Here is a 230,686-nt window from a genome sequence, read left to right as displayed (position 1 = left end):
ATTATAACCCTTCAACAAGCTGTTGATAATACGCTAAACAATAACCTGCAAATTAAACAGGCCCAGTTTAGTGCTGCGCTAAGCGACGAAAATTTAACGCAATCTAAATACGCACTATATCCAAATTTAAATGCTAGCGTAAATCCAAATTTAACTTTTGGTCGTGGATTGGATCAAACTACTTTCCAGGTTACCAACCAAACATCATTATATACTAGTGGTAACTTAAGTACCAATGTTGATTTATTTAGAGGATTTTCAAAAATTAATCAAATAAGGCAAAATAAAACGCTTTTAGAGGCTGATAAAAGCAATGTAGACAAGATAAAAAACGATTTAATTTTAAACGTTGTTACGGCTTATCTTCAAGTGTTATACAATACAGATTTAGAAAGAGCTTCGAAAGAGCAATTAGAAATTGCAAATAAAACCTTGCTGAGAGAGAATGCTTTGCTTGATGCAGGTAATAAAACATTGGCAGATGTTTCTCAAGCTAAATCGCAAGTTGCAACGGCAGAATTAAACTTAACAAATGCGCAAAATGCACTTTCTATTTCTTACTTAACTTTAGGTCAGTTAATGGAAATGCAGCCGAATCAAAAATTTGTGGTGCAGGCACCGTTAATTGATAATATTAAAGCAACGCCTAATGCTGCAAATGCTGAAGAAATTTATAATAATGCATTAAATATTTTTCCTGATATTAAGTTAGCAAGTTTAAGGTCGTTAGCTGCTAAACAAGCAGTTGCAATAGCTAAAGGTAGTTATTCACCTACTTTGAGTTTAGGAGCGGGATTAAATACTTCTTATTCTTACCAGTTTAATTACCACGGGCAGAACCCCCAAAGTTCTTTCGCAGATCAAATCGATCAGCGTTTAGGGCAAAGCATTGGTATGAGTTTACAGATTCCAATATTCAATGGGTTTTCGGCTCGTTCGGGTGTTCGCAGAGCGAAAATAACTTATCAAAATACTTTGACACAAGAACAACTTGCTAAAAACAATTTAAACAAAGTTATTTTTCAGGCTACAACCGATTTAAAAGCGGCGCAAAGTAGATACGCTTCAACACAAAATGCTTTTAATGCACAAAAGGATGCTTTTTATGTTGTTGAACAAAGATACAATGTGGGTTTAGTAAACTCTTTAGATTACAGTACATCACAAACCAATAGAAATAAGGCTGAAATAGATTTTATTCAAGCCAAATATGACCTTTTATTCAGGGCTAAAGTAATTGATTATTACTTGGGTAAGCCTATTACATTTTAATAAATCAAAAACAATATAATAAATTATGAAACTGAAGCACATTATTATTACCATAGTTGTTATTCTGGTTATTCTGATCGGATTAAAGATGGCTGGCGTTATTGGAGGGAATAAAACCGAAAAAGTAACAACAGAAAAAGCATCAGATAAAACCGTTGTGGAAACTGTAACGGCAAGTGGTAAAATACAGCCAGAAACCGAAGTAAAATTAAGTTCGGAGGTATCTGGTGAGGTGGTTGAACTTAAGGTAAAAGAAGGCGATGTTGTTAAAGCCGGACAATTACTTTGTAAGGTTCGCCCAGATGTGTTGCAATCAGGATACGAAAGAACTGTTGCAACGTACAATGCTCAAAAGGCAAGTGTTGCTTCAGCTCAACAACAATTAATACAAAACCAGGCAAACTTTGTAAATGCTGAGGCTACTTACAAACGTAATGTAGAGTTGTTTAACAAAAAAGTAATTTCTGCATCGGAGTTTGATGCTGCAAAAGCCACTTATTTAACTGCAAAAGCTAATTTGGCAAGTGCTAAAGAAGGCGTTACAGGTGCAAAATTTACATTAGAGCAAACAGGTGCAAATGTTAAAGAGGCTGGTGCAAATTTAGCTAAAACAACCATTTACGCTCCAGTTGATGGGGTTGTTTCAAAACTATCAATTGAGTTGGGAGATCGTATTTTAGGTACTTCGCAAATGGCAGGTACGGAGATTATGCGTATCTCAAACCTATCATCAATGGAAGTTAATGTGGATGTAAATGAGAATGATATTACCCGTGTAAAAGTTGGGGATAAAGCCCAAATAGAAGTTGATGCATTTTCTGATCGTAAGTTTAAAGGTGTAGTTACTGAAATTGCTAGTTCATCAACGGCAGTGGGTACAACAACTTCAACATCTGTAGATCAGGTAACTAATTTCTCTGTTAAGGTAAGAATAACAGAAGAACTAGCCGGAAAACAACAATCTATTTTCCGCCCTGGAATGTCTGCTACAGTGGATATTGAAAGTGAATCAGTAAATGGTTTAGCTGTTCCAATTCAAGCGGTGTTTACAGAGAGCAAAGCTGGTGGAAGTAGTGAAGGAAATCAAGAAAATAGCGACAAGCAAAAATCTAAATTAACAGATAAAAAGGTTAAACAATACGTTTACGTTTACAACACCGATAAAAAAGTTAAAAAGGTGGAAGTAACTACAGGTATCCAAAATGATCAATTTATTGTTGTAAAATCTGGAATTAAAGCAGGACAAGAAATTGTAACGGGGCCTTATTCTGCCATTCAAAATAAATTAAAGGACGGAATGATTGTAGAGAAAACATCTAAAGACCAATTATTTAGCAAAGACGGTAAAAAGTAAAGATCAGATAACGATATTTAATAATTAAATTGTCCCGGTTTAAAACATTAAGCCGGGATTTTTATTTTATAAGCATGGTACCTAAAATAGCAATGATAGGGGGCGGAAGCTGGGCGACTGCCATTGTAAAAATGTTATCAGATAATTTATCTGAAAAGGAGATTTATTGGTGGATGAGAAATGGCGAAGCGATTGAGCACATCAAAAAATTTAAACACAATCCGCATTACATCAGTTCGGTTGAGCTTAAGCTATCTGGAGACAATATTTCATCAGATATTAACTGCATTATAAAAGCTGCTGAATATATTATTTTAAACGTTCCTGCTGCCTTTTTAAAGGCGAGTTTAGAAGGTGTAACTCCCGAAGATTTAAAAGGAAAGAAAATCATATCGGCCATTAAAGGCATTGTACCTGAGGATAATTTAATTGTTGGAGAGTTTTTGCATAAAATGTATGCTATTCCTTATCAGGATATTTTGGTGGTTAGTGGCCCTTGCCATGCTGAAGAAGTAGCTTTAGAAAAACTTTCATATTTAACCATTGCCTGTACGGATGTTGAAAAAGCTGGCGTATTTGCCTCCTTCTTAAATACCCGATATATTAAAACAAATGTATCTGATGATATTTTTGGTACGGAATACGCCGCAGTACTAAAAAATATTTATGCCGTTGCAAGTGGTATTTGCCATGGTATTGGTTATGGCGATAACTTTCAGGCTGTGCTGATTAGCAATGCCATTAGGGAAATTAAACGATTTGTTGATGTTGTACACCCAATTAATCGTGATATAAAAGAATCCGCCTATCTGGGTGATCTTTTAGTAACCGCTTATTCTCAATTTAGCAGAAATAGAACTTTTGGTAATATGGTAGGGAAGGGGTATACCGTAAAATCAGCCCAACTTGAAATGAATATGGTTGCCGAAGGTTATTATGCAGCTAAATGTATGCACATTAAAAATGAAGTATTTAATGTAGATATGCCAATTTGTTCAGCTGTATATAATATTCTTTATAAAAATAGATCGCCACACATTGAAATGAAATTGCTTGCAGAGCGATTAAATTAAAATCTCTTTTGGTCGATAACATCTCCATTGGGGTTTTGGAAATATAATTAGCAGTTTATAATCTCAACCAATGGATTATAAACTGCTAATCAGCGGATATATAACTATTCCAGATACGTTTTGGAAGCGTAATTTATGGTTATGCAAACATAACAGATTAATACAAGAGGTATTTGGATGTATTAATTACTATGCTGAACTAGATACAACTATTTCAGAAATTCAACATTCCAGATTTTTTCAGCCTTTCTGCCAATTAACCAAAATGAACCGGCCAAAACAGCAAAGAAAAGAGCTTTATGCCAGCTATCCCAAAAGTATTCAAAATAGCGGGTATATAGGTTTATAAATAGAAAGGTAATTCCAAACTCTCTGGCGATATCATCATGATATTTTAAACCGAATAATGTGCTGGCAACGCAAACTGCAGCAGAGATTAAAGCCCAGTAAAATAAGCTCAATTGCCTTACAGCATACCATTCTTCTAAACTTGCAAAGTTGCCAAATACTGAAAGCGCCCACAAGGCCACAAACAAATAAACCATGCCAGCTATATAGGTTACCTGGAAAAAGGGCTGTGTTTTGGTAAAACCTTTCATTATAAATGATGCGGCAGTTAAAATAGCACCAAAAAGCACAAAACGTAATGGATAATTCATGCCAAGGAAATAATAATTCCAGCGACTTAAATAGCCTGTTTCCGTGCCAAACCAGGCGCCTAATGAGATTAATGCAAAAATCCAGATTAACCTTGAATTAAAGATATAACCTAAGGCTCCATAAATAAATACCGAGATTAAAATTAGGATGGAAAAATTCCCTGATCCGTTATCAAAAGACTTTCCGAAATAGGCTACGGAGTTGGCAGTAAGTAAAATTGCAGAAAAAACTATAGCTTCATTACTAAATTTTAAATGGCTAAGTTTTTTCTTTCTTCTGAAACCTAAAATGTAAAGCCAAGCCGCAATACCTCCAGATACTATTGCAATTACAATGTTTGGTGTGTTATAAACCCTTTTTAAATAATTGAGAATAGAATTATCGATTAACAAAGAGCCTAGCGCAATAAAGCCACAAGCTAATGCAACCCAAAAAGCATATTGAGCAAGCCTTAACCAGTCAAAATTTTTGGCTTCATAACTTTTTCTAAGTTTATCGCCAGTTTCTTGGTTAATTAAGCCTTCCTGTTGCCACTGCTCAATAACATCATCCAAAAACTCGCTTTTATCTCTATCTATTTTCATCGGTTAGGTTAAATACGAATATATGGTTTTTAATTGTTTGTAGAAAGAATCAGTAAATAGGCTAATTTTTACGGTGTTGGTGCTATTAAAAAGCCCCAGATAAACTTTGAAATTTACCTGGGGCTATTAAATTGAAAAAATAGAATTTAAATAACTTCTTTGATTTTTTTGTTATTGCCAACAATCCAAATCACATCGCCGTTATCAAATACAAAATCAGATGAAGGATTTAAAATTCGCTCGGTCCCTCTTTCAATACCAACAATTAAAGCCTGTGCCTTTTCTCTTATTCCAGCGTTTCTTATACTTAAACCGTAAACTGGAGATTCGGCATTTACCACAACTTTTTGTAGGGTCATTTCCTTATCGGGGAAATTGCTTTCTGCTTCAATCTCTGGCAATTCTACTTCCAGTAGATTTTTTACAGCGGCAAGCTGGTCATCCGCACCAATTAATAAAAGCTTATCATTAGGATAGAGCCTTTCTTCACGACCAGGTGTTGGGATTGCAGTTTTACCTCTTTCAATCATTGCGATATTAACACCGTACTTTTCACGGATCATAAGTTCTGATAAGGTTTTACCAACCACTTCAGATTCTGGAGAAACCTTAATTTCTGTTAAGTGTGTATCCCACGGCAAAATATCTGGTTTCTGATTTTCGCGTGCATTTAGGTTCAAAATGAAACGCTTTTCTAATTTGTTGTAGAAAGATTGAAGTTTTCTTGAAAATACAATCATCACCAAAATAATTAAAGCAAGTGCAATGCCTGCAGCAACCCAGGTATCAAAAAATTCGTACATTAAAAAGCCTACCAAAAAGATTCCTAAGGCAATTCTGAAAACCTCGATGGCTATTAATGGTCCACGGGTATACTTTTTATTCAGCCAAAGATGTGAATAAGCTGTTTTTTGAATCCTTCTAATAGATAATGCCCATAAAAATGGAGCCATTAAAATAAAGGAAATAATTACACTGATTATGGTAGCAGTTAACTCATTGGTAAAATGTTGCGCCATAAAAGGCTGTATAAAGCGATTAGCCAAAAAGATAATGGCAATGATGATAACGGAGTGAATGATGGTGTTAAAGGCGTAAGATCTTAGCAAAATACGCCAATCGCTTAGTTTGGTAATTCCTTCCGTACTGGAACTGTACCTGTCTATACCATCTTGCCATTTTTTGGGTAAAATTTTAACCAAAAGGTTGTAAAAAGGTTCCGAAAGTTTAATTAAATATGGTGTTGTAAAAGTTGTAATTGCGGCTGCGGCAACAGCAATAGGATATAAAAAATCGCTGGTTACTTTTAATGATAAACCAAGGGAAGCGATAATGAAGGAAAACTCCCCAATTTGAGCCAAACTCATTCCGGCTTGTACCGAAGTTTTTAACGGCTGACCGGAAAGTAATGCACCTAATATGGTACTGATTATTTTACCTATAACAATAACAAGTGTTACAATAATGATTGGAACGGCATATTTAATCAGCATTGATGGATCAATCAGCATACCAACGGACACAAAGAAAACCGCCGAAAATAAATCTTTAACGGATTTTGTTAAGTGCTCAATTCTTTCTGCCTGTGTAGTTTCAGCTAAAATAGAACCCATAATAAATGCACCCAATGCTGCAGAAAAGCCAACCTTATCTGCCAGGATAACCATGATTAAACATAACGCAAGTGATACCACAAGCATGGTTTCATCATTCATTAGCTTTTTGGTTGCCTTTAAAAACGATGGAATTAAAAATATCCCTCCCAAAAACCATAAAATTAAAAAGAAGCCTAATTTTAAAATGGATTGAAGCATTTCAGGTCCTGCCGATTGCTGGCTTACTGCTACGGTAGAGAATAAAACAAGTAGTAAAATAGCTACTAAATCTTCAACAATAAGTACTCCAAATACAAGACCAGCAAATTTTTTATGCTTAATGCCCAGTTCTTCAAAGGCCTTAATCGTTATCATAGTAGAGGAGATGGATAATATACCTCCAAGAAATAGGCTGTTCATATCAGACCAGCCCATTAGCTTGCCCACTAAATAACCTGAGCCAAGAACAAAAAGCACTTTAACAATGGCAGTTATGGAAGCGGCACCTCCAACTTTAACTAATTTTTTAAAACTAAATTCTAAACCTAAGCTAAAAAGAAGGAAGATTACACCAATCTCGCCCCAAATTTCGATGCTTTTTCGATCTGTTACGGTTGGTAAAAAATCTAAATAAGGACCAACCAAAAGACCGGCAATGATATAGCCAAGAACTAATGGCTGCTTTATTTTTTTAAATATAAGGGTGGTTATTCCTGCGGCGGCAAGAATTAAACCTAAATCGGCAATTAAATCAGGTAAATGCATTTATAAAAATGAAATTGTAATTAAATAATCTGGAGAATATCTCCATTCTACTTTCTGAGGATAAATCAGAAAGTTAAAAAATGCTGAAAATCAGCAAACGAAATCTTAAATTAATCTACAAACTACCAGAAAAAATGTTTCGGGTAAAGCATTTTAAATATGCACCAATACTTATGTTTTAATCTTTTGATTACAATTTTAGTATTGCAATTGATATTCCTTGATAAAATTAAAAATGAAAATAGAAGCAGAAGAAAACAACTGCTTAAAGTTTTTACTGTATTATTTGAAATGAAATCTTTTTGAACAGTTTCGTTATCATTCCAGCTATTGATAGTGGATTTTGTTTGAAAATAACATAGACCAACACTGGATTTGAAGCATTTATTTGAGGTATTAACTTCTTTCTTTTGCGAGGCAGAGCTTGCAAAAGATGTAGAAAATAAAAATAGAAGTATAAAGTAAAAAAGCCTCATTGCCGTAAATATAACGAAAATAAGGCTTTTTTGGAAGGGAAAACTGGATTAAATCTATTTTATGACAATGATTTAAAATAAGCTAAAGTATCTTCTTTATCTTTTTGTAACTGAATTTTTAATGCCTCTAAACCTGTAAATTTCACATCGTGACGCAAAAATTTTAAGAAGTTCATTTTAATATCCTGTCCGTATATTTCTTCGTTAAAATCGAAAATATTAACTTCAATATTTCTGGTCATTCCATTAATTGTTGGCCTTTGCCCAATGTAAGCCATGCCTTTATAAGTTTGGAATTGGTTAGCTAAATCTTTATCCCTAAATTCCGAACTCATTTCAACAGTTACAGCGTAAATGCCATCGCCAGGTATAAGTTTATAGGTTTCTTCTACAAAAATATTAGCAGTGGGGAAGCCAATTGTTCTGCCAATTTTATCGCCTTTAATTACACGTCCAAATATGGAGAAGGAATACCCTAAATAATCTGCTGCCAAACTAACATCGCCATCTAAAAGCGATTGACGGATTTTAGTTGAACTTACGGCAACATCATGGATATCTTGCTCGGCAATTTCTTCAACAGTAAAGTGATAATGTAAGCCTGCATTTTTTAAATCTGTTAAATTACCAGATCGGTCTTTACCATAACGGTGATCGTATCCAATAATAATATGTTTGGTTCCGATGGTATCAACCAGAATATTTTTAATATAATCCTGAGGCAACAGGTTAGAGAAATCTCGTGTAAATGGTGTAATAATTAAATGATCTACACCAAGGTTTTCTAAAATCTTAGCCTTTTCATTCATGGTATTAATCATTTTAAGATCCTGATTTTCTGGATCAATAATCATACGTGGATGAGGGAAAAAAGTTAGGATTACACTTTCTCCGCCATTATTTTTAGCCTGCTCTACCAGTCGTTTTATAATTTTTTGGTGCCCAAAATGTACACCATCAAAAGTTCCAATGGTTACTATTGCTTTATCGAGCTTAGTAAAATCAGATAGATTATTATATATTTTCAAGAGAATGGTATTAAATAATTAATGAAGGGAGCTTTGTCTTTTTACAACGCCACCTTTTAAATCTGCTATTTGTTGCTGAATTACGAAGGCATCATTATCAATATGCCTAATCATGCTTTGCAATTTGCTCATTTCAAGTTTCGTTACTACGGTGTAAAGAATATCTATATCTTTTTTTTCTCCATAACCACCTTCGCCCTTATAAATGGTAACACCACGTTTCATTTCATGGATAATATATTCGCGAATGTCATCTTTCTTTTCAGAAATAATAGTTACACCAGTATATTGTTCCAATCCGTTTACAATAAAATCGATCGTATTGGAAGCCGATAAGTAGGTTAAAATGGCATACAGAGCAGTTTCAATATTTAAAAAGATGGCGGCAAAACCAAAAATAATGATATTTAAAATCAGGATAATATTACCCACAGTAAGTGGACTGTTTCTACTAATGTAAAGGGCTAAAACTTCTGTGCCATCAATTACACAACCACCACGCATGGCTAAACCGATGCCACCACCTAAAAAGAAACCACCAAAAAATGCTATTAACAGCTTATCGTGTGTAATGGGCTGAAATGGTAAAACAATTAGTGCAATGGATAATGCTAAAATTGCAGCAGCAGTTTTAAGGGCAAAACCCTTACCAATTTGTTTGTAACCTAAAATTACAAATGGAATATTAATAATGATAATTAAATAAGAAAGCTGAAACTTGGTAAGCGTACTAATTAAAAGTGAAATTCCTGTTACACCGCCATCAATAAAATGACTAGGCATTAAAAAGCTTTTTAAACCAAAACATGCTGAAGTGATCCCTGCAATAATTAGAAAAAGCTCTTTTAAGTAACGGGTATTTTTATTTTTAATGTGGTTCATGCTGTGTTTCTGGTTTTGCTTCTTCCTTTTTACTACGAATATAATTAACGAGTTCTAGAACCTCAAACGCATCAGAGAGCAAAAAGTTTCCACTTCGGGTACGGATTAGTTTAGATAAATACGCACCGTTATTAAGCTGTTTGCCGAAATCAGAAATTAGTGAGCGGATATAAGTGCCTTTACTACAAACAATTCTGAAATCAATTTCAGGTAACTCAATTCTGGTAATTTCAAAAGTAGGAACACTTACAAAACGTTTACGGAGTTCTACTTCTTCACCTAATCTTGCCTTAACGTACAAACGTTCACCATTAATTTTTACCGCAGAATGGGCAGGTGGATATTGTTCTATATCGCCAATAAATGGTGCTGTAGCGGCATAAATTTGTTCTTCAGTAATTTGACTAATATCAAAAGTAGCATCCACTTCGGTTTCCATATCAAAGGATGGAGTGGTAGCGCCCAGAATCATTGTTCCGGTGTATTCTTTTTCTTCAGCCTGGAAAGTATCAATTTGCTTGGTTAATTTTCCGGTGCAAATAATAAGTAGTCCGGTTGCCAATGGATCCAATGTTCCGGCATGACCAACCTTAAGTTTTTGTGGTTTTAATGAATTACGAATTTTGCCAACCACATCAAAAGAGGTCCACTTGTAAGGCTTGTTGATTAATAAAAGTTCGCCCTCGGCAAAATTGAAATCTTTAAACTTTGGATTTTCTATACTCAAAATCTTTTTTCTGCAAAGATACAGATTAGTATTTGTTAAGAAATAACAATTTGTTTAATGGATCAATAGCACAACAATGGATACCAAACTATATAATTTGCAGGTTGTGCCCAGTTAATAAAAGAATAATTATAGCCAAACCAACAATAATTCTATACCAACCAAAAACCCTAAAACCATGCTTATTTAAGTAGCCAATAAAGCTTTTTATAGCCAATAGGGCAACAATAAAAGCAATTACATTACCAACGATTAGTAAATTGGTTTGCTCATGGGTAATGGTATGACCTTCTTTATAGAAATCGTATAATTTTTTTGCAGTTGCGGCAAACATGGTTGGAACAGCAAGGAAAAATGAAAATTCTGCGGCAACTTTTCTACTTAATTTTTGACTCATACCGCCAACAATTGTAGCACCAGAGCGTGAAACACCAGGAATCATCGCAATACATTGGAAAAAACCAATTTTTAATGCCGTAAGGTAGCTTACGTTTTCTTCTTCGTTAATAGTGGGCTTATTAAACCATTTATCTACAAATAACAAAATAATGCCACCAACAAAAAGAGAAATGCCTACAGCCAAAGGACTTTCTAAAAGTTCATCTATTTTCTTACTTAATAGCAAGCCAAAAACAGCTGCTGGAATAAAGGCAACGATTAGCTTTAAATAAAAGTTAATAGACTTGAAGAAACGTTTAAAATATAAAACCAATACCGAAAGAATTGCGCCAAGTTGTATGGCAATAGTAAATAGTTTTACAAATGGATCTGTCGCAATTCCCATAAAAGAGGATGCAATAATCATATGGCCTGTGCTTGATACAGGCAAAAATTCTGTTAATCCTTCAATTACTGCAAGGATAACAGTTTCAAAATAGGTCATATAAAATAAATATTATAGCAAAAAGAAAACGCTTAATTTTTAAGCGTTTTCTTTCAATTAAATCTGGTTAAATTACTTTTTAAGTATGGCGTAAATTCCAAAAGCGAAACCAAATAATACAACTAAAGGTGCTAATAAAGTTTTTCTAAAGTCGTAAATATCAGTGGTTCCCATCATTAAAATAAAACCAACAGCAACAATAGCAATGCTGATTAATAATAATTGATAGTTCTTTTTACCAAAAACTAATTCGTTTTTAATGTCCTGGCTTGCAGGACTTGTTTTTTTTTCTGCCATTATCTATATAAATGATAAGATTTTAAACGTAAATATCTGCTTACAGCAAACCATGTGCTAATACCGGTTATAAATATACCGATGATTAATAATCCGACAAATACAATTCCGAATTCTTGATAATTATTTAAAATTATAATTTCCGGAACTTCTTTTCTGGCATAAATCAACGTGCCCAACAAAATAATAATTGCAATAAAAGCTGCAATTAAACCATGTAAAGCTGCATATAATAAGAAAGGACGTCTGATAAAGTTTTTCGTTGCACCAACCAACTGCATACTTTTAATTAAAAAGCGTTGCGAGTAAATAGCTAGTCGTATAGTGTTGTTAATCAATGCAATGGCGATAACTAAAAGAACAGCAGCAAAAGCTAAAATAATTAAGCCAATGGTGTTAATGTTTTTATTAACCATATCAATTAAAGAACTTTGGTAAACCACTTCTTTAACTACTGGGTTTTTAGATATGCTTGCTTTTAAAGCATCAATACTTTTATTGTTTGCATATTCTGCTTTTAAATACACATCAAAAGTTGATGTAAGCGGATTATAACCTAAAAAGTTAACAAAATCTTCGCCTAAATCTTGTGTTAAGTTTCTTGCTGCCAACTCTTTATTTACATATTGAGTTTGCTTTACTGCAGGATTAGCGTTTAATTCTTTCTGGAAAGTTAAAACATCAGCTTCTTTAGCACCTTCATCCACAATAATATTTAAAACAATGTTTTCTTTAACATAGTTAGATAAGTTTTTGGCATGAACAAGCACTAAGCCAAGTAATCCCAGCATTAATAAAACCAACGCAATACTAAAAATAGTAGAGATATATACCGTTTTGGTTTTTTTAGATGCGTCACTTACTTCAAATTCTTCCATGTATTTAAATTTTGTTTCTGCGAAAATATAAATTATACCTTATAACACCAATTTAATGAGTTGTTAAATGACATTAACGAATGGATTTGAAATTTAGTTTTTAGAATAATCTTCCGTTAAAAACCAACTTTCATCTTTAATCGGTACGAAATTTGGTAAAACGGCGTTATTATAACATCCTAAAACAAAAAAACATCCACCATGAAAAAACAAATTACCATTTTAAGTCTATTGGTACTGGTCACGGCGACCCTTTTCTCTTGTAAAAAAGACAACGAATCTGTTAAAGCCCGCATTATGGGGAAATGGACAGTTAATAAAATTGTTGCTTCGGGTTATACCGGGGTAGACGTTGCTAAAAATGGCACATTTACTTACGGAAAATCAACAGATTACCTGGATTTTAAATCCAGTGATGATGATGTAATAGAATTGGCTTTAAGTGGAACCAAAACCATTGGCGATTACACAGGAACAATGGACGCCTTTAATATTTATCTGCCGGAAGAAGGGGTTTCATACTGCACTGTTAATATTTTAACAGATAAAGAGCTTCAATTTACGGCAAAGCTTGATAAAACAAACGTTGTTAAAGTATATTATTTAACAAGATAAAAGAACTACTTAATTCCCCGATTATTTGCTTGCGCCACTGGTTATAATATCAGTGGCGCATTTTTTTGTTGCTTATTTACTGTTCTTTCAAAAGCCAGTTGTTGCTAATGACGTGTAAATCTGTACTTCATTGCCCGAAAATTATAAATTAATCTGTTTCCAAAACCCCTTAATTTGTGTAATTTCGCCATTTTAAAATCAGAGATTTGCAATGGATTATCAATTCAAAGAAATAGAACAAAAGTGGCAAAAGTTTTGGGCCGATAAACAAACGTTTAAAGCCGAAACTAATTCAACTAAACCTAAATATTATGTGTTGGATATGTTTCCTTATCCTTCAGGAGCAGGATTACACGTTGGTCACCCGCTTGGTTACATTGCATCAGATATTTTTTCGAGATACAAACGTTTAAAAGGTTTTAACGTTTTGCACCCAATGGGATACGATTCTTTTGGTTTGCCAGCAGAGCAATATGCCATACAAACTGGGCAGCACCCAGCAATTACCACCGAAGCAAACATTGCAACTTACCGTCGCCAGTTAGATCAAATTGGTTTTTCTTTTGATTGGAGCAGAGAAGTTCGCACCAGTGAGCCATCTTATTATAAATGGACGCAGTGGATTTTTATGCAACTGTTTAATTCATGGTATAATATAGAAACAGATAAAGCTGAAGACATTTCTACCTTAATCGAAAAATTCAACGCATCAGGTTCTGCCGATGTTAAAGCCGTATGTGATGAGGATACGAAATCATTTTTGCCAAGCGATTGGGCAACTTTTACAGATGAAGAAAGACAAGAAGAATTATTAAAATACCGCTTAACTTACCTTAGGGAGAGCACCGTAAACTGGTGTCCGGCTTTAGGAACAGTTTTAGCAAATGATGAAGTAAAGGATGGTTTTTCTGAGCGTGGTGGTTATCCGGTAGAGCAAAAGAAAATGATGCAGTGGAGCATGAGAATTACCGCTTATGCAGATCGTTTATTGCAAGGTTTGGATACGATAGATTGGCCTGAGCCGATTAAGGAAATGCAACGCAACTGGATTGGCAAAAGTGTGGGTGCCTCGGTTAAATTCCAGGTAGAAGGAAATGATAAACAAGTTGAAGTATTTACCACACGTGTGGATACTATTTTTGGTGTTTCTTATTTAGTATTGGCTCCAGAGCATGAATGGGTTGCAGAATTAACTACACCTGAACAAAAGCAGGATATTGAAAACTATATTACCCAAACGAAGAAGAAATCTGAATTGGATCGCATGGCTGATACCAAAACCGTTTCTGGTGCTTTTACAGGAACTTATGTAATTAACCCAGTAAGTGGTGAGCGTGTACAATTGTGGATTGCCGATTATGTTTTAGCTGGCTATGGAACGGGTGCCGTAATGGGCGTGCCAAGTGGCGATCAACGCGATTGGTTATTTGCTACGCATTTTAACCTTCCGATTGTACAGATTTTAGATGCACAAAAAGACATCGATCAACAAGCTGATTCTACTAAAGAAGGAAAATATATTAATTCGGGTTTTATTAATGGAATGACTTATAAGGAAGCCGTTTCATTTTTAAACAACTGGCTTGAAGAAAAGGGAGTGGGTAAAGCAAAGGTTAATTTCCGCCAGCGTGATGCCATTTTTGGTCGCCAGAGATATTGGGGTGAACCAATTCCAGTTTATTTCAAAAATGATTTACCTTATTTATTGAAAGAAGAAGAATTGCCATTGCTGCTTCCTGAAATTGATAAGTACTTACCAACTGAAACTGGCGAACCACCTTTGGCGAGAGCTGAAAATTGGGTGCCGAATGAGGGTGGTACTTACGAATTGAGTACTATGCCAGGTTGGGCAGGAAGTAGCTGGTATTGGTACCGTTATATGGATGCTAATAACGACAATGATTTTGCTTCAAAGGAATCTATTGAGTATTGGAAAGCAGTAGATTTATACATTGGAGGTTCTGAGCATGCAACAGGCCATTTATTGTACAGCCGTTTTTGGAATAAGTTTTTAAAAGATTTAGGTTACACCAAAGAAGAAGAGCCTTTTAAAAAGCTGATTAACCAAGGCATGATTCAAGGCAGAAGTAATTTTGTTTACAGAATTAACGATGCGGATGGAAAACCAACAAATACTTACGTTTCAGCAGGTTTAAGAAAAGAATATAAAACATCGGCATTGCATGTTGATGTGAATATTGTAGAGAACGATACTTTAGATTTAAATAAGTTTAAAGCCTGGAGAGAGGAGTATGCAAATGCAGAGTTTATTCTTGAAGGTGGTAAATATATTTGTGGTGTTGAGGTAGAGAAAATGTCTAAATCAAAATTCAATGTGGTTAACCCCGATGATTTGATTGAGCGTTACGGAGCGGATACTTTGCGGATGTACGAGATGTTTTTAGGTCCGTTGGAGCAAAGCAAGCCGTGGAATACCAATGGTATTGAAGGTGTATTTAAATTCTTGCGTAAATTTTGGCGTTTATTCCATAATGAAGAATGGGCTTTTCATGTAAATGATGCCGTTCCAACCAAAGCAGAGCTGAAATCATTGCATAAAATCATTAAAAAAGTGCAGGATGATATTGAGCGTTTCTCTTTCAATACATCGGTATCCAGCTTTATGATTGCGGTAAATGAATTAACTGATTTGAAATGCAAAAACCGTCAGATTTTGGAAGATATGGTGATTATTTTATCGCCTTATGCGCCGCACATTTGCGAAGAACTTTGGATTTTATTAGGCAACGAAGCCGGAACTTTATCTTATGCTAATTTCCCAACCTTTAATCCAGAATATTTGGTAGAAGATGAATTTGCTTATCCGGTATCGGTTAATGGTAAAATGAAAATGAACCTGAATTTGAGTTTAACCTTAGCTCAACCAGAAGTTGAAGCTATTTTATTAGCCAATGAGCAGTTCCAAAAGTTTTTAGATGGAAAAACACCAAAGAAAATCATTTTTGTTAAAGGAAAGATTATTAACGTAGTGATTTAAGAACGATTTATATTAATAGAAAACCGGATTACTTAATCAGTAATCCGGTTTTTTTATGATCACCGATTTGGAATTTTAAACAGCAAGATAACCACCATCAATGGCATAATAACTTCCTGTTACGAAAGAAGATTTATCGCTGGCGAGCCACAAACACAACTCTGCAACTTCCTCCGCTTCGCCTAAACGACCCATCGGATGTTTTGCCGCCAAAGCGGCGTATGCGTCTTTATCCATTGCTTCTAATAAAGGAGTTTTAATAAAACCAGGGCCAATCGCATTAACACGAATACCTTTTGTAGCATATTCTACAGCTGCATTTTGCGAAAGACCTACCACACCATGCTTAGCCGCTACATAGGCAGAACTATTTGGAAATGCAACCTGACCTAAAATGGAGGCGATGTTTATGATGGAACCTTTCTTAGAAGTTTTTTCGATCGCTGGTATTTGATAGCGTAAACCATAAAATACACCATTTAAGTTTACTTGAATAACTTTCTCCCATGATTCAATTGGATATTCACCAACTGGTGCGCTTGCACCCCCAATACCAGCATTGTTTACCGCTATATCAAGCTTTCCAAAGGTTTTTACGGCCTTATTTACACTAGCTTCCGAATCTTCTGCTTTACCACTATCAGCCTTGATAAAGATGGCTTCACCACCAGCTGATTCAATTTCTTTAACCACGCTATTTCCGTGCTCTTCGTTTACATCCGTTAATACAACTTTAGCTCCATTTTGGGCAAATAAAAGTGCAATGCTTTTTCCTATGCCAGAACCACTACCAGTAACTAGGGCAACTTTTCCTTCTAATGTTTTCATATTGTTATTAATTAAAAATGCCATAAACAGTGCGTTTATGTAACTAAATAACATTACTTGTCAAATTAAAGTTTCAGCTAATTGGATAAGTGACATGTATAAGACACGAATGATTTTAAAGAGGAAATCTCCTAAAAAAGAAACCCCGAATTGATTATCAATCCGGGGTTAAGCATTAAACTGAAATCATGTCAGTAAACTATATTATTCATATTCTGAAACAAGATCAGAATCATTAAAAATTAGTCTCTTTTTCTTCTGTTACCACCAAATTTGCGGTTATTACTTGCATTGCGTGGTTTGCCGCTCATGTTGCCATCGCCTCTTTTTGCACCACCACCACCTTTAGATTGGGCTTGCGGTTTACGCTTCACCTGGTTTTTAGCCATCATATTTTGCCAACTTAATGGGTAAGGATGATCTTCAACGATAGGAAGGGTTATTTTAATCAGCTTTTGAATATCCAATAAATACTCATTTTCTTCAGCATCACAAAATGAAATTGCAACTCCATTTGCACCAGCACGACCAGTACGGCCAATTCTGTGTACATAAGATTCGGGAATATTTGGCAATTCGTAATTGAAAACGTGAGATAATTGGTCAATATCAATACCACGTGCAGCAATATCCGTAGCGACTAAAACACGAATTTTTTTTTCTTTAAATTCGGTTAAAGCTCTTTGTCGAGCGTTTTGAGATTTATTGCCGTGAATAGCTGCAGCTTTAATCCCTGCAAAGCCTAAATCTTTAGCAATACGATCTGCACCATGTTTAGTACGGGTAAAAACTAAAGCAGTTTCAATGGTTTTATCGCCTAATAAATGGATTAATAATTTCTTTTTATCAGGTTTATCAACAAAATAGATCGATTGATTAATGGTTTCAGCTGTAGATGAAATTGGTGTAACTTCAACTTTAGTTGGGCTAGATAAAATTGTATTTGCCAACTTTTGAATTTCATCAGGCATTGTAGCCGAGAAAAATAAAGTTTGACGTTTAGCAGGAAGTTTTGCTACTACTTTTTTCACATCGTGAATAAAGCCCATATCCAACATTCTATCTGCTTCATCCAAAACAAAAAGCTCAATGGTATTTAAGCTAATAAATCCTTGGTTCATTAAATCTAATAAACGGCCAGGCGTTGCCACTAAAATATCAACACCTTTTCTAAGTGCTTCTACTTGCGAATGCTGGTTTACACCACCAAAAATTACCAAATGGCGTAAGTTTAAGTTGCGACCGTAAGCTTTAAAGCTTTCTTCAATTTGAATGGCAAGCTCACGTGTAGGCGTTAAAACCAAAGCTTTTATATTTTTTGATGCTTTGGTGTTAATGTGTTTTTCGTGCAATAACTGCAACATTGGAATGGCAAAGGCAGCCGTTTTACCAGTTCCGGTTTGTGCGCAACCAAGTAAATCTTTTCCTTTTAATATTGTAGGGATGGATTGCTCCTGTATAGGTGTAGGTTGTGTATAACCTTCGGTCTCAAGGGCCTTTAAAATTGGCTCAATGAGGTTTAATTCTTTGAATAACATGTATGTTTATGTGTAATATTTATCGAAGAAGCTAGAACAATCATTTGTTGAAGGACTAACTTGCGGATTGCTTTAAATGATAAAGAAATTCTGCTTCAGCGGCAAAGATACTAAAAATGTATGAGGAATATATAAAATGAGTAATGATGCTTTTTAAACCCCTAGTTAGCCTTGTTATTTAGTTTTATTGTTAAGGTTTAATTCAAAAATGCTAACGATCCTCCTTAAATCTGCTAAAAAATAACAGCGCAACCAAGCAAAGAGCAAAACCTACAATACCATTTAATCTTAGTCCAAAGTCGTTACCTGGGTCTTTACCATAAATTGTGAGCATGGCAAAAACGGCAATGCCGAGTGTTTGTCCTAATTTTACAAAAAGATATTTTACGGCAAAGAACATACCTTCGTGGTTTTCGCCACTTTCCAGTGTATCTCTTTGAGCAATATCAGCAAGAATTGCAGTTGGTAAAATTCCTAAGGCAGCAAGAGGAAAAGATGCTGAAATTACCAAAATGTATATTTGAGTATATGCGCCGAAAGGTAATTTTCCTAAGAAAAATATAGTTACAAAGATTAGGCACAACACTCCAAAAGCAATTAATACAAAAGGCTTTTTACCAATTTTTGCTGATCCAAAATTAACCAATGGATAAAAGAGTAGGGAAGCTAAAACCATGGCGCCCATAAATTTACCGCCTTCAGATTCTGGTAAACCTAATAACACGGTACAGAAGAATAATAACCCGCTGGAAATGATGCTTAATGCTGTGTAAAAGGCAAAATCAGAAATTAAGTAATATTTAAAATTACTATTTTTAAATGTGTTTTTTATGGCTGGCCAAAGCGGAATATGGGTTGGTTTTGCAACTGAAAAATCCTTTTCATTGATAAATATAATTGGAATCAGCATTACAATACCTGATAAAATGCATAAACCCCAAATGGCATATTGTATGGCTTCACTTCTATTGGCAACGTTAAAATTATGCTGAACCAAATCTGCAAAATTATTGGTGCAAGCAGATAAAATAATGCCCAATACAAAACCAATTTGCTGGTAGCTTGATAGTTTAACCTTTTGCTGTGGCGTATGTGTAACTTCTGCTAAAAGTGCGTTGTATGGGATAATATAAGTAGTAACTGAAATAAAAAAGAAACAAAGCGTAAACGTAAGCCACCAGGCATTATGCAGGCTTTCGGCCTTTTCAATCGGGTAAAAAACCAAGCTGCAGAAAATCATAGCGGGTAAAATTGCCCATTTCATAAAAGGCATTCGGCGACCGTTTTTATTGGTGCTGGCATCACTTTTAGAGGCAATAAAAGGGTCGAAAACGGCATCAACTAATCTGCCGGAAGCTGCGATGATAGAAAGAATATTAAATGCGCCCAATAAAACAAGCTGGGGTACCAAAGGTGGTAAACCCGCATTGCTTGGTGGTAAATAAAAATAAGGCAACATAACGATAATAATATTCGTCATGATGCTCCAGCCCATCATTCCGGCTGCGTAAGCTATTTCTTGTTTAAAGGAGAGCGTTTTGCCCATTATCTTCGCTAATTCTTTTTGTTAAATAATCGCGTTGCAAAATAAATCACAACCAACCCTATAAAAATATATAAACCATTTAATGCTGCATTTGGATCATCTGCATAAATACTAAAAGCTACAAAAGTATAGGCTGCAATAAAAATTATAGGCAATATAGGATATAATGGAACGGTATAGATTGTTTTTTTATCAAGATGAGCAGTTTTTTTACGTAAAATAAATATGGTAGCTGCCGAACTCGCCATGCTGATGCTTTCTAAAAAGATAGTATAGTTTAAAATTTTATCAAATGTTTTGGCGTAAAAGATAATAGCTATCGCTGCGGCAGTAAAAATGGTTAGACTTACAGTGATTACTTCTGTTTTTTTATTCATTTTACTGAATACTTTGGGTAAAGCACCTTCTTCGCCCATGGCATACATAGCCCTTGGATTGCTTAATAGATTAACATTTACATAACCCATTACCGAAAAGAAAATGATAATGGAAAATAAGGTAAAACCAGCAGGTCCAAAAATCTTTGAGGCCAATATTGCGGCAATACTTTCTGCAGATTTTAATTCTTCGAAACCAATTACTTGAACATATACATAATTTAAAGCCAAATAGAGGATCACTATAATGGTTAAGCCTATAATAATGGATCGCGGAATTACTCGTTTTGGTTCCTTTACCTCGCCTCCAAAATTTATAGTTTGTGCATAACCCGCAAATGAAAAAGAAACCGCAATTAAACATAAACCTAAAGCTTTTCCATAATCTGACCAACTTGGTGAGCTACCATTTAAAGTTTTAAATATTGGTGTAATGCTTTGTTGCTGACTAACGAAAAATATTGCACAAATTAATGTAAGCACCATTACAATTTTAATTATGGTAAGTACATTTTGCGTTTTGGAACTAGCTTTTAAACCTAAAAGATTAATTAAATAAAAAACTACAATAGTTGTTATAGCAATGGCTACCCGGTAAACATCAGTTTGCAATTGGGCAGGTAAAATAATTTTACTTAAATATTCTGCACCAATAATTGAAATTGCCGCAACGGATGCTGCACTGGATATAATAGCAATACAATTAATAGCAAAAGCAATAGATGGATGGTAGCCAACGGAGAAAATTTTATAATAACCACCCGTTACAGGGTAGCGAGAACCAATTTCTGCATAAGTTAATGCACCACAAAAGGCTACAAACCCGCCAATAACCCAAGCTAAATAAAAAAGCTCAGGAATTTGAGCCTTTGCAGCCACGTTTACTGGCGTTCTAAAAATACCCATACCAATAACGAGACTCACCACAATCATGGAAAGATCGAATAGCGAAAGTTGTTTTTTTTGTTGCATTAAGTTAGATTAATCCTTGAAGTTTCTCAAGATACAGCTAAATGTGTATTTGTTGAAATTTTATAGTTGATAGCAACGTAGATTAAGTTAAATTTGTATAATAATTTTAGCTGATTAGAAATGTAAAGTGTAAAATTTTGCAAATCTGAAAAGAAAATTATCCCTAAATCACATCATGTTAAAGTTTATTCCGATCCGACATCCCTCGGAACTGGAGTTTTATGATTAAAATGAAAGAGCTTCTTTAGCTTGATGGTAAATAAAATATTTATGGCAGAAGTAGTATATAACGACGATAGTATCCGATCTCTGGACTGGAAAGAGCATATTAGGCTTAGGCCCGGTATGTACATTGGTAAACTGGGCGATGGATCAGCACAGGACGATGGTATTTACGTTTTGTTAAAAGAAATTGTAGATAACTCTATTGATGAGTTTGTAATGGGTACAGGTAAAACTATCGAAATTACTGTTTCAGAACAAAAGGTAAATATTCGTGATTACGGTCGTGGAATCCCTTTGGGGAAAGTTATTGATTGCGTAAGTAAAATAAATACTGGCGGTAAATACGATAGTAATGCCTTTCAAAAATCTGTAGGTTTAAATGGGGTAGGTACGAAAGCCGTAAATGCACTTTCTACCAGTTTTACAGTTCAATCTTATCGTGATGGTAAAACTAAAAAGGTAGAATTTTCAAAAGGAGAAATTGTAAACGAACAACCTATTATAGATACCACTCAACGCAATGGTACCGCCATTACGTTTTATCCTGATGAAAGCATTTTTAGAAACTACCATTACATTCCTGATTTTGTGGAAAGTATGGTTTGGAACTACGTTTTTTTAAATACAGGATTAACGGTAAATTTCAACAATCAAAAGTATTTTTCAGAAAGAGGTCTATACGATTTACTTTCTAAATTTAATAAGCCCGAAGAAATTCGTTATCCAATTATTCATATGATTGGTAATGATATTGAAATTGCAATGACTCATGGTCAGCAATATGGCGAAGATTACCATTCTTTTGTAAACGGACAGCATACTACACAGGGTGGAACACACCAGGCGGCTTTTAGGGCAGCTGTGGTTAAAACGGTACGTGAATTTTTCAAAAAAGAATTTGATGCTGCCGATGTGCGTTCATCAATTATTGCGGCAATTTCTGTACGTGTGCAAGAGCCTGTATTCGAATCTCAAACCAAAACTAAACTGGGTTCTCAAAACATGGGACCAGAAGGACCTTCGGTTGCAACTTTTATTAACGATTTTGTTAAAAAGGAACTTGATGATTACTTGCATAAACATACAGATGTTGCGGATGCTTTATTGAAAAGAATTATCCAATCTGAAAGGGAACGTAAAGACATTGCCGGCATAAAAAAACTGGCTAACGATAGAGCCAAAAAAGCATCACTGCACAATAAAAAGCTTCGTGATTGTAAGGTTCATTTTAATACTACGCATGAAAAGCGTTATGAAACTACACTTTTTATTACCGAGGGAGATTCTGCTTCTGGATCAATTACCAAATCTAGAGATGTAGACTGTCAAGCTGTATTTAGTTTAAAAGGGAAACCTTTAAATTGTTATGAACTGACGAAAAAGGTGGTTTATGAAAATGAAGAATTTAACCTTTTACAACACGCTTTAAACATTGAAGATGGTTTAGAAGGTCTTCATTACAACAATATTGTAATTGCAACAGATGCCGATGTAGATGGTATGCACATTCGTTTGTTAATGATGACATTTTTCCTTCAGTTTTTTCCTGATTTAGTTAAAGCCGGACACGTTTACATTTTGCAAACCCCTTTGTTCCGTGTTCGTAATAAAAAGGAAACCATTTACTGTTACAGTGATGAAGAACGTAGAAATGCAATTGAAAAGTTGGGGAATAAGCCGGAAATCACTAGATTTAAAGGGCTTGGTGAAATTTCTCCAGATGAATTTGGTTTGTTTATCGGAAAAGATATTAGACTAGATCCTGTGATATTAAAAGATCAAACGATTAAAAAACTTTTAGAATATTACATGGGTAAAAATACACCCGATAGGCAACAGCATATCATCAGAAACTTGAGAATAGAAAAGGATGAAGTGCAGGAAGAACCCAAAATAATTGAAGACGTGGCTTAATCCATAAAAATAATACGCTTTAAAATTAACGCATTGAAACCTAGAAGAAGCTCCACTGCAAAATATCTAATCCTCGTATGCTTGATCCTCGCGATTTTTGGAATTACGATTGGGTTGTTTGTCAATTTTTCTAAAATTCCACTATTAAAATCTGTTAATAAAATTGTACAGGTTCAAAAGGATTTTACAAAGTTGGATAGCTGTATTTTTAAGCTTTATAATGCTGAGAATAGCTTTAGAATGTATGTTGTTAATGGTGAAAAAATCTATTATGATTTATTTACCAGTGAAATTAAGGAGGTTTCTTCGTTGATGGATACCATTGAGAAGGAAAATCAAAATGAAGGTTTATTGGCTTCAGAGTCTTTTGATAATCTAATTAAGCAAAAGAGAGAACGAACAGCCCAGTTTATTAACTTAAAAAGATTATCTGATAGTTTAATTAACTTTTCTGTTAATGCAGAAAATAAAGTAAGTGAATTAAAACCTAATAATAAGCTTTTTACAGCAAAGCAGTTTAAAAGTATTGTAAAAATAGATACGTTAAAACCTGGTATAGTTGCGCAACCAAGGAAAAAGTTTTTTGGAAGATTAAAGGCTGCCATTCTTAATAAAGGAACCAAAGGTACAGATAGTTCGAAATCTACAATCGTTAAAACAACAGTATCAGTTGATACCTCTTCGGTAAGTTTAGCTTACAATAAATTACAGCTTAAAGCCATTAATGATTACTATTTGAGGCTTTACAGCACTAATAAAAAACTAAAGGATAAGGAGCGAGCGCTTTTAGATCTTAACCATTTATTGATTACCAATATTGTTGATGGATTAAAACAATATAAGCTTAAAGAAAAAGATTATTACTCATCTGTACAACATCTTATTAATACATCCGCGTTTGATACGGTTGAGAATCTCGACCACTTTACAATGATTTTATTGGCTTTTGCCGTAGGCTTGTTACTCTTCGTTTTTTATATGATTTATAATTTCTATAGAAATGAAAAGGCGCTGATTGATTATAGCAATAAAGCCTCACTTTATGCATTATCTAAAAGCCGCTTTTTAGCTAATATGAGTCACGAAATCCGGACGCCTTTAAATTCTATCGTTGGTTTTTCAGAGCAGCTGAGTCAAGTAAATTTAGAACCGCAACAAAGAGAGCAAGTTGGAGCAATAAGAAATTCTTCGGTAATGCTTTTAGATGTAGTTAATGATATTTTAGATTTTTCTAAATATGAAACGGGTAAGGTTACTTTAGAAAATGTTCCTTTTTCACCTAAAGTAGCTATACAAGATGTTTTCGATAGCATGAAAATTCAGGCGATGAAGAAGAAGATTGGTTTCGAAATTAACATGCCTATTGAAGAAGACTTATTTATCCTTGGAGATCCGCTTCGTTTAAAACAAGTGGTAATGAACCTTTTGAGTAACGGAATAAAGTTTACAAATAAAGGCAACGTTACATTAACGGCAAATTTAATTAAGAACCAGGATCAATCAGCATTATTAAAAATCAGCATTGCAGATACCGGTTTGGGTATAAATCCTACGGATCAGAAAATAATTTTTGATGAGTTTGCGCAGGTTTATTATTCATCAACAAAAGAGAAACAACAAGGAACTGGCTTAGGTTTGGCTATTTGTAAAAAGATTGTGGAGCTGCAAGGTGGTACTATAGAAGTAAATAGTGAAGAAGGTAAGGGTTCTACATTTTCTTTTGAGTTGCCTTATAAAATTACTGAGAAACCAAAAAATCTTGAGCTTATTGATCCTCAATTGGATTCTGAGACTAATTTACTGGTTGGCAAACGTGTGTTATTAGCAGATGATAATATGCTGAATATTTTATTGGCAAGTACTATTCTTAAAAAATATCATGTTGTGTTTGATGCCGCCTATAACGGAAAAGAAGCACTTGAGCTATTTAATGAGAATATTTACGATATTATATTAACAGATATACAAATGCCAGAAATGGGTGGTATTGAGCTTACCCACAAAATTAGAAACTGTGGCGATGCCAAGAAACAAGCCGTTCCAATTTTAGGTGTTACAGCCAATGTAATGCAAGAAGATCGTAAAAAGTACATTGCATCTGGTATGAACGATCTTGTATTGAAACCGTTTTTAGAGCAAGAACTCCTTTCTAAAATGATTCAATTTTTAAAGTAAGTAAATTAACAAGCATAAAATAATGACGAAGATTTTCTTTTTGTTTATTTTTTTAATAGCAGGCATTGCAGGCAAAGCCCAAACTTATGCACCGGTTACCAGCAAGAATAAAACCTTTTTGCAAACAGTACAGGGAATAAGTTACACCTATAAAAATGGAATAATATACGTTAAAAATAATAGTAAATATGCAATTGGTACATTAAGTATTTCTGCATCTTCTAAAACAGATTCTACTTTATTTGGTATTGTTTTATTTGATGAAGGTTTAGGAAAAACGGACCAACAAAAAGTTTATTTTTCGAGAGGGTTAGGTAAAGAGGAGAAGGAAATCCCATTAAAAGAAATTGATGAAAAGAATTTAGTGTTTAGTATTGATAGGGCTAGTAGAGCTGGAAACTAAATCAATATTGCTAAGGGAATATAAAAAAAGAAAGGTATGAATTAACCAATTCATACCTTTCTTTTTGTCTTTATATTTCTATTTTGATTCATCTATCTTAGTTTCTTCCGGATGCTGCGGTGGCAATACATCAACTTTTTTCTCAATAACTGTAATTTGGGTATGTACAGCATACTTGCTTGGTGTTATTCCGCCATCATATTTTTCGGCATAAGCCTGTGTAAATTCGGCACCAAAATATAAAATAATTGAAGTATAATAAATCCAAAGTAAGATTACAATAATGGAGCTTGCTGCTCCAAAAGCTGACCCTGGGTTGCCCTTTTCTATATAAATGCCTATTACGTATTTACCTAAACTAAATAGGAGAGCTGTAAATAAAGCACCAATAATGGCAGATTTCCATTTTATGTTTACATCAGGTAATACCTTGAAAATAATAGCAAAAACAGATGTAACGGCAGCAATAGTTATTACGTTATTCAAAATATAAATCAGTAGCGCCATTGTATCATTTGCCACAGGAATTACATCATCTATTTTGCTTTCTGATAGGAGGGAAGCGAGTTTTGAACCCAAGCCAACTACCACACTATTAACAACAAGGGATACCAAAAGGAGGAAACCCATAGATACGACCAATGAAAAAGATAGCAGGCGGTTGGAGAGCATTTTTAACCAACCTTTTTTAGGTACAGCCTTTACTTTCCAAATCAGATTTATACTGTCTTGAATTTCTATAAAAATAGCCGTAGCACCAACCACTAATGTTGCAATACCAATAATTAAACCAATTGTAGATTGACCTGATTTGTTTGCATGCTCTACGAAACCCTGTATTTGTGCGGCAGCTTTATCGCCAACCATTTCTGTAACCTCAACAAAAAACTTATCCTTGGTTTGCATTTTATCACCAAAGAAAAGCGTTGCCGCCGCCAGTACAATAATTATTAATGGTGTAAGCGAAAATATGGTGTAATAAGCAAGTGCAGCACTTAACTTGGTTACTCTATCTTCTATAAAACCTTTTCCTGCTGCAACAAATAAATGATAAAGTGCAATAAAGAAATGTTTTATTTTAAGTATTAATTTCATTCTAATTTTGTTTGGTTAAGCATTTAATGTAATTATCACTTTAGGATATAAAAGGTGTAATTATTTTCCTTTAATGTAAATTACCATCATGTTAAAATAAAATTCAGCATAATGTGAGGTGCTCATTTTTTATTCGCTTAAAATGGATATCCAATACCGATGTTATAAATTAAGTTCTCTTTACGCCAACCCTTATCTCCAAAAGAAACCTGATCAATTACCCAACGTTGCCCTTCAGGTAAATATGGTTTTCTAATTGGGAATGCAACATCCAATCTAATTACAAAAATTGTTGCATCAACACGAAGTCCTGCACCAGTACCTACAGCGAGTTCGCTTAGTGCATTTTTTAATTTGAAACCAGAACCTGGTCTGCCTAAATTATTTGTTCCAGGAACCCCTATATCTTCTTTTCTTAACCAGATATTACCTGCATCAGCAAATACAGCACCATATAAAATGCTTACCAGCTTAAATCTCAATTCTGAATTTAGCATCAGTTTTATATCTCCACCTTGATCGGCAAATGTTGCATTGTCTGGTACTTTATAAGTTCCTGGCCCTAAAGTTCTCGCCGGAAAGGCCCTAATGTCGTTACTTCCGCCTGCAAAAAACTGCCTAACAAACGGTAATGATGAGCTGTTGCCGTATGCATAACCATAACCTAGGTTTAAGCGGTTTGCCCAAATTAAATTTCTATTTATTTTATAATAATCTCTTAAATCAGCCTCTAATCTTACAAATTGAGTTAATGGTACATTAAAAATCGACCGTTGGCCTTCCTCATCTTTTGGCACAAATAAGCCCCAAACATTACCGCCAGTTTCTATGCTACCATTAAAATAGGTATTGTTGCGGCGTTTATCCTCCATTTGGTTGGTATAAGTAAAGTTGTAATTACTACCAATAATAAACTGTTTTTCGAGTGTGTTTCTTAAAAGTGGGTTTGCAGCATAAAGACTTTCTTCTATATCTTTAGATGGAAAACCAGGTTTTACAAAGTTTACAGATATTGGATTAAAAGTATGTTCCTTGTATAAATTCTCTTTAAAATTGTATCCGAATTCACCTTTGAAAGCACTTAAATTGTATTCAGAACCACGACTAAGTCTTTGATATGATAAAGAAGCAATTGTTTTTGGAATAAAGGCATTAGTGCTGTTTGGTTTGTAAAATGGAACAATAAACCTCGGGAAGGTTAATTTTCCTTCAGCCGTAAATGAATAAGAATTTTTTCCTTGTGAGGTTCCTTTTACCTGCGTTTCAAAACCACCACTTACACTTACATCCAGTTGTTCTGCACCGCGAAATAAGTTTCTGGTGGTTTGCGTAACCTTAACCTCAGAACCTACAAAGTTGTTGGATTTGCTGGTTCCTGTTACCGAAAATGATAAAGAGTTTTTCTTTAATGGAGTTAGATAAATATTAAGTTGCAGCTGATTATTTTTAAAGCTATCCACTGGTAAAAATTCTGCTCTAACATCCTGAAAGGCTCCAATATTAACCATCCTATTTAAAGATTGATTATGGTCTTTTCTATTGTATAATTCGCCTTTTTGAAAGAAAACTAAACGATCAAATAAACGCGGCTTGAAGGTGTTTTTATTATCATAAATTTCAAAATCCTTATATTCTAAAGGTTTTAATCTACGCAATACGCTGTCTCTTCTTAATGAGTAATTAGGGAAAATGTTAATATCTTTAATGGTATATGGCTTTAAACCAGCATCGGGAGCAATATCTTTTACTTTAAGCGTTATATTAACCAAATCCTTACCTATTGTGCTATCAACCTGCAAAATCAAATAATCAGGACTGAAATAGAAATATCCATTTTCTTTTAAGTCATTATCAATCCGGATACGTTCATTTTTATAAGTTTCCAAATCATAATAATTTCCAATTTTTAAAAGCGTTTTATCCTTATTGGCATTAATAATTTTAGTCATATTGCCAGTATCCTTCGGGAAAGTAATTTTATTGATTTTATACCTCGCCCCAGTATTTGCAGTATAAATGGCTTTACCTTTTTTATCTTTAATAACTGTATCTCCAGTTACCACCGATTGGAGGTAGCCCTTGCTGGTTAAATAACTCTTTAAAACATCGTTGTTGTATCTCAACTTAACATCGCTCATTAAAACTGGCGGCTCGCCTTTTCTCCTTAGCCAGCTTTTAAAGCCTTTTGGTTTTGTAGGTTCACCTGCTAAATTATATATCGCTAATTTATATTTAATGCCCAGAAATGATGCATTTGGTCGCGGTCTTGTTTTGCTTTCAAGATCTTTTTTAACCTGCTTTTGATCGTTGATTCTCACTGAAGAATCAGGGTTAATTTTTACCTCAGCCCCGGTATATAAAGCCTGACCAGGTTTTAACGATTTTGTACTACTACACCCAGCCCAAACTAAACAAGCCAGTATAAATAGGGAAGGTTTAGTTAGTTGTTTCATTTTGCGTTTTCTGTTCAATGTTACGGTTTCTTCTTATTCTCTTTTTCTGAAAAATTTCTCTGAATTTATTGTAATCTACAACCAAAGTAAATCCAAGGCCGGTTTCTATAATTTGCCCCTCAATAATTCCTTCATTTTGATTTCGTCTATATGCACGTAAGCGGTATCTTCCATCTGAAGAAAGTGCATATTCTACGTTTACATTACCTGCAATATTGGTTGCGTTTTGTCCGGGTGCCTGTGGTCCTTCCAATCCGAAAGAACTTCCAACGGTTACTGTTAACCTATCGTTTAATAATTTTTTAGATAAGCCCACTTCCAAATCAGTTTTCTGTTGTAATGAACCTGTAGAATAATCTTCCGATGAATTTACACCGAAATTAATATCAACGCCTTGAATTAAATCAGAAGCTAAATTATTTAATTGCTCTGTTAAAAGTTGACTTACACTGGAGCGTGCCAATGTAGATAAGCCGCCACCGCCACCTGCTAAACTTTGGAAAGGATTGCTTGCTATAAATCTGTTTAAGGCAAGCAGAGCGAAAACCTGTTTATTCAACTCGCTTTCATCGCGATTTACGTTAATCAATTTGGTGTAAACAATGCCGCCCAAAGCATTTCTTTCATTTTCAGGCAAATCCAGTTTAAATGAAATAATTGGTTTCAGCAATTCGCCCTTCATCATCAGGTACACCTGAAAAGGCAATTTGGTTTTTGCCTGATAGTTATCGGGTTCATTAATTAAATCAATTGGAGCAGCATTAACCTCATACAAGGCTGTTAAATTTACATTTGCAGCAGTAGGCTCGCCAGTCCAAATGATGGTACTACCTTTAACCAATTTAAAATCTTTTTTTACAACCGCTACGGTTAAATTGTAAGAACCATCTACAATTTCATAACGACCGGTTAAGCTAATTTTTCCACTAGGATCTATCGTAGCATTTAAGTTTGCATCACCTTTAACTTTTAATGCATCTCCGTTAACAGGATCAACCACAACATTTAATTCTGCTTCAGGATCAATAGTAATTGCTGCAACCAAGTTTAATCCTTTAATTGGAGATTTACTAATGCTATCCACTTTTAAAGCTTTTTGCCCGTTAAATGGAGGTGCATCTGCGTCAATAAACTGAACAATACCCTCTTGGTTAATAATAGAAGGATCATCTGCAGGCAAAGCGAAGAAAAATTTCGTTCCCTTTTCTACATTAATGGTCATGTTTACATCTGGTTGGTTTAAATCTCCTCTAACTTTAATGTTACTGGTTAGGAAAACCGTTCCATAAATCATTTCATTATCAGCGGCTGTCGAATTTAAAGCCCTAAATCTATTGGTTTTAATGTCCAATCCGAATCTATAATTTCTAAAATCCGTTGTATAAATCTTACCATTAATTGTCGCTTTTTGATTTAATGAATCGATTAAAGTAAAGTTGTTGAAACTGATTCCCTCATTAGTAAAAGAAATTTTTTCATTCGGCATACGGAAGTAAGAATTAACATAAGCCACATTTATACCCGCATTATTAAAGGTTAAATCGCCCAATACCTTTGGCGCCGTTAAAGCTCCTTTAACACTCAGCTGACCTGTAATTGTTCCTGTACCATTTTTTAATTGGCCTTGCGATAAACTTTCAATATTTTTTAGTTCTATTTTATCAATATTAACCGTTAAATCAAGCGCACCTTCTGGGGCGGTATAGTAAAAACCATTAGCCCTTAATTCGTGCACACCGCTTAGAGCCACATTAACTTCAAAAGCATTTGAAGTATTATTGTTTACGGCAACCCTTAAAGTTCCCAATTGATCTTTTTGGTAACGAAGTTGATCTATGGTTAAGTTGGCTTCAAACTTTGGGTTGCTAGCTAAATCTTTAACATTAGCAGTTCCATTTAAGCGGCCACCAACAAGCGTAGTGTCGGTTTCAGCAAATTTAGTAAGAGTTTCTAACTGGAAATCTTTAAAAGCGACATTTAAAGGCGCATTTGGCTGTGTTGGATTGCTGTTAACAGATAACGACTGACCGCTATTACTAATTTCAAACTGATTAACCAAGATTCCGGATTGACCAAACTGAATGTAGTTTTCTGGAGCTACAACCCATTTCTGATAATCCAATAAAAGTTTTTGAGGATCTAAACTAAAACGGAAATCTTTATTAATGGATTGGAAATTACCACCAATGGTATATTTGTTTTTAAGCTTACTATCACGAAGAAATATGTTAACACCAAGATTATTGTTGGCTGCATCGCCACTTATTTCCGTATTGTAAAGCTGTATAGATGGGCTTTGCAAGCTTTTAACCGTTAAGGCGTAATCAATTTTATTGCTATTGTTGTTGATGTTTAAACGGGTGCTATCTACTTTATAATCGCCGTAAACTACACCAGGAAAATTTCCTCTTACCAATAAACTATCCTTCTGCGTATCAATTAAACCATAAAATTGCGAAGGCTTAAATACTGTAAGTTGAGGTACAAAACTTTTTAGCAACTTAGAATCGTAAACCTGAACAAAAAAACGGAAACGCTGATCTGGAATTTTCGTTACCTCACCAAAAGCATAATATTTATTAATTTGGTTTATAACAGCACTTCCAAGTTTGGTAAGTTGATATTTACCATCAACTTTTGCTGATAAAATTTCAGATTTTAAGCTTAATTCACTTTCTGTAGCCGTTGTTTTAGCTTTAACTAAAATAGTATCTACATTAATTCTTTGTTGATCTTTAACCACCTGTAAGCCTGTAATATCAACTGTTCCATTCAGGTAATCGGCATCAGCGGTAGCTAAATCTACCTTAACCAAGCCTGCAGCACTTAAAACACCAGGTGTAAAGTTTAGCGCTTTAAGGTTAACTTCTTTTAAATTTAAATTTGCTTTAACCGCAGGATACTTACCACCCATATTAACTTTTGCATCCAAGGTAAAGTTAGCATTGCTATCAGGCATGCTGCTTTTAATATTAATATTCTGGTTGCTGTAATTTCCGGCTAAGCTTAAATTACGGTATGTATATTTATTGTAGTAAGCACTTAAAACCTTGGCATTAAATTTTGCATCAATTTTTTTCGGATCAAGTCCTTTTCCTGTCACATCAGCCTTTACCGAAATACGACCTAATTTAGGTTGCATTTTTAAAAGTTTGCCAACATTAAAATTATTCAAATCTACATTAGCTTTATAACTTTCCTTTCCCTTCGGCCCATTCATTTGCGCAACTAAAATAGCCCCTCCCATATCTGTTTGCACATTTAGGTTGGTTTTAAAATCAGTCATTGAGCCTTTAAAATTACCTCTAGCATTAATAATATTTGGTAAATCCAAGTTTGATGGCAACGATTTTTTAGGTACTACAACCAAAATATCACTCTTGGTTAAATAAAGTTTTTTAATATTTAAATCTAAAATGGTTTTCTTAATATCGGGTAAGCCCTTTGCCGTTCCGCTAATATCTATTTGAGTGCTTTTTAAACCGCTAATTTGTAATTTAGGGATACTCAGGTTATTTAGGTAACCATAAACATCCGCGTTTACCTTAATTTTTTCATTGCGGTAATTAGCCGGAATTGCATCGCTAAAGAAACCAGCATCCTTTAAGCCAATTGTAGTATTTTTAAAATTCAGACTAAGCTTTACTTTTTCAGGATGTTTAGTTAAATCATCCATAGATGTAAAGTTCAATTCAGTCGCGTTTTCAATTGTTGTATTTGGTGTTTTTAAAACAAAATCATTCAGTTTAATTTGTTTATCATTATAAACTGCAAGGCCTTTTAAATCACTCAAAATAAAACCACTTTTCTCTTTTAAGGCTCCACTTTTTACATTAGCTTTTATGCCTGCGGCACTATAACTAATATCACTTGCACCTAAATTTAAGTCATTAATTTTTAAATGGTTAAAATCCATTCCTTTGGCAGCAGGTTTAGCACCTAAATTATCAAACTGGATATTATTATCAGCCAGGGTAATGTTTTTGATTAATAAAGCCAATGGCGATTTTTCTACCACAACGGTATCTTTAACTTTCTTCAAATCGTTGCTTGGCGCAGGTTTAAATGCAAAAAGAATATTGGATTTATTCAGTTTTGCATCATCAACATTGTACTTGCTATTAGTTAAATCAACTTTTAAGTTAACTAAACCCAATTCGTTTATATCAGCAACTGCCTTTGTTGTAGAAAGTTGATCGTTGTAATTAACTTTAACATTACTGAAGATAAAATCCTGAACTTCAATTAATGGTAGTTTACCCTGTTCTTTTTTACTACTATCAACACTATTGGTTATATGTTGCACCAATTGCGTTAAAGGTTTTTGTTGTAGATAACTTAAATTGGTGTTTTTTAAACTCAGCTGTTTAATAACATAATGCTGGTTGGCAAGGTCGAAATCTTTTATTCTGGTTTTAAATTCTCCGAGGTGAAGTTTTACATCATTTCCGGCAACATCATCTCTATAAGTGATGCCAATATCTTCAAATGAAACCTTATCAATAGAGAATTTGAGGGTGGAAGTGGTATCCTTATTTACTTTTTCTTCAGGTTTTTTTTGTTCGCTCATAAAAGCATCCACTAAAAAAGAAAAGTTAAAAGTAGTATCAGGATTAATCCTTTTAACATTGGCACGTATGTTTTTTAGCTCAATATCATTAATCTCAACCGTGTTTTTTAGCAACTTAAATAAACTAATATCAACCGCTAATTTTTCAGCATAAAGTAAAGTATCGCCCTTTCTATCTTCAATATAAAACTTATTTAAAACAACATCCTTAGGCAAAGCAATTTTAATGCTTTCTAAACTTACCTCAGTTTTAGTCTTGTTTTTTAGATAGTTAATGGCTTTTCCCTTTACAAAATTTTGTACCGCAGGGATATTTAACGACAATGCTAGCGCTACCACCAAAATAATGATGCTACCGACTGTCCAAAGTAAAATTTTTAAACTTTTACGTACGTATTTATTCAAAGCTAAGCGTGTTTGGTTCTTACTAAAAGCTAAAATTATGCCACGTAAATTAATTTATGGCACGTTTTGTTTTAATAATACAAAAAATAACCTAAATTGTTCGCCCGCTATAAAAATTTAATTAAGCGGATTTGGAAATTACTAATTATGAAATCAATAGATCTAAATATAACTTACGAGCATTATACTGGTATAGAAGATTTAAGTGAAAAAGATAGAGCATTGTGCAAACAGGCAGAAAAAGCTTTGGAAAGTTCTTATTCACCCTATTCGAAATTTAGAGTAGGTACAGCAATTCAATTAGCCTCAGGTGAAACTATTTTAGGGAGTAACCAGGAAAATGTTGCATATCCATCAGGCTTATGTGCCGAAAGAGTAGCCCTTTTTACTATTGGAGTTAGCCACCCTAATGCCATTGTAGAAAGTATGGCAATTACTGCACAAACAGATTCATTTGAAATTATGAAGCCCATTACCTCTTGTGGCGCTTGCTTACAGGTAATGGCAGAGTTTGAAATGAAACAAAACAAACCAATTCAAGTATTATTTTATTGCCTCAATGGTGAAGTTTTAAAAGTTAACGGCGTAAAAAGCCTTTTGCCTTTTGTTTTTGTAGAGGATAGATTGGTTACACCAAGGCTTTAACATTGTTAGTAATCCTCACGGGAGGATAATTTGGAGTTTATATTGGTTTTAATGACGTTATTGAAACTGCTCCATTTAAAAACCCGTGAGGTTTGATATTCTTAATTTAAAAATTCGTTTTTAAAACTAATGTAACCCATTGGAGAGCAAGATAGATAGTCTATTAATTGTATGCCAACTACATCGCAGGCAGTAAAGCAACTCAACATCAGGAAGCGATCAAATTTTCCAAATCTTAACCGATCAGCATTGCTACAATGAACAATGCTGATACCGCTTGCATTACACGCAATGGCTAAACCTGCCATTTGCTTACAGCTTACTTCAATATCTATAACCTCTGGTAATAAATACCAACATAAGATTTCTTCATCATTGTTTATAAAAACTGCATAAAATTGATTGGTGCTGGCTGGCTTGGATTCATGGTATAAATCCATAAAAAAATTAGCAGATAATTCTTGCTCATTTGCAAAAAATGATTGCTTAAAGGTTTGATAACTGAACTTGAGCTCGGCTAAGGCAAATTGATTTTTCGTTGGTTGCATTTTGAAAAAATTAAATATACGCCCAGGTCACTGCAACCAACGTCGGAAACCGAAGTGATGCTAGACTTTCACCAGTATGCCTGGGCTTATTGTGAATAATTAAATTTGTTGGATCTCTCCAACGTTGGTTGCGTTATAAAGGTAGGAAATTTTTCGAAAGAGTATTATCGTTTTTAGATAACTTATAGAAAAGTTAAATATACGCCTAGGTCGCTGCAACACACGTCGGAGACCGAAGTGATGCTAGACTTTAACCAGTATGCCTGGGCTTATTGTGAATAATTAAGTTTATTGGATCTTTCCAACGTATGTTGCGTTACAAGGTAGGAAATTTTTCGAAAGAGGATTATGGTTTTTCGAAACGTATAGAAAAGTTAAATATGCGCCCAGGTCGCTGCAACCAACGTAGCAAGGCCGATTGAGTTAAAATACCTCAGCACGATAATCCGTCTTTGCGAGTTTTCGATTCTTCATCGAAACGAAGCAATCTTTTGTTTTGGTTGTTTTCGTTAGGTAGCTGGTTATTTTTGCTAGGCATTAGAATTTGGAAATGAACACTTCGGTGTGCATGGCAATTGAAGTCCTGCTTTTACACTATATCCCGATAGAAAAAATCGGGATACCGTTTCAATCCGGTTTAGATACAAAGATTGTGCGCTTGATTTGGTAAATTTCTCTCGCTACCGCAAGCGTCTCGCTTGTGGTAGTATGCTAAAGTACCTGTAATTATGGCTCATTAATTAAATATATTATAGCATGTTTACTACTTGAGTACCACAAGCGAGACGCATGCGGGAGCGGCACAGCGGAGAGAATCCAGTTGTCGGGGGCTCATCCGAGGCTCTGCTGGAGAGAATCCAGTTGTCGGGGGCTCATCCGAGGCTCTGCTGGAGAGAATCCGGTCGTCGGGAGCTCATCTGAGGCTGCAATGGAGAGAATCCGGTCGTCGGGAGCTCATCTGAGGCTGCAATGGAGAGAATCCGGTCGTCGGGAGCTCATCTGAGGCTGCAATGGAGAGAATCCGGTCGTCGGGAGCTTATCCGAGGCTGCAATGGAGAGAATCCGGTCGTCGGGAGCTCATCTGAGGCTGCAACGGAGTGAATCCAATCGTCGGGAAGGTTTTGTAGGGGTACAACGGGCGAATCCAGTCGTCGGGAGCTTATCTGAGGCTGCAACGGAGAGAATCCGATTAGTCGGGAAGGTTTGGTAGGGGTACATTGAGGAAACTATTAACTGCTGTTATGGATAGCCTATAGAAACACGCAGTTACATTAGCCACGGAATCACCGAATTCACAGAAAAAGATTGATCTCATTGCAAGGACGGTAAGTGTAACCAAATATTATGACTATGAACATAAGTTTAGCGATTTTTACCTGTGGTCGGTGTTATCACCGTACCATCTAAATGTGATCTAAGTAAGGTGTTATGATGTAATTATATGCGATTGGTAATAACACCAACTGCAAGGGTAAAATGGCTAAACAACCAAAAGTTTAAACAACTTCGGAACTAATTTTTGAACGTTTTATAAAGCCGAATAAAAAATATGCTTTAAAAGCTGCTGACACTGTGGATTTATGACTCAATGTGAATAACCTGTATTCACATTGAGCAATCATTTTTATTATATTTACAGCTGCCAATTTTTGTAAATAGATGAGTGAAGAATTAGACCAAAACGTAAACGATACCAACCTGCCGGATGGACAGGATCATAAACATACCATAACGCCAATTAATGGGCTATATGAAAACTGGTTTCTCGATTATGCTTCTTATGTAATTCTTGATCGGGCTGTTCCGCATATTCATGATGGATTAAAGCCTGTACAGCGCCGTATTATGCACTCGCTTAAGGAGATGGATGATGGACGTTTTAATAAAGCGGCCAACGTTATCGGCAATACCATGAAATATCACCCACATGGTGATGCATCTATTGGGGATGCAATGGTTCAAATAGGGCAAAAAAATCTTTTAATAGATTGTCAGGGAAACTGGGGCGATCCTGTAACAGGAGATAGTGCTGCGGCTCCTCGATACATTGAGGCCCGTTTATCTAAATTTGCCAATGATGTTGTTTTTAATGCAGATACAACTATTTGGCAATTAAGTTATGATGGCCGTAATAACGAGCCCATAACTTTACCCGTAAAATTTCCTTTATTGCTGGCACAAGGTGCTGAAGGTATTGCTGTGGGTTTGGCAACCAAAGTAATGCCGCATAATTTTGTCGAATTACTGGATGCATCAATTGAAGTTTTAAAAGGCGTGCGACCAAATATCCTTCCCGATTTCTTTACGGGTGGTATGGCCGATTTTTCAAACTATAATGAAGGGCAACGTGGGGGTAAAATTCGGGTTAGGGCAAAAATTACCGAGAAGGATAAAAAGACTCTAGTTATTACTGAAGTTCCTTTTAGTACCACAACAGGCTCTGTAATTGATAGTATTTTATCTGCCAATGATAAGGGTAAAATTAAAATTAAAAAGATTGAAGATAATACTGCTGCAAATGTTGAAATTGTAGTGCACTTAGCGCCAGGAATTTCTCCTGATGTAACCATTGATGCTTTATACGCTTTTACCGCCTGTGAAGTATCTATATCGCCAAATACCTGTATTATTCAAGGAGATAAACCGCACTTTTTAAGTGTAAATGACATCTTAATTGAAAATACGCAACAAACTAAAAGATTACTTAAAAAAGAATTGGAAATTCGCTTGCACGAGTTGCAGGAGAAAATTTTCTTCAGTTCCTTATTAAAAATATTTATTCAGGAAGGCATGTATAAAAATCCTGAATATGAAAACTCAACAGATTTTGATCAGGTTGTTGAAGTATTACATGCATTATTTGCTCCTTTTAAACCTTCACTTTACCGTGAAATTTTGCCAGAAGATTTTAAAAAGCTAATCGATAAGCCGATGAGTAGCATCACCCGTTTTGATGTGAAAAAAGCCGATGAGCAAATGAAAAATCTGGAAGATGAAATTAAGGTTGTTAAAAATCACCTTAAACATTTAACCGATTACGCCATTGCCTGGTTTCAAAAATTAAAAGATAAATATGGTAAAGGCAGGGAGCGTAAAACAGAAATCCGTCTTTTTGATCGTGTAGAAGCTGCAAAGGTAGCCTTAGCAAATATTAAGCTTTATATGAACCCCGACGATGGTTTTATTGGTTCTGGCTTGCGTAAGGATGTATTTGTTGCCGATTGTTCCGATATTGATGAAGTTATTGTTTTCCGTGAGGATGGAAAATGTATCATCACCAAAGTAGCTGATAAAACTTTTGTGGGTAAAGGGATTATCCACGCACAGGTATTTAAGAAAAATGATGAGCGTACCATCTACAATATGATTTATAAAGATGGTGCAAGTGGCACAGCTTACATTAAACGTTTTGCAGTAGTTGGGGTTACTCGTGATAAGGAATACGACCTGACTAAAGGCTCTAAAGGTTCCAAAGTTTTATATTTTACGGCTAATCCAAACGGAGAAGCAGAAGTTGTTAACGTAGCCTTAAAACCACATTCAAAATTACGTAAGCTCCAATTTGATCAGGATTTTGCCGAGGTAGCCATAAAGGGCCGCGGTTCTCAAGGAAATATTATTTCGAAATACCCTGTTAAAAAGATCATATTGAAAAGTAAAGGCGTTTCAACATTATCTGGATTAAAAATTTGGTATGATGATTTATTGAAACGTTTAAATGTTGATGGACGTGGTAAGTATTTGGGCGAATTTGATGGTGACGATAAAATTCTACAAATTCATAAGGATGGCTATTATGAACTTAGTTCTTTTGAATTAAGTAACCATTTTGATGATGGTTTAATCCTGATTCAAAAATATAATCCCGAAAAGGTTTTTGCCGCAGTACATTACGATGGTAAAGCACAAAACTATTTTGTAAAACGCTTTATTTTCGAATCTCAATCCGTTGGCAAGAAAATTTATTTCATTAGTGAAGAGCCAAAATCAAGATTATTGTTTTTAACGGCTAATCCTGCAGCAAAAATTATTGTTGATGTATTGAAAGGTAAAACACAAATTCCAGAAACCCTGGATTTAGTATTGTCTGAATTGATTGATGTAAAAGGATTAAAAGCAAATGGTAACAGATTATCTCCACATGATGTTCAAACGGTAGTTTTGGATGAACCCGAAGAAATAACAGAGATTGAAGAAGATGCTGATGGTAATGGAGGTGAAGATGAAAACGAGTTTACTGAGGAAACAGAAACTTTAGAAGATGGTGTTGCAGATGTTGAAGAAACTGCCCCACAGATAGAGGTAAACAAGTCAATACCTGAAGCTGCTGAGCCGATAATAGAAAATGTGGCAACATCAGTTAAAGATGAAGCTGAATCTGTTGAAGAAATGCCTTCTAAATCGCCAGAGGTAAAGCCTGCCGTTGAAAAACCAACGGTAAAAACTGAACCTGTAAAAAAGGAAGAATCTGTTAAAAAAGAGGAAGTAAAAGAAGAATCTAAAACGGAAGAAAAGCCTGCTAAAAAAGTTGATTTCGAAATTACCAACCCAAATGACATCGAAATTGATGACAAAGGACAGTTGGGTTTATTTTAATTTATAAATGAAATAATAGTATAAAATGGTTCGTAAAATACGAACCATTTTTTTTTGAAATTTATATAGTTTCCCTTTAAACCTTAATTCTCCGATTTAAAAATTATATTTGTCCTGCTCAAAGGGGTGCTGATGTTTATGCAATTTCTGTTGCAAACATTGGCTGAGATTATACCCATTTAGAGGTTAAGATAAAAGGTTAAGGTAGAAGGTTTTTAACCCTTCGCCCTACACTGTAAACTTTCTACCTTCTAATGCACCTGATTCGGGTAATGCCGACGTAGGGAAGAGGTTAAATTACATTGCTGTTCGCCCCTGTAACAGTCTTTACAAATTAATATTTAAAGTAAATGATAAATTTGCAGGAGTGGGGCACGCTATTTTTTAATCAGATTTTACAAACTTCTTTAATCGAATGGCTAGCCGTAGGTTTTGGCGTTTCCGAAGTATTACTCGCTAAGCGAAACAACATTTGGCTTTATCCAACAGGAATAATCTCCATTTGTTTATCCATGTTTTTATTGCTAAATGTTCATTTATATGCAGAAACACTGCTTAATATTTATTATTTGGTAATGAGTGTTTATGGATGGATGATATGGAAGAAGCGAAAAGAAGATCATGGAGTTCAAATATCATGGTCATCTAAAAAAGATTTAACCATAGCTTTAATTATATCTATTGTTGGTTTTGGTTTTCTTTATGTGGTGCTTAAACGGTTCACAAATTCTGATGTGCCCATTTGGGATGCTTTTGTTTCATCAACCGCCTGGGCAGGAATGTGGCTTCTGGCCAAACGCAAAATAGAAAACTGGATATTCCTTAATATCTCAAATCTGGTTGCCATCCCACTGTTTATTCATAAAAAATTAGCCATGTTTGCGGTGCTCACAACCATACTTTTCATCGTTGCAATTTTTGGCTTTATCGATTGGAAAAAAATCTATAACAAAGGGAAATTAGAAACGGCATTTTAATATGGAAGATATTTTAGTAGCAATCTGGCAGGATAAAGTAAAGGAATTTGCCGCCGCATCTGAAGAAAGGGGTACGCTGCATTCGGAAATATTAGAACTTGCCTACCAGCAAGATTGGTTTAAGTTATTTGTGCCCCAAGTATACGGAGGTCCTGGTAAAAAGCTTCCGGAAATTTTAAGGCTAGAAGAAACTTTGGCAGAGTTAGATGGGAGTTTAGGGTGGACGGTGACACTTTGCAGCGGCGCAGGCTGGTTTGCAGGTTTCCTGGATGTTGATTTGGCTAAGGAGATTTTCTCTGATCGTGAGGTTTGTTTTGCTGGGAGCGGAGCTGTTGGTGGTACAGCTGTAAAAACAGATAGAGGCTATTTAATTAATGGGCATTGGAAATATGCTAGTGGAGCTCTGCATGCAACCATATTTACAGCAAACTGCATCATAAAAAATGCAAATGGTGAAGATGTTTTGGATGAGAATGGCGAACCAGAAATAAAATCCTTTATTCTTAAAAAGGATGAAGTAAATATTTTACCAGGCTGGTCTTATTTTGGGTTAATTGCAACCGGAAGTCATGCTTTTGAAGTTATAAATTTAAATGTGCCAGTAAACAGAACTTTCCAAATTAATAAAGAAATTAACGTGAAGGATGAAGGGTTTAACTATCCTTTCTTGCAGCTGGCAGAAACTACACTTGCTGTAAATAATTTGGGAATGGCTAAGCACTTTATCCGTTTAGTGGAGCATTCTTTCTATTCCCGTTCTGGTTTAAAAAGATATAATGAAAAGCAGATTGCCCATTTCGAATCCGAATTAAATAGATGCAAAGATGAGCTAAAGACGATTAGAAATGAATTTTATAACAGTTTTGATGCATCATGGGAACAACTTATTTCAAATGATTTTGTTGAGCCCAATAAATTAGAGGAAGTAAGTGCTATGAGCAGGAAATTGGCACATACTGCCAGAAAAATTTCTGATGTTTTATTTATTTATTGTGGTTTGGAAGCAGCAAGAAAGGAAACTGAAATTAATAGAGTTTGGAGAGATTTACATACCGCAAGCCAGCATGCGTTACTCACTTTTGAGTAACACTATTCGAGAAATTCAGGCTTAATTTTTTCCTTAAAATCAGAAGTGAATTTTGTTAATTTCGGTTGAATAACAAAAGCACAGTAAGGTTTACCTTGGTTTTGGTTAAAATAATTTTGATGATAATCCTCCGCTTCATAAAATTCGGATACAGGTTTAATCTCTGTAACAATGGGCTTATCAAAAACCATTTGTTTGGTTAAATCATCAATCATTTTCTCAGCTTCCTTTTTCTGTACCTGATTATCATAAAAAATGACAGAGCGATATTGTGTTCCCATGTCATTTCCCTGTCTATTTAAAGTAGTTGGATTGTGTGTTTTAAAGAAAACAAGCAATAACTCAGAAAAGCTGATTACGGTTTCATCATATTCAATCTGTATAACTTCTGCGTGACCCGTATCGCCATTGCAAATTTCCATATAAGTTGGGTGTTTTAATTCGCCACCCATATAACCGGATATAACTTGATTTACTCCATTTAAAGTTTGAAATACGGCTTCGGTGCACCAAAAGCATCCTCCACCAAATGTTGCTGTTTGCATAATCTAATTTAACGAAAAACTAAGGTATAAAGTTTTCGAAATGTACATAAAAAGCCTTTAAAAATTAATATTTACGAGGCTATGATTGTAATTAAATTATTTATTCCTAAAAGCTCTAAGTTCCTTGATATGCAATCGTTTAAGTGCATAAAAAAAGCCTGCAATTTAATTGCAGGCTTCGGTTTTATTGATATTGAATGTATATCGGTTTTGGTGTAAGTTTCAACAACTCTTCAGGAGTCATTAAACGTTTTGGCTCCTTTTTCAAATCATTTTTATAAAATAATTTGAAGCCTGTAAACTGTACTGGTTCAGAATAAATGAAGTGACGGTAAGTTCCTTTTTTCAATTCAGGTTCGCCCCATCCATCCATGTGCATTACAATCTGAACTTCTGGTCTTAACTTAATATTTTGATAGTTAGTTACCATCTTTTTGGTAAAGCGGTGAACGGTGAAAACTTTTGGAGGCAAGTTATATTTTTTAACCATATCCGCTAAGTAACCTGATACATAATTAATATCAGCAGCATCATAAGTTCCAATTTTTTTACCAGGTAAGGAGCCATCTTTCATTGAAAATTCTGGATCAATACCTAAGTGTACATATGGCAATTGTAAATATTTTTCAATATGTGGCAATTCTGCTTTGATATTACTTAAAGCAACCTGCAAATCTAAAAACACAATAGTTCCAGGATGCATTTTTGCTATAGCTAAAACAGAGTCAATTTGGCTGTTTGCCATTCTGTTAATATATTTTCCATCCTTACCTGGTGTACCACTTGCTACTGCAGCAATATAATGTAAGCCTGGCTGTACTGGCGTAGAAGGATCTGCTTTTTCCCAGTGTTTAACTTCTGCATTTAAGCGTTGCCACATATCTTTTGGTGCATATTCTCCAAGTGCGCCCATTTTTTTTGAATGTAGGTTGCCATAATAAACAACAATACGTTTAAAAGGTAAAATAGCTCCTGCTAAAGGAATAGGCTGATTTTTTACTGGCCATTTGCCTGTAGTATCGCCGTTTGCAAGCTTGCGGGTTAGCGAATCGTACAATTTAGGATCAACAGGCTTCATCACATTTGTTGCTACAGAATCTGTTTTCTTTTTAGTTGTGTCTGAAGAAAATATTTTACCAACGCTGCTTTTTCCGTCAGAGTTACAGTTGGCGAATAAGCTGATGGCGGCAAACCCAAGTATTAGTGTGCCCGCTAATTGTGGAAATTTCATAGATTATTAATAGGTTTTTTTAAAAGCATTAAGATAGTTTTCCGATTTTATGAAAGTATATCGGATTCCTGATAATTCAAAATAAAGTAATTAACATTTACACATTGCAAAATTTGCCGAAAACACCTAACGGTAGTTTTATGCCCGCAGTTGCTTGTAAGTACAATTCTCCGGTTTCAAGGTTTTTAACCTGAGGGAACGATGTACGAATTAAATTTTCTACAATTACAGAAGAAAATCCTAATGAGTAAGTATTAAGGATTAAAAAGTGCTCTTTCTCATCCAAAAGTTGAACAACATCTTGCATCATTTCTTGAATGTGATCTTCCAGTTTCCACTTTTCCCCGTTAGGCCCGTGGCCATAAGCAGGTGGATCTAAGATGATACCATTGTATTTTTTACCTCTTTTAAGTTCCTTCTTTACAAACTTAAGGGCATCTTCAACCATCCATCTGGTATTTTTTAAACCAGAAAGTTCTTGGTTTTCATTGGCCCAGGTAACAACTTGTTTAATAGAATCAACGTGAGTGGTTTCTGCACCAGCAGCATTTGCAATTAAAGATGCAGCACCCGTATAAGCAAAAAGGTTTAATACTTTTGGCTGCGGTGTTTTAAATTTCTTGATCGATGATGAAATGAAATCCCAGTTAACGGCTTGCTCCGGAAAAACACCAACATGCTTAAAAGATGTTAAGCCCAAGCGAAGTTTAATAGCAACTTCATTGTTTTTATATTCAACATGCCAACGATCTGGTGTTGATGGATTCTTTTTTACCCATTCTCCAGAAGTAGCAGAGCGGCCTCTAAAAGTAATGGTAGCTGTTTTTTTCCATTCCTGTTCTGATAATGTTTTCTTCCAAACGGCCTGAGGCTCTGGTCTGATTAAAATAACATTTCCAAAACGTTCTAATTTTTCAAAATCCCCGCAATCAATCAGTTCGTAATCTTTCCAGTGTGTGGGAGCAAGTAATTGTATCATTTAATATTTGTGTAGTCCGTCATTGCGAGCTATGAAGCAATGTTAATGCGAAGATATACAGAAGGAGATTGCTTCGTAGCTCGCAATGACGATTTGTTTTAACTTCCTAAAACTTATCTTTTGCTGCCTTCATAAAGCGGCTGGCAAATACAAAGTCGTTTAGTTCCTGAATATCGGTATGAGCAATCTCTTTATTGCTGCCTTCCCAGAATTTTTTTCCTTCGTGCAAAAATAAAATATAATCGCCAATGCCCATTACAGAGTTCATATCGTGTGTTACAACAATGGTAGTTGTTTTATATTCTTCTGTAATTTCCTTAATCAATTCATCAATAACGATTGAAGTTTTAGGGTCTAATCCAGAGTTTGGCTCATCACAAAATAAGTATTTTGGATTCATCGCGATAGCACGGGCAATACCCACACGTTTCTTCATCCCGCCAGATAATTCTGCTGGAAATAGTTTGTTTTTACCTTCTAGATTTACACGTTCTAAACAGAAATTTACTCTTTCTAATTTTTCACTTCGTGATTGATTGGTAAACATATTTAAAGGAAACATAATGTTTTCTTCAACCGTCATACTATCAAATAAAGCCGATCCTTGAAAAAGCATTCCAATTTCCTTACGAACTTCAATACGCTCTTCATAACTCATGGGCGTAAAATCACGTCCATCGTACAATACCGAGCCAGAATCAGGTTGGTGCAAACCAACCATACATTTTAGTAGTGTTGTTTTTCCTGAACCCGAACCACCGATAAAAAGATTGGTAACTCCTTCTTCAAATACACCAGAAATGCCTTTTAATACATCATTTCCGGAAAATGATTTATAAATATCCTTAATCTCTATCATTACAATAACAATTGGGTTACGATATAATCGCAGGCTAAAATTGAAATACAACTAATTACAACTGCTCTTGTACTGGCTTGTGAAACTTCTAAGGCACCACCTTTAACGTAAAAACCTTCGTAGGCAGGAACTGAAGTAATGATAAAACCAAACACAAATGCCTTAACTAAAGCTACAACAATGGTATATGGATTAAAATCTGTAGTAATACCTTGTAAATATTCATTAGGTGTAACAGCGCCAGATACTGAACCGCCAATATAACCACCAGTAATACTTAAAAACATAGAAATGATAACCAACATGGGTACCATGGTAATGCCTGAAATAATTTTAGGTAAGATTAAATAACCTGGCGCATTAATCCCCATAATTTCAAGGGCATCAATTTGTTCGGTTACTCGCATAGATCCTATTTCTGATGAAATGGCTGATCCGATTTTTCCAGCAAGAACAATTGCGCTAATGGTTGGGCTTAATTCTAAAATACTCGAATCTCGGTTAACAGAACCAATAATTGTTTTAGGAATAAAATCACTCACCAGCTGGAAAGCAATTTGTAACGTCATTACCGCACCAATAAAGGTTGATATAATGGCAATAAGCCCTAAAGAGCCCACTCCAACATAATCCATTTGCTTGGCAATTTCCTTAAGATATATCTTTAGTTTCTCCGGCCGTCTGAATACAGATTTTAGTAGCAGGATGTATCTGCCAAAATTGGTGAAATTCATTCTGTATAATTTTGCTTAATTTAAATGTTAAATCTATAATCCTACAAAGAAACGATAAATAATTTGTAGGGCTTTGCTAATTGTAAAAATATTCGTGGTTTTAAATATAAATATGGTTTTTTGCTTACAAAAATTAAACCACAAAAATATGAAAGCGGTAATAACAGGTGCAACAAAGGGAATAGGTAGGGCAATTGCAGTTAAATTAGCCCAAAAAGGATGTGATTTGGTTTTGATAGCCAGAGGATTAGCCGATTTGGAGCAGTTGAAAAACGAATTAATTGTTTATGGAAATACTATTTTAATTTTTGCGGTTGATTGTGCCGATAAAAATCAGGTTTACCAATTTTTAGATTCATCAGGGGAAAATGTAGGCTTTGCAGAGGTGCTTGTAAATAATGTTGGCATCTTTTTGCCAGGTAGTTTGCTTGATGAAGAAGATGAAACTTTCGAAAAACAACAGCAACTCAATGTAAATGCTAGCTACTATATCAGTAAATATTTTGGTAAAAAAATGCGTTCTGAGCATAGAGGACATATTTTTAACATTTGTTCTGTAGCCAGTAATGCACCTGTAAAAAATGGCGGTAGTTATAGTGTAACAAAAGCAGCGATGCTTAGTCTTAATCATGTATTGCGGCAAGAATTAGCTCCTTACAACGTAAAAGTGACTGCCTTTTTACCAGGCTCTACTAAAACGTCATCCTGGGAAGGAACAACAATTCCCGATGAAAAATTTGTACAGCCAGAGGATATTGCAGAAACGCTCTTCACCATTTTAAACTTAAGTAAAGGCGTGAACGTTGATGAAGTACTAATTACTCCGCTGGATTTTTAAACATAAAGGAGATTACATTATGGAAAAGAAGCTTTTTAGAAACGAACACGATAAGATGATTGCCGGTGTAGCTTCTGGCCTTGCAGATTATATGCAAGTGGAGGTTACCATAATTAGATTATTATTTGCATTATCGGCTATATTTATGGCTGGAGGTGGCTTATTAGCCTATATTGTGATGTGGATTATTTTACCAGTAAATAATGATCCGGCAGCAAGATTTTCAAAGTTTAACGATTATTTTAATAAAAATAATCCAAACACACCACCATTTGGAACTGCAGATCCGTTTGCTACTTCTTTTGGTACTGGAAACGCGAATTGGAATCAGCCAGTTAATGATGGCGCACAAAAGAAACCTTTTGAAACGCAACCTAATTTCAATCAATTTAATAAACCAAATGATACCGGACGAACTATTGGTGGCTTAGTTTTATTGGTTGTAGGATGTTTTTTCTTAATGCGTGAGTTCGATTTAATACCTGATTTTTTTAGATTTAGAAACTTATGGCCATTGATTTTTATTGCCTTAGGTATTAGCATTATCGCCAAATCAAAAAGAAAAAATGATTGGAAAGATTGGCAAAATCAACAAAATCAGCAGGCTGCCGCAGATCCTAAAACTACAACTGTTGCAAATGATGCAATAATTGTAAACGAAGCAGAAGCACCTAAAGAAGATAATAATTCATCATCCGTTAACCCTCAATAATAAACGTTATGAAACTAGATAGATTAATTTGGGGTATTTTACTGCTTTTTATAGGTGGGGTACTTCTACTGGAAAATTTTGGTGTAATAGAATTTTATTGGCGCAACGTATGGCACTTTTGGCCAGTTTTTCTAATCATTGCCGGGGTTAATATTTTGTTTAACCGCAACAACTCTCAAATGGGACATATTATTTCCATTGCGGTACTTGTGGTAACTTTATCATTTCTTTTTTATAAAGGCCAACAACCGCCCGAGCACTCTTGGTGGGGTAAAAATAATGTTGATATTAATATAGATGACGATGATAGCGATAATGATAACGACGATAATGACACCATTTCATCAAATCATCTTAAAATGTCTGAGCCCTTTGTAGCACTTGATTCTACCAAAAAGACAGTTTTAAATATTTCAGGAGGTGGTATTTCTTTTAACCTAAAAGGAGAAACATCTGAACTAATTAATGCTGATATTAAGAAAAAGCATGGTGATTTCTCTTTAACTAAACAAGTTACCGATACCGCTACGCTTTTAACCTTCAAAATGCAGGATAAAAAGAACAAATGGAATTTTGGTGATGGCGGAAATGATGTTAATTTTAAACTAAATAAAGCTCCAATCTGGGATATCCTTATGAAACTTGGTGCTGGAGAAGCAGATTTTGACTTCGCCGATTATAAAATCAGAACCTTCCGTTTTGAAGGTGGTGCAGCTTCAATGGATATTAAAGTAGGAGATTTGTTGCCAATCACTGATGTAATTGTAAAATCGGGAGTGGCTGATATTAAAATTAAGGTACCTACAAATTCGGGTTGCAGAATTAAAACTAAAACAGGTTTATCTGCCAAAGATTTCGATGGTTTCGATAAAATTAGCGATGGCGTTTATGAAACATCAAACTATAAATCATCAACCAAAAAAATCTTTATTAATTTAGACGGTGGATTGAGTAGTTTTGAAGTTCAAAGATATTAAGTTGAAATTTAAGGGTTAAAACCAGAGTTTCAAGCTGAATCTCCTAACCCTTAAACCTAAGCCCTGAATGGAAGAATATATAATTGTTGTAAATGGTAAACCTCAAGGTCCGTATACTTTAAATGAGTTAAAAACCTTAGATATAAAGCCAAACACTTTTATTCGTAAACCAGGAATGGACGATTATAAAGAAGCTCATGCAATGCCAGAATTGCGTGAGCTTTTAGGCTTTGTTTACCAAAAAACAGCCCCTCAATATTTTGCTGCATTCGATCAGCGCCTGCTGGCATCCGTGATAGATCACTTCCTGATTTTTATAGTTTACAGCTTAATTATTTTAACCAGTTATATATTTATCGAAGGTAAAGACGAGCGTATTATGGCCTTTGTAGTGCCGTTGCCCGCTATTTTTATATTTAAATTAATTTATGCCAGTTTTGCCGAAGCCTCAACAAAGCAAGCAACTATTGGCAAAAGATTATTAAGCATTAAAGTTACCGATATGGAAGGTAGCCGTGTTTCAATTGGCACTTCAATTATTAGAAATTTTTCTAAAATCCTTTCTGTGATTCCAGTTTTCTTTGGCTATTTGTACAGCTTCCTAAATAAGAAAAATCAGTGCTGGCATGATATCGCAGCAAATACTTTGGTAATAAAAGATAGGTTGATATAATTACAACATTCCAACATTCAAAATTCTCTCATTCAAAATTCAATATTGTATCTTTGCAACGCATGGAAAATTTATCAGTAAAACATGAGTTAAGTGGAGGGTATTGCAACAGTTTAACGCAGTATTCCAGGTTTTTAACCCGCGAAGTAAATATTGGAGATATTGCCCTTGGAGGGTATAATCCAATACGAATTCAATCTATGACAACCACTGATACCATGAACACTTTAGCAACGGTAGAACAAACTATCCGCATGGTAGAATCTGGTTGCGAATATGTGCGTATTACTGCCCCAAGCATAAAGGAAGCCGAAAACCTGGCTAATATTAAAAAGGAGTTGCGCTTGCGTGGTTATAATGTTCCTTTAATTGCGGATATTCACTTTACACCTAACGCAGCCGAAATGGCCGCCAGAATTGTAGAAAAGGTGAGGGTTAATCCTGGTAATTACGCCGATAAAAAGAAATTCGAAAATTTAGAATATACACAGGATGCGTACAATGCAGAGCTGGAAAGAATTAACAAAAAGTTTATTCCGCTAGTTAAAATTTGTAAAGAATATGGCACCGCCATGCGTATTGGTACCAATCATGGTTCCCTATCGGATAGAATTATGAGCCATTACGGCGATACACCTCGTGGTATGGTAGAATCTGCAATGGAATTTATCCGCATGTGCGAAGATCAAAACTATTATAACCTGGTTATTTCCATGAAAGCCAGCAATACGCAGGTAATGGTTCAGGCTTATCGCCTTTTGGTAGAAACCATGGTAAAAGAGGGAATGAATTATCCGTTGCACTTAGGTGTTACCGAAGCTGGTGATGGTGAAGATGGACGTATAAAATCTGCTGTTGGTATTGGAACTTTGCTTGAAGATGGCCTTGGCGATACCATTCGGGTTTCTTTAACCGAAGATCCTGAGTTTGAAGCGCCAGTTGCAAAAGCTTTGGCAGATCGATATGTGAAAAGAGGTTTACAGACTGCTGTCGAAAGTAACGAATTAGCAAAGCATGCAACTGCAAACTTCCAGCTAGCAACCTATTCTCCTTACGAATATAATCGTCGTGTTACTGAAACTGTACAACATATTGGTGGTCACCATCATCCGGTAGTAATGGTTGATGTTTCTAAAGAGAACCTTAAAGACCCTTTCTTTTTAAATACTGTAGGCTATAATTACAGCGCTGGTTTAGATAAGTATAACCTTGCCGACCAAGCTTGTGATTTAGTTTATTTAGGAGATAATTTACCTTCTTTCTCTTTCCCTGGGAATTTAAAACAAGTTTACAACCACAAAACATGGCTTGGATTAAAAGATAAGAATAATTGTCACCCTTTATTTTCTTTAACAGAGTTTGAAAAAGCTGAAATTAAAGACGAATTTTTGAATTTTGTTGAAGTTGATGCCAACCAATTTGATAATTCAGCTATCGGGCAATTTAGCAGCAATACAGTCTTAATTCTTACAACCTCTGCCGAACACGGCATGGCAGAGCAGAGAACATTTTTTGTGGCTTTGCAAGAAAAGAATATTCAAATTCCTGTAATTATTAAACGTAGCTATCAAAATATTAATGCAGATAATTTAATGTTATATGCAGCTACAGATTTAGGTGCTTTGTTTACTGATGGCTTTGGTGATGGGATTTGGATTGATGCAGCTGGTCAAAATTTAGCCTTAATTAATGCAACTAGTTTTGGTATTTTACAAGCAACACGTACCAGAATAAGTAAAACAGAATATATTTCTTGTCCAAGTTGTGGCCGTACACTTTTCGATTTACAGGAAACCACACAGCTCATCAGATCTCGTACCGACCACTTAAAAGGGATAAAAATCGGTATTATGGGCTGTATTGTAAATGGACCTGGCGAAATGGCCGATGCAGATTATGGTTATGTGGGTACTGGTCCCGATAAAATTACCCTTTACAGAGGAAAAGAGGTGGTTAAAAAGAATGTAACCACAGCATTTGCACTTGACGAATTGATTGATATCATTAAAGATGATGGCAACTGGGTAGAAAAAGTTTAAATTCTGCCTATATTAGTCTTTCAGGTATTAACGATGATTATAGATTTTGAAGAACTGTTTGCGCAGTTAAGAACTTTACTTACAGAAAACGGTTTTGCAGGCTCAGGATTAAAAAATGCTTATTTATCTATCGGGCTACTTTGTTTAATCCTGTTTTTATATGTAACTCTGTTTATTACCAGACAAATATTTATTGGAATAATCAATAAAATTATCATCAAACGTAAACCTCAATGGCAATCTGCCTTGCTGGAATTTCGTGTTTTTAGAGCCTTTGCACTCATTTTTGTCGCTTATATTTTATACAGCGTAATCCCGTATCTTTTTGTTGATTTTAAAAAGGCTCATTTCTATGCTTTAATTTTTGCTAAAATTTATGTGGTTTTGGCAGTTATGTTTGCCATTAATGCATTTCTTAATGCATTGGTTTCCATCATGGAAAGTACCCGTAAATATGCCGATAAGCCTATTAGAAGTTATAAACAAGTAGCTAAAATCGTTTTCTATATTGTTGGTTTTGTTTTAATTCTATCCATCATATTAAACGAATCTCCTTTGTATATTTTTGGAGGTTTTGGTGCCGTAACCGCAGTTTTTATTCTGGTGTTTAGAGATCCAATTTTAGGTTTTGTTGCTTCGGTACAAATGAGCGCCATTGATTTGGTTAGAGTAGGTGATTGGATTACCGTAGAAAAATATGGAGCAGATGGAGAGGTAACCGAAATTAATTTAACTACTATTAAAGTTAGAAACTGGGATAAAACGGTAACTATTGTGCCCAGCTACGCCATTGTAAGCGAATCGTTTAAAAACTGGCGTGCAATGGAAGAAAGTGAAGGAAGAAGGATTAAAAGGCACATTAACATTAAAATTTCGAGCATTAAATTTTGTGATGATGAACTGATTCAACGATTACTTACCATCGATTTTCTGAAAGATTATTTGAACGAAACGCAACAGGAAATAGAATGTTATAACGCCGAAAATACTGTAAATCCTGGTAATTTGGTAAACGGTAGGCACATGACTAATATTGGAACTTTTAGGTATTATGCAGAAAAATATCTCGAAAGTAATCCATACATTAATACTAATTTAACTTTTATGGTTAGGCAGTTGCAAGCAACAGAAAACGGACTGCCTGTTGAGATTTATGTGTTCTCAAAAGAAAAAGGACTAAAGAAATTTGAGGAAGTGGCAGCTGATATTTTCGATCACCTTTTGGCTGCCGTTCCATATTTTGATTTAGAGATTTTCCAAAGCCCAAGCGGAAGTGATATGCGTGGACTGATTTCTAACCGTAAATAAGTTTTAACTTTCTCTTAAAAAGACCAAGCACTTTTCGCAAACCTTAAATAATTGTGGAGGTAAATTCTCGCTTTGGTTAGGATGCGACGCCCCATAAACGTGATTTGCACCTTCTATTTTTACTAAACGACTATTCGAATTAACATTTGCTAAACTTTGAGCAACATCGAAAGGCACATTAACATCATCGCCACCGTGAACAATTAACCATGGGATATTAATTTTCTTTGCCGCATTAATAATATTTAGCGCTTCGGCATTTTCATTAAAATCTTCAAGCAATGTTTTGTTTAAAGGCATTTGCTCTTTAGTGCGGGCGTTGGTAACATAAATTTGTCCTGTTTTTAGCCACTCAGTTTCCTGTTCCTTTTTCCAAAGGGTACTAAAATCTGCAATAGAACTCCAGGTAATCAGTCTTTTAATTCTCAAATCATTAGCCGCTTCAATAATACTTAAGCCACCACCACGGCTATGTCCAATTAAGTTAATTTCCACCTCATCACCGTATGTTTTTACAATAAAATCCAGTACAGCATTTACATCAAATAATTCTTTTGAAACAGTGTTTTCTGCAAAAGCATTTAAATCGCTAACATCTTTAGGGTTATCTGCCGGAACGCCACTATGCGATAAATTAAACTTAATGTAACAAAATCCATTGCTGGCAAAATAACGGGCTACAAGATTATGTGCACCCCAATCTTTAAAGCCTTTAAATCCATGAACGAATAAAATAACAGGCTTTTTTGTACCATTATCTTCAGCAGTAATGTCGCCAATAATCAGTTTTCCATCGGCACCTGGCAGGCTAAAGTTGCTTTGTTGTATCATTTATTTTTAACGGATTTTATTGGTATAAAGTTTGTTATGTTTGAATAAATATATAAAAAATGTCTACAGAAAACCAAAACCCAAACCAAGAATCAGAAAAAGGATTTTTTGATAATCTTAAAGGAAAATTAAACGAGTTTAAAGACAAGGCAGAAGACGCTTGGGAAGATGCAAAGGATAAGGCCGAAGATGCCTGGGATACTGCAAAAGACAAAGCTGAGGATGCATGGGATGATGCAAAAGATAAAGCTGCTGATTTAAAGGATAAAGCCGAAGATAAATGGGATGATTTAACTTCAAAAAAAGATGAAGAAGTAGCAAATGCTGAAGCCAAAATTGATACATTAAAAGCCGATGCCGCAAACAAAGCAGAAGAAATTGGCGATAAAATTGAAGCTAAAACAGATGAATGGAAAAGAAATAATCCATAAACTGTAATCAGTAAAAGAACCAGAAGGCAAAAATCATGTGATTTTTGCCTTTTTTTATTTATTATTTTTCACATAAAACCAAGCCCACCAAATAAAAAGTAATTGAAATGGAAGTCTAATCCAAGCAATTGTTTTCGTAATTAATATTGTTCCTAACATAAAAGGAGCCTTTTCAATCATGTAAAAATGAGCGGGTAAAAAGGCAATTAACATTAAAATAATCAATATTCCAGATAACTTTCTGCTCCCCGAAAAAAGAAGTAATATTCCTAAAATAATTTCAATTACTCCAGAAACGTAAATTAAAATGGAGTGAGCTGGAATCCATTCAGGCATAATTTGGTGATATGCACCTGGAGATATAAAATGATTTATCCCCGCTAGGATATAAAAAAAGGCATATATCCAAAGGAATATTTTATAGATAGGTGCTCGATTGTCAGTGTTTTGCATTTATTTAAAACCGTTCTAAATTGATGTAAATTACAGGTTAATGACAGTGACATGCCTCTACCTTGTTACTTTTGTATCCCGATAATAGTTAATAACGGAAGCCCATTGGAATATTTAAAAGTAATAGCTTTTACGCATCACCATTTAGACCTACAATCTTTAGGTAAGTTAGTAATTTGTGAGCACAGTCTTGAAGGCAGGTTGCACAATATCCGTACTCAACTTCCTGTTAGCGAAATTTTTTACGTTGGTACTTGTAACCGTGTAGAATTTGTTTTCTTAACTAAGGAGAAAACCGACAAAGAATTTGTAACAAATTTTTTAAGGGTTTTGGATATGGGTTTGCCCGAAGAGTTTTTAGAACGCTTTATTGATAATGTTTCGGTTTACGAAAATGAAGAAGCTTTTAATCACCTTTTAAGAACTTCTTGCTCTTTGGAGAGTTTAGTTGTTGGCGAAAAAGAAATTCTTGCTCAAATTCGTAAAGCTTATGAAAGCTGCCGCGATGCTGGTTTTACTGGCGATTACATGAGAATGATTATGGATCGTGTGGTTAAAACAGCGAAAGAAGTTTACACCCACACCAATATTTCTAAAAATCCGGTTTCTGTAGTTTCATTGGCTTACCGTAAGCTTAAAGAATTAAACATGTGTGGCAATTCCCGCATTTTAATTATCGGTGCCGGCGAAACCAATCAAAATATTGCAAAATATCTTAACAAACATAAATACTCTAATTTCTCTATTTTTAACCGTACACTATCAAAGGCAGAAACTTTAGCAACAGAGCTAAATGGTAAAGCTTATGATTTAGCTGCACTTGAAAATTTTAATGAGGGTTTTGATGTAATTATTACCTGTACTGGCTCAACAGAAGCTATTATTACGGAAGAACTTTATGCTAAATTGCTTAATGGCGATAAAACCAAAAAAGTAATCGTTGATTTAGCCGTTCCAAATGATGTTGATCCTGCCGTTGTTCATAATAATCCTATCCATTACATCGAGGTAGAATCTTTAAAAGAAGTAGCCCGTAAAAACATTCAGGAACGTTATAAAGAACTGGTTCATGCCGAAGAAATTATCAGCACTAATATTGCTGAGTTTTTCTACGTTTTAAAACAACGCCGCATTGAACTGGCCATGCAAGATGTACCAAGAAAAATTAAGGAAATTAAAAATACGGCCTTAAATGGTGTATTTGCTGATGAAATTAATCAATTGGATGATGCCTCTCGCGAGGTTTTAGAGCGTGTGATGAATTATATGGAAAAAAAATGCATCAGCGTACCAATGATTATGGCTAAAGAAATTTTAGTTAATCAGCCATAAGGATTTCCCTTCCACCTTCATATTATATCTGTTAAAGGCAATATTATTTGCGCCTCAGTTTAAGTGATTTTCAGTTCTTTGCGAATCAATTTTTATCTGTGGTTAATTTCTATTTCACATTCTTTTTATAACAGAAAGTATTTGAAATAAATTATCAATAACAAACACTCTATAAAACACAAAATACTTTCCACCTAAAAGCGTAAATTGGATCTATTCTGTCATAGAAATCCATTAAATGTTTTAACTCTGTAACCTCACTGTCTCATTTTTAAACATTTTATAAGATAAACAGGTATTTAGCTTAAATTTGCAAATCATTTAAACGTTATAGTGAAGAAATTAATCATCGGAACACGCGGTAGCGACCTAGCCTTATGGCAAGCCAATCACATTAAAGATGAATTGGCAGCAAACGGAATCGAAGCTGAATTAAAAATTATTAAAACACAGGGTGATAAAATCCTGAACTTACGGTTGGATAAACTGGAAGGTAAAGGCTTTTTTACTAAAGAGCTTGAAGAAGAATTGTTAAGTGGTAGTATTGATTTAGCAGTACACTCGCTAAAAGATTTACCAACAACGCATCCTGCAGGGCTTACCATAGCAGCAATACCGGCAAGGGAAGAAGCTACAGAGTACCTGTTAATTTTAAAAGATTGTGTTGATGTTTCACAAAAACTCTCTCTAAAAAAAGGTGCAATGGTAGGTACTTCATCCAACCGTCGTAAAGCACAATTATTGGGTTTACGCTCTGATTTAGAAGTTGAAGATTTACGTGGAAACGTACCAACCAGAATACAAAAGCTTAGAGACGAAGATTACGACGCAATTATGCTTGCTAAAGCAGGAGTAAAGCGCTTAGGGTTGGATTTAAGTGATTTACATGTAGAAGAACTTGATACTACTGAATTTATTCCAGCACCTGCTCAGGGTGCTTTGGGGATTCAGATTAGAGATAACGATCCTGAACTTTTTGCCCTTATTCAAAAATTAAATAACCCCGATACAGCCGAAGAAGTTGGGGTAGAACGTAAAGTTTTGAACCTTTTTGAAGGCGGTTGCCACATGCCTTTGGGTTGTTATTGCAAAAAAGAAAACGGACAATTTGAAGTTTGGACGGCCAAAGCTGAAACAGCTGAGGATTTCCCTGAACGTTTATTCTTACGATCAGAAACCACTGAAGGTTTAGCTGAAAAAGTAGTTGCTAAATTTAATGCAGAAAGAAAAAAGCCGGCAAAGGTTTTTATTTCTCGTGAAATTGGCGAACACAGCTATTTTCGAAGAGCTTTGGAAAATAATAATATAGAAATTGAAGGCCGTTCATTAATCCGCACCTTTCCAATTGTTACCGTTTTAGATCAGTTTATATTAAAAAATATCGACTGGATTTTCTTTAGCAGCCGTAATGGAGTAGAATATTTCTTTAGCTTAAAACCATTATTGCCAAAGAAAACTCAGTTTGGTGTGGTAGGACGTGGTTCAGAAGATGCCTTACGTAAATATGGGCATACAGCCGATTTTGTAGGCGCAAGCGGAGATATTACGGAAGTTGCTGAAGATTTCGCGAAACTTGTAGCAGGTAAAATTGTAATGTTTCCAAGAGCGCAAGACTCTTTACAATCCATCCAGAAATCGTTGCCAACAGATGCCAAGATTATAGATTTACCAATTTACGAAACCGTAATAGAAGAAAATATCGATCAAAGCTATGCCGATGTTTTAATTTTTACCAGCCCATCTAATGTAGATGCTTATTTCGCTGATAATTTGTTAGAACCAGGGCAGCAAGTAATAGCCATCGGTAATTCTACAGGTAAAAAGTTTGATGAAATGGGTGTGAAATACGCATTGCCATATTCGCCAGATGAAATTGGATTGGCTGAAGCAGTTTTTGGAATAGAAATAAGATAGAGACGAAAGGCTTAAAGGTTGAATGGCGATAGCATAATTCATCCTCGGTCGTTACTTCGTTCTCCCCGGTAAGGATATGCAAAAGTTAAATAAACCCGATAGAAGTAGAGCCGATTTTTTTATCGGCAGAAACGGATAGCGGGACTACAATAACCAAAATGCATTGAAACCTGCTTTTCAAAAAAAAATGGTTTTAACAAATTAGCAACAACAAAACAAATGGTTAGAGTTAACGCTCTAAACTAAATAAATAAAATATGTTACACCGTCCGCGTAGATTAAGGAAAAACCCATTGGTAAGAGAGATGATAGCCGAAACCCGGTTATCAAAAGATATGTTTGTATACCCATACTTTATTGTGCCAGGTACAAATGTAACGCATGCAATTGATGCCATGCCGGGCGTAAACCATTTTTCTATTGATACTTTGGTTAAAGACGTAGAAGATGGCCTAAAAAAGGGACTAAACAAAGTAATGCTTTTTGGTGTTGGAGATGAAAAATCTGAAGATGCTAAATCTGCTTACCACGATCATTCTTTAGTACCAACTGCCGTACGCGAGTTGAAAAAACAATTTGGTGATGATTTATATGTAGTTACTGATGTTTGTGTATGCTCTTACACCACGCATGGGCATTGCGGTATTTTAGAAAACGATTACGTACAAAACGATAAAACGGTTGAGGTAATTGCTAAAATGGCTTTAACACATGCACAGGCAGGTGCAGATATGTTTGCACCATCAGATATGATGGACGGACGTATTGCTGCTATGCGTAATTTGCTTGATGAAAATGGTTTTGTAAATACGGCTATTATGAGTCATGCTACAAAATTTGCATCTGCTTATTATGGCCCTTTCAGAGAGGCAGCAGATTGTGCACCAAGCAAAGGTGATCGAAAAGCTTATCAAATGGATTTTAGAAACCCCAATGAAGCCTTACGTGAGGCACGATTAGATGAGCAGGAGGGTGCCGATGTTTTGATGGTTAAACCCGGACTAGCTTACCTTGATATTATTCATAAATTAAAACAAGATACTAATTTGCCAATCGCTGTTTACAACGTATCTGGCGAGTATTCAATGGTTAAAGCAGCAGCTGAAAAGGGCTGGATAGACGAGCAAAAAATAGTAATGGAAACTATGCATGCCTTCGCACGTGCCGGAGCGAGCATAATTACCACTTACCACATTAAAGATATTTTAAATAACGATTGGATGTAATTTGAGCTGAAAGCTTAAAGCCGGAAGATCAAAGCCACTTTGTAACGCTTTATTCTCACTTTCAGCTTTAGCCTTTCAGCTTTAAGCTTAATAAAAATGTTAGATTCATTAAAAAAGATGTTTTCAGGCAACGAAGCCGATGTTCCGGTAAATACAGGAAGTAAACCTGATATTTCGAGAGTAAAATCTGCCGAATTGTATGAGAAATCAAAAACGTATTTTCCTGGTGGCGTAAACTCACCGGTTAGAGCTTTTAAATCTGTTTATGGCACACCGCTATTCATCGAAAAAGGCGATGGTTGTTTTATCTGGGATGCCGATGGCAATCAGTTTATTGATTTTTGTGGTAGCTGGGGCCCATTAATTTTAGGGCATAATAACCCTAAAATCCGTGAGAAAGTAACCGAAGTTATGCAAAGCGGAATGAGTTTCGGCGCACCAACAGCCTTAGAAAATGAACTGGCAGAGCTGATTATTAAAAACAATCGTTTTGTAGAAAAAATACGTTTCACAAGCTCAGGTACAGAAGCAGTGATGTCTGCTATTCGTTTAGCCAGAGGATTTACAAGTCGCGATAAGATTATAAAATTTGAAGGTTGCTACCACGGTCATAGCGATTCATTATTAGTAAAAGCAGGATCAGGTTTAGTTACCTTCGGCGAAACTTCATCCGCTGGTGTACCAAAATCATTTGCTGAAGAAACTATTGTAATTCCTTTAAACGATACCGCCGCAATTGAGCAGGCTTTTGCACAATTTAAAGATCAGGTTGCAGCTGTAATTATAGAAGGTATACCAGCAAACAATGGTTTAATTATTCAGGATGAAGAATACATTAAATTCTTGCGTAAAATTTGTACCGATAATGGAGCTTTATTAATTTTTGATGAGGTAATTACTGGTTTTCGTGTAGGTTTTGAAGGTGCTGCGGCACATTATGGCATTACACCTGATATTGTAACTTATGGCAAAATTATCGGTGGCGGTTTACCTGTGGGTATGTATGGCGCCTCGGCAGAAATTATGGCACATATTTCTCCTGATGGTGGTGTTTACCAAGCCGGTACGCTATCTGGAAACCCAGTAGCTATGGCTGCCGGAATTGCAACCCTAACGGAGTTAAATAAATCAAGTTTCTATAAAGATTTAAATACTAAAGCACAAGAATTTGTAGCCAGTATTCAGCGCTTTGCAACTGCAAGAAACTATAAATTTAAAGTATTTACCATTGGCTCTATTTTCTGGTTTGCATTTACAGATAAAGATAAAATTCAATCTGCTGATGATATTGACGCAAGCAGCATGGAGAAATTCAAAATTATGCACCGCGAATTATTAAATAGAGGTATTTATTTAGGCCCTTCAGGTTACGAAGTTGGTTTTGTTTCTGCAGCGCATACTAAAATTGAGTTAGAGAAAGCAAAACGTGCTATATTTGAAGCGTTGGATTTAGTTTTTAAGAAATAAAATAGAGAAATTCGTCATTGCGAACTGAAGGCAGGGTTTAGTGAAGGCGTGAAGCAATCTTAATTGCAAATGGTTAAAGAGAATAATTAGAAAGATTGCTTCGTTTTGATGAAGAATCAAAAACTCGCAATGACGGGTTGTTATTCTTGAATTATTTTAATTCGGTTGTCATTATCCCAGGTAAAATAAACCCGATTGAAGTGTATGCCGATTTTTCATCGGTAGAAACAAAAAGCGGGACAGTATTAACGGAAAAGCACCGAAACCTGCTTTTTAAATAAAGTTTATAAGGTTAGCGACGATGCAAACCATGATTATAAAAAACTGAGCATGAAAAAATCGATCATCATATTTTATGCATTACTGCTTTACGCATTAATCCAACTCATTTCTTGGGGTACTTTGGTTGTGCGCTTGCAGCCAAGCCGCATGACGATGATTATGGGCGAAGGTTCAGTGTTTTTATTTCTACTTTGTATTGGCGGTTATTTCCTTCATCAATCTTTAAAACGTGAAGATAAATTAAGAGAGCAACAGCAAAACTTTCTGATGTCGATAACACACGAGTTGAAATCGCCTTTGGCCGCTATAAAACTTTCTATCCAAACTATTGTTAAAAGAGATTTAGATAAGGCAAGGCAAACATCGTTGCTTAATAATTCGTTAAAAGATATTGAGCGTTTGGATGATTTGGTAGAAAATATGTTGCTTGCAACTAAAATTGAAAACCGTTCTTATAGTTTCCCTAAAGAGGAATTTAACTTTTCAGAATTGGTATATAAAATCACGGATAGACTGCAGGTGCACTCTTGTGGATGCGAACAGTTGATTGTGGCTAAAATTCAGCCAAATTTGCAGTTAATAGGTGACAAATTTGCATTGTCATCAGTAGTAACCAATTTAATTGAAAATGCGGTTAAATATTCCGACCCATGTGATGAGATAAATGTGGCTTTAGATCGAGTAGATGGACATCTTAAGCTGAGTGTAGCCGATACGGGACCGGGTATTTCGGATAACGAAAAAATGTTGATATTTGATAAGTTTTACCGCGTTGGTAATGAGAATGTCAGAAAAGCGAAGGGAACAGGTTTAGGCTTGTTTATTGTGAAAGAGGTTTTACAATACCATGATGCAGATATTACAGTAAAAGACAATCTGCCCAAAGGAAGTATTTTTGAAGTAACATTTAGTTAATCTCAATTATGTCACAAAAACAAAGAATTCTATTGGTTGAAGACGAGGATCACTTGTTAGATGCCATCAAATTAAATCTCGAACTTGAAGGTTATAAAGTTCATGCCGTTAAAGATGGCAAAACCGCTCTTAAAATATTTAAAGAAGAACGTTTTAATCTAATTATTTTAGATGTTATGTTGCCTGAAATGGATGGTTTTCAGGTATGTGAAACCATACGTTTAGAAAATACTGAAGTTCCTATTTTATTTTTAACAGCTAAAAACACATCAGAAGATCGTGTTATGGGCTTAAAAAAGGGAGCTGATGATTATTTAGTTAAGCCATTTAACCTGGAAGAGTTAATTCTTCGTGTAGGTATTTTGGTAAAACGCAGTTTAAAATCTGATGATTTAAAAGAGTTAAACTCTTATAAAATCGGAGATAAAACAATTTATTTTAATTCGTTTGAATTGAAACACGATGATGGTACAATAACGCCTTTAACAAAAAAGGAAACTATGTTATTGAAACTGTTAATTGAGCGTAAAAACGATGCCGTTTCTCGTGAACAGATTTTAGAAACCGTTTGGAATTATGATGTTTATCCATCAACAAGAACGATTGATAACTTTATTTTAACTTTCCGTAAATATTTTGAGCCAGATCAAAAAAATCCGGTTTATTTCCATTCTATTCGCGGGGTAGGTTATAAATTTACGGATAGCCATTAATGTACAATAACAAAGGCAGATATGCTTTAATGGCTATTTTTGTGCTCGCTGCATTGGTTTGTGTCTATTATAACCAATACCAGCTAGCGGCTGTTTCAGGGTTCTTATTCGCTTTTGTTGTATGGAGCCATTTTAAACACAGCTCCGTGCTAATGGCCTCAAAGCATTTCAAAAATAATGAGTTTGCAAAAACTAAAGATTTGCTTGCAGAGGTTAGCCACCCAGAAAGGTTATCGAAAAGTAGAAGAGGTTATTACGAATTTATGCAAGGTAACCTCGCTTTAAAAGAAGAAAATTATGATAAGGCAGAATATCATTTTCAAATTGCCAGCCGTTTTTCAGTCGGTGGAAAAAATGAAAAGTCTTATGTGTTAATTCACCTGGCTAATTTAGCTTTACGTAAAAGAGATAAAGAGCGAGCTGAAGCTTATACAGCGCTTGCGAAAGAGTTGGCAACAACTCAGAGATCGCAAGATATAATTGTTAAAATAGAAAAAGAAATAAGTAAAATATAAAGCATTCGGGTGTTTATCCTGAGAAACGAAGGATCTCTTTCTAAGAAGGAAGATGCTTCGTTTTTATTATGAAGAGCTAAACCGAATCCAAAATCCAACAATGAAGAATAATTTATTTTTAGACGCAGCATTTTCAAAACAAACAGAACGCCCACCAGTATGGATGATGCGTCAGGCAGGTCGTTTTATGCCACAATATTGGGAAATTAAAAACAAATACTCTTTTTTAGAGATGTGTAAAACCCCCGAAATTGCAGCTGATGTAACCATGTTGCCTGTAGATTTGTTGGGTATTGATGCCGCAATTTTATTCTGCGATATTTTGGTAACAGGTGAGGCTATGGGTGGCGATTTAAGCTTTACAGCAGGTGTAGGCCCCAAATTTGCCAACCCAATACGTACTGCACAAGATATTGAAAACCTTAATGTAGATTGTTTAGATCAGTTGGAATATGTAGCTGATGCAATTAAAGTAATTCAGCAACGCTTGGATGGAAATATCCCTTTAATTGGCTTTGCTGGTGCACCTTTTACAGTAATGAGCTATTTAGTTGAAGGCGGATCTTCAAAAGATTTTAAACTAACCAAATTAATGCTGCATAATCACCCAGAACTTGCACATAAATTATTGGCTAAAATTGCTAAGGTAACAGCTGATTATTTAAATCTTCAGATTGCTGCTGGTGTAAACGCCATTCAAATTTTTGATAGTTGGGCACAAGCTTTATCATGGAATGATTATCAGGAATTTTCTCACCGTTATATTCAGGAAATTATTTCAAACTTAAATAGAAAAGATATTCCTGTAATTTCTTTCTGTAAAGGAAGCTCTGTTTTTGCGCCAATTATGGCAGAAGCTAAACCTGATGTAATTTCTGTAGATTGGAATGCTGATTTATTAAACATTAAAAATAGCTTACCTTCAAATATTGCCGTTCAAGGTAACTTGGATCCTCATATTTTATATGCAGACCAACCGGTTATTAAAAAGCATATTCACCAGTTGTTTGAGCGTATGCGTGGTACAAATGGTTTTATCTTTAATTTAGGTCATGGTATTATGCCAGATATTCCGTTCGATAACGTGAAATATGCGATTGACGTAATTAAAGAGTTTAGATATTAATAAATCCTAAACTCACTGAAAGAACCTTTGAATAGCAGTTGCAAATCTTTATATTTGATTTCTATAATTGCATTTGTTTAATTATTTATGACTGTTAAATCACTACAAGACGAGGATAAACTGCCGATTAAGGAATTAATAAAAGCAGTTAATAAGAAGATGGATGATGTTCTAAGAGTAGTTGACGCTTTAAATTTAGGCAGAACTGAAGTTAGGACAGATGGGGTATACAGGATATTTAATAACGGGGATACTGTGAAAGTGGCGGAAGGTGTTTTTAATAGAAGACGAGTTCCTGCAAAGAGAATTAAGCTTTTTTAATGCCTCAAAAACCAAAATTGAGAATTTTTGCCGGGCCTAACGGTTCTGGAAAAACTACTTTATTTGATTCTATAAAGTCTAGCTACTTTTCCACAAGAATTTTTGTCAATGCCGATTTATTAGAAGAAGATTTTAATAAAAAAAACTTTCTCAACTTATCTGATTTTGATATTGAATCTTCCAAGGCAGATTTTGAATCATTCTGTTTTAATAATGGCTTATTTTTAAAGGCAGGTTTTAATATCCGCACATGGAATTTAGTTGTCAAAGAAAATGTTGTTGTTAAAGGTTCTTCTAAGTCAAATCATTATAATTCTTATCACTTTGCAATTCTGGCAGATTTTATTCGCTATAAATTAATAGAAAGTAATAAGTCATTTTCTTTTGAAACCGTGTTTTCACATCCCGCTAAATTGGAGCTTATCGATTTTGCTCATCAAAATAATTATAAAGTTTATTTATATTTCATAGGTACCGAAACGCCATTTATGAATCTGGAGCGTGTAAAAGACAGGGTTGAAAAGGGTGGACATTTGGTGGAAGGGACAAAGATTGAGAAACGTTATTTTTTGACAATGGATTTATTAATCGATATGCTAAAAAGAGTTGATGAGACGTATCTTTGGGATAATTCGGGAATTAAACATCAGTTCGTTGGAAGTATAAAAAAAGGAATTTTAGAGCTAGAATTTCTTAAAGTGCCAACCTGGTTGGATACCTATGTTTTAAGTAAAATTAAATGATAGAATCTTTATTAGAATATTATCCATACTTTAAAGCTGTTCACATTGTATTTGTGATTAGCTGGATGGCTGGTTTATTCTATATTTTGAGCATTTTTATTTACCATACAGAGGCTAATGATAAGCCTGAACCAGAAAAAAGTATCCTCCAGAAGCAATTTGTTAAAATGGAGGCTACTTTATGGAAAATTATAGCTACCCCAGCTATGATTATTTCTGTACTTGCAGGTGCAGGCATGTTAACTTTAAACCCAGGGCTTTTTCAGGCCAACTGGATGTTGGTAAAGCTTGGCTTTGTAGTTGGGTTGCTTATTTATCATTTTATTTGCCAAAATATCGTAAAGCAACTTAGAAATAACGTGTATAAAATGACAAGCTTTCAGCTAAGGTTGTGGAGAGAGTTGGCTACGATTTTTATGATTGCTATTGTTTTTATTGTAATTGTAAAAAGTGCCATAAATTGGATTTACGGCCTTATAGGCATTATGGGCATTGCTCTAATTATTATGATCGCCGTTAAATTGTATAAAAACTACCGTAAAAAACATGGTCAGTAATCTTTTTTTTTAAAACATCTGATAAGCAAATAACTTCCAAAAAGTTAATGCCTTAGTGGTTAATTTAAAACTTTGTTTCCTTTTCGTAAACTTCCTGATCTTTGCTGAGAAATTAATCAAAAACTATCCTAAATTTGGGCGATAAAATCCAAATCCATGTTTAAAACCACAGGTCTGAAAAAGACCTTACTCCTTATAACACTTTCATTTAGTTCTTGTTTTGCTTCGGCTCAGTTTAATCAGTCGGCTATAGAAAACAGAATCCGTCCGGATAGTAGTTTAACAAACGAGGTTCATTTCAATTTCTACAATTTCAACTATGTTCGTAATTACGAGTATACCAATGATTTTCATGATGGTTATACTTTATATGGAACACAGCTACAACCGCAAATTGTATATTATGCACATCCAAATTTAGCTATTACCGCTGGTGCGTACATCCGTAAAGATTTTGGACATAATGGTGTTTATGATGCCAAACCTTTATTTAGCGTTAAATACCATAAAAGAAACCTGACTTTAATTTTTGGAAGTTTGGAAGGAGGAATTCAACACAAATACATTGAACCGCTTTATGATTTTGAAAGAACTATTACGAACCCAATTGAATATGGTACCCAACTATTGGTAGAAAGAAAGAAATTTAATTTGGATGCGTGGATTGCCTGGCAAAAAATGATTTATACAGGAGATGCGGCAAAAGAAGAAATTATTGGTGGTTTATCTACAGAAACTACCTTAGCAGAAAATAATGGATGGAAATTTAGTGTACCTGCTCAGTTTTTAGCATTCCACCAGGGCGGGCAAATAGATATTTTAAAAGAAATTCCAATCAGTACCTTGTTTAATGGTGCAGCCGGATTAAAACTACACAAAGCCATTAATACCAATATTAAAGAAGTTTACACAGATAATTATATTGCCGTTTATAAGGATTTTTCGCCTGATAAAAGAAGGGCATATCAAGGTGGATTTGGCCTATGGCTAAATGCAGGAGTAAATACAAAATGGGGTAGTTTAGTTGGTTCTTATTGGAAAGGGAACAATTTTATCTCTATTAAAGGTATGCCATTATATGAATCTGTTTCTTCAAATTTATACACCAATGGCTTAAAGCAAAGCTCCAGAAACATTGTATCATTGCGCTATGCTTACCAAAAAGAATTAATTCCTAATCTATATCTTGACGTTCGCTTTGAGCCGCATATTGATTTAGATCATACCGATAAACAACTTCAATTTAACCATTCCTTTTTCTTAACCTATAAGCAAGATTTTAAATTGTTTAAAGTAAAGAAGAAAGCCGATCAGTAAAGATTAATATATTTAAGCTATTTGTATTGCGGAGTTTAATTCAGTATCAATACATTCAAAAAGCATCTGTTTCATTAGAAATAGGTGCTTTGCGATTTATAACGGAATGAATTATTAAAAACAATGCGTTAATCCCTTAAAATTATCTATAATTGCTATTGAATACAAAAAAACCATAATTTATTTAGTGTTTATCTTATTGATAATCAGTGGATATAATTATTTTTCTCTAAAATATTTAACTTTTTGTTAACGTCCATGCAACCATTGTTTGTAAACCATCATCTTCTATATACAAACACAAAATGAAGTTGACGCAACCCTATACTATAAACGATTTGATGGAAGGCTGTAAAGCTGGCGACCGGAAGATGCAAGAGCTGCTATATAAGCAAACTGCATCTAAAATGTTGGCCGTTTGCATGCGATACGCGAGAGATAGAATGGAAGCTGAGGATGTATTGCAAATGGGCTACATCAAAATCTTTCAGAAGATTAAGGATTACAGGGGTGATGGCTCTTTTGAAGGCTGGATTAGGAGAGTAATGGTTAATACCGCAATTGAAAGTTACCGTAAAAATTTACGCAGCTTAAATGTGGTTGATATAGATGAAGCATACGAACAGCCATCAACAGGATTTGATTTTAGCCAGCTAGGAATACAGGACTTAATGAAAGTGATTCAAAAACTAGCTGATGGTTATCGCATGGTATTTAACATGTATGCAATAGAAGGTTATTCGCACAAAGAAATTGCCGAAACACTTGGAATTACCGAAGGGGCAAGCAAGTCACAATTATCGAGAGCGAGAGCAATTTTAAAAGAAGAAATTATAAAAATGGAGGGATTTGGTTATGCAACCTACACCGGATAAAGATTTTGATCAGTTATTTAAGGATGCTTTTGTGGATGCAGAAGTGACACCTTCAAGAAATTTATGGAACGATATTGAACAAAAGATCGAACCTAAAAAAACTTGGAAACTGCCAGTTTATTGGATGGCCGCTGCTGTGGTTTTGGTTATTGCAAGTGTTGGAATTTTAGTTAGAAATAGCCAAAATACCATTTCTGAAAACAACAACAATTTTGTTAAAACTGAAGTAACAGATGCACCTAAAGAAAATTTAACTCAACCAAAAGTGGAGGCGCCTGTAGAAGTTACAGAAAATTTATCGCCAAGATTAGCTGTTCAACAAAAAAGCACTAATTCCTTAACTAAAACTGAAGTTAAAGTAGTTAAGCACGAGGAGAAGCAAAAAGGAATTGCCAGCCAGGAAGTGTTAAAAGAGGAAACCTTTATTGCTAATGCTGATGTGCCAAAGGCTAAACAAGAGGATATAAAAGAAAAGATTAATGAAGCTATTGCCGCTAAAGATCAGATTGTAACTGCATCTGCCGGAAATGCAGCCCTAACAGATGAACCAGTTAATGAGAATGAACAAGGCAAAGGCATTAGAAACGTTGGCGATTTGGTAAATCTAGTGGTAAACAAAGTGGATAAAAGAAAAGATAAATTTATCCAGTTTAGAACAGATGATGATGATTCTTCAATCTCATCAATCAATATTGGCCCATTTAAGTTCGGGAAAAGAAAAAATAAATAAACAAACATAGCCTAACTAGCTAAATATTAACATACACAAACACGCAAGATAAAATGAAACATCTAATTTTTACAGCACTAATGGTAAGTGGACTTGCCGGTGTTATGGCTCAAGGTGCTTTTGCCCAACAAGATAGTACTAAAAGAAATAAAATTGACTACAGCGAGGGGCATGGGATTATGATTAAAACCAAAGCTGCAGATTCAGCAAAAAAAGGTCGTTTTATTGGAGGCATTACTTTTACCCGAATAGATATAGGTTTCTCAAGGTTAATTGATAATGGTAGCTTTAATCTTTCTCCTGCCAATCAGTTTTTGGATTATAAAGGCGGCAAAACAAGTACTTTCTCTTTTGATGTAGTGCAATTTGGATACCGTTTTAACTCAAACTTTAAAGTTTACATTGCTGGTGGTTTCGATTGGACATTAATTCGCTTAAGAGATAATATTACCATCCAAAAGAACCAACCTACTTTAACATATATAGATGAACCAATTATCTTTTCTAAAAACCGTTTCTCCAGCAGTTATGTACACATTCCATTGAACTTTGAATTTCGTACCAAAGAAAATGATAAAGGCAGAAGATTTTACTTTGTGTTAGGCCCTGAAGTGAGCTTTTTATTAAATGGAAAAGTTAAACAAATTAGCGATGAACGCGGAAAAGAAAAATCATACGATGATTATCACTTCCAATCGGTACGCTACGGAGGTACTGTAAGATTAGGATATGGTGCACTCGGTTTATTTACTAAATACTATTTCAACGATATGTTTAACACCGGAGCACAAGCAGGCTTAAAAAATATGTCGTTCGGTATAACTCTAGGTTTAAATTAAAAACACAATACACACAAATAAAACCAATCCTGTTTCGATTTATCGGAACAGGATTTTTTGTTTAAGCTAGTTTTTATATTTTTCTAATTTATTTAATGCTTGAGTAAGTTCTTTAGGTTGGTTGGTGCCAATTAACAATTTATCTTCATTTTTAAAAACAAGTTGCAAACCTATATTCCCTGAAACATTTATTGCAGCATTATGCTCGCTACCTTTTAGCCCCCAACCACCATAATCAGCTACAGGCTGATAGGTTCTTACATAAGCTTTAGAAATATCCATCCAGTTATAATGCTTAAACTTTAACTGCAACGGAAAGAGTTTTACATAAACACCATCCTTTCTAATTTCTGTATACAATTTAAGGTTTAACGTAAGTAAAGTGGTAGATATAGCGATTATAAAACCTACTGTTGTTGCAAGTAAATATACTCGGCTTTTAGTTTTAAATCCCTTAGCCAGTAGATAGATAAACAAAATATTTATAACACATAAAAGAATGACTATCGAATAATCACCCATTTTTTGAATTTCCGAGAATAGAATTTCTGTTTGCATGAGCTGTTAATTATGATCTCAAAATACTAAAATTTATCAACTGCTACAATTAGATGTTTTTAGGCTTTAAGCATAATCCTTATCTTTAGCCCGTGAGCGATACAATAATCAGTGTAAAAAGTTTAACTAAGCAATATCAGGCTGAGCAAGCTGGTGGTATTAAAAATATCAGTTTCGAGATCAAAAAAGGCGATGTTGTTGCCATTATTGGCGAAAGTGGCAGTGGAAAGTCTACTTTATTAAAATCTATTTACGGTTTACTGAAAGTTGATGATGGCGAAATCTTTTTTCAAAATGAAAAGGTTAAAGGACCTGATGAGCAACTGATCCCTGGACATAAGCAGATGAAAATGGTTACTCAGGATTTTTCGCTTAATATTTATGCTAAGGTTTATGATAATATTGCCTCACAATTATCCAATACAGATTTAAAAACTAAGGCGAATAAAACCAATCAGATTATGGAACATTTGCGGATCTCGCAATTGCAAAATAAGAAGATTATAGAACTAAGTGGAGGCGAGCAACAACGTGTTGCTATTGCAAAAGCTATGGTTGCCGATACGCAGGTTTTGCTTTTAGATGAACCTTTTAGCCAAGTTGATGCCTTATTAAAAAATCAATTAAGGGCCGATATAAAGCGTGTTGCTGCAGAAACTGGCGTAACAGTTATCTTAGTATCTCATGATCCCGCTGATGGCTTGTTTTTGGCGGATCAACTGCTAATTATTAAAGATGGAGAACTTCTTCAAACGGGAAAGCCATCTGAAATATATCAAAAGCCCAAACATATTTATACCGCCAGGATACTTGGAAATGCTGTAGTATTAAGTAAAAATGATGCTGATAAAATTGGCTTGAAGACAGAAAAGGAACATGTTGTTTTTTATCCTGAATGGGCCGAATTAAAAAGCAACTGGGATAGCAGACGCTTTGAAGTGAAGGATGTTTACTATAAAGGTTTCTACGATGAATTGTTATTGGAAAGAAACGGCGTAACCGTACGAGCAATACAATTGAATAGGGGAGAGCATAAAAAAAACGACCACGTTCAACTGAACATTGGTCGTTTTTTAGAGTTTTAGAAATTCTTATTTTTGTGATCTTACCAAAACAATTTTAACTCTTGTCCTAGTAGTCGGTGTTGTTGGATAACTTGTTCTATCTGATCGTTGAAGATCAATTTCTATAGTTTTAGCAAACTTATCAACTAAATAACTATAAGAATTTAAGCTGTAAACATTAGGGATTTGTTCATACGTATCGTTGTCTCCTCTTGAAACGTATACCAAAATACCATCATCTTCAAAAGTTACGGCATCTAAAACATCTGAAATATTTATTATGGAATATAAAGTTTGTCCATCCGTATCTTGCTTCCAATCAGCAGGATTTACATAAGCGATAATGGTTTTGTTGGGTAAATAATTAGTATCAGGCACATAAACAGTGTCTTTTTTGCAAGATGCCAGGCCCAGCGTGACAATGCAAAGCATTAAAATGATTAGTTTTTTCATGTTGATTAGTGTTTTTTGTGTGTGTATTACTTTGGTATTACAAAACAACTGCCAAAAAAGCTTAAAAAATAAATTATGGATTAATAATTGTATTAACATGCCTATACAACATTGAAACCCTGTTTATTTTTTTAGTATGAAACTATTTTTTCGAATTTTACCTTGGGTAATCCTTTTAGCTGCTGGTTACTTTTTTATCTCTAAAAAATTCAGTATCAGTACATCTGTAGAGAATAAACATCAGCTACTCGTTGAGAAAATTGAGGCTATTGGGAAACTAGAGTTAGTTCGGTATCAAATTAGCGATGTTTTAGAACATAAAGAAAAAACAGATTTTTTACCCGAGGCCAGCGTTTTACTTATTGTAAAAGCTGAAGCAGTAGGTTGTATCGATTTAACTAAAATTACCAAGGATGATATTAGTATTGATGCCGATACAGCTGTAGTAAATTTACCACAGCCAGAGATTTGTTATGTGAAAATCGACCATAAAAATTCAAGGGTTTACGATACCAAAATGGCTTTTTTTCGTGAAGCTGCTTTAGTTGATGAAGCTTATAAAGCTGCTGAAAAACAAGTAACGGCTGAAGTTAAAAAATCGAGCATTTTAACACAAACTAAAACCAACGCTACTAATGTTTTAAAGCCTATTATTGAGGGCTTGGGCTATAAAAATGTGAAATTTACCTTTGATTAATATATGGGTTTTCTAACCCAGGAACAATCCTAATCACAAACCCTTTCGTTAATCGCTCAAGCTGGAATGGTCAATTATTAGTGAAACGCAATTTGCTAGCTAGAAAGATTGCTTCGTGCCTCGCAATGACGGGTGTATTACCGGATGCTTTTGTGAAGGCTTACCAAGTCAATTGCGACCATTGCCAAGTCAGTTGCGACCGTTACCAAGTCAATTGCGACTGTTACCAAGCCAATTGCGATTGTTACCAAGTCAATTGAGACCATTACCAAGTCAGTTGCGACTGTTACCAAGTCGATTGCGACTGTTACCAAGCCAATTGCGACTGTTACCAAGTCAATTGAGACCGTTACCAAGTCGTTTGCGATTGTTACCAAGTCAATTGAGACCGTTACCAAGTCGTTTGCGATTGTTACCAAGTCAATTGAGACTGTTGCCAAGTCAATTGTTACTGTTGCCAAGTCATTCGCAACCGTTACTTCGCAAAGACGGTAACGAAATATTAAGAACCGTTGTTAGAGCAATACACTTAATACACTAACAAATCCAAACCACTGTTTCTTCGTTAAGCTTCCAATCGGCATGGTCAATTATTCGGGTAGCACTGCGTAAGCCTACCCATTGCCTTAAACAGAAAAATTGCGAGCCGACAATTTTTGGTTCTTTTTGTTGTCAAAAAGAATAAAGCCCCCGCGGCAGCGGAAAAAGAAATGCATGAGAATTATATTAAAACCATTTAAGACGTTTAAGGCTATCGTTTTTTGCGAACAGAAACAAGGGGCGTGAAGCAATACATCATAATTATCTATTGTTGTGTAAGATTGCTTCGTGCCTCGCAAAGACGGTAACGGTGGATACCTCGCAAAAACGGTAACGAAATGTTATGAACCGTTGTTACAGCAATACACTTAATACACTAACAAATCCAAACCACTGTTTCTTTGTTAAGCTTCCAATCGGCATGGTCAATTATTCGGGAAGCACAAGCAAAGCCCACTCACTGCCTTAAACAGAAAAATTGCGAGCCGACAATTTTTGGTTCTTTTTGTTGTCAAAAAGAATAAAGCCCCCGCGGCAGCGGATAAAAGAATTGCATTAGAATTATATTAAAACCATTTAAGACATTTAAGCGCATTTAAGGCTATCACTTTTTTTGCGAACTGAAACAAGGGGCGTGAAGCAATAACATCATAATTATCTATTGTTGGGTAAGATTGCTTCGAGCCTCGCAAAGACGGTAATGGTGAGGCTGTATGATGATGAAAGTTTTTATAGCATACGCTTAGCACACTAACAAATCCAAATCAATGTTTTTTAGTTAAGCTTCCCAAGTCAATCCCCACTGTTACCAAGTGAACATTGCCGCTCAAACACGGCAATGTGTCACTTTAAGGTTCGTTAATTAAACCAAATATTCAAACAATGTTTGATCCTGATTCAATTCTATAATTTCGAATTTAAAATCTTTCATGCGCTGTAATAAACTAGAATAATCATTCTTATTCGTCAACTCAATTCCAACTAATGCAGGGCCATTTTCTTTGTTTGTTTTTTTAATAAATTCAAAACGGGTAATATCATCCTGCGGACCTAAAACCTCATTTACAAAAAGTTTTAAGGCGCCTGGTCTTTGAGGAAAGCGAACGATAAAATAATGCTTCAAGCCTTCAAATAGTAAAGATTTCTCTTTAATTTCTTGCATGCGCTCTATATCATTATTGCCTCCACTAACAATACAAACCACAGTTTTGCCAGCAATTTGTTCTTTAAGCTGATCCAAAGCGGCAATAGATAAAGCTCCGGCAGGCTCTACAACAATAGCATCTTCATTATACAGTTTTAAAATAGTTGTACAGATTTGTCCTTCTGGGATAAGGTGCATTTGATGAAGTAAATCCTTGCAATATTGGTAAGTAATATGGCCAATGCGTTTAACGGCAGCACCATCAACAAAACGATCAATTTCATCTAAAGTAAATGGGCCACCTTTTTCTATTGCAGCAGTTAAAGAAGGGGCACCCAAAGGTTCAACGCCAATTAATTTAACATCAGGCTTTACTGTTTTAAGGTAGGCACTAACGCCCGAAGCCAACCCTCCGCCGCCAACTGGCATAATAACCACATCTAAATCTGGTAGGTCTTCAAAAATTTCTACTCCAACCGTACCTTGTCCTTCAATTACCTTTTCATCATCAAATGGAGGAATAAAAGTTGCTGATTTTGCTGCGCTGTATGCCAAAGCTTCCTTAAGGCAATCATCAAACGTATCGCCAACTAAAACTACTTCAACATTATCCCCACCAAACATATAGGTTTGTTTTACCTTTTGCTTTGGTGTAATTTCAGGCATGAAGATTACGCCTTTAATGTTTAATTTTTTGCAAGAGTAAGCAACTCCTTGTGCATGGTTTCCGGCACTTGCGCAAACTACACCATTAAGCAATGCATCTTTAGGCAGAGAGCTGATTTTATTATATGCACCACGTAATTTATATGAACGTACAATTTGCAGATCCTCTCTTTTTAAGTAAATATTAGCATTAAACCGAGATGAAAGTCCGGCGTTGAACTCTAAAGGTGTACGTTTTACTATACCCTTTAATCTTTCAGATGCAGCGTTAAAATCTAATGTATGTGGTGTGGTATTGTTCATTTTTATGGTATCAAGAAATGAGATTTAAGCATCAAAACTTAAATTTCACTTATATGTTTTTGTAAAGCAGAATTTGGTATTCTATGGGTTGCAGCAGTCCTGCTTTACATTTTATTCCGCTGCGCTTCATGCCCATTCCAATCAGGTTTAAGAAGCAAGGTTTGTGTTTCAAAAGCAATGCACCTTTAGTCTTTAACCTTTCAGCTTTGGTCTTTAACCTTTTAGCCTTAGTCTTTAACCTTGTAGCTTCTTTAGTCTTTAACCTTTGGTCTTTTTAAGCTAAATGCAAGGCCACTAATTGGTTTAAATCAAGGTCGTTTATACCTTGTTTACTATCGGCTAACACTAAAAACTGTTTGTAAACAATGTCTAAATGATCTTTTTCTAATCTATGACCTAAACGATCTAAGTGATGTTTTAAAGCATGGCGACCACTTCTGGCGGTCAAAACAATTGTAGCATCAGGAAAACCGACATCTTCGGGTTTAATAATTTCATAGTTTTCACGGTTTTTTAAGAAACCATCCTGATGGATACCTGAGCTATGCGAAAATGCGTTACCGCCAACAATAGCTTTGTTAGGCTGTACAGGCATATTCATTTGGTTTCTCACCATGTGGCTCATTTCGTAAAAACGGGTAGTATCAATCTGAGTATTTAAACCTAATATTTTATGGGTTTTTAAAATCATTACAACTTCTTCCATTGATGTGTTACCAGCACGTTCGCCAATGCCGTTAATGGTACATTCTACCTGGCGGGCACCGTTTTGCAAACCTGCAATTGAGTTGGCTGTTGCCAAGCCTAAATCATTATGGCAGTGAACAGAGATAATGGCTTTATCAATATTTTTTACATTTTCTTTTAAGTAAAGAATTTTTGATCCGTATTGATCTGGTAAGCAATAACCGTTGGTATCTGGAATATTTACAACTGTTGCGCCTGCAGCAATTACCGCTTCCACCATTTTAGCCAAAAATTCAATATCGGCACGGCCGGCATCTTCTGCGTAAAACTCTACATCTTCAACAAACTTTTTAGAGTATTTTACTGCCTCAACGGCACGTTCCAAAATTTCTTCCCTTGTGCTGTTAAATTTATGTTTAATATGGAAATCAGATGAGCCGATTCCTGTGTGAATACGTGGCCTTTTGGCGTAACGTAAAGCATCAGCAGCAACATCAATATCATTTTTATTCGCACGGGTTAAGGCACATATAATTGGATTAGTTACCGCTTTTGATAACTCTATTACGCTGTTAAAATCACCCGGACTTGATACGGGGAAACCAGCCTCAATCACATCAACACCTAAAAGCTCAAGTGATTTAGCGATTTCTACTTTTTGGTTTGTATCTAACTGGCAGCCTGGTACCTGTTCTCCATCCCGCAATGTGGTGTCGAAAATATAAACTTTGTTTGGGTCGTGAATCATAATCTTGGGTTTAGGAATTGATTAATTTTTGTGATAAGAATTTTAAGACCAATTTGCCCATTTCAGCTGTGCCTAAAACTTTAAATCGGTTTGTAGTTTGGTCGGCAATATCATGTGTTCTAAAGCCTTCTTTTAATACCTGGTCAATGGTATCAACTAATAATTTAGCTTCTTCTTTTAGTCCGAAACCAATTTCGAGCATTAATGCAGCAGATAGGATAGAAGCCAGTGGATTAGCTAAATCTTTACCAGCAATATCATGTGCTGAACCGTGGATTGGCTCAAAGAAACCTGTACTTTCGCCAACAGAAGCTGAAGCTAGCATGCCCATTGAACCTGCAATTTGCGAGGCTTCATCTGTTAAAATATCTCCGAATAGGTTAGCTGTTAAAACCACATCAAATTTCTTTGGATTTTTAATTAACTGCATCGCTGCATTATCAATAAACATGTGCTCGGTTTCAACATCAGGATACTGCTTGGCAATTTCCTGAACAGTTTCACGCCACAAGCGAGAGCTTTCTAAAACATTGGCTTTATCAACAGAACATAACCTTTTATTGCGTTGTTGTGCAGCCTGGTAAGCTTTATGCGCTATGCGTTCTACTTCATAACGGTGGTAAATCATTAAATCTGAAGCTGTATTTCTATCTTCAGAACGTGTTTTTTCACCGAAGTAAACATCGCCTGTTAGCTCACGGAAGAACAAAATATCTGTTCCTCTTAAAATTTCAGGCTTAATACTTGATGCCTGGAGAAGTTCATCAAATAGTAATATTGGGCGGAGATTGGCAAATAAACCTAATTCTTTACGGATTTTTAATAAACCTTGCTCTGGTCTAACTTTTAAACTTGGGTCGTTATCGTATTTGGCATGTCCTACCGCTCCGAAGAGGATTGCATCACTTTTTCTTGCTTTTTCTAAGGTTTCATCCGGAAGTGGATTTCCGGTAGCTTCTATTGCTACATGCCCCATTAAAGCTTCATCAAAAGTAAATTCATGACCAAATGCCGATGCAATTTGCTCTAGTGCTGCTTTTCCCCATGTTGTAACTTCGGGTCCAATACCATCTCCAGGTATTACTAAAATGTTCTTCTTCATTATTAACTCCTCTTTTGCTTTTGCCTAATTAATTGCCACGGAATCTCGGAAACCACAGAAAGGTTTAATTCCGTGTTGGCCGTGTTTCTGTGGCTAAGTTGCATTAGCTTATTATTTCTATATTTAAACTTTCGACGACTTTTACTTCGCCTTTTTCTAATAATATTCTTTTTTGTATGCAGGTTGGCAGCTGCGCTTCAAAATGGCCAACATAAATTAAAGTCATTCCGTTGCTGCACAATTCATCAACCAATTGGTTAAAATGCTGCGTTTGCTGCTGATCTAAACCCTGACAAGGCTCATCGAGAATTAAAAGCTCGGGGTTTTTAATAATAGTTCGGGCTAATAAAACCAAGCGTTGTTTGCCTAGTGGGAGGCTATTTAGCAATTCATTTTTATGTTCGGTTAAACCGAAATACTCTATCAGTTCATCAACTTGGGCACTTTTTGAATAAGGTAGCTGTTGAAATAAACCTACGGTATCATAAAAACCCGATGCAATACTTTGCCAAACGGTAGAAGTGGCGTCAAAGTACCAATGAAATTCAGGAGAGATTAAACCAATATGCTGCTTAATATCCCAAATGCTTTCTCCGCTTCCACGTCTGTTGCCAAATAAATAAAGTTCATTGGCGTAAGATTGAGGATGATCTCCATTTACCAAACTCAATAAAGTTGATTTACCAGAGCCGTTATGGCCTTGCAAAAGCCATTTTTCACCAGCCTTAACTTCCCAGTTGATGTGTTTTAAAACTTGTTTTTCGCCATAACTAATGTTAACGTCAACCATTTTAACAATGCTGTTGGATGAATACACAGGAGATTCCTTTAAGAAATCAGGAATTTCACCCAGCTGTACGTTTGTTGAATCAATCATTCCTCTGGATTCTAAAACGTGCAGTTGCCCATCTTTAATTTCAGCAAAGTGATGAACAGAAGATGGCAACTCCGGATCATTACAAATTAAAATAAATTGAACACCCTGTTCAGCGATTTCATCCAGCAGGATATTTAAATTTTGGCGTGATAGTTTATCTAAGCCTGTATATGGCTGATCGATGATTAACAACTGCGGTTTTAACCAAATGGCTTTAACCAATTGCAATTTTTTATGTTCTCCGCTTGATAATTCAATGAGTTGAGAACTGGCAAATGATGAAAAATTTAAAGCTTCTAAAATAGGCTCAACCTGATCTAAATGAAGTCCTTTTTCTTTACCATATGCTACCAATTCGGCATGTACAGTTAAAGTTTCTTTAGTTTGCTGACTGGTATAACGTTGCTGATAATAGAAATTGGCTACACCTTCTAAATTCTTAAACTGATACCAGCTTTCTACAAATAAAGTTTCTGCTGGTAAATTTGTTAACGGATCAAAATCAACCTCAATGCGGCCTTGCGCTGGTATTATACCTGCAATTGCTTTTGCTAAAGAAGTTTTTCCACTACCGCTTTCACCAGAAACAACCCAGTTTTCGCCAATATTTATTTCCCAATACAAATCCTTTAGCACCGCTTTATCGCGATAACCTAAGTTTAAATTTTGGATGCTGACTATACTTTCTTTCATGATTAGTATTATTCTTAGCGGAATGATTTTAATTACTGTCGTCATGCTGAATTTATTTCAGCATCTTTCAAGTAGGTTAAATCTGTATGTCAGACCCTGAAATAAATTCAGGGTGACGTATTTAGCTTCCTTACTACCTCTTCTCAAATTCTTCTATTAACTGTTTTTGATTTAAGATAAAATCTATGTCATCATAGCCATTTATTAAGCATGATTTTTTGTAAGGATTGATTTCAAACGTTTCTTTTGCTCCAGTTTCTACAATCGTTACAGTTTGGTTTTCTAAATCAACTTCTAAAGGCGATTTTGGATTATCATCTACCGCTTTAAAAATTTGTGCTAAAAAATCATCACTCACCTGAACTGGTAACAAGCCATTATTTAAGGCATTTCCTTTAAAAATATCCGCAAAGAAGCTACTGATTACAACATCAAAACCTGCATCTTGAATTGCCCATGCAGCATGCTCGCGACTACTACCGCAACCGAAATTTTTACCCGCTACCAAAACCTGCCCGCTATATGTTGGGTTGTTTAAAACAAAATCAGCCTTTGGTTGATTGTTATTTTCATAGCGCCAATCGCGAAACAAGTTTTCGCCAAAGCCTTCACGGGTGGTTGCTTTTAAAAACCTAGCCGGAATAATCTGGTCGGTATCAATGTTTTCTATATTTAAAGGCACTACTGCCGATGTTAATTTTGTGAACTTTTTCATTTTACTATGATTTCACTTTATAAATGAGGGCATTTAATAAGATGCCACAACGTTTTAATTATTTATTTGCTGCAAAAACTACGAAGTTGTAATATTGGTAGTAGCAATTTGCATTCTGCATTCCTGCTTGTTCAATCCAGGTTAATTGGGCTTTCAAAGGAGCCATAATATCAACTTTGATTCGCTCAAAGGCACTTTCTTTTTCTTCTTGAGATAAATTTATATTCTGCTGAACATGGTTTTTCCAGTTTTCTGTATAAATCTTTTCTGTTAAATCTGTTTCTCCTAAAACTTGATCGGCATTAATAAACCAACCTCCGGGAGTTAACGTTTTCGCAATTTTACTAAAGAGTTGCTGCTTTAATTTATTTGGTAAATGATGAATTGCCAATCCTGAAACCACCAAATCGTAATGGTTTTCGGGTAAATCAACCGTAGCAAAATCTGCATTTAAGAAATTTATATTTTCCTTCCCCTGGAAACGGTCTTCGGCTTTTTTAAGCATATCCCTAGAAATATCAATCAATGTTATTTTAGCATTTGTGTATTTTTCATGAAAAAAAGCACTCATTAATCCGGTACCAGCTCCAACATCCAAAATATTTTTTACCGTTGAAACTTCTTCTGATAGGGTTAAGGCAGTTCCATAAAAATCATCAAAGCAAGGAATTAGAAAACGCCTTTGCCTGTCGTACTTTTCAGATACCGCATTAAATTGGTTTTGTATTTCTTGTAATGCTTCCATTTAATCATTTATTTTTTTAAAATGCTCAACCGTAGGAAAAGGATCATAAAAGTGATGGAGTAACTTTTTCCAATCCTGATATTCTGCTGAAGCTCTAAAACCTTTGGTGTGCGCTTCTAAAGTTTCCCAATTAACCAGTAGAATATATTTGTTTTCTACTTCTATACATTTTTGAAGTTGGTGTGAAACGTAACCACTCATGGAAGAAATGATTTTTTCTGCTTGTTTAAAAGCTTTCTCAAAATCAGCTGATAATCCAATTTTTACATTTAATATGGCAACTTCTAAAATCATACTAAACCTCTTCCAACAACTCTCTTACATCGGTAATTTTGCCAGTAACTGCCGCTGCTGCTGCGGTTAAAGGGCTTGCAAGAAGGGTACGGGCATTTTGTCCTTGTCTACCTTCAAAATTTCTATTTGATGTAGAAACGCAGTACTTTCCTGCCGGAATTTTATCTTCATTCATTCCCAAACATGCACTACAACCTGGTTCACGTAGTTGAAAGCCTGCTGCTTCGAAAATTTTATCTAAACCTTCGTTTTTGGCTTGTTGCTCTACCTGCTTAGAACCTGGTACTATCCAAACGGTAACATTATCAGCTTTGCGTTTATCTTTCACAAAATCAGCTACTTCTCGTAAATCTTCAATACGAGAATTGGTGCAACTACCAATAAAAACGTAATCAACAGGTTTGCCGATTAATGATGCATCATCATCAAAGCCCATATAATCCAAAGCTTTTTGGTAAGAAAGTTTTTCCTTTTCTGGTTGTGCATTTGTTGCAGGAATATGTTCCTGGATGCCCATGCCCATGCCCGGATTTGTACCATAGGTAATCATTGGCGCAATATCAGCGGCATCAAAAGTTAAAACGCTATCAAATTTTGCATCGGCATCACTGTATAATGTTTTCCAATAGGCTAAAGCTTTATCCCACTCAGCACCAGCAGGTGCAAACTCGCGACCTTTAATGTAATCGAAAGTAATTTGATCGGGTGCAATTAATCCACCTCTGGCACCCATTTCTATACTCATATTGCAAATCGTCATTCGGGCTTCCATACTTAAAGCTTCAATAGCGGAACCTGCATATTCAATAAAATAACCCGTACCACCTGCAGCAGATATTTTAGAGATAATATATAAAATGATATCCTTGGCGGTAACACCTTTGCCTAACTGCCCATTAACCTCAATTTTCATGGTTTTAGGTTTCTGCTGTAGTAAACATTGTGTTGCAAAAACTTGCTCAACCTGTGAAGTACCAATACCGAAAGCAATGGCGCCAAATGCACCATGGGTAGAAGTGTGGCTATCGCCACAAACCATCGTTTTTCCTGGTAAGGTAATGCCAAGCTCAGGACCAATTACGTGCACAATTCCTTGAAAAGGATGGCCTAAACCATATAATTCGATTCCAAATTCTGCACAATTTTTAGTTAGCATATCCACCTGATAGCGAGAAAGCTCTTCTTTAATTGGCAATAACTGATTTAAGGTTGGTACGTTATGATCGGCTGTAGCAACAGTTTGTTGCGGACGAAAAACTGGTAAACCTCTTTTACGTAAGCCATCAAAAGCCTGTGGAGATGTTACTTCGTGAATTAGGTGCGTATCAATGTATAAAATATCAGGAAATCCTTCTTCACTTTTTACAACGTGTGCATCCCAAATTTTTTCTACTAATGTTTTTGACATTTTGTTAGTGTTTAATGTTTGTCAAGCTGAGCTTGTTGAAGACTTTTTAATGAATAAAAAAGAATTCCTTCGACAAGCTCAGGATGACATTCTTTTTTTTATTCTATGCTGTTTTAATTGCTTTCATTGCAGTCATTGCTTTTCTCAATGTTGCTCCAATAATTTCTACTTCGTGGTTGCGGATGGCATCGTTTACAGCAATTAAAGTTCTGTTATCAACGGCTCCATCTTTACCAGTATTAAAGTTTTTACCAACTAAATCGGCATCAACTTTTTTCATGAAATCAGCTAATAATGGTTTACAAGCCTGATCGAACAGGTAGCAACCATATTCAGCCGTATCAGAAATTACACGGTTCATTTCGAATAATTTTTTACGGGCAATGGTATTTGCAATCAGCGGGGTTTCATGTAACGATTCGTAATAAGCAGATTCAGGTTTAATACCGGCCTGAACCATAGTTTCGAAGGCCAATTCAACACCAGCTCTAACAAAAGCAACCATTAAAGTATAATTATCAAAATATTCCTGTTCGCCAATTTTAACATCACCAGCAGGAGTTTTTTCGAAAGCTGTTTCACCGGTTTCGGCTCTCCATGCCAACAAGTTTTTATCGCCATTTGCCCAATCTTCCATCATGGTTTTGCTAAACTCACCACTCATAATATCATCCTGGTGTTTTTGAAATAATGGACGCATAATGTCTTTCAATTCTTCTGAAATTTCAAAAGCTTTAATTTTAGCAACATTACTTAATCTATCCATCATGGCTGTAATACCACCTTGTTTTAATGCTTCGGTAATTACCTCAACACCATATTGAACTAATTTAGAAGCATAACCAGCATCGATACCTTTTTCAACCATTTTATCGAAAGATAAAATAGAGCCCGTTTGCAACAAGCCGCAAAGAATAGTTTGCTCGCCCATTAAATCAGATTTTACTTCGGCTACGAAAGATGATTTTAAAACGCCAGCTCTGTGGCCTCCAGTACCTACACAATATGCCTTAGCCTGTGCCAATCCTTTACCTTGTGGATCGTTTTCTGGGTGTACAGCAATTAAGGTTGGTACACCGAAACCACGAACATATTCTGCTCTAACTTCGCTACCAGGGCATTTTGGAGCAACCATAATAACCGTTAAATCTTTACGGATTTGCATGCCTTCTTCAACAATGTTAAAACCGTGCGAGTATAGTAAAGTAGCTCCTTCTTTCATTAAAGGCATAATAGCGTTTACAACCGCAGTGTGTTGCTTATCAGGCGTAAGGTTAATAACTACGTCGGCTGTAGGAATTAATTCTTCGTAAGTACCAACTGTAAAATTGTTTTCAGTTGCATTTTTCCACGAATCTCTTTTGCCTTCAATTGCTTCCTTACGTAAGGTGTAGCTTACATCTAAACCACTATCTCTTAAATTTAAACCTTGGTTTAAACCTTGCGCACCGCAACCTACAATAACCAGTTTTTTACCTTTTAGAGCACTTACGCCATCTAAAAATTCAGAACTGTCCATGAAATCGCAAACACCTAATTGGTTTAATTTTTCTCTAAGAGGTAGTGTGTTAAAATAATTTGACATCGTTTTATTGGTTAATTTCTATTTATTTTTCGGTTTATCATGATTTTCAGGATTTAACATTTTCCCTTTTTCATGGTTAATTTGTTTCTTAATTGAAAAGCAATTTTTAGTGCTTTTCGGTTATTGCAGTCCCGCTTTTTGTTTCAACCGATGAAGAATCGGTTCCACTTCAATCGGGTTTATTTAAGTCAGCTCAGTATTTCAAAGCATATTTTAGGTAATTACTTTTTTAAGTGCCCATGCATATCCATAATGCACATTATCATGCCCAACAGTAGTAATTAGTACGTCTTCTATACTATTTAGTTGTACTCCATAAGTTGCAGTAGCAAAAGGTGTAATATTTGTAAATACTCCATTTGTATAGTCTTCCATTATTTTCTCAATGCTTTTTATAGCTATTGTTTTTAATTCAGCCACTTCCTGTTCGCTTACAGTATAAGTTGGTTTTGTATCTTTTTTGTAATACTCATTAAACTTAACTGTAGATGCATCTTGCAACAAGCCTGTACGCACATAACAAAGTGTTTGGCTACTTACTACGATATGGCCAAAGTTCCAGATGATGTTATTGTTATAGCCATCCGGAATTTTATTTAATTGTTCGATAGATAAACCATCAATCAACTGAATAAATGCCTTTCGTGAGTTTATTATAAATTCAAATACTTTATCCATCATTTTATTCTTATCTGGCTAAATCTGTATGAGCCGAAGTAGCCTATTTGTTTTGCTTAAAAGATTGCTTCGTCGTTCCTCCTCGCAATGACGATTTGTCTTAGTTTTATTCTTTTTGTAATTTTTCAGCCTCGTTTAACTCCTCATTAAAAGATATTTGGTTGTTAAAAGGATCAGTAACCGTAACACACCATGTTTCATAAAACGTCTTTTCTAAGCCTGGTCTGTTATATTTATACTTTTTGTTAATAATTGATTTATGAAATTCCTTTAAGCCAACACAATTGATATTTACATGTGTTCCCGGCGTTCCATCACCATGATGCTCACTTAAATGCAATTCTATTCCACCTAAGGAAATCTGCATATATACTGGAGTATTTTCCTCAAAATGGTGTTCCCAATCTATTTTAAAGCCCAACCAGTTTACATAAAACTCAATTGCTTTGTTGTAATCGAATATTCTTAAAATCGGTCTTACTTTAATACAGTTCATGGTACTTTGACTTTACATGGTGAAAATTTTCTCGCCTTTTTCTAAAAACTCATTTTCTACCAATTCTTCACCAGGTTCAAAAGCTTCAAATTCTTTTAGTTTTTCGTGGAAACCAGCACTATCCTTAATAATGGCAACCCTAGCACTGCGTACAAATTCAATTAATTCATAAGGCTCTAAAGCTTTCACTAAGGCATCAGTTTCTTCTCTATGTCCGGTAACTGCAAAAACTGTATAGTCTTTTCTAATTACAACGGCACTTGCACCATATTGCCTTAGCAACCTTTCTACGGTTACTTTTTCTGCAATTTCATCTGTTGATACTTTATAAAGTGCTAATTCCTGCCAAATAATCTCATCGTTGGTATTGAAATAAACTTTCAATACTTCAATTTGCTTTTCAATTTGGCGAGCCAATTTTCTCACCACTTCATAACCTTCATGAATCACAATATTAAAACGGTGAATTCCATCAATTTCAGAAGGGGAGGTGTTCAAACTCTCAATATTGATTTTTCTTTTCGAAAATATAATCGCAATCCTGTTTAGCAAACCAATGCGGTTTTCGGCATAAACAGTTATCGTATATTCCTCTTTGCCATCAACTAAAGGGGCATTTTTATTTTGTAAATGATCTATTGTACTCATTTTAATTTCTCTTTAAATCGGCAATTATTTTAATCTGATTTCGCTAACACTGCAACCTTGTGGTACCATTGGGAAAACGTTATTTTCTCTACCAACCATAACTTCTAATAAGTAAGAGCCCTCATGGTTTATCATCGTTTCTAATGCCGTACGTAAGTTTGCACGTTCATTTACCATTTGCCCATCTATATAGTAAGATTTGGCTAGCGCTACAAAATCAGGACTTGTAATATTTACGAAAGAGTAACGTTTCTCATGGAATAATTGCTGCCATTGGCGTACCATACCTAAAAACCGATTGTTTAAAATCAGGATTTTTACTGCAGCACCGAACTGCATAATCGTACCCAATTCTTGCGGTGTCATCTGGAAACCACCATCGCCAATAATGGCAATTACAGTTTTATTTGGAGCGCCATATTTTGCGCCAATTGCTGCTGGTAAACCGAAACCCATGGTGCCTAAACCACCAGAAGTAATGTTGCTGCGGGTATTGTTAAATTTAGCATAACGACAGGCAACCATTTGGTGCTGACCAACATCGGTAACAATTACAGCATCACCGCCACATATTTCGTTGATATTGCGCAATACTTCCCCCATTGTCATTTCATCACCAGCAGGGTAAAGTTCAGGTGTGATGACCTGGTCTATTTCTTGTTGATTATAATCTCTAAATTTTGCTAACCAATCATCATGTTTCTTCTCTTCAACCAAATTGGTTAATAGAGGAAGTGTTTCTTTACAATCGCCCCAAACACCTACATCAGCCTTAACGTTTTTATCAATTTCTGCAGGATCAATATCTAAGTGAACAATTTTAGCTTGCTTTGCATATTTATCCAAGCGGCCGGTTACACGATCATCAAAGCGCATTCCGATGGCGATAATTACATCAGCCTCATTAGTTAAAACATTCGGGCCATAATTGCCGTGCATACCCAACATACCAACATTTAAAGGGTGAGATGTTGGAATAGCACCCTCGCCCATAATTGTCCACGCAGCTGGAATACCACTTTTATTAATGAAAGTTTTAAATTCTTCTTCCGCTTTGCCTAAAACTACTCCCTGACCAAATAAAACGAATGGTTTTTTAGCATTGTTGATTAATTTGGCTGCTTGTTCGATATATTCTACCCTAACTTTTGGTTTTGGACGATAACTGCGAATATGGTTGCACTTTACGTACGCTGGAAATTCTTCAACTTGTAACTGTGCATTTTTAGTAATGTCAATTAAAACAGGACCAGGTCTTCCGCTTTTAGCAATATAAAATGCTTTTGCTAAAACTTCTGGGATTTCTTTTGCATCCGTAACCTGATAATTCCACTTGGTAACAGGCGTGGTAATGTTAATTACATCGGTTTCCTGAAAAGCATCTGTACCTAATAAATGAGCGAAGACTTGGCCGGTGATACAAACCAATGGCGTACTATCAATCTGAGCATCAGCCAAACCTGTAACTAAGTTTGTTGCGCCTGGTCCGCTGGTTGCAAAAACAACGCCTACTTCGCCACTGGCTCTTGCAAAGCCTTGTGCAGCATGAATACCGCCTTGTTCATGACGAACTAAAATGTGTTGCAATTTATCGGCGTAGTCGTAAAGTGCATCGTAAATTGGCATGATTGCGCCACCAGGATAACCAAAAATGGTCGTTACGCCTTCCTCAATTAAGCCATTTAATAAAACCTGAGATCCAGATCCCTTAAATATATTTTTTGAGGTTTCTGCCTGTTCCTCTTTATTTTCGATTGTAATATCTTGTGCAGTTTCCATACTTATGTCTTTGCTGGTTCGATTTATTGTTTTATTTTAAACCCAATTTTTTCTCTGTCTTTCCACTTTATCTGAGCAATTTTTTCATCTATTAAGTTTTCCATTGCATCATAAAGTTCATTTAGTTGAACATCATGTTCACCAATACGTTCTTTAATTTCTATTAGCTGTTCATTAATGTTACTTTGTTTTATCAAAATTTTACGCACATCAACAAAGGCTCTCATAATGGCAATGTTCATTTTAATCGCTTTTTCGCTATTTACAACACCACTTAACATGGCTACTCCTTGCTCAGTAAAAGCGTAGGGCATTTTTCGAGTACCGCCCCAACTTGAAGTCACAATTTGTGACTTCAAGTTGGGCTGATCTTTTATCACAATTTGTGACGAAAGATTATCATTAATTGCTTCTATTTGAAATTTTATACTTTCAAACTCTTCTGAAGTTAATTGAAACATAAAATCATCCGGAAAACGCTTTATGTTACGTTTCACTGCCTGATTTAATACTTTCGTTTCAACTTCGTAAAGCGATGCCAGATCAAAATCGAGCATTACTCTTTCTCCCCTGATTTCATAAATCCTATTTTGAAGGCTTTTAATTATTTGCATAATTTATTTTTTAGTAATCAATTAATCCAGGGGATGATTTTTTGATTTTAGTATTCGTCAGTCACACAACCGCTAGCGGCATCAGAAACGGTTTTAGCATATTTATACAAAACTCCTTTGGTTACTTTTAATGGAGGTTGTACGTAATTTTTTCTCCGCACGGCGATTATTTCTTCGCTTACTTCTAACTTGATAATGTTATTTACAGCGTCGATTAAAATCCTATCTTCATCTTCTACCAAGCCAATTAAACCGCCCTTGTAAGATTCTGGAGTGATGTGACCAACCACAAAACCGTGTGTTCCACCAGAAAAACGCCCGTCGGTAATTAAAGCTACCGATTTACCCAAGCCAGCACCAATAATGGCCGATGTAGGTTTTAGCATTTCAGGCATTCCAGGAGCACCAATTGGCCCTGCATTTTTAATTACAATTACATCACCTGGTTTTACTCTTCCGGTAGATAAGCCTGCAATTAAATCATGTTCACCATCAAATACACGTGCAGGACCTTCAAATTTTTCGCCTTCTTTACCACTAATTTTTGCAACTGAACCTTTTTCAGCAAGGTTTCCATAAAGAATTTGTAAATGACCAGTTGCTTTAATTGGTTCGGTTATTTTTTGAATAATCTTTTGATCGTAATCAATAACAGATTTTACATCTGCTAAATTTTCTGCCAAAGTTTGTCCAGTTACGGTTAGGCAATCACCATGTAATAAACCTTCGTTTAATAAATATTTTAATACTGCTGGAATTCCGCCATATTGGTGCAAATCCTGCATAAGGTATTTTCCACTAGGTTTAAAATCGGCTAAAACCGGGGTTTCATCACTCATACGTTGAAAATCATCTTGAGTAACTTCTACGCCAATTGCTTTACCAATTGCAATAAAGTGAAGTACCGCATTTGTACTTCCGCCTAAAATAATAATGGCACGAATCGCATTTTCAAATGCTTTTCTAGTCATAATATCAGAAGGTTTAATATCCTTCTCTAATAATATTCTGATATACTTTCCGGCATCAATACATTCCTTTTTCTTCTCTTCGCTTACTGCTGGATTTGATGAAGAATATGGTAAACTCATGCCTAAAGCTTCAATAGCAGCCGCCATTGTGTTTGCGGTATACATGCCACCACAAGCACCAGCACCTGGGCAAGTATGCTTAATAATCCCTTGGAAATCTTCTTCAGAAAGATTGCCGCAGATTTTTTGTCCTAAAGCTTCAAATGCAGAAACAATGTTTAATTCTTCCCCTTTATAATGCCCCGGAGCGATAGTACCCCCGTAAACCATAATAGATGGGCGATCCAAACGAGCCATTGCCATAATAGCACCTGGCATATTTTTATCGCAACCTGGAATGGCAATTATGCCATCGTAATATTGTCCGCCACAAATGGTTTCAATACTATCAGCAATAACATCACGGCTCACTAAAGAGTAACGCATACCATCCGTTCCATTGCTCATTCCATCACTCACACCAATGGTGTTAAAAACCAAGCCGACTAAATCATTCGCCCAGACCCCTTTTTTAACGTCTTTTGCAAGGTCGTTTAAATGCATGTTGCAAGTGTTACCATCGTAACCCATACTTGCAATACCAACCTGTGCTTTTGCCATATCAGCATCGGTTAATCCGATTCCATAAAGCATTGCTTGCGCCGCAGGCTGTGTTGGGTCTTGTGTAAATGTTTTACTGTACTTGTTTAATTCGCTCATTGTTTAATATGTAATGTTCTGGTTTTGTTAGTTTTTTAATTTTTGAGGCAAAAAAAAACCGCCTCGTTTCGGAGGCGGTTTCGATATTGTATATTTTACTATTATACGCAACGACTTCCACCTCTATTTCTAGAAATGACAATAATTAGGTTGCTAATAATGTTTGTGTTAAAATTCATGTCTTTGACTGTGAATCACAAACATACTAACTTATTGAAGAATACAAAGAACTATTTTAAAAAATAAATGTGTTATATAATTACCTCATAGTTAACCTTTTCTAATACTAGGTTTTTGTAAGCACGTTGGATGGTGTAGCCTAAAGATTCTCGCCAAAGCGGACGATAAACTACTTCATCAATTGAGGCCACGCCTGCAATTTCTGTTGCTGTACCACATAAAAAAGCACTATCAGCAGTTTTTAAATCCTCAACGGTAAGCTGCTTTTCAATACATTCTATATCCAAAACGGCACAAAGTTCTTTAACTGTAGCTCTGGTAATTCCTGGTAAAATATTTCCTAATGATGGAGTGTATAGCTTGTTATTTTTCTCAATAAAAATATTAGCACCAGAAGCTTCTGCAACAAAACCATGCATATCCAAAAGCAAAGCTTCATCATAACCTTTAATGTTAGCCGCAGTGGTTGCTAATATCGAGTTTACGTAATTTCCGCTCAATTTTGCTTCCATTGGAGTCGATTTTGGATTCGGTCTTTCGTAATCAGAAATAGTTAAGTTTAGTAGCTTATTGCCAGAATAGGCATCCCATTCCCATGCACATATTAAGATTGAAACACCACTTGGCTCATTCAATTTCATATTTGGATGGCAAAAAACTAGCGGACGGATATAAGCATCCTTCAACTTGTTTAGTTGCAGGAGTTTATAAGTTGCGGCAATTAGTTCATTTTTATCCCATGGGAAAGGAATATTCGCTAATTGGCACGAACGTTCTAAACGATCGAAATGCGCAGCGGCTTTAAAAATCCGGTTGCCGTTGTGTGTTTTGTAGGCTCTTATTCCTTCAAAAGCGGCATAACCATAGTGTAGCGACTGCCCGTAAAGATCGGTGCTACTATCAACAGCTTTTTCAAACCGCCCGTCAAGGTAAATGATCGTGTTAGAATTATAATATTTCATTATACACGTGTTTTGTTGTTTAAAAAAAGCGCCTCTTTGTGGGAGGCGCTCGCTTATATTTTAATTTTAAAAATTACTTAAACTGCGCCTGCTTTTTACCCGATAAAATATTTAGGAGTAGTAGGTTAATTAAAATGACAGGCAATAACACAATATTTCTTACTGCGTTAACAGTAGAATTTATTGAATTTATGTTGCTTAGAATTGTCATTACTTTATTGATTTGTTTATAAAACCAATTTAGTTTTTGGTCTATTAATAAGCAAGGGAAAATAAAAAAAAATGAAATAAGAATATAATTCTGTTTTTTAGACTAAAAACATGTATAAAATTTTGATTATTGGTTGTGATAGTGATTTAATGCCGATCGAAGTAGACTAAATATCGAATCGGTATACGGTATAAATATTATGCTTGCATTATAAATTATCCAATTTTCGGCGTAAAATAGATTTGTCTTCGAGAAAAATGGATTTTTTAAGCTTCATTATGGCTTATTTTTTAATTCAATATTAGGGAAGAATTTTTCAATTGCAGGATTTTTGTAGCCCATCATTTTCATTCCGTAAAACCACCGGTCTTGGATGCTAATTAAATTACCTTCAAATTCATAACCAGGCAAAAGTCTGGAAAAGAAGTTCTCTTTTTTTAAAAGTTTTTCAAGTTTAATTAATGAAGAGGAGCTAAGCTTTTGATAATAAGGTTCAATCAGGTTTTGTTCTTTGAGTAGTAAATTTCCATCCCAAGTTTGGGCTTTTTGTCCTGTTAATGGAGGTTGCTCATAAAGTAATTTTAAGTCTGCCCATATATCATTAAATATAATTTGATTTCCTTCTGCTACAAAAGCTTTAATTTCAAAGTTGGAACTGCCACTAATTTCTGCAGCATTAGTTAGTAAGTTCTCTAATTTTTTTGTGGTTGTGGCTGCTGCAAATCCCCATTTGGTTTCAAATCCTGCTGAATCTGTTTGGTGTTGATACCATTTATAAAAATCAGATCGCTCTGTAATGTTTCTATATTCTTTAAAACCATTTATCTTTTTAATATTGGTTTTGTTTGCATTTTTCCAAACAGCGTTTTTTTTTTGTCTATCGATTTTTAACCAGTTTCCATCGGTTCCATCGTGCTTTCCGTTAGGGTTAGCGGCTAAATATTCATTAAGGCTATTGTATTCCACAAAAGATGCTGCCTTTGATAAGGCAATGGAGAATATTAGACAAAAGAAAATAAGTAGAATTTTATTCCTTAGCATATTTAGCTGAACCAATTATATTAAGGTACGATTAAATAGGAAGTTAGGATTGGTTTTAAAATAAAAAAGCCTCCAGACTTGCATCTGGAGGCTTTTGAAAATAAATTGATTAGTATTTAAGCAATACCTTCTGCAAGTACCACAATTTTGTTGTGGATAGCTTCTACAACGCCACCTTTAATAAAAAAGCGTTCTTCGTCTGTTTTATTGCCTTTGATGATAACTTCTCCATCTTCTAAAGTTGAGATGATAGGGGCGTGGTCTTTCAAAATTTGAAAAGAACCCAAAGTACCTGGAACGGTAACGGCTACTACTTCACCTTCGTAAACTTTTTTATCTGGAGTTAATATTTCTAAATTCATCTTTTATAAATTGAGTATCAAAGTAATTCGATACTAGTTATTCGCTTCTGCTAATAATTTTTTACCTTTTTCGATTGCATCTTCGATGCTACCAACTAAGTTAAATGCAGCTTCAGGATACTCATCAACTTCACCATCCATAATCATGTTAAATGCTTTGATGGTATCTTTAATATCAACTAATACACCTTTTAAGCCTGTAAATTGCTCAGCTACGTGGAAAGGTTGAGATAAGAAACGTTGAACACGACGAGCTCTGTGTACAGTTAATTTATCTTCTTCAGATAACTCATCCATACCAAGGATCGCGATAATATCTTGTAATTCTTTATAACGTTGTAAAATTTCTTTAACACGTTGAGCAGTGTTATAATGCTCATCACCTAATACTGCTGGTGATAAAATACGTGATGTAGAATCTAATGGATCTACAGCTGGATAAATACCTAGCTCAGAGATTTTACGAGATAATACAGTTGTTGCATCTAAGTGGGCAAAAGTTGTTGCCGGAGCCGGGTCAGTTAAATCATCCGCAGGAACGTAAACGGCCTGTACAGAAGTAATTGAACCACGTTTAGTTGAAGTAATACGCTCTTGCATTAAACCCATCTCAGTTGCTAATGTTGGTTGGTAACCTACCGCAGATGGCATACGACCTAATAGAGCCGACACCTCAGAACCTGCCTGAGTAAAACGGAAGATATTATCAACGAAGAAAAGAATATCTTTTCCAGCGCCTTCGCCATCACCATCACGGAAATATTCAGCAACAGTTAAACCCGATAATGCCACACGAGCACGTGCACCAGGAGGCTCGTTCATTTGACCGAAAACCAAGGTTGCTTTACTATCTTTTAATTTTTCAGTATCAACAGCTTTCAAATCCCATCCGCCTTTTTCCATTGAGTGTAAAAACTCATCACCATAGTTGATTACACCAGATTCGATAAACTCACGAAGTAAATCGTTACCCTCACGAGTACGCTCGCCCACACCAGCAAATACTGATAAACCAGCGTAAGCTTTAGCGATGTTATTTACCAACTCCATGATTAATACTGTTTTACCTACACCAGCACCACCAAATAATCCAATTTTACCACCTTTTGCATAAGGCTCTAATAAATCGATTACTTTAATACCTGTGAAAAGTACTTCAGTTTCTGTTGATAAATCTTCGAACTTAGGAGGAGTAGCATGGATAGGATTACCGTTGCTGTTATCTAAAGTATTGATACCATCAATAGCTTCTCCAACTACGTTAAATAAACGACCTTTAATTTGATCGCCAATTGGCATTTTAATCGCTGAACCAGTGTCAACTACTTCCATTCCGCGAACTAAACCATCAGTAGAGTCCATCGCAATAGCACGTACACGGTCTTCACCTAAGTGCTGCTGAACCTCTAAAACAATTTTTTGTCCGTTTTCTTTTTTGATTTCTAATGCATCAAAAATTTTAGGTAGATGGGCATCATTAGCAAAGCTAACGTCAACCACTGGGCCGATAATTTGTGCTATTTTTCCTAAGTTAGGCATATCTGTTGTGAGTAAAATTATTACAGTCAATGAATTAAAGCTGTTTATAAGGGCTCCAATTCGGTTGGCAAAGTTAAACTTTTCTTAACGAATTTTAAATATATTATATAAATTTTTTTAACAGTTTTTTTGAGCCAAAATTTTACGTCTTTAAAGCCCTCAATTTAAAACTAAAACACATAGGTTAATACACTAATTTGCCTTTGAATTTTGGCGCAATAATTGTCGCCATTTTATTAGATAATCAACTGTAAACTAATAATTAAAATTATGAAAAAAACGCTTTTACACAGCTTAGCTATTGCTTTGTGTGTTTCTTTTGCATCATGCGGGGGTAATAAACCTGCTGATGAAACTAAGTCTGAACAAGGTACTAAGGCCCAAACCGATCAACTTAAAGATGATAAACTAAGTAGTTTTATGCTAGGTGGTGTTTATTTTATTGAGGGCTATGGTGGGCAAAGTGCTGTTAATGGAATGATTACTAGTAATGAAAAGGATGAAATTGTGGCATCTTATAAGGAGTTGTTAGAGTTTCCATTTAAACCAGGTGCAGACTCTCCTGCAATTAAAAGTACATTAAAAAGCATGTGGGATATTAATAATAAAGAGGATTTGATAAAAACTTTAGGTGAACTTAAAGCTGGGAACGTAGAAAAAAATGCCCACAGAGCATGGGATTATGCCCGATTGGTTAATAATGCATGTATGGGGTATGCCGCAGGTTACTTAACAAAAGATGAGGCTGAGAAATTTATAACCGAAGTTTTGCCGCTTGCTAAAAAAGATTTCAAAAATTGGACAGATTATTATGCAGATTTTAATGCCGGTAGAAAGGCTTGGGGCGGTGATCCAAGTGGGGACAAACGTTTTGAAGATACTTCGAAAGAAATATTAAAGGGCGATAAAAGTATTTACCAGATTTTACCTTTAAACTAAAGAATTTTGATAGCATAAAATTAAACCCAAATCTTTTAATTAAGGTTTGGGTTTTTTAATGTTTTAAAAAAAGCATTTTTTACATTTGAACCTAATAATCGAATATTTTAATGGTTGGTATGAAAACAGTTTTAGTAACCGGAAGTAATGGTCTTTTAGGACAGAAATTAACGGAAAAAATTTTAAATGAAGGTCGGGTAAAACTTATTGCTACAAGCAAAGGTGCTAACCGTTATCCTATGAGTGATGGTTTTGAATATGCCGAATTGGATATACTTAATAATCAGCAGGTAAAAGACGTAATTGAAAGATATAAGCCTGATGCGATTATTCATACTGCGGCGATGACAAATGTTGATGTGTGCGAAGCCAATAAAGAACTTTGCCATCAGCTTAATGTAGATGCCGTTCAAAACTTGATCTCGCTTTGCGAAACACATAAAATACAATTAGTGCATTTAAGTACCGATTTTGTTTTTGATGGTGCCGATGGGCCATACACAGAAGAAGATGCTGTAAATCCATTGAGTTATTATGGGGAGTCAAAAGTTTTGGCTGAAGAACTTATTAAAGCTTCGAAAGCGAACTGGGCAATTATACGTACTATATTAGTGTATGGAATTACAAGTGATATGAGTAGAAGTAATATTGTGCTTTGGGCTAAAGGTGCATTGGAAAAAGGATTGCCTATTAATGTAGTGAACGACCAATGGAGAATGCCAACTCTTGTAGAAGATTTAGCAGAGGCTTGCTTGTTGGCTGTAGAAAAAGATGCACAAGGGGTTTACAATGTTTCGGGCAAAGATTACATGAGTATTGCTGATTTAGTTAGAAAAGTTGCCGATTATTGGCACTTAGATAAAAGTATTATGAGTGAAATCAGTTCTGAATCTTTAAATCAAACCGCAAAAAGACCAGTACGTACTGGTTTTGTTTTAGATAAAACAATTAAAGATTTAAACTACAAGCCACATTCTTTTGAGGAAGGATTGGCAATTGTTAATGAGCAGATGAAAAAAGTTCAGTCTAATTAATCAAATAATGGTAAATTAATCGTTATCAATTTATACAATTACAATAATTAAACCACACAAAAATGGCTTTACAAGTTGGCGATCAAGCGCCGGATTTTAAACTTTACAGTTCTGAATTGACAGAAATTTCATTGGCAGCATTTAAAGGTAAGAAAGTGATTATTCACTTTTTTCCGATGGCTTTTACAGGTACCTGCACTGAACAATTGTGTACAATGAGAGATAATTTTAGTTATTATGAAGGTATAAATGCAGAGGTGCTTGGTATTTCTGTAGATTCTCCTTTCTCTTTGGCTAAGTTTAAGGCAGAGCAAAACTATCAATTCCCTTTATTATCTGATTTTAACAAAGAAGTTTCTAAAGCTTTCGGTGCATATTATGAAGAATTTGTGTACGGATTGAAGGGAGTTTCTAAAAGAGCAGCATTTGTAATAGATGAGAATGGAAAAATTATTTATGCCGAAATTTTAGAAGATGCACGTGAGTTGCCTGATTTTAAAGCAATTAATGATGTGTTGAGTGCTTAAGTAATTTGGTTAGATTAAAAAAAGTGATTTTTTTTCAAAAAAAATTGGGAAATTAAATTTCAAATCTTACTTTTGCAGTCCGTTAACGAAACGGAAATGCATTTGTAGCTCAATTGGATAGAGCATCTCACTACGGATGAGAAGGTTTGGGGTTCGAATCCCTACAAGTGCACTTAAAGCCTTAGAGAAATCTAAGGCTTTTTTGTTTCCAATCTTCTTCAGTTGCAATCATGCAATTGCAAAATTTCTTTTAAAAGGTAAATAAACTTGGCATTTTAACAGGATTCCTTCAAATAAATAATCATTTTTAACAGCATCTAAATTAATAATTATATATTTGCAGCCTTGAAAGGATAGTAGGACATTAATTAGCGGATGTGCCTGTTATTAAAGATAGATACAAAAGGGAATAGAGTTGGAACGTAACAATTATCCTTTCAGATTAATGTATCAATAAACGTGAAAATGTGTTGATATGCTAGAATGGTTTTTAACATTAAAACTCAATAATTATTGGGTAGTTTGCTTAAACCATTTGATTTATTGAATAGAAATTAATTTAGGCTTAATAGTTAAATTCTGTTTTATAGATTCGATTTTATTAAATCATTCATTAAAGCAGCTTGTAATTTTAACATTTGAGTTTATACTTTTGGTAAGGCCATGGTAATATGGTCTTTAAATTTTAAGATACCTTTAATGCTTAATTTAGTTCTTTTTGGCCCTCCTGGGGCGGGTAAAGGCACCCAATCTGAAAAGCTGATTGCAAAATATCAGTTGGTACATGTTTCAACAGGTGATCTTTTTAGAGCACATGTAAAGAATCAAACCGAATTAGGAAAAAAAGTTAGTCAATTGCTTGCTGATGGAGAATTGGTGCCAGATGCGATTACCATTGCAATGCTGGAAGAGGAAGTGGATAAAAACCCTGATGCTATAGGTTTTGTTTTTGATGGTTTCCCACGTACAGTTCCTCAGGCAGAAGAATTAGATTTATTTTTAGAACGTAAAGGAAGCAAAATTGCTGGTGTTATTGCTTTAGATGTAAATCAGGACGAGTTAACAAAGCGAATTGCTGAACGTCATAAAGTTAGTGGAAGACCAGATGACGACGCTGAAAAATTGAAAAAACGTATTTCAGAATACTTTGATAAAACAATTCATGTGTTGCCATATTATGAGGCACAAGGAAAGTTGAATAAAGTAAATGGGATTGGTGAAATAGAAACAGTATTTAATGATCTTTGCGCTGTAATTGATCAATACTAATTAATAAGAGTTTTTGTAAATGGCGGAAAGGATTCTATTTTTTCCGCCATTTTTATTTAAAAAAGAAATAATATGTCTCAGGGTTCAAATTTCGTAGATTATGTAAAAATTTGTTGTCGTTCTGGTAAAGGCGGAGCAGGTTCTGCACACTTGCATCGCGATATTTTAACATCAATGGGTGGGCCCGATGGTGGTGATGGAGGTAGAGGCGGTCACATTATTGTTAAAGGAAATAGTAACATCTGGACTTTATTACATTTAAAATATCGTAAACACATTATTGCTGAAGACGGCTTGGCAGGTGGAAGTTCACATAAATTTGGTCGCCAGGGTAAAGATGAAATTCTAGAAGTTCCACTTGGAACCATAGCTAAAGATGCTGAAACGGGAGAAGTGCTTTTTGAAATTACTAAAGATGGCGAAACTCAAATTTTAACGGCTGGTGGTCGTGGCGGTTTAGGGAATGCTCACTTTAAAACTTCAACTTTGCAAACACCAAGATTTGCGCAGCCTGGAGAAACAGGAAAAGAAGTTTGGAATATTTTAGAGCTTAAGGTTTTGGCTGATGTAGGTTTAGTTGGGTTTCCAAATGCAGGAAAATCAACGCTACTTTCAGTGGTTTCAGCTGCTAAACCAGAGATCGCCGATTATCCTTTTACTACGATTGTGCCCAATTTAGGGATTGTTAGTTATCGCAATAATAAATCTTTTGTAATGGCTGATATTCCTGGAATTATCGAAGGAGCATCAAAAGGTAAAGGTTTAGGGTATCGTTTTTTACGCCATATAGAACGTAATTCAGTTTTACTTTTTATGGTACCAGCTGATACCAGCAGAAGTATAAAAGAAGAATACGAGATATTAAAAAGAGAACTAGAATCTTACAATCCAGAGTTGATGCAGAAACCACACGTTTTAGCGATTACAAAATCGGATATGCTGGATGAGGAATTAACCGAAGAAATGAAGAAAGATTTACCTAATGTGCCTTCTATATTTATTTCTTCTGTGGCAGAAAAAAACCTGCTCGAATTGAAAGATATGCTTTGGAAAGCAATTGAAGGATAGATTTTAACTTCACAAAATAATAAGAACGGATTCTGAACTCAGGATCCGTTCTTGTTTTATAACTATTTTTTACTTCTAAAAGTATCCACAATTAAGCCGCACCATTCCTTTAAAATTAATTCCCATTTAACTAATGCATCTGCACTAGGAATTAAGAAATCATTAAAATAGTATTCAGTTTCTCCAAGGTAATTGGTAGGATAATAGGATAAATCTTTACCAAAAACGGTGTTAAAAATTAACTTGGATCTTGGTATATGCCAAGCACTTGTAATAACCAAAACACTTGCATTTGCTTTGTACTTTTGGATAATAGCATAACTATTTTTACCATTTTCTACTGTATTTCTACTTTGGTTTTCAATTAAAATATCAGCATCAGGAATGCCTATTTCCCTTAAATAGTTAATTGTTAAATCGGCCTCCTTAACTTTTGTGTTAATCAAATTGCCACTTCCTCCAGAAATTAAAATCTTACTTATTTTACCTTTTTTATAAAGCTTAATGGCTTGAAAAAGTCTATCTCCACTAAAATTAAATTGGGTTTGATTGTTGCGTTCATTTATTCCTGAAAACCCACCTAAAACAATTCCCACATCAAATTTTTTGTCTATTGGATATTCAGCCTCGTAAGCATTAAATACTTTGCCTACTAAATAAGAATTAGCAAATACAAAAAGAAGAATAAAAGCTGTTAAAATAAGTGGTTTTCTTTTTCTTCCATTTTTTGAAAAAAGAGCAATTAAAAGTAAAATGGATATCCAGACAATTGGTTTAAGAAAAAAGAAAAGGATTTTAGAAAGGATAAAAAGCATGGATAAAATTAAGATTTAAATTCTGCTTTTGAATCATTCTTACCCTTGTCCTTCTTGTACCTGGGTATTTTGGTGTGCATCTTCCAATATTGCGCTTATGTCTGATTTTTTTCTTGCCGTTTTTGTATGCTTAAAATGAGGCACTTCGTGCTCTACAATATCTGCTTCTACAGCTTCAACACCAAATACTTTTTTTCTCAGCTCTTCATATCTGTCTTGAAAATTATATTTTAAATCTTTGGCTTTATCTGCAAGTTTTTCTCTGGTTTCCGCTCCACTATCTGGCGCAAATAAAACACTAATTATAGCACCGGCAGCTAAACCGGCAACTAAGGCAATTGCAACCTGTGCATTGTTGTTTGATCTTTTAATAAGATGTTTCGTTAACATTTTTCTGTAATTCATAGTCGGTAGTTTTAAAAAGAACAAATGCTATTTCATAAAGTTTTTAATAAATTATTATACAGTGTTTTCGATATTTTAATTCGAAATAAAGAATCGATATTCTTAAATTTAAAAACTTACGAAACAGATAAATGGTAAAAGCAACAATAAATAAGGAGCATTATGCATGCTCGGTTACAAATGGATCTCATGAGGTTATAGTAGATGAACCGATAGAATTGGGTGGTACACATAAAGGTTTTGCTCCAAAAGGCTTGCTAATGGCCTCTTTAGCATCTTGTGTAGCCATTACATTAAGGATGTATGTTGATAGAAAGCACTGGCTAGTTGAAAAAATAGATGTAACTGTAACTGCTGAAATAGAAAACGGTGAAAATGTATTTGTAGAGGAAATTGTTTGCACCGGGGATTTAACTGATGAGCAGAAACTTAGGTTAGAAGATATTGCCTCAAAGTGCCCGGTAAGTAAAATATTAAGTTTTGGAAGCCTAATTAAATCAACAGTTTTATAAAGTCTAATTCGTGTAAGAAATCCAATATGCAAAAGAGTTCTTAATCCCGCAATGATTATCAATTAAAAAGCTTTAATATCTTTGTATAGCCACGCAATCGCTACGGTAAAAAATATAAATACATGCCAACTGAAATAAAATGTCCTAATTGTGCCCACGTTTTTCCTATGGAAGAAGCAATGGCTGAAGATTATAAGAAAGAGCTTAGAGAGAAAATGGTCACCTTCACCAAGCAAAAGGATGAAGAATTTCAACGTAAGTTGGCTACCCTCGATGCAGAAAAACAGCAACAACTAAAATCTTTCGAACTAAAACTGGCTGAAGAAAAAACAAAGCTAAAAGGTGATTTAGAAGAGAATTTACGAAAAACTATTGCTGCTGATTTTGAAACAAAACTTCAGATGCTTGAAGGTAATGCTAAAGATAATGCAGAAAAGTTAAAACTTGCTCGTGAAAAGGAAATCGAATTTTTACGTAGAGAAGAAAGCCTGAAAGTAAAAGAAGAAGAAATGGAACTTGCATTTCAGCGTAAAATGCAAGAGCAACGTAATGAGTTGGTTGAGCAAATTCGTAAACAAGAAGCAGAAAAAAACAGCATTAAAGATACCGAGCATCAGCTGCGCTTAAAGGAGCTTGAAAAGCAGCTAGACGATCAGAAAAAGCTTGCAGAAGAAATGAAACGCAAGGCCGAGCAAGGTAGCATGCAGTTGCAAGGAGAGGTTCAGGAATTAATTTTAGAAGAATTATTGAGGAGTAATTTCCCTTTCGATTTAATTGAAGAAGTAGGAAAAGGTGTTCGTGGTGCGGATTGTGTGCAAGTGGTGCGTAATCAATTTGGACAAGAAAGTGGAAAAATTATTTATGAAAGTAAACGTACCAAAGATTTTGGTGGTGATTGGATTGAAAAACTGAAGAAAGATATGCGAAGTATGGGCGTTGATGTAGCTGTTATCGTTAGTCAATGTTACCCAAAAGGTATGAGCAGTTTTGGACAGCGTGATGGCGTTTGGATTTGTTCTTTTGAAGAAGTTAGTGCTGTGGCATATGTGTTGCGAGATGGCATTTTACGTTTATCAACGGCAATGAAATCGCAAGAAAACCGTGGAGATAAAATGCATATGCTTTATGATTACCTTACGGGAGCAGAATTTTCTGAGCAGTGGAAAGCCATCAGAGAAGGATTTATGAGTATGAAATTATCCATTCAGCGAGAACGTGATGCAATGGAACGTTTATGGAAAGCCAGAGAAAAGCAATTAGAAAAAGTATTATTAAATGCTACACACATTAGAGGATCGATAGAAGGGATTGCAGGAAGCGATAGCATACAGCTAAGCTTAACGGATGATGATGACGAAACTTTGCTTTTAGATTAACCTTTGGGATTGGTGGAATAAAAAATTCTTAATTAGATAAAGTCTATGGTAAAAAACTAAGAAACTGTTTAAATTTTACTAAATATTTTACTCCGTCACCCTGAATTTATTTCAGGGTCTTTTAAGATAGATTCTGAAACAAGTTCAGAATGACGATCATTTTTTTTATACAAGATTTAAACAGTTTCTAAGTATTAGCGTTAACGATGACAGCGGCATCCTCCGATTTTTTCTATCGGAGATACAGCGAACAGCGTGTGAAAACGCCCAAATAAATTTTATTCAATCAGAAATTAAAACAAAATTATGATAATGGTTTGAAGCACAAGGTTCTGTACTGATCGGTTACTTCGCTCCTGCTTTACATTGTAGTCCCGATAAAAAAATCGGGAGCTGCCATTCCAATCAGGGCTATTGAACAAGGATTATATTTAAATGTTACATCTCTTACATGAGACTTTATATCAGTTAATATGTTATGGCTCTTTTTAAGTTTTTTTTGAATTTAAAAACTACTCTGAAAACTCAAAAAGATGTGTTATGAAATATAAAATAGTCTATATAACTTTAATTGATACCAAACTCTAATTATAAAATAAATAATAAATATTAAAACAGTGAATAAAAATCTAAATCAAAAAACGATTAACCTCTCTAAATTTTTAACCTTAATTTGTTTTTGCCTTTTTGCTTCAACAGTTTTTGCGCAAGAACTAAAATCGCCAGATGCGAACTTAGTTGCAAATTTTTCATTGGCAGATGGTGGCGTGCCAACTTATAGTTTAAAATATAAAGGTAAAGATGTAATTAAAACCAGTAAGCTTGGTTTAGAACTTAAGGACGGCAAATCTTTAATGAATGGTTTTACAATCACTGATAGCAAAACGAGTACTTTTAATGAAACCTGGAAACCAGTTTGGGGTGAGGTAAAGGAAATTGTAAATCATTATAATGAACTTGCCGTAACTTTAACTCAGGCAGAAACCAAACGTTACATCATTATTCGCTTACGTTTATTTAACGATGGTTTAGGTTTTAGGTATGAATTTCCAGAGCAAAAAAACCTTGATTATTTTGTGATTAAAGAAGAAAAAACTCAATTTGCTTTGGCAGGAGATCATAAAGCATTTTGGTTGCCTGGAGATTATGATACACAGGAATATAGTACTGTAACATCAAATTTATCAGAAGTTCGTGGTAAAATGAAGGCCGCAGTTACTCCTAATGCATCACAAACTACTTTTTCGCCTACTGGTTTGCAAACACCTTTGATGATGAAGAGCAAGGATGGTTTGTATATCAATATCCATGAGGCCGCATTAATTAACTATTCTTTAATGTCATTAAATCTGGACGATAAAAACATGATCTTGGAATCGTGGTTAACGCCTGATGCTGTAGGTGATAAAGGTTATATGCAAGCACCTTGTTTATCGCCATGGAGAACAATTATTGTTAGCGATAAAGCAGGTGATATTTTAACCTCGAAACTGACGTATAACTTAAATGAACCTACAAAATTTAAAGACGTATCTTGGATTAAACCAATAAAATATGTTGGTGTATGGTGGGAAATGATTACCGGAAAAAGTACTTGGGCTTATAATGATTTAACTAGTGTTCAGCTAGGGGTTACCGATTATTCGAAAACTAAGCCTAATGGAAAACATGCGGCAAATACTGCTCATGTAAAGGAGTATATTGATTTCGCTGCAAAAAATGGTTTAGATGCAGTTTTAGTTGAAGGCTGGAACGAAGGCTGGGAAGATTGGTTTGGCAAAACTAAGGATTATGTGTTTGATTTTGTAACGCCATATCCTGATTTTGACGTGCAAGAACTTCACCGTTATGCAGCAAGTAAAGGCATAAAAATGATTATGCACCATGAAACTTCTTCTTCGGTTCGTAATTACGAAAGACATTTAGATACTGTTTACAAGTTTATGAAAGCTAATGGTTACGATGCGGTTAAAAGCGGTTATGTAGGTAATATGATTCCGCGTGGCGAACACCATTACGGCCAATGGTTAAATAATCACTATCTATATGCAGTTCAAAAAGCGGCAGAATATAAAATTATGGTTAATGCGCACGAAGCTGTAAGGCCAACTGGTTTAGCTCGTACTTATCCTAATTTAATTGGCAACGAATCTGCTAGAGGTACAGAGTATGAGGCATTTGGTGGTAACAATGCCGATCATACAACCATTTTGCCGTTTACCCGTTTAATAGGTGGCCCGATGGATTACACACCAGGTATATTTGAAACTAATATTAGCGCTTATAATCCTGAAAATAAATCTTTTGTACATAGCACCCTCGCTCGTCAGCTGGCGTTGTATGTAACCATGTATAGCCCTTTGCAAATGGCTGCAGATTTACCTGAAACATACAATAAGTATATGGACGCTTTCCAATTTATAAAAGATGTAGCTGTTGATTGGGATGATACCAAAGTTTTAGAGGCTGAGCCTGGAGATTATATCACCTTCGCTCGTAAAGCAAAAGGTAAAAATAATTGGTTTGTTGGTCGTACCAATGATGAAATTGCCCGAACTTCTAATATTGATTTCAGCTTTTTAGATCCTGGTAAAAAATATACCGCTACCATTTATGCAGATGCTAAAGATGCAAACTATGAAACCAATCCTAAGGCATATACAATTCGTAAAATGGAGGTAACCAATAAAACGAAGTTAACTCAATATTGTGCACCAGGTGGCGGGTATGCGATCAGTATAATGGCTAAATAAATAAAAATGTCCAGAACTAAAAATCATATAGAACTTCAGTTTCTAAGCGAGCCATCAGATGTTAATTATGGTGGTAAAGTGCATGGAGGAATGATGATGAAGTGGATCGATCAGGCTGCATTCGCCTGTGCGCTCCAATGGAGTCAGTCTTATTGTGTTACCGTTTATGTAGGTGGCATTCGCTTTTTTCATCCAGTTCATATTGGTCACCTTGTTAAAATGGAAGCCAGAATTATTTATACAGGTAAAACCAGTATGCATATTGCTGTAGATGCTTTTTCAAAACCTGTTGGACAAGCAGATTTTGTTAAAAACACACACTGCATTATTGTTTTTGTGGCCGTTGATGATAATGGGCAACCTAAATCAATTCCTGCCTTTAAACCTAAAACGGAAAAGGAAATCGCAATGCACCGTTATGCTATTAAACTAATGGACTTGCGTAAAGATATTGATGAGGAAATGAAGCCTTATATTGTTTAAATATTGTTAGAAAAGTAAAACCCGGTTGAATTATTTTAACCGGGTTTCTTATTTATGACTTATAAACTAGGTTTCGACTTACTTCGGCTCCATTAGATCAGTTTTTTAAAGAAAATAATTTAGAGAAATTGCCTTATGATACTTATAATTTAATGCGAGTTCGTTTTTTCTTTATTTCTTGTTTATCGATTGATTCTTGTGGTGAGTCATTTTTATCAAACATTATTTTCATTTTCTCCTGAGATGGCTTGTTCGGTTCTAAACCAACATCCTGTCTACCAAATTCATGTAATAAAGCCATTTCTTTTAAAATAGTTTTATTGTAACCTTTTTCGAGGATACACCTGATGTGAATAGCCCTTATACGCCCAAAACCGAAAAATCTGAAAGGCACTTTTTGGATTGGGAATTTCTGTGGATCACGGGCAGCCTTATACTCTATTGACGTTTTTAAATCATCCATATAAGTTATAATTCGAACTTGTTGTTTATGAAATGAATTAAAATCGCCCCAAATTCCATTGTTTATGCCACCAGCTGTAGTATGAAATAATCTTGATATTAGGCTTTTAAGTTGATGATTTGTTCTGCCTGGTTTATAGTTGGTGAAGAATATAATTGTACTCGCACTTTTTATCGCAGTAACCAGCTGTTTTAAATCTGTTTCAAGGGTTTCGAAAGTGTGCTTTTCAGGAAATGGGGTGGCCGAGAAAACCATGTTATTGGTAAAAAATAATTCGCTCAAATTACCGCTTTCAGATACACCATTATCATAAGCTTTTGCAAAGTGGTCGATCTGAAAATCTCCAGGTTCAAAAGTATTAATCACTACAACTTTATTGTACATAAATGAATGGGTTAAGCAACTCTTAATGTAAATATTAAAAATTGCTTTGCAAAAGCATTTCTTCTTAATCTAAAATACTCCAACCCTTTTTTTCTTTAACTACATGTGTAAGTACTTCTTGTTTTACAACGATATTTTCTTTGTGCTGACCAATAAACTCAAGCATATTTAATTTTTGCCAAATTAAAACAACATTGTTCAACATAACTTGAATTTCGTATAAATAGTTGCCAGCTTTATAATGATTGTAATTAATTTCAATAATTCCCGACAGGTTATTTTGAAAATTAATTGGTGTAACATCACTCCATTCAAAAAAATAATTTAATAATTCTTCTTTTTCGTTTTCGGGCAGAATATTAATTGCGGTATATAAATAGTTTGAAAAAATAGAAATTGCATTAATTAAAAATACGGGTGCCTGCTGTTTGCCAATATTTCTGAAGTAAAAATAGTTTTGAGTACAAAAACTTAGAACCGTTTCACACATCAATTTTACGTTTTGCGCAACTTTTGATTGCTGGTTTTTGAACAATATTTTCTGAATAATCTGTAATGACATATTTTGCATCTCGTTAAAACATCTTCCTATAGAAATGTATTCACTAATCAATTTTGCATCACTACTAATACTTGTGCAAGGCGCAATAAAATCTTCATCCTTTAAATAACTTTCTCCTTGTTTTATTATTCTGCCGATAACTAAAATATAGCCCCCAAGTTGATCTACATTTACATTTTTTGCGTTAACAAGCTGAATTTCATATTTAGGTTGTGTTTGAGGTTGTCTGATTGGAACTTCTTCAGGGTCAGGGCTTCCGATAGGGATTTGCTCAAATGGATTAACAGTTATAAGAACATAAAACTCCTCTTTTGTACCATCAAGCAAATCGGTTTTAATGTTAGGGAAATCTGATAAAGAATGAACGCTTGTAATATCATTTAAAATGGAAATTCGAACGCCGCCCGGTGTAATGGCTTGTAAACGAGATATATGAATTTGTACTTGATTGGTTGTAGTTTTAGTAACCGTAAATTTGCTTAAAGCAGCCTCACCACCTTCCAAAGATGGCAATAAACCATAATTATAATTATTTAATTGCACCGAAGCCATATCTCTAATGGTATCCGTATAATAATTTTCGTTGTTAATAAAGTGAGATTTATTAACCTTCATGCCGTCTGCCCAGTTTACAGCAAGATATTTTTGAGGTATAATCATATTTAGATTTTGAGATTTTTGATGTTTTCTACGCTATTTTGTATAACTCTTTTGGTGATAATGGTTACCTGCTCTTTAATGTTATTTTGAAGGATATTTAGTTTAGGATTCATTAACCTTCTCCGGTGAAAAAATGACTTTTTATAATAGAAAATCCAACTGTAAGGTTCATTAGCATCATTAATATATTCTATGTTTTGATGTGGGAATTTCGAATTATAATCTTCTATAAATTTTTTAAACCAAACTCCAAATGGTATCTCAGCAGGAGCCTTTGCTTTTACTCTTGATCGATCTCTATCATTTAACTCTCTACTAAATTCCAACTCTATAACCATTAATTTATTAAAATCTAAACCCTCAAAACTAATTTCTCCCGTACCAATCGGATAGGTCCATACATCATAAATCTCATATGGAATATCAATAAAGGCTATATAAGTCCAATAAAATAACAATGGAATACAGAAGGTAAGCATACTTGTTGCAGCCATGTAACCATTGCTTATTTCACTAAATAAATTAAAGAGTGTAGCAAATAGAAAAGCACCGAGCAACATACTTACAGTCATCACTAAAATTTGAAATAACGCTTTGTATTCCTTTACCTGATCGTGGAAGAAGATGGGATACCATTTTACAAAACCCACACCAGCAACTAAATACAAACACTGTGCTATCAAATAATAAATTGGTACAAATCGATTTCCTGTAAACCCTAAAAAGCCTGGTATACATAAAATTAACGACGATACTAAAATGAAAACAATGAGCTGGATATTGTTAACCAGTTCATTTTTCTTTTTAACAAGCACCAAGCATGATGCGATTATAATTGCAATTAGAGGAAGCAATAAATACTGTAAAAAAATAGTTTTAATAATCATAATTCAAGCGTCGCTATAAATAAAATGTATAATCTAAAATGCAACTTTCAGAATTTGATTCAGAAAGGATAGAATCTGAGCTTTTTTCGGTTACGATTTTAATTTGTGTAAATATGTTTGCAGGGATAAATTGTTCTGATAATATGTTTACTAAATCTATAAAATCTGAACCAGGCAAAACCGAGATAGCTGATTTTTCTGGAATAGGACCAATTTGTACTTTCCAATCTGCAACCCCATCATATTGGAAACCGGAAAGATTTGATTCTATTCCTAAACGGCAACCACCAATTTCAAAGGATTCTTTTTGTATACCTATTTTCTTTAGCTCAATCACGGAAAATATTTCAACAGTATAGCCTAAAATGAAGGATAATGCTTTTTCGGTCCAATCTTTATCACCTCTAACCTTGTGTAAAATAGATAATATATAAATGTATGCTAATGCCGTAGCTTTTGATAGTTTCTTTAAAATTGGCCAGCCCTGCTGGAATAAATGCAATAGATTATCATAATTTTCCTTTTTATCAAACATTAATTCGATTAAAAGTGCTTGCATTTCTATATAAGATGCCTCTTGTTCAAATGGTTGAAGGAATTTTCGTGCCTCATCCTCTCTTTTTCTTTGTAAGCGTATTTCATTAATAATATCTTCTTCAGTTTTATCAAAACCACCTAAAGTACTGGGATGAAATACATGTTCGGGCACGGCCTCATAAATGCTTTGCCTATAAATTTCAATTATGGTGTATTGATTTAAATCAAATAATCCTTGAGCACTGTAAACTCTGTTTATATCTTTAGTATGCCCCCTGGCATCTAATCCTAACCGCTTAAATATAATTTTACTGAAATCGGTTGTTTCGGTTAATAATGATACCGCCAGTACCTCAGCCTTAACATCCGTTTCAATTTTATCAATTATATTCATGTTATACTAAAAAAACTTACAATATTTAATTTGAAATAATTACTTGTAATTATACAAACTATTTTACATGTTGTAATTTTATTTTGAAAAAAAATATAGTTTTATCAAAAATTAATTTATAGTTTTAGCATATGTTTCAGTCCTACCTTAAGGATTTAAAATATAATTACTTGAAGCTTACCGAATATTTTTCTTCCTGTTTTTTTGAAAATCCCATTAGTTAAACAAAAGAGTTTAATTGCCCCTATTGATTATTTATTCCCGTTGTACTTGCCGAAAATGAATTAAGAAATTTATTTTTTTTGGATAGTTTTTGCTCATGCTTTTTACAACAATGTTTAATTAAAACTCGTTTATAATGGGTTTTGAAGGTTTTATACTGAAGATTAAATGAAGAATACAATATTTAATTCAACGCTCCAATTCAACGAAACCTTGCTCTCTTGCTTAGAGATTGCCAAAGGTTTTGCTAAAGAAAACTACAACAGTGAGTATGGCCCCGCTCATTTATTAAGGGCATTACTTCACAAAGAATCTGGATTAACAGACTTTTTAGAATTGCTGGGGAAAGATATACATTATATGATTGACTGGGCAGAAGTTAGGATTGAAGATTATCCGAAGGTAAGCATGTTACCTGAAGATATCAATCCTAACGATGCCATTTATAGCGTAATGAATACGTCGGATGATGTAAGATTAAAATTAGGAATTAATAGTATTAATACTACTTGTGTTTTAGCTGCTTTAATTAAACCGAATATTGGATTTACAACTGCACAACTAAAGTCATTTCCTTTAAGAGAAAATGAATTGTATGATTTATATGAACCTGAAAATAGTTTACAATCATCGTTTGAAAACCAAAATGAACTTAGGTTAACCGAAAATGGGATAAATCTCTCGCAACACAATGATATTCTTAAAAAATACTGTATTGATAAAACCGCTTTGGCTCGCGAAAATAGGTTAGATCCAATTGTAGGCAGGGAAAGTGAAACCAGGCAAATAATTGAAATACTTGGTAGACGGAATAAACCCAACGTAATTATTGCAGGTGAGCCTGGCGTTGGTAAAACGGCTTTAGTTGATGGTTTTGCTCAAGCGATTATTAACAAAGAAGTGCCGAAGCATTTGCATGAAGCTTCACTTCTTGAGCTTGATTTTGGTGCTTTAATGGCTGGTGCAAGTTATAAGGGTGAAGTAGAAGATCGCTTGAAGAAGATAATTTCTGCTTTAAAACAACAGCATAAAGCCATCTTATTTATTGATGAAATGCATGTTTTTCTGGATGAAAAAGGATCAATAGGATCCGGTGCCGGAAACTTACTTAAACCAGAATTGGCGAGGGGCGAAATAACGGTAATTGGAGCTACAACTCTTGAAGAATATCGCAAAATTATTGAACCCGAACAAGCTTTTAATAGACGTTTTGAACTATTAAAGGTAAATGAGCCTAACATTCAAACAGCTATAAAGATGCTCGATTTACTAGTGCCGAAGTATGAAGATCATCACCAGTTAAAAGTTGATTATCAGGTAACTGCTGAGTGCGTAAGGTTAGCTAAGCGGTATATTAAGGATAAAAGATTGCCTGATGCTGCTCTTGATTTACTTGATAGAACTATGGCGGCAGTTAGGATGATGAATGAATCTTCTGAAAGAGATATTGAAAAGTTAGAGATTGAATTAGAAAGCATTATTGTTGATGAAACACTTGAGGAGGAGAATAAAATACACGCATTAAAGTGGTTTAGTAGCCAATTACCAAATCAATTAAGTCCGATATTATTTGAACAATTAAATAATGAAGTTGAGGCAGATAAGCTTTCAACTGTGGATGAATTAACTATTTATCTCCGAAAAATATTGATTGCGCTAACAGGATTGGCAGTCGTAAAAAGAGAAATCATAGGAAAGGCGGAGATATCGGCTATTGTAGCGGCAAAAACGGGAATCCCAATTGGTAAAATCCAAAGTCAGGAAAAGGAAAAATTACTGAATATGGAATCTCATTTAAAGCGAAGGATGGTAGGACAAGAGTATGCTTTAAAAGTTGTAGCGGATGCTATTATTGAAAGTAGAAGTGGGATAAATAAACAAGGACAACCAATTGGTTCATTCTTTTTATTGGGACCAACGGGAACAGGAAAAACCGAACTAGCAAAATCAATCGCCGAGCTTTTATTTAATGATGAAAAAGCAATGATTCGTTTCGATATGTCTGAGTTTAAAGAAGAACATTCTGCAGCGCTTTTTTATGGAGCACCTCCTGGCTACGTGGGTTATGAAGAGGGGGGGATGCTAGTAAATAAAATTAGGCAGCAACCCTATTCTGTTGTGTTATTTGATGAGATAGAAAAAGCACATCAATCTGTATTTGATATTTTTCTTCAAATAATGGATGAAGGACATATTCATGATAAACTGGGTAAAGAAGGTGATTTTAGCAATGCATTAATCCTTTTCACTTCAAATATTGGTAGCGAATTTATTGCAGAAAAATTTGCCGGAGGCGAACTTCCTAAACCAAATGTATTGCTGGATTTAGTTACAAACTATTTTCGACCAGAGTTTTTAGCCAGATTAACAGAGATAGTTCCATTTAGCCCGATTACTGAAGAAATGGCTGTTCAGATTTTCGACATTCAGATGAAAGCCTTATACGATGCCCTGGCGAAATTAAGCATTAGCCTAACCATAACTGATGCAGCCAAACAGGTGTTGGCACTTAATGGCTTTAATTCAAAATATGGAGCCAGACAAATTAGTGGCGTAATAAGGAAAGAGATTCGAAGGCCAATTTCGAAAATGATAGTGGCTGAGGAAATATTAAAAAATAGCCATATCCAGTTAGGAGTTGATGAAGCAGGGGATATTAAATGGGAGATTATTAAAGCCTAGCCACATCATTTATTAATCAATGAATTAATGGATTTTTTTAAAAAGATAAAAAATAAAATTAAACAGCTTTTGCCTTCCGAAAAGAAAGTGAATGAAACAACTATAACCAGTAAACCAGTTAACAAATTTTCTAATCCTGAAATAAACTTAAAATCAAACACTATGTCAAACTACAGCTATGGAATTGGCGGCAACGAGGTAACAGTAGATGCCAATGAAGCTATTCAGCAAATTCAGCACAACAAAACGCTCTTAGTTTCGAAACTAACAGCGGAAGATCCAATCCAGCCAGAAGCAATTTCAGGTTTGAAAACAATTGAAGATGTTTTCAGGCATTTTAACCCTTCAGTTGAGGTTGAAATGGAATCGCTGGATGGCGTAACCACAAAAGAAAATGTTTCATTTAAAAATCTAGGCGATTTTTCTCCAATTAACATTACTCGTCAAAGCAGCTATTTGCGGAATCAGAGTTTAAAAGAGCAGCAGTACAACAAAATTAATAAGCAATTGAAGGTAAATAAGGTGCTTAAATCGATGTTGGAAAACGAAGATACAAAAGGAGCCGTAATTGATGCCTTAAAACAATTGGCACAAGAGCTTGAAAATAATAGATAATCCATTTACAATTCACGTAACTCAAAATAAGATATGGCACAATCGCAAAAAGTTTCTACTGCAAGTCAGGGCAACAGTTATGCAGAAAAACTAGCAGAACCACTATTAAAATTAGCAAAAGCAGGTGGCTTTAGCTTCTTAGAAGGCACCATTGATGGAATAGCAAACTTAAATCCAGATAGAAAAGCTCGAAAACAAATATTTTTAACCGATACAGAAAAGAAAAAAGAAAGAGAAGATCTTCACAAAACTATAAATATGTGGGTTGAGCTACTTGAAAATAGTAATACAGTTTCTGAAATGGCTGATACTTGTAAACAAAAAGCTGATTTAGCCGGCAAAGAACTGAAGAAAAATCTGAAGGATACACTTTCAATAACACGAGAATTAGAGACTTCTTACCGTACTGTAGCGCAGTTTTATAAAAATACCGAAGTTGATAAGGTAAATAACGTAACCATTTTAAATGCAAACGAAGATCAACTTAAAGATTTAGATAACCCACTATTTATTGATTATGTTTCTGCAACATTAAAGCAAAATTTCGACCGACTAGATCTTCGCGAAAACTATTCTTTATTAGTTGTTCCAGGGTACTTGGGGTCTAATAAAGTTGTTGAAAAATGGTCTAAAATAGCCTACGAAAACAAGGCGATGTTGGTTACTGATTTTGCCAATTTAGATAAGCCAGATGATGTGGTTGAAATGTTCAATTCTGCAAATTTAACTGGAGGAGAGGCGTTTAGAAGCAATACAATCATGACTTGCAATTATTTGATCGGAAGGGGGAAAGCCGATGAGGTTGATGAAGCAGAAGATATTATGGTACCAGGATCGGCCTCGTTAGCAGGCAAAATGTATACCACCCTTATGAGTCAGGTAACGGCAGGTAAAAAACATGGCGCCATTAATGAAATAGATGCGGTTCGTTTTGACCTTAAAAAATCTGAAATATCCCATCTAGAAAAAATTGGGCTTGTTCCAATGGTTAATGAATATGGAAAAGTTATGGCATTTTCAGCTAAAACCTTATTCAATGGTGATAATATCGGATTGCAGACATATTCAGTTGTACGCGTATTCGATTATATCACCAAAGTATTATTCGATTTTTTAAATCGTAGAGTATTCGAAAACTGGACATCAAAAACCGAGGCAGATTTAAGAGGTCAAATTGTTCGTTATCTGGATAGTATCAAAGGGCCTGATGGTGGGCTTATTGAAAAATTTAAAATTGTTCGTTTTGAGCAGGACCCGATTCAAAAAGATAGAATTTGGCTTGATCTTCATATCACACCATATTTTCCAGCAAAAAGTTTTGTAATCAAATTAGATGGCCATAAAGGCGATGATGAATCGGCTGAATGGAACACAGAATATGCACAAGGGTAATAAAATTTAAACTAGCCGATTGGAGTAAAAGCTCCTTTCGGTTAATTTATTTGTACGAATTCAGCGAATGGGGATGCATAATTTGATAATACGGGTTAAAAGGCTTTATAGTTTAAAACTAAATTTTGGTATAAAAAGAAGGGAACTTTTTTTATCGGCAACAAGTATTTTCTTAAATATTTTATTGCTTACTTCTTGTAATAATCATAAAGAAAACATTCCGAAAAAGAGTACTGCTGACTTATTCGACACGCTGCAAAATAGTACAAATGTTTTTCTGGGGAAACGGAAAAATCGACTGGCATTAAATATTAGTGAAATTTATGATGCCAGTGATGTTGTCATCACCTGTGTGCCTCTTAAACTGGATAGTGTGCTAAATAAATATAAAAAGCCTGTCTTTTATCTGGCTGGCATAAGGGTAATTAAGGTATTAAAAGGAAAGCAAAAACCTTATGATATCCTCTATTTTGTGAGTAACGTAAAACCTCAATTTAAAGTAAAGGATACATCAGCCGTTTATTTAAATCACTTAAAAAACAAAAAGTTACTCGCCTATAATTTTAAATGGCAATGGACTTTCAATGCACCATACCTAAATCAATACGATGAATTAGGAATGCCAAAAGATATAAAGAGAAAGCATTTACGGAAAAACAGAAGAATAATAAGGTATCTAGAAGAAGTAGACCCGCTCCGGATTAGTATCGATTTGGATTCTAGCAAATTGAGTGTAATCAGAAATTTTACCATCACAAATAAATAATGAAAGCAAAAAATGTACAAGAAATTTATAAAAAATCAACTCATTTCTGGTTGCTATTTGGTGTTTTAGTTTCCTTTTCGATTGTATCAGTATATCTATTTTTCTGGGCTGCCCAACAACAAAGAGCAGCTTTCAATAATAGAATTATGGCTTATAAAACTATCGTTAACAAACAAATTGCCTTAAATGAAAAAATAGATTCTCTATATCTGCAGATGACTTATTTGGATAGAACCCGCGTAGATAATACACTGTTTCTGGCAAAATATATTTCTGATAATAAAGAATCTATAGTGAAAACAATAGGGAACGATAGTACAGCCAACTTTACGATTTATGCCCGGTTAACTAAAAATTTGAACAAACTTTTGCTCTTGAAAGATTCTGTTGTAAGGATTTCTACTAGAGAAGAATTAATGAAAAAAGATTTGAACGATTGTATCCAGAAGAACAGAAAAATAAGTTCTGATATATCAGGAAAAACAAGACGATCATTTAATTAAATTAAAATGGAAGAAGAAATAAAGCTTAATCATACAGAAAAGAGACATTATTTTATTTATCTCGTCATCATGTTTGTTGTAATTACTGGAATTTTGATGGCACTTATTTTTAGAAAAAGTCCTAATCCTTTTTCAACTGCAAGCTATAGCGACGTATCTTTTATTAATCAGGAGCAATTCTTTTTAGAAAAACAAAAGGAAGCTGTGCCTTTGTACGATTCTGTATTAGTGAAAATTGAAGGGTTGCAAAATGTGCCAACCAACTTAGTACTCGAAATTGACATAAAGAATCAAATTAATACGCTTAATAGCTATTACGAAAATTTGTCAAACAGAGATCCCAGATTTATAGGTTTTAAACAAATGGCAGTATTTGAAAAAATGCACTTCGAAGACATGCTGGTTATGAAGAAAAAGATGGAAAATATTAAGCTTTTTCAATCTCAGCTTGACCAATGTCAGATCGGTTACAAAGATAAAGAAACCCGACTGAATCAACTTAGGACAATAGAACAAGGGATTCAACAGAACTAAATGAATGACTAAAAAACTTAATCCTCAGTTCTTTCAACATTATCAGAATTGGTGTACCTGTTTTGCAATCAAATTTACCTTTAAGATAGATGATAATGAGCAAAGTATGCAAAATCTAACGCAATTATGTTGTGTGGAAGTTAACGACGGAGTTACATATTGGGAAATCGATAAAAAGGATTTTTTTATTAATAATGATTTGATTGATAATCCATTGTATGATTTAAGTAAAAGTTGTTTAGAGCTTCTTTACCCTATTAAATTTAGCATTGATAGCTCTGGTTTTTTAATCTCCATACTTAATTATGATGAAATTAAGCAACGATGGAATGATGAATATGAACTACTGCAACAAAAATTTGGTGGATCTATTAATACCGAGTATATGGAGCAGATAAGTGAGAGCTTAAAAACACAAAGTGCACTTAGTAACATACTTACAAATGATATTTTTCTCTCTTTATTTTTCACCAATGTGAAAGGACAAGAAATAAAACTGTCATTACCTAATTACGATAATCATCAGGTTTTTTCTGGGATTTGGTTATTAAATGCTAAAAAAAATGAATTAAAAAGGCATAGCCAAATTTTTAACGGGTCGTTAAAAGTGGCTCAGGGATATTTAGATAGTTTAAGCGGACAAATAAAAGTGCATTATGATATTGATGATCAAAAATACCATATCCGAAATATAGAGGCAGCTATAAGCATAACGGAAAGCGAAAAAAAGAATACATTTTCTTTTAGTGCAAATGAAGTTTTTAATGAAGAAACAGAAATAAAGAAACAGACAATGATAAATAATATGGAGAAAAGAAAAAGTGGATGGGGTATTCTATTTAACGATTAGATCATGAAAAAACTATTTAACCTTACCCTGCTTATAGTGCTTACCAGTAGTTTATTAGCATGCAAACAAAAGAAAATGGACGAAAAATTTCAATGGGAAGGCGGTGCTTCATCACCGGCAAATTATCCGGCAGAACCTGTAACTGTAAGTTTTACAGCAGTAGATGGTACGGGCGGTGGTACACCAAGTAAACCGATTAGTGAAACAAATACATGGGGATATAATGGCATTAGTTCTGGCGGTAGTGGAGAGCCGAAGTTACTGCCTGTAAAGCTTGATATTAAATGGTTATCGTATGCTGAAGATCAGTTTTATGAGGGTAGTTTTACCTTGCCTTACGATAAAATGCTAGCACTTTTTCAAAAAGGATTTGAAGAATGGGTACAGGGAGATACCACGCGACACGATAATTACAATACCATTACTGCAGGAATGGCACCAGGAGGCACAGTAGTGGTTTGGCTGGCAGGAGGAAGTTATGAGGTAGAGGTAGCACGTTTTCAGGCTCACAAAACTAAATTCGATTTGAATAATTTTAATTACGATTTAATAGATGAGTTAAAGCTACAGGGTGCTTACAGCAAAAGAATGCTAGGTCCAGAAGGTGTAAAATATATTAAAGAACACGGTTTACCTTTAGGTTTGTGGGATACCTATCGTGAGCGTTTTAACTGGCATCCAGTTGTTCGCTTAGATCAATCTTTTAAAGCAGAACCCAATCATTTAGATTTAGTTTATAGCAATGGAGAAAGCGAAGCTTTGTTTTTGAAAAGCTTAATCGATAACCCTTTCGGAAGGAAAGCCAGACTTAAAGAAATTTATATCGATTGGGATATAACTGACCCTTCAACACATGAAAAAAAAGGTTTTTGGCTTCCGATAAAGTTTAATGAAAGCGAAATGTTAAAGGCTTATGCTGAGGTATATGGCAATGATCCCCAACAGCAAGGAGAACTAATTGTAGATATAGATAGAGCTAACCGATATTACCGCTGTTACCTGCTTACCAGAGGTAAAAAAGTGGAGTTAAAAAAAATGCAGGGTGTTATTGCAACTAACAATTAAGCTTATACCAAAAAACACGAATTTATTTAAAATAAAATGGTTACGAAAGATAATTATCTGTTATGTGCTGGTGCAGCCTGTAAGTGCACTTTTGGTAAAGCCACGGCTAAATTAAAAGTGCTCACCCAAGGCAAGCATTATATTAATGATGAGAAAGGCATTAAAAAGCTGATGGCCACCCACAAAGAAATAGGGCAGCCCTTTGAGGCTCCTTTCTTTGGTTCATGTGCTAAACTGAATAATAATCCATGTAAAGTAAACGTAACAGAGTGGAGTAATATCCATACAAAAATACAAATAGAAAACGGGGGGCATCCCTTACACGATAATAGTAAAGCGAGCTGCGCTTTTGGTGCTAAAGATTGTATTAATGTAACTTGGCATGGGCAAACTGCGGTTACCAGTCAAAAAAACTTTAACAATGCCAATAAGGGTGTATTACAATCAATTAACCCTTTAATTAATACCCATCAGTTAAAACTAAAAGCCGATGCTTTAACAGTGGCACCCAAAGGTGTAGGCCGGGTAAAATTAGGCTCTGCTAAAAAAACGCCTGTTCAACCTGTTGGTTCGGTCATAAATGTAACAATGGCTATGTTTTTTGATGGTACAGGCAATAACTTTCATAATACGGACGAACGTAAAATGCAAAGCGAAATTTATAAAGAAATACATAAAGATGACCATACCAGTAGTTATGAAAATGAGTATTCTAATGTAGCCCGTTTGTATAATAATTATAATCAGGATGAAGATAAATATGTTTTTGCACAATATATTCAGGGTATGGGCACGACCTGGCAAAAGGAAGATGATACAAAAGCTGGAGCAGGTTTAGCTAAAGGCTCCACAGGAATACCACTTCGTGTAAAACATGCCTGTCAGTTAGTTGCTGATACGTTAAGTTCTTCAAGTATTGTTAAAAAGAATAACATAAAAGAAGTAAATATATTAACAGTTGATTTATTTGGTTTCAGTAGAGGTGCTGCTGCAGCCCGGCATTTTATTCATGAAATAACCAAACCCGCCCAAAAAAGTATAGATAAAAAAGATGAGATGGGTAACAAAGCGGTTTTAAGCTTTGAAGATGAGCAAGGAAATAAAATTAAAGGAAATGAAGACATTAAACTAACTGATTTTCCCGAATACGGGTATTTGGGTGCATATTGCAGGCAAGCCAACGTAACAATAAAAACCATAGTAATTCGCTTTGCAGGTTTATACGATACGGTATCTTCTTATCATAATGCTGCATTAATCAATTCTATGCCCGATACTGGAACCGATGCACCAGAAATGTTTAAAAATGATACCGCAGAGCTGCACTTAAATGCCATTGCTAAAGCCAGAACTATTTTTCATTTTACTGCAGCCGATGAACATAGAGGGAATTTTTCATTAACCGATATCCGTAGTGCAAGAGAAACACCAGGGCAGCTAAGTCAATTATTTAATAAATCAGGTAAACTGAGCAAAAGTTTTAGCTTGCCTGGGGTGCATAGTGATGTTGGAGGATGTTATGCCGATAATTTTAGCGATTTAGTTGTATTCAATACCCAAGCAGGCACACAAATGCTTGTAAACGATACTAAAGAAGGTGTTAATAATAATAACGAAAAATTTATTAAGGCAGAGCGATTGGATTTAATTAATCAGGGTTGGTTTGCTGCCGATGAGTTAACCACACATTCTAGCAACTCTTACTTCCGGGGTTTTACGCTCGAAGGTCATCGTAAACAGTCCATATCTAATAAATATAGTTTTATACCCTGTCATTTAATGGCCGAAATAATGACAAATTTAAATATGACCAGATTTAAAAATAATCCTATTCCTATACTGAAGGTCACTGTTGAAAAAAAGTATTTAATAGAAAATATTCCTTTGCTATTAGATACAAAAAAACGCTTACATGCACAAGTCTTTAATGGAGCACCAGCATTAACCTTTAAATATTTTGCTGAAATATTAAAAAAGCATGATACAGATATGGAAGATTCAGCAAATTGGAGCGATCCATGTAAAAAGGAGATGCAGGAACAACGTGATTTACGTGAATTACGGCATAAATATTTGCATTGGAATGCTTATTACAACAGAAATTATGTAAAGGTAAATTACCCACGAATAGAGAATGGTAAACGTACACGTTTAATTTTAGCCGGCTAATATGAAAAAACTATTTAACCTCACCCTGCTTATACTTCTTACCTGTAGTTTATTAGCATGCAAACAAAAAAAAATGGACGAAAAATTTCAATGGGAAGGTGGTGCCTCATCACCAGCAAATTATCCGGCAGAACCTGTAACCGTAAGTTTTACAGCAGTAGATGGTTCGGGCGGAGGTGCACTAAGTAAACCTATAAGCCCCACCAATCATTGGGGACATAATGGCATTAGTTCAGGAGGAAGCGGAGAGCCGAAGTTGCTGCCTGTTAAACTGGATATTAAATGGTTATCTTATGCTGAAGATCAGTTTTACGAGGGTAGCTTTACCTTGCCTTATGATAAAATGCTTGCGCTTTTTCAAAAAGGATATGAATCATGGCTTGGGGGAGATAGTACACGGCATTATACTTACAGCACCATAATAGCGGGGATGGCACCAGGTGGTACGGTTTCGGTATGGCTCCGGGGGCCACAAGGTATTACGGTTGAGTTGGCCCATTTTAAAGCCCGCAAAACCAAATTCGATTTAAAGAATTTTAATTACTCTTTAGATCCAGAATTGGAAAAGCCTGGCGAGTATTCAAAATTTGCTTTGGGTGAAGAAGGCATAAAATATATTAAAGAGCATGATGTACCATTAGGTTTATGGGACACCTACCGCGAGCGTTTTAACTGGCATCCTGTTGTTCGTTTCGATCAGGAGGTAGAAGTCAATCCTCGCGAAATTACACTTGTGTACAGCAACGGAGAAGAAGAAGTCCGCTTTTTAAAAGCCATTAGCGAGAATCCATTTAAACAATGTGCCCGTTTACATGAAATTTATATCGATTGGGGCATCCTTAATGAAGAAACAAAACAGCTATCAAACTTTTGGTTACCTGTAATATTTAATGAAGATGAAATGTTAAAGGCTTATACTGAGGTTTATGGCAATGATCCTCACCAGCAAGGAGAACTAATTGTAGATATAGATAGAGCGAACCGATATTACCGCTGTTACCTGCTTACCAAGGGCAAAAAGGTTGAGTTAAAAAAAATGCAGGGCGTTATTGCGACAAACAATTGAGCTTACACAAAGGATTACGAATTTATTTTAACAAAACTTATATGGCACAACAGAATAAAATGCACTATTTAACAGAACCTCAACGCGTGGGCTGTTGGGTGTACATTGATAATAAAAAAATATCTCCTATCCTAAAAGTTAATATTAAACAACACATTGGCAAGCATAATGAGCTTACTATGCACTTTAAGCATGAGGTTATTCAGGAAGTTGGCTTATTTGTTATTGAAGATGCTCAATCCCTGCTCGGAAAGCTAACCGAGGTATCTATTTTTAATGTAAGCAATCCACAAGATAATCCACTAGAAAATAAATTTATCATTACTGAAGTAAAATTAGTGAATGATGGGCTTGCCGAGGGAATTTTAGAATTAAAAGGCTTTTCGCCAACTATTTTGCTAGATGGAGCCAAACATTTTGAAAGTTTTACTAGTCAAAACCTCTCAACTGTAGTAAGTACGCTTTGTAAACCAATGGAAATTATGCGTACATATCTTATTAATACCATAAAAGCTAATCCTGTTTTGGCGTATTCTTCAAGGTTTAACGAAACTGCATGGAATTATCTTAAACGCTTAGCTGACATTACTGGAAACTGGCTTTACTGTGATGGCAAAGGAGTGATTTTTGGTGCCGCTAAAAATGAGTCACCCATTCCACTAATTTATGGTAGCGATTGTACAAAAGTGAGTTTATCATTACTTACAGTTCCCGTACAATCAACAATAGTCGACTACGATGCCGCCAATGATAGAAAGCTGAACCAAGATGCGAAAAATTATAATGGAAATATTGGTTCAACTGCACAAGATGCTTACAAACGTTCAGGAAAGTTGTATTATGAAAAGAGTACCATACCCATTCAGATGCTATCCGCCAATGCTGAAATTCTTACTGCAAAAGCTAAATCTATCGCTGCATCCAATGTTGCTACTTCTTATTTAATGGAAGGCGAAACAACCAATTTAAGAATTGACATAGGAGCACTTGTCAATTTTGAATTTAAACGGCAAGGTGAAAGTTCTATACATCCTCAAATGCGTATTATTTATGCTGAGCATGAATTACTTATTAACGGTATGTATAGCAATAATTTTAAAGCAATACCAGCTGGAGCAGAGGTGCCGTTAAAAATGGGTTTTGAACAACCTATCACTTATCCTATGCTAGCTCTTGTTGTTAAAAATAACGATCCAGTAAATCAAGGGCGTGTGGTTGTAGAGTTTATAGGATGGAAGCATGATGAACTTATTCGATCTGAAAGACATGAAACGGATTGGATTAGGGTATTAAGCCCTGATGCTGGCAAAAGCAATTCGGTTGCGCAAAATAGAGGTTTTGTGTTTATACCCGAAGTTGGCGACCAGGTAATGGTTGATTTTGAAAATGGTAATCCAGACAGACCTTTTGTAACAGGATCGGCTTTTCATGGACAAATTGCTGCGGGTGGAAAAAGTAAAAATCACCTTAAAACCATCACTACAAGAAGTGGGGTGCAAATATCATTAAATGATGATGATAGCCAGGGAAGTATTACGGTTTCCGATCCCAGTGGAAACAGCTGGTACATGGATGGTGCAGGCAACATAACAATTAATGCTCCACAAAATATTACCATGAACGCAGGCGCCAACGTAATCATCAACGCAGCTTTAAATGTCGATGTAAATGCAGGTTTAAACATTGTTAGTTTGGCTGGTATAAATATTTCGGAAACTGCAGGGGCTATGATTACCAGTAATGCAGGAGCTGATTATGAACTAAGAGCAGCTAATATTTTGGAGGTAGCTTTGGGCGAAAGACAAACAAAGGCCAAAGATGTTAAGGAGCATGGTGGAGAAAAAAAATCTGAAACGGATGATATAATTGTCTTTAATTCTAAGAGAGATATTAATTCTAAAACCGGAGAAACCACTAAACACGGGTAAACATGAGACCTGGAGGAACCATTACGAGAATTTTTGAAAGCTTTTTAGTTGAATCAGAAACCTATACTGAAGATTTTGAGCAGATAACTCATGAAAGTAGGCAAGTAATTTATACTGCCGAAGGAACACATTACTTTAAAGATTGGGAAGAGGAAAAAAGGGATCTGGATAATGCATTTATTCCTGTTGTAAACATTATTGAAAGCAATGACCATCAGTACAACATAAAAGTTGTAAAAGATAAAACCTTGACTTTAGATGCTTGTATTGAAGAAAAGCTCCGTAAGCCAGAAGTTAAGGAAATAAAACTGCTTGTTAATAAGGGGAATGCAAAACTAAAATTCAACGTAACTAAAGGTAATCCTAAAGCTAACGATAGTGATGGTGGTAACATTACCGCTGTGTTTTTTGATGGAAACGGAAAAGAAATAATAAGAAACGAATTAAAAGACAAAAAATACGGTGACACTTTTGAATTAGAAATCGATGCGACTAAAAAGATACACCAAATAAAGTTTTATGCCAATGACAACGACCTATTTTTTGATGGCGGTGTAAGCAATGTTTATTGTGGTGAGGTAATTTTTTCTAGTTGTTATTGTGATAGGGATTTTACTGTGGAGGAATTAAAGAATTTGATTATAACAATTAGGAAAAATTCTTTTTATAAGGATGGCGGAAAAGAATATCCGATGTATAATTTACACAAAGAGAAGTTATTCTTTGATAATGCTACTAAGTGTAAATATTCAAATGAAGTTGTGCAAAAAAAAGACCAGACATTTAAAAATTTAACCGAAGTCTTAAATCTAGCTTTTTCAAAATACGAGATAGATACATGTATTAAGAAAATGCATTTTTTATCACAAATGTTTGTTGAAACACAATGGTTTACAAAGACAATAGAGGGGGATAATGATTATGTAAAGAAATACGATCCATATAGAGGGAGGGGATTCATACAAATAAGTTTAGAAGAAAATTATATTAAATATTCAAACGATAAAAAAAATGCAATAATCAATATATCGGGAGAGAATAAATCAAAAGTAGCTACCGATTTAGAAGTAGCAGCAGATACATCATGTTGGTTTTGGCGTTTTGGTAGTGTTATTAATGGGCAATATATGGATATAAATAATGTGGCAATGGAAAAAGATGTTTCAAAAGTTACACGACGGATAAATCCGGCATTAAAACATTTAAAAGAAAGAAAAGAAGCATTTGCAGCAATAATGAAAATAATTAATTATGAAAATGCATGTATTAATAAAATATAACCTTTTCTTATTGTTTATACTTTTAAATTCTTGTAATCAGAAAACAATAAGAACTATGCCCGAAAATGTTATAAATAAGAAAGAAAACAATAGTTACAAGATTCAGAAATACTTGATAATAAAAGGTGAGGATACTATTTATTTAAATAGAAAGTTCAGTTTTGACAGTGCTAAATTTATAGATACAACAATTTTGAAACAAGGAGTTGAAAAAACTGAAATAGTATTTCCAAGTATTGGATATCATGGAGTAGAATTAAGAAAATTTTTGCCAAAAAAAAGAATGTATAATTTTTCTCCAAATAAATTTTTAGTTCAAGCAAATTATAAAGATTTTTTTATTCAATACGCATTCAATGGTAGCATCAATAAAATAGATGGGATATTTATTATAACGGATATTGATGATAAATATCCTGATTTTAATAAAACTATGAATGATACAATAGCAAAAATTGAATTTATAAAACCAGCTCTAAAAGGTTCAGATGTGCATAATTATCTATATAAATTTTCGCGTTTGTTTGTAGATAGTCAACTTAATGTAAATACGATTTATTACATACAAAGAAAAGAAGGTCTTAAAAAAATTATTTATTGAGATGATTCAATCATAAATGATTTTGACAGTTTAAAATGTAATTAATCCATAAAAAAGGAGGGGATAATGTTAAGAAATAATATACTGATTCCATTAATAGCCCTTTGCTTTTTTATCACTCAATGTAAAAATGGTTCGTTGATGAAGGAAAAAAAAATAAAAGATTTTGAAAAAAAGGATATTTTATTAAATAATGCAAGAGAAAATTTAAAACCCCTTTCGCTAAATATAAACTTTAAGCGATTCGGTGAAATTAGTATTCCTTATGATAGTTTGGATTGGGATAAAATCAATTTAGATTCACCTATTTTACTAAATCTTTCCTTTGAAAAGGTATTTAAACAAAAATACAATTTAAAAACAAGACTTATAGCCTCAAGAATGCCACTCTCCTTTATATTAAGGGACAAAATAAACGGAGATGTTAATTTAAGAATAATAAGACAATCTAATACAATATGGGAAGATTCAATTGTTTTCCAAAAGAATAAACAAAGTACGTATCAGTTAAAACGAGCATTTTCAATCGCTTATTATCATTATGGCATTCATGAAATTTGTCAATTAAAAATACTAAAGAAAAAAGATACAATAGATATTACAAATATGTATGAAAATAGTTGCTCAGAGAAAAAGTATAAATAGTGTATGAAAATAATAATCTTTTTACTTTTTTGTTCTTTTAGCATCTTGGCTCAGAACAGGCCTAAAATAGCAGTTTATGAGAAAAATAAATTAGTTGGATTTTTATATCAAAAAACTAATTATGACTGTGAAAGCTGTTACTCTATTTCCAAAATAAAGATTTTTAATAAAATTTTCGAAATAAAAATTCCTGTGCAGATAAACGGAAGAGAAAATGGCAGTTTAATTCAAAGCTATTTTAATAATTGTTTTATTGTACGGGTTGCAATAAATAGTAATAATACTGCCATTGTTAAAATTAACAGTGTTGACAATGGAGATAGGTATTGGCTTTATCTTACCACAATTAACAATCAACTATACATTATAAAGAAAATGAGCTTTACTCATAATATATATAATAAAAGAATAACGAAAGACGATTTTGAACCATTTTCTTCAACATTAATTTGTAGTCAGTCCCTTAAAATAGGAATCAAAGGACAAGTTAATTTTTATGATTTTTTTGAAGATAATGATGAAAAATATAACTGTTTTGATTGTCCCATAAAATACACGGTTGAAGAATGTTTGGCGGCAAAGCGGAAAAACAAAAAAATAATCTGGAAATAAACGATGAAAATATATCTGATCAACAAAAAAAATGATTCAATTATAAATGATTTTGACAATTTAAAATGTAATTAATCCATGAAAGACATTAATTATAAAACCGGAGAAACCACTAAACACGGGTAAACATGAGACTTGGAGGAACCATTACACGAATTTTTAAAAGCTTTTTAGTTGAATCAGAAACCTATACTGAAGATTTTGAGCAAATAACGCATGAAAGTAGGCAAGTAATTTATGCCGCTGAAGGAATGCATTACTTTAAAGGTTGGGAAGAGGAAAAAAGAGTTCTCGATAATGATTTTGTTCCTGTTGTATCATTAGATAAAACGTACCCTCAAAATGGGTTTAAATTAATAGAAAAAATAAATAAAAAAACAACTAAACTGTCAAATTATCTTGATGCTGACAAGCAGGATCAACCTTTAGAGAAGTTATCAATTCGTGCAGATGAAGTTATTTTAAGATTCTGTGTAAAACAAGGGAACTTAAAAGCGAATGATAACAAAGGAAAGATTACAGCAATGGGTGTTGGAGTGACAATTCTATCATCAATACAGGTTACAGTAAAATATGGTTGGAAGTTATTATTAAAAATATCGTCGAAAGATTTAAAGAATGACGCATACATTGATTTTTTTGCAGATGATAATGATTGGTATCATTATAGTGTTACAAATGTCTTTTGCGGAAGAATTCAATTTGAGAAGTGTTGTGAGCTTGTTAAAATAAATAGATTAATTGAAAACGGTTTATCTGGATTGAACGATCCAAATCGAAATTGTGCAATGTGTTGTTTAAGAGCATTGGCGAGTAATTTGAAAGCATTGTATGGCTTACCACAAACTGCAAAAATAACAACAACTGGAACATTATCTTCTGCCATTACATCTCTGGACGCTAAATATTACAAAAGAATTCAAAATATAGCACCTACATATAAGGGTAAAAGATTAACATCAAGATCCCATGGCAACATCGACTCAGATCGTTTAGGAAAGCAAGGTTCAGACATTGTAACCAATATAACCTCAAAATTAGTGGAATTAACTGAAAAAGGTTCCATAAGGGTTTTTGCAGTTGGCATGGGTGCAGAGTATCACTCCACGATCGTGGTTGTTACAAAAGATTCTGTCAGTAAACTTAAGATAGGCAAATTAGAAATTACTGGTACCGATTCTGCCCCGTCATTTATATATATAGAAGATGGAGGGGGAGCAAGAGATTTTAAACAATCTGAGTTTGAAAGAAAGATGCAAGAATGGATATATTCTGCAAGGAAGTTTTACAGAGGAGATAAAATTGTTGCTGGAGCAATAAACGGTAATAAATCTGCGGATGCGTCTATAGATTCAACCATATTTGAACTGCTAAAGATTTGCGATTGTTAATAGATTTTAAAATGAAAAATATTATAATAATTCTTGTGTGCCTGTGTGTTCATACATGCGATAAACAAAAAGAAACTGGGAAAGGGGCAAATAATGATTTTAATTTTAAAGCTTTATTTCAAAACTTTAAAATTAAAAATGGACTTAAAATAATAGAAGTTAAAAAACAGGATTATTTTAAAGGAAATTTGTCGGGATGTAATTCTACTTTTTACAAAGGTTTGATTAAGAATGAAATGTATTATTTAAAAAATCAAAAGAATGATATTATCGTAGAAGAATATGTTTTCGATAACAATACTTCATCTAAGGTAGCTTTTCAAAATATTTTAAAGTATTCCGATTTTACTCGCAAGTTAATAAGAAGAGATTATAATAAAAGATGTTATGATATAGGGGACGAGCAAGTTTATTATGCCGTGAATAAGGACAAGCACATTTACCTGCTAACAGTTATTAATAATTTATTTTTTAAAGATGGCAATACAAGTATTGAAGATGTTGTTAAAAACAAAAAAGCAATATTAATTGATGACCTATACGAAAATTTAAAAAAATAATATAGATCGACGAGATATAATGCATTACAATATAAAAATCGTTGCTCTGAGAAAAAATAAAATAAATACAGATTTAAAAATTAACCATAATATGAAACTGAGAACTAAATGAACAGTATTATAGATAACCATTTGGATGGTGAAGAAAGAAAGGGATTTAAGAATAAAAATACTTTAAAAGTTATTTTGCTAACCTTATTAATTGGTATTTTGTTGGGGCTAATTATTTTCGGCGCTAAATTATTTCTCCCATCTTCTAATGATATAAATGCTGGAGTTTCACCCCGGACGCTATCCACAAAGGATTCAATTGTTTTTAAAGATTCATCTGATTTTGCAAAGAAGTGGATGTGGAATTTCGGAGATGGGAATATATCTTTTTCAAAATCAGGAAAACATCGTTTTACGAAAGCAGGCAACTATATGGTGCAATTAAAAATTAATGCCAGCTATCTGGATACTTTTTATGTAACCGTAAAAGATACCGCTCTTATCGTTCCACTTATAGATTCTATAGCAATAATTGAAGCACCAAAAACGGGTCTGCAATTTGAAAATTTAACATTTAGAGCAATTGGTAAAGGCGCAACACAATATAGATGGAAGTTTGGTGAAACTAACTTTATTGATTCTAAAGAGAAATTTGTGCAATATTTCTATAAAGAGCCGGGTACCTATACAGTGTTGCTTTATACCGATAATAGTGAATATCCAATTAGACATAAAATTAATATTCTGCCTTCTTTTAAGTTAGCCGAAGATAGTTTAGTAAATGTTGAAGATGTTTATTCAAAATACGGAGTGGATTTTAAGTCGCATTTGCAAAAAATAGCCAATGGAGAAAAGTTTAATGAACATTATTATTACCTAATAAAGAAATATTTATGTGGTAATGAGAAAACTGTTGTGAAAATAAATGGGCAAAAAATAAATGATTTTAATAGCTATTGTCTTGGGTTACAATTTGAATCAAAATTAACCATTCAGGCCGTAAAACTGACCCCAAATGAAGAGCAGAATTGTATAAAAATGATAGAAGTAAAACAGAGTAAATAAGCTGTTCAACCTAAAAAATAACATGAAAATACGCAGACAAATAAGTGGAAATAACAATTGGAGTCAGTATTTTTTACTGTTTGTCATAATGTTTTTTAGTCCATTTTTAGCCAACGCACAATTTGGGCTTGACATATTTAAATCAAAAACAAGAATAAAATTAAGTCCTCAAACACAAAGTTATCGTATAGCCGATATTGATATCGAATTAGATGAAGGGTATTTCACAGAAAATGAACGCTGGTATGTTTTTTCTGATCGAAATAATAATGTTACCTACAAATCACCTGGTAGCGATATGCAGTTAAAAAAAATAGATTTATTGGAGGCTTGTTACGTAATTAATAAAAAGGACGATTATTTGGAGCTGATTAAATATAACCCCTCTCTTTTAAATAATCCTAAAAGTGGTACTATTGATCGTAAATCTGCCGAATACTTGGGTTGGGTACATAAAAGTAAATTGTTATTATGGCGAACGGCGATAAAAGAAAACAATTCAAAGTTTTTTGTCAAAGCAGTTACTTGTTATAAAGACGAGTCAATATTTGCCAACTTTAAAAAGTATTTAGAAAAAGATTCCTTAATGCTTTTTGGTAGTCCCTTATTAAATGATACCCTAAAAAAGAAATGTGCAACCGAAAATCTGTTCTATATTTTCAAACAGTCGGATGATGGAAAACAATATTTAATAGGTAAATCAACTCAGGTTACTCCAGATAATGTTAAGCTGGTTATAGGTGGGTGGATATCAAAGGATGTAGTTCAATTTTGGGGAACCAGGTTGGGCATGGAACCAAATCATGATCTTTCGGTAGATTTTTACTGGAATGAATTTGAAATAGATAAATCAAAGGAATCTTATGGAATCCCTTTTTACTCTAAATCTACCGATACAAAGCCGATAAATAGGCTTGAAAATATTTATCCTGTACAAAAAATTATATCAGCAAAAAATGATTCTACAGCAAGTTTAATTAAAACTGGCGTTTTTGCAAATGTGCTCGATAAAAGTAAAAATGAGGTAATGAACATTGCAGGTCGTACCATTACTTATACCCGTTACAAGCAAATTATTAAAGATCAGAAAAATGTTAATTTAATTTTTGTTGTAGATGGGGGGGCTGAGAATGGAAAATATATGCCTTATGTTTCTACCATTATGCAAAATTTACAAATGTATCGTGATACGGCAGGTAGCTTTGATTCTTTTAAATATGGAGCTATAGTTTATAAAGATGATTTAGGAGGAAGTTGCTATGATTACACACAGTTACCTTTAACGGATGACTACAGAAGTATTGCTCAATTTTTAAAATTGCAGCAGGAAAGAATAAATCAATGTAATGATGATAACATAACTCAATCTGTATTTTCAGGGTTAAAACGGGCGACTTCACTTTTAGAAAAGAACAAAAACGAGAGTAATATAATTGTACTTATTGGTGGTGCAGGAAATGATTTTGGTTCAAATTCGACTGGTTGGAGTGATATAATAAATCGGTTGAGCTATGTAAACGCAAGAATGCTTATTTTTCAAACGCAGAGTTTATCAAACCCAGCATACAATGATTTTGTGCTACAAGCAAAAGATTTAGTATTAAAATCTGCTGCCAATATAGCGTTGTTGAAAAAGGAAAAAATGGTAGATATCCGCGATGTACTTAAAGAATCTACTTTCGCATTGGCTAAGAGTGATTCTGGTGTGTATTATTTGGATTATCCTGAGAAGGCAATGACACAAGGATACGTGGTTTTTCCTGAGCGAGGAGAAATTATGTCGGCCTCTATTTTAGAACATAGTCTTATTGGATTGATGAATAAAGTGGCGCTTGATAATACAAAAATTGAATCATCACTTAATCGATTTTTCAATACTATTGGCCTTTTAAATACCAGGATTGAACCTTCCCTTCAATATTATTATTCTGGATATAAAAACCAAAACTTGCCCCCTTTATTTCTAAAAACATTTAACAATATAAACAAGCCATTTTATATCCCTGCATGGTTCAACTATAAAGCTGTGCCCGATTCTGTAAATAATATTAGGTTTGGTTTGCTGGTATCCGAGCAGGAATACGATCAAATTACTCAAAACTTACTAATGTTAGCCGGAAATGGTTCCCGAAATTTTGCTTATAGAAGTGAAATTTCTGCACATTTTAAAGAAGCAATGTCGACCTATTTGAAAAGAAAAAAAATAAAGCTTGAACATGGTGTCTTAACCGATATGAGTTTTTCGGATGTATTGGTTTGCTTAACTGGAAATAAATCAATAAACCCATTATGGGAAAGTAAAACGTTAAAAATGATTACCCGAGAGAAGCAGATGAAGATGGCGGATATGATAAATTTTATAAACACTTGTAGATATACGGCGATATGGTTACAGCAAAATGTAAGCAATAATAAGTATAGATTTTACAATAATGGGATGGCTTATTACTGGTTACCTGCTGATAAATTGCCCTAACATCATGCACAAATATTAATGAAAAGCTATGGGAAATGATCGGTTTTAATATAAAAATCAAGTGGTGTATTACGGTTTTGCTGGTGATATTATCATTTACAAAAGTTTGTGCACGGAATCAATTAAAATCGAAAAACACTATCGATACAGCTTTTGTATCAAGTTATGGATTGAGTTATCCAGAGGACATTAGCACAGCCAATAAAATTTATATTGAAAACTATATTAATCGATATGAAAAAAGATTTGTCATGCTAAAAAAGAAGAATGGTACTTTACTAAAATTTTTCTCCCATGCTTTAGAAACTTATAGCATCCCTAAAGAACTAGGTGCATTGGCAATTATAGAGTCAGAATTGGAGAATAAAAGTATTTCAAAAGCTGGTGCTGTGGGGCCTTGGCAATTTATTCAACATGAGGCTAATAGTTTTGGCTTAAAAAATAAAGATCGAGTGGATGAAAGAATGGATTTTTATAAAAGTACCTACGCCGCTTGTAAACTGTTAAAAGAATTGCATAATACTTTCGGCGATTGGTTATTAGTTGTTGCAGCCTATAATTGTGGTCCAAACAGGGTGAAAAAGGCTATGATCCAAATGAATTCTTCATCTTATTGGAAGATTGAGAGTCTATTACCTAAAGAGACGCAAAATCACGTTAAAAAATTTATTAGCGTTTCTTATATAGTTAACAATAAAATGCCAAATGATTGGTTTTTAGGCGGAAAAATAGCATTGAAGGCAAATGAACCATTATTATGCAATTATCTTACATGTTCAATTTCGACAGGATATTCGTTGATTGTTATCGCCAGAAAACTGGAATTAACCTATAAAGAGATAATAGATTTAAACCCTGATTTCGAAATAAAAAGATCAACACAAAGTTCTTATCTCCTTAAAGTTCCGAAGGATAAAATGCCAGATTTTTACTTGTATAAAGATGAAATTTTAAAAGAATCTATTGAAGAAATATTTAATAAAACTAAAAATTAACAGGTATGTATTTTAAGTTTCCAATTTATTTAGGTGAACTTCTTGAGGGAAGAGAATTGACAATGTGCAGCCTTGGAGAGAGCATTGCACAACATATTCAGCTATTGATTACCACCAGGTTTGGCGAAAATAGGTACGATTATGAGTATGGAAATAAAATATGGGAACTTGAGTTTGAAAATAATATTACAACGGCAGAATGGGAAGAAAAATTTCGATTGCACGTAATTAATTCCATTCATCAATATGAGCAAAGAATTGAAAATCCAATAGCACAAATATTCACGGAGATGGTGGAAAAAGAATGGCCAATGAAGAAATTTACCGAGGTGAGGAAAAAAGTAACCATCCTTATTAAAGCTAATTTAACAGAAAGTAAGGAAGCATTTAGCTTTAAAACAGAGTTGTTTTTAAGTCCAATGTCAGTAGGATAACCAAATATTATGAACGCTATGAAAAACAAAACTTCGGCAATAAATCAATTTACGAAAGAAGGAATTAAAACACGGATGATAAATAATGCCGTGAATTTATGGGGAGTAAAAAATGCCATGGCGTTAGATCCTTTTGTTAGGCTTTTAATAGAAGCTTTTGCTGTCGAAATCCATAGAAGTGGTAATGAAGCGCAGAATGTGGAGGGGCGACTACTGGATAAAATAGCCAGATTGTTGACTCCTGATTTGTTGAGCATGCCAAAAGCAGCGCATGCAGTGATGACGGCTACGCCAACGGATGAATCTTTACTTTTGCATCCACAAACGCATTTTTATACGCCTAAGCGTATTCCAGAAATTAACGGTGGCATTGCAAATAACTTTGTTAATGTTCAATTTACACCAGTTGATTATGTAAATCTTGTTAACGGGAAAATAAGTTATTTAGCCGGTGGAAGGCAGTTTTTTGGTTTAGATCATAATAATTCTAAATCGCCATTGTTGCGTACAACAGATCCTTTAGCATGGGGAAGTGCTTATATTGGAATTGAGTTGCATGAAAATGTTCGAGATTTAGAAGGACTTGGCTTATATTTTGATTTCCCTGCATACCAAACTCAATCGTGGGTGTACCAATTATTACCATTATGCAAACCCGAAATTGATGGAGAAGCCGTAATATTTAATCCCGGGCTTGAATATCCTTCGCCAGTGGAGCTTAGTAAAGAACAAATGATATTTCGTGATTACGATTTAATGCATCAGGTTATTAGAGATGTCAAAATACAATATCAGCATAAATTTGTGACTTTTGGTCCCTGTAAAATTGAAAATAATTTCGAAGCCGATCCCTCGGATTTCCCTATAGAATTAATAAAGTCTTATGGTTTAGATGCTTTAAAATCTGTAGCTCAGAAAAGGGTAATTTGGGTGAGATTACAATTTTCTGCTAATTATACCTATGATATTTTGGAGAATATGTTTGTATCTCTAAATGCTTTTCCAGTTATTAATCGTACGATAAAAACAAATAATTATAATTTCTCTTCATTAAATGGAATTTTGCCCCTGCGAACAGATTTGTACCAACATTTTATGGCTGTTAATCAGGTTGTAGATTCTAGTGATCGGGTCTTTAATGATATTCCTTTTCAAAGAACAAGTGGTTTAGGACAAGGCTATTATTCGATAAGGTATGGTGGTGCCGAACGTTTTGATAAGCGTAATGCCTTGGAAATGGTTAAATATTTAATTGAATTAACCCGAGATGAAGTAGCCGCTTTTTCGTCGTTTAACCAAGATTTTATTGTTACCATTTTAGGTGAACTTTCTAAGCAGTTGAGGCTCTTAGATAGCAAAACCTCAAAATTTGGGGCAGCGGTTAAAGAAGTGCCAACTTATCTTATTGCCGAACCCTATGATGTAAACGATGAGTTGAATGTGGATTATTGGGTAACGCAATGCGAGTTGGGAAATAATATTAGAGCTAATACGCCAATGGCTTTACAAAGTAATGTAGATTTAAGTACGGATTCTATCTTTTTATTATTGGATACAGTTGGTGGTAGAGAGAAATTGCAATCGGGCGAGCAATTAGATGCTTATCGTTTCGCATTAGTGAGTAGGGGTGGAAGACTGATTACGACAGAAGATATTTGTAATTTTTGCAGATATGAATTAGGAGATAGATTGAAAACTGTTAAGGTAGAAAAGGGAATTGTGGCTTCACCGCATCCAAAAGAAGGTTATGTACGTACTTTGGATATAAAATTGAAACCAAATCCAAATTCAAAATTTAACCTTGAAGAATGGGATTTTTTAGCTCAAACACTCGAATCCAAGATTAAAGCCAATAGCCCGCACGGTATTCAATATCGCGTTTTGATTGAAAGCGAAGTTATATTTTAAAAAAAAATAAATCCACCAATAAACTTTAATCAGCAATAGGTAGTGTGAAATAAAATCTACTACCTTCGCCAATGGCACTTTCTACCCATATATTTCCTTGTTCTGCTTCGATAAAATCTTTCGAAATGGCGAGACCCAAGCCTGATCCAGATTTATTTTGTCCATCTGTAGGTACTTGAAAATATCGGTCGAATAAGCGTTTTTGGTATTTCTCATCGATACCTTTTCCAAAATCCTGAACAGAAAATTCGATTAGTTTATCTTTCTGTAAAACATGAACAACTACTTTAGATTTTTCTGCACTGTAGCGTAACGCATTAGATAAAAAGTTTACCATTACCCAAGCAGTTTTTTGAATGTCAGCGTTTACTTTTGGCAAATTATTATTGCAGTTAAGTTCAAGTTGAATTGATTTTTGTTCCGCTTGAAATTTAACGGCGTCAATGGCATATTGTACAATTTCCTCTGGTTTTGTAAGGGCAAAGGTTAATTTTAGGTTTCCAGTTTCAGCTTGCGAAAGATCTAATAACTCGCTGGTAATTTTTAAAAGCCTGTCACTATCTTCCTTAATATTTTCGACTAATTCGATTTGCTCCTCATTCATCGTTCCTACACGATCATCCTTCAATAGCTTTAAACTCATTTTTATAGATGACAATGGCGTTTTTAATTCGTGTGATACAGTCGCGATAAAATTTGTTTTGGCTTCATCCAATTCTTTAAACTGTGTTATGTTTTTCAGAATGTATACACTTCCTGCTGATTTTTCAGTCTCTATTAAAGTTTTTTCTTCGCTATCGTCATCATAATTTGGAATTACAATTTCGCGGCTTTCCAACACGAAATAAGACTCTCTCTCGTCAGCATAAATTTTAAGCGTTTTGTTATCTGTTTCGGGCTTAATGATTCTTTTTAAAAGCTCATTTTTTTTCATGAGTTCGGTTGCATTCTGGCCGATAACTTTTTCTTCATCTAAATTCATCAACTTAGCCGCCAAATGATTAAGAAATAGGATTTCGCCTTTTTCATTTAATCCGATAATAGCATCTTGCATTTGATCTATAATAGCCTCAATACGAGATTTTTCTGATTTTATTTTTGATAAATTGCTGTTCTCCCATTCATTTAATTTTACCACCATTCCGTTAAATGCACTTGCCAGTTCTGTAAATTCATCCTGATTATCAAAGTGCAAGCGTTGTTTATAGTTTTTGCGGCTTATTTGTTTAATCGCGGAACTAAATTCAGAAAGCGGATTAGCAACAAAACCAGGGAAGTTAACTATAAAAGTAAAGAGGATTAAAAAGCTAACAGTTGCGGCAATCATAATGTAAAAATTAGCCCTTCCTGACGCTTCATTTGCCGATTGATTTTTATGGTAAATAGCCTTCATATTTACCTGGTCAATGGCATGAAGTTCTGTCCTAATACTTTTAATGGCACTTTCTTTTGCCAATACATTTGTAGCCACTTTATATATTTGATAGGCAGCACTTAGTTTTTCAGCTGCAACTTTTTCTCCTGGTTCAGTCAGGTTTTGGAGTTCTTTTTTAAGGTTATCTTCAAATATCTGCGAGTTTTGTTGGTTTAACACACCTGGATTTTTATCCAAAATGTTTCGCATTGCGGAAACATAATTAAGCGATTCATAATTGTCTTTCAAAATCATTTTAGATTTATCGGATAATTCATTTAAATAGAAAAGGGTAATCAATCCAAAGGATAGTACAATTATAAATAGAAACCCGAATCCTAGGCGGAGTTTGGTCTTGATTTTCATGAGAATTTATTTTAATAATAACTTTGCCCTAAATTTATTTTAGAGCTTTTTATTTTACCGATGCCGAAATAAATTCAGCAAGATAAAAGCACTATGATAATATAACCAAATCAATTTCTTTACGCGCTAAATTACGCAAGAGTTGATTAAAAATAGCCGTTCGCATCATTACCTGAAAAATATTTAAATGTGGCTTTCCAATGCAAATGGTTGTAATTTCTTTTTCTGTTGCCATATTAATAATGGTTTGTGTAATTTGATTGCTTTTAATTTTAATCACTTCTGCGCCCAATTCTGTAGCAAGTTTAAAATGGTTAATCAAATGTCTTTGTTTGTCGAGTTTAATTTTGTCAAAACTTTCATCATCACTTTGTACATACAAAACAATCCACGGCGAGTGATAATAAGAAGCAAGGCGAGCGGTTTTTCTAATAACAACTCCGGCGGTTTCTGCATTTGAAGAAATGCATGCTAAAAAACGTTCGGCTCTTAATTTTACCGACTTCGGAATTTCTTTTTGAATTTTACGTTCTACCTGATGTACCACCTCTTTAAGTGCTAATTCTCGTAGCTGTAAAATTTTATCAGCTTGGAAAAAATTGCCCAAGGCCCTTTCTATTTTACTTTGATCATAAATTTTCCCTTCTTTTAATCTGGTAACAAGTTCATCAGCGGTTAAATCTATGTTTACGATTTCATCAGCAATTTCCAGAATTTTATCGGGGATTCTTTCCGTAACTTCAATTCCAGTAATGTGTGCTATTTCTTCGTTAATGCTTTCTAAATGCTGAATATTTACAGCAGATATTACACTAATTCCGGCTTCGAGCAAATCAAATACATCTTGCCAGCGTTTTGTGTTTTTACTTCCTTCGGCATTTGTATGGGCCAATTCATCAACAATTACAATTTCTGGATGACGATTTAAAATACCTTGCAAATCCATTTCTTCGATTTCCTTGCCTCGATAAAAAATATTTTTTCGGGCAACAATAGGCAATCCAGCTACAAGTGCTTCTGTTTCGGTACGGTTATGCGTTTCTACATAACCAATGCAAACATCAATGCCATTGCGCAATAAAGCGTGAGATTCTTGCAACATCCGATAGGTTTTACCCACGCCAGCGCTCATCCCAATATAAATTTTGAGTTTTCCTCTTCTTGATTTTTTAACTAAATCTAGGAACTTCCTAACCGAATCTTCTTTATTATCTTCCATGGTTTTTACCAGGTTACGATGATTGTTCCATTGTCAATCATCACACCAATGCTTATAATCAGGGTTAGCATAAATAATACGGCTACCCACTTTGATAAAATTTTCTGTTTAAGGAGCTTTCTACGTTTTTCGGCAAAAGATTTAAATGAATTGCTGCTTCTTTTATTCTTTTTTAAAACGCTCATTTTTTTGATGAAAAATATTCCTGAAACACTCAAAATTAAACTGAATAAAATTTCGACTAAAGGATGCATTGCTCTATAAATTTAATAAACATTCCACCATTTTAGTGGAATGTTTAAGTTTCTAAATAGGTTAAAAAGATACCGCTATACTTGCTGTTATGGTTGCATTTGCATTTACAGGGTTTCCTTCACGACTAAAAACTTTATCTTTACTATCATAAGTTTTGCCTTCCAAACGGATAATAGCATTGCTAATTGGCGCATAATCTACATTTAAAGAGTAACCTTTGGTTTTAAATCCATTTGGTGTACCTGTAGATATTAACATACCATTTTTATCGTCATAATATTCAAATCGACCGGCAACTGCCCATTTATCGGCAAATTTATATTGAGCTATTGCAACTGGAGAAAGTACTTCGTTTTTGGCAGAATTTCCTTTTGCTTTTTGCTGGGTTCCGTAATCAAAACCAAGTGTTAGACCAAATTTATCAGTTACTTGAAAAATGCCATAAACATTATGATAGAAGCGATTTACACGAACTGAATCTGCACCCTCGGTACCAATATAATTACTATAGTTTAAAGTTATTTTATCTGTTGGTTTCCACGTTAATTGCACTCCTCCGGCTGGTTTATTATTGCCATTTTGGCGGGTAATGCGTTGCCATCCATTTAGGTAGAGTAGGGTAGCGGTTAATTTACCATCTTTAGTACCGTAAGTAATTTTAGTACCCGATTCATAATAAGGTGTATTCTCTGAAGATATATTTCTGGTTAATACCCAGCAATCTTTAGATACAGCACTTTCAAAACCAATGTGTGAAGAAAATATACCTGCATCGATCCAAAGGTTTTCGGTTTTCGATAGTTTAATACCTGCATTTGCTTCAAACACATTTTTTAATACACCAGGCTCTGCAGCCAGGTTGGCATTTGCGTAAGTACCAGCCATTACTGCAAGGTTTGCTCGGATGGAGCCGCTATCGTAAGCTGCTTTAATAAAACCAAGGTTTAAATTTATTTCATTTGTACGGTTATGAGAATATATAAATCCGGGCCTATTGTGATCGGTTGGTTTATTAAAATCTTGTGCATAATACGTTTCAAGATAGCCTGAAAACTTTACTTTAGGTTCTTCTTGTGCAAATGCATTAAGTGATGCTGATATTAAAGAAAAAGGGATGATTAATTTTTTCATTTTATTATATTATAAATCGCCATTCTGTTATTTAGTCATTATTTCTATTACTAAGCAATGGCGAGCGAGGTTGGATTAAAGGTTATCTAAAGCGAGATTCAATTTCAAAACATTTACAGATGATGGTCCGAATAAGCCCAACAACGGTTTTAAAGTGTTCATGGCAACCAGTTCTTTAACTTTTTTCTCGTCGATTTTACGTGCTTTGGCTACTCTTGCAATTTGAATGGCAGCGCCTTGTTCAGAAATATTTGGATCTAAGCCACTTCCTGAAGCGGTAACCATATCAGCAGGGATTTCAGACTTTTTTAAGCCTGGATTATATTTCAAAAGGGTATCAATTCTTGAAGAAACTTCTTTAAGATAATCTGGATTTGATGGGCCTTTATTTGAACCTCCAGATCCGGCTGCATTATAAGCAACGGCTGATGGCCTGCCCCAAAAGTATTCTGGTTTGGTAAAAGATTGACCAAGTGCTGCATAGCCAACAGTTTTGCCATTTTTAGTTACTTTTTCTCCACCGCCATTGCCTTTTGAAAGTTTACCAGCAAGGGCTATGCTGATTGGATAAATAATGCATAATAATACGATTAAAACTAAGGTTAAGCGTATAGATTGTATGATGTACTTTTTCATGATATTTTATTTTATGTAATCTTGAGCCTGTGGAAGTATTTTAAGTATTGTATTTCGACAAACTCGTAAGGGCAGGGTTTTTATACAAATAAGCCTACTAATAAATCAATTAATTTAATTCCGATAAATGGTGCTACAACGCCGCCAATGCCATAAATAAACAAGTTTCTACGGAGTAATGCCGTTGCGCCTATTGGTTTATAAGCCACTCCTTTTAAGGCCAATGGAATTAAAATTGGGATGATAATGGCGTTGAAAATCACTGCAGACATAATTGCGCTTTCTGGCGAGTGCAAGCCCATAATATTTAAACTTTGCAATGCTGGAATTGAAGCAATAAATAATGCAGGAACAATTGCGAAATACTTGGCCACATCGTTAGCGATGGAGAAGGTGGTTAAAGTTCCACGAGTAATTAGCAATTGTTTACCAATTTCTACGATTTCAATCAACTTGGTTGGGTCGTTATCCAAATCCACCATATTACCAGCCTCTTTTGCAGCTTGTGTTCCGCTGTTCATGGCAACGCCAACATCTGCCTGTGCTAAGGCGGGTGCATCATTTGTGCCATCACCCATCATAGCAACCAGTTTACCTAAAGCTTGTTCATCTTTAATGTAGTTCATTTTATCCTCAGGTTTTGCCTCAGCAATAAAATCATCTACCCCAGCTTTTTCGGCAATGTATTTAGCTGTTAGAGGATTATCGCCCGTAACCATTACGGTTTTTACACCCATTTTACGCAAGCGCTCAAAACGTTCACTTATGCCTGGTTTAATGATATCTTGTAGCTCAATAACGCCTAAAGCTTTTTCATTTTCAGAAACAACCAAGGGAGTTCCGCCATTTGTGGCGATATTTTTTACATGTGTTTCAATATCAGAAGGGAAAATATTGCCAGCTTTTTCAACGATATTTCTAATCGAATCAAAAGCTCCTTTTCTTATCCGTCTACCATCTTTAGTATCTAGTCCGCTCGAACGGGTTTCGGCTGTAAACTTGATAAAAACAGAATCTGCTGGAGTATTAAAATTTTTAAAACCTTGTTCTCCTGCCAATTCAATAATTGATTTTCCTTCAGGAGTTTCATCTGCTAATGAGCTTAATACACAAGCATCAGTAAAAGCATTGGCACTTACACCTGCGGTAGGATAGAAATTGGTGGCTTTACGATTTCCAATAGTTATGGTTCCGGTTTTATCCAAAAGCAATACATCAATATCTCCGGCAGTTTCTACTGCTTTACCAGATTTCGTAATTACATTTGCCCTTAGCGCCCTGTCCATTCCAGCAATACCAATTGCAGAAAGTAAACCACCAATTGTTGTCGGAATTAAACAAACGAACAGCGAAATTAAAGAAGCGATTGTAATCGGTGTATTTGCATAATCAGCAAATGGTTTTAGGGTAACGCAAACGATGATAAATACCAATGTAAAACTGGCTAAAAGGATAGTTAATGCAATTTCGTTTGGTGTTTTCTGGCGTGATGCACCTTCTACCAAGGCAATCATTTTATCTAAAAAGCTTTCTCCTGGTGCGGTACTTACCTGAACTTTAATCTCATCAGATAGTACTTTTGTACCACCGGTTACAGAAGATTTATCTCCACCAGATTCGCGAATTACGGGAGCAGATTCTCCGGTAATTGCCGATTCATCAATGGTTGCAATTCCTTCAATAATTTCTCCATCAGTAGGGATGGTATCGCCAGTTTCACAAACAAAAACATCTCCTTTTTTTAGCTGATTAGATGAACGGATTTCTATTGTTCCATTTTCTAATAAAACTTTAGCAGGCGTTTCTTCTCTCGTTTTACGTAAGCTATCTGCTTGCGCTTTTCCTCGTGCTTCGGCAATTGCTTCGGCAAAATTGGCAAATAATACGGTTAATAATAAAACTAAAAAGATAAAGAAATTATATAGCGGAGATCCTTGTCCGGCATGGCTGAAAGAATACACCGTAACGTAAGCCATTACCAGTGTTCCAACTTCAACGGTAAACATTACTGGGTTGCGAACCATTACGCGGGGATCTAACTTGATGAAAGATTGTTTTAATGCGGTTTGCATTAAAGCTGGTTCGAACAATTTATTATTGGGTTTCATTTTTTGATATTTTTTAATTTGTTTGTCGTCCAAAACTTATCGAGAGATTTTTGAAAGCCTCATTTCGAGAAATCTTAAGCGACAATTCTTATTATTTAAGCATCGTAAAGTATTCTGCCAATGGGCCTAAGGCTAAAGCAGGGAAATAAGAAAGTGCATTTAATACAAGGATTACCGCAAAGGTCATTAAGCTAAAGGTTAGCGTATCTGTTTTTAAAGTACCTGCAGATTCTGGAATGAATTTCTTTCTAGCTAATAAACCTGCAATCGCAACCGGACCAATAATTGGTAAGAAACGACCTAAGAAAATCACAATTCCTGTAGATAAGTTCCAGAAAACATTATTATCGCCTAAACCTTCAAAGCCCGAACCGTTGTTGGCATTTGAGGAAGTCATTTCATAAAGCATTTCTGAAAAACCGTGGAAACCTGGATTATTTAACCAGTTTTTTGGTTGTACTGCCCATGGGGCACCACCATGATTAGTAAAAATATAACTGGCTATTGCTGTTCCGGCAAGAATTAAGAATGGGCTTAATAAAGTAATAATTGCAGCAATTTTAATTTCGCGGGCTTCTACTTTGTGGCCTAAAAATTCGGGGGTTCTACCTACCATTAAGCCAGAAATAAATACAGCGATAATCAAGTAAATAAAATAGTTGAGTAAACCTACGCCGCAACCACCGTAAAAGGCGTTAATCATCATGCCTAATAACTGCCATAAGCCAGTTAAAGGCATTGTACTATCGTGCATTCCATTTACTGATCCTGTAGAAATTACAGTAGTTAATGTGCTCCAGTATGCTGTAGCGGCGGCACCTATGCGCATTTCCTTCCCTTCCATAGCTCCTGTAGTTTGAGAAATGCCCATTTTAGCAAGAGCAGGATTTCCACCAAGTTCTGAACTTATGGTTGGTATCATGAGCATAAACATTCCAATGGTCATCACTCCAAAAATCATCCAGGCTAGTTTTCTTCTACGGATAAAATAACCGAATGCAATAACCATAGCCAAAGGGATAATGGTTTGAGATATGATTTCGACAACGTTGGTTAAATAACTTGGGTTTTCGAATGGATGAGCAGAATTTGCACCAAAATATCCGCCACCATTCGTTCCCAAATGTTTTATAGCAATCATTTGTGCAGCTGGCCCACGAGATACGTGAACGGTATCGCCCTGCATAGAAATAAATTGATCTTTACCTTCATAGCTCGCTGGTGTTCCATTAAAGGTTAAAATTAAGGCTACAACAATTGATAATGGTAATAATAAACGAGTGATTGATTTTACAAAATACTCCCAGAAATTACCCAATTGTGTGGTGGTTTTATCTCTAAATGCTTTAAATAAAACAACTGCTGCGGCAATACCAGTGGCGGCACTCACAAATTGAAGAAACATAACAACAAACTGTTGTGTTAAATAACTTGCGCCAGTTTCGCCAGAATAATGCTGAAGATTGCAGTTGGCTACAAAACTAATAATGGTGTTAAAAGCCAAATCAGGCGTCATGCCTGGGTTTGCATCAGGATTAAAAGGGAGTTTATCCTGAAATATTAATACAAAGAAACCATAAAACAGCCAAAGTATATTAATGGTTAACAAGGCTTTTAATTGCTGCTTCCAGTCCATCTGTTCCTTAATATTGATGCCTGAAAGCTTAAAGATTCCGCGTTCTAGCGGTTTTAGAAAATCTGTCCATACTTTTTCTCCAGCAAATACTTTAGCCAGATACTTACCCAAAGGGATGGCAATAAGTAAAGTAAGCAGGAACGTGGCAATTATGCCAATAAATTCAGTGTTCATTTTTAATGTTTTTTACCAAGTGATTGTCTCTTGAGTTTAGCAGCCATAGCTTTTATAAACCCAGAGCGACAACTATTTTTAAAATTTTTCGGGTTTAATAAGCACGTAAATCATATAGATAAATACGGCGATTGCGATGATGAATAATGCGACCATAAGTGTTAAATTTTTTCGAACCAGTCGATTGATTTGTAAGCTGCCCAACATAGGACAAGCAGTGTTAGAGATGAGATAATTGTCATAATCTTAATGATATTTGAAAGCCTATTGCCAACTGTTGTACCAATAAGAAAATTTTTATAGTAAATCGCTGATTGTGAGTAATAAGCTTTGTTTTTGCCTCAGATTGCAAAATTTAAGCATAAAAAAACCCTTCCATTTTGGAAGGGTTTTTATCAATACGGTATGGTGAGATAATTAATATGCTGAATTTATTTCAACATTTGATTGTGATGAAATTAAGGAATAAATGAGGTGAGGGTCTTTAAAACTTACCTTCTTTATTTAACAGGTTAAAATAATTATCTAGGTTTCTGCCCAATGTTTTTTCAAATGAGGCTTTCATATCCTCCGGTGATGGATGTTTATTTTTCCATTCATTAAAATAGTTTTTAAAGGCAAGGTCAATTTGATCTTTTCCAACGCTTGATTCTAAAATATATAGCCATAATGCAGTTTTAACATAAGAGATCAATCCATATTCTTCAGAAGTTGAAAACTTGGCCGATGGGGTTTCAATAGCTGATTGCATGGGTACGCCAGAAATGGCCCCATAAATTGCCTGAAGAAACTTATCCGTTGGCAAAGCTTTAATATTTTCAGGAATGGCATCACCAAAAATTGAATTTGCTCTATATTTTTCTGCCTCATATCTAAACTGGAAATAGGTATTTAAACCTTCGTCTTGCCAGGTGTGCATCCTTTCGTTACTGCCCAACATACTCATAAACCAGTTGTGCCCAACTTCGTGCGCTATAACACCATCCAACGAACTTATTTTTGCATCAGGACTGGTAATTAAGGTTATAGTTGGATATTCCATACCTCCACTCGAATTATTTTTTGGTCCTTCTATAGCCTGTACAACCGGATATTCATATTCGCCAACCCAGTTGCTATAATGCTTAACCGCATCTTTAATGTAATCAATACTGTTTACCCAAAGGGTGTTTTTCTTGTTATGATAATAAGAAAAGGCATCAATTACTTTACCTGTAGCTAGTTTAGCCGTATCATATTGTATCACTAAATCCTTATCTGCAAACCAGGCAAAATCAGGAACATTATTCATGATATAACTTAATGTTTTACTACCGTTTTTATCTTTTGGTTGGTATAAAACCGGACTATCTTTTCTGTTCGCCGCATTTTTAGCACCAATGGTTTTGTATTGTGCAAGCTCATCAGCATTTTGTAAAACCCCAGTTGCGCCCACAACATATGTGGAAGGCAAAGTGATGTTAACTTTATAATTTCCATACTCGCTATAAAATTCACCCATATCTAAATAAGGAAATTCGTGCCATCCATCTTTATCAAAAACGGCGGGTTTAGGGTACCATTGAGTAACCATAAATTCGGTATCGGCATAGCCCGATCTGGAGAAATAGTTTGGTAGTTTTACTTTAAAATCTGTAGAAATGTTAACAGAATCTCCAGGTTTTAGTGGTGTAGGAAGAAGAACTTTAATAATATCGATGTATTGAGGATTGGAATGGGCTTCTGTTTTAGCTGCCTTTCCGTTTACTTTAAAATTTAATCCATCAATGCTTCCATAAGTTACATTATTAAGTTTTTCCTTGCGGGAAGAATCTGTTCTAATTTGCTGGAAAAGTGCTGTACTTTCATTTTTATAAGCATTTGGCCAAATATGAAACCATATAAAGTTTAATTCGGATGGCGAATTGTTTTTGTAAACAATCGTTTCAGATCCTTTTAAGGATTTTTCAGCGTCATTTAAAGCAACATCAATTGTATAGCTTACATGTTGTTGCCAGTAATTTTCCTGTGCAAATAAGGAAATAGAAAGTAGGGACAATAAAAGTGTTAACAGATTTTTATTCATATACTAATTTTTTTGAAAGATAATAAATTAACAGAAAAGGAAAATTTTTAATCCAAAGGGTTACATCAGTTTTAACGTAAGTTCTCATTGTAAATTATTGTTATTGAGGTAGGATTCACGGTAAGAATTATAATGGGCTCTTCTGCGAAATGTTGCTATGCGTATGCGTAATAGGAAAAGTTTGTGCAATATGAACGTTTGCTTAACCACGCTTAAAACCCTAACAAATCCAAACCACTGTTTCTTCGTAAAGCTTCCAATCGGCATGGTCAATTATTCGGGTGGCACAAGCAAAGCCTACCCACTGCCTTAAAAAGAAAAATTGCGAGCCGACAATTTTTGGTTCTTTTTGTTGTCAAAAAGAATAAAGCCTCCGCGGCAGCGGAAGAAAGAATTGCATGAGCATTATATTAAAACCATATAAGACATTTAAGATCATTTAAGGTTATCGTCTTTGCGAACTGAAGCAATGCATCATAATTCTATTGTTGGTAAGATTGCTTTGTGCCTCGCAAAGACGGAAATGGTGGGGCTGTACGATGATGAAAGCTTTTATGGCAATACGCTTAACACACTAGCAAATCCAAACCACTGTTTCTTCGTAAAGCTCTCAATCGGCATGGTCAATTATTCGGGGAGCACGATTCAAGCCCACTCACTACCTTAAACAGAAAAATTGCGAGCCGACAACTTTGGTTCTTTGGTTGCCCAAAGAAGAGAAAGCCCCCGCGGTAGCGGATAAAAGAATTGCATGAGAATTATAGCATTATATTAAAACCATATAAGACATTTAAGATCATTTAAGGTTATCGTTTTTGCGAACTGAAGCAAGAGTGCGTGAAGCAATGCATCATAATTCTATTGTTGGTAAGATTGCTTTGTGCCTCGCAATGACGGTAATGATGGCGGCTGTACGATGACGCTAATGGTGGGTGCCTCGCAAAGACGCTAATGGTGGGTGCCTCGCAAAGACGCTAATGGTGGGTGCCTCGCAAAGACGCTAATGGTGGGTGCCTCGCAATGACGATAATGGTGGGGCTGTACGATGACGCTAATGGTGGGTGCCTCGCAATGACGGTAATGATGGGTGCCTCGCAAAGACGGTAATGATGGCGGCTTTACGATGATGAAAGCTTTTACAGCAATACGCTTAAAACCCTAATAAAACCAAACCACTGAACTAAAATTTTGTCCTTAGCTAGATGTAAATACATAAATCACGTTAACTTTATAGTTCCCGAATCTGGTATTCTTCGATTTTGCGATAAAGTGTTGTTAATCCAATTCCGAGTAAACGTGATGCTTCAGTTTTATTCCCTTTAGTATGAACGAGCACTTTTTGGATATGTTGCTTTTCTATTTGTTGTAAATCATAATTATTTTCCAAAGGTACAAACTCAAAAAATTCATGTGGTAGGGCAGAGGCATTTAAGGTATCGCCATCTGATAAAATAACCAAACGTTCAATTACGTTTTTTAACTCACGAATATTACCCTTCCAGTTATGTTCTGTAAATATGGAAAGGATTTTATCATCCATTTTAGGCTCAGCCTTATTTACCTTGCCAGCAAACTCTTTTAAATAATGCTTAGCAAGTGCAGGAATATCTGCTTTTCTTTCATTTAAAGGAGGAAGTGTAATGCTAAAAACAGATAGCCTGTAATACAAATCAGAGCGAAACTTGCCTGAAGTGGCATCGGCTTTTAAATCTTTATTAGTGGCTGCTAAAATGCGCACATTTACTTGTTGAGTATGGGTATCGCCAACTTTAATAAAACTCTGACTTTCCAAAACTCTTAATAATTTAGCTTGTAAATCAAGGTTCATTTCTCCAATTTCATCCAGAAACAGCGTTCCTCCATTGGCTTCTTCCAAAAGTCCTTTCTTATCTTTATTTGCTCCCGTAAAGGCCCCAGCTTTATAACCGAATAACTCGCTTTCTAATAAATCAGGACTAAAACCACTACAGTTTAATGCAACAAAAGGGTTAAGTGCCCGTGGGCTTTCATAATGAATAGATTGTGCGAAGACTTCTTTTCCCGTTCCTGTTTCGCCCAATAATAAAACGGTTGTATCTGTTTGGCTTACTTTTTTTGCTAAATCTATTGCCTCTTTTAAGGCTTTTGACTGCCCTATAATGGTATTGAAATTATGCTTTTTGGTAATTTTATTTTCAAGATCAGATACCCTACGTTGCAAATTCGATTTATCCATGGCTTTATAAAGCAAAGGGATAATTTTATCATTATCATCTCCTTTAACTAAATAATCAAATGCTCCGTTTTTTATGGCTAAAACACCATCAGCTATGGTTCCATAAGCGGTTAAATTAATAATCTCGACATAAGGTTTTAAGGTTTTAATATCTTTAACAAGAGCCACACCATTCACATCGGGTAATTTTACATCGCTGATTACGATGCTGATGTCGTTGTTTTTGAGCAATCGAATACCTTCTTTTCCAGTATTGGCTTGTAAAGTTTTGAAGCCCTCGAGTTCAATAATTCTGGAAAGTAAACTGCAAATTTTCTTTTCATCATCAATGATGAGCACAATTCCGTTCATAGGTTTAATTTATGAGGCAATATTAAGAATAAAATAAATGATTTTAATTTTCTTCTATTCGGTGTTTACCCCCGCGGCAGCGGATATAGCATTATGTTAATAACCATATAAGACATTTAAGATCATTTAAGGTTATCGTTTTTTGCAAACTGAAGTAAAGGGGCGTGAAGCAGTACTTCATAATTATCTATTGTTAAAGATTGCTTCGTGCCACGCAAAGACGGAAATGGTGGGGCTGTACGATGATGAAAGCTTTTATGGCAATACGCTTAACACACTAACAAATCTAAACCACTGTTTCTTCGTTAAGCTCTCAATCGGCATGGTCAATTATTCGGTTGGCACAGGCGAAGCCCACCCACTTGCTTAAACAGAAAAATTGCGAGCCGACAACTTTGCTTCTTTGGTTGCCCAAAGAAGATAAAGCCCCCGCGGCAGCGGATAAAAGAATTATATTAAAACCATATAAGACATTTAAGATCATTTAAGCTATCGTTTTTTGCAAGGTGGAAAGCAATGCATTATAATTATCTATTGTTGTGTGAGATTGCTTCGTGCCTCGCAAAGACGGTAATGGTGGGGCTGTACGATAATGAAAGCTTTTATGGCAATACGCTTAACACACTAACAAATCCAAACCACTGTTTCTTCGTTAAGCTCTCAATCGGCATGGTCAATTATTCGGGGAGCACTGCCCAAGCCCACCCACTTGCTTAAACAGAAAAATTGCGAGCCGACAACTTTGCTTCTTTGGTTGCCCAAAGAAGAGAAAGCCCCCGCGGCAGCGGATAAAAGAATTGTATTAAAACCATATAAGACATTTAAGATCATTTAAGCTATCGTTTTTAGTGAACTGAAGCAAGGTGGAAAGCAGTACTTCATAATTATCTATTATTAGGTAAGATTGCTTCGTTCCTCGCAAAGACGGAAATGGTGGGGCTGTACGATGAAAGCTTTTATGGCAATACGCTTAACACACTAACAAATCCAAACCACTGTTTCTTCGTTAAGCTCTCAATCGGCATGGTCAATTATTCGGGAAGCACCGCCTAAGCCCACCCACTGCCTTAAACAGAAAAATTGCGAGCCGACAACTTTGCTTCTTTGGTTGCCCAAAGAAGAGAAAGCCCCCGCGGCAGCGTAAGAAAGAATTGTATTAAAACCATATAAGACATTTAAGATCATTTAAGGCTATCGTTTTTAGTGAACTGAAGCAAGGTGGAAAGCATACTTCATAATTATCTATTGTTAAAGATTGCTTCGTACCTCGCAAAGACGGTCATTGCGAATACCTCACTACGGCGGGAAAACAAAAAATACCTCTCCATTATGATAAAAACCCTTTCATTTTGAAAAGCTTTAATTAGCATCCAAATCCAACTAAAAATAATTATCGGCTTTTAAAAACTTTAAAAGCCACTTTTTGCCTTTGTTATGCCAAAGGCATTGCTTTTGTTGCCCTGCTGGTACAAATTTTTTAAATAAAATGAATAATCAAATAATTTTTGTTCGCACGGCTAAAGCAGAAGATGTACAATATGCAGAAGAAATAGCCAAAGAAACAGAAGCATCAGCAATCATTCGGGGCTCAGGCATTTCAAAACGCAGTCCGCTATCCATTATGGAAAAGATAAATGAAGGGAAAGCTGTAATTGCGGTAACTGATTTGGGCGAATGGGCAGGTTTTTCGTACTTTGAAACTTGGGAAAATGCAAGTTTTATTTCCAATTCAGGACTAATTGTCTCTCCAAAATTTAGAAACTCAGGGGTTGCAAAATGCATTAAGAACCGCATTTTCAACATGTCGAGAAGACTTTATCCACACGCAAAAATATTCAGTATAACTTCCGGTGCCGCCATTATGAAAATGAATAGTCAGCTTGGATTTCAACCGGTAACCTATGCAGAAATTACGCATGATATAAATTTTTGGGAAGGCTGTAAAAGCTGTATCAATTATAACGTATTGGAGCTTAAAAAGAAATGCAATTGTTTGTGTACTGCAATGCTTTATATCCCTGAAGTGCTGGATATTGAAAAACTTGAAACCGATAAACATTTAGAATTTAATAACGAATATCATCTCAAAACTTGTTAATTATGAATAGTTACTTTGATAAGCAAACGCTTGATTGCCCTGATTTAAACCAAATTTATAACCAAAGTATCAGCTTGTTAAAAAAGCTAATTTCGATACCATCTTTTAGTGGAGCGGAGAATGGAACGGCTAATGAAATTGAAAACTTTCTTAACAGCCATGATATAAATACCCTGCGAAGGCATAATAATGTGTGGTGTTACAATAAATATTTCGACGCTACCAAACCTACAATTTTACTAAACTCGCATCATGATACAGTGAAGCCGAATGAGCAGTATACAATTGATCCATTTAACCCACTTGTAAAGCATGAAAAAATTTACGGCTTGGGCAGTAATGATGCAGGCGCATCGTTGGTTGCCCTAATGGGTGCCTTTTTGTATTTTCATGATCAAGCTGATCTTCCTTTTAACTTATGTTTGGCTGCCACTGGAGAAGAAGAAACATCAGGGGAATATGGAATTAGAAGCATATTGAATCAGTTAAAACCTATTTCTTTTGCTATTGTTGGCGAACCAACAGGAATGCATATGGCTATTGCCGAGAAAGGATCAATGGTTTTAGATTGTATTTCGCACGGGCGCTCTGGGCACGCCGCCAGAGAGGAGGGAGATAACGCCATTTACAAAGCCATAAAAGATATTCAGTGGTTTTCTACCTATCAATTTCCGATAGAAGATGGCTTACCAAACCCTGTTAAAATGGCTGTTACCCAAATTAATGCAGGCTTGCAGCACAATATTGTACCGGGCGAATGCACTTTTACCGTTGATATTCGTTTCGATCATAACTACACCCCAAGAGAAATTCAAAATGTAATTATTAACCATACCATAAGCAATTTTAACGTAAGACCAAATATTTTGAACCCTTCCAATATTGATATTCTGCATCCTATGGTGGTTAGCGGTTTATCGCTAGGCAGAAAAACATACCTTTCTCCAACCAGTTCAGATCAAGGCTGGCTTGATATGCCTTCGATAAAAATGGGACCTGGAGATTCTGCCAGATCACATACAGCGGATGAGTTTATTTTGATAGAAGAAATTGAAGAAGGGATTAGTATTTACATTAAACTTCTCGAATCCATTTTTGCACCAAAGGGATAATCTCCTTAATTGAAAGAATAATTATTTGCTTTGAGGATATAATTATATGCTCAGAGGTATGCGAGACATGCTTTTAGCGATAGAACATATGCTCGGAGGTATGCGAGACATGCTTTTAGCGATAGAACATATGCTCGGAGGTATGCGAGATATGCTTTTAGCGATAGAACATATGCTCGGAGGTATGCGAGATATGCTTTTGGCGATAGAACATATGCTCAGAGGTATGCGAGACATGCTTTTAGCGATAGAACATATGCTCGGAGGTACTCGAGATATGCTTTTGGCGATAGAACATATGCTCAGAGGTACTCGAGACATGCTTTTAGCGATAGAACATATGCTCTGAGGTATGCGAGATATGCTTTTGGCGATAGAACATATGCTCGGAGGTATTCGAGATATGCTTTTGGCGATAGAACATATGCTCGGAGGTATGCGAGACATGCTTTTAGCGATAGAACATATGCTTTGAAACTATAATTATATCCTTTTAGGCAAACAAGGTAAGCCCAGTGATGATGGTTATATAATTTTAAATTAAGCTTTCTGTACCTTTTTCGTTTCGAAAGATGCAGAATAAAAGCAAATTGAGCATATTTGGGTGCACAAAACAAATTTTATGTTTAGAAACCTGATTGCAATATCATTATTGCTTTTGAACGTGGTATTTTGCCGGGCTCAGCAAGTTCGCCCTGCAAAATCATCAGATATTTATAGAGAACTTAAAACCTTACAACACTTGCCAAAGGTGCTGTATCTGGCGGCACACCCGGATGATGAAAATACAGGGCTTTTATCTTATTTTGTTAATGAACAGCATGTTGAAACCGCTTATCTTTCTTTAACAAGAGGTGATGGCGGACAAAATTTAATAGGCAATGAGCAGGGTGCTGCTTTAGGGTTAATTAGAACACACGAGCTTTTGGAAGCCAGAAAGTTGGATGGAGCACAACAGTTTTTTACGCGTGCAATAGATTTTGGTTTCTCTAAAAATACAAACGATACTTTTAAACAATGGGATGCCGATAGTCTTACGGCGGATGTGGTTTGGGTGATTCGTAAATTTAGACCTGATGTAATTATTTGCCGTTTTCCACCTACGGCTGCGGCGGGGCACGGACAGCATGCGGCTTCTGCCGTTGTTGCCGAAAAAGCTTTTAAAGCTGCGGCAGATCCAAATCAATTTCCAAACCAGTTGAAATATGTTAGTGTTTGGCAACCAAAGCGTTTACTGTGGAATACTTTTAGGTTTGGAAGTGTAAATACAACTGCAGAAGATCAGCTTAAAATTACTGCCGGGCAATATGATCCGCAACTCGGTATGGGTTATGGAGAATTGGCTGGCATTAGTAGAAGCTTGCACAAAAGCCAGGGTGCCGGCACGCAATCTGTTGCAGGTATCCGTACAGAATATTTTACACATGTTGCGGGAGATCGTACAAAATTAAATGTATTTGATGGACTGAATAAAACCTTTGGTACAATAGGTTATAAAAATATAGATGATGCGCTAAATTTAATTATTAAGAAATTTGATTTTAAGGCGCCTGATTTAATTCTTCCAGAGTTAATTGATCTCCGTAAAAAGATAGGTGCAATTAAAGATAAAGCACTGCGCAGTGATAAATTGCAGGCTTTAGATCAATTGATTTTACATTGTAGTGGTTTTATGGGCGAGGCAGTAACAAATAGCCCAACAGCTGTGGCGGGCGATCAATACGGATTTAAACTGAACCTAATTGCAAGATCGAAAATGCCCGTTTCGGTTGAAGAAATTAGCTGGTTGCAAAATACCGAAAAACTTAATCGTGCTTTATCAAACGATTCGCTAATTACGATAAACCATAAAATTGAAATTCCAAAAGATGCAGCATTAACTGAACCATACTGGTTGGCAAAACCTGCAAAAAATGCGGCAACTTTTAGTGTAACTAATGATACCTTAATTGGTATGCCTGAGGCTGAATCGCCATTAAATGTAAAAGTGAAGTTGAAAATAGGAGCAGAAAATCTTAACGTTTTCCTACCATTATCCTATAAGAAATTAGATCCTGTAAAAGGCGATGTAGTAGAGCCACTACGCATTGTGCCAGCACTGGAGCTAAAATTTAATCAATCCGTTTATCTGGCAAAAACCGATGGCGATTTAGTATTAGATTTAGATTTTAAAGCAAACACCAATCGCGAATTTAAGAACGGTACCGTGGCGCTGAAATCGGGAAACCAGGTATTAACAACACTAACGGGCATTACTTTAAATGGTAAGGAGCAAATGTTAAGCTTCACAATTAAAAAAGCCGATTTGGATAAATTAAATAACAATCAAGTTAAGCTAGATGCCAGTTATACAGCAGAAAATGTTGTGTACAACAAAAATCAGCAACTTATTCAATACCCTCATTTGCCAACTTTACAATATTTTATGCCAGCCAGTACTTTGGTTTTAAAGGGCGATATAAAGGTTACGGCAAAAAAAATAGGTTATATAGAAGGAGCAGGAGATTTTATTCCAACTTTTTTAAGGCAATCAGGTATTCAGGTTGATGTGTTAAAAGCAGTAGATATTTTTGATGCTGCAAAATTATCTTCGTACGATGCCATTGTAACCGGAGTAAGGGTTATTAATGCAGAAAAGCAGATTGTGAATTGGTTGCCACAGTTAAAAAACTATGTTAAAAATGGGGGTACGCTGGTTATGCAGTACAATACCCAGCAAGACATGGCGATAGAGGACTTCGGTATTTATCCATTCTCTTTAAGCAATAAAAGGGTTACGGAGGAAAATGCAGTTGTTACATTTTTAAAACCTGAACATCGCCTTTTAAATTATCCGAATAAAATTACACAGGATGATTTTAAAGGTTGGGTACAAGAACGTGGCGCCTATTTTCCTGATAGATGGGATAAACAGTATGAACCATTGTTTGAAATGCACGATACCGGAGAGGAACCTTTGCAGGGATCTACGCTTTATGCAAAATATGGAAAAGGCAATTTTATATATACGCCACTTGCATTTTTTAGGCAGTTGCCAGCAGGCAATATTGGTGCTGCAAGATTATTTTTTAACTTTTTATCTGCCAGTAAATAAGATGAAAAATGCCCTTAAAAATTGGAATACCTGGTACATTCTACTCGCATTAGTACTGGTGGCACAAATTATATTTTATTACTTTTTTACTAAATACTGGGCATGAGCAATATAGATTGGATTGTTCTTGTTTTTACATTAGTAGCCGTTGTTGCTTACGGAATCTTTATCGGTCGTGGGCAAAAAAGCAATGAATCATACCTTAAAGCAGATAATAAAATGCCTTGGTATATTGTATTGTTGGGCATTATGGCTACACAGGCCAGTGCCATTACCTTTCTATCTGCCCCAGGCCAGGCTTATACCGATGGAATGCGTTTTGTGCAATACTACTTTGGTTTGCCCTTGGCAATGATTGTTATTTCCATCACCTTCATTCCAATTTTTCAGCGTTTAAATGTTTATACCGCTTATGAGTATCTGGAGCAACGTTTTGATCGTAAAACGAGGGTTTTAACATCCTTTTTGTTTCTACTTTCAAGGGGTTTATCAACAGGAATAAGTATTTATGCACCTAGTATTATTCTATCAAGCGTTTTAAACTGGAATATTTATTTAACCAATATTTTAACGGGTGGTATATTATTAATCTACACCTATATTGGAGGCGCAAAAGCGGTAGCACATACCCAAAAACTACAGTTTCTAATTATTTTAGGTACAATGGCTTTTGCAGCATATCTGTTGGTGCAAAACATGCCAAATGGTGCCAGCTTTAGCGATGCACTTTATCTTGCAGGTAAATCTGGTAAGCTAAATGTAATTACTACAGATTTTGATTGGAAGGATAAATACAACATCTGGAGTGGCATTTTTGGTGGGTTTTTTCTTGCACTGTCTTACTTTGGTACCGATCAAAGCCAGGTAGGCCGATATATAAGTGCCAAAGATACCACAACAGGTAGAATGGGTTTATTGTTAAACGGATTGGTTAAAATACCGATGCAGTTTGCCATACTTTTAATTGGTGCTTTACTTTTTGCCTTCTTCGCACTAAAACCTGCACCTATTTATTTTAATGAACACTCTTACCAGTATTTAAAAACGAATAATCCATCGGTAGCCGCCAACCTTGAAAAGGAACATAACTTATTGCAACATAAATTTGGAGCACAATCCAAGCAAATCCTAGCGGAGCGTAAAACGGGTAATCCACATTTAAATACTTCGATAGCAGAATTTAAAACTACCCAAAAGCAAATTAAAGATTTGCATACCAAAGTAGAAGAAGCCATTAATAAAACCAATTATAATGCAGAGCGAACAGATACCAATTACATATTTTTATACTTTGTTAAAAGCACACTTCCCGTTGGTATGATTGGGCTGCTGTTTGCGGTTATCTTTCTGGCATCATGGGGTTCTATTTCTGCAGCCTTAAATTCACTTGCCTCATCATCATTAAAAGATGTGCATTTAATTTTTAGTAAAAAGAAACCCGATGATGCTCAAGAACTTGCTTACAGCAGGTTGCACACATTAGCCTGGGGTTTATTTTCTATCGCTGTAGCTATGTTTGCAACACAAATGGGTTCTTTAATTGAAGCTGTAAATGTTTTAGGTTCTCTTTTTTATGGACCTATACTGGGTATTTTTCTTGTTGCGTTCTACTTCAAAAAAATCAATGGCTCTTTAGTGTTTATCGCAGCTATACTTGCTGAGGTAAGTGTAATAGCAGTTTATAAATTCGATGTGGTTTCCTTTCTCTGGCTAAACATCATTGGTGCATTTGGTGTAGTCTTTTTTTGCATCGTGGGTTTATTGTTTTATCGACCTAAAGCCTTAAATTCGTAAAATCAAAATACAACAAAAACAAAAGAATATAATACTATGAAAATGATCATTAAATCAGTTGCACTGTTTTTTGCAGCAGTAACAATTTCAGCAAGTGCCATTGCACAAGATACCCAACCAAAACCAAGTCCGGCGGCTACAGCAACAGGCAAAGTAAAAGGAGCAACCATTACTATAAACTATAGCAGCCCTGCTGTTAAAGGACGTAAAATTTGGGGTGGTTTAGAAGCTTTTGATAAAGTATGGCGTGCTGGTGCAAACGAAGCAACAACTTTTGAAACCGATAAAGATATTAAAGTAGAAGGGAAAGTTTTACCAGCTGGTAAATACAGTTTCTTTCTAATTCCTAAAGAGAGCGGACCATGGGTAGCTATTTTTAACAAGGAACCAAAACAATGGGGTGCTTATAAATATGAGGAATCAAAAGACCAGTTAAGGGTTAATGTTAAAACAAAAGCATTAAAAGCAACTCAAGAGCGCTTAGTTTATAAAATTACTAATAGTGGTTTCTCATTAGATTGGGATATGATTTCTGTACCAGTATCTATAAAATAAAACAAATTATAGAAACATATTAAAGCCATTTTGCATGATGCAAAATGGCTTTTTTGCTTTTATAAACCACAGGTTTGTATCTGCATTAAGTAGAGAAAATAAATTTCTACGGTTTTAGTATTTCTGTGGTTTTAGTTAGTCAATTACAAGTTATCTCCCAATAAAATTCAGCCTAAAATGTTCATCTATTTTAGGTGTGAATAAAACTTAAAAAAATAAATTCTTTTTACAAACTAAATTGTTCAGGATATGTTATAAGTGTATAAAAAGATATAACATGGCACCATTAGAAATACACGTAGAACAAAGTGCTTTATTAAGCAACCAAAGTACAACAGAAGAAGTAAGCAACCAGCCATTAGAATTACATCCTGAAGCCTATAAAGTAAAAGGGCCATCATCAGAGAAAAGAAATTCAGTACCGGCATCTGTGCGTTCTTATGCACACGGTTTATATGGGTTGTTGTAAAAAATTACACATTCTGTAAAATTAATTCAATTCCGGGATTTTTAAATCCCCACTCTTTATATATATAGCCCTGCTAAAAACAGGGCTATATTGTTTTTAGGGTTTTTCTAAATGTTTAAGGTTCAATATAATCCATTATAACACTATATCTGATTATATTAAGGCAGGAGTTGTGTCAATATTGTAGAAATTGAATTTTAATTTAAAATTATTGGGTATAAAATTCCCCAATTAATATCGCTATTTATTTTATAGAGAATTAATTTCCTCACTTTTCCTCTCGTTTTTTTTCAGAATGCTCGCTTATTCGTTTTAATGAGATAAAATAGCAATTGGATAGGTTTTTGTCTTTAGGGTGAAGTATGTAGTCGGCTAACTAAAACTACATAATTTCACATTTTTAAGTAATTATTATGAAAAGACACCTTATCTTTAGTTTAGCAATTATGTTAAGCGCTTTTGCTGCTTCTGCACAACAAAAGGTAAAAGACGGTACGGTTGCTAATGGTAACCTTCCGAACAAAGATGCAATTTTGGAACTGGAGAGTTCTAGTAAAGGATTATTATATTCAAGAGTAGCATTAAAATCAACTACAAATGCTTCTCCATTATCTGCACACGTAGCAGGTATGATGATTTACAATACCCAAACCATTGCTGATGTTGTTCCTGGTATCTATTATAATGATGGTACAAAATGGATTTTAGCCGGAGCTGGAGATGGCGCTGCAGCCAATATTAAATATAATCCAGCTACTTACATTCTTTCATATCTTGATGCTAGCAATAATCCTGTAAGTATTAATTTAAAAAATGTTGTTAAAGAAAATGAAACTTTAACCACACTTGTTAATAATAATGGAACTTATAAATATACTTCAGAAAACGGTACAATTACTTTAATTAACGTTCCTGCTGATGTAATCAATAATTTTCAAACCATTGCCAACGATAATACTGTAAAACAGATTATTGAGAACATTGTAAAAACATCTGGAGGCAATGTATCTTATGATGGTGCAAACTTTACTTATGTAGATAACACTGGTAAAACACAAACCATTAACATCGATCAACTTGTAAAGGCTCACGAAACAATTACCACTTTAGTTGATAACAAAAACGGAACTTATACTTATACTGCAGAAGATGGAAAAACTACTTTAATCAACGTTCCTGCTGATGTAATCAATAATTTTCAAACAATTGCCAACGATAATACTGTAAAACAGATTATTGAAAACATTGTAAAAAACACAGGTGGCAATGTATCTTATGATGGTGCAAACTTTACTTATGTAGATAACACAGGTAAAACTCAAACCATCAACATCGATCAACTTGTAAAGGCGCACGAAACAATTACCACTTTAGTTGATAATAAAAACGGAACTTACACTTATACTTCAGAAAACGGAAAAACTACTTTAATCAACGTTCCTGCTGATGTAATCAATAATTTTCAAACCATTGCAAACGATAATACTGTAAAACAGATTATTGAAAATATTGTAAAAAACACAGGTGGCAATGTATCTTATGATGGTGCAAACTTTACTTATGTAGATAACACTGGTAAAACTCAAACCATCAACATCGATCAACTTGTAAAAGCCCACGAAACAATTACCACTTTAGTTGATAATAAAAACGGAACTTACACTTACACTGCAGAAGATGGAAAAACTACTTTAATCAACGTTCCTGCTGATGTAATTAATAACTTTCAGGCAATTGCCAACGATAATACTGTAAAACAGATTATTGAGAACATTGTGAAAAACACAGGTGGCAATGTATCTTATGATGGTACAAACTTTACTTATGTAGATAACACGGGTAAAACTCAAACCATTAACATCGATCAACTTGTAAAGGCTCACGAAACAATTACCACTTTAGTTGATAATAAAAACGGGACTTATACTTATACTGCAGAAGATGGAAAAACTACTTTAATCAACGTTCCTGCTGATGTAATCAATAATTTTCAAACCATTGCAAACGATAATACTGTAAAACAGATTATTGAAAACATTGTAAAAAACACAGGTGGCAATGTATCTTATGATGGTACAAACTTTACTTATGTAGATAACACTGGTAAAACTCAAACCATTAACATCGATCAACTTGTAAAGGCTCACGAAACAATTACCACTTTAGTTGATAATAAAAACGGAACTTATACTTATACTAACGAAAAAAATGAAGCGGTAAATATTAATGTAATTGGCGATGCCGTTACTAATATTACCAATAAAGGAGATCTTTATACAACGATTAAAAATTTAGTAAACACCGAACAAACTTTAACAAGTTTAGTATACGATGCAACTAAAAATACCCTTACTTATACTGACGAAAATAAACAATCTAATGTAATTGATCTAGGTGGTTTAGTTACCAAGAATCAATTAACTACAAGTGTTGTAGATGGAACAACAACATCTGCCACTTCAACTGTTGCAGGTAATAATACTGCGTATAAAGTAGAAGTAAAAGATGGTGCAATTACAACAGATAAATTGGCAAATAATGCAGTAACAACAGATAAAATAAATAATCAATCTGTTACAGCAAATAAATTAACAGCCGCCGCTACTGACGAAGGTAAAGTTGCTACCGTAAATGCAGACGGAACAGTTAGTTATAAAGCTGTTTCAGTAAGTAACGCTACAGATGGTAAAGATTTAAGTGCAGCATCTGATAAGGTAACGGTTGCAGGTGGTACAGGCGCTTTATTAAAAGCAGCAAGTGTTGATGTAAACGAATCGAAATTAAGCTTACAAAACATTGGCGGTTTATTAAATGCAAACCAGGTTGCTGGTGGTACTGCAGGCGATGTTTTTGTAGTAGGTACAGATGGCAAAGGAAGCTGGGTAAGCAAAGCAAATGCAACTTCGGTAAGCAATACATTAACCGGAACATCATTAACAACAACCGTTAACGGTACAACTGGAGTAGCTGTAGATTTAAAAGGAGCAATTCAATCGGCCCAAAAAACTACTGTTGTAGCAGCAGGTACAGGCACAACAGTTGCCACAGCTACAGCAAATGATGTTACCACTTATACGGTATCGGCAGATTTAGCTAATATTTCTTTAGCTGGCGATGTAACTGGCGCAGCAAATGCTACCAAAGTAGAAAAAATTCAGGGTACCGCTGTAAGTGCAACAGCGCCGACAGCAAACCAGGTATTAACTTATGATGCAACAACTAAAAGCTGGATTGGTGCTACACCAACAGTTAGCGCAACCAATGTAACTGGATCAGGCAATTTAACATCAGATCAAATTACCTTTAACGATGGAACAGGTGCAACCTTAAAAAATGTAAAGGCAACCATCAACGATAAATCCATTACAGCTTCTATGTTAAACTCAACAGGAGCAACCAACGGACAAGTTGCTATTGCAAATGGAACGGGTGGTGTTAGTTATGGTAATTTACCAGCAAGCTCAGTAACTGGAGCAGATGTAACTGCGGCAAGCAATAAAGTTATTTTAGCAGGTACACCAACAGGTGCGGCATTAAAAGCTTTCAGTGTTGATGTTGATGAAACAAAATTAAACTTAAACGCTAGTCAGATTAAAGGCGGTACAGCCGGCCAAGTAATGGTAGTAGGAGCAGGCAACACAGGATCATGGGTAGATCAATCTACTTTGGTTCCAGCTACAACTGTATCTAATACTTCTACAATAAATGATTTAACAACAAAAGTAAACGGAGTAACCGCTAATCCGGTTAAAATTATAAACTCTAATGATTTAAGCCTTAACGCTGCAAATAAATTAGTAACTACAGTAAACGGTGTAGCTTCAACTACTGCATTAGATTTAACTCCAGCTATCCAAGCCGGGCAAAAAACAAGTTCAGTAATTAGCGGTACAACAACAACGGTTACTTCTGCAGCAAGTGCGGGCAATGCAAACAATACAGAATATAAAGTAGAGGTAAAAGATGCCGCCATTCAAGCAGGGCAATTAAAAACAACGTTATCTAACGGTACAAATACAACTGTTGCATCAACAGTAAGTGGTAACACTACCGATTATAATGTTAGCGTAAACAATGCAACTGCAACAACAACAGGGGCAGTAAAACCAGGTACAGGATTATCAATTGATGCTGCTACAGGAACAATTTCTGTAAATCCTGCAACGCTTACTTCAGGAAAAGGAATTACAACTGACGGAATTATTCAGGTAAATGGAGGTACAACTTTAGCAAACTCAGTTTTAGCAGATGCAACTTTAACTATTAAAGATAAATCAATTACAGCTGCGAAATTAGATGCAACTGGTGCAACAGCAGGTCAGGTTGCTACCGTAAATGCAGATGGAACAGTTAGTTATAAATCTGTTTCAGTAAGTAACGCTACAGATGGTAAAGATTTAAGTGCAGCATCTGATAAGGTAACGGTTGCAGGTGGTACAGGCGCTTTATTAAAAGCAGCAAGTGTTGATGTAAACGAATCGAAATTAAGCTTACAAAACATTGGCGGTTTATTAAATGCAAACCAGGTTGCTGGTGGTACTGCAGGTGATGTTTTTGTTGTAGGTACAGATGGCAAAGGAAGCTGGGTAAGCAAAGCAAATGCAACTTCGGTAAGCAATACATTAACCGGAACATCATTAACAACAACCGTTAACGGTACAACAGGAGTAGCTGTAGATTTAAAAGGAGCAATTCAATCGGCCCAAAAAACTACTGTTGTAGCAGCAGGTACAGGTACAACAGTTGCCACAGCTACAGCAAATGATGTTACGACTTATACGGTATCGGCAGATTTAGCTAATATTTCTTTAGCAGGCGATGTAACTGGCGCAGCAAATGCAACCAAAGTAGAAAAAATTCAGGGTACCGCTGTAAGTGCAACAGCACCGACAGCAAACCAGGTATTAACTTATGATGCAACAACTAAAAGCTGGATTGGTGCTACACCAACAGTTAGCGCAACCAATGTAACTGGATCAGGCAATTTAACATCAGATCAAATTACCTTTAACGATGGAACAGGTGCAACCTTAAAAAATGTAAAGGCAACCATCAACGATAAATCCATTACAGCTTCTATGTTAAACTCAACAGGAGCAACCAATGGGCAAGTTGCTATTGCAAATGGAACGGGAGGTGTTAGTTATGGTAATTTACCAGCAAGCTCAGTAACTGGAGCAGATGTAACTGCGGCAAGCAATAAAGTTATTTTAGCAGGTACGCCAACAGGTGCGGCATTAAAAGCTTTCAGTGTTGATGTTGATGAAACAAAATTAAACTTAAACGCTAGTCAGATTAAAGGCGGTACAGCCGGCCAAGTAATGGTAGTAGGAGCAGGTAACACAGGATCATGGGTAGATCAATCTACTTTGGTTCCAGCTACAACTGTATCAAATACTTCTACAATAAATGATTTAACAACAAAAGTAAACGGAGTAACCGCTAATCCGGTTAAAATTATAAACTCTAATGATTTAAGCCTTAACGCTGCAAATAAATTAGTAACTACAGTAAACGGTGTAGCTTCAACTACTGCATTAGATTTAACTCCAGCTATCCAAGCCGGACAAAAAACAAGTTCAGTAATTAGCGGTACAACAACAACGGTTACGTCTGCAGCAAGTGCAGGCAATGCAAACAATACAGAATATAAAGTAGAGGTAAAAGATGCCGCTATTCAAGCAGGACAATTAAAAACAGTTTTAGCCAATGGTACCAACACAACAGTAGGTGCCCCAACAGTAAGTGGTAATACAAGTACTTATAAGGTAGATGTAGCAACAGCAAATGGAACAGCATTAGGTGTTGTAAAACAAGGAGATGGAACAGTTGTGGTTGGCGCAGATGGAGCGCTTTCAGTTCCTGCAAGTGTAATTACAAATGCACAAAAAACAACAACGGTTATAGCCGGAACAAATACTACTGTAACACCAGCAGCACCAAATGCAACTGGTAATACACAATATACAGTAAACGTTCCAACCGCAAACGGTACGGCATTAGGTGTTGTAAAACAAGGAGATGGAACTGTTGTAGTTGGAACGGATGGATCGCTTTCAGTTCCTGCTACAACCATAACAAATGCAATAACCGCTAATAATGGTTTAAATAAATCTACTGCAAACAATATTCAACTGGGTGGCGCATTAACAACTGCAACAACAATTGCAACAGGAGGATCAACTACACCAGCAAATACATTAGCCATTAGCGGGTTACAGCCTGGTGCAACAACTGATAAAATTGTAGTAGCAGATCCAAGTACTGGCGTATTAAAACAAGTTGCAGCAGCAATGCCTAAATTCTTTTATATGCCATCTATTATTGTTCCAACAGCTGCAGATCAGTTTGTTGCAGAATCGGGTATTACTGGCGAATCATTTGGTACAATAAACTTATACGCTAGATATAACAAACAATTTGGTACCCCAGCGGTAAGTAGTGCAGGCGCACCAGCTTTACCTGTGGTTGCTGCCAACCAATTATATTTTTATGTAACCTGGTATGATACTACAGTTTTTTCTTCAGTAGCCGTATCAGCAGCTGGTGTATTAACGTATACCGTACAACCAAATGCAGATGTTACAGCGGGCTCATTTATGAATATTGTTTTTGCAGTTAAATAAGATGAAAAGAATAATATTTAAACTATCATTCCTATTGTTATTGGTTGCTTTTAGTGAAGCAACATTAGCACAATGTTTTCCTACACAGCCAAAAACTGCAGCCTTTGCAACTGGTGGAACAAGCAAAAATAAAAATCAGGTATTATGGCTAACCTGGGGTTCAACATTAGCAAATGTTACAACTTATCCTTACGGAAGACATAATCAGGCATTAGCAAATAACTCTGCATCTTATGCCTCTATCGACGTAGGTGGTGGTCGTTTCCTTTGTGTAAAAGCCGTAATATCTGGTATTGTAGGCAGCGATATTAGAAGCTATGCACCAGGTAACTACTCAGGAGATTCAATGGATGATATGTATAACATTGGTGGCACAGGTACCAATAATCAACTTGTTAATGGCATAAGAAATGGTACCGATGGAGGATTATCAACCTTTACGGTAACCTGTACTGCTACTTTAGATGGTATCCCAGTTAAACTGGCAGGTATGGTAATTGGTGATGCCGAATCTTTAGCTGCTAGCGAATACTTTAATGCTACCGCAGATGGAAAGTGGAATATTGTAGAGTTACAGAAAAATTTAGCAAACACAAATCCATATCAGGTTAGAAAGGTAAATGTAACAGGTACTACACAACAAAGAATGGAATTTGTTAAGGGTAATGATGATAATACCGCTGCGGTTTCATTTTTAACTTTCAATCAAACAGCTTATGCAGCCAATACCTTCGATGTTTCTTTTAGTGTAACATTAAAAGGCGGTGGTTTAACGGCTATTGCCTTAGGCTTATTGCCTCCAGGAGTTGATGGTGGCGATGCACCAGCATCTTACGGCTCGCCATTACACATGATTGATGCCCTGGCAATATCAAGTGATGGAATTAGTGCGACTATCGCTACCGGAACACCAACTAATTTAAATACAAGTAGCTATACTCCAGGTGCACTTATTCCACCAACATCAGATTATTTAGGTTCTGTAGGACCAGATATGGATCCAGGTTCTTTATTTAGTAAAGATGCAATGGGCGATAATAATAATGGAAGCGCCGGTGTGAATGAAGAAGATGCATGGCCTGCTAAATATAAAAGCTTTTCTTACAAAGCTAATTATATGCCTGGCAACATCATTACGGCTACCATTCCATATAAAGGTTCAGAAGATGCTTACATTTCTGGTTGGATAGATTTTGATCAGAACGGTGTTTTTGATGATAGCGAAAGAGTTACCGTTGCAGCACCTGCTAATCAAACTTCAGTAAACTTAGTATGGACAGTTCCTTACAGCCGCGTTATTAGAAGCACTTATGTACGCCTGCGCTACGGAAAAAACCAAAGCGATCTTCTATCTCCAACAAGTGCAACTCCGGGTGGAGAAGTAGAAGATCATAAAATTTTTATACAAGGGCCGGCTATTACAAACCCAATGTTGCCAAGTAAGGCTAAGAAAAAATAATTATGAAATCATATCACATGACGATCATATCAAAAATATTATTATCCACCATATTCGCTCTGGCGGGTTTAACAGCGTATGCTCAAACCGGTGCTGGCAGTATGACAGTAGATGAATCTACCGTTGTAGTTGCAGCAGGCACGACGGAGCAACGCTTTAGCGAAGGCACATATTTTGGTCCAAAGGCAAACTGGGAGATTAATGGTACTTTAGAAATTTACAGTAAAAATGTATGGATAGCTCCAGGGGCAACCTTTAGTGGCACTGGCAAAATTATTATTTATAATCCTGGTACAAACCCATACTATCCAGGTATGGCCTCAGGCCCAACAAATATTGATGGCAACAACGGCAACTTTATCAACCTGATTATAGAACATCGTAATGCAGAAAATATATTGCTGGCAGATGTTGCCGATCCTGGTTATAACACAGCAAATCCTTCAGGTGCTTTATCAGCAGAGTTAAATGTTGGCGGTACTTTAGATTTAGCTGTAGATCGTGCAGATATTATCCTTAATGGGCACAACCTTGCATTTAACAGCTCGGGTAAAATTGCCAATTACAGTAAAGCCAGAATGGTAGTTACCGGTAACAGCATTGCTGGCCATATGATTAAGGATTATGCAGGTAGCGATGGCTTTGTGTTTCCAGTGGGTATTGAAGAAGGAGATTATACACCTGCCACATTAACCCCAGGTAGTGCTGGTAAATTGTTTGTAAGCGTTCAGGATTTTGTTGGCGCCAATAAAGCGATTAAAAATCCGGCATTGGGAATGGATCGTGTATGGCATATTTATGGCTCCCCAGCCATTACTGCAAACATGATTTTGCAACACAACAGCAACACCAATGGAAGTTTATTTAAAGATGAAAATGCAGCAATTGCCCGCTACATAAGTGGCGATAAATGGGATATTTTGAAAGGTACTAATCCCGCAGTTGGCGTACACACCCGTAATAATGTGGCAATAGCAACTGATATGGCAGCCAATGGCGGTTACTTTACTAAACTTGCAATTTCAGGCTCAACCTTGTTTATTCCTAATTTATACACTCCAAATGGAGATGGTACCAACGATGCCTTCGAAATTAGAGGCCTTGAATTATTTGCACAGAATGATTTGGTTATTGTTAACCGTTGGGGAAATGAAGTATATAAAGCTACGGGCTACCAAAATAATTGGACTGGTGAGGGCTTAAACGAGGGGACATATTTTTACGTACTTAGAGTAAAAGAAGCCGCAGGATCTGAGTGGCAGGTATTTAAAGGATACATCACTTTGATTAGAGCATTTAAAAAATAAAATTAAGGATTGGATGCTGAATGGTTAAATAACAATAAAAATTTAACCAACTCCCATTCGAGCAAATCAATAATTAAGATAAAAAATGAAAAAGATATTCATACTTACAATACTAACCTTAAGCATCATGTTGGCGAAAGCACAACAAGATGCACAGTTTAGTCAGTACATGTTTAATGGAATTTATATTAATCCTGCCTATGCGGGTTATAAAGAACAATTAAACCTTCACGCTTTTTACCGTAACCAGTGGACGGGTATTCAAGGTTCTCCAACCACCATGTCTGTTGCTGTAGATGCAATTGCAAATAACGGTAATGTTGGTTTAGCCTTACAAATTTCTAGCGATAGGATTGGTGCACAACGTAACCTTGCGGCATATGCAAACTACGCATATCGCATTCCAATGAACGATGATGGATCATCAAGATTAGCTTTTGGAGTTGGTGTAGGTGCTGTACAATTAGGTATTGATGGTTCTATGTTAAACCCTAATGATTTTGAGGTAAACCAACCAGTGGGCATTCAAAGTACTATTGTGCCCGATGCAAGAGCAGGAGTTTACTTTTCAAATGATCGTTTTTATGCTGGTTTCTCGGCAGATAATTTGGTTTCTCAATACATTAATATTGATCGTTATGCCTTTATAGCACAGCCAAAGCCTCATTATTATTTAACCGCCGGAATGCTTTTTCCTATTAATGAAGATCTTCAGTTAAAACCATCATTTTTATTAAAAGATGACCGTGGAGGTCCAACCAGTTTAGATTTAAATGCCTTTTTTATTATTGCCGATAAGGTATGGCTTGGAGGTTCTTACCGTACAGGCGTAAAATTATATGATAAAAGCTATTTGCAAAAAGATTTAAGCAAACTTAATTCTGGTGTTGTAGCTGCACAGTTTTTTGCAAGCAGCAATTTACGTATTGGTTATGCTTACGATTTTTCTATCGGCCCATTGCAAGGTTACAGTGGCGGTACACACGAAATTTCAATCGGATATTTCTTCAATAAAAGAAATATCCGCTTAATGACACCGAGGTATTTCTAATTAATAACTGGAAAAAATAGCAGATAAATTAACAAAGTATGAAGTTAAATATATTAATCATTAGCGTTTTAGTTTTACTTGGCTTTCAGGCAAAAGTTAAGGCGCAATATGTATTAAATGAAGCCGATAAAGAGTTTGAACAATATAATTACCAAAAAGCCATAGACCTTTATGAGCAAGCATATAAGAAAAAAGCTACCCTGCATGCAGCAGAACGTTTAGGCGCTTGCTATAAATATCAAAGTAATTTTAAACAAACAGAAAGTTGGTATGCCATTGCAGCAGGAATGGAAAAAAGTTCGCCAGAAAATATATTGGAATATGCAAAAGCATTGCAAACCAATTCAAAATATAGCGAAGCCAAAATACAATACAATAAATACGCAGATTTAAATAAAAACTTAAGCCCATCATTAAAAAGCATGTGGTTACGTTCCTGCGATTCTGCCATCCATTGGATGAAAGAACCAAAATTGGTAGTCATTAATAATGAAAAAAGATTAAACAGCCCACAATCAGACTGGGGCGCAATACAACAAAAAGGAATGATTGTGTTTTCTTCAGATAGAGCTATTAAAGGCAAAGACAATCAAAGTGAAGAAAAGCCATTTTTGAAATTTGATGGTGCCAAAGAACCTAATAAAAATATTTACGGGTGGACAGGAAACCACTATTTAAAACTTTACCAAAAGATAGGTTCGGATAGTATTTCATTGTTTCCTATAAATGCCGGAACGGATTATCATGTTGGGCCAGCCAGTTTTACACAAAACGGTGATGAAATGTATTTTACATTAACCCGTATTCCTGAAAAATTAGATTACACAAAAGTAAAAATTCTTAAAGGCAAGCAAGCAACAGTTAATGTTGAAGTTTACAGCAGTAAAAAAGATGCTTCAGGGAAATGGGGTGCCATAGTACCTTTTGCCTATAACAAAGTGAACGATTATTCAGTAGGTGATCCTTTTATTACTGCCGACGGACAAAGCTTATACTTTAGCTCAAACATGCCCGGTGGAAAAGGTGGGGCGGATTTATATGTAAGTCAAAAAACTGACGCCGGAGATTGGGGTTTACCCATTAATTTAGCTGATGTTAATACCGAAGGAAATGAACGTAGTCCATTTTTTGATGCCGAAAATAACTTTTATTTCAGTAGCGATGGTAGAGTAGGAATGGGCGGATTGGATATTTTCACTTCAAAGCTTGTAGGTGGAAAAATTTCTGAACCTCAAAATTTGGGTTACCCAATTAACTCTCCACAAGATGACTTTACCTTTAATTTAAGTACGGCAACCACAGGTTTTTTCTCCTCAAATCGTGTTGATGGTTTAGGAGGAGATGATATTTACAGCTTTACGCAGCAACTGGTTTTAGCCTTTAAGTTAACCGGAACGGTTTATAACAAAAATACCAATCAACCATTAAGCAATGCCATTGTAACTTTAAATAAAACCGATGGATCTGGATTAAAGGTAGAAACTGATGAAAGCGGTAAGTTTAAGTTTAACCTTGAAAAAAATGCTGATTACCTTTTAATAGGAGAAAAAACCAATTTCAGAAGCGATGGATCTTCAGTTACTACAGTAGGTTTAACCGCATCAACTATTCTTAAAAAAGATTTATTCCTCGAAGCCATAGAAATTAATAAAGCCATTAAACTGGAAAATATTTACTACGATTTCGATAAATCAAATATCCGCCCAGATGCAGCGGTAGAGTTAAACAAACTGGTGAAAATAATGAAGGATAATCCTACTATATGGATAGAATTAGGATCACACACAGATAGCCGAGGAAATGATGCATACAATCTTACCTTATCTCAAAGAAGAGCAGATGCCGCAGTGCAATACATTATTGATAGAGGAATTAGTAAAAACAGAATTACAGCTGTTGGTTATGGAGAAACCAGGTTATTAAATAAATGTGCAAATGGGGTAAAATGCAATCCAGCAGAGCACCAATTAAACAGAAGAACTGAATTTACTATCGTTAAGCAGTAAGTAAAAGTTTTATACAAAAGCATTAGCCATGCATAGCGTATTGCGAATAGGATTTGGGAGGATCTGAAAAGCAATACCAGCATGGTTTTTTTATGTTTAAAAACCTAACTTGCATCAATGAAACAAAGCGCCGGATTATTACCTTTTCGTAAAGTAAATATGGAGATAGAGTTTTTTCTGGTTCATCCCGGTGGACCATTCTTCGCGAAAAAGGATGCTGGCTGGTGGACTATTGCTAAGGGCGAAATTATGGAAGGAGAACAACCAGTGGAAGCGGCAATTAGAGAGTTTGAAGAAGAAACCACGTTCCCTATAAAAGGAGATTTTATTGAGCTTAAACCCATTATTCAAAAGGGTGGCAAAAAGGTTTTATGCTGGGCTATAGAACAAAACCTTGATGCTGATAGCATAAAAAGTAATTCTTTTGAAATAGAATGGCCTCCACGCTCAGGTAAAATGAAAAGCTTTCCAGAAATAGATAAAGCAGGTTGGTTTACTTATCAAGATGCCGTGAAGTTAATTAACGAAAAACAAATAGCTTTCTTAGATGAACTTCTAACCTTAATCTAATTAAGTACTTAATTCAAAATTTACCTTTTCTTTTTCTGCGCCATTTATAATCATCGAAATTTGATGTGTGCCCAAATGAAACCTTCTTGTTGTAATTAAAATGAATTTTTGCTTTCTGTTAATTGCTATCTTAGAATTGGCAGAATAAATTCTTTCAGATATTTTATATACTTTCTTAGTATTCTCACCACTTTGTTTTTTATAATAAATGGCATATTCCAATCTTACCTTTTGCGCTGTTAAGTTGGTATTGGTTATAGCAAATGAAAATTCCAAACTCTCCCCAATTTTAATTTCGGGAGTTAATACTTTAAAATCAGATAATAAAATTCCCTCATCAGAAAGGCCATAGTGTTTAAGTATTTCTAGATGCCCCTGCTTTAACAAAGTGCGGCAGCCATGTTTTATAATTGCATCCGTTTCCTTGTTAAGACCCGTCCAGCGTTGAGCAATTTCCAAAACCTTTTCCGGATGATCCTTTGCAATATCATTTAAATTATTTGCCACACTTCGTCTAACCCATTCAGAAGGATCATTTTTAAGGTTTTCAAGAATCGGAAGAATCGAAGTTGGATCTTTCTTTAACGCCGGGATTCCCATTGCCCAAGGCAATCTTGGTCGGCAGCCCTCTGTAGCCAATCTCCGAACCTTATGATTTTCATGCTGAGACCATTTGTGCATTTCAGCAATCATATTATCACCATACTTTAAGATAAATGGACGAACAGCAAATTCGCAGCTAACAAATTGTGTAATAAACTCAAGCGCTTCCACAGAAGTCGAAAAATCATCAAGGCCATAAGTTTCAATATAATCTGGCAAAAACATGTAAGCAAGCCCATCCTCTCCAATACCTTTAATTTTCAACTGTTGAATGGTTTTTTTTATGAAATCAACATTTTGCGAATAATTTCCAGGTAAAAGCTGATGCAATACTTTAGAAGTATGCTTCATTCTTTCCTTTAATTCCATTATTTCAAAATCAGCAGTGAAAATGGCATTCAAGAAATTGGATTTATTGAAATTAGGAATCGTGACCACAAAAACACTACTTAACCTTTCATAAAAGGCTGGAGAATATAAATTTTTAAGAAGGCTGCTCATATTTTGAATATCTGCTAACAAAGTTAATCCTTAAATTATATTTTGTTCCATCAATAGCATTTTTACGATTAACCCACACATTTCAGTTTTTTGTTTGCCAAATTTGTTAAACCACTAATAAATAAAAAATGAACAATATTAAAATAGGTTGGATTGGTTTAGGCAATATGGGAATCCCAATGGCCGAGCAATTGTTAAAAGCAGATTACGACGTAACCGTTTATAATCGCAATAAAGAAAAGGAAGCCTCATTAAAAAATATTGGCACAAACGTTGCTTCAACCCCAGCAACATTAATAGAAAAAACTGATGTAGTATTTGTAATGGTTTCTGACGATAACGCTATTGAGGAAATTTTTAACGGAGAAAACGGACTTCTAAAAAGTAATTCTTCAGGAAAGTTTATTGTTAATATGAGTACCGTTTCACCAGGTATTTCCAAAGAAATGGCAAATGCTTGTCAGAAAAACGGAAATGAGTATTTAGATGCACCAGTATCTGGAAGTGTAAAGCAAGCAGAAACTGGGCAGCTGGTGGTTATGGTTGGTGGAAATGAGGCAGCCTTTGAAAAAGTAAAACCTATTTTAGAAAAGTTAGGAAAAATGGCACTGCGTGTTGGTGATACTGGAGCAGGCAATAGCGCCAAGTTGGCAATTAACTCACTGCTGGCCTATTACACACAAGGCTTGGCAGAAACGGTATTATTTGCAAATGAACAAGGCATTAAAACCGAAGATTTATTAAACCTGATTAACAATGCAGCCATAGGAAATATTTTTACGAAAATTAAAGGCGATGCTATTGCAAGTGATAATTATAAGGCTGCATTTGCGTTAAAGCATATTGTTAAAGATTTAAAACTAGCAAAAAACGAAGGCCTTTCTTCCCCTTTAGCTAAAACCGCTTTGCATACATTTCAGCAAGCCGAGGCTACTTATGGCGAAGAAGATCTTATTGCTGTAATTAAAGCATTAAAAAAGAACTAATTTATTCTCAATATTAACCATAGATGATTCATTTAGAGAGTATTTATTTATGGTTATTTCTTTGCTCTAAAACTTATTAACCACAAATAACAAGGATAGCTACAGATAAATTTATTTTATTTGTGGCTATCCGTGGTTAAAAAAAAATAAAAAAAAACAACATAATATTTGCATCGTACGAAAACTATCGTACCTTTAGGTTATGAAAGTTACTCAAACTGAAAATAACCTCCCTGAACCTACTAAAGCCGAGCTAGAAATATTGCAGGTATTGTGGGAATTTGGCCCTTCAACGGTTAGGTTTGTAAATGATAAATTGAATGAGCAACGAGAGGTTAACTATACTTCTACGCTTAAACAGATGCAAATTTTGGCAGAAAAGGGAATCTTAAAACGCGATGAAAGTCAGATGAAACACATCTACATTCCGGTTGAGGCAGAGGAGAAAACGAAAGATCAATTACTGGATCGTTTTGTAAATACCCTTTATAAAGGTTCGGCTTCAAAATTAATGATGCAACTTTTAGGGAACGAAAAAACATCAAAATCAGATATAGAAGAGATTAAGAGGCTATTGGATAGCATGGATTAATAAACAGTAAATAAAATTCTAAAGAACCACCATTATGGAATTTAAAATATTTAATCTTTTACCTCAAAACTGGCTTCACGCTTTAGGTACCACACTTTTTCACTCGCTTTGGCTTGGTGTTATCCTGGCATTTGTTAGCGGTATAGTTATATTTAGCACACGCAAGGCAAGCGCAACAACCCGTTATAATTTACTAACAGCTTGCCTGGCACTTTTTGTAATTGCTATTGGCGTTATATTTTATAATGAATTAGGAGCATCGGTAGCAGCACAAACGCTGGTTAATGTAAATACGATCAATGTTTCAAATACCTTAAACCAGCATATATCTGATGGAACAAAGGCTGAGCTACAAATAAACCTTGATAAAATATGCTCCCTTTGGAATGCCTATAACTATCAAATAGTAATGATTTGGTTTTTAATTATCTGCGTAAAAAGTATTCAATTACTGGTAGGGGTTAATACCATTCATCATTTAAGAAATAACCAGGTTTATGCTGCAGGGCGAAAATGGGACGAAAAATTAGAAGAACTTGCCGCGAAATTAGGCATCAATCAAACTGTTAAATTATTACAATCAGGCTTGGCGGATGTACCTATGGCTGTTGGACATTTTAAACCTTTAATTTTAATTCCCCTTGGATTAATAAATGGCTTATCAAGCCCCGAAGTAGAAGCAATACTCTCTCATGAACTTGCGCATATTAAACGTAAAGATTACCTGGTAAATTTTCTACAAAGCTTTATAGAAATCGTATTTTTCTTTAACCCAGCCGTATTATGGGTTTCAAAATTAATTAAAACCGAAAGAGAACACTGTTGTGATGATTTAGCGATTGCCTGTGTTAACGATCGTAAAAACTATGTTAAAGCCCTAATCTTTTGTCAGGAATTTAAGCAAAGTGTACCCAACTACGCTATGGCCATTACCGGCAAAAAAAATAATCTGTTGCATAGAGCCAGCAGAATGTTATTCGATACCAAATCAACCCTAAATAAAATGGAAAAGACAATTTTAACCGTAGCACTCGTTTTTGTAGTGCTGTGTACGGCTGCATTTAAAAACGCAGGACAAGCAAAAAGCATCATTACAAAACACATTTCTACTGCAATTACTACTATTGAAAACACAATAGTACAAGACACAACTAAAAAGAATAAAACCGTTAAAAGCAAAGAAACAAGCATTGCCGGAAAAAATCAATCCCCAGAGGATCTTGAAAAAGCAATTTCTGATAAAGTACGTGCTATGGATGAGCAAATATTGGCAAATGATAAAGCTTTACAAGCGGCAGATAAGCAACGTGCTATAAATGATGCAAAAGCTACTAAACATGAACAAAGGTACGAAGAAGATCAAAAGCGTTACGCGGCTGATGCAGCACAATATGCCAGAGATGCAGCGCAATTTGCTAAAGATGCAGCGCAATATGTAGAAGATACCAAGCGATATGCAAAAGAAGGAAAGAGCTTGCCTGTGCCACCAACACCGCCAACACCCATCGCCATTCCTATGCCCAGAAACTCAACTACACCACCCACACCGCCAACGCCAATAACTCCTGTAACAGCAGTTATGCCACCATCGCCACCGTTGCCACCAGTTACTTTAAAAAATGGTGAGGCCAAAACAAACTCAACTAGCGAGCATACCTACAAATCAGTTACGGTAACTAATGGAGATGGAAAAGATTATACAGACGAAATTAACAGCGAATTGTTAAGCGATGGCATCGTTACTCAAACCAACAAGCTATCTTATAAGTTGAATAAAGATAATTTAATCGTAAATGGTGTAAAACAATCCTCAGATTTACACAAAAAATATAAATCTAAATACCTTAAAAAAGATAATCGTTCTTTATTGTACAACTATGAGGTTGATACTAAAAATAAGCGCTAAGACTGAAATAAAACCATATTATGAAATTTAAATTAACGGCTTTTTTAGTCGCATGGCTTTGTATTGCCTCAACTTTTGTACATGCTCAACAACCCGAAGCCAAAATTTACGGACACGTAAAAGATGGAGAGCAGAAAAATATAGAATTTGCAACCGTAGCGTTATTAAAGGATTCAGTTTTACTTAAAACAACATTTACAGAAACTGATGGTCTTTTTAGCTTTACTAAGCTTGCTTATGGCAAGTATCAAATTAAAATTTCGGTTATGGGTGCACCAATCTACACCAGCGCAATACTTGTTGTTGATGCAAACCATGCTGATATTAACCTACCAGATATTAAAATAATTGCCACATCTACCAATCTTAAAGAAGTAAATGTAACGGCACAAAAGGCTTTTGTAGAACGTAAGATAGATAGAACGGTTGTAAATGTAGATGCCTTAATATCCAATGCTGGTAGCACAGCGCTTGATGTTTTAAGTAAATCGCCGGGCGTAAATGTTGATCAAAATGGCAATATTACCTTAAAAGGAAAAAACGGTGTAACCATATTTATTGATGATAAACCAACCTATTTATCAGGCAATGATCTCGAAAACTATTTGAAATCCTTGCCTTCATCATCGCTAGATCAAATTGAATTAATGACTAACCCACCTGCAAAATATGATGCAGCAGGCAATGCAGGGATTATCAATATTAAAACTAAAAAAACTAAGATTGCAGGTTTCAATGGAGGTATTAATATTGGGTTAAACCAAGGGGAGCTAACCAGATCAAACAACAGTTTTAATTTTAACTATAGAAAAGATAAAATTAATGTGTTTGGAAATTTAAGCTACAACCTAAATAATAGTTTTACCGATTTAGATTTAAACCGTAAATATAAAAAGCCAGATGGCAGCCCAGATTATTACTTCAACCAAAATTCTTATTTCAGAAGACACGGAAATACTTTAAACCTTAAAACAGGATTAGATTACTACGCATCAGATAAAACAACCTGGGGTGTAGTTTTTACGGGAATGAACCGAAAATCCAAACAAGTAAATAACAATACAAGTAATTTATCTAACGCTAGTTTGCAGCTGGACTCTATTATTAAAGCAGAAAATATTGATAATATTTTATATCAAAATGCTGGCGTAAACTTAAATTACCGCCACAAATTTGATAAAGCTGGTAGAGAATTAACCATCGATGCAGATTACCTTCTTTACCGGAATCAAACAGATCAAACGTATTATAATTACAGTTACCTGCCCAATATGGCTTTAAAATCTCAAGATATTTTATCAGGTAGCTTACCTTCAAACATTGATATTTACACTGCAAAAGCTGATTATTCTCACCCTTTAAAAAACAACTGGAAGTTGGATGCAGGCGTAAAAACTGCCTACACACAAACAGATAATATTGCTGATTATTCTATAACGGCTAATAACAAAACAAGCGCCGATTACGAAAAAAGTAATCACTTTATTTACAAGGAAAATATTAATGCCGCCTATTTAAATTTTAGTAAAGAAGGGAAAAGATTCTCTCTGCAAGTAGGGTTGAGGTACGAAAATACCATTTCTAACGGGCATCAGCTAGGTAATATCGTAAAACCCGATTCGAGCTTTAGAAGAACATACAATAGTTTATTCCCTACTTTTTATTTTTCTTATAAATTGGATACCGCGGGCAACAATCAACTTGGTTTAAATTATGGCAGAAGAATTGATCGTCCTTATTATCAAGATTTAAATCCATTTTTTTCTCCACTGGATAAATTTACCTACTATGTTGGTAATCCCTTCTTAAAACCTGCTTTTACGCAAAGTTTAGAGCTCTCGCACACATTTAAAAATAAAATTACCACCACATTAGGCTACAGTTGGGTGCGAGATGAGGTAAATGAAACCATTGAAATTGTAAACGGAACTTATTACAGCAGACCAGCCAATGTGGGTAAAACAACCGTAAAAAACATATCGGTAAATGGTGAAATAGATCTTTCCAAATGGCTTAAATTAAATGCATACCTGGAGTTGGGTAATATTATATCGAAAACAGATTTTTATACCGGCTTCTTATCTACCAACGGTACTTATTTTAGAACGGCACCAAACTTACAGATAAAAATTAGCCCTACATGGAATGCTGAAGCCAACTTTAGTTATCAAAGTAAACTTTCAAACGTACAGTTTTTAGTTGCTGCCGTACATGAGTTTGGAGCAGCAGTGCAGAAAAAACTCTCACCTAAAAGTACTTTAAAGCTTTCAGCAAATGATATTTTTAGAGATCGGGTATTTGTAGGCGTTATTAATAATTTAGCAAACACAGAAGCCAACTGGACTAATAGAGGAGATTCAAGAACGGTTGTACTCAGCTATAGCTATCGTTTTGGAAAGGCTTTTTCTACACCAAATAAACACGAATCATCAGGCGCTAACGAAGAAAAAAACAGAGTTAAGAACTAAAAATTATCAAATTATTATATTAATTACAGTAAAACAGAAAATACCAATAAGAATAACTCTTCCTTGTTTTTTGTTTTACTGTAATTGACGAATCGATACCCGAAACGAATATTTTGAAAATCTATAAAAAGTAAAAGCAGCAGTATTTTTTTATTTAGCTTCATTTTTATAAACTCTCTGAAAGAATATTTTTTAGAACAAAATATTTATGCTAATATGAGATTATTCCTTTCTAACTCTTTTAAAAGTATATTCTTTGGGATTTAAGCTTCCCTGAATCATATAAGTTGGAACCAATTTTAAACTGTCAGCACTAATTTTTGTTACAGCGTATCCATCACGCATCCAATCATTGTACTTATCACCTTTTGATAAAATAATTACAGCTTGATCTTTAAATGTCTTTCCGTCCATTTCGTAAGAAATATATCTCAAGCTGTATTGCTTAGGTAAAAAGTTGGTTTTAGTAGATATAAAGTATTTACTGAAAGAGATAACACTTCCATCGGCGCCAATAAAAGCAGTTTTGGCATATGGGTTATGAGATACTAGAACCCAGTATCCTGACAAATTTTCACGAAGTATGTTTGAGCTTTTATTATCTGAAAATACTGAACTTATTAGCGTCCAAAAATATAACCCAAGAACTAACAAGCCACAAAAAACATAATAAAGATTCTTATACATTTTTTATCTACTACTTATCTTTCTTAACTTTCCGATCAAATTAAGGATTTAATTAATTATTAGCTACCACATCTCCATTACATCGGTACGCATATTATTTTAGATGCAGTAATTTTAAACTCTTTACAAATTATTCATATTGGAAGATTTTCTTCTCATTTTGCTGTAAAAGTGCAAAAAATATCTCAATACAAATAATACAATAAACATTCTAACTATAACTTAATTCCCTTCGTTTCTTAAAATTTTAAGTGGCGGTTGGTTCAATACATTCCTACTACTTAAAACACCAGTAATTAATACCAATAAAATAACTGATCCAAAAAGAATTAATGTTGGAATAAAAGGTGGAATAAAAACTACATCAAAAAGAAACTTAGCCAAAACCCAGCTGCTGCCCAATGCTAAAATTAAGCCTGCGGCTGATGCAAAAAAGCCTAAAAAGAAATATTCTATTGCGGTAATGGTTAAAATTTGCTTCCTGCTTGCACCCATTGTTCTCAGTAAAATACTTTCTTTAGTACGTTGGTTTTTACTGGTTAATACAGCCGAAATTAAAACAATCCACCCTGTAGCCATACTAAAGCCCGCCATAAACCTAATTACGAAACCAATTTTACCAAGCAATTCATCAAGCAATTTTAAAATAAGATCGAGATCAATAACAGAAACATTGGGAAAATCCTGAACAACAGCAGCTTGAAACTGTGCTGAAACCTCTGCTGATGGGATTCTAGTCATAAGTACATAAAATTGCGGCGCATCCTCAAGCACACCTGTAGGAAACACAACACGAAAATTGGTTTGCAATCTACTCCAGTTTACTTCCCTCAAACTCCCTACAACGGTAGGAATCATCATGCCCTGCACATTAAATAAGATGGTATCCTTCAATTTCACATGGATTCTATCAGCAAAAATCTGATCCAAGGAAATATAAATGGTTTTGCCTGTTTCTGCTTTTCCAATCCAGCTACCAGCGGTTATTTTTTCTGCTGCTGTTAAAGTATCCTGATAAGTTGTTCTAATCTCATTCTTAAACGCCGAGCGATTGCTGCTATCAGCACTAGCTTTCTTACCATTAATTTCCTCAATCCGCATTGTAATTACTGGAACCTGGTTCATTAACGGAAGATGGTAAGAAGCAGTTAATTTATTTAGAGGTTCTTTTTGAGTACTCTGAATATCAAATAAAACCATATTCGGCTGATTTTTTCCGGAAGAAAATGTAACCCTATTTATCAAAATAACCTGTACAAAGTATAACGTACAAATAAATGCTGTAGATAAACCAATGGAAACCGTAAGCATTAAAGTTTGGTTATTTGGACGATATAAATTAGCAAAACCCTGTCGCCATAAATAACTTAAAGAATCTGGTAAGAGTTTTTTGACCAGAAACATCAATACTTTTGAAAATAAAACCAATAACAAAAATGCTACTGAAATACCAATGGTAAACATAAATGTTTGTAGCCAACCCTTCATTTGGAGGTAAGTAAAGCCAAAAACAAATAAAACCATCAGGAAATAAACAAACCAAAGGAGTAAATCTCTTTTGCCTGCTACCTTTTCAAAAGAAACACGAATGGCATTTAAAGGTGAAATTTTTCTAACAGATAGGAGTGAAGGCAAGGCAAAAAGAATTGAAATAATTAACCCTAGTAAAATTCCTTGTCCAATAGCCAACCCTGAAATCTGCATGCTCACTTCCACAGGTATAAAATCCTTCATAACCAGTGGGAACAAAAACTGAATTACTGTACCCAATACAGCCCCTAAAAAAGCAGCTATAAACCCTATGATGGAAATTTGAATTAGGTAGATAAAAAAAGCATCTCTTGCCTTTAAGCCCAAGCACCTTAATGTAGCTATTGCGCTCAGTTTTTCTTGAATATAAACATGAATAGCACTTCCTACACCAATACAACCTAATAATAAAGCAATAAACCCTGATAAAGCAAGGAACCGATTTACATCTTTAAACGATCGCCCTGTTTGTGCCTTTCTTGATTCTACTGTTTCAGCGTCGAGGCCTTCCTTATCAAACCTTGGCTGCATTTTTTTAACAAAAGCATCAACATTTGAAGGGTTATTGTATCGATAATAAAAGCGATTAATTACCCTGCTTCCTAATTGAATTAACTTAGTTTTATCCAAATATTGAAGCGGAATATAAACGGTTGGCGCTATACTAGCTGCAATTCCGGTTTGACCGGGAGCTTTATTTAAAACTCCAGAAATGAGGAAATTAAGTTCTCCAATTTTTACTGAATCACCAACTTTAGCTTTAAACTGAAGCATTAAGGTTTGGTCTACAAGCGCATTTCTACCTTTTTGAAAGTTTTGTGCAGCACTAATAGGGTTCGTTTCTATGGTTCCATAATATGGATATTTACCCTTTAAAGCTTTAATTTGAACCAATCTGCTACCATTACCTTTTAAAAAGTAAATCATTGAACCAAAGTTTTTTTCCTGAGATCGCTCATCTCCGAGCGTATCCAGCATGCTTTGGGTGTTTTTACTGATTTCTTTACGACTTTCTATAATCAAATCAGCACCAGTTAACTCTTTAGCTTGCTTATCTATATCCCTTTGTAAATTATCTTTAAAAGAATAAACCGCAACAAGAGCAGCAATCCCTAAAACAATAGAAGATATAAAAAGAAATAACCTTGATCGGTTTCTTCTACTATCTCTCCAAGCCATTTTAAATAGCCATGAAATGCTTATTTTTTGCGTTTGTACGGATGAATTAGGCATGGCTCTGGCTTTCGTCTGACTGAATTAAGCCCCCTTTTATTTTAATAATTCGACCGGTACGGGCAGCAAGTTCCAAATCGTGGGTAACAATAACCAAAGTTGTACCTGCATCTTTGTTTAAATCGAATAAAAGCTTAATGATTTTTTCGCTTGTTTCGGCATCAAGATTTCCCGTTGGTTCATCTGCAAAAAGAATAGCCGGTTGGTTAGAAAAAGCTCTCGCTAAAGAAACTCGTTGCTGCTCTCCACCAGATAATTGTACCGGATAATGATGAGAACGATCAACCAAACCAACTTTATCCAAAAGCTCAAGCGCCTGTGCTTTAATATTTTTTGCACCACGTAATTCAAGTGGAACCATCACGTTTTCTAAAGCCGTTAGCGTAGGAAGGAGCTGGAAATTTTGAAAGATAAAACCAACGTATTTATTCCGAACAGCTGCACGTGCATCCTCATTTAATCTCTCCAAAGCAATTTGATTAAGCTCTACACTACCGCTACTAGATTGATCTAAACCTGCGCATAAACCCAGTAAAGTGGTTTTTCCACTACCCGATGGTCCTGTAATGGCTACCGTAGAGCCTGCTGTAATTGAAAAGTTAATTTGATCCAGAACGGTTAATTCCCGTCCTGCACTTTGATAAATTTTACTTACATTTCGAATATTTAGGATACTTTCCAATGGATGAGGTTTTAATTTTAAATGATGATTGGGCGACAAACATAATATGGATGTTCCCTGTTAAATTACTAATTTATTATTAGATAGAAATACTTGTATATGTTACGAAAACGCCTGATGGGATTAATTGTTTTGACTGTTTTCTTCGCTTCTTGCGGAAATCAGCAGAATAAAACCAATAATGATAAAACTTTAGATTCGGCTGACCGATCAGGGGCAAAGTCTGATGTGAAAACGAAAAATATCCTCTTTTTTGGTACAAGCCTTACGGCAGGCTATGGTCTTGATCCTTCTGAAGCTTATCCAGCTTTAATTCAAAACAGAATAGATTCGTTAAAGCTTCCTTATAAAGTAATAAATGGAGGTTTAAGTGGCGAAACATCTGCTGGAGGTAAAGGTAGAATAGATTGGTTATTGAAGCAACCAGTTGATATTTTTGTGTTAGAGTTAGGCTCAAACGATGGTTTAAGAGGGTTGCCTGTTAATCAAACCATTAAAAATTTGCAGGATATTATAGATCGTGTTAAAGCAAAATACCCAAATGCTAAATTGGTTATTGCAGGTATGCAAATGCCACCGAGTATGGGTGCCAAATATACTTCTGAGTTTAAAAACATATTTCCTGATCTCGCCAAGAAAAACAATATGGCATTAATTCCCTTCTTATTAGATAAAGTTGGCGGTATTCCTAAACTTAACCAGGCAGATGGCATCCATCCGACAGCAGAAGGAGATAAAATTTTGGCAGAAAATGTTTGGGTTGTCCTGAAAGATTTATTGAAGCCATAGCGCTACTCTCATCTTTTTAACGCCAATATTTAATCTTTAAGCATAATAGTTATGACCATAGAATCGATCAATCCTTTAAACGGAGCTAAAGTAAAAGCTTATACCGCAGATACAGACCAACAAATTGTTGCGAAAATTGAAAAGGTACATCAAGGCTGGCTTAAATATAAAGATACATCACACCAATACCGTGCAAAGCAATTATTAAAAGTTGCTGAAATATTAAGTAAAAGAAAAGATAAACTTGCCAGGTTAATGGCACTTGAAATGGGTAAACCCCTTAAAGCTGGAGTTGCAGAGGTATTAAAATGTGCTGCAGTTTGTAAGTACTATGCAGAAAATGGCGAAAAATTTTTGGCCGATCAATCCATTAATACAGCTGCTACAAACAGTTATGTAAGCTTTCAACCCATTGGTGTGGTACTGGCTATTATGCCATGGAATTTCCCCTTTTGGCAGGTTTTTCGGTTTTTGGCGCCAGCTTTAATGGCTGGTAATGGTGGCATACTTAAACATGCATCGGGCGTTATGGGGTGTGCAGTTGCAATTAAGGATGTAATGGTTGAGGCTGGTTTTGAGCAGCATATATTTGATGTTTTAATTACAGGAAGCAAAGCCATTGATAAAGTAATAGAACACCCTCTTATTAAAGCTGTAACCCTTACTGGAAGTACCGATGCAGGTAAAAAAGTTGCCAAACATGCAGGTGAGTTTTTAAAGAAAACGGTATTAGAATTAGGCGGCAGCGATCCTTACATTATACTTGGCGATGCGGATTTAATATTAGCCGCCAAAGTGTGTGCCGAAGCTCGTTTAATTAATAACGGACAAAGTTGTATTGCAGCCAAAAGATTTATTGTTGTTAAAGAAGTTGAAGAGGAATTTACGAGGCTATTTAAAGTACATATGGCTTCAAAAAAAATGGGAGATCCTTTGAAGGAGGATACAGATTTAGGACCAATGTCTAGAGTTGAACTTCGCGACGAGTTGCATGAACAAGTTTTAAAATGTATTAAACTAGGTGCTAAATGTATTTTAGGAGGAGAAATCCCTGATATGCATGGCGAGCACGCTTTTTATCCACCAACAATTTTAACGGGAGTAAAAAAAGGAATATTGGCTTATGATGAAGAAATTTTTGGTCCTGTTGCGGCAATTATTTCAGCTAAAGATATTGACGAAGCCATATTTATTGCAAACGATACTCCCTTTGGCCTGGGTGCTGCCGTATTTACAAAAAATGCAACTTTAGCCGAAGATATTGCCAAAAACAAACTGGCAGCAGGTTCTTGTTTTGTAAATGAAGGTGTAAAATCCGATCCTGCATTGCCTTTTGGTGGCATTAACCAATCTGGTTATGGACGAGAATTAGGCATGTTTGGTATCCACGAATTTGTAAATATTAAAACCGTTTACATAAAATAGTGCAGATAATTACAAAAAGTTAAACTGATTTAATAATAATACACCTAATAATCCTAAAATAGAAACAATACTTTCCATGATGGTCCATGTGGCAAAAGTTTGTTTTAAACTCAAGTTAAAATATTCTTTAAACATCCAGAAACCCGTATCATTAACATGAGAAAACATTAGGCTACCAGCACCAACGGATAACACCATTAACTCTGGTGATGCCGTTGGCCCAATAAGGGGTAATACCATCCCTGATGCGGTTAATGCAGCCACAGTTGCCGATCCTAATGTTACCCTTAAAGATGCCGTAATAAGCCATGCCAATAAAAGTGGCGAAAGATTTAAATCAGCAGTAAGTACCTTAACCGTTTCGCCAACGCCGCTATCCACCAATATTTGTTTAAAAGCACCACCTGCAGCAATAATTAATACAATCATTGCAATACTTTTAACGCCTTCTGTACAAGATTCCATTGCTTTAGCTACGCTTCTTCCTTGAATAAATAAGGTAAGTAAAACGGAAATTAATAAGGCCGAAGTTGGATCTGCAAGAAAAGTAAAAAGAGGTTTTATAAAGTAATCAATCTTAATTCCGTTGCCTATTGTGCCCGCAATAATTAAAAATACAGGAAGCAATGCCATAATAAAACTTTTAAACCCCGAAGGCAGATTATGTTCCTGATCGATACTGTAATTATTTGTAGTAACAGTTCTTTTTACAATTAATCTCGGAAAATATACGCCTGCAATAATTGCAATAGGGATACTCAAAATTAACCCGTAAATTAATGTTTTACCAATATCTGCGTGGAATATTCCTGCCAAGGCAACGGGCCCAGGGTGTGGTGGTAAAAAACCATGAGTTACCGATAATGCTGCTGCCATTGGTATACCGATATAAAGTTTTGATAAACCTGTTGCTGATGCAATGGCAAATACTAGCGGAATTAAAACCACAAAACCAGCATTATAAAAAAGCGGAATACCAACCAAGATGCCTGTTAACAAAACTGCCCACTGAATATTTTTTTGTCCAAAGGCACGCATTAAAATAAATACAATCTTTTTTGCCGAGCCGCTATCTTCAATCAATTTCCCCATCATAGCCCCCAAAGCAAGCACCATAACCATACTGCCCAATGTGCTGCCAATGCCATTGCTAATAGAAACCATAACCTTAGTTGCAGGCATACCCAATAGTAAACCAGTTACAATGGCTACGGCTAAGAGCGCAATCATCGGGTTTAGTTTCTTTAAAATCAGTACAAAGAGGAGGAGAATCCCAAAAAGGACAATAAATAACTGCATAATAGTAGGTTAGGTGATGATAAGCAAGGCTGAAATTATTTTTTAACAACTATGCTTCTACCAGTAACAAGTGTAAACTCATAAATGCGATACAAACCATCATCACTAATCTCAATGTTTTCTACCAAACCAGTTTTGCTAAAAGTATCGGTAACCATATCGCCAACCTTTACATCCTGCAAAATTTCAGTAGGCATTTCATTAAATAATCTTATCATGTAGTAAATATAGGGATAATGGTTTTTTATTTGTCTTGCACCCTTTATTTATATTACGTAATCATTCCGAAATATTCTGTAGGATGTCAGCTGTTCGAGATGTTTGCTTTTTCAGCACATCTCGTACTATTAATAAAGCTGGATTTCTGAATTCAGAAATCTATTTAAGCCTTTAATTATTTACGGGTTCAGAGAACCCTTTTTATCGTTAGTTCGAGATGCCTTGAGGAACATCACGAACAGCTAGTTTAATACAATCATTTTTACAATTATCTAAAAAAGTAATGGCAAAAAAAATGCCGGATGGGAAGCATCCGGCATTGTATATTAAAATGTAAAAGTTAATATTAATAGAATTAAGCGCTTAATTTTCTTTGATTTTCAATTGATAATATTCCATTACCTTCAATTAAGAAACAAGCAAGACCGATTAGTACCGCCACAGAAAACCAAAATTCAGAATAAGGTCTGAAAATATTTTCTGATAAGTTGACAAAAAATACGGCACCAATTAATATTGGCAAATTAAGCAAGCTAAAAAGCCTGGTTTGTGTACCCAAAGCAATTGCTAAGCCGCCAATAATGTGTAATACAATAATTAAATGTGCTAAAAGACTAATAGAAATTGCTGTACCGAGCATGGCACCTCGCATTAGCCCGTTAAAAGCATCTAAATTCAAGGCAAAAGCTATCCCTTTCCAAACCAATACAACTCCTAAAGCCATTCTAAAAAAGTCGAGCCATTTAGGGTGATGATGATCCCCCCAGTTTTGGATTTTTTTGAGCATGTTCATAATTTCTATATTTTGGTTATATCAATTTACGGAAATTATTTAAGGATAACAATATTATATAGCCACCTTTACTTTTAGATTATGATGATATACGATAGGTTAGAGAATAAAATCAGACGCTTGCTGCATAAAAACCTTTTATGGAAGTATGGTTTTGGCAACAGGGTGGCAAAAAGTACCTGGGAAAAACAATTTGCAAATGGAGATTGGGATGTACTGGCATCGGAAAGCGAAGCCAAACATTATGAAGTTATTGTTCAGTTTTACAATAATTATGCAAGGGGTAAAGCCGTGTTGGATGTAGGCTGCGGACAGGGCGTTTTATATGGCTATTTAAAAAAAGCAAACCCTGATAAGTTTATTTACCAGGGGATAGATATTTCTGAAAATGCCATTAAAAAAGCTTCCAGAAGATACGAGAATATTAAATTTAAAAATCTGGATTTTGAAAATGAAGTTTTAAATGAAAAGTTTGATGTTATTATCTTTAATGAAAGCCTTTATTACTTTAATCGGCCTTTAAGCAAGATTAAAGAGTGCGTGCAAAATTATTTGAACAAGGAAGGATTGATTATCATTTCAATGTGCAATTACCTTGGAAATGATGTGATTTGGGAGAAACTGAAAAAGAATTATCAGTTTTTAGAAACCCGCGATGTTGTAAACGAAAAAGAACAAGAATGGAAGGTTGCCTTGCTTAAACCTTAAATGGTTAATCTGTTTTTTTACTGCCTTCTGAACTTGAAGAAAAGGATCGTAAAGCTGCCTCATACGCAAATACAATGGCGTTAGCTTAAAAGAGATAGACTTTTTGTTATCAGATTCGTGAATGCCAAACCGGCGTAAGGCATATTGATTTTGTATAGATTGGTAAATTGAAACCGCCGCAATATAGCCCGCTCTCCTAAGCATTTGCTTATATCCTTTAGGAATTTCTGCATATGGATGTGCAAAAGAATAAACAGGCTCATTTAATAACTCTTCTAAAATGTTTTTAGAACGTATAATTTCTTTAAAAGCATCTTCCGCATCTAAAGTATTTAATCTTTGATGCTCCTCTCCATGACTGCCAATTTCCATCCCCATCTTTTTTAGCTCGGTTAATTGGGCAGCAGTCATTAATTTTACTTCAACTAAGTTTAACTCTTCGGTATCCCATACATTATAGCCACCAATATGAGAAGTTGGAATATAAAAAACCGCTTTCATATTTCTTTTAATCAGTTCGGGAATCGCAAAATCAAATAATGATGCCGGACAATCATCAAAGGTAATGATGACCTTTTTCTTAGCGTTTTCGCCTTTTTCTAAATCCGCAAAAGTTACTGTAGTTAAGCCCTTTTCTAAAATGCAATCCAACAAATCAATAAACTGTTGATGAACGATATTCCAGGGCTTTAAACTGGAATGTGGGGCATCACTGATGTGATGCAACATTGCAATTGGTATATTCATTAAGTAATAAGGATAAACAGCGTATAAATATATAAATATCTATGCTTTAATAATCAGAAAACGTTCGATAACCAGCATATCCATATTTGTTCTTAAAAAGCAGTTTAATGCCTCGTCAGGTGTATTTACTATAGGTTCATTCTCGTTAAAAGAAGTGTTTAACAAAATTGGTACATTGGTTTTCTTGTAAAATGCCTCAATTAGCTGGTAATAACGTGGGTTAATAGCTCCATCTACAGTTTGTAATCGACCGGTACCATCAACATGGCATACCGCTGGTATCTCGCTTCTTTTATCTGGTGTAATGGTGTACACTTTTTCCATAAAAGGTACAATATCATCATGTTCAAAATAATCTTTACTATATTCTTTTAATATAGAAGGGGCAAATGGGCGGAAAGATTCTCTTCTTTTTATTTTAGAATTGATAAGTTCTTTTGCATCATTTCTTCGAGGATCAGCCAGGATAGAGCGATTGCCTAAAGCACGAGGACCAAATTCTGCACGCCCCTGAAACCAGCCCACCACACCACTATCAATTAAACAGTTGGTAACCTCATTATATAACACATCCCAATCTAACTTTTGGTAGGTAATATTTTTAGTTTTTAATAGTTTTTCAATGTAATCATCATCAAATTTACTTCCGAAAAAACCATGTAACATTGGGCTAATTCTAGGTTGCTTTAAAACTTGATTATACTGCCATAAAGCTGCGCCAATTGCGGTTCCTGCATCATGCCCTGCAGGTGGAATGTAAATGGATGTAAAAGGTGTTGAACTTAAAATTTTACCGTTTGCTACTGAGTTTTGTGCCACACCACCTGCAATACATATAGAATTTAACCCAGTTTGCTTATGTAAATGGTTAAGGATATGAATTATAATTTCTTCTGTAACTTTTTGTACTGATGCAGCTAAATCTTTGTGGTATTGAGATAAATCTTCATTATAAGCACGTTGAGGGCCAAAATCGTTTATTAGTTTAGAGGTAAATAAAGATTCCATTGCTGGAATACCATTTTCCCAAACCATTTGTACCCCCTTTTTTGGATGATTAAAATATTCCAGATTTAGCTCAAAAAGACCATTGTCTTTTATTCTAATTACATTTTTTACTTGGTTGGTGTATTTAGGTGTACCATATGGCGCCAAGCCCATTACCTTATATTCATCGCCGTAGTGCAAAAAACCTAGGTATTGGGTAAAAAGGGTATAAAATAATCCTAAAGAATGGGGGTAGGAAACAGTATTTAAAACTTCAATATTTAAACCTTTTCCAACTGCAGTCATGGTGCTACTAAAATCGCCAAAACCATCTATAGAAAGTAAGGCAGATTCTTGATAAGGGGAGGCAAAAAAAGCACTCGCTAAATGACTTCTATGGTGTTCTACATTAATTATTTTACCGATTAAATCTTGGGCATCTACTTTAAAATGCTCAATAAAATCATTTTCAATAGATGAAGCTTTTTTAAGGTTTTTTAATCGATCGACGATGTTTTTAATGCTTAATCTATTTTTTAATGCAGTAAAAACTTTTTGTTTAAAATTTGCTTTGGGATCGCGGGAGATAGCAATATAATCTAAATCCTTAATATCAATTTTCGCTTCATCCAAACAAAATTGTATAGCCTTTGATGGGAAGCCTGCCCAATGCTTTATCCTTCTAAAACGTTCTTCTTCGGATGCAGCGATTAAAATGTCATTTTTAAAAATGCAGGCAGAAGAATCGCCATGGTAGGCATTTACACCAAGGATATACATGATAATAAATTAGGGATAATAAAACTTAAGAAAAAATAGAGCAATCTATTTTGGAGAACTTATAATGATTTAGGTTTAGTATTTTTTGTGTTTTTCTTAATCCAAACGTAAAGCATTATAAAAATTATGATGTAAACTAATACATTAAAAATTTCGTGGTGGTACTCAAAATAATTGCGTTGAGAATGAAAGGTAGCAAACAATAAACCTAGGCCAGCTATACGTAAAACGTTTAAAACATAAATGGTAATTAAGCCGATAACCAACATTTTAAAGGTCGCTTTCCACGAGGTTGGAAAAGAAAGTACAAAGGCTGCTAAAAAACTCATAACGCCTAAGCCCAAACAAGAATAGTTAATTCCTTAAATAAGGACCATTTACCACCATTACATCCATTTCATTGTGGATGGCATAAAAGCCAAACAGCTTAATAATCCACACGGCAGGTGCAATTAGGGCACTTTTTAAACCTTGTATGTAGTTAAGGTGATTGGAAATGTACGCATTGTAGTATTTACCATCAGGGCTCATTACACTGTTCATAAATATATTGCCCTGGCTAAAAATGATGTACAAAACAAATAAACATAATATAAATTTTATAGCCTGTTTATTGGCATTCTTTTTCAGTTGATCGGTGGATATTTCGGTCATATGCTGGTGGGAGTATTATTATTTTTTAGTTTGAGTTCTTTTATCTTTCGATCTACTAAAAGCCGAAACCATAAACCTTGCAAATAATGAAAGTAAATGCCTTTTGTGCCATCTAATATACCAAGTTTGAATAACATGCGGTAGCTAAAATACAAATATGGCCTAATACCTAAAGGCAAAGTCCACCAAATTTGCTTAAACCAAGCTCTACGCTCATCAGGGCTTCCAGATAAATTAGGTTTTAGGGTTTGTGTTCTAATTTTATTTTGCCTGTCTAATTCTTCCTGAGCAATAAGATCACTATATTTTTGGTGCTTAGATTTCCAGAATTGCAAATCGTTTTCTTTCAGATTATCTTCCTCTAAAAATCCATTTTTCCATATAATAGTTTTACCTGGAACGATAAATCGGTGATCCATATTTTCATTTAAATCTGAATAACCAACTTCAGCTCTAAACATTTTCAGTAAATAGAAAGGATAATAGCCACCATATTTAATCCATTTGCCCTGAAAGTAATTTTTCCGGTTAAAATAAATTCCGTTTATTCCTTTATGGTCTTCATCCTTAAACTTCTCTAGCAATTGAAAAAGCTCTTTCGATACAATTTGGTCTGCATCTAAGCCAATAATCCAGGGCGTATTAATCTCAAAGTTTTTTAAGGCAAAATCCCATTGCTTGGGATGGTTTTCGAAAGAATTACTTTTTACAACAGCGTTAAATTCTTTGGCAATTTTTAAAGTTCGATCTGTGCTACCACTATCCAGAATAAATATTGGCGCATTTAAACCTTTGATGGAATTTAATAATCTTGGTAAATGAATTTCTTCATTGTAAGTGAGAATGATAAAGCTAAAATCTTTTTGCATGCCTCAACTTATAAGTTTAAGATATAGATTAATGTATTTTTTAGCTAGTAGAGTCGAATTAAAATCGCGTTTGATCTTCTCGGGAGCCTTTTCTCTAATTTCCAATCTTTTTTGATGCATATTAAACGCTTCAATAATTTCTGATTTAATAGCCTCAACATTTAAGCTTGCAACCCAACCCAGTTCATTACTTTTAACATAATCTGCAAGTCCAACCTCTTCAGAAATTAATACTGCGGTACCAACACTTAAACTTTCAATTACAACATTGGCAAAATTTTCATTGTAGGAAGTGAGTACCATTAAATCATTTGATTTAAACAAATTGAATTTATCTTCATTACTAATTTGCCCAACCCAGTTTAACTTCTTTTCAATATTTAAACTTGTTGCATAGGTCTTTAAATGTTCAATATATTCAGTTTCACCTGCACCAGCAATTGTAAGCACCCAATTAGTTGTTAGGTTAGAAAGCGCCTTAAATATTAGCTCCAATCCTTTTTTCTCCTCTATCCTGGATAAAAATATGAGTTTGAAAATAGGAGTGGAATTGGTTTCTACATCCGCAAGAGCGCTTTCTGGCATACTAATTAGGTTGTAAATTACTTCAATTCCTATTGGCCGAATGAAACCAATAATATCCTCTTTTTCTTTTTTGCTTGTGGCATGCATGTAGCAATATTTAAGCAGGCTTTTTCCTTTTAAATTATGAATTAACCTTTTAGGTAAGTTATTTCTGTTATTTAAGGAATAATTGGTAAGCATGCCTCTAGGAGATAGTACAACAGGCACATTATACCATTGTGCAAGCCAGCAACTCAAAATTGAAACCAGATTCCACCAGGCATGGATGTGGATAATTACTTGTTTATTAATTGCTCTACAATCTAAAATTTCCTTTCTTAAAGCTTTTAGCAGGGTAGGCGAGAAATGGGTATGATCTTTTGTTATTCTTTTAAAGTATTTTACTTTAACTCCATCTACAATTACAGGATTATTTGGAGCAACCGATAATTCATTTTTGCCATTTGCTGTAGTTGTAAAAACTTCCAACTCAATATCCGAATCTTTTGCAAGTTCCTCGCACAGTTTAGCAACAGACATAATTGGACCGCCGTAAATGTAAGCAGGTTTGTAAGATGCAGAAATTTGAATAACTTTCAACGGATGAGTATTTTCTTTAGATCACTGGTTTTATATTCCGTTGCTTTTGCGAAAAAGTAGCTTATGAAATAGATGATTATAAGTGTAAGTAAATAAAGAAATAAAGAATAAAAATTCATTTCTATTTTAACTATTGGGGTAATAAAACGATCGATTGCAATTAATATAAATAAGCCAACAGGATAATGTATTAAATATAGTGAATAGGAAAAAGAGGCCATTTTTTGATTAAACCACTTAGCTTTTAGTATTTTTTCATGATCGTCAAACGTTGTTAGCGCCAGCGCTAATGTAACTGCAATAGCTAATTCACAAGTAAAGTTTAAATCATAAATTCTGCTGTAACAAAGTGTAATGCCAAATGCAGCCAGAGATAAATATCTTATAATCAAGTTTTGTGGCTTAATAAAGTATGCTAATAATCCACATAGCCAAATTAAAAAATAACTGATTACAGATAGTGGAGAAAAGTAAAGAAATATGAAAATTATTAGGATAGAAATTAAGAAGCGTTTATAATTAAAACGGTAAAAAAATATTCCTGCTAAAGCTGGGAAAATCATATAATACCAAAACTCTGGTGATAAACTCCATAATGGACCATTGCTACCTAAAACCGGTAACCAAATATTCTGCAGCATAGTAAGCGATGATAAAAAATGCAGAATTGTTAATCTACCCGCAGGGTCCTTTTGAAGAGAAGTAATGTAATCGCAACTCGTGTAAATGCCCTTTTGATCTATAAATGTACCTGTTTTATCTACCAGCCACGTTAAAATTAGTGCAGGGAGTAAAACAATATATATTCTTGAAAATCGTGATATTAAATAATTTGATAAGTTAAACTTGCCGTTTTTAAGTTGAGCAACAACCGATCTGCCGATTAAATAACCACTTAAAACAAAAAATACAATTACAGCTTGATGACCAAAACCAGTAACAAAATACAAAGCTTTATATATTGGGTTATGAATTGAAGCGCTGTAATCATTAAAAAGTATGGATCTAATATGACCGCTTACGACCATAAAAGCTGCCACCCAACGAATAAAATCAAGTATGTCAGATCTTTTTGTCACAATTATTTTGCTTTAATCTGATTAAGAAACTTATCTAACACAAACCTTCTGATTAATTCATAGATAATCAAATACATAAACATGCCACCAATTAACTTATTCAATGCGGATTCGAATTGGTAAATTAAAATGAAAAATGGGATAATCATTGCGGTGCCTATAATTTTATTCGGGCTACTCGTCATGGCGTACTTGTAAATAAAGCCAATAATTAAGCCATAACAAAATAAGCTAATAAACATTCCGGGAATGCCAAAATCTATGTAATTTTCGGTCATATAACCTAAACTTATCGATGTAGCCGACTCTCTGCCAGATACCTGAACGCCAGCATATTTATTGGTTATTTCAGAATCATCAATAGATGTTTTTTCTGGGAAAAAGAGCCTTGGTTGTAGAACACGGCCTATTGCATCTCCCCATAATCGGCCATGGGTATGAGGAATACTTGCAGGAACGAACTCCATCGTTGCTGAAAAAAAATCAATATAGGATATACGATCTACCGTAGCTTTAAAGCCTTGATTTATGGCGATTTGATCCACATTTTGAACCAGTTCACTTAGTTTATTTAAAGATTCTCCAGTGGTTCTTACTACTGATTGGTTTAATTGTCCGCCTGATAAATAGTTTCTATATTCGGGTTTAACATATTGCCAAATAATAATCATATACAAACAAACTGCCGTAATACCAACTAGTGGTAATACTTGTTTTAGCTTTAAATTTTTGCCAAAAATGATTGATAAACCAGCAAATATTACCAGAAAATAATCCTTAAAGTTTGAGAAAAATCCTGTAAGACTGAGAACAATTTCCATCAGGGCAATTAGCGAAAATAATTTCCATTGTTTAGTGTATAAACAACTAAGCATAAAAATGAAAAACACCATCCATTTAAAATCTGCCAGCTTTGAAATTGGCTGTTGCAAGCCACCCATTACGTAAGAATAGTTGTAAACAATAGGGTAAAGAATGCAAACAATGATGTAAAGTGGAACCAATTTTCTGGAATCGTAGTTAAGAGCTAACCTAGCATAATCTTGCTGTTTAAGTTTATATCTTCTTATAATTACATGAATACCAATAGCTACGCTAATTAAACCAGCAATACTGCAATAAAAAGCGTTAGTTATGAGTTTGTAATGTTCAAAAGTTTCATCAAAATTAAGTTGCTCAAAGTTTGAGTAAAATACCTTTATACTAATAGAAAGCCATTGGAGTAAGAAAGCCATAAAAAGCAAAGGCGATTCTTCTTTTTTCCACAATAAAACCATTAAAATAAATGGCGTAATTACTGCGGCTAGGGTAACACCTGGGTTTTTAGATGTTATTGCGTAAATAATTCCCAAAAAAAGCAGAATCTTTTCTGGAGCGCCAAAGTTTTTAAACTGCCCCATTTGTTGTTAAAAGTAACTTATTAATCATTTTTTTGTTTTCGTATTTTCCGCGATAGAAGAAACGCATTTTTAACCAGGAATATGCAATAATGATTATATTATCTTGGTGAGAAAGTAATTTTAAACATTCAAAAGCCATTTTAAATTTCCCTTTAATAAAAAGAAATAATATTTGGTTGAAGTAATAAACAAAAATCAATTCGCGTTTAATTGTTTTTATATCTGATTCTTTAATATTTGTCCAGCCGGCTAATCTATTAATAATTGGTAAACCTTCGGTGATAGCATAATAATTGTTTTTAATATTTTTCGTTACCTGATTTTTGTGATTTCTTATACTCATCATCTGGCCGTTTATAAAGCCAATCTTATAATTTTCTGCCACATTTGTCCAAAATTCAAAGTCGCCTGACACATGAAAATTATCATTGAATGCAATTTTTTGTTCAATTTTAGAATAATCTATTGTAACCTGAGAAATACTTCCTGCTAAACATCCATAAGCTAAGGAGAATTTGGCGTATAGCGTTCTATCTAAAATTTTAGGTGTCGCATCGAAACTCCATGGAATGATTATATTTCCTTTTTCATCTATTGAGTTACTTCCACAATAACTAAGGGCTATTTCAGTATTTTCCCGGTGGAAATTAATGATCTTTTCTATGCAATCGGGCGCCATTACGTCATCATGCGACCAAAAATGAATTAAAGGTGTTTTGCATTGCCTTAGTAAATAATTAAAACTACCAAATTGCCCTAATGATTTGCTTTGTTTAAATAAACTTATGCGCGCATCATTAAAAGAAGATATTATTGCGTAAGTATCATCTGTAGAAGCATCATCGCTAATTAGAAAATTAAAATCTTTATAAGTTTGGTTTAAAACGGATTGAATAGACTGAGCTATGAAATCAGCACCATTTTTTACTGGAAGTATAATTGTTATGTTTCTCAAAACTTATAAACGCTTAATAATTGTATATACTTGTTGCTGAAATGAGTAACCATTTATTACGTTTGAAGAGTTTACGCCCATTTCTTTTAAGTTTTGTTTACTGGCTGTCGCAGATGCTAAATTTGCAATCAATGATTTGATATTGCGATTTTCAAAAATATATCCATTAGTATTTTCTTTAACCAAATTGGCTGCACAACCTACTTTATCTGACACGAGAGTTGCTTTTCCTGCTGCCATAGCTTCATTTACAGCAAGCCCCCAGGTTTCGTTAGGGCCTTGTGATGGTAAACAGAATAAATCACAAGCTTGATAAATTACAGGCATTTGGGATTGATTTTGAAAATTCATAAACTGGATTCTTGAGGCCGCTGTATTTTGATCTGTTTCAGTTTTAGCACTTGCAACCATAAATTTCAAGTCACTTTCTAATTCACCGTTACCTACAAAAAGCAAATGTGTGTTTTTATTGTCTAATTTTAAGAAAGCTTCCAGCAGTAATTTGGGATCTTTTTTCTCTTCTAATTTTCCCGCAAATAAGATTAGAATTTCATTTGGCTTAATATTTAATTGATTTCTTAATACAGAGGATTCAATGCTTCTATTTTCTGCAAAACGTTGATTATCTATCGCGTGAGGCAAAAAAACAAGCTGTTTTTCTTTGATGCCAAATTTTTTAAAATAAGCTTTATTGGCTATTCCGGTGTAAAAAGCATAATCAATGTGCTTATATAAATATGTTAAGAAAATTTTTCTCATTATATTCTTCAAGCCAGCTCCTTCGTCTAACAAGGTAGAATCGCCCCTGAACCAAATTTCAATTTTACCTTTAAAATACCGCATCAGTTGAAAATGGCTTTTGTGCGCCCAACCGTAAACCAATATTTTATCAGGATTGAAAGCGCTTACCCTATTAATTAGCTTAGGGTTATTAATGCCATTAAAATGATTTGAGTTAGGTTTTTTTGCTGTATTTTCTACAAATTCATATTTATATCCTTCTAATAGAGGAATATCCCATTGTATTGTGCGTTTAAATCCTGCATCATATAAAGCTGAATTAGTATTTCCAATAGTATAAAATACCTTTAAATCGCAATGCTTAGCCAACATTTGGAAAGTGGGGGCATAGTATTGAATTGGGTGACTTATGATGATGGCTAACTTTTTCAAATGGATTAATTATGCAAGGGTATTCTTGTAAGATAAAGTCCTTTTTTCTACTACTTCGTAACTTATTACTGCTAGTATAATTGTAGTAATTATTGAAACAATATCTATAAATATTGAGCCTTGTAACGTTGTTGGTATTTTAAATATGTTAAATGTTTTGAAGTAAAATACTGGAGAATGAAACAAATATAATCCATAAGATATTTTGCCTAAATACATTAAAGCTTTATTGTTGAGGAGTTTTTTATAGAACCAATTCTCTCCGCTGTAAGCATTAAAAATAATTATAGAACTTATTAGGGTTAATATGAAATAATGTAACTGGATTTTGCCAATATCAAAGCTTATGCTAAATATAAATATGATAAAGAATATAAATAATGCTGCAACTGCGATAATATGGCTTTTATACGCGGCTGAAATAAAGCGTACAATTGCTTTTGAGAATTTAGTTTCTTTGGCTGTCTTTAAATAGTTTTTAGAAAAAAAGAATGCAATGTATCCGCCAAAAAATATCTGAAAAAATCGCCATAAAAAGAATTTATAAAAATGTCCATCCATATAAAGAGCCAACAAAATTACTAACGCCAGAAATACGATATTAAATAGCGGGAATGTTGTTGTAATATTTCTTTTAAGCCAAAATTTTTTGGTGATGTAAATAAATAGTAGAGGAAATATAAGGTAATATTGCTCTTCTACAGCTAATGACCAACAATGAGAAAACATAGAAGGATATTGTAGAGATGACCATATTTTTTGAAAAAGCAGCACACAATCACCTGTATAGGTGAGCAAAAAGAACGCATTTGATAGTGCAAAGCTAGAGTTGTAGAATAGTAATGGAACCAAAAAGATTAGAGTAGCAATTAAAAGGGGAGGATAAAGTCTTAAAATTCTTTTCAAATAAAAGGTGCCAATTTTAAACGTACCCTTGCTTATATATTGGTTTATCGAATTTTTTGTGATTAAAAAGCCAGACAAAACGAAGAATAAGTCTACACCGATATAACCACCTTGAAATAAAGTTGATTTTTCAACATCTCTTATGTGCGCTATCGTATAAGAATGAAATATAATTACAAAAAAGCATGATATAGCCCTAAGGGAATCTATATATGGATAATACGTTTCTTTTTTAATGAGTTGTTGACTTTGGAGAGCATTCATTTATTCCTTTAATTAGGATTTTATAGCCTGATTAAACAAATCAGTTTGTTCTTTAGATAATTGTTCAGCACTATATTTTTGAAATTCTTTCTGATTAGTTAGTACGACTTCTTTTGTATCGTTTAGAATTTGATTTATAAAGTTTAAAACATTTAAATGCTGATTTTCTTCCGCATTAGTTGGTATTAATGTACTTGCATTAAACTTTTTAAGCATTTTAAATACTTCACAATTTGAATTATAAATTGCCATTAGTGGCTTATTTACACTGAGGTATGGATAAATTTTTGAGGCCGAATAATTTTCATCGTCAGAGCCTAGAACAAGCAGTCCATCAGCATTTCTTAAAAGAGAAAGAGCCTCAAAGTATCCAATTCTATTTGTTTGTTCAGTTACACAATCGGTAACACCGTAATTTATTGCTATTGGAATTACAGTTGGGTAACCTTTATCTTTTGGGGCGTAACTAGTTCCTATAAAATTGAATTTTAGTTTATTGTAAATTTCGGGATAATTTGATTTTATAGTTTTTAAACTTGCGAAAAGGATCATTAAACTTTTTTTCATGATATGCCCCACAGCGCCTATATAAACTACATTTTTGTAAGTAGAGGATAAGTTTATGGATGTAGATTTTACCGAAGTTGCTACGTCGAAATCTATTTGAGCATATCCAAAAGTGATTACCTTAGCAGGAATATTTTGAAGTTGAGAATAACGGAACTTTAATTCAGAAATATAATTTTCTGAAACACTAATTAATCCATTTACATTTCTCATTGCAAGTGGTTCCAACCATTTATTAAGGTGATATGAAAACCAATACTTTGGAGGACGCTCTGATTTTGGCTTGCTTTTATAATATTCGGTATGCCATGGATCTTGAACATCTATAACATAAGGAATATTGAATTTTTTCTTCCAGTAATTACCTAAAATACAAACAGGAAACTGTGTGGTAGAGAAATAGATGAGGTCAAATTTCTCTTTACGAAGCAATTTATTTACATACCTAAAATAAAACCAAAGTGAACGTAAAGCAATACTACCAAGACCAAATTTTGATGTCCATTTTTTTGAAAATGCCCCTACCTCATGGATTTTAATATCAGTTGGTATGGTTCTATTAAGAAGTATATCAACAGGCACGTCGGTATAAATATCATTCACTTTTACAACTTCGGCTTGCCACCCAAACTTTTCAAAATAAGGCAAACTCATTCTTACTCGGTGAGAATCTGCTGTGTTTAATGGGGCGAAGTAAGGAGAAATGATGAGGACTTTATTCACTAATTTTGGCCGAAATTTGCTTAATAAGTTCTTTTCTATAGTCTGCCCACTGCCATTGTTCAGCCTTTTTTATTGCCCTTTCTCTCATGCTTTCCAACGCTTTTGTATTATATAAGCACCACTGCATTTTATCGGCTAATTCATCAGCATTGCCCGCATTTATTAATAAACCATCATAACCATCCTCAATTAAGTCGGGTCCGGCAGAGTTCCTTGTTGTTAATACGGGTAATCCTCTTGCCATGGCCTCCGTTATAACCATCCCAAAGCCATCAGCAAGCGTTGGGAAAACAAATACATCGGCATTATCGTATAATGTGGTGAGTGTATTTTGATCTACAAAGTCTAATATTTTTATATTATCAGGCAAATTGTTTATAAATGAATCTGGTAATAAGTTTTTACCTACTAATATTAAAGATGCGTTTGGGGTGGATGCAAACCGATTTCGCCAAACATTTATAAGAATGTGAGTGCCTTTTCTTAGACTTAAACTGCCTGCATAAAGAAAGTTAACTTTTTCTAACGTATTCTGTTTTGGAAGATATTGAATGGGTTTTGGATAGGCCAAAGGAATTAAAATAATCTTCTTGAAATCAATATTTGCCTGGGTTAATGTATCTCTCGTAAATGACGAATTACAGATAATAAAGTCGGCCAGTTGCAGTTCCAGTGCTTTCCGTTGATTTCTTTTATCAAAAAGTTCACCTGATACCTGCTCATTGTAATCAGATTTTAATTCAGGATATTTCTCAACTTGATCATTTAAAATTTGTGTGTAAAATTGGTAATGTTGACTGGTTTGCTCCAAAATTTTAACAATTCCAAGATCTCCAGCCTTTTTAAATGTTTCTAAAGCGGCATGCTCATAAGCATGAACCAATTTTACAGAAGAATTTAATTGTCGTGCGGCCCATTTATCGTAACTAATTTCTGCCCATTCCCAAATTTTATCTGTTGTTATTAAGGAAAAATAACGAACGGAAAATAGCCGGAGCATCTCCTTAAATGGGTAAAGTTTAATCATTTGGCAAGGTAAAATACCAAAGTACCGATGCTTAAATTTTTTAACTAATGAAGGCGATATCCATTTTAAAACTTTAACCCATTTTTTACCTGAATGTACTACAACTGTGGTGTACATATTTAGTAACCAACCGGCCTCATAATAAGCTTTTATGGTTTCGGTTGCAAACATGCCAATTCCTGGGAAGGTGTGGACAACACCTGCTTTTAAATTGATTTTTTTTTGAGCGTTTTGCAAGTTTTTATTGTTTAGGTAGATGATACTATACTTAGAAATTTGTTTTTTTCTATATCCCAGTTAAATAGGTTTTTAGCTGCATTGTTTGATGCTTGCTTCGCCGAAATTAAATCTGCTGGTTTATCAATCCAATTATTCAATATGTTTAAGGTTCGGTTAATATTATCATGCTCCATAATAAAACCAATTTCGGGAGCTTGATTTATTACCCATTCTTGGCCTTTGGTATTTGTTGCAATAATTGCCAAGCCTGCTGTAATGTATTGAAAAATTTTATTGGTAATACAAATATCCCTATTGTATGGGGTTTTATGTTCTAAAGATAATCCAATATCGAACTCACAAAGCCATTTTTGCAAATTTGTAGGTGAGCATTGAGGATAAAAAAATATATTATTTTGCCAGTTTTTATTTGCAGAATTAAACAGAGTGGTTTTAGTATTTTCATCACAGGTACCTCTTAAGTGAAGTTCAAAATTATCTGAATTCAATCTGTTTAATTCATAAATTAATTCCTGAATTCCTCTGTTTAATCCAATTGTTTGCGAAAACCAAACTAGCTTTAATGGTTGTGGTAGTTTATTTTTATTTAATATCTGAGCCTGGTAAGGAAATACATTATTGATTGTAATCAATTCTTTTTGAGGATATAGTTTAGAATATTCCTTTGTAATAAATGGACTTGCAGTACTAATATAAACTGCTTGATTAAGAAATTTATCTTCTAGTTTTTTAAATAAAATAACTTGTTTAGGATTATCTGTTTCTGCCCGGTGATAATCTTCTGCATCAAAGGCAAATTTACTGGAGTGAAATTCTGCAGCCCATGCGGCAAGTGGAAGTGCTGCAGGGGTATGGGCAATATATAAATCGGCTTTAATATTTTTTAGGATTGATTTCATCTCAGGGAAAATCCGATTTATTTCCAGCCATTCCCAATCGTTAATGATAGGCATAAACTTACCCAATGCTTTTTTAACTTTAACCCTTAAAGCAGACATTATTCTTAAGTATATACCACTTATTTTATGGTTTGAATAATCTACAATATGAATTTTTGCACCTTTTAACGACTCAATAATTTTCAGGTCAAAATCCTTCAGATATTTTAAATTTTGAGTGCATACAATATCTACACTATATCCTGCAGTTATAAGCGCTAGTGCTTCTTTTACCAATCGAGGGTTAGATGAAAGATGGCTTCCACTTAGTAGAACAATATTTTTAGTACCTAAAATCACTTCGTTATTCATGTATTTAGGTATATTGTATCTTTAACTTTCTCGCTATATACTTAGGTAATTTACGGGTATAATATAAAAAGGATAAAGCCAATAGTTTCGGTTTGTTAAATAGTAAAACTTCTATTCTGTTTTTATAAAAACCAGTATCAGTAATAAAAAAGTTGCTAGGTATTTTTTCCCACTTTGGATAGGTGAAATACGGTTTTCTTTTATTCATTACATAGTGAAAATATCCTATTTCAGTACTGTTAACTGTCAAACTTTCAAGGTTGTATTCAATCTTGTCTTTACCACTTAAATTTTCACAAATAAAGGTTTCGAAAGATGCTTTAATTTTATTTTCATTACACTCTTTAGCAACTAAATAGGTAAATGATGATTTAGGGAGGTGTAATTTGTTTAATCCTTCCCATATAGTTTCATTGTGACTAGTTTCGTCAATCCCTTCACAACGTAAAGTGTTTATAAGACTAGTGAAATTTTCGAGCTTATTATAAAGTGTATTATTATAATTAGTGTTTTTAACAAGGGTGAAAGATCCAGATACAATTTCTTCTCTGGCTGAGATTATATCATATCCAGCGTCCATTTTTGGTAAAACATACTTGCCAAGATTTCCATAAATTAAATCAATATCTCCGTAAGCCCAATATTCAAAATCTTTAATGTAGTGTGCAAAAATATGCCCATATGCGGGCTTTAAATCACATAATTTATAAGGGAATCTTAATTTGTAATTTTCAATTGATAATTTATCCGCAATCAACTCATCGAGTTCTTTACTTGAAAAGGGAATAAATTTTACATTTGAAATTTTTGGATCAATAATTTCGCAATCAGTGATAAATAATATTTGCAACCATTTATTATTTGTACAACCTTTTAAGAAAAGATGAAAATAAGGAGGCCATTTTCCAAAATACGGAATTATTAATATGGCTCTTTTCTCTATTTCTATCATAATGTTGATTTAATTAGCTGTTCTAAACCATTTAAATCGTGATAAAGATTTACATCAAAACCTTTAATTTTCCACTCACGCATATCACCAAGATCATTAGCAATTATTGGAATATTATTCTGTAAAGCCTCATATAAAACAAAAGGACCAGTTTCATACCATATAGAAGGAATGCAAAGAAGATCAATTTTTTTGTAGAAATCTTTTAGCTCATCCTCATTAAGATTATACTGCCAGAAAATATTTTTAACATTTTCCGTTATACCTTTAAGTTGCATAAAATATTTATCTCTTGCTGAAGGTGGTATACCGGCTATATGTAGTTCTATATTTGAATTATTAATGTTTTTTAGTGCTTTTACCAACACATGAAGTCCCTTTTCTTTGGCTATGCGCCCTATAAAACCAATTTTAAGTTTTCCTTCATTAACCTTTACTTTAGTTTTGGTTTTGAGAGGTACTTGCATTTGGGTTGTTACTATTAATTTTGAAGGATCAAAGCCATTTTCTATAAAAACTTTTTCTTGCCATTTTGTAAATACATAAAGTGCATCACACAAGGAATTAAGTTTGTTTAAGGTATTGCATTTATAATCAACTACTTTAGCTATATGGTTGGGATAACGAAAGCTTAACAAAATTTTTGCCGTTGCCGGACTAAAAAATTTAGGTACACCCTTTTTGTTGCAAAAGCAGCTTAAACATTTTTGTTTTTCAATTTTACCATCGCATGCATACGCTCCATATTGCATTAAGTCGCCTCTTATACAAGTAATGCTAGGCGTATGTGCCGTAAATAAAATTTTGCAGTTAAGTTGCTTTGCAATTTCAATGTGGAAAATGCCAAAGCTTGGGGTTAATGTATGGAAATGTACTGTATCAGGTGATAATTTTTTGAGTAAACTTTCGAATTCAATAATGTTTTTTGATGGTTTTTGGCCGCTAATAATTTGTTTCTCTCCACTGTTTTCATGATTTATAGTATGCACCTCTATTTCATCATATTTGAAGGATGTAACACCATTTTCTGAAATTGTAATTACAACTACAACATTGCCTGCCTCAATTAATTTTTTTGCTTGGTGGTAAACATATTTTTCTGTACCACCCTTACTATTCGGATAGAAGTATTCTGTTACTAAGGCAATTTTCATTTTTTTAGCCTCCGTTTTATTCCAGCAATATATTCAGCCTTTCTATAACCAAAAACTTTTGAGAGTATCTTGAGCATTCCTTTTTGTTCGGGAATATAGTTGGGCTCAATCTCTAAAAGAAGTGAAATTGCATGGTTATTTAAGTCAGAATTTAATATACTTAACCTATTAATGCAATGGCGAAGCACAGTGATTAAAGCTATTTTTTTTTCGTTGGGGAGAATAGATGTTGAGCTCCAAATTTTATAAATCTCTTCAGCATTTTTTAAACAATCAGCTACAAAAGCCAATTCGTTTCGTTGAGATAAGGAGTTTTTCTGTGCCGTACGGTATTGAGCCATAACCCCAGAGGTATAAATAAATTTGCCACCATTTATTGCAGCATCAAGAAAATACCTTGCATCTTGTATTACTGGAAGATTTTGGTTCCAATAGATTTTTGAGGTAATATTTCTACTATATAAAATTGCTGCAGGCGGGCACCAAAAATCGGTGAAAAGTGCTATTTCAATATTACCCTCAATTTCCCTTTTTATAGTTTTAGTAACCTTAATTACATTTTCTACTTCAGTAAATTGTTGCCAATCACCATAAGCTACGTCAGCATTGTTTTGCGATAGTGCGTTAATCTGCAGTTCTATTTTATTTGACGTTAATAAATCATCGGCATCCAAATATTGTATGTAATCGCCCAAAGCATAACTTAAACCTAAGTTTCGTGCATAACTTACACCCTTATTTGGAGTAGAAATAATTTTAATTTTAGCTTCAAATGCTTCAAGGAGCTGCAGAGTATTGTCTGTAGATCCATCATTGATAACAATAACTTCAAAATCTTGGTAGCTTTGTTGGTATACCGAGTTTAAGGTTTGTAATATAGTAGATGCGGCATTATAAGCCGGAATTATAATTGATACCAAATTAGTATTGGCTATCTAGCCATTCTTTAGTTTTTTTAATGCCTGTTTCAATATCGATTTTTGAATTCCAGTTTAGTGTTTTCTTCGCTTTATTGGACAAAAAATGACTTTTATTAAAACCAAACAGATCTTTTAGCCATACAGGAGGATTAAACTTTTCGGGTTTAACTTTTGTCAAGTTAATCCAGGAACTAGAATTCCACTCAATTTCTCTCTGATCGTCCAGCTTGTTTCTAAAACCTGGCGCTTTTGAAAAAAGAAATTTTTTGATTTTCCCTAAAATAGGATGGTTATTGATTAATGAAACCAACTCGTAATTAGTAAGTAAGTATCTGAAAATACTTTTTAAATCTGATTTTGATTCAAATGAGCCTTTTGAAATTTCTGCTGTGCTTAGGTTTTTTATTGTACTATCATATGGACTTAATAATTTACTAAGAAAGTATTTCCAGGTAACGGCACCATCTGTGATAATAAAATTTTGTGCATGTGCTTCTTTAACCTGTAGTGCCATTTCTATGGCATCAATTAGGTTATCTATAAAAACCAAATTAGCCATTCCTGCACCTTCATCAATCCAACAGAAACGATTTGATTTTAAAAGTATAGCCGGAAGAGTAGTATACGTTTTCCCATTAGGACCATATACACAAGTTGGATTTAAAACAATAATGCGTGTTTTAGTTTGTGTTTTGGCAAAGTCTAAACACCATTGCTGCATATTTTTTTTAGTTTCGCCATAACTACCTCCAGCAGGTTTGTACTTTGCATTCTCGGTTACCTCTCCATCAGGAAAACCGTAAACATTCATCGTGCTCATTACTACTATTGCTTCTGCACCTTGCTCACAAGCTGCTTTAACAACATTTTTTGTTGCTTCTACATTTATCGAAAAAGCATCTTTCCCATCCGTTGCATAAGCCATGTGCACAACAAATTTTTGACCTTTTAAACTTTGTGTAACAGCTTGATAATTCAATAAATCTAAGCGAGGTAATTTAATATCAAAGCGTGCAATAGGTGCGCAGGTTTTATAATTACGTACTGGAGCAGTTATATTTTGATTGCCTGTAAACCATAACCTCTCTATTAAAGCAGTGCCGATAAATCCGGTGGCACCTGTAATAAAATAAGGGTTATCATTTTTTACTGGTATATTTTGTACTCTGTTTTTATATGCCCACTCTATTAAAAAGGTTACGTGTTTAGCTTGTGTAATATCAACGAGGTTTGAATCGCTACTCAACAGGCAGGTAATTTGCTCAACAAAGCAGCTTTCAAATGTATAAGCAAGTGCAGAGTCTTTAAAAGCATTATTTATTTCTATTTTATGGGTAAGCCCACTATTATCAGAAAAGTAACAAGCATCAAATTCATCTTTGTTAATCCAAATTGAGCCGCTACTTCCGATTATTTTAAAATGATTTTTTAAAGTCTGCGTTCTCGAAAGATTGATACTGATTTTAAAATCTTTCTTTGATTTAAGCTGATAAGAACTATTAGCTTCAACTCCGCCCTCATAATCATCATTATATTTTACTGGAGTTAACTCGCCAAATAACTTATAAACAAGATCGAGATAATGCACGCCCATATCTGCTAAGACTCCTCCATTTTTAGGATCAAAAAAAGCATAGCTGTCTGCTTTCCATGCAAATGGGTTCCCGTCTTCTATTTCTACATTTTGAATAGCACCTAATAAATGCAAGCTTTTTTCCATGGCTTGGAAAGATGGCATATACCTCCTAACCATTGCTGCATAAACAACAGAATTTGAAATTATTTGTTGTTTTTCTATTCTATCGCAAGATTCAGTTGATAAACTAATAGGTTTTTCGCATAATACTTTGATGTTATTCTTTAAACAACATTTTATAGCCGCTTCATGCAAGTGGTTAGGCACCGTTATAATTGCGAAGTCGAATTTTGTTTTATTTTGCTTAAAAAAAGATTCAAAATCGAGGCTATAAGTGTTAAATCCAAGTTCTTTATAATAATTTACAACAGCTAAATTTGGTTCCGTTATAGTTATCTGGCTATTAATATTTAAGTAATTAATAGCTGGTAAATAATATTCTTTAACTACTGCACCACCTCCAATGATAAGTATTTCCAATCTCTAAGTTCTTTTTAGATAATAGTTGATTTTATAAAATAGTTTGATCCCATTTTTTATTCCAAACAACCAACAGAATCCACTAATTCCAAAAGGCTTAAACCAATTATAAGAGGATATTTTTTTAGAATTAATAGTATCGTTGTTTAAATTAGGGGGAAAGCTTTTTTTAGTAATATACACCTGGTATAAATTATTTAATAGTTGCATATCTATTGATTCTAAAACTTGGTGATTAGCTTTGTTTTTTATGATAATCGTCGTTTTTAATTCATTGAAAAAGCTAAAAGTTGTTTCAGGATTATAGTGGTCGTATAGTACAGTGGTTCTGTCTTTTCTAAATACATGATTTATTGCGGTTACTTCTTTTGGACATACTACACATTTAAAATCGTTCATTAAAAGACTCGCAAAATATTCAATTACCTCCCAAGTTTTTCTTTCTTCATTCCATTGTAAATCATTTTTTTTTGATAGAACGGATGATACTGGCCACCAACTTGCTATAAGATTAGCCAAATCACTATTTTGATATGGAAATGCTTTGGATAATGATTTGCCTTTTTCCAGTGCTACGCACATGTCTGCATCACTATCTGCTATGCTATTAACCATATTTTTTATAGCATCATTAAGAAGTATATCGTCTGCATCTAAAAAAATAACATATTCACCACCAGATACCCGGATTCCATAATTTCTGGCGGCTGAAACACCCTTATTTTCTGTCTTGAAATATTTTATACTTAGACTTTCTAATAATGGAGTTAAGATATTGTAAGTATTATCAGTTGATCCATCATCAATAACAACACATTCTGTAAATTCATAGTCTTGTTGCAGAACCGAATTAATTGATGCTAAAATTAAATTCGCATTGTTGTATGTTGGAATTATTACAGATACTATAGGTTGAGGATGTTTCATTATAAAATAAGAAGCATTTTATTGACAGGGTTAGCTATATGTATTTGTAATAGAAAGTTTTCAAATGAGCTTTAATAAGTTTATTATAAGGAGGATTATAAAAATCTTTGACTAGTGATTTTTTATAAATTAAAAAACTCTCAATATTTTCAGCAATTAAGAAATAGCAAATATCCCAAAGTTTTTTTGCTAGAATATTTCCTAGTATTTTCTCATTATAATCTTTAGATAATTTATTAGTTCTATGTAGCAGATTAATCCAACTGGAAAGTTCGATTAAATCATGTTTATTTTTTGGCCAATTATCTTGAATTAACAGTTTATGTACTTCATATTGTTTTTGAGAAGGTTCTTTATCCTTGAACATCTTTAAAACTTGATTCCAAGATATTTCTATTGCTTTTGCTTGTTGCGCTACCTGATTAGAGCTACTAATCTGATTCGGAGTTATTCTATATCTAAGTAGAATTTGGTTAATATTATGAAATTCTGTCTTTTTAGATAATCTTACCCATAATTTATAATCCTCGGCAGGGAAAAAATCTTTTTCATAAACCTCATTATAATCGCTGAAGAGAGATTTACGGTACATAACTGTAGGATGCGCAAAACTGCATTTAAATAATAAGGAAGCTTTTATTTCCTCGTCCATTGTTGGGAATAGCCATCTATCCAAAATTTGATTTCCATCCCACAATTCGATGTTGCATCCACAAATACCAACAAGCTTGTTTTTTAATAAATATGATAACTGCTTACTAATACGGGTAGGATAGGCCCAATCATCTGCATCCATTCTAGCGATAAACTCACCTTTGCAATGGGCTATTCCTTTGTTTAATACCGCAACTAAACCTTCATTTTCTTTGTTATTAATTAGTACTATACGGCTATCTTTAAAAGAAGCTATTATCTTTTCTGTCCCATCCGTTGATCCATCGTTGATAACAATAAGTTCTAAATTGTTATAAGTTTGATTTAAAATACTTTGTATGCTCTCTGCTATATAGGCTTCAGCATTGTAAGCGGGGAGAAGAACTGAAACTAAATGGATACCCAATTTTTTGGTAAAATATCTGTTGTTTTATTGTTGCTAAACCAATTTTTTGGTGCAATTACTATTTGTTTTTCATGTTTACATAACCATGCTCCCCACCAGCTAAAGCTACTATTTGCAATAATATGGTGCTTTGAAATTGACATTAAATACATGTCTATCCAGGGTTGATATTGACCAGAGATAATCTTTTTGTTTTTAATGAATGTTAAGTTATTTTCACACCACTCATGGTCATCAGAAAAAATTAAATATGATGGATTTTCAACTTTTTTGTTAATGCACTCACACGCCGATTGATAATATTCAATTGGAAGGGTGCCATGAATGCTTTGATTTTGTGGCAAGAGGTAATCACCACGGCGCACATGTAAGCTTACCGGATTTTCTAATGATTTTATTAAATTTTCTATATCTAAAAGATTTGCAGGGATTTCGCTAAATGTAAACTCCTCCAGTAATTCGTTACGTATTTTATTGAAGTATTCTGGATTTTGAAAATATCCATTTAAAATATAACTCTTCCCTAACTCCTTTATCTTCGGGAAATTTTCATCAGAAACATACGTTAAATCCTTTAAAAAGTTAGGAAATAGGTTTCTAAGAAAAGTTATTTTTTTGTTTTTAGAGCATATTAATCGAAGAAAAAATTGATTTATTTTTTTGCCTTTTAACTGATTAAAGATGGGGAGTTCAAAATCTCTCTTAGTGAAATTTTTGTCGGTGTTATCTTTTTTATTCAGAAACGATAAATCTAGGTAAACAAATTTATTTTTAGCAAATGATCGAGCAGCAGCATACTGAAACATTTGATTACCTAATCCGCCCATTAATTTTACTATAATCAATTAGATTGCTTTTTAATAAATTCCTTAATGTCGTGTAAATTTTTATAGTTTTCTTTTAACCATTCCTCACTTTTATCCCACCATTTAAAATTTAAAAGAAAGTTAACTTCAACTTCGTCAAATCGATAATTTATGTGCTTTGCAGGTACGCCAGCAACTATAGAATACGGTTCAACATTTTTTGTAACGATAGCACCGGCACCAATAATTGCCCCATCACCTATAATTAAGTCGTCCATAATAACTGCATTAGCACCAATCCATACATCATTACCTATCAAAGTATTACCCATTTCTCTAAAGTAGTTATCGTCTGAAAACGTAGTTCCACATTGTTTATTTAAGGAATAGAATACTGGGCTTGTGGAAACAAATTTTTTCGATGGATGCATACCCCCGCCAATAAGTACATTTTGTGCTATTGATACAAATTTTCCTGCCTTGGTATTCATCATACTAACGTTTTGTGATATATAGGAGAAGTTTCCAATACATGTATTAAATAGGTATGAGTTTCTACCTAAGGAAATGTTATCACCAAATTCACAGTTATCAATAATTACATTCTCATGTATTCTTAAAGTACCCTTAATTTCTAGATTGGAAATTCTGGATATAGATATATTAAATTTCGATAAAATAGACTTTATAGTTTTTTTAATCATAACGCAGAAAATTAATGTATTTCAGTAGAAAAAGGATTTAATTTTCGAGCTCAAGTGTAAGTCTAATTTTATACTGAAAGTCTTTCGTAGTTCATTTAGAAAAGCTTAAATGATTTTTCTCCTTTAAAAGTACGTATTAACGATTTGCAAATAAGGGCTAATTTAATTAGTTGTGGTAGTTTTACTTGAGTTCCGATTTCTCTAAGTTCTTCTGCCGAACTTATTTTATACCTATTAAATAATCTGATAAAAAACATCAGAAACTTCGTTCGAAAAAAGATTTTTGGAGTATAGATTTTCTTATATAAATAAAGATATTCTCTAATTTCTACTTCTTTATTATTTATGCATTCTGTAGTTACATTATGCTCTGTGCCAGTTATACCAGTAATTAAAGTGGCACTTGTATATTGATAATGTTTATTTGCTTGTAAATTTTTAATGTAAAAATCCAAATCCACCAGCCAAGTTAAATTTTCGTCATAACAAAATTGTTTTTTATTTCTGTATATCGTTGAACTTGGCGGGCCAATAAAATTTCCAAAAAATGGAGCTAAAGGATCGGAGGATAAGTATTCTAATTGTTTTTTACTGGGCTGCTGCACCCAAGTATCGTTTTTTGATATGTCTACTGTAATTGATGCACTAAATCCGAAATCACTTTGGGGATTATTATCAAGCATTTCAACAAATTTTCTTAAACTGTAGGCATAAGAAAAATAATCATCGTGATGCATTATCTTTATGTATTGCCCCTCAGCAAGTGATACTGCTTTATTCCAGTTTTTTGGAGATCCTAGGGTGATTTCGTTTTTATGATATTTAAGCCTATCCTCAAAGTCATAAGTGTTTAAAAGTTCAAGAACGGAATTATCTGGAGTGTCATCAGTAATAATTATCTCATAATCTTTATAGTTCTGTATTGTGATAGAATCCAAGGTTTTAGCTAAAAAATTAAGTTGCTTATATGTTGGTATGCATATTGAAACTTTGATCATATTTAGGCTATTTTACTTGCAACACAGATAATAAAATCCTTTGTTTCTTGATGATCCTTTATTTCGTGCGTTTGATAGTTTTGGTATCTATAGTATTCTACCAAAAATCCAGCGCCACGAAGCCAGGCTTCCAATTTTTGCTCATCAATGTAAAAAGTAAGGTGATGCCCAAGACTTATTGCTACCTCACTTTTTTCTTGAAGATAAGGAGTAGAGAAAATTAGTTTTCCATTGGTTTTTAACGCTTTATTAAAAACACCGAATAATCTTTCAATATCTTCTTCTTTAAAGTGCTCTATTGTTTCAAATGAAACAATAGTATCAAACTCTGAATTATAATCTAAATGAAGAAGGTTTTGTTGGTGGAAACTTACCGTATTAAAATTCTTATACCTTTTTTGTATTTCAGCAATAACCTTATGACTAATATCTACTCCTAAAACTTTTTTGGATTGCTTGGATAATAAAATGCTCCCATAGCCTGTTCCACAAGCAAAATCACCTACGTAATTATTTGCGGAAATTATCTGTGCGGCAAATTCATATCTTCTGTAGTGGCTTTTTTGGTAAATATCAAATTTATCAAATCCAATTTTATCTTTATAATAAATGTCAACACGCTCTCCACGATCATCAAATTTTTTCGTTGGAAATAATATTTTAATTATTTTTTTAATTACTCTTTTTAAAAATCTCATGTTCGCATTTAGTTTATTCGTTGGTCCATTTTAAAAGCGGTCTTATTAATCCAGGAAATTTCCCAATGGATTGGCCTCTGGCAGAAACAAAATCTTTTCTTAATAAATCTATTATTTCAAATGCTATCGCATCTTTAACATGTAAGTATATTTGCCCTTTTTGATGGTTAAATATAGCGGCACTAACTATAATTTTACTTTCGTTTAGAAAATTCTCAGGAACCCATGCTATGGTTTTATATCTTCCAATAGGATGGGGCTCATTGTACCATTTAGAAGTTATACTATGCGAATCGAAAAGATTTTGATCAACTTCATTATAAAAATTTAAACCGTGCCATAAAATATGATTTGGTTCCAATACTTCATATTCTAATTCAATACCAAATCGTTCAGTAACATCAAACTTTTCTTTAGAAATCAACCCTTCATTTATTGCTCTTACTGATATCAATTTAACTGCTTGATTACCCGGTGCATTATTTATAGACCATTTTTTTTCACAACTAAGATCAAAGTTATTATTTTCATACTTAGCAATTACTTCATTGGAGATACCTTGATCCTGTATTTTGCCATTATTCAATAAAATTGAGTTCTTACAAAGGGATGCAATGCTTGCCATATTATGACTAACAAACAATACTGTTCTACCTTCGCCCTTACTTACTTCGCTCATTTTACCCAAACATTTCTTTTGAAACTCTGCATCGCCTACAGCCAATACTTCATCAACAATTAAAATTTCAGATTCCAAATGTGCAGCAACGGCAAAAGCTAAACGTACATACATGCCTGACGAATATCTTTTAACAGGCGTATCCAAATAACGTTCTATACCAGCAAAATCTACAATTTCATCAAGTTTTCGTTGTATTTCTTTTTTACGCATGCCTAAAATTGCACCATTTAAAAAGATGTTTTCCCGTCCACTTAATTCTGGATGAAAGCCTGTGCCTACTTCTAATAGACTAGCAATACGGCCTTTCCCGGTTATTTTTCCAGTAGTGGGGGCAGTTACTTTACTTAATATTTTAAGAAGCGTGCTTTTTCCAGCGCCATTACGCCCTATAATCCCAACGGCATCGCCCTGCTCTATCTCGAAATTTATATCTTTAAGACTCCAAACTACATCACTTTGACTTTTAGTGTTTTGGTTATTGCCTTCGCCAATTCTTAAAAACGGATCTTCTTTTCCACGAATTCGTGCATACCATCGCTCTAAATCGCGACTTATCGTGCCTGTGCCAATTTGACCAAGTTGATAAGCTTTACCAAGGTTTTCTGCTTTGATGGCTATATTCGACATTTCGGAATAATTAAATTTTAAACTGTATCAACGAAATTCCTTTCTACCTTATTAAAAATGACAATGCCAAACACGAGCATCAACATTGTTATTAAGGTGGCATAACCGAAACTACTCCAGCTAAAACTCCCTTGGCCTAAAAAGCCATACCTAAACGTTTCAATAATTGGCGTCATTGGGTTATATTCAATAATCCAACTATAAGCTGGGTATTTTGCTAGAGCGGTAGAGAGCGGGTAAATTACCGTTGTAGCATACATAAGCAGCTGAACGCCAAAAGTAATAAGGAAAGCTAAGTCACGGTATTTTGTTGTCATGGCGGATATAATCATGCCAAGGCCAAGCCCCAATAGAGCCATTAATATAACTACAACTGGAAACAATAAAATAGCCCAAGACGGTTGAAAATCGCTTCCAGAAAAATAATAATAAGCCATTAAAATAAGGAACAATATCATTTGAACAGCAAAGCGAACCAGATTGCTCACTACAATGCTTAAGGGCATTATTAATCGGGGAAAATAAACTTTTCCAAAAATTGAAGCATTGTCTCTAAAAACGGTTGATGTTTTGGTAAGGCAATCTGCAAAATAGTTCCATGCGGTAATGCCCGCCATATAAAATAATGGTTTTGGCAATCCATCTGTTGAAATTCCAGCAAGATTTCCAAATATAAACGTGAAAATAATGGTGGTAAATAAGGGCTGAATAAAAAACCACAAGGGGCCCAATATTGTTTGCTTATAAAAGGAAACAAAATCACGACGAACCAAAAGCAAAAGCAAATCCCGGTATGCCCAAACTTCGCTAAGTTTAAGATCAAAAAGAGAACTTTTAGATTCAATAATCCAATCGTGATTATGTGGATTTTGATGGGCTGTATTTACATCCAAATTCTTTATTTATTAATTATGTTGCAATAATTTAACAATATTTTTTTTGTACTTCTGGTAAGAAAAATGCTGCTGAGTAAGCAACTGCTGCGCTTTTATCTGTTGCAATGTTAAGGGATTACTTAGGCTGTAGAGCATAGCCTGATAAATTGCGTCGGTATTTTCTGGATCTACCATTTGCCCAATTTTACCATTTAATAATGCATCAGTACTTCCATCTTTATTGCCTGCAATTACTGAACAGCCATAAGCTGCAGCTTCTAAATAAACAAGCCCAAATCCTTCACTTTTACTAGGCATAATAAATATATCGGCCAATTGATAATGTGAAATAAGGTCATCATCTGATATAAAGCCTGTGCAAATAACATTTTTTTCGAGTTTACACAGCTTAATTAACGAATCGATGCGGTCCTGTTCGGCAATATCAGCTTTGCCAACCATTATGTAAAGTAAATTGGGATAAGCTTTTATTAGATCTTTGAGGCTCTGAATCACAAGGTCATAACCTTTATATTGCTCCGAAAAAGATAATCTACATACGGTTAAAATCACTTTTTGTGTTTCGTTTATATTATATTTTTTTAAAAGTAATTGTGGTTTTACCTTTTCTTTGGGTTGATCAAAAAATGGATCAAGACTATTATTTAAGACATGAATGTTTTTTGGTGAGATATTAATTTTATTAATCAGTTGGTTTGCTGTATAATTACTAACCGACCATATTTCTATCTTATTTAATAAGTCCTTTTTCCAGGTTGATAGGTTATTCCATATTTCTATACCGTGGGCTAAGAGGATAATGCGGATTTTAGGGTTTAATTTTTTAAGGATTCTAGCAAAAACAAGTAAGTGAATGTGGCTTAATATTAGTGTATTTGCATTTAAACCCTGCTTTACTGCTGCCAAACCAAAACTTATTTGTTTACCCTTGTAACCTTTAAATGAGTTCGCTTCTATATATTTTAAGTCTGCTTCATCGTCGTACATAGAGAGGATGGAAAAAGACTTAATCTTTTCTTCAGCTTTAATATCTGATAGTGTTTTAGCAAATGTTTTGCACACCTGCTCAATCCCACCAGTTAGGCTAAAGGTATTTAACGTTAAAAAAAGAATTTTAGGCTCCAAATGTTTCAATTACGTGTAATGCAATTGCCTTAGACCAATGCAGTTTGCCAAGTTTAAAATTATTAGCTAATTGAGTGATGTTTTTATTATCAGACGATAACATTGGTTTTAAAAACTGTGGATTTTCCTTTAACCAATTTTGAAATGGAAAAGTAAAACCCATTTTTGACCTGTTCCAAATTTGGTTAGGTAAAAGTTTAATAAAAGCATCAACCAATAAAGGTTTTGGCTTATCACCTTTAAATTTCAGTTCGTTATTTATAAGTTTTAAAGCCGTTAGTAAATCCTGATCCAAAAAGGGTACTCTTACTTCCACACCATGTTGCATACTCATTGAATCGGTATCTTTAAGCAACTGATTTTGCATGTACATATTAGTTTCAAGCCAACTTGCCTGTTCTTCGGGTTTTAAGGCTGTCGGAAGTTCTGCCAATTTCATGTCTTTTAGTACCTCGTTAACCTCTGATAATGTGCGATTTAAAATGTCGGCAATTTGTTTGGGATCGAATATGCCTCTTAAAAAAAGATATTTGCCAACAGTATTTTTATAGCTTAGGTAATAAGCTCTCTTTAGTGAAGGTTTACTAAAATTAATGGTTGATTTTAGAATGAAAGTTGGAAGCTTACTTAAAAGGTCGATCAGTTTCATCCTTTTGAAAGATGGGTATCCGCCAAATTGTTCATCGGCACCAATGCCTGATAAAACTGCTTTTAGACCATTTTTATTTGCAAAATAATTAATAAACCAGGAATTTATTCCATCAGTAGTGGGTTGATCCATTGCATTTATTGCAGAAGGAAACAGTGAATCAAAAATAGCTTTGGTAATGGTATATTCGCTATGTTTCGCGTTTATTTGTGCGCTAATAATATCCTGATAAGGTTTTTCTGAAAAAGCGGTTTCTTCAAAGTTTATGGATATGGTATTTAAAAGATTATCTTTTTCTAAAGGAAGTTGCTCATTTGCAAGCAAAGTAATTAGACTGCTATCAATGCCGCCGCTTAAAAATACGCCAATAGGGGCATCAGCTAGTAAATGCCTTTTAACGGATTCTTTTAATCTAGTATGTACAATTTCTTCTGCTTCCTGTTTATCGTCAATTTTAATACTACTTTGCTGCGGTAAGAAAGAATTTATATCAAATTTGTTTGTTTCATGATAATAGGTTAAATACTGGCCTTTAGTTAACATTTCCACATCCGTTAGGGTTGTATAAGGTTCTGGAATATGCCCAAAAGCTAAAAAATAAATCTTCCAATCAGGGTTTTCCTTGTATGCAGGTTTAATATTTTTGAATGCTCTGATTTCTGAAGCGAAAACCAATTGATTGTTTAAAACAGAATAATAAAGAGGTTTAATACCTGATGAATCTCGAGCTAAAAATGTTTGGTTATTCTTTGTGTCGTACAACGCGAAGGCAAACATTCCTTTGAGCCTTTCAAAGCTTTTAGTACCCCAAGCGGCGTAAGCGGCAAGTATAACTTCGGTATCGCAACTGCTCTTAAATTCAAAACCCAATTTTATTAGTTCTGCCTTTAAATCCAAGTAATTAAAAATTTCACCATTGTAAGTTATAACCAGTTCATTTTGGTTATAAAACATGGGTTGCTTTCCGGTAGTGCTTAAATCAATAATTGCAAGCCGCCTATGCCCAAATGCAATGCCATTTGTACTATTCACAAAAAAACCTTCACCATCAGGTCCACCATGAGCCATACTATTGCACATTAATTTAATAGTTGCCTCAAGTTCTTCAACGGGAAGATTTTTATTTATAAGTCCGGCTATTCTACACATTTAGTAGCTGGGTATACTTGTATTTTTGAGTTAATATGGACACAGCTTCGCCCTTTCAGTCACATGTTTTTTTTAAAAAATGCAACTTTTCAATTGTTGTATTAGTTTAATCTCATTAAGAGTGTATCCTTAATGGTTGTTATATTTTATTTAAGTGCCCACTATTTGTATACTTCTAAAAGGGCTCTACAAAAGCCATTGAAGTATTAATATTGATGGAGTACCCCATATTTTGTAAACGTAAAATAATACGTTGTTTATTTTGTACTGAAACAAGTTCTGCAACGATACCTTTAAACGGCCCTGCTTTAATTAATACTTTTTCGCCTGCTTTAATTTCATATTCAAAAATCTCCAGTTCCGTATCTGTAGCCAATAATAATTTTAAATCCTGAATTTGTTGTTCTGGAATAGAAGCAATATTTCCAGAGAAATAAAGAAACCTGGCAATGCCGTTAGTCATCAAAACTTCAGTATATTCTTTAGCTGAAATATATACGAAGAGATAGGATTTAATGAGCGGTTCTTCTACAATTTTTTTTCTATCACTCCATTGTTTTAATGTTTTTCGAAGAGGCAAATAGGTCGTTATATTTTTTTTGGTAAGGGCATCATAAGCTTTTTTTTCTGCTCTTGATCTCGTGTAAACCGGATACCATTTATAACTATTATCAATCATTGACCAGGAATTTGTACTTATGTTTTAGATCTGATTTATAATTCTATTATTTAAACTCTTCATTTTAGGCTTTATTTTTTCTTCCAAAACATCCACCACTTCCGATTCTCATCTTCATAGTAGCCAGATCCTGAATAGCCTGAATAATCAGAATAATAGTAAGTGCTATTGCCACCGCCACGGCTATAATCTGTTGTATAGTAGTTAGAATATAGTGCATCATCGCCAAAAGCATTTAAAATAATAGCCAAATTGCTTAAGCCATATTCTCTTGATAAACGTTCAGGTATAGCGGCTGCCCTCTGTTGTGATACGCCTGAGCGGATAACAAAGAGATTTACATCTGATTTACGGATAAGTGGAATGGCATCAGATACTAATCCTACTGGCGCTGTATCCACTAAAATATAATCGTAAATAGGGCTTAGCCTATCTAATAATTCTTTCATTGCTGATGTATGAAGCAATTCTGAAGGATTTGGTGGTACCGGGCCCGATGGAATAAAATCAATATGATGCATTTCATCATGTACCAAAACATCTTCAAGCTTGTGTTGCCCAGATAGAAGTGTGCTTAAACCCTTTTTATTATCGCTGCCAAAGGCTTTATGTAATTTCGATTTCCTTAAATCTGCCGCAATAAGAATAACTCTTTTCTCAATTAAAGCTAACGTGCTAGCCAAATTAACGGTTACAAAAGATTTACCCTCTCCAGAAATTTCTGAAGTGATACAGATTGTTTTACTTTGTTTATGACTAGCCAAAAAGCTTAAATTTGTACGTACAGAGCGTACAGATTCTGCAAAAACGGATTTAGGTTTTGATAAGGATAAGGCCTGTCTACTATCTTGATCTATATAATCTGGAAACTTACGGATTACACCAATAATTGGCGTATGCGTTAAGCCTTCAACCGTTTCTTTATCATAGATATAAGGATTTAAAAAACGAACCAAAAGAATTAAGCCAAAACCAGCTCCTAAACCTAAAAGAATTGCGTAGGTATATATTTTCTTTGAATCTGCTGAGATTTCAAAGTATGATGGGTAAGCAATATTTACAATTGCAGCTCCAGAAACCGTGGCAGCAGCATTCATTTCGGCTTCTAATTTCTTTTCAGAAAGGTAAGAGCGTACTTTATTATTAACTTCGAAATTGGTTTGTAGTTTTACAAAATTTTGCTCCTTTGTAGGGATGGTACTAATGTTTTTATTTACACTCGAAATTTGGCTGTTGATGTAATTAATGGTTTGGTCATTTTGTTGACGCATTCCACGGATACTACTTCTTATGTTAGCCTTTATGTTTGATATTTGCTGATCGATTTGCTTTACCGGTTGAGAATCTGCATTAAACTGATTGAGCTTTAAATCTCTATTAATCAAAAGGGCATTAAGTTGAGCAACCAAAGTACCCATGCTACTGCTCAGTTCGCCTTCTAAATCTAATCCTATCTCAATTTTTGATTTGTTATTGTTAACCTGATCTTCTAATTGCTTAATACCTAATTGTTTAATTCTAAGCTCAGTCATCTGCTTTTCAAAGTCAGCAAGCTTGCCTACCGTCATAGAAGTGGATGAACCTAAATCCAGAATTTTATTTTGCGTTTTATAATTTGCTAAAGTATTGCCAGATTTTCCTGCTTCGGTGTTAATAAAACCAAGTTGCGTATCAATAAATTGTACGGTTTGCTTAGCCGATCTTTGCCTTTGAATCAAATCGTATTTGATATATTCCTTCATTATTGAATTAAGCATATCGGCAGCAAAAACTGCATTACCATCTGATAAGCTTAGGCTCATAACATTGGTAAAACGTGCTGCTTCTGATACATTTACACCCATGGCCCTTCCAACAAAATCTTCTTTAGTATTAAACTTAAAGCTGTAATTACCTATTGGAATGGCAGAATTAATACGGAATTTCATATTCCCCATATTTAATACCTCACCATACTTATGAAGAGTTGCTTTTGCCTTTGGATTATTAGGATCACCGATGCTAAATGTTTTATTATCCACTGGCTCCACATTGTAAATACCACGACTAAAATTTACAGAGTCTTGTTCAATAATCTCGATTTGAAATGGGATATCAGGATAAAGTTCAGTTGTACGGATTCTACCTTTTAAATAATATGAAATTTTATAATTAAGGTTTGATATTGCATTGAGAATAACGTCGTTACTTTTAATTACAAAGCTTTCTGCCAGTATTTTATCGGTATAATTATATACCTGAGTTGGCATCTGGTTATTTGTTGTTATACTTGGGTTGCTATCCTGCAATTTTAATGATGCGCCTGTTTGATAAATAGGGGGGGTATATAAAAGTTTAATTTTTGCCCCAATTAACGCAATACCCACTAAGGCAGCAACCCAATACCAACGGCTTAAAAAAACCCTAAAGATTTTATAAAAATCAATCTGCTGGCTAACAGCCTTTGCTTCTAAATTTTCCGTAGTTTCCATTAACGAGTAACTGTAAAGATTAAAACAGCAAGATTGACTACCACAAGAAGCGGCTGTATAATATTATTAAAACTTTGCAGTTTTTCCGTCATAGCTACACTCTTGGTTTGCTGTAAAACAATAATATCATTGTTTTGAAGAATAAGTTTTTTGCTAGCCAAACTATTAATATCATTCAGGTTTACATAAATAATTTCTGGATGACTTCGATCGCCACGAATAATTTTTAAAGTTTTAGGATCAGCATTTTTTGTTATTCCGCCAGCTTCACCAATAATTTCGATTAAATTAGTATTATCCCTTTCCAACAAGAAGTTGCCCTGCTTACCAAATTCGCCTAGTAACGTTACTTTTAAGTTTACTACGCTTAACTCTATTATAGGATCTTTTAGTAGTTTGTTTTTATATAAATCTTGAATTTTAAGAGCTGCTTCTCTCCTGGTTAAGCCTACAACCTCAACTTTACCGATTGCTGGTAAATTAACCAAACCATCAGCTTCCACAGGATAAGAAAGTACGGTTGATATGTTGCCCGAATTTTGATTGCTATTTTGGCTGTTAACCTGGCCCTGAATAGCAGCTGTAGCCCCAAATTCTGGGTTTTGAACATTTCTAATCGCCAGTTGGTCATTCGGCTTTATTTTATAATATGCATCACTTATCCCTTGGTCATTTACAACGTAAACCTGTTTAATTGTGTCGGTTACAATATCACTTGGAGCATTAAACAAACTGTGTTGTTTGCGCACCGAGCAAGATGTTAATACCAATAAAAAGAATAAAGGCAATAAAACGGATTTAAAATAATAGGGTTGTTGCATGTTGTGATATGGGATATTAATAGGGGCGTTAACAAAAATAACGTTTAAAGATGTTTAAAAAAAGGATTACATCAAAAAACGCCAATTTATTCTTTTAAAAATGGGTATAAAGCTGATGAGTGCGTGAGGCTTTTTGGGTAAAAAACTCCCCTAAAAATATTCTCTTCTACAGTTATAAAAAGAGTATTTTTTATCCAAATGCGCTTAAAATGAGGTGTTTGGTCGGTTTTGTGTTTTTGGTAGGCATTGGTCTATAATTTGTCTTTACTGGCTTGTGGGCTAATCCCCATCCAAACATCCCAATTATTCAAATGAAAAAGATTTTCCCACTATTGATATTATTTGTTTTCGTATTAAACAATTCTCTGTTTTCTCAAACCCAAGGTTGCTTAGTTAATAAAACACTTTACACACATTACTACGGATATACCAGTGCCACGGTTTTATATTATGATAACGATGTATTGATTGCCTCTGATTGTGGTTGGACCAGAAGCTCATCAGGGCAATTTACTTGCTATGTTTATAAAGGTTCGGGCTCTATGTCCAGCACAAGTAGCTATAACGGACCATACCCTGGCGGTTACTTTACAACTATATCAAATTGCCCTATCGATAATCAATCATTTGGTTTGGTTCTAGTTGCTGGATTATTTGGTGTGTATGCTGTAAGAAAAAGACAGTTTTCCTTATTTTAAGGTGTTGAATATCAAACTTTTTTAGTAAAATCCTCAGTAAAAGTTAAAATATCATTTTGCTGTTGATATTTATCAAACGGTATCTGGTTTTTGTAGTATTATAGAGACTAAAAGTTTTAGTTTTGATTAAACTAATTTATTCAAAATTGAAATCTCTATCCCTATTCATCGTATTATTTTTTGCATTTTTTTTACAAGTTCATGCTCGCCAATGGGCAGTATCAACCAACAGCAGCGGCGGGTGTTTGCTCGATAGAAACGGAAACAATATTAGCTGCGTTGCAAGCCCAGCTTGTAAGTACGTAAACACTGGCGTAAGCAGAAATACATCACATTATACCGTTTGCGACTTTTATTTTATAATATGCTTTAGCAGCCACGAACAGTATTATACAGAGTATAATTATAATACCGAATGCCCTTTGGATGATTATACTCCACTTTTACTGGTAGGATTTGGTTGTTTAGGTTTTGTAGTTTTAAACAAAAAAAGTGTAAGCCAGACTTAACCGAGTTAACGATTGATAATTGCACATGATTAAAATAGACAGCGATTATTAATTAATATTATCTGTGAATAGTATCTAATATTTTTATTGTTTTTTGTGGATTTCCATGTACAATAATTTTTTTAGCGCAGAATTATAATTTGGAGTTTTAGAATAAAACATAGAATAACTTATTTGTCAATTACATAACTATACTTAACGGCAAAACGACTAAAACATTCCTCATTTTATTTCGTTATTTATGCTTTTTGTAATACTTATATTACAAATTTTGGGTAGTTTTGTCGAATTAACGTTGAATTGCATTTGATTTAACGCTGATTATAATTATTTCAAATTAGTTGTCTATTTATTATTTTTCATGAAGTTCCTATCTTTTGTGATAGTGGTATCGCTATGCCTTATATCTTTTTTTAGTAAAGCCGATGTGGGTTGTCAATCTAATTCCAGCCAAACAATTTATTTAAATAGAAACGGTATTAAAAATGGAGTACCCAATTATGATTATCGTTCCTCATCAGATCGGGTACCAATAAGTTCAGCATATTGTGTTACTGCTGGTAGTAATGGGCCAGGTAGTTGTTATATCACTTCTTATTTAAATACGGCAAGTGATAATCCTAACGGAATATTGGTTACTTTTTATTTAGTTAATTGCCCTATAGATAATTACTCATTAATATTGCTATTTTTTTGTGGCGCTTTAGGCTTTGATTTTTTATCCAATAATGAACCTAAAGAATCAATTTTAACTAAGTAAGATTTATTTATGAGAAAAAATAACGTCCATTTTGGCAATTTCTACAGCCAGTGAACGTTATTAATAGTCTAACTATTTAATTTGGTTAGATATACCCTTTTATTACTAGCTACTACCTTTTTTTTATGCGAAGACTGAAATTGCTATTTTACCTTTTTGTTGTCAATTCCTTATTTTTAATAAACAATGCCGAAGCGCAAAATCAAAAGCCTTTATCAGGGACAGGCTGTTTATCTGGAGGGAAAATTTATTATTCCTATATCGAAACCATTTTTCAATACAATGGATCAACAGTAACCGGCTTCCGGTATAGGTACAATAGTAATCTTTCTTATGATGCTTATGCCAATTGCGCTCCTGGTGACACAAAAAGTTATTATAGGCTAGGTTCAACAGCACAACAGCCAAGTCCAAACACAAATTCTAACACCAACATCGGTTGCGGTTTTGGTACCACTTACGATACCGCAAATAGTGGTACAATGTACTATTTCACAGTAGTAAACTGCCCGTTAGATGAATCTGCTTATGTTTTATTGGCAGCTATCAGCATTGTAGGGATTCACTTTATCAGGCAACGAAAGAATTATCAACCAATAATATAATAGCGTTATTATCTCTATTTAAAACACACTTCATAACACTGTTTCTGATACAGAAATCATATACTCGGAAATAAAATTTTCACTATTGATTATTTGCTTTCGCCTTGACTTTATTTTGCCTAATAGAGGCTATATGAGCTTAAATAACTAAATTAAAATGACTATCATCAATTTTGTTATTGATAAATGTCAAGCTATTTGATGAATAGTATTCTTTTTAGGAATATTTATTTTTGCCCTCAAATTTCAAAAACCTTGATTCCAGTTAATTATGGCAGTTTTTTATGTTTTTTGCTATGCTAGCATAATATAATTATTGTGTCACATTCATTTTATTCATTTTATAATTATTCCGTTTTTAATGACTTTTGTATTCATAATAATACGAAAATTAGTTGTTTTAGGAAAAAATGATCTCCCATAATTTTAACAAATACCATCTAAAAATCTATTCAGATTTTTATCCCCAACCATCCTTTTTTTATGGATCAAAATCTGGCTTATTATCTTTTTTGTTAAGCCCTAACTGCATTGTAAGATAATAATGCGTTCAATCTTAATTTTATTGATTTGTGTTTCCTTGGCTGGAGTAGCTTCAGCAACTAGGATAACAGTTACGGGTTGTAATAACGGAAGTTACATTTACATCACTTCTATTGGTTATACAGAATTTAGCGGTGAAATGCACCAAGTTTATGATTCCAATGGCCAAAAAATAAGGATTTATAATAATGAGGATGGCAAGGATTCTCCAAAATGTAATGAGGTAGCGGCAGCAAACATTTCTAATAATTATAATTCTCCTCAATGCTGGATAAACAGCTATGTTAACCCTAAAAATAACAGTACTGGAGTTAGTTGGCAAACCAATACAGTTATCACATATGATGATTGCTCTACACTAAATATGCCTTTAGATGATTATATTCCTTTGTTGATTTTACTGGTAGGAAGTTTAGGTGCTATTTTTATTAAAAAACAGCTGCTAGGCGTAAGCTAAGGCAGTTAATGAACAAAAAGAACGTAGGTAATTTAACTCATTTAGCTGTTATTTGAAAGTAAATCAAATAATTAGCACAAATGAATTTAAAGGGCATTCTTTTAATCGTAGTATGTTTGATCGTATTTTCCAATAATTTACAAGCTGCTGCCGGATGTTTAATTCCATCCACCAAAACTGTTTATACGCAAACAGACGATGTTGGTCTTGTTAATGCTTTACTTATTGCAATATTTGGAGGTGTTCAAGCGTATAAACCAAATCCTAATGAGCCGCAAACCTCTAATTGCGTAGCAAATAACCAAACCGTTTGGGTAGCAGGATCAAGTCCATGTAGGGTATGTCCAAGCGGTTATAACGTTTTAAACTTAGTTACTGGTTGTTCAGGTACAGCTTTAGATGGATTTGTAGCAAACTCTACAGTTGTTCAATGCAATTTGGATGATTACACCTTGCCATTAAGTTTAGGTGCTGGCTTATTTGGTTTTATGCTTATTCGAAAAAGAAATAAAGTTTAAATCTTTTCAAAAAACGCTTCTGTTAATTATTGTATGTTATTTTTTAGTTAGGTACTATAAAATTTTACTCCCGATAGTTATCTTTACCGCAATCACCCCCTATTACCTTATTGAGCTAGTTTAGCAATGAAGATATCCCTAATCACTGTAGTTTACAATGGTGAAAACTTCTTGGAAAAATGTATTGAATCAGTATTGGCGCAAGATTATGGCAATATAGAATACATTATAATAGATGGGGATTCAACTGATGGCACACGCTCAATAATCGAAAAGTACCGCTCAAATATTCATTTTTTTTTGTCAGAGAAAGATAAAGGTCTTTATGATGCTATAAATAAGGGTATTGCCTTGGCTACAGGTGATGTAGTGGGCTTGCTTAATTCTGACGATATGCTGGCTAATCAAAACGTTTTAAGCCAGGTTGTTAAGAGTTTTAGTATCAACCCCGCAGCTGATGGGCTTTATGGTAATCTCAATTATGTTAATGCCGACAATGATAAAATAATTAGAAAATGGATTTCAAAAACTGCCGATTTAAAGGATATTGAAAGTGGGTGGATGCCAGCACATCCAACCTTATATTTAAAAAGATCTTTGTTTGCAAATTATGGTGTTTATTCATTAAATCTTGGTACCGCTGCAGATTACGACTTAATATTGAGGTACTTCCATACACATCGAATTAAAACAATATACCTGCCCGAATTAATGGTAAATATGCGCACGGGTGGGGTGAGTAACCAATCTTTTAAGAGTAGGGTAGCGGCGGCGCTAAATGATTATAAGGCACTTAAAAGGAATAAGATTCCAAATCCGCTGTTGGTTTTATTCAAGAAGAAATTTTCAAAATTGAGTCAATTCACATCAGCTAGAGCAGTTTAGTTTGCGCTATATTTATTATATTTGATATAAATCATCCCAGTTTTGCTTAAAATCCTCCTAACAAACCATCCCGAATTCTTTTATATTGCAATAACACTAATGGCTTTCCTAATTGTGTTATTCAGTATTCCATCTGTCATTTATACTTCCTTAAAATACCATCTATTCGACCATAATGATCTGCATCGAAAAAATCATAAAAGAAATATTTCTCGTTTGGGTGGTTTGGCAATTGTAGGAAGTTTTACAATTAGCATTTTGCTTTTTTCGGCATTAATTAATTTTAAGGAAGCTAATTTTTTAATCGTTTCCTGCATTATATTAACTGCACTTGGTTTGAAAGATGATGTGCACGGAACAAATACCAGTACTAAATTTATCTTGCAACTTGTAGTAGCAATTATTCTCGTGTTTTTTGGAAGCTTTAGGCTTACCAGCCTTTATGGTGTACTTAATATTGGTGATATGAATATGCTATGGGGAGGTGTTTTTTCTGTTATTCTTATTATTTTTTTAAATAATGCATTTAATTTAATTGATGGGATAGACGGCCTGGCAGCAACAATTGGCATTATTGCAACATTTACTTTCGGGGTTTTGTTCGCTTTTATGGGCGCAATGCCTTATGCTTTTATTGCATTTGCATTAGTAGGGGCAATTGCAGGCTTTTTAAAGTTTAATTGGTACCCAGCCAAAATTTTTATGGGCGATACCGGAGCGCTGATAACAGGATTAATTTGCGCAGCACTTGCCATAAAATTTATAGAACTAAATAAGTTTACCAATACTTTTACCCCTAAATATTTCTCGGCGCCAGCAATCGCGGTTTCTATTTTAATCGTCCCGATTTTTGATTCATTAAGGGTTTTTTGCATCCGTATTTTAACCAGAAAATCACCATTTAAAGGAGATCGAAATCATATCCATCATCGATTAGAAAGATTGGGACTAAAACCCAACCAAATTGTTTGGCTTACCGCCGGATTAAATGTTGCTATTATTGGATGTACAATCTTACTTCAAAATTTAGGTAATTTTTTGCTGATTTTTTTACTTATTGGAGTCTGTGTCATATTTAATACAATAATTACCATCAGACTAAATAAAAATAATACCAAAAAAGTTTAAATTTCTGTCTGTATTTTTGTTTTAAAAATCTGTCATTCAGAAAGTTATTGGTTGTTGGTTTTGTGTTACCTAAAGCAACATAAATGCTTAATTTAATAACATGGTTTAGCCGTTCAAATATCAAAATAAACACTAATTTTGCGCTCTAATTTTATAAGAATGAGATTGGCGATTAATGGTTTTGGAAGGATTGGAAGAACATTTTTACGTTTGGCATTAGCCGAAGGATTTGATGTTGTAGCAATAAATGATTTAGCAGATGCTAAAACAATGGCTCACCTTTTTAAGTATGATACTGTTCACGGTGTATTTAAAGGTAAGGTTAATGCTGCGCCTGATGCCCTTTTAATAAACGAATTTTCTATTCCGGTATTTGCAATTAAAAATGCTGATGAATTGCCATGGGAGGCATTACGGGTAGATTTAGTTATTGATTGCACAGGTAAAAACTTAAATCGAGAATCTGCAGAAAAACACCTAACATCTGGTGCAAAGCAAGTTTTAATTTCCGCACCCGCTGCAGAAGATATTCCAATGGTAGTATTGGGTGTAAATGATGAAACATTAGATTTAAGTAGCTCTATTTTATCAAATGCCAGTTGTACAACCAATAACATAGCCCCAATGATTAAAATTTTGAATGATAATTGGGGTGTAGAAGAAGGTTATATTACTACAATCCACTCTATGACGGGGGATCAAAACTTGCATGATGCGAACCATAAAGATTTGCGCAGAGCTAGAGCCGCCTCGTCATCTATTATTCCCACTACAACAGGCGCTGCAAAAGCAATAACACATATTTTCCCCAATTTAGATGGCCGTTTAGGTGGCGCCGGTATCCGCGTTCCCGTTTTAAACGGCTCTTTAACAGATTTTACTTGCCTTTTAAAACAAAAAACGTCTGTTTCAGAAATTAATGCCGCATTTAAAAAAGCCGCAGATGGTGAATTAAAAAACGTACTAGAATATACCGAAGATCCAATTGTATCCGTTGATATTATAGATAACCCACATTCTTGTATATTTGACGCACAACTCACCTCAATTGTTGGCGATTTGGTTAAAGTGGTTGGTTGGTATGATAATGAATATGGTTATAGCAGCAGATTAATTGATTTGGTGAAAAAAATAACAACATTAAAAGAAAGCGTAAATTAAAAAGATGGTCAAATTTATTCAGCCTGAAGAAGTATTACCTTTAAGAAGTTTGGTTTTGCGTAATGGCAAGGCTTTTTCTGAATGTATTTTTGAAGGCGATAAGGAATATGATACCTTCCATTTAGGTTTTGTTGTTAATGATCAAATTAGATCGATAGCCAGCTTTATGAAAAATGACTTTTTTGAAGGCGAGGGTTCGGGTTACCAACTTCGTGGCATGGCTACACATCCAGATTTTGGTGGTAAAGGCTATGGCGCAGCACTTATTATTTTTGCTGTAGAATATTTAAAAGAATATCAAACAGACTATTTATGGTGCAATGCACGCTCCAGTGCCGCATCGTTTTATAAGAAATTAGGTTTTTCAACAGATTCACCCGAATTTGATATTCCAGGAATAGGCTTCCATTACGAAATGAAATTAAACTTAAAATAATCACAAAATAAAATATATGAAAACGATAGACCAGTTAAACTTTAAGGATAAAAAAGCCCTGATTCGTGTAGATTTTAATGTGCCTTTAGATGCAGATTTTAAAATCACAGATGATAAAAGAATGCGTGCAGCTTTGCCAACCATCACTAAAATTTTAAATGATGGTGGTTCTGTAATCTTAATGTCGCATTTAGGTCGCCCTAAAGATGGTCCTACAGATAAATATTCATTAAAACATATTCTTGGAGATCTATCGCGTATGTTGGATCTTGAAGTAAAATTTGCTGATGATTGCATTGGCGAAAGTGCTGTTAACCAAGCTAAAAACTTATTTCCAGGAGAGGTTTTATTGTTAGAAAACCTTCGTTTTTATAAAGAAGAGGAAAAAGGTGATGTTGCTTTTGCAGAGAAATTATCAAAATTGGGCGATGTTTATGTAAACGATGCCTTTGGTACGGCTCACCGTGCACACGCTTCAACAGCTGTAATCGCTCAGTTTTTTCCTGATGCCAAATATTTTGGTTATTTAATGGCTTCTGAAGTTGCAAATGCAGAAAAAATCTTGAACCATCCCGAAAGACCATTTACTGCAATTATGGGTGGTGCAAAAGTTTCTGATAAAATTTTATTAATCGAAAAATTATTAGAAAAAGTAGATAACCTAATTATTGGCGGCGGTATGGCTTATACCTTTGCTAAAGCCCAAGGTGGCGAAATTGGCACCTCACTTTTAGAGGCTGATAAACAAGAGCTTTCATTAGAATTGATAGCAAAAGCAAAGGCGAAAGGTGTTAACTTAATCTTGCCTGTTGATACCGTTATTGCAGATAAATTTGCAAACGATGCAGCTAAAAAAGATGTAGATTCTGGTCATATTCCAGCAGATTGGATGGGCTTAGATATCGGTCCAAAATCTGTTGCTTTATTTGAAGATGTTATTAAAAACTCTAAAACTTTATTGTGGAATGGGCCAATGGGTGTTTTCGAAATGGAAAACTTCCAGGTTGGAACAAAAGCTGTTGCTGAAGCTGTAGTTGCAGCGACAAAAAATAATGGCGCATTTTCATTAATCGGTGGTGGAGATTCTGCTGCAGCAATTGCAAAATTTGGCTTAGAAGATGAAGTAAGTTATGTTTCTACAGGCGGTGGTGCTTTGTTAGAATATATGGAAGGAAAAGAGTTGCCAGGAGTAAAAGCAATTAATGAATAACTAATTTATAGTCAGGCTGATAAAATTTATTTTTATAAGCTTTTAAAGCCTCGGCTTTTCAAAAACCGCCAAATTGATACCAATTTGGCGGTTTTTTTATTGTATTTTGCTGAGCTTTTTTAGGGGCTTGGTGGGAGAAATGTGGTGTTGAAAACTTTTTTGTGG

General features: G+C 34.6%; 196 protein-coding genes and 1 tRNA gene (1 of these 197 running past the window's edge). 98 read left to right on the top strand and 99 right to left on the bottom strand.

What is annotated here, in order from left to right; genetic code table 11:
• The 3 genes from EHC72_RS03410 to EHC72_RS03400 form a co-directional block, all read left to right on the top strand.
• Window positions 1–1,272: the 3' portion of a TolC family protein gene (locus EHC72_RS03410; RefSeq protein WP_233166923.1), read on the top strand. The gene continues 141 nt to the left of window position 1, outside the view; only the last 1,272 of its 1,413 coding nucleotides appear in the window; its start codon lies off the left edge, out of view; its stop codon occupies window positions 1,270–1,272.
• A gap of 25 nt (window positions 1,273–1,297) precedes the next feature.
• Window positions 1,298–2,626, top strand: a complete 1,329-nt coding sequence (locus EHC72_RS03405) for an efflux RND transporter periplasmic adaptor subunit (protein ID WP_131536105.1) — start codon at window positions 1,298–1,300, stop codon at window positions 2,624–2,626.
• Window positions 2,627–2,700: 74 nt separating this feature from the next.
• Window positions 2,701–3,699: an NAD(P)H-dependent glycerol-3-phosphate dehydrogenase gene (locus tag EHC72_RS03400; RefSeq protein ID WP_233166924.1), complete on the top strand. Its 999-nt coding sequence runs from the start codon at window positions 2,701–2,703 to the stop codon at window positions 3,697–3,699.
• Between the two features lie 209 nt (window positions 3,700–3,908).
• Here EHC72_RS03400 and EHC72_RS03395 read toward each other — a convergent pair whose 3' ends face one another.
• The 8 genes from EHC72_RS03395 to EHC72_RS03360 form a co-directional block, all read right to left on the bottom strand.
• Entirely contained in the window at window positions 3,909–4,943 is a 1,035-nt protein-coding gene (locus tag EHC72_RS03395) for a DUF2157 domain-containing protein (protein WP_131536103.1), read from the bottom strand.
• A 146-nt stretch (window positions 4,944–5,089) separates the two neighbouring features.
• Window positions 5,090–7,303, bottom strand: coding sequence for a cation:proton antiporter domain-containing protein (locus tag EHC72_RS03390; RefSeq protein WP_131536101.1), 2,214 nt, complete (start codon window positions 7,301–7,303; stop codon window positions 5,090–5,092).
• A gap of 535 nt (window positions 7,304–7,838) precedes the next feature.
• On the bottom strand, window positions 7,839–8,807 hold the full coding sequence (locus tag EHC72_RS03385; RefSeq protein ID WP_131536100.1) for a bifunctional riboflavin kinase/FAD synthetase: 969 nt from the start codon (window positions 8,805–8,807) through the stop codon (window positions 7,839–7,841).
• Between the two features lie 18 nt (window positions 8,808–8,825).
• Complete coding sequence (locus EHC72_RS03380; protein WP_131536098.1) at window positions 8,826–9,689, bottom strand: YitT family protein; 864 nt, start codon at window positions 9,687–9,689, stop codon at window positions 8,826–8,828.
• Window positions 9,676–10,416: a tRNA pseudouridine(55) synthase TruB gene (gene truB / locus EHC72_RS03375; RefSeq protein WP_131536096.1), complete on the bottom strand. Its 741-nt coding sequence runs from the start codon at window positions 10,414–10,416 to the stop codon at window positions 9,676–9,678. The genes EHC72_RS03380 and truB overlap by 14 nt, the downstream gene beginning before the upstream one ends.
• Before the next feature lie 88 nt (window positions 10,417–10,504).
• Window positions 10,505–11,299: an undecaprenyl-diphosphate phosphatase gene (locus tag EHC72_RS03370; protein ID WP_131536094.1), complete on the bottom strand. Its 795-nt coding sequence runs from the start codon at window positions 11,297–11,299 to the stop codon at window positions 10,505–10,507.
• 72 nt (window positions 11,300–11,371) lie between these two features.
• Window positions 11,372–11,596: a DUF3098 domain-containing protein gene (locus tag EHC72_RS03365; RefSeq protein WP_131536093.1), complete on the bottom strand. Its 225-nt coding sequence runs from the start codon at window positions 11,594–11,596 to the stop codon at window positions 11,372–11,374.
• Window positions 11,596–12,474 carry a cell division protein FtsX gene (locus EHC72_RS03360; protein WP_131536091.1) on the bottom strand — a complete coding sequence of 293 codons (879 nt, stop codon included), beginning with the start codon at window positions 12,472–12,474 and terminating at the stop codon, window positions 11,596–11,598. Before EHC72_RS03360 ends, EHC72_RS03365 begins: the two co-directional genes overlap by 1 nt.
• Before the next feature lie 201 nt (window positions 12,475–12,675).
• Here EHC72_RS03360 and EHC72_RS03355 point away from each other — a divergent pair, with 201 nt between their 5' ends.
• Complete coding sequence (locus EHC72_RS03355; RefSeq protein ID WP_131536089.1) at window positions 12,676–13,089, top strand: hypothetical protein; 414 nt, start codon at window positions 12,676–12,678, stop codon at window positions 13,087–13,089.
• A gap of 211 nt (window positions 13,090–13,300) precedes the next feature.
• The gene (gene leuS / locus EHC72_RS03350) at window positions 13,301–16,087 is read left to right on the top strand and encodes a leucine--tRNA ligase (RefSeq protein ID WP_131536087.1); all 2,787 of its coding nucleotides are present in this window, start codon (window positions 13,301–13,303) and stop codon (window positions 16,085–16,087) included.
• 75 nt (window positions 16,088–16,162) lie between these two features.
• Here leuS and EHC72_RS03345 read toward each other — a convergent pair whose 3' ends face one another.
• The 4 genes from EHC72_RS03345 to EHC72_RS03330 all read right to left on the bottom strand — a co-directional run bounded on the left by EHC72_RS03345 (window position 16,163) and on the right by EHC72_RS03330 (window position 21,348).
• Window positions 16,163–16,915, bottom strand: coding sequence for an SDR family NAD(P)-dependent oxidoreductase (locus EHC72_RS03345; protein WP_131536085.1), 753 nt, complete (start codon window positions 16,913–16,915; stop codon window positions 16,163–16,165).
• Between the two features lie 242 nt (window positions 16,916–17,157).
• Complete coding sequence (locus EHC72_RS03340) at window positions 17,158–18,453, bottom strand: DEAD/DEAH box helicase (RefSeq protein ID WP_131536083.1); 1,296 nt, start codon at window positions 18,451–18,453, stop codon at window positions 17,158–17,160.
• Between the two features lie 211 nt (window positions 18,454–18,664).
• Window positions 18,665–19,999 (bottom strand): MFS transporter, encoded by a 1,335-nt coding sequence (locus EHC72_RS03335; protein WP_131536081.1) that lies wholly within the window; start codon window positions 19,997–19,999, stop codon window positions 18,665–18,667.
• Window positions 20,000–20,007: 8 nt separating this feature from the next.
• Window positions 20,008–21,348: an APC family permease gene (locus EHC72_RS03330; protein WP_131536079.1), complete on the bottom strand. Its 1,341-nt coding sequence runs from the start codon at window positions 21,346–21,348 to the stop codon at window positions 20,008–20,010.
• 270 nt (window positions 21,349–21,618) lie between these two features.
• Between EHC72_RS03330 and EHC72_RS03325 the strand changes: the two genes are divergently transcribed.
• The 3 genes from EHC72_RS03325 (at window position 21,619) to EHC72_RS03315 (ending at window position 26,065) form a co-directional block, all read left to right on the top strand.
• Window positions 21,619–23,487 carry a DNA topoisomerase IV subunit B gene (locus EHC72_RS03325; protein ID WP_131536077.1) on the top strand — a complete coding sequence of 623 codons (1,869 nt, stop codon included), beginning with the start codon at window positions 21,619–21,621 and terminating at the stop codon, window positions 23,485–23,487.
• 81 nt (window positions 23,488–23,568) lie between these two features.
• Window positions 23,569–25,662: an ATP-binding protein gene (locus EHC72_RS03320; RefSeq protein ID WP_131536075.1), complete on the top strand. Its 2,094-nt coding sequence runs from the start codon at window positions 23,569–23,571 to the stop codon at window positions 25,660–25,662.
• Window positions 25,663–25,684: 22 nt separating this feature from the next.
• Entirely contained in the window at window positions 25,685–26,065 is a 381-nt protein-coding gene (locus EHC72_RS03315; RefSeq protein ID WP_131536073.1) for a hypothetical protein, read from the top strand.
• A 78-nt stretch (window positions 26,066–26,143) separates the two neighbouring features.
• On the opposite strand, the gene EHC72_RS03310 is transcribed toward EHC72_RS03315, so the two are convergent.
• The 3 genes from EHC72_RS03310 to EHC72_RS03300 all read right to left on the bottom strand — a co-directional run bounded on the left by EHC72_RS03310 (window position 26,144) and on the right by EHC72_RS03300 (window position 34,588).
• Window positions 26,144–27,160 carry a YihY/virulence factor BrkB family protein gene (locus EHC72_RS03310; RefSeq protein WP_131536071.1) on the bottom strand — a complete coding sequence of 339 codons (1,017 nt, stop codon included), beginning with the start codon at window positions 27,158–27,160 and terminating at the stop codon, window positions 26,144–26,146.
• Window positions 27,161–27,297: 137 nt separating this feature from the next.
• Window positions 27,298–29,613, bottom strand: a complete 2,316-nt coding sequence (gene tamL / locus EHC72_RS03305; RefSeq protein ID WP_131536069.1) for a translocation and assembly module lipoprotein TamL — start codon at window positions 29,611–29,613, stop codon at window positions 27,298–27,300.
• Window positions 29,597–34,588 carry a translocation/assembly module TamB domain-containing protein gene (locus tag EHC72_RS03300; RefSeq protein ID WP_131536067.1) on the bottom strand — a complete coding sequence of 1,664 codons (4,992 nt, stop codon included), beginning with the start codon at window positions 34,586–34,588 and terminating at the stop codon, window positions 29,597–29,599. The genes tamL and EHC72_RS03300 overlap by 17 nt, the downstream gene beginning before the upstream one ends.
• Before the next feature lie 147 nt (window positions 34,589–34,735).
• Between EHC72_RS03300 and EHC72_RS03295 the strand changes: the two genes are divergently transcribed.
• Window positions 34,736–35,233 (top strand): cytidine deaminase, encoded by a 498-nt coding sequence (locus tag EHC72_RS03295; protein ID WP_131536065.1) that lies wholly within the window; start codon window positions 34,736–34,738, stop codon window positions 35,231–35,233.
• 101 nt (window positions 35,234–35,334) lie between these two features.
• Here the strand turns inward: EHC72_RS03295 and EHC72_RS03290 are convergent, their stop codons facing one another.
• A complete protein-coding gene (locus tag EHC72_RS03290; protein WP_131536063.1) occupies window positions 35,335–35,781 on the bottom strand; it encodes a JAB domain-containing protein in 447 nt (148 codons plus the stop codon).
• 1,659 nt (window positions 35,782–37,440) lie between these two features.
• On the opposite strand from EHC72_RS03290, the gene EHC72_RS03285 reads away from it, so the two are divergent.
• From EHC72_RS03285 to EHC72_RS03275, 3 genes are all read left to right on the top strand, one after another.
• Window positions 37,441–40,377, top strand: coding sequence for a DNA gyrase/topoisomerase IV subunit A (locus EHC72_RS03285; protein ID WP_131536061.1), 2,937 nt, complete (start codon window positions 37,441–37,443; stop codon window positions 40,375–40,377).
• Window positions 40,378–40,727: 350 nt separating this feature from the next.
• On the top strand, window positions 40,728–41,354 hold the full coding sequence (gene pnuC, locus EHC72_RS03280) for a nicotinamide riboside transporter PnuC (protein ID WP_317126310.1): 627 nt from the start codon (window positions 40,728–40,730) through the stop codon (window positions 41,352–41,354).
• A 1-nt stretch (window position 41,355) separates the two neighbouring features.
• Window positions 41,356–42,441 carry an acyl-CoA dehydrogenase family protein gene (locus EHC72_RS03275; protein WP_131536059.1) on the top strand — a complete coding sequence of 362 codons (1,086 nt, stop codon included), beginning with the start codon at window positions 41,356–41,358 and terminating at the stop codon, window positions 42,439–42,441.
• Window positions 42,442–42,443: 2 nt separating this feature from the next.
• On the opposite strand, the gene msrA is transcribed toward EHC72_RS03275, so the two are convergent.
• From msrA to EHC72_RS03250, 5 genes are all read right to left on the bottom strand, one after another.
• Entirely contained in the window at window positions 42,444–42,986 is a 543-nt protein-coding gene (gene msrA / locus EHC72_RS03270; protein WP_131536057.1) for a peptide-methionine (S)-S-oxide reductase MsrA, read from the bottom strand.
• A 184-nt stretch (window positions 42,987–43,170) separates the two neighbouring features.
• Window positions 43,171–44,217 carry a hypothetical protein gene (locus EHC72_RS03265; protein WP_131536055.1) on the bottom strand — a complete coding sequence of 349 codons (1,047 nt, stop codon included), beginning with the start codon at window positions 44,215–44,217 and terminating at the stop codon, window positions 43,171–43,173.
• A gap of 97 nt (window positions 44,218–44,314) precedes the next feature.
• On the bottom strand, window positions 44,315–45,196 hold the full coding sequence (locus EHC72_RS03260) for a class I SAM-dependent methyltransferase (protein WP_131536053.1): 882 nt from the start codon (window positions 45,194–45,196) through the stop codon (window positions 44,315–44,317).
• Between the two features lie 106 nt (window positions 45,197–45,302).
• Complete coding sequence (locus EHC72_RS03255; RefSeq protein WP_131536051.1) at window positions 45,303–46,055, bottom strand: ABC transporter ATP-binding protein; 753 nt, start codon at window positions 46,053–46,055, stop codon at window positions 45,303–45,305.
• Entirely contained in the window at window positions 46,055–46,789 is a 735-nt protein-coding gene (locus tag EHC72_RS03250; protein ID WP_131536049.1) for an MlaE family ABC transporter permease, read from the bottom strand. The genes EHC72_RS03255 and EHC72_RS03250 overlap by 1 nt, the downstream gene beginning before the upstream one ends.
• Window positions 46,790–46,937: 148 nt before the next feature.
• Between EHC72_RS03250 and EHC72_RS03245 the strand changes: the two genes are divergently transcribed.
• The 6 genes from EHC72_RS03245 (at window position 46,938) to EHC72_RS03220 (ending at window position 53,336) form a co-directional block, all read left to right on the top strand.
• On the top strand, window positions 46,938–47,627 hold the full coding sequence (locus EHC72_RS03245; protein ID WP_131536047.1) for an SDR family oxidoreductase: 690 nt from the start codon (window positions 46,938–46,940) through the stop codon (window positions 47,625–47,627).
• Window positions 47,628–47,646: 19 nt separating this feature from the next.
• Window positions 47,647–48,339: a PspC domain-containing protein gene (locus tag EHC72_RS03240; protein ID WP_131536046.1), complete on the top strand. Its 693-nt coding sequence runs from the start codon at window positions 47,647–47,649 to the stop codon at window positions 48,337–48,339.
• Window positions 48,340–48,347: 8 nt separating this feature from the next.
• On the top strand, window positions 48,348–49,316 hold the full coding sequence (locus EHC72_RS03235; protein WP_131536045.1) for a LiaF transmembrane domain-containing protein: 969 nt from the start codon (window positions 48,348–48,350) through the stop codon (window positions 49,314–49,316).
• Between the two features lie 67 nt (window positions 49,317–49,383).
• The gene (locus EHC72_RS03230; RefSeq protein ID WP_131536044.1) at window positions 49,384–49,989 is read left to right on the top strand and encodes an RDD family protein; all 606 of its coding nucleotides are present in this window, start codon (window positions 49,384–49,386) and stop codon (window positions 49,987–49,989) included.
• Between the two features lie 62 nt (window positions 49,990–50,051).
• Window positions 50,052–52,028, top strand: coding sequence for a (E)-4-hydroxy-3-methylbut-2-enyl-diphosphate synthase (gene ispG, locus EHC72_RS03225; protein WP_131536043.1), 1,977 nt, complete (start codon window positions 50,052–50,054; stop codon window positions 52,026–52,028).
• A 33-nt stretch (window positions 52,029–52,061) separates the two neighbouring features.
• The gene (locus tag EHC72_RS03220; RefSeq protein WP_131536042.1) at window positions 52,062–53,336 is read left to right on the top strand and encodes a mechanosensitive ion channel family protein; all 1,275 of its coding nucleotides are present in this window, start codon (window positions 52,062–52,064) and stop codon (window positions 53,334–53,336) included.
• A gap of 3 nt (window positions 53,337–53,339) precedes the next feature.
• Here EHC72_RS03220 and EHC72_RS03215 read toward each other — a convergent pair whose 3' ends face one another.
• Complete coding sequence (locus EHC72_RS03215; protein ID WP_131536041.1) at window positions 53,340–54,167, bottom strand: alpha/beta hydrolase family protein; 828 nt, start codon at window positions 54,165–54,167, stop codon at window positions 53,340–53,342.
• A 59-nt stretch (window positions 54,168–54,226) separates the two neighbouring features.
• On the opposite strand from EHC72_RS03215, the gene EHC72_RS22925 reads away from it, so the two are divergent.
• Entirely contained in the window at window positions 54,227–54,598 is a 372-nt protein-coding gene (locus tag EHC72_RS22925; protein WP_199158710.1) for a YtxH domain-containing protein, read from the top strand.
• A 54-nt stretch (window positions 54,599–54,652) separates the two neighbouring features.
• Here the strand turns inward: EHC72_RS22925 and EHC72_RS03205 are convergent, their stop codons facing one another.
• Window positions 54,653–55,051: a DoxX family protein gene (locus EHC72_RS03205; RefSeq protein ID WP_131536040.1), complete on the bottom strand. Its 399-nt coding sequence runs from the start codon at window positions 55,049–55,051 to the stop codon at window positions 54,653–54,655.
• 105 nt (window positions 55,052–55,156) lie between these two features.
• Here EHC72_RS03205 and hemA point away from each other — a divergent pair, with 105 nt between their 5' ends.
• The 15 genes from hemA (at window position 55,157) to EHC72_RS03130 (ending at window position 69,923) form a co-directional block, all read left to right on the top strand.
• On the top strand, window positions 55,157–56,383 hold the full coding sequence (hemA, locus tag EHC72_RS03200) for a glutamyl-tRNA reductase (protein ID WP_131536039.1): 1,227 nt from the start codon (window positions 55,157–55,159) through the stop codon (window positions 56,381–56,383).
• A 333-nt stretch (window positions 56,384–56,716) separates the two neighbouring features.
• On the top strand, window positions 56,717–58,297 hold the full coding sequence (gene hemC / locus EHC72_RS03195) for a hydroxymethylbilane synthase (RefSeq protein ID WP_170311708.1): 1,581 nt from the start codon (window positions 56,717–56,719) through the stop codon (window positions 58,295–58,297).
• A gap of 257 nt (window positions 58,298–58,554) precedes the next feature.
• On the top strand, window positions 58,555–59,523 hold the full coding sequence (hemB, locus tag EHC72_RS03190; RefSeq protein WP_131536037.1) for a porphobilinogen synthase: 969 nt from the start codon (window positions 58,555–58,557) through the stop codon (window positions 59,521–59,523).
• A 96-nt stretch (window positions 59,524–59,619) separates the two neighbouring features.
• Window positions 59,620–60,990: a glutamate-1-semialdehyde 2,1-aminomutase gene (hemL, locus tag EHC72_RS03185; protein WP_131536036.1), complete on the top strand. Its 1,371-nt coding sequence runs from the start codon at window positions 59,620–59,622 to the stop codon at window positions 60,988–60,990.
• Between the two features lie 330 nt (window positions 60,991–61,320).
• Window positions 61,321–62,187, top strand: a complete 867-nt coding sequence (locus EHC72_RS03180) for a sensor histidine kinase (protein WP_131536035.1) — start codon at window positions 61,321–61,323, stop codon at window positions 62,185–62,187.
• Window positions 62,188–62,195: 8 nt separating this feature from the next.
• The gene (locus EHC72_RS03175) at window positions 62,196–62,900 is read left to right on the top strand and encodes a response regulator transcription factor (RefSeq protein ID WP_131536034.1); all 705 of its coding nucleotides are present in this window, start codon (window positions 62,196–62,198) and stop codon (window positions 62,898–62,900) included.
• Window positions 62,900–63,415, top strand: a complete 516-nt coding sequence (locus tag EHC72_RS03170; protein ID WP_131536033.1) for a hypothetical protein — start codon at window positions 62,900–62,902, stop codon at window positions 63,413–63,415. The genes EHC72_RS03175 and EHC72_RS03170 overlap by 1 nt, the downstream gene beginning before the upstream one ends.
• Before the next feature lie 100 nt (window positions 63,416–63,515).
• A complete protein-coding gene (gene hemE, locus EHC72_RS03165) occupies window positions 63,516–64,541 on the top strand; it encodes a uroporphyrinogen decarboxylase (protein ID WP_131536032.1) in 1,026 nt (341 codons plus the stop codon).
• Between the two features lie 87 nt (window positions 64,542–64,628).
• On the top strand, window positions 64,629–64,862 hold the full coding sequence (locus tag EHC72_RS03160) for a hypothetical protein (protein ID WP_131536031.1): 234 nt from the start codon (window positions 64,629–64,631) through the stop codon (window positions 64,860–64,862).
• Window positions 64,862–65,605 carry a toxin gene (locus EHC72_RS03155; protein ID WP_131536030.1) on the top strand — a complete coding sequence of 248 codons (744 nt, stop codon included), beginning with the start codon at window positions 64,862–64,864 and terminating at the stop codon, window positions 65,603–65,605. The genes EHC72_RS03160 and EHC72_RS03155 overlap by 1 nt, the downstream gene beginning before the upstream one ends.
• Window positions 65,602–66,162, top strand: coding sequence for a CopD family protein (locus tag EHC72_RS03150; protein WP_131536029.1), 561 nt, complete (start codon window positions 65,602–65,604; stop codon window positions 66,160–66,162). Before EHC72_RS03155 ends, EHC72_RS03150 begins: the two co-directional genes overlap by 4 nt.
• A 156-nt stretch (window positions 66,163–66,318) precedes the next feature.
• Window positions 66,319–67,479 (top strand): hypothetical protein, encoded by a 1,161-nt coding sequence (locus tag EHC72_RS03145; protein WP_131536028.1) that lies wholly within the window; start codon window positions 66,319–66,321, stop codon window positions 67,477–67,479.
• 305 nt (window positions 67,480–67,784) lie between these two features.
• Entirely contained in the window at window positions 67,785–68,354 is a 570-nt protein-coding gene (locus EHC72_RS03140) for an RNA polymerase sigma factor (protein ID WP_131536027.1), read from the top strand.
• On the top strand, window positions 68,335–69,084 hold the full coding sequence (locus tag EHC72_RS03135) for a hypothetical protein (RefSeq protein ID WP_131536026.1): 750 nt from the start codon (window positions 68,335–68,337) through the stop codon (window positions 69,082–69,084). Before EHC72_RS03140 ends, EHC72_RS03135 begins: the two co-directional genes overlap by 20 nt.
• A gap of 53 nt (window positions 69,085–69,137) precedes the next feature.
• On the top strand, window positions 69,138–69,923 hold the full coding sequence (locus tag EHC72_RS03130; protein ID WP_131536025.1) for an outer membrane beta-barrel protein: 786 nt from the start codon (window positions 69,138–69,140) through the stop codon (window positions 69,921–69,923).
• A gap of 66 nt (window positions 69,924–69,989) precedes the next feature.
• Here EHC72_RS03130 and EHC72_RS03125 read toward each other — a convergent pair whose 3' ends face one another.
• A complete protein-coding gene (locus tag EHC72_RS03125; protein ID WP_131536024.1) occupies window positions 69,990–70,481 on the bottom strand; it encodes a DUF6141 family protein in 492 nt (163 codons plus the stop codon).
• A gap of 92 nt (window positions 70,482–70,573) precedes the next feature.
• Between EHC72_RS03125 and EHC72_RS03120 the strand changes: the two genes are divergently transcribed.
• Window positions 70,574–71,566, top strand: a complete 993-nt coding sequence (locus EHC72_RS03120) for an ABC transporter ATP-binding protein (RefSeq protein ID WP_131536023.1) — start codon at window positions 70,574–70,576, stop codon at window positions 71,564–71,566.
• 6 nt (window positions 71,567–71,572) lie between these two features.
• Here the strand turns inward: EHC72_RS03120 and EHC72_RS03115 are convergent, their stop codons facing one another.
• Window positions 71,573–71,998 (bottom strand): hypothetical protein, encoded by a 426-nt coding sequence (locus tag EHC72_RS03115; protein ID WP_131536022.1) that lies wholly within the window; start codon window positions 71,996–71,998, stop codon window positions 71,573–71,575.
• A 136-nt stretch (window positions 71,999–72,134) separates the two neighbouring features.
• Between EHC72_RS03115 and EHC72_RS03110 the strand changes: the two genes are divergently transcribed.
• Window positions 72,135–72,695 carry a DUF4230 domain-containing protein gene (locus EHC72_RS03110; protein ID WP_131536021.1) on the top strand — a complete coding sequence of 187 codons (561 nt, stop codon included), beginning with the start codon at window positions 72,135–72,137 and terminating at the stop codon, window positions 72,693–72,695.
• A gap of 137 nt (window positions 72,696–72,832) precedes the next feature.
• Here EHC72_RS03110 and EHC72_RS03105 read toward each other — a convergent pair whose 3' ends face one another.
• The 20 genes from EHC72_RS03105 to atpD all read right to left on the bottom strand — a co-directional run bounded on the left by EHC72_RS03105 (window position 72,833) and on the right by atpD (window position 94,442).
• Window positions 72,833–73,156 carry a hypothetical protein gene (locus tag EHC72_RS03105; RefSeq protein WP_211660269.1) on the bottom strand — a complete coding sequence of 108 codons (324 nt, stop codon included), beginning with the start codon at window positions 73,154–73,156 and terminating at the stop codon, window positions 72,833–72,835.
• 941 nt (window positions 73,157–74,097) lie between these two features.
• Entirely contained in the window at window positions 74,098–75,348 is a 1,251-nt protein-coding gene (ilvA, locus tag EHC72_RS03100) for a threonine ammonia-lyase IlvA (protein WP_131536020.1), read from the bottom strand.
• 274 nt (window positions 75,349–75,622) lie between these two features.
• The gene (locus tag EHC72_RS03095) at window positions 75,623–76,783 is read right to left on the bottom strand and encodes a 2-isopropylmalate synthase (RefSeq protein WP_131536019.1); all 1,161 of its coding nucleotides are present in this window, start codon (window positions 76,781–76,783) and stop codon (window positions 75,623–75,625) included.
• A 10-nt stretch (window positions 76,784–76,793) separates the two neighbouring features.
• Window positions 76,794–77,885: a 3-isopropylmalate dehydrogenase gene (leuB, locus tag EHC72_RS03090; RefSeq protein ID WP_131536018.1), complete on the bottom strand. Its 1,092-nt coding sequence runs from the start codon at window positions 77,883–77,885 to the stop codon at window positions 76,794–76,796.
• Window positions 77,886–77,988: 103 nt separating this feature from the next.
• Window positions 77,989–79,455 (bottom strand): ATP-binding cassette domain-containing protein, encoded by a 1,467-nt coding sequence (locus tag EHC72_RS03085; protein ID WP_170311707.1) that lies wholly within the window; start codon window positions 79,453–79,455, stop codon window positions 77,989–77,991.
• 133 nt (window positions 79,456–79,588) lie between these two features.
• Window positions 79,589–80,170, bottom strand: a complete 582-nt coding sequence (gene leuD, locus EHC72_RS03080; protein ID WP_131536017.1) for a 3-isopropylmalate dehydratase small subunit — start codon at window positions 80,168–80,170, stop codon at window positions 79,589–79,591.
• A gap of 58 nt (window positions 80,171–80,228) precedes the next feature.
• Window positions 80,229–80,915: a class I SAM-dependent methyltransferase gene (locus EHC72_RS03075; RefSeq protein WP_131536016.1), complete on the bottom strand. Its 687-nt coding sequence runs from the start codon at window positions 80,913–80,915 to the stop codon at window positions 80,229–80,231.
• The gene (locus EHC72_RS03070) at window positions 80,916–81,209 is read right to left on the bottom strand and encodes an antibiotic biosynthesis monooxygenase family protein (RefSeq protein ID WP_131536015.1); all 294 of its coding nucleotides are present in this window, start codon (window positions 81,207–81,209) and stop codon (window positions 80,916–80,918) included.
• 1 nt (window position 81,210) lies between these two features.
• Window positions 81,211–82,617, bottom strand: coding sequence for a 3-isopropylmalate dehydratase large subunit (gene leuC, locus EHC72_RS03065; protein ID WP_131536014.1), 1,407 nt, complete (start codon window positions 82,615–82,617; stop codon window positions 81,211–81,213).
• A 103-nt stretch (window positions 82,618–82,720) separates the two neighbouring features.
• A complete protein-coding gene (gene ilvC / locus EHC72_RS03060; RefSeq protein ID WP_131536013.1) occupies window positions 82,721–84,202 on the bottom strand; it encodes a ketol-acid reductoisomerase in 1,482 nt (493 codons plus the stop codon).
• Between the two features lie 213 nt (window positions 84,203–84,415).
• On the bottom strand, window positions 84,416–84,883 hold the full coding sequence (locus tag EHC72_RS03055; RefSeq protein WP_131536012.1) for a DinB family protein: 468 nt from the start codon (window positions 84,881–84,883) through the stop codon (window positions 84,416–84,418).
• A gap of 103 nt (window positions 84,884–84,986) precedes the next feature.
• A complete protein-coding gene (locus EHC72_RS03050) occupies window positions 84,987–85,376 on the bottom strand; it encodes a glyoxalase superfamily protein (protein ID WP_131536011.1) in 390 nt (129 codons plus the stop codon).
• A gap of 12 nt (window positions 85,377–85,388) precedes the next feature.
• A complete protein-coding gene (gene ilvN / locus EHC72_RS03045) occupies window positions 85,389–86,024 on the bottom strand; it encodes an acetolactate synthase small subunit (RefSeq protein WP_131536010.1) in 636 nt (211 codons plus the stop codon).
• A 24-nt stretch (window positions 86,025–86,048) separates the two neighbouring features.
• A complete protein-coding gene (ilvB, locus tag EHC72_RS03040) occupies window positions 86,049–87,803 on the bottom strand; it encodes a biosynthetic-type acetolactate synthase large subunit (protein ID WP_131536009.1) in 1,755 nt (584 codons plus the stop codon).
• 23 nt (window positions 87,804–87,826) lie between these two features.
• Window positions 87,827–88,417 (bottom strand): ORF6N domain-containing protein, encoded by a 591-nt coding sequence (locus EHC72_RS03035; RefSeq protein ID WP_131536008.1) that lies wholly within the window; start codon window positions 88,415–88,417, stop codon window positions 87,827–87,829.
• A 47-nt stretch (window positions 88,418–88,464) separates the two neighbouring features.
• Window positions 88,465–90,147, bottom strand: coding sequence for a dihydroxy-acid dehydratase (ilvD, locus tag EHC72_RS03030; protein WP_131536007.1), 1,683 nt, complete (start codon window positions 90,145–90,147; stop codon window positions 88,465–88,467).
• 251 nt (window positions 90,148–90,398) lie between these two features.
• On the bottom strand, window positions 90,399–91,289 hold the full coding sequence (gene ilvE / locus EHC72_RS03025) for a branched-chain-amino-acid transaminase (RefSeq protein WP_131536006.1): 891 nt from the start codon (window positions 91,287–91,289) through the stop codon (window positions 90,399–90,401).
• Window positions 91,290–91,776: 487 nt separating this feature from the next.
• Window positions 91,777–92,541, bottom strand: a complete 765-nt coding sequence (locus tag EHC72_RS03020) for a hypothetical protein (RefSeq protein WP_131536005.1) — start codon at window positions 92,539–92,541, stop codon at window positions 91,777–91,779.
• A 116-nt stretch (window positions 92,542–92,657) separates the two neighbouring features.
• A complete protein-coding gene (gene atpC / locus EHC72_RS03015; RefSeq protein ID WP_131536004.1) occupies window positions 92,658–92,903 on the bottom strand; it encodes an ATP synthase F1 subunit epsilon in 246 nt (81 codons plus the stop codon).
• Window positions 92,904–92,936: 33 nt separating this feature from the next.
• Complete coding sequence (atpD, locus tag EHC72_RS03010; protein WP_131536163.1) at window positions 92,937–94,442, bottom strand: F0F1 ATP synthase subunit beta; 1,506 nt, start codon at window positions 94,440–94,442, stop codon at window positions 92,937–92,939.
• A gap of 270 nt (window positions 94,443–94,712) precedes the next feature.
• Here atpD and EHC72_RS03005 point away from each other — a divergent pair, with 270 nt between their 5' ends.
• The 6 genes from EHC72_RS03005 to obgE all read left to right on the top strand — a co-directional run bounded on the left by EHC72_RS03005 (window position 94,713) and on the right by obgE (window position 99,279).
• On the top strand, window positions 94,713–95,381 hold the full coding sequence (locus tag EHC72_RS03005; RefSeq protein WP_131536003.1) for a DUF1266 domain-containing protein: 669 nt from the start codon (window positions 94,713–94,715) through the stop codon (window positions 95,379–95,381).
• A gap of 119 nt (window positions 95,382–95,500) precedes the next feature.
• Window positions 95,501–96,415: an SDR family oxidoreductase gene (locus EHC72_RS03000; RefSeq protein ID WP_131536002.1), complete on the top strand. Its 915-nt coding sequence runs from the start codon at window positions 95,501–95,503 to the stop codon at window positions 96,413–96,415.
• 62 nt (window positions 96,416–96,477) lie between these two features.
• On the top strand, window positions 96,478–96,942 hold the full coding sequence (locus tag EHC72_RS02995) for a redoxin domain-containing protein (RefSeq protein WP_131536001.1): 465 nt from the start codon (window positions 96,478–96,480) through the stop codon (window positions 96,940–96,942).
• 98 nt (window positions 96,943–97,040) lie between these two features.
• Window positions 97,041–97,114, top strand: a tRNA-Arg gene (locus tag EHC72_RS02990).
• Between the two features lie 527 nt (window positions 97,115–97,641).
• Window positions 97,642–98,211 carry an adenylate kinase gene (locus tag EHC72_RS02985; protein ID WP_131536000.1) on the top strand — a complete coding sequence of 190 codons (570 nt, stop codon included), beginning with the start codon at window positions 97,642–97,644 and terminating at the stop codon, window positions 98,209–98,211.
• A gap of 72 nt (window positions 98,212–98,283) precedes the next feature.
• Complete coding sequence (obgE, locus tag EHC72_RS02980; protein WP_131535999.1) at window positions 98,284–99,279, top strand: GTPase ObgE; 996 nt, start codon at window positions 98,284–98,286, stop codon at window positions 99,277–99,279.
• Window positions 99,280–99,341: 62 nt separating this feature from the next.
• Here the strand turns inward: obgE and EHC72_RS02975 are convergent, their stop codons facing one another.
• A complete protein-coding gene (locus EHC72_RS02975; protein WP_131535998.1) occupies window positions 99,342–100,094 on the bottom strand; it encodes a YdcF family protein in 753 nt (250 codons plus the stop codon).
• A 39-nt stretch (window positions 100,095–100,133) separates the two neighbouring features.
• A complete protein-coding gene (locus EHC72_RS02970) occupies window positions 100,134–100,499 on the bottom strand; it encodes a YtxH domain-containing protein (protein WP_131535997.1) in 366 nt (121 codons plus the stop codon).
• Window positions 100,500–100,630: 131 nt separating this feature from the next.
• Here EHC72_RS02970 and EHC72_RS02965 point away from each other — a divergent pair, with 131 nt between their 5' ends.
• The 4 genes from EHC72_RS02965 to EHC72_RS02950 all read left to right on the top strand — a co-directional run bounded on the left by EHC72_RS02965 (window position 100,631) and on the right by EHC72_RS02950 (window position 105,623).
• Window positions 100,631–101,011, top strand: coding sequence for an OsmC family protein (locus EHC72_RS02965; RefSeq protein ID WP_131535996.1), 381 nt, complete (start codon window positions 100,631–100,633; stop codon window positions 101,009–101,011).
• Between the two features lie 122 nt (window positions 101,012–101,133).
• The gene (locus EHC72_RS02960) at window positions 101,134–102,387 is read left to right on the top strand and encodes a DUF2130 domain-containing protein (protein ID WP_131535995.1); all 1,254 of its coding nucleotides are present in this window, start codon (window positions 101,134–101,136) and stop codon (window positions 102,385–102,387) included.
• A gap of 617 nt (window positions 102,388–103,004) precedes the next feature.
• On the top strand, window positions 103,005–105,140 hold the full coding sequence (locus EHC72_RS02955) for a glycoside hydrolase family 97 protein (protein ID WP_131535994.1): 2,136 nt from the start codon (window positions 103,005–103,007) through the stop codon (window positions 105,138–105,140).
• 6 nt (window positions 105,141–105,146) lie between these two features.
• Window positions 105,147–105,623, top strand: a complete 477-nt coding sequence (locus EHC72_RS02950; protein WP_131535993.1) for an acyl-CoA thioesterase — start codon at window positions 105,147–105,149, stop codon at window positions 105,621–105,623.
• Window positions 105,624–105,765: 142 nt separating this feature from the next.
• On the opposite strand, the gene EHC72_RS02945 is transcribed toward EHC72_RS02950, so the two are convergent.
• From EHC72_RS02945 to EHC72_RS02930, 4 genes are all read right to left on the bottom strand, one after another.
• Window positions 105,766–106,470, bottom strand: a complete 705-nt coding sequence (locus EHC72_RS02945; protein WP_131535992.1) for a hypothetical protein — start codon at window positions 106,468–106,470, stop codon at window positions 105,766–105,768.
• Between the two features lie 64 nt (window positions 106,471–106,534).
• Window positions 106,535–107,692 carry a hypothetical protein gene (locus EHC72_RS02940; RefSeq protein ID WP_131535991.1) on the bottom strand — a complete coding sequence of 386 codons (1,158 nt, stop codon included), beginning with the start codon at window positions 107,690–107,692 and terminating at the stop codon, window positions 106,535–106,537.
• A 2-nt stretch (window positions 107,693–107,694) separates the two neighbouring features.
• Window positions 107,695–108,579 (bottom strand): TssN family type VI secretion system protein, encoded by an 885-nt coding sequence (locus EHC72_RS02935; protein ID WP_131535990.1) that lies wholly within the window; start codon window positions 108,577–108,579, stop codon window positions 107,695–107,697.
• 13 nt (window positions 108,580–108,592) lie between these two features.
• Window positions 108,593–109,510 carry a hypothetical protein gene (locus EHC72_RS02930; RefSeq protein WP_131535989.1) on the bottom strand — a complete coding sequence of 306 codons (918 nt, stop codon included), beginning with the start codon at window positions 109,508–109,510 and terminating at the stop codon, window positions 108,593–108,595.
• A 390-nt stretch (window positions 109,511–109,900) separates the two neighbouring features.
• On the opposite strand from EHC72_RS02930, the gene EHC72_RS02925 reads away from it, so the two are divergent.
• The 22 genes from EHC72_RS02925 to EHC72_RS02820 all read left to right on the top strand — a co-directional run bounded on the left by EHC72_RS02925 (window position 109,901) and on the right by EHC72_RS02820 (window position 135,260).
• Window positions 109,901–112,414, top strand: a complete 2,514-nt coding sequence (locus tag EHC72_RS02925) for an ATP-dependent Clp protease ATP-binding subunit (RefSeq protein WP_131535988.1) — start codon at window positions 109,901–109,903, stop codon at window positions 112,412–112,414.
• A gap of 27 nt (window positions 112,415–112,441) precedes the next feature.
• Window positions 112,442–113,029 (top strand): hypothetical protein, encoded by a 588-nt coding sequence (locus EHC72_RS02920; protein WP_211660268.1) that lies wholly within the window; start codon window positions 112,442–112,444, stop codon window positions 113,027–113,029.
• A 33-nt stretch (window positions 113,030–113,062) separates the two neighbouring features.
• The gene (locus EHC72_RS02915) at window positions 113,063–114,421 is read left to right on the top strand and encodes a DUF5458 family protein (RefSeq protein ID WP_131535987.1); all 1,359 of its coding nucleotides are present in this window, start codon (window positions 113,063–113,065) and stop codon (window positions 114,419–114,421) included.
• 73 nt (window positions 114,422–114,494) lie between these two features.
• Window positions 114,495–115,187: a hypothetical protein gene (locus tag EHC72_RS02910; protein WP_131535986.1), complete on the top strand. Its 693-nt coding sequence runs from the start codon at window positions 114,495–114,497 to the stop codon at window positions 115,185–115,187.
• Window positions 115,187–115,690: a type VI secretion system TssO gene (tssO, locus tag EHC72_RS02905; protein WP_131535985.1), complete on the top strand. Its 504-nt coding sequence runs from the start codon at window positions 115,187–115,189 to the stop codon at window positions 115,688–115,690. Before EHC72_RS02910 ends, tssO (EHC72_RS02905) begins: the two co-directional genes overlap by 1 nt.
• Before the next feature lie 6 nt (window positions 115,691–115,696).
• Window positions 115,697–116,224 (top strand): type VI secretion system TssO, encoded by a 528-nt coding sequence (tssO, locus tag EHC72_RS02900; protein ID WP_131535984.1) that lies wholly within the window; start codon window positions 115,697–115,699, stop codon window positions 116,222–116,224.
• A gap of 4 nt (window positions 116,225–116,228) precedes the next feature.
• A complete protein-coding gene (locus EHC72_RS02895) occupies window positions 116,229–117,074 on the top strand; it encodes a hypothetical protein (protein WP_131535983.1) in 846 nt (281 codons plus the stop codon).
• A 3-nt stretch (window positions 117,075–117,077) separates the two neighbouring features.
• Window positions 117,078–118,139, top strand: coding sequence for a DUF2931 family protein (locus EHC72_RS02890; protein ID WP_131535982.1), 1,062 nt, complete (start codon window positions 117,078–117,080; stop codon window positions 118,137–118,139).
• Between the two features lie 36 nt (window positions 118,140–118,175).
• Window positions 118,176–120,308: a phospholipase effector Tle1 domain-containing protein gene (locus EHC72_RS02885; protein ID WP_131535981.1), complete on the top strand. Its 2,133-nt coding sequence runs from the start codon at window positions 118,176–118,178 to the stop codon at window positions 120,306–120,308.
• A gap of 73 nt (window positions 120,309–120,381) precedes the next feature.
• The gene (locus EHC72_RS02880) at window positions 120,382–121,374 is read left to right on the top strand and encodes a DUF2931 family protein (RefSeq protein WP_246029363.1); all 993 of its coding nucleotides are present in this window, start codon (window positions 120,382–120,384) and stop codon (window positions 121,372–121,374) included.
• A gap of 41 nt (window positions 121,375–121,415) precedes the next feature.
• Window positions 121,416–123,302 (top strand): phage baseplate assembly protein V, encoded by a 1,887-nt coding sequence (locus tag EHC72_RS02875; RefSeq protein ID WP_131535979.1) that lies wholly within the window; start codon window positions 121,416–121,418, stop codon window positions 123,300–123,302.
• Window positions 123,303–123,304: 2 nt separating this feature from the next.
• Entirely contained in the window at window positions 123,305–124,582 is a 1,278-nt protein-coding gene (locus tag EHC72_RS02870; protein WP_131535978.1) for a hypothetical protein, read from the top strand.
• 55 nt (window positions 124,583–124,637) lie between these two features.
• Window positions 124,638–125,183: a hypothetical protein gene (locus tag EHC72_RS02865; RefSeq protein WP_131535977.1), complete on the top strand. Its 546-nt coding sequence runs from the start codon at window positions 124,638–124,640 to the stop codon at window positions 125,181–125,183.
• 66 nt (window positions 125,184–125,249) lie between these two features.
• Window positions 125,250–125,828 carry a hypothetical protein gene (locus EHC72_RS02860; protein WP_131535976.1) on the top strand — a complete coding sequence of 193 codons (579 nt, stop codon included), beginning with the start codon at window positions 125,250–125,252 and terminating at the stop codon, window positions 125,826–125,828.
• Window positions 125,829–125,831: 3 nt separating this feature from the next.
• Window positions 125,832–126,440, top strand: coding sequence for a hypothetical protein (locus EHC72_RS02855; protein WP_131535975.1), 609 nt, complete (start codon window positions 125,832–125,834; stop codon window positions 126,438–126,440).
• A gap of 128 nt (window positions 126,441–126,568) precedes the next feature.
• Window positions 126,569–127,831, top strand: a complete 1,263-nt coding sequence (locus tag EHC72_RS02850) for a hypothetical protein (protein ID WP_131535974.1) — start codon at window positions 126,569–126,571, stop codon at window positions 127,829–127,831.
• A gap of 11 nt (window positions 127,832–127,842) precedes the next feature.
• The gene (locus tag EHC72_RS02845) at window positions 127,843–128,391 is read left to right on the top strand and encodes a hypothetical protein (RefSeq protein WP_131535973.1); all 549 of its coding nucleotides are present in this window, start codon (window positions 127,843–127,845) and stop codon (window positions 128,389–128,391) included.
• A 108-nt stretch (window positions 128,392–128,499) separates the two neighbouring features.
• The gene (locus EHC72_RS02840; protein ID WP_131535972.1) at window positions 128,500–129,447 is read left to right on the top strand and encodes a PKD domain-containing protein; all 948 of its coding nucleotides are present in this window, start codon (window positions 128,500–128,502) and stop codon (window positions 129,445–129,447) included.
• A gap of 22 nt (window positions 129,448–129,469) precedes the next feature.
• Window positions 129,470–131,923 (top strand): type VI secretion system protein TssR domain-containing protein, encoded by a 2,454-nt coding sequence (gene tssR, locus EHC72_RS02835; protein WP_131535971.1) that lies wholly within the window; start codon window positions 129,470–129,472, stop codon window positions 131,921–131,923.
• A gap of 35 nt (window positions 131,924–131,958) precedes the next feature.
• On the top strand, window positions 131,959–132,918 hold the full coding sequence (locus EHC72_RS02830) for a lytic transglycosylase domain-containing protein (RefSeq protein WP_131535970.1): 960 nt from the start codon (window positions 131,959–131,961) through the stop codon (window positions 132,916–132,918).
• A 5-nt stretch (window positions 132,919–132,923) separates the two neighbouring features.
• A complete protein-coding gene (locus tag EHC72_RS02825; RefSeq protein ID WP_211660267.1) occupies window positions 132,924–133,352 on the top strand; it encodes a GPW/gp25 family protein in 429 nt (142 codons plus the stop codon).
• Between the two features lie 18 nt (window positions 133,353–133,370).
• The gene (locus EHC72_RS02820) at window positions 133,371–135,260 is read left to right on the top strand and encodes a type VI secretion system baseplate subunit TssF (protein ID WP_131535969.1); all 1,890 of its coding nucleotides are present in this window, start codon (window positions 133,371–133,373) and stop codon (window positions 135,258–135,260) included.
• A 25-nt stretch (window positions 135,261–135,285) separates the two neighbouring features.
• Here the strand turns inward: EHC72_RS02820 and EHC72_RS02815 are convergent, their stop codons facing one another.
• From EHC72_RS02815 to EHC72_RS02770, 10 genes are all read right to left on the bottom strand, one after another.
• A complete protein-coding gene (locus EHC72_RS02815; RefSeq protein ID WP_131535968.1) occupies window positions 135,286–137,040 on the bottom strand; it encodes an ATP-binding protein in 1,755 nt (584 codons plus the stop codon).
• A gap of 91 nt (window positions 137,041–137,131) precedes the next feature.
• A complete protein-coding gene (locus EHC72_RS02810; RefSeq protein WP_131535967.1) occupies window positions 137,132–138,259 on the bottom strand; it encodes a sensor protein KdpD in 1,128 nt (375 codons plus the stop codon).
• A 5-nt stretch (window positions 138,260–138,264) separates the two neighbouring features.
• Window positions 138,265–138,444, bottom strand: a complete 180-nt coding sequence (locus tag EHC72_RS02805) for a hypothetical protein (RefSeq protein ID WP_131535966.1) — start codon at window positions 138,442–138,444, stop codon at window positions 138,265–138,267.
• Window positions 138,445–138,574: 130 nt separating this feature from the next.
• The gene (locus tag EHC72_RS02800) at window positions 138,575–139,645 is read right to left on the bottom strand and encodes a porin (protein WP_131535965.1); all 1,071 of its coding nucleotides are present in this window, start codon (window positions 139,643–139,645) and stop codon (window positions 138,575–138,577) included.
• A 75-nt stretch (window positions 139,646–139,720) separates the two neighbouring features.
• Window positions 139,721–140,281: a K(+)-transporting ATPase subunit C gene (locus EHC72_RS02795; protein ID WP_131535964.1), complete on the bottom strand. Its 561-nt coding sequence runs from the start codon at window positions 140,279–140,281 to the stop codon at window positions 139,721–139,723.
• Between the two features lie 80 nt (window positions 140,282–140,361).
• Entirely contained in the window at window positions 140,362–142,389 is a 2,028-nt protein-coding gene (kdpB, locus tag EHC72_RS02790) for a potassium-transporting ATPase subunit KdpB (RefSeq protein ID WP_131535963.1), read from the bottom strand.
• Between the two features lie 91 nt (window positions 142,390–142,480).
• Complete coding sequence (gene kdpA, locus EHC72_RS02785; RefSeq protein ID WP_131535962.1) at window positions 142,481–144,199, bottom strand: potassium-transporting ATPase subunit KdpA; 1,719 nt, start codon at window positions 144,197–144,199, stop codon at window positions 142,481–142,483.
• 78 nt (window positions 144,200–144,277) lie between these two features.
• Complete coding sequence (locus EHC72_RS02780) at window positions 144,278–144,355, bottom strand: potassium-transporting ATPase subunit F (protein ID WP_131536157.1); 78 nt, start codon at window positions 144,353–144,355, stop codon at window positions 144,278–144,280.
• Window positions 144,356–144,683: 328 nt separating this feature from the next.
• A complete protein-coding gene (locus EHC72_RS02775; RefSeq protein ID WP_131535961.1) occupies window positions 144,684–146,264 on the bottom strand; it encodes a M1 family metallopeptidase in 1,581 nt (526 codons plus the stop codon).
• 1,228 nt (window positions 146,265–147,492) lie between these two features.
• Window positions 147,493–148,830 carry a sigma-54-dependent transcriptional regulator gene (locus EHC72_RS02770; protein WP_131535960.1) on the bottom strand — a complete coding sequence of 446 codons (1,338 nt, stop codon included), beginning with the start codon at window positions 148,828–148,830 and terminating at the stop codon, window positions 147,493–147,495.
• 1,486 nt (window positions 148,831–150,316) lie between these two features.
• Here EHC72_RS02770 and EHC72_RS02765 point away from each other — a divergent pair.
• The 12 genes from EHC72_RS02765 to EHC72_RS02710 all read left to right on the top strand — a co-directional run bounded on the left by EHC72_RS02765 (window position 150,317) and on the right by EHC72_RS02710 (window position 170,971).
• Window positions 150,317–150,928: an N-acetyltransferase gene (locus EHC72_RS02765; protein ID WP_211660266.1), complete on the top strand. Its 612-nt coding sequence runs from the start codon at window positions 150,317–150,319 to the stop codon at window positions 150,926–150,928.
• Window positions 150,929–150,930: 2 nt separating this feature from the next.
• On the top strand, window positions 150,931–152,040 hold the full coding sequence (locus EHC72_RS02760) for a M20/M25/M40 family metallo-hydrolase (RefSeq protein ID WP_131535959.1): 1,110 nt from the start codon (window positions 150,931–150,933) through the stop codon (window positions 152,038–152,040).
• A gap of 622 nt (window positions 152,041–152,662) precedes the next feature.
• The gene (locus tag EHC72_RS02755) at window positions 152,663–155,134 is read left to right on the top strand and encodes a PIG-L family deacetylase (protein ID WP_131535958.1); all 2,472 of its coding nucleotides are present in this window, start codon (window positions 152,663–152,665) and stop codon (window positions 155,132–155,134) included.
• A 102-nt stretch (window positions 155,135–155,236) separates the two neighbouring features.
• Window positions 155,237–156,928 (top strand): sodium:solute symporter, encoded by a 1,692-nt coding sequence (locus tag EHC72_RS02750; protein ID WP_131535957.1) that lies wholly within the window; start codon window positions 155,237–155,239, stop codon window positions 156,926–156,928.
• A 42-nt stretch (window positions 156,929–156,970) separates the two neighbouring features.
• Window positions 156,971–157,483, top strand: coding sequence for a DUF2911 domain-containing protein (locus tag EHC72_RS02745; RefSeq protein ID WP_246029362.1), 513 nt, complete (start codon window positions 156,971–156,973; stop codon window positions 157,481–157,483).
• Window positions 157,484–157,760: 277 nt separating this feature from the next.
• A complete protein-coding gene (locus EHC72_RS02740) occupies window positions 157,761–157,952 on the top strand; it encodes a hypothetical protein (RefSeq protein ID WP_131535955.1) in 192 nt (63 codons plus the stop codon).
• Window positions 157,953–158,365: 413 nt separating this feature from the next.
• Window positions 158,366–164,578, top strand: a complete 6,213-nt coding sequence (locus EHC72_RS02735; protein WP_131535954.1) for a beta strand repeat-containing protein — start codon at window positions 158,366–158,368, stop codon at window positions 164,576–164,578.
• A gap of 1 nt (window position 164,579) precedes the next feature.
• Complete coding sequence (locus EHC72_RS02730; protein WP_131535953.1) at window positions 164,580–166,037, top strand: CshA/CshB family fibrillar adhesin-related protein; 1,458 nt, start codon at window positions 164,580–164,582, stop codon at window positions 166,035–166,037.
• Between the two features lie 2 nt (window positions 166,038–166,039).
• Window positions 166,040–167,344, top strand: coding sequence for a gliding motility-associated C-terminal domain-containing protein (locus EHC72_RS02725; protein WP_131535952.1), 1,305 nt, complete (start codon window positions 166,040–166,042; stop codon window positions 167,342–167,344).
• 85 nt (window positions 167,345–167,429) lie between these two features.
• On the top strand, window positions 167,430–168,395 hold the full coding sequence (locus tag EHC72_RS02720) for a PorP/SprF family type IX secretion system membrane protein (RefSeq protein WP_131535951.1): 966 nt from the start codon (window positions 167,430–167,432) through the stop codon (window positions 168,393–168,395).
• 38 nt (window positions 168,396–168,433) lie between these two features.
• Window positions 168,434–170,401 carry an OmpA family protein gene (locus EHC72_RS02715; protein ID WP_131535950.1) on the top strand — a complete coding sequence of 656 codons (1,968 nt, stop codon included), beginning with the start codon at window positions 168,434–168,436 and terminating at the stop codon, window positions 170,399–170,401.
• Window positions 170,402–170,518: 117 nt separating this feature from the next.
• The gene (locus tag EHC72_RS02710) at window positions 170,519–170,971 is read left to right on the top strand and encodes an NUDIX hydrolase (RefSeq protein WP_131535949.1); all 453 of its coding nucleotides are present in this window, start codon (window positions 170,519–170,521) and stop codon (window positions 170,969–170,971) included.
• Here the strand turns inward: EHC72_RS02710 and EHC72_RS02705 are convergent, their stop codons facing one another.
• A complete protein-coding gene (locus tag EHC72_RS02705; protein WP_131535948.1) occupies window positions 170,972–172,075 on the bottom strand; it encodes a DNA alkylation repair protein in 1,104 nt (367 codons plus the stop codon).
• Between the two features lie 128 nt (window positions 172,076–172,203).
• On the opposite strand from EHC72_RS02705, the gene EHC72_RS02700 reads away from it, so the two are divergent.
• The 4 genes from EHC72_RS02700 to EHC72_RS02685 all read left to right on the top strand — a co-directional run bounded on the left by EHC72_RS02700 (window position 172,204) and on the right by EHC72_RS02685 (window position 178,027).
• Window positions 172,204–173,061: an NAD(P)-dependent oxidoreductase gene (locus EHC72_RS02700; protein ID WP_131535947.1), complete on the top strand. Its 858-nt coding sequence runs from the start codon at window positions 172,204–172,206 to the stop codon at window positions 173,059–173,061.
• Between the two features lie 202 nt (window positions 173,062–173,263).
• On the top strand, window positions 173,264–173,653 hold the full coding sequence (locus EHC72_RS02695) for a BlaI/MecI/CopY family transcriptional regulator (RefSeq protein WP_131535946.1): 390 nt from the start codon (window positions 173,264–173,266) through the stop codon (window positions 173,651–173,653).
• A 34-nt stretch (window positions 173,654–173,687) separates the two neighbouring features.
• Window positions 173,688–175,559, top strand: coding sequence for a M56 family metallopeptidase (locus EHC72_RS02690; RefSeq protein ID WP_131535945.1), 1,872 nt, complete (start codon window positions 173,688–173,690; stop codon window positions 175,557–175,559).
• Window positions 175,560–175,579: 20 nt separating this feature from the next.
• On the top strand, window positions 175,580–178,027 hold the full coding sequence (locus tag EHC72_RS02685; protein WP_131535944.1) for a TonB-dependent receptor: 2,448 nt from the start codon (window positions 175,580–175,582) through the stop codon (window positions 178,025–178,027).
• Window positions 178,028–178,249: 222 nt separating this feature from the next.
• On the opposite strand, the gene EHC72_RS02680 is transcribed toward EHC72_RS02685, so the two are convergent.
• The 3 genes from EHC72_RS02680 to EHC72_RS02670 all read right to left on the bottom strand — a co-directional run bounded on the left by EHC72_RS02680 (window position 178,250) and on the right by EHC72_RS02670 (window position 182,159).
• Window positions 178,250–178,597 carry a hypothetical protein gene (locus tag EHC72_RS02680; RefSeq protein ID WP_131535943.1) on the bottom strand — a complete coding sequence of 116 codons (348 nt, stop codon included), beginning with the start codon at window positions 178,595–178,597 and terminating at the stop codon, window positions 178,250–178,252.
• A 339-nt stretch (window positions 178,598–178,936) separates the two neighbouring features.
• Entirely contained in the window at window positions 178,937–181,477 is a 2,541-nt protein-coding gene (locus tag EHC72_RS02675) for an ABC transporter permease (protein WP_211660265.1), read from the bottom strand.
• Window positions 181,470–182,159, bottom strand: a complete 690-nt coding sequence (locus tag EHC72_RS02670; RefSeq protein WP_131535942.1) for an ABC transporter ATP-binding protein — start codon at window positions 182,157–182,159, stop codon at window positions 181,470–181,472. The genes EHC72_RS02675 and EHC72_RS02670 overlap by 8 nt, the downstream gene beginning before the upstream one ends.
• A 99-nt stretch (window positions 182,160–182,258) precedes the next feature.
• Here EHC72_RS02670 and EHC72_RS02665 point away from each other — a divergent pair, with 99 nt between their 5' ends.
• Window positions 182,259–182,948, top strand: coding sequence for an arylesterase (locus EHC72_RS02665; protein ID WP_131535941.1), 690 nt, complete (start codon window positions 182,259–182,261; stop codon window positions 182,946–182,948).
• A gap of 51 nt (window positions 182,949–182,999) precedes the next feature.
• Window positions 183,000–184,373, top strand: a complete 1,374-nt coding sequence (locus EHC72_RS02660) for an NAD-dependent succinate-semialdehyde dehydrogenase (protein WP_131535940.1) — start codon at window positions 183,000–183,002, stop codon at window positions 184,371–184,373.
• 9 nt (window positions 184,374–184,382) lie between these two features.
• Here the strand turns inward: EHC72_RS02660 and EHC72_RS02655 are convergent, their stop codons facing one another.
• The 3 genes from EHC72_RS02655 to EHC72_RS02645 all read right to left on the bottom strand — a co-directional run bounded on the left by EHC72_RS02655 (window position 184,383) and on the right by EHC72_RS02645 (window position 186,684).
• On the bottom strand, window positions 184,383–185,672 hold the full coding sequence (locus EHC72_RS02655; protein WP_131535939.1) for a GntT/GntP/DsdX family permease: 1,290 nt from the start codon (window positions 185,670–185,672) through the stop codon (window positions 184,383–184,385).
• Between the two features lie 35 nt (window positions 185,673–185,707).
• A complete protein-coding gene (locus EHC72_RS02650; RefSeq protein ID WP_131535938.1) occupies window positions 185,708–185,890 on the bottom strand; it encodes a hypothetical protein in 183 nt (60 codons plus the stop codon).
• Between the two features lie 356 nt (window positions 185,891–186,246).
• Window positions 186,247–186,684, bottom strand: coding sequence for a DoxX family protein (locus EHC72_RS02645; protein ID WP_131535937.1), 438 nt, complete (start codon window positions 186,682–186,684; stop codon window positions 186,247–186,249).
• 81 nt (window positions 186,685–186,765) lie between these two features.
• Between EHC72_RS02645 and EHC72_RS02640 the strand changes: the two genes are divergently transcribed.
• Entirely contained in the window at window positions 186,766–187,392 is a 627-nt protein-coding gene (locus EHC72_RS02640) for a class I SAM-dependent methyltransferase (protein ID WP_131535936.1), read from the top strand.
• Here the strand turns inward: EHC72_RS02640 and EHC72_RS02635 are convergent.
• The 31 genes from EHC72_RS02635 to EHC72_RS02485 form a co-directional block, all read right to left on the bottom strand.
• On the bottom strand, window positions 187,327–188,139 hold the full coding sequence (locus EHC72_RS02635) for a polysaccharide deacetylase family protein (protein WP_131535935.1): 813 nt from the start codon (window positions 188,137–188,139) through the stop codon (window positions 187,327–187,329). The two genes, EHC72_RS02640 and EHC72_RS02635, sit on opposite strands and share 66 nt — an antisense overlap.
• A gap of 39 nt (window positions 188,140–188,178) precedes the next feature.
• Window positions 188,179–189,906, bottom strand: a complete 1,728-nt coding sequence (locus EHC72_RS02630) for a carbamoyltransferase family protein (protein ID WP_131535934.1) — start codon at window positions 189,904–189,906, stop codon at window positions 188,179–188,181.
• A 59-nt stretch (window positions 189,907–189,965) separates the two neighbouring features.
• Window positions 189,966–190,235, bottom strand: a complete 270-nt coding sequence (locus EHC72_RS02625; RefSeq protein WP_131535933.1) for an archaeosortase/exosortase family protein — start codon at window positions 190,233–190,235, stop codon at window positions 189,966–189,968.
• Between the two features lie 25 nt (window positions 190,236–190,260).
• Window positions 190,261–190,560, bottom strand: coding sequence for a hypothetical protein (locus EHC72_RS02620; RefSeq protein WP_131535932.1), 300 nt, complete (start codon window positions 190,558–190,560; stop codon window positions 190,261–190,263).
• Window positions 190,557–191,429 carry a glycosyltransferase family 2 protein gene (locus EHC72_RS02615; protein WP_131535931.1) on the bottom strand — a complete coding sequence of 291 codons (873 nt, stop codon included), beginning with the start codon at window positions 191,427–191,429 and terminating at the stop codon, window positions 190,557–190,559. Before EHC72_RS02615 ends, EHC72_RS02620 begins: the two co-directional genes overlap by 4 nt.
• Before the next feature lie 3 nt (window positions 191,430–191,432).
• Window positions 191,433–192,593, bottom strand: a complete 1,161-nt coding sequence (locus EHC72_RS02610; RefSeq protein WP_131535930.1) for an XrtY-associated glycosyltransferase XYAG1 — start codon at window positions 192,591–192,593, stop codon at window positions 191,433–191,435.
• The gene (locus EHC72_RS02605) at window positions 192,590–193,672 is read right to left on the bottom strand and encodes an acyltransferase family protein (RefSeq protein ID WP_131535929.1); all 1,083 of its coding nucleotides are present in this window, start codon (window positions 193,670–193,672) and stop codon (window positions 192,590–192,592) included. Before EHC72_RS02605 ends, EHC72_RS02610 begins: the two co-directional genes overlap by 4 nt.
• A 2-nt stretch (window positions 193,673–193,674) precedes the next feature.
• Complete coding sequence (locus tag EHC72_RS02600) at window positions 193,675–195,072, bottom strand: hypothetical protein (protein WP_131535928.1); 1,398 nt, start codon at window positions 195,070–195,072, stop codon at window positions 193,675–193,677.
• Window positions 195,059–196,027 (bottom strand): glycosyltransferase family 2 protein, encoded by a 969-nt coding sequence (locus tag EHC72_RS02595; protein ID WP_131535927.1) that lies wholly within the window; start codon window positions 196,025–196,027, stop codon window positions 195,059–195,061. The genes EHC72_RS02600 and EHC72_RS02595 overlap by 14 nt, the downstream gene beginning before the upstream one ends.
• Before the next feature lie 3 nt (window positions 196,028–196,030).
• Window positions 196,031–196,819: a glycosyltransferase family 4 protein gene (locus EHC72_RS02590; RefSeq protein WP_246029361.1), complete on the bottom strand. Its 789-nt coding sequence runs from the start codon at window positions 196,817–196,819 to the stop codon at window positions 196,031–196,033.
• A gap of 390 nt (window positions 196,820–197,209) precedes the next feature.
• Window positions 197,210–198,370 carry an acyltransferase family protein gene (locus tag EHC72_RS02585; RefSeq protein WP_131535926.1) on the bottom strand — a complete coding sequence of 387 codons (1,161 nt, stop codon included), beginning with the start codon at window positions 198,368–198,370 and terminating at the stop codon, window positions 197,210–197,212.
• Between the two features lie 12 nt (window positions 198,371–198,382).
• Entirely contained in the window at window positions 198,383–199,660 is a 1,278-nt protein-coding gene (locus tag EHC72_RS02580) for a glycosyltransferase (RefSeq protein WP_246029360.1), read from the bottom strand.
• Window positions 199,653–200,924 (bottom strand): glycosyltransferase family 4 protein, encoded by a 1,272-nt coding sequence (locus tag EHC72_RS02575; RefSeq protein WP_131535925.1) that lies wholly within the window; start codon window positions 200,922–200,924, stop codon window positions 199,653–199,655. Before EHC72_RS02575 ends, EHC72_RS02580 begins: the two co-directional genes overlap by 8 nt.
• Before the next feature lie 11 nt (window positions 200,925–200,935).
• Window positions 200,936–202,177, bottom strand: a complete 1,242-nt coding sequence (locus EHC72_RS02570) for a glycosyltransferase family protein (RefSeq protein WP_131535924.1) — start codon at window positions 202,175–202,177, stop codon at window positions 200,936–200,938.
• A 4-nt stretch (window positions 202,178–202,181) separates the two neighbouring features.
• Window positions 202,182–203,129 (bottom strand): DUF6625 family protein, encoded by a 948-nt coding sequence (locus tag EHC72_RS02565; RefSeq protein WP_131535923.1) that lies wholly within the window; start codon window positions 203,127–203,129, stop codon window positions 202,182–202,184.
• The gene (locus EHC72_RS02560) at window positions 203,126–204,283 is read right to left on the bottom strand and encodes a glycosyltransferase (protein WP_131535922.1); all 1,158 of its coding nucleotides are present in this window, start codon (window positions 204,281–204,283) and stop codon (window positions 203,126–203,128) included. Before EHC72_RS02560 ends, EHC72_RS02565 begins: the two co-directional genes overlap by 4 nt.
• Entirely contained in the window at window positions 204,280–205,203 is a 924-nt protein-coding gene (locus EHC72_RS02555; RefSeq protein ID WP_165585753.1) for a glycosyltransferase family 2 protein, read from the bottom strand. Before EHC72_RS02555 ends, EHC72_RS02560 begins: the two co-directional genes overlap by 4 nt.
• Window position 205,204: 1 nt before the next feature.
• Complete coding sequence (locus EHC72_RS02550) at window positions 205,205–207,319, bottom strand: NAD-dependent epimerase/dehydratase family protein (RefSeq protein WP_131535920.1); 2,115 nt, start codon at window positions 207,317–207,319, stop codon at window positions 205,205–205,207.
• A gap of 3 nt (window positions 207,320–207,322) precedes the next feature.
• Window positions 207,323–208,246, bottom strand: coding sequence for a glycosyltransferase family 2 protein (locus EHC72_RS02545; RefSeq protein ID WP_131535919.1), 924 nt, complete (start codon window positions 208,244–208,246; stop codon window positions 207,323–207,325).
• Between the two features lie 34 nt (window positions 208,247–208,280).
• A complete protein-coding gene (locus EHC72_RS02540) occupies window positions 208,281–209,306 on the bottom strand; it encodes a glycosyltransferase family 2 protein (RefSeq protein ID WP_131535918.1) in 1,026 nt (341 codons plus the stop codon).
• A complete protein-coding gene (locus EHC72_RS02535) occupies window positions 209,291–210,151 on the bottom strand; it encodes an alpha-1,2-fucosyltransferase (RefSeq protein WP_131535917.1) in 861 nt (286 codons plus the stop codon). The genes EHC72_RS02540 and EHC72_RS02535 overlap by 16 nt, the downstream gene beginning before the upstream one ends.
• Entirely contained in the window at window positions 210,148–210,816 is a 669-nt protein-coding gene (locus tag EHC72_RS23005) for a CatB-related O-acetyltransferase (RefSeq protein WP_246029359.1), read from the bottom strand. Before EHC72_RS23005 ends, EHC72_RS02535 begins: the two co-directional genes overlap by 4 nt.
• A gap of 95 nt (window positions 210,817–210,911) precedes the next feature.
• Window positions 210,912–211,814: a glycosyltransferase family 2 protein gene (locus EHC72_RS02525; RefSeq protein WP_131535915.1), complete on the bottom strand. Its 903-nt coding sequence runs from the start codon at window positions 211,812–211,814 to the stop codon at window positions 210,912–210,914.
• A gap of 2 nt (window positions 211,815–211,816) precedes the next feature.
• A complete protein-coding gene (locus EHC72_RS02520) occupies window positions 211,817–212,512 on the bottom strand; it encodes a class I SAM-dependent methyltransferase (RefSeq protein WP_131535914.1) in 696 nt (231 codons plus the stop codon).
• Between the two features lie 13 nt (window positions 212,513–212,525).
• Window positions 212,526–213,821 (bottom strand): ABC transporter ATP-binding protein, encoded by a 1,296-nt coding sequence (locus EHC72_RS23000; RefSeq protein WP_131535913.1) that lies wholly within the window; start codon window positions 213,819–213,821, stop codon window positions 212,526–212,528.
• 17 nt (window positions 213,822–213,838) lie between these two features.
• Window positions 213,839–214,714, bottom strand: coding sequence for an ABC transporter permease (locus tag EHC72_RS02510; RefSeq protein WP_131535912.1), 876 nt, complete (start codon window positions 214,712–214,714; stop codon window positions 213,839–213,841).
• 12 nt (window positions 214,715–214,726) lie between these two features.
• Window positions 214,727–215,842 (bottom strand): glycosyltransferase family 4 protein, encoded by a 1,116-nt coding sequence (locus tag EHC72_RS02505; RefSeq protein WP_131535911.1) that lies wholly within the window; start codon window positions 215,840–215,842, stop codon window positions 214,727–214,729.
• The gene (asnB, locus tag EHC72_RS02500) at window positions 215,832–217,640 is read right to left on the bottom strand and encodes an asparagine synthase (glutamine-hydrolyzing) (RefSeq protein WP_131535910.1); all 1,809 of its coding nucleotides are present in this window, start codon (window positions 217,638–217,640) and stop codon (window positions 215,832–215,834) included. Before asnB ends, EHC72_RS02505 begins: the two co-directional genes overlap by 11 nt.
• A 175-nt stretch (window positions 217,641–217,815) precedes the next feature.
• Window positions 217,816–218,319, bottom strand: coding sequence for a UpxY family transcription antiterminator (locus EHC72_RS02495; protein WP_131535909.1), 504 nt, complete (start codon window positions 218,317–218,319; stop codon window positions 217,816–217,818).
• Window positions 218,320–218,390: 71 nt separating this feature from the next.
• Complete coding sequence (locus tag EHC72_RS02490) at window positions 218,391–220,790, bottom strand: polysaccharide biosynthesis tyrosine autokinase (RefSeq protein WP_131535908.1); 2,400 nt, start codon at window positions 220,788–220,790, stop codon at window positions 218,391–218,393.
• A complete protein-coding gene (locus EHC72_RS02485) occupies window positions 220,790–221,611 on the bottom strand; it encodes a polysaccharide biosynthesis/export family protein (protein WP_131535907.1) in 822 nt (273 codons plus the stop codon). The genes EHC72_RS02490 and EHC72_RS02485 overlap by 1 nt, the downstream gene beginning before the upstream one ends.
• Window positions 221,612–221,922: 311 nt before the next feature.
• Between EHC72_RS02485 and EHC72_RS02480 the strand changes: the two genes are divergently transcribed.
• From EHC72_RS02480 to EHC72_RS02430, 11 genes are all read left to right on the top strand, one after another.
• A complete protein-coding gene (locus tag EHC72_RS02480; RefSeq protein WP_131535906.1) occupies window positions 221,923–222,309 on the top strand; it encodes a hypothetical protein in 387 nt (128 codons plus the stop codon).
• Between the two features lie 122 nt (window positions 222,310–222,431).
• Window positions 222,432–222,818, top strand: a complete 387-nt coding sequence (locus EHC72_RS02475) for a hypothetical protein (RefSeq protein WP_131535905.1) — start codon at window positions 222,432–222,434, stop codon at window positions 222,816–222,818.
• A gap of 361 nt (window positions 222,819–223,179) precedes the next feature.
• A complete protein-coding gene (locus EHC72_RS02470) occupies window positions 223,180–223,578 on the top strand; it encodes a hypothetical protein (protein ID WP_131535904.1) in 399 nt (132 codons plus the stop codon).
• A gap of 125 nt (window positions 223,579–223,703) precedes the next feature.
• On the top strand, window positions 223,704–224,183 hold the full coding sequence (locus tag EHC72_RS02465) for a hypothetical protein (protein ID WP_131535903.1): 480 nt from the start codon (window positions 223,704–223,706) through the stop codon (window positions 224,181–224,183).
• 544 nt (window positions 224,184–224,727) lie between these two features.
• On the top strand, window positions 224,728–225,183 hold the full coding sequence (locus tag EHC72_RS02460) for a hypothetical protein (protein ID WP_131535902.1): 456 nt from the start codon (window positions 224,728–224,730) through the stop codon (window positions 225,181–225,183).
• A gap of 80 nt (window positions 225,184–225,263) precedes the next feature.
• Window positions 225,264–225,701, top strand: a complete 438-nt coding sequence (locus EHC72_RS02455; RefSeq protein WP_131535901.1) for a hypothetical protein — start codon at window positions 225,264–225,266, stop codon at window positions 225,699–225,701.
• Window positions 225,702–225,827: 126 nt separating this feature from the next.
• Window positions 225,828–226,586 carry a glycosyltransferase family 2 protein gene (locus tag EHC72_RS02450; RefSeq protein WP_131535900.1) on the top strand — a complete coding sequence of 253 codons (759 nt, stop codon included), beginning with the start codon at window positions 225,828–225,830 and terminating at the stop codon, window positions 226,584–226,586.
• 99 nt (window positions 226,587–226,685) lie between these two features.
• Window positions 226,686–227,714, top strand: a complete 1,029-nt coding sequence (locus tag EHC72_RS02445; protein ID WP_131535899.1) for an MraY family glycosyltransferase — start codon at window positions 226,686–226,688, stop codon at window positions 227,712–227,714.
• A 159-nt stretch (window positions 227,715–227,873) separates the two neighbouring features.
• Entirely contained in the window at window positions 227,874–228,875 is a 1,002-nt protein-coding gene (gene gap / locus EHC72_RS02440; protein ID WP_131535898.1) for a type I glyceraldehyde-3-phosphate dehydrogenase, read from the top strand.
• Between the two features lie 4 nt (window positions 228,876–228,879).
• Complete coding sequence (locus tag EHC72_RS02435) at window positions 228,880–229,311, top strand: GNAT family N-acetyltransferase (protein ID WP_131535897.1); 432 nt, start codon at window positions 228,880–228,882, stop codon at window positions 229,309–229,311.
• Between the two features lie 16 nt (window positions 229,312–229,327).
• Window positions 229,328–230,521 carry a phosphoglycerate kinase gene (locus tag EHC72_RS02430; protein ID WP_131535896.1) on the top strand — a complete coding sequence of 398 codons (1,194 nt, stop codon included), beginning with the start codon at window positions 229,328–229,330 and terminating at the stop codon, window positions 230,519–230,521.
• Window positions 230,522–230,686 lie beyond the last annotated feature (165 nt).

Origin of the sequence: Pedobacter nototheniae, assembly GCF_004335085.1 — a bacterium.
GTDB lineage: Bacteria > Bacteroidota > Bacteroidia > Sphingobacteriales > Sphingobacteriaceae > Pedobacter > Pedobacter nototheniae.
Note: the sequence above shows the minus strand (reverse complement) of the source record. Positions and strands in the feature narration are given on the sequence as shown.

Coding starts and splice junctions, on each gene's coding strand:
- EHC72_RS03405 (WP_131536105.1), top strand. CDS start 1,298: ATGAAACTGAAGCACATTATTATTACCATAGTTGTTATTCTGGTTATT.
- EHC72_RS03400 (WP_233166924.1), top strand. CDS start 2,701: ATGGTACCTAAAATAGCAATGATAGGGGGCGGAAGCTGGGCGACTGCC.
- EHC72_RS03395 (WP_131536103.1), bottom strand. CDS start 4,943: ATGAAAATAGATAGAGATAAAAGCGAGTTTTTGGATGATGTTATTGAG.
- EHC72_RS03390 (WP_131536101.1), bottom strand. CDS start 7,303: ATGCATTTACCTGATTTAATTGCCGATTTAGGTTTAATTCTTGCCGCC.
- EHC72_RS03380 (WP_131536098.1), bottom strand. CDS start 9,689: ATGAACCACATTAAAAATAAAAATACCCGTTACTTAAAAGAGCTTTTT.
- EHC72_RS03370 (WP_131536094.1), bottom strand. CDS start 11,299: ATGACCTATTTTGAAACTGTTATCCTTGCAGTAATTGAAGGATTAACA.
- EHC72_RS03365 (WP_131536093.1), bottom strand. CDS start 11,596: ATGGCAGAAAAAAAAACAAGTCCTGCAAGCCAGGACATTAAAAACGAA.
- EHC72_RS03360 (WP_131536091.1), bottom strand. CDS start 12,474: ATGGAAGAATTTGAAGTAAGTGACGCATCTAAAAAAACCAAAACGGTA.
- EHC72_RS03355 (WP_131536089.1), top strand. CDS start 12,676: ATGAAAAAACAAATTACCATTTTAAGTCTATTGGTACTGGTCACGGCG.
- leuS (WP_131536087.1), top strand. CDS start 13,301: ATGGATTATCAATTCAAAGAAATAGAACAAAAGTGGCAAAAGTTTTGG.
- EHC72_RS03345 (WP_131536085.1), bottom strand. CDS start 16,915: ATGAAAACATTAGAAGGAAAAGTTGCCCTAGTTACTGGTAGTGGTTCT.
- EHC72_RS03340 (WP_131536083.1), bottom strand. CDS start 18,453: ATGTTATTCAAAGAATTAAACCTCATTGAGCCAATTTTAAAGGCCCTT.
- EHC72_RS03335 (WP_131536081.1), bottom strand. CDS start 19,999: ATGGGCAAAACGCTCTCCTTTAAACAAGAAATAGCTTACGCAGCCGGA.
- EHC72_RS03330 (WP_131536079.1), bottom strand. CDS start 21,348: ATGCAACAAAAAAAACAACTTTCGCTATTCGATCTTTCCATGATTGTG.
- EHC72_RS03325 (WP_131536077.1), top strand. CDS start 21,619: ATGGCAGAAGTAGTATATAACGACGATAGTATCCGATCTCTGGACTGG.
- EHC72_RS03315 (WP_131536073.1), top strand. CDS start 25,685: ATGACGAAGATTTTCTTTTTGTTTATTTTTTTAATAGCAGGCATTGCA.
- EHC72_RS03310 (WP_131536071.1), bottom strand. CDS start 27,160: ATGAAATTAATACTTAAAATAAAACATTTCTTTATTGCACTTTATCAT.
- tamL (WP_131536069.1), bottom strand. CDS start 29,613: ATGAAACAACTAACTAAACCTTCCCTATTTATACTGGCTTGTTTAGTT.
- EHC72_RS03295 (WP_131536065.1), top strand. CDS start 34,736: ATGAAATCAATAGATCTAAATATAACTTACGAGCATTATACTGGTATA.
- EHC72_RS03290 (WP_131536063.1), bottom strand. CDS start 35,781: ATGCAACCAACGAAAAATCAATTTGCCTTAGCCGAGCTCAAGTTCAGT.
- EHC72_RS03285 (WP_131536061.1), top strand. CDS start 37,441: ATGAGTGAAGAATTAGACCAAAACGTAAACGATACCAACCTGCCGGAT.
- pnuC (WP_317126310.1), top strand. CDS start 40,728: ATGATAAATTTGCAGGAGTGGGGCACGCTATTTTTTAATCAGATTTTA.
- EHC72_RS03275 (WP_131536059.1), top strand. CDS start 41,356: ATGGAAGATATTTTAGTAGCAATCTGGCAGGATAAAGTAAAGGAATTT.
- msrA (WP_131536057.1), bottom strand. CDS start 42,986: ATGCAAACAGCAACATTTGGTGGAGGATGCTTTTGGTGCACCGAAGCC.
- EHC72_RS03265 (WP_131536055.1), bottom strand. CDS start 44,217: ATGAAATTTCCACAATTAGCGGGCACACTAATACTTGGGTTTGCCGCC.
- EHC72_RS03260 (WP_131536053.1), bottom strand. CDS start 45,196: ATGATACAATTACTTGCTCCCACACACTGGAAAGATTACGAACTGATT.
- EHC72_RS03255 (WP_131536051.1), bottom strand. CDS start 46,055: ATGATAGAGATTAAGGATATTTATAAATCATTTTCCGGAAATGATGTA.
- EHC72_RS03250 (WP_131536049.1), bottom strand. CDS start 46,789: ATGAATTTCACCAATTTTGGCAGATACATCCTGCTACTAAAATCTGTA.
- EHC72_RS03245 (WP_131536047.1), top strand. CDS start 46,938: ATGAAAGCGGTAATAACAGGTGCAACAAAGGGAATAGGTAGGGCAATT.
- EHC72_RS03240 (WP_131536046.1), top strand. CDS start 47,647: ATGGAAAAGAAGCTTTTTAGAAACGAACACGATAAGATGATTGCCGGT.
- EHC72_RS03235 (WP_131536045.1), top strand. CDS start 48,348: ATGAAACTAGATAGATTAATTTGGGGTATTTTACTGCTTTTTATAGGT.
- EHC72_RS03230 (WP_131536044.1), top strand. CDS start 49,384: ATGGAAGAATATATAATTGTTGTAAATGGTAAACCTCAAGGTCCGTAT.
- ispG (WP_131536043.1), top strand. CDS start 50,052: ATGGAAAATTTATCAGTAAAACATGAGTTAAGTGGAGGGTATTGCAAC.
- EHC72_RS03220 (WP_131536042.1), top strand. CDS start 52,062: ATGATTATAGATTTTGAAGAACTGTTTGCGCAGTTAAGAACTTTACTT.
- EHC72_RS03215 (WP_131536041.1), bottom strand. CDS start 54,167: ATGATACAACAAAGCAACTTTAGCCTGCCAGGTGCCGATGGAAAACTG.
- EHC72_RS22925 (WP_199158710.1), top strand. CDS start 54,227: ATGTCTACAGAAAACCAAAACCCAAACCAAGAATCAGAAAAAGGATTT.
- EHC72_RS03205 (WP_131536040.1), bottom strand. CDS start 55,051: ATGCAAAACACTGACAATCGAGCACCTATCTATAAAATATTCCTTTGG.
- hemB (WP_131536037.1), top strand. CDS start 58,555: ATGTTACACCGTCCGCGTAGATTAAGGAAAAACCCATTGGTAAGAGAG.
- hemL (WP_131536036.1), top strand. CDS start 59,620: ATGTTAGATTCATTAAAAAAGATGTTTTCAGGCAACGAAGCCGATGTT.
- EHC72_RS03180 (WP_131536035.1), top strand. CDS start 61,321: ATGAAAAAATCGATCATCATATTTTATGCATTACTGCTTTACGCATTA.
- EHC72_RS03175 (WP_131536034.1), top strand. CDS start 62,196: ATGTCACAAAAACAAAGAATTCTATTGGTTGAAGACGAGGATCACTTG.
- EHC72_RS03170 (WP_131536033.1), top strand. CDS start 62,900: ATGTACAATAACAAAGGCAGATATGCTTTAATGGCTATTTTTGTGCTC.
- hemE (WP_131536032.1), top strand. CDS start 63,516: ATGAAGAATAATTTATTTTTAGACGCAGCATTTTCAAAACAAACAGAA.
- EHC72_RS03160 (WP_131536031.1), top strand. CDS start 64,629: ATGACTGTTAAATCACTACAAGACGAGGATAAACTGCCGATTAAGGAA.
- EHC72_RS03155 (WP_131536030.1), top strand. CDS start 64,862: ATGCCTCAAAAACCAAAATTGAGAATTTTTGCCGGGCCTAACGGTTCT.
- EHC72_RS03150 (WP_131536029.1), top strand. CDS start 65,602: ATGATAGAATCTTTATTAGAATATTATCCATACTTTAAAGCTGTTCAC.
- EHC72_RS03145 (WP_131536028.1), top strand. CDS start 66,319: ATGTTTAAAACCACAGGTCTGAAAAAGACCTTACTCCTTATAACACTT.
- EHC72_RS03140 (WP_131536027.1), top strand. CDS start 67,785: ATGAAGTTGACGCAACCCTATACTATAAACGATTTGATGGAAGGCTGT.
- EHC72_RS03135 (WP_131536026.1), top strand. CDS start 68,335: ATGCAACCTACACCGGATAAAGATTTTGATCAGTTATTTAAGGATGCT.
- EHC72_RS03130 (WP_131536025.1), top strand. CDS start 69,138: ATGAAACATCTAATTTTTACAGCACTAATGGTAAGTGGACTTGCCGGT.
- EHC72_RS03125 (WP_131536024.1), bottom strand. CDS start 70,481: ATGCAAACAGAAATTCTATTCTCGGAAATTCAAAAAATGGGTGATTAT.
- EHC72_RS03115 (WP_131536022.1), bottom strand. CDS start 71,998: ATGAAAAAACTAATCATTTTAATGCTTTGCATTGTCACGCTGGGCCTG.
- EHC72_RS03110 (WP_131536021.1), top strand. CDS start 72,135: ATGAAACTATTTTTTCGAATTTTACCTTGGGTAATCCTTTTAGCTGCT.
- ilvA (WP_131536020.1), bottom strand. CDS start 75,348: ATGAACAATACCACACCACATACATTAGATTTTAACGCTGCATCTGAA.
- EHC72_RS03095 (WP_131536019.1), bottom strand. CDS start 76,783: ATGATTCACGACCCAAACAAAGTTTATATTTTCGACACCACATTGCGG.
- leuB (WP_131536018.1), bottom strand. CDS start 77,885: ATGAAGAAGAACATTTTAGTAATACCTGGAGATGGTATTGGACCCGAA.
- EHC72_RS03085 (WP_170311707.1), bottom strand. CDS start 79,455: ATGAAAGAAAGTATAGTCAGCATCCAAAATTTAAACTTAGGTTATCGC.
- leuD (WP_131536017.1), bottom strand. CDS start 80,170: ATGAAAAAGTTCACAAAATTAACATCGGCAGTAGTGCCTTTAAATATA.
- EHC72_RS03075 (WP_131536016.1), bottom strand. CDS start 80,915: ATGGAAGCATTACAAGAAATACAAAACCAATTTAATGCGGTATCTGAA.
- EHC72_RS03070 (WP_131536015.1), bottom strand. CDS start 81,209: ATGATTTTAGAAGTTGCCATATTAAATGTAAAAATTGGATTATCAGCT.
- leuC (WP_131536014.1), bottom strand. CDS start 82,617: ATGTCAAAAACATTAGTAGAAAAAATTTGGGATGCACACGTTGTAAAA.
- ilvC (WP_131536013.1), bottom strand. CDS start 84,202: ATGTCAAATTATTTTAACACACTACCTCTTAGAGAAAAATTAAACCAA.
- EHC72_RS03055 (WP_131536012.1), bottom strand. CDS start 84,883: ATGATGGATAAAGTATTTGAATTTATAATAAACTCACGAAAGGCATTT.
- EHC72_RS03050 (WP_131536011.1), bottom strand. CDS start 85,376: ATGAACTGTATTAAAGTAAGACCGATTTTAAGAATATTCGATTACAAC.
- ilvN (WP_131536010.1), bottom strand. CDS start 86,024: ATGAGTACAATAGATCATTTACAAAATAAAAATGCCCCTTTAGTTGAT.
- ilvB (WP_131536009.1), bottom strand. CDS start 87,803: ATGGAAACTGCACAAGATATTACAATCGAAAATAAAGAGGAACAGGCA.
- EHC72_RS03035 (WP_131536008.1), bottom strand. CDS start 88,417: ATGCAAATAATTAAAAGCCTTCAAAATAGGATTTATGAAATCAGGGGA.
- ilvD (WP_131536007.1), bottom strand. CDS start 90,147: ATGAGCGAATTAAACAAGTACAGTAAAACATTTACACAAGACCCAACA.
- ilvE (WP_131536006.1), bottom strand. CDS start 91,289: ATGAAATATTATAATTCTAACACGATCATTTACCTTGACGGGCGGTTT.
- EHC72_RS03020 (WP_131536005.1), bottom strand. CDS start 92,541: ATGCTAAGGAATAAAATTCTACTTATTTTCTTTTGTCTAATATTCTCC.
- atpC (WP_131536004.1), bottom strand. CDS start 92,903: ATGAATTTAGAAATATTAACTCCAGATAAAAAAGTTTACGAAGGTGAA.
- atpD (WP_131536163.1), bottom strand. CDS start 94,442: ATGCCTAACTTAGGAAAAATAGCACAAATTATCGGCCCAGTGGTTGAC.
- EHC72_RS03005 (WP_131536003.1), top strand. CDS start 94,713: ATGAAAAAAACGCTTTTACACAGCTTAGCTATTGCTTTGTGTGTTTCT.
- EHC72_RS03000 (WP_131536002.1), top strand. CDS start 95,501: ATGAAAACAGTTTTAGTAACCGGAAGTAATGGTCTTTTAGGACAGAAA.
- EHC72_RS02995 (WP_131536001.1), top strand. CDS start 96,478: ATGGCTTTACAAGTTGGCGATCAAGCGCCGGATTTTAAACTTTACAGT.
- EHC72_RS02985 (WP_131536000.1), top strand. CDS start 97,642: ATGCTTAATTTAGTTCTTTTTGGCCCTCCTGGGGCGGGTAAAGGCACC.
- obgE (WP_131535999.1), top strand. CDS start 98,284: ATGTCTCAGGGTTCAAATTTCGTAGATTATGTAAAAATTTGTTGTCGT.
- EHC72_RS02975 (WP_131535998.1), bottom strand. CDS start 100,094: ATGCTTTTTATCCTTTCTAAAATCCTTTTCTTTTTTCTTAAACCAATT.
- EHC72_RS02970 (WP_131535997.1), bottom strand. CDS start 100,499: ATGAATTACAGAAAAATGTTAACGAAACATCTTATTAAAAGATCAAAC.
- EHC72_RS02965 (WP_131535996.1), top strand. CDS start 100,631: ATGGTAAAAGCAACAATAAATAAGGAGCATTATGCATGCTCGGTTACA.
- EHC72_RS02960 (WP_131535995.1), top strand. CDS start 101,134: ATGCCAACTGAAATAAAATGTCCTAATTGTGCCCACGTTTTTCCTATG.
- EHC72_RS02950 (WP_131535993.1), top strand. CDS start 105,147: ATGTCCAGAACTAAAAATCATATAGAACTTCAGTTTCTAAGCGAGCCA.
- EHC72_RS02945 (WP_131535992.1), bottom strand. CDS start 106,470: ATGTACAATAAAGTTGTAGTGATTAATACTTTTGAACCTGGAGATTTT.
- EHC72_RS02940 (WP_131535991.1), bottom strand. CDS start 107,692: ATGATTATACCTCAAAAATATCTTGCTGTAAACTGGGCAGACGGCATG.
- EHC72_RS02935 (WP_131535990.1), bottom strand. CDS start 108,579: ATGATTATTAAAACTATTTTTTTACAGTATTTATTGCTTCCTCTAATT.
- EHC72_RS02930 (WP_131535989.1), bottom strand. CDS start 109,510: ATGAATATAATTGATAAAATTGAAACGGATGTTAAGGCTGAGGTACTG.
- EHC72_RS02925 (WP_131535988.1), top strand. CDS start 109,901: ATGAAGAATACAATATTTAATTCAACGCTCCAATTCAACGAAACCTTG.
- EHC72_RS02920 (WP_211660268.1), top strand. CDS start 112,442: ATGGATTTTTTTAAAAAGATAAAAAATAAAATTAAACAGCTTTTGCCT.
- EHC72_RS02915 (WP_131535987.1), top strand. CDS start 113,063: ATGGCACAATCGCAAAAAGTTTCTACTGCAAGTCAGGGCAACAGTTAT.
- EHC72_RS02910 (WP_131535986.1), top strand. CDS start 114,495: ATGCATAATTTGATAATACGGGTTAAAAGGCTTTATAGTTTAAAACTA.
- tssO (WP_131535985.1), top strand. CDS start 115,187: ATGAAAGCAAAAAATGTACAAGAAATTTATAAAAAATCAACTCATTTC.
- tssO (WP_131535984.1), top strand. CDS start 115,697: ATGGAAGAAGAAATAAAGCTTAATCATACAGAAAAGAGACATTATTTT.
- EHC72_RS02895 (WP_131535983.1), top strand. CDS start 116,229: ATGACTAAAAAACTTAATCCTCAGTTCTTTCAACATTATCAGAATTGG.
- EHC72_RS02890 (WP_131535982.1), top strand. CDS start 117,078: ATGAAAAAACTATTTAACCTTACCCTGCTTATAGTGCTTACCAGTAGT.
- EHC72_RS02885 (WP_131535981.1), top strand. CDS start 118,176: ATGGTTACGAAAGATAATTATCTGTTATGTGCTGGTGCAGCCTGTAAG.
- EHC72_RS02880 (WP_246029363.1), top strand. CDS start 120,382: ATGGACGAAAAATTTCAATGGGAAGGTGGTGCCTCATCACCAGCAAAT.
- EHC72_RS02875 (WP_131535979.1), top strand. CDS start 121,416: ATGGCACAACAGAATAAAATGCACTATTTAACAGAACCTCAACGCGTG.
- EHC72_RS02870 (WP_131535978.1), top strand. CDS start 123,305: ATGAGACCTGGAGGAACCATTACGAGAATTTTTGAAAGCTTTTTAGTT.
- EHC72_RS02865 (WP_131535977.1), top strand. CDS start 124,638: ATGCCCGAAAATGTTATAAATAAGAAAGAAAACAATAGTTACAAGATT.
- EHC72_RS02860 (WP_131535976.1), top strand. CDS start 125,250: ATGTTAAGAAATAATATACTGATTCCATTAATAGCCCTTTGCTTTTTT.
- EHC72_RS02855 (WP_131535975.1), top strand. CDS start 125,832: ATGAAAATAATAATCTTTTTACTTTTTTGTTCTTTTAGCATCTTGGCT.
- EHC72_RS02850 (WP_131535974.1), top strand. CDS start 126,569: ATGAGACTTGGAGGAACCATTACACGAATTTTTAAAAGCTTTTTAGTT.
- EHC72_RS02845 (WP_131535973.1), top strand. CDS start 127,843: ATGAAAAATATTATAATAATTCTTGTGTGCCTGTGTGTTCATACATGC.
- EHC72_RS02840 (WP_131535972.1), top strand. CDS start 128,500: ATGAACAGTATTATAGATAACCATTTGGATGGTGAAGAAAGAAAGGGA.
- tssR (WP_131535971.1), top strand. CDS start 129,470: ATGAAAATACGCAGACAAATAAGTGGAAATAACAATTGGAGTCAGTAT.
- EHC72_RS02830 (WP_131535970.1), top strand. CDS start 131,959: ATGATCGGTTTTAATATAAAAATCAAGTGGTGTATTACGGTTTTGCTG.
- EHC72_RS02825 (WP_211660267.1), top strand. CDS start 132,924: ATGTATTTTAAGTTTCCAATTTATTTAGGTGAACTTCTTGAGGGAAGA.
- EHC72_RS02820 (WP_131535969.1), top strand. CDS start 133,371: ATGAAAAACAAAACTTCGGCAATAAATCAATTTACGAAAGAAGGAATT.
- EHC72_RS02815 (WP_131535968.1), bottom strand. CDS start 137,040: ATGAAAATCAAGACCAAACTCCGCCTAGGATTCGGGTTTCTATTTATA.
- EHC72_RS02810 (WP_131535967.1), bottom strand. CDS start 138,259: ATGGAAGATAATAAAGAAGATTCGGTTAGGAAGTTCCTAGATTTAGTT.
- EHC72_RS02805 (WP_131535966.1), bottom strand. CDS start 138,444: ATGAGCGTTTTAAAAAAGAATAAAAGAAGCAGCAATTCATTTAAATCT.
- EHC72_RS02800 (WP_131535965.1), bottom strand. CDS start 139,645: ATGAAAAAATTAATCATCCCTTTTTCTTTAATATCAGCATCACTTAAT.
- EHC72_RS02795 (WP_131535964.1), bottom strand. CDS start 140,281: ATGAAAAAGTACATCATACAATCTATACGCTTAACCTTAGTTTTAATC.
- kdpB (WP_131535963.1), bottom strand. CDS start 142,389: ATGAAACCCAATAATAAATTGTTCGAACCAGCTTTAATGCAAACCGCA.
- kdpA (WP_131535962.1), bottom strand. CDS start 144,199: ATGAACACTGAATTTATTGGCATAATTGCCACGTTCCTGCTTACTTTA.
- EHC72_RS02780 (WP_131536157.1), bottom strand. CDS start 144,355: ATGGTCGCATTATTCATCATCGCAATCGCCGTATTTATCTATATGATT.
- EHC72_RS02775 (WP_131535961.1), bottom strand. CDS start 146,264: ATGAATAAAAATCTGTTAACACTTTTATTGTCCCTACTTTCTATTTCC.
- EHC72_RS02770 (WP_131535960.1), bottom strand. CDS start 148,830: ATGAACGGAATTGTGCTCATCATTGATGATGAAAAGAAAATTTGCAGT.
- EHC72_RS02765 (WP_211660266.1), top strand. CDS start 150,317: ATGAATAATCAAATAATTTTTGTTCGCACGGCTAAAGCAGAAGATGTA.
- EHC72_RS02760 (WP_131535959.1), top strand. CDS start 150,931: ATGAATAGTTACTTTGATAAGCAAACGCTTGATTGCCCTGATTTAAAC.
- EHC72_RS02755 (WP_131535958.1), top strand. CDS start 152,663: ATGTTTAGAAACCTGATTGCAATATCATTATTGCTTTTGAACGTGGTA.
- EHC72_RS02750 (WP_131535957.1), top strand. CDS start 155,237: ATGAGCAATATAGATTGGATTGTTCTTGTTTTTACATTAGTAGCCGTT.
- EHC72_RS02745 (WP_246029362.1), top strand. CDS start 156,971: ATGATCATTAAATCAGTTGCACTGTTTTTTGCAGCAGTAACAATTTCA.
- EHC72_RS02740 (WP_131535955.1), top strand. CDS start 157,761: ATGGCACCATTAGAAATACACGTAGAACAAAGTGCTTTATTAAGCAAC.
- EHC72_RS02735 (WP_131535954.1), top strand. CDS start 158,366: ATGAAAAGACACCTTATCTTTAGTTTAGCAATTATGTTAAGCGCTTTT.
- EHC72_RS02730 (WP_131535953.1), top strand. CDS start 164,580: ATGAAAAGAATAATATTTAAACTATCATTCCTATTGTTATTGGTTGCT.
- EHC72_RS02725 (WP_131535952.1), top strand. CDS start 166,040: ATGAAATCATATCACATGACGATCATATCAAAAATATTATTATCCACC.
- EHC72_RS02720 (WP_131535951.1), top strand. CDS start 167,430: ATGAAAAAGATATTCATACTTACAATACTAACCTTAAGCATCATGTTG.
- EHC72_RS02715 (WP_131535950.1), top strand. CDS start 168,434: ATGAAGTTAAATATATTAATCATTAGCGTTTTAGTTTTACTTGGCTTT.
- EHC72_RS02710 (WP_131535949.1), top strand. CDS start 170,519: ATGAAACAAAGCGCCGGATTATTACCTTTTCGTAAAGTAAATATGGAG.
- EHC72_RS02705 (WP_131535948.1), bottom strand. CDS start 172,075: ATGAGCAGCCTTCTTAAAAATTTATATTCTCCAGCCTTTTATGAAAGG.
- EHC72_RS02700 (WP_131535947.1), top strand. CDS start 172,204: ATGAACAATATTAAAATAGGTTGGATTGGTTTAGGCAATATGGGAATC.
- EHC72_RS02695 (WP_131535946.1), top strand. CDS start 173,264: ATGAAAGTTACTCAAACTGAAAATAACCTCCCTGAACCTACTAAAGCC.
- EHC72_RS02690 (WP_131535945.1), top strand. CDS start 173,688: ATGGAATTTAAAATATTTAATCTTTTACCTCAAAACTGGCTTCACGCT.
- EHC72_RS02685 (WP_131535944.1), top strand. CDS start 175,580: ATGAAATTTAAATTAACGGCTTTTTTAGTCGCATGGCTTTGTATTGCC.
- EHC72_RS02675 (WP_211660265.1), bottom strand. CDS start 181,477: ATGCCTAATTCATCCGTACAAACGCAAAAAATAAGCATTTCATGGCTA.
- EHC72_RS02665 (WP_131535941.1), top strand. CDS start 182,259: ATGTTACGAAAACGCCTGATGGGATTAATTGTTTTGACTGTTTTCTTC.
- EHC72_RS02660 (WP_131535940.1), top strand. CDS start 183,000: ATGACCATAGAATCGATCAATCCTTTAAACGGAGCTAAAGTAAAAGCT.
- EHC72_RS02655 (WP_131535939.1), bottom strand. CDS start 185,672: ATGCAGTTATTTATTGTCCTTTTTGGGATTCTCCTCCTCTTTGTACTG.
- EHC72_RS02650 (WP_131535938.1), bottom strand. CDS start 185,890: ATGATAAGATTATTTAATGAAATGCCTACTGAAATTTTGCAGGATGTA.
- EHC72_RS02645 (WP_131535937.1), bottom strand. CDS start 186,684: ATGAACATGCTCAAAAAAATCCAAAACTGGGGGGATCATCATCACCCT.
- EHC72_RS02640 (WP_131535936.1), top strand. CDS start 186,766: ATGATGATATACGATAGGTTAGAGAATAAAATCAGACGCTTGCTGCAT.
- EHC72_RS02635 (WP_131535935.1), bottom strand. CDS start 188,139: ATGAATATACCAATTGCAATGTTGCATCACATCAGTGATGCCCCACAT.
- EHC72_RS02630 (WP_131535934.1), bottom strand. CDS start 189,906: ATGTATATCCTTGGTGTAAATGCCTACCATGGCGATTCTTCTGCCTGC.
- EHC72_RS02625 (WP_131535933.1), bottom strand. CDS start 190,235: ATGAGTTTTTTAGCAGCCTTTGTACTTTCTTTTCCAACCTCGTGGAAA.
- EHC72_RS02620 (WP_131535932.1), bottom strand. CDS start 190,560: ATGACCGAAATATCCACCGATCAACTGAAAAAGAATGCCAATAAACAG.
- EHC72_RS02615 (WP_131535931.1), bottom strand. CDS start 191,429: ATGCAAAAAGATTTTAGCTTTATCATTCTCACTTACAATGAAGAAATT.
- EHC72_RS02600 (WP_131535928.1), bottom strand. CDS start 195,072: ATGGGGCAGTTTAAAAACTTTGGCGCTCCAGAAAAGATTCTGCTTTTT.
- EHC72_RS02585 (WP_131535926.1), bottom strand. CDS start 198,370: ATGAATGCTCTCCAAAGTCAACAACTCATTAAAAAAGAAACGTATTAT.
- EHC72_RS02570 (WP_131535924.1), bottom strand. CDS start 202,177: ATGAATAACGAAGTGATTTTAGGTACTAAAAATATTGTTCTACTAAGT.
- EHC72_RS02565 (WP_131535923.1), bottom strand. CDS start 203,129: ATGATAGAAATAGAGAAAAGAGCCATATTAATAATTCCGTATTTTGGA.
- EHC72_RS02560 (WP_131535922.1), bottom strand. CDS start 204,283: ATGAAAATTGCCTTAGTAACAGAATACTTCTATCCGAATAGTAAGGGT.
- EHC72_RS02545 (WP_131535919.1), bottom strand. CDS start 208,246: ATGAAACATCCTCAACCTATAGTATCTGTAATAATTCCAACATACAAC.
- EHC72_RS23005 (WP_246029359.1), bottom strand. CDS start 210,816: ATGATTAAAAAAACTATAAAGTCTATTTTATCGAAATTTAATATATCT.
- EHC72_RS02525 (WP_131535915.1), bottom strand. CDS start 211,814: ATGATCAAAGTTTCAATATGCATACCAACATATAAGCAACTTAATTTT.
- EHC72_RS02520 (WP_131535914.1), bottom strand. CDS start 212,512: ATGAGATTTTTAAAAAGAGTAATTAAAAAAATAATTAAAATATTATTT.
- EHC72_RS23000 (WP_131535913.1), bottom strand. CDS start 213,821: ATGTCGAATATAGCCATCAAAGCAGAAAACCTTGGTAAAGCTTATCAA.
- asnB (WP_131535910.1), bottom strand. CDS start 217,640: ATGTGTAGAATAGCCGGACTTATAAATAAAAATCTTCCCGTTGAAGAA.
- EHC72_RS02495 (WP_131535909.1), bottom strand. CDS start 218,319: ATGATTGATAATAGTTATAAATGGTATCCGGTTTACACGAGATCAAGA.
- EHC72_RS02490 (WP_131535908.1), bottom strand. CDS start 220,790: ATGGAAACTACGGAAAATTTAGAAGCAAAGGCTGTTAGCCAGCAGATT.
- EHC72_RS02485 (WP_131535907.1), bottom strand. CDS start 221,611: ATGCAACAACCCTATTATTTTAAATCCGTTTTATTGCCTTTATTCTTT.
- EHC72_RS02480 (WP_131535906.1), top strand. CDS start 221,923: ATGAAAAAGATTTTCCCACTATTGATATTATTTGTTTTCGTATTAAAC.
- EHC72_RS02470 (WP_131535904.1), top strand. CDS start 223,180: ATGAAGTTCCTATCTTTTGTGATAGTGGTATCGCTATGCCTTATATCT.
- EHC72_RS02465 (WP_131535903.1), top strand. CDS start 223,704: ATGCGAAGACTGAAATTGCTATTTTACCTTTTTGTTGTCAATTCCTTA.
- EHC72_RS02460 (WP_131535902.1), top strand. CDS start 224,728: ATGCGTTCAATCTTAATTTTATTGATTTGTGTTTCCTTGGCTGGAGTA.
- EHC72_RS02455 (WP_131535901.1), top strand. CDS start 225,264: ATGAATTTAAAGGGCATTCTTTTAATCGTAGTATGTTTGATCGTATTT.
- EHC72_RS02450 (WP_131535900.1), top strand. CDS start 225,828: ATGAAGATATCCCTAATCACTGTAGTTTACAATGGTGAAAACTTCTTG.
- EHC72_RS02445 (WP_131535899.1), top strand. CDS start 226,686: ATGGCTTTCCTAATTGTGTTATTCAGTATTCCATCTGTCATTTATACT.
- gap (WP_131535898.1), top strand. CDS start 227,874: ATGAGATTGGCGATTAATGGTTTTGGAAGGATTGGAAGAACATTTTTA.
- EHC72_RS02435 (WP_131535897.1), top strand. CDS start 228,880: ATGGTCAAATTTATTCAGCCTGAAGAAGTATTACCTTTAAGAAGTTTG.
- EHC72_RS02430 (WP_131535896.1), top strand. CDS start 229,328: ATGAAAACGATAGACCAGTTAAACTTTAAGGATAAAAAAGCCCTGATT.